Origin of the sequence: Sphingomonas fucosidasi (assembly GCF_036663855.1) — a bacterium.
Lineage (GTDB): Bacteria > Pseudomonadota > Alphaproteobacteria > Sphingomonadales > Sphingomonadaceae > Sphingomonas > Sphingomonas faeni_B.
Genome location: NZ_JAXOJR010000002.1, coordinates 229,537 through 454,750 on the forward strand (window position 1 = coordinate 229,537; position 225,214 = coordinate 454,750).

General features: G+C 65.8%; 217 protein-coding genes, 2 tRNA genes and 3 riboswitches (1 of these 222 cut by a window edge). Of the genes, 100 read left to right on the forward strand and 119 right to left on the reverse strand.

Annotation, left to right across the window (positions count from 1 at the left end):
* Positions 1-56 precede the first annotated feature (56 nt).
* The gene (locus U1737_RS04540; RefSeq protein WP_248522016.1) at positions 57-623 is read left to right on the forward strand and encodes a retropepsin-like aspartic protease family protein; all 567 of its coding nucleotides are present in this window, start codon (positions 57-59) and stop codon (positions 621-623) included.
* A 319-nt stretch (positions 624-942) separates the two neighbouring features.
* On the opposite strand, the gene gatB is transcribed toward U1737_RS04540, so the two are convergent.
* From gatB to gatC, 3 genes are read right to left on the reverse strand one after another with little or no spacing between them, the layout of a single operon-like run.
* The gene (gene gatB, locus U1737_RS04545) at positions 943-2,424 is read right to left on the reverse strand and encodes an Asp-tRNA(Asn)/Glu-tRNA(Gln) amidotransferase subunit GatB (RefSeq protein WP_332795775.1); all 1,482 of its coding nucleotides are present in this window, start codon (positions 2,422-2,424) and stop codon (positions 943-945) included.
* Between the two features lies 1 nt (position 2,425).
* Positions 2,426-3,910 (reverse strand): Asp-tRNA(Asn)/Glu-tRNA(Gln) amidotransferase subunit GatA, encoded by a 1,485-nt coding sequence (gene gatA / locus U1737_RS04550; RefSeq protein WP_332795776.1) that lies wholly within the window; start codon positions 3,908-3,910, stop codon positions 2,426-2,428.
* On the reverse strand, positions 3,910-4,212 hold the full coding sequence (gene gatC / locus U1737_RS04555) for an Asp-tRNA(Asn)/Glu-tRNA(Gln) amidotransferase subunit GatC (RefSeq protein ID WP_128453046.1): 303 nt from the start codon (positions 4,210-4,212) through the stop codon (positions 3,910-3,912). Before gatC ends, gatA begins: the two co-directional genes overlap by 1 nt.
* 249 nt (positions 4,213-4,461) lie before the next feature.
* On the opposite strand from gatC, the gene U1737_RS04560 reads away from it, so the two are divergent.
* From U1737_RS04560 to U1737_RS04575, 4 genes are all read left to right on the forward strand, one after another.
* The gene (locus U1737_RS04560; RefSeq protein WP_332795777.1) at positions 4,462-5,571 is read left to right on the forward strand and encodes a DUF3089 domain-containing protein; all 1,110 of its coding nucleotides are present in this window, start codon (positions 4,462-4,464) and stop codon (positions 5,569-5,571) included.
* Positions 5,568-6,035, forward strand: a complete 468-nt coding sequence (gene ruvX, locus U1737_RS04565; protein WP_332795778.1) for a Holliday junction resolvase RuvX — start codon at positions 5,568-5,570, stop codon at positions 6,033-6,035. The genes U1737_RS04560 and ruvX overlap by 4 nt, the downstream gene beginning before the upstream one ends.
* A 194-nt stretch (positions 6,036-6,229) precedes the next feature.
* Entirely contained in the window at positions 6,230-7,216 is a 987-nt protein-coding gene (locus tag U1737_RS04570) for an aspartate carbamoyltransferase catalytic subunit (protein WP_332795779.1), read from the forward strand.
* Entirely contained in the window at positions 7,213-8,433 is a 1,221-nt protein-coding gene (locus tag U1737_RS04575) for a dihydroorotase (RefSeq protein WP_332795780.1), read from the forward strand. Before U1737_RS04570 ends, U1737_RS04575 begins: the two co-directional genes overlap by 4 nt.
* Positions 8,434-8,586: 153 nt before the next feature.
* On the opposite strand, the gene U1737_RS04580 is transcribed toward U1737_RS04575, so the two are convergent.
* Genes U1737_RS04580 through U1737_RS04590 form a run of 3 tightly spaced genes read right to left on the reverse strand, consistent with a single transcriptional unit; the run spans position 8,587 to position 11,078 of the window.
* Entirely contained in the window at positions 8,587-9,903 is a 1,317-nt protein-coding gene (locus U1737_RS04580) for an SPOR domain-containing protein (protein ID WP_332795781.1), read from the reverse strand.
* A gap of 16 nt (positions 9,904-9,919) precedes the next feature.
* Positions 9,920-10,369, reverse strand: a complete 450-nt coding sequence (locus tag U1737_RS04585) for a hypothetical protein (RefSeq protein ID WP_248522029.1) — start codon at positions 10,367-10,369, stop codon at positions 9,920-9,922.
* A 4-nt stretch (positions 10,370-10,373) separates the two neighbouring features.
* Positions 10,374-11,078 (reverse strand): AAA family ATPase, encoded by a 705-nt coding sequence (locus U1737_RS04590; protein ID WP_248522031.1) that lies wholly within the window; start codon positions 11,076-11,078, stop codon positions 10,374-10,376.
* Positions 11,079-11,253: 175 nt separating this feature from the next.
* On the opposite strand from U1737_RS04590, the gene U1737_RS04595 reads away from it, so the two are divergent.
* From U1737_RS04595 to U1737_RS04605, 3 genes are all read left to right on the forward strand, one after another.
* On the forward strand, positions 11,254-12,309 hold the full coding sequence (locus U1737_RS04595; RefSeq protein WP_248522032.1) for an SPOR domain-containing protein: 1,056 nt from the start codon (positions 11,254-11,256) through the stop codon (positions 12,307-12,309).
* 45 nt (positions 12,310-12,354) lie between these two features.
* Positions 12,355-12,564 (forward strand): hypothetical protein, encoded by a 210-nt coding sequence (locus U1737_RS04600; protein WP_332795782.1) that lies wholly within the window; start codon positions 12,355-12,357, stop codon positions 12,562-12,564.
* Positions 12,565-12,664: 100 nt separating this feature from the next.
* Positions 12,665-13,147: a hypothetical protein gene (locus tag U1737_RS04605; RefSeq protein WP_332795783.1), complete on the forward strand. Its 483-nt coding sequence runs from the start codon at positions 12,665-12,667 to the stop codon at positions 13,145-13,147.
* 150 nt (positions 13,148-13,297) lie between these two features.
* Here U1737_RS04605 and serB read toward each other — a convergent pair whose 3' ends face one another.
* Entirely contained in the window at positions 13,298-14,179 is an 882-nt protein-coding gene (gene serB / locus U1737_RS04610; protein ID WP_248522037.1) for a phosphoserine phosphatase SerB, read from the reverse strand.
* Here serB and miaA point away from each other — a divergent pair.
* From miaA to leuA, 6 genes are all read left to right on the forward strand, one after another.
* Positions 14,172-15,101, forward strand: a complete 930-nt coding sequence (gene miaA, locus U1737_RS04615; protein ID WP_248522039.1) for a tRNA (adenosine(37)-N6)-dimethylallyltransferase MiaA — start codon at positions 14,172-14,174, stop codon at positions 15,099-15,101. The two genes, serB and miaA, sit on opposite strands and share 8 nt — an antisense overlap.
* 82 nt (positions 15,102-15,183) lie before the next feature.
* Positions 15,184-16,932 (forward strand): acetolactate synthase 3 large subunit, encoded by a 1,749-nt coding sequence (locus U1737_RS04620; protein WP_248522041.1) that lies wholly within the window; start codon positions 15,184-15,186, stop codon positions 16,930-16,932.
* Positions 16,932-17,447: an acetolactate synthase small subunit gene (gene ilvN / locus U1737_RS04625; protein ID WP_056057922.1), complete on the forward strand. Its 516-nt coding sequence runs from the start codon at positions 16,932-16,934 to the stop codon at positions 17,445-17,447. Before U1737_RS04620 ends, ilvN begins: the two co-directional genes overlap by 1 nt.
* Positions 17,448-17,659: 212 nt before the next feature.
* Complete coding sequence (ilvC, locus tag U1737_RS04630; RefSeq protein WP_248522043.1) at positions 17,660-18,679, forward strand: ketol-acid reductoisomerase; 1,020 nt, start codon at positions 17,660-17,662, stop codon at positions 18,677-18,679.
* Positions 18,680-19,157: 478 nt separating this feature from the next.
* Positions 19,158-19,763 (forward strand): YceI family protein, encoded by a 606-nt coding sequence (locus tag U1737_RS04635; protein ID WP_332795784.1) that lies wholly within the window; start codon positions 19,158-19,160, stop codon positions 19,761-19,763.
* Between the two features lie 194 nt (positions 19,764-19,957).
* On the forward strand, positions 19,958-21,616 hold the full coding sequence (gene leuA / locus U1737_RS04640) for a 2-isopropylmalate synthase (protein ID WP_332795785.1): 1,659 nt from the start codon (positions 19,958-19,960) through the stop codon (positions 21,614-21,616).
* Positions 21,617-21,660: 44 nt separating this feature from the next.
* Here the strand turns inward: leuA and U1737_RS04645 are convergent, their stop codons facing one another.
* The 4 genes from U1737_RS04645 to folE form a co-directional block, all read right to left on the reverse strand.
* Positions 21,661-22,338: a type 1 glutamine amidotransferase domain-containing protein gene (locus tag U1737_RS04645; RefSeq protein ID WP_332795786.1), complete on the reverse strand. Its 678-nt coding sequence runs from the start codon at positions 22,336-22,338 to the stop codon at positions 21,661-21,663.
* A 228-nt stretch (positions 22,339-22,566) separates the two neighbouring features.
* The gene (locus tag U1737_RS04650) at positions 22,567-22,923 is read right to left on the reverse strand and encodes a dihydroneopterin aldolase (RefSeq protein ID WP_248522050.1); all 357 of its coding nucleotides are present in this window, start codon (positions 22,921-22,923) and stop codon (positions 22,567-22,569) included.
* Positions 22,916-23,674 carry an SDR family NAD(P)-dependent oxidoreductase gene (locus U1737_RS04655; RefSeq protein ID WP_332795787.1) on the reverse strand — a complete coding sequence of 253 codons (759 nt, stop codon included), beginning with the start codon at positions 23,672-23,674 and terminating at the stop codon, positions 22,916-22,918. Before U1737_RS04655 ends, U1737_RS04650 begins: the two co-directional genes overlap by 8 nt.
* Entirely contained in the window at positions 23,674-24,312 is a 639-nt protein-coding gene (folE, locus tag U1737_RS04660; RefSeq protein WP_332795788.1) for a GTP cyclohydrolase I FolE, read from the reverse strand. The genes U1737_RS04655 and folE overlap by 1 nt, the downstream gene beginning before the upstream one ends.
* 203 nt (positions 24,313-24,515) lie before the next feature.
* Here folE and U1737_RS04665 point away from each other — a divergent pair, with 203 nt between their 5' ends.
* Positions 24,516-27,593: a TonB-dependent receptor gene (locus U1737_RS04665; protein ID WP_332795789.1), complete on the forward strand. Its 3,078-nt coding sequence runs from the start codon at positions 24,516-24,518 to the stop codon at positions 27,591-27,593.
* A 245-nt stretch (positions 27,594-27,838) separates the two neighbouring features.
* Here the strand turns inward: U1737_RS04665 and fghA are convergent, their stop codons facing one another.
* From fghA to U1737_RS04680, 3 genes are read right to left on the reverse strand one after another with little or no spacing between them, the layout of a single operon-like run.
* Positions 27,839-28,672 (reverse strand): S-formylglutathione hydrolase, encoded by an 834-nt coding sequence (gene fghA / locus U1737_RS04670; RefSeq protein WP_332795790.1) that lies wholly within the window; start codon positions 28,670-28,672, stop codon positions 27,839-27,841.
* Entirely contained in the window at positions 28,672-29,055 is a 384-nt protein-coding gene (locus tag U1737_RS04675) for a VOC family protein (protein ID WP_248522060.1), read from the reverse strand. Before U1737_RS04675 ends, fghA begins: the two co-directional genes overlap by 1 nt.
* 11 nt (positions 29,056-29,066) lie before the next feature.
* On the reverse strand, positions 29,067-30,173 hold the full coding sequence (locus U1737_RS04680; RefSeq protein WP_248522063.1) for an S-(hydroxymethyl)glutathione dehydrogenase/class III alcohol dehydrogenase: 1,107 nt from the start codon (positions 30,171-30,173) through the stop codon (positions 29,067-29,069).
* 119 nt (positions 30,174-30,292) lie between these two features.
* Between U1737_RS04680 and U1737_RS04685 the strand changes: the two genes are divergently transcribed.
* From U1737_RS04685 to U1737_RS04705, 5 genes are all read left to right on the forward strand, one after another.
* Positions 30,293-30,496, forward strand: coding sequence for a hypervirulence associated TUDOR domain-containing protein (locus U1737_RS04685; RefSeq protein WP_332795791.1), 204 nt, complete (start codon positions 30,293-30,295; stop codon positions 30,494-30,496).
* A gap of 47 nt (positions 30,497-30,543) precedes the next feature.
* Entirely contained in the window at positions 30,544-30,804 is a 261-nt protein-coding gene (locus tag U1737_RS04690; protein WP_056411383.1) for an SWIB/MDM2 domain-containing protein, read from the forward strand.
* 206 nt (positions 30,805-31,010) lie between these two features.
* A tRNA-Arg gene (locus tag U1737_RS04695) sits at positions 31,011-31,087 on the forward strand.
* Between the two features lie 298 nt (positions 31,088-31,385).
* A complete protein-coding gene (locus U1737_RS04700; RefSeq protein WP_332795792.1) occupies positions 31,386-32,270 on the forward strand; it encodes a hypothetical protein in 885 nt (294 codons plus the stop codon).
* Positions 32,271-32,498: 228 nt separating this feature from the next.
* Entirely contained in the window at positions 32,499-32,870 is a 372-nt protein-coding gene (locus tag U1737_RS04705) for a hypothetical protein (protein WP_332795793.1), read from the forward strand.
* On the opposite strand, the gene U1737_RS04710 is transcribed toward U1737_RS04705, so the two are convergent.
* A complete protein-coding gene (locus tag U1737_RS04710; RefSeq protein WP_332795794.1) occupies positions 32,867-34,087 on the reverse strand; it encodes a tyrosine-type recombinase/integrase in 1,221 nt (406 codons plus the stop codon). The two genes, U1737_RS04705 and U1737_RS04710, sit on opposite strands and share 4 nt — an antisense overlap.
* Before the next feature lie 91 nt (positions 34,088-34,178).
* Between U1737_RS04710 and U1737_RS04715 the strand changes: the two genes are divergently transcribed.
* The gene (locus U1737_RS04715) at positions 34,179-34,898 is read left to right on the forward strand and encodes a hypothetical protein (RefSeq protein WP_332795795.1); all 720 of its coding nucleotides are present in this window, start codon (positions 34,179-34,181) and stop codon (positions 34,896-34,898) included.
* Between the two features lie 385 nt (positions 34,899-35,283).
* Positions 35,284-35,577 (forward strand): helix-turn-helix domain-containing protein, encoded by a 294-nt coding sequence (locus U1737_RS04720; protein WP_332795796.1) that lies wholly within the window; start codon positions 35,284-35,286, stop codon positions 35,575-35,577.
* 153 nt (positions 35,578-35,730) lie between these two features.
* Here the strand turns inward: U1737_RS04720 and U1737_RS04725 are convergent, their stop codons facing one another.
* From U1737_RS04725 to U1737_RS04850, 26 genes are all read right to left on the reverse strand, one after another.
* Positions 35,731-36,561, reverse strand: coding sequence for a DNA adenine methylase (locus tag U1737_RS04725; protein ID WP_332795797.1), 831 nt, complete (start codon positions 36,559-36,561; stop codon positions 35,731-35,733).
* Between the two features lie 359 nt (positions 36,562-36,920).
* Positions 36,921-37,940 carry a hypothetical protein gene (locus tag U1737_RS04730; RefSeq protein ID WP_332795798.1) on the reverse strand — a complete coding sequence of 340 codons (1,020 nt, stop codon included), beginning with the start codon at positions 37,938-37,940 and terminating at the stop codon, positions 36,921-36,923.
* 370 nt (positions 37,941-38,310) lie between these two features.
* On the reverse strand, positions 38,311-40,056 hold the full coding sequence (locus tag U1737_RS04735; RefSeq protein ID WP_332795799.1) for a hypothetical protein: 1,746 nt from the start codon (positions 40,054-40,056) through the stop codon (positions 38,311-38,313).
* Between the two features lie 15 nt (positions 40,057-40,071).
* Complete coding sequence (locus tag U1737_RS04740; protein WP_332795800.1) at positions 40,072-40,320, reverse strand: hypothetical protein; 249 nt, start codon at positions 40,318-40,320, stop codon at positions 40,072-40,074.
* A complete protein-coding gene (locus tag U1737_RS04745; RefSeq protein WP_332795801.1) occupies positions 40,298-40,696 on the reverse strand; it encodes a hypothetical protein in 399 nt (132 codons plus the stop codon). The genes U1737_RS04740 and U1737_RS04745 overlap by 23 nt, the downstream gene beginning before the upstream one ends.
* Positions 40,693-41,559 carry a glycoside hydrolase family 108 protein gene (locus tag U1737_RS04750; RefSeq protein WP_332795802.1) on the reverse strand — a complete coding sequence of 289 codons (867 nt, stop codon included), beginning with the start codon at positions 41,557-41,559 and terminating at the stop codon, positions 40,693-40,695. Before U1737_RS04750 ends, U1737_RS04745 begins: the two co-directional genes overlap by 4 nt.
* A 38-nt stretch (positions 41,560-41,597) precedes the next feature.
* Positions 41,598-41,780 (reverse strand): hypothetical protein, encoded by a 183-nt coding sequence (locus U1737_RS04755; RefSeq protein WP_332795803.1) that lies wholly within the window; start codon positions 41,778-41,780, stop codon positions 41,598-41,600.
* Entirely contained in the window at positions 41,777-42,031 is a 255-nt protein-coding gene (locus U1737_RS04760) for a hypothetical protein (RefSeq protein ID WP_332795804.1), read from the reverse strand. The genes U1737_RS04755 and U1737_RS04760 overlap by 4 nt, the downstream gene beginning before the upstream one ends.
* A gap of 11 nt (positions 42,032-42,042) precedes the next feature.
* Positions 42,043-44,553 (reverse strand): glycoside hydrolase family 5 protein, encoded by a 2,511-nt coding sequence (locus tag U1737_RS04765; RefSeq protein WP_332795805.1) that lies wholly within the window; start codon positions 44,551-44,553, stop codon positions 42,043-42,045.
* Entirely contained in the window at positions 44,550-45,098 is a 549-nt protein-coding gene (locus U1737_RS04770) for a hypothetical protein (RefSeq protein ID WP_332795806.1), read from the reverse strand. The genes U1737_RS04765 and U1737_RS04770 overlap by 4 nt, the downstream gene beginning before the upstream one ends.
* 2 nt (positions 45,099-45,100) lie before the next feature.
* A complete protein-coding gene (locus tag U1737_RS04775) occupies positions 45,101-47,461 on the reverse strand; it encodes a gp53-like domain-containing protein (RefSeq protein WP_332795807.1) in 2,361 nt (786 codons plus the stop codon).
* Positions 47,461-48,288, reverse strand: a complete 828-nt coding sequence (locus U1737_RS04780; RefSeq protein ID WP_332795808.1) for a hypothetical protein — start codon at positions 48,286-48,288, stop codon at positions 47,461-47,463. Before U1737_RS04780 ends, U1737_RS04775 begins: the two co-directional genes overlap by 1 nt.
* Before the next feature lie 3 nt (positions 48,289-48,291).
* Complete coding sequence (locus U1737_RS04785) at positions 48,292-48,654, reverse strand: hypothetical protein (protein ID WP_332795809.1); 363 nt, start codon at positions 48,652-48,654, stop codon at positions 48,292-48,294.
* Entirely contained in the window at positions 48,654-52,286 is a 3,633-nt protein-coding gene (locus U1737_RS04790) for a hypothetical protein (RefSeq protein WP_332795810.1), read from the reverse strand. The genes U1737_RS04785 and U1737_RS04790 overlap by 1 nt, the downstream gene beginning before the upstream one ends.
* A 1-nt stretch (position 52,287) precedes the next feature.
* Entirely contained in the window at positions 52,288-52,977 is a 690-nt protein-coding gene (locus U1737_RS04795) for a DUF6441 family protein (RefSeq protein ID WP_332795811.1), read from the reverse strand.
* Positions 52,978-53,070: 93 nt separating this feature from the next.
* Positions 53,071-53,829, reverse strand: coding sequence for a hypothetical protein (locus U1737_RS04800; protein WP_332795812.1), 759 nt, complete (start codon positions 53,827-53,829; stop codon positions 53,071-53,073).
* Between the two features lie 10 nt (positions 53,830-53,839).
* On the reverse strand, positions 53,840-55,072 hold the full coding sequence (locus U1737_RS04805) for a hypothetical protein (RefSeq protein ID WP_332795813.1): 1,233 nt from the start codon (positions 55,070-55,072) through the stop codon (positions 53,840-53,842).
* A 12-nt stretch (positions 55,073-55,084) separates the two neighbouring features.
* Positions 55,085-55,507, reverse strand: coding sequence for a hypothetical protein (locus tag U1737_RS04810; protein WP_332795814.1), 423 nt, complete (start codon positions 55,505-55,507; stop codon positions 55,085-55,087).
* Positions 55,504-55,830, reverse strand: coding sequence for a head-tail joining protein (locus U1737_RS04815; RefSeq protein ID WP_332795815.1), 327 nt, complete (start codon positions 55,828-55,830; stop codon positions 55,504-55,506). Before U1737_RS04815 ends, U1737_RS04810 begins: the two co-directional genes overlap by 4 nt.
* Positions 55,830-56,147 (reverse strand): hypothetical protein, encoded by a 318-nt coding sequence (locus tag U1737_RS04820; RefSeq protein ID WP_332795816.1) that lies wholly within the window; start codon positions 56,145-56,147, stop codon positions 55,830-55,832. The genes U1737_RS04815 and U1737_RS04820 overlap by 1 nt, the downstream gene beginning before the upstream one ends.
* Before the next feature lie 53 nt (positions 56,148-56,200).
* A complete protein-coding gene (locus tag U1737_RS04825; RefSeq protein ID WP_332795817.1) occupies positions 56,201-56,527 on the reverse strand; it encodes a DUF2190 family protein in 327 nt (108 codons plus the stop codon).
* Positions 56,528-56,611: 84 nt separating this feature from the next.
* Positions 56,612-58,618 carry a ClpP-like prohead protease/major capsid protein fusion protein gene (locus tag U1737_RS04830; RefSeq protein WP_332795818.1) on the reverse strand — a complete coding sequence of 669 codons (2,007 nt, stop codon included), beginning with the start codon at positions 58,616-58,618 and terminating at the stop codon, positions 56,612-56,614.
* A 71-nt stretch (positions 58,619-58,689) separates the two neighbouring features.
* Positions 58,690-60,213 carry a phage portal protein gene (locus tag U1737_RS04835; RefSeq protein WP_332795819.1) on the reverse strand — a complete coding sequence of 508 codons (1,524 nt, stop codon included), beginning with the start codon at positions 60,211-60,213 and terminating at the stop codon, positions 58,690-58,692.
* Entirely contained in the window at positions 60,213-60,419 is a 207-nt protein-coding gene (locus U1737_RS04840) for a phage head-tail joining protein (protein ID WP_332795820.1), read from the reverse strand. The genes U1737_RS04835 and U1737_RS04840 overlap by 1 nt, the downstream gene beginning before the upstream one ends.
* A gap of 157 nt (positions 60,420-60,576) precedes the next feature.
* Entirely contained in the window at positions 60,577-62,664 is a 2,088-nt protein-coding gene (locus tag U1737_RS04845; RefSeq protein ID WP_332795821.1) for a phage terminase large subunit family protein, read from the reverse strand.
* Between the two features lie 107 nt (positions 62,665-62,771).
* Positions 62,772-63,218: a hypothetical protein gene (locus tag U1737_RS04850; protein WP_332795822.1), complete on the reverse strand. Its 447-nt coding sequence runs from the start codon at positions 63,216-63,218 to the stop codon at positions 62,772-62,774.
* Between the two features lie 108 nt (positions 63,219-63,326).
* Here U1737_RS04850 and U1737_RS04855 point away from each other — a divergent pair, with 108 nt between their 5' ends.
* The 7 genes from U1737_RS04855 to U1737_RS04885 all read left to right on the forward strand — a co-directional run bounded on the left by U1737_RS04855 (position 63,327) and on the right by U1737_RS04885 (position 67,856).
* Entirely contained in the window at positions 63,327-63,602 is a 276-nt protein-coding gene (locus U1737_RS04855) for a hypothetical protein (RefSeq protein ID WP_332795823.1), read from the forward strand.
* A 115-nt stretch (positions 63,603-63,717) separates the two neighbouring features.
* The gene (locus U1737_RS04860; protein WP_332795824.1) at positions 63,718-64,149 is read left to right on the forward strand and encodes a hypothetical protein; all 432 of its coding nucleotides are present in this window, start codon (positions 63,718-63,720) and stop codon (positions 64,147-64,149) included.
* Positions 64,146-64,526 carry a hypothetical protein gene (locus U1737_RS04865; RefSeq protein ID WP_332795825.1) on the forward strand — a complete coding sequence of 127 codons (381 nt, stop codon included), beginning with the start codon at positions 64,146-64,148 and terminating at the stop codon, positions 64,524-64,526. The genes U1737_RS04860 and U1737_RS04865 overlap by 4 nt, the downstream gene beginning before the upstream one ends.
* Positions 64,523-66,007 (forward strand): ParB/RepB/Spo0J family partition protein, encoded by a 1,485-nt coding sequence (locus U1737_RS04870; protein ID WP_332795826.1) that lies wholly within the window; start codon positions 64,523-64,525, stop codon positions 66,005-66,007. The genes U1737_RS04865 and U1737_RS04870 overlap by 4 nt, the downstream gene beginning before the upstream one ends.
* On the forward strand, positions 66,007-66,405 hold the full coding sequence (locus U1737_RS04875) for a hypothetical protein (RefSeq protein ID WP_332795827.1): 399 nt from the start codon (positions 66,007-66,009) through the stop codon (positions 66,403-66,405). The genes U1737_RS04870 and U1737_RS04875 overlap by 1 nt, the downstream gene beginning before the upstream one ends.
* Positions 66,398-66,598 carry a hypothetical protein gene (locus U1737_RS04880; protein ID WP_332795828.1) on the forward strand — a complete coding sequence of 67 codons (201 nt, stop codon included), beginning with the start codon at positions 66,398-66,400 and terminating at the stop codon, positions 66,596-66,598. Before U1737_RS04875 ends, U1737_RS04880 begins: the two co-directional genes overlap by 8 nt.
* A gap of 181 nt (positions 66,599-66,779) precedes the next feature.
* Positions 66,780-67,856, forward strand: a complete 1,077-nt coding sequence (locus U1737_RS04885) for a tyrosine-type recombinase/integrase (protein ID WP_332795829.1) — start codon at positions 66,780-66,782, stop codon at positions 67,854-67,856.
* Positions 67,857-68,018: 162 nt separating this feature from the next.
* Here U1737_RS04885 and U1737_RS04890 read toward each other — a convergent pair whose 3' ends face one another.
* The 4 genes from U1737_RS04890 to U1737_RS04905 all read right to left on the reverse strand — a co-directional run bounded on the left by U1737_RS04890 (position 68,019) and on the right by U1737_RS04905 (position 70,384).
* Positions 68,019-68,453, reverse strand: a complete 435-nt coding sequence (locus U1737_RS04890; RefSeq protein WP_332795830.1) for a DUF1178 family protein — start codon at positions 68,451-68,453, stop codon at positions 68,019-68,021.
* Positions 68,454-68,489: 36 nt separating this feature from the next.
* A complete protein-coding gene (locus U1737_RS04895; protein ID WP_332795831.1) occupies positions 68,490-69,317 on the reverse strand; it encodes a carbon-nitrogen hydrolase family protein in 828 nt (275 codons plus the stop codon).
* On the reverse strand, positions 69,317-69,571 hold the full coding sequence (gene grxC, locus U1737_RS04900; protein ID WP_332795832.1) for a glutaredoxin 3: 255 nt from the start codon (positions 69,569-69,571) through the stop codon (positions 69,317-69,319). The genes U1737_RS04895 and grxC overlap by 1 nt, the downstream gene beginning before the upstream one ends.
* A gap of 87 nt (positions 69,572-69,658) precedes the next feature.
* A complete protein-coding gene (locus tag U1737_RS04905; RefSeq protein ID WP_332795833.1) occupies positions 69,659-70,384 on the reverse strand; it encodes a ComF family protein in 726 nt (241 codons plus the stop codon).
* A gap of 88 nt (positions 70,385-70,472) precedes the next feature.
* Here U1737_RS04905 and U1737_RS04910 point away from each other — a divergent pair, with 88 nt between their 5' ends.
* Positions 70,473-71,312 carry a class I SAM-dependent methyltransferase gene (locus tag U1737_RS04910; RefSeq protein WP_332795834.1) on the forward strand — a complete coding sequence of 280 codons (840 nt, stop codon included), beginning with the start codon at positions 70,473-70,475 and terminating at the stop codon, positions 71,310-71,312.
* A gap of 3 nt (positions 71,313-71,315) precedes the next feature.
* Here U1737_RS04910 and U1737_RS04915 read toward each other — a convergent pair whose 3' ends face one another.
* The 4 genes from U1737_RS04915 to U1737_RS04930 form a co-directional block, all read right to left on the reverse strand.
* Positions 71,316-71,708 (reverse strand): response regulator, encoded by a 393-nt coding sequence (locus U1737_RS04915; protein WP_332796040.1) that lies wholly within the window; start codon positions 71,706-71,708, stop codon positions 71,316-71,318.
* A 64-nt stretch (positions 71,709-71,772) separates the two neighbouring features.
* Entirely contained in the window at positions 71,773-74,241 is a 2,469-nt protein-coding gene (locus tag U1737_RS04920) for an ATP-binding protein (RefSeq protein ID WP_332795835.1), read from the reverse strand.
* Between the two features lie 26 nt (positions 74,242-74,267).
* On the reverse strand, positions 74,268-75,629 hold the full coding sequence (locus tag U1737_RS04925) for a GGDEF domain-containing phosphodiesterase (protein WP_248522083.1): 1,362 nt from the start codon (positions 75,627-75,629) through the stop codon (positions 74,268-74,270).
* Between the two features lie 635 nt (positions 75,630-76,264).
* Positions 76,265-77,458, reverse strand: coding sequence for an acetyl-CoA C-acyltransferase (locus U1737_RS04930; RefSeq protein ID WP_332795836.1), 1,194 nt, complete (start codon positions 77,456-77,458; stop codon positions 76,265-76,267).
* 88 nt (positions 77,459-77,546) lie between these two features.
* Here U1737_RS04930 and U1737_RS04935 point away from each other — a divergent pair, with 88 nt between their 5' ends.
* The 6 genes from U1737_RS04935 to U1737_RS04960 all read left to right on the forward strand — a co-directional run bounded on the left by U1737_RS04935 (position 77,547) and on the right by U1737_RS04960 (position 87,080).
* Positions 77,547-77,798, forward strand: coding sequence for a hypothetical protein (locus U1737_RS04935; protein WP_332795837.1), 252 nt, complete (start codon positions 77,547-77,549; stop codon positions 77,796-77,798).
* Complete coding sequence (locus tag U1737_RS04940) at positions 77,791-78,546, forward strand: prepilin peptidase (protein ID WP_332795838.1); 756 nt, start codon at positions 77,791-77,793, stop codon at positions 78,544-78,546. Before U1737_RS04935 ends, U1737_RS04940 begins: the two co-directional genes overlap by 8 nt.
* Positions 78,543-78,977, forward strand: a complete 435-nt coding sequence (locus U1737_RS04945) for a hypothetical protein (RefSeq protein ID WP_332795839.1) — start codon at positions 78,543-78,545, stop codon at positions 78,975-78,977. Before U1737_RS04940 ends, U1737_RS04945 begins: the two co-directional genes overlap by 4 nt.
* A gap of 94 nt (positions 78,978-79,071) precedes the next feature.
* A complete protein-coding gene (locus U1737_RS04950) occupies positions 79,072-81,270 on the forward strand; it encodes an autotransporter assembly complex protein TamA (RefSeq protein WP_332795840.1) in 2,199 nt (732 codons plus the stop codon).
* Positions 81,270-85,538, forward strand: coding sequence for a translocation/assembly module TamB domain-containing protein (locus U1737_RS04955; protein WP_332795841.1), 4,269 nt, complete (start codon positions 81,270-81,272; stop codon positions 85,536-85,538). Before U1737_RS04950 ends, U1737_RS04955 begins: the two co-directional genes overlap by 1 nt.
* A 69-nt stretch (positions 85,539-85,607) precedes the next feature.
* On the forward strand, positions 85,608-87,080 hold the full coding sequence (locus tag U1737_RS04960; RefSeq protein ID WP_332795842.1) for a flavin-containing monooxygenase: 1,473 nt from the start codon (positions 85,608-85,610) through the stop codon (positions 87,078-87,080).
* Positions 87,081-87,095: 15 nt separating this feature from the next.
* Here U1737_RS04960 and U1737_RS04965 read toward each other — a convergent pair whose 3' ends face one another.
* Positions 87,096-87,593, reverse strand: a complete 498-nt coding sequence (locus U1737_RS04965) for an SH3 domain-containing protein (RefSeq protein ID WP_443027082.1) — start codon at positions 87,591-87,593, stop codon at positions 87,096-87,098.
* 104 nt (positions 87,594-87,697) lie between these two features.
* Between U1737_RS04965 and U1737_RS04970 the strand changes: the two genes are divergently transcribed.
* Positions 87,698-88,696: a 2-hydroxyacid dehydrogenase gene (locus tag U1737_RS04970; protein ID WP_332795844.1), complete on the forward strand. Its 999-nt coding sequence runs from the start codon at positions 87,698-87,700 to the stop codon at positions 88,694-88,696.
* Between the two features lie 88 nt (positions 88,697-88,784).
* Positions 88,785-88,976, forward strand: coding sequence for a YMGG-like glycine zipper-containing protein (locus U1737_RS04975; RefSeq protein ID WP_248522104.1), 192 nt, complete (start codon positions 88,785-88,787; stop codon positions 88,974-88,976).
* A gap of 216 nt (positions 88,977-89,192) precedes the next feature.
* Here U1737_RS04975 and U1737_RS04980 read toward each other — a convergent pair whose 3' ends face one another.
* From U1737_RS04980 to U1737_RS05015, 8 genes are all read right to left on the reverse strand, one after another.
* Entirely contained in the window at positions 89,193-89,483 is a 291-nt protein-coding gene (locus U1737_RS04980) for a hypothetical protein (protein WP_332795845.1), read from the reverse strand.
* A 157-nt stretch (positions 89,484-89,640) separates the two neighbouring features.
* Positions 89,641-90,267, reverse strand: a complete 627-nt coding sequence (locus U1737_RS04985) for a LysE family translocator (protein WP_248522108.1) — start codon at positions 90,265-90,267, stop codon at positions 89,641-89,643.
* Positions 90,268-90,579: 312 nt separating this feature from the next.
* Positions 90,580-91,983, reverse strand: a complete 1,404-nt coding sequence (locus tag U1737_RS04990) for an NAD(P)H-dependent flavin oxidoreductase (protein WP_332795846.1) — start codon at positions 91,981-91,983, stop codon at positions 90,580-90,582.
* 69 nt (positions 91,984-92,052) lie between these two features.
* Complete coding sequence (locus U1737_RS04995; RefSeq protein WP_332795847.1) at positions 92,053-93,189, reverse strand: glycosyltransferase family 4 protein; 1,137 nt, start codon at positions 93,187-93,189, stop codon at positions 92,053-92,055.
* 95 nt (positions 93,190-93,284) lie between these two features.
* Positions 93,285-94,130, reverse strand: a complete 846-nt coding sequence (locus U1737_RS05000) for a MipA/OmpV family protein (protein ID WP_332795848.1) — start codon at positions 94,128-94,130, stop codon at positions 93,285-93,287.
* Between the two features lie 98 nt (positions 94,131-94,228).
* Positions 94,229-95,338, reverse strand: a complete 1,110-nt coding sequence (locus U1737_RS05005) for a glycoside hydrolase family 130 protein (protein ID WP_332795849.1) — start codon at positions 95,336-95,338, stop codon at positions 94,229-94,231.
* A 155-nt stretch (positions 95,339-95,493) separates the two neighbouring features.
* On the reverse strand, positions 95,494-96,252 hold the full coding sequence (locus U1737_RS05010) for an SDR family oxidoreductase (protein ID WP_332795850.1): 759 nt from the start codon (positions 96,250-96,252) through the stop codon (positions 95,494-95,496).
* Between the two features lie 57 nt (positions 96,253-96,309).
* Positions 96,310-97,203 (reverse strand): alpha/beta fold hydrolase, encoded by an 894-nt coding sequence (locus tag U1737_RS05015; protein ID WP_332795851.1) that lies wholly within the window; start codon positions 97,201-97,203, stop codon positions 96,310-96,312.
* Between the two features lie 37 nt (positions 97,204-97,240).
* Between U1737_RS05015 and U1737_RS05020 the strand changes: the two genes are divergently transcribed.
* The 7 genes from U1737_RS05020 to U1737_RS05050 all read left to right on the forward strand — a co-directional run bounded on the left by U1737_RS05020 (position 97,241) and on the right by U1737_RS05050 (position 104,654).
* Positions 97,241-98,602 (forward strand): protein adenylyltransferase SelO, encoded by a 1,362-nt coding sequence (locus U1737_RS05020; protein WP_332795852.1) that lies wholly within the window; start codon positions 97,241-97,243, stop codon positions 98,600-98,602.
* A gap of 36 nt (positions 98,603-98,638) precedes the next feature.
* Positions 98,639-100,051: a succinylglutamate-semialdehyde dehydrogenase gene (gene astD, locus U1737_RS05025; RefSeq protein ID WP_332795853.1), complete on the forward strand. Its 1,413-nt coding sequence runs from the start codon at positions 98,639-98,641 to the stop codon at positions 100,049-100,051.
* A gap of 250 nt (positions 100,052-100,301) precedes the next feature.
* A complete protein-coding gene (cobA, locus tag U1737_RS05030; protein ID WP_332795854.1) occupies positions 100,302-101,093 on the forward strand; it encodes a uroporphyrinogen-III C-methyltransferase in 792 nt (263 codons plus the stop codon).
* Positions 101,090-101,386, forward strand: a complete 297-nt coding sequence (locus tag U1737_RS05035) for a DUF2849 domain-containing protein (RefSeq protein ID WP_248522134.1) — start codon at positions 101,090-101,092, stop codon at positions 101,384-101,386. Before cobA ends, U1737_RS05035 begins: the two co-directional genes overlap by 4 nt.
* 285 nt (positions 101,387-101,671) lie before the next feature.
* A complete protein-coding gene (locus U1737_RS05040; RefSeq protein ID WP_332795855.1) occupies positions 101,672-103,303 on the forward strand; it encodes a nitrite/sulfite reductase in 1,632 nt (543 codons plus the stop codon).
* A gap of 177 nt (positions 103,304-103,480) precedes the next feature.
* A complete protein-coding gene (locus tag U1737_RS05045) occupies positions 103,481-103,909 on the forward strand; it encodes a DUF934 domain-containing protein (RefSeq protein ID WP_056063055.1) in 429 nt (142 codons plus the stop codon).
* On the forward strand, positions 103,902-104,654 hold the full coding sequence (locus U1737_RS05050; RefSeq protein ID WP_332795856.1) for a phosphoadenylyl-sulfate reductase: 753 nt from the start codon (positions 103,902-103,904) through the stop codon (positions 104,652-104,654). Before U1737_RS05045 ends, U1737_RS05050 begins: the two co-directional genes overlap by 8 nt.
* 166 nt (positions 104,655-104,820) lie before the next feature.
* On the opposite strand, the gene U1737_RS05055 is transcribed toward U1737_RS05050, so the two are convergent.
* Positions 104,821-106,311, reverse strand: coding sequence for a replicative DNA helicase (locus tag U1737_RS05055; protein WP_248522137.1), 1,491 nt, complete (start codon positions 106,309-106,311; stop codon positions 104,821-104,823).
* Positions 106,312-106,409: 98 nt separating this feature from the next.
* Between U1737_RS05055 and U1737_RS05060 the strand changes: the two genes are divergently transcribed.
* The 3 genes from U1737_RS05060 to U1737_RS05070 are packed head-to-tail and all read left to right on the forward strand — an operon-like array spanning position 106,410 to position 108,023.
* Positions 106,410-106,892, forward strand: a complete 483-nt coding sequence (locus U1737_RS05060; RefSeq protein WP_132735525.1) for a UPF0262 family protein — start codon at positions 106,410-106,412, stop codon at positions 106,890-106,892.
* A 7-nt stretch (positions 106,893-106,899) separates the two neighbouring features.
* Complete coding sequence (locus tag U1737_RS05065; protein WP_248522138.1) at positions 106,900-107,577, forward strand: glycoside hydrolase family 25 protein; 678 nt, start codon at positions 106,900-106,902, stop codon at positions 107,575-107,577.
* Complete coding sequence (locus tag U1737_RS05070; protein ID WP_332795857.1) at positions 107,574-108,023, forward strand: cytidine deaminase; 450 nt, start codon at positions 107,574-107,576, stop codon at positions 108,021-108,023. Before U1737_RS05065 ends, U1737_RS05070 begins: the two co-directional genes overlap by 4 nt.
* A gap of 7 nt (positions 108,024-108,030) precedes the next feature.
* Here U1737_RS05070 and U1737_RS05075 read toward each other — a convergent pair whose 3' ends face one another.
* Positions 108,031-109,584: a porin gene (locus U1737_RS05075; protein WP_332795858.1), complete on the reverse strand. Its 1,554-nt coding sequence runs from the start codon at positions 109,582-109,584 to the stop codon at positions 108,031-108,033.
* A 121-nt stretch (positions 109,585-109,705) separates the two neighbouring features.
* On the opposite strand from U1737_RS05075, the gene dcd reads away from it, so the two are divergent.
* Positions 109,706-110,260 (forward strand): dCTP deaminase, encoded by a 555-nt coding sequence (dcd, locus tag U1737_RS05080; protein ID WP_055878967.1) that lies wholly within the window; start codon positions 109,706-109,708, stop codon positions 110,258-110,260.
* Between the two features lie 318 nt (positions 110,261-110,578).
* On the opposite strand, the gene U1737_RS05085 is transcribed toward dcd, so the two are convergent.
* From U1737_RS05085 to U1737_RS05105, 5 genes are all read right to left on the reverse strand, one after another.
* The gene (locus U1737_RS05085) at positions 110,579-110,938 is read right to left on the reverse strand and encodes a tetratricopeptide repeat protein (RefSeq protein ID WP_248522144.1); all 360 of its coding nucleotides are present in this window, start codon (positions 110,936-110,938) and stop codon (positions 110,579-110,581) included.
* A 198-nt stretch (positions 110,939-111,136) separates the two neighbouring features.
* Positions 111,137-111,565 (reverse strand): ExbD/TolR family protein, encoded by a 429-nt coding sequence (locus tag U1737_RS05090; protein ID WP_248522145.1) that lies wholly within the window; start codon positions 111,563-111,565, stop codon positions 111,137-111,139.
* A 33-nt stretch (positions 111,566-111,598) separates the two neighbouring features.
* On the reverse strand, positions 111,599-112,078 hold the full coding sequence (locus tag U1737_RS05095; RefSeq protein WP_248522147.1) for an ExbD/TolR family protein: 480 nt from the start codon (positions 112,076-112,078) through the stop codon (positions 111,599-111,601).
* A gap of 92 nt (positions 112,079-112,170) precedes the next feature.
* A complete protein-coding gene (locus tag U1737_RS05100) occupies positions 112,171-112,965 on the reverse strand; it encodes a MotA/TolQ/ExbB proton channel family protein (RefSeq protein WP_248522149.1) in 795 nt (264 codons plus the stop codon).
* Positions 112,966-113,019: 54 nt separating this feature from the next.
* On the reverse strand, positions 113,020-113,700 hold the full coding sequence (locus tag U1737_RS05105; protein WP_248522152.1) for an energy transducer TonB: 681 nt from the start codon (positions 113,698-113,700) through the stop codon (positions 113,020-113,022).
* A 278-nt stretch (positions 113,701-113,978) separates the two neighbouring features.
* On the opposite strand from U1737_RS05105, the gene U1737_RS05110 reads away from it, so the two are divergent.
* Positions 113,979-114,818: a hypothetical protein gene (locus tag U1737_RS05110; RefSeq protein ID WP_332795859.1), complete on the forward strand. Its 840-nt coding sequence runs from the start codon at positions 113,979-113,981 to the stop codon at positions 114,816-114,818.
* A gap of 18 nt (positions 114,819-114,836) precedes the next feature.
* Here the strand turns inward: U1737_RS05110 and U1737_RS05115 are convergent, their stop codons facing one another.
* Both U1737_RS05115 and U1737_RS05120 read right to left on the reverse strand, forming a co-directional pair.
* Positions 114,837-115,121 carry a Rossmann fold domain-containing protein gene (locus tag U1737_RS05115; protein WP_332795860.1) on the reverse strand — a complete coding sequence of 95 codons (285 nt, stop codon included), beginning with the start codon at positions 115,119-115,121 and terminating at the stop codon, positions 114,837-114,839.
* A gap of 13 nt (positions 115,122-115,134) precedes the next feature.
* On the reverse strand, positions 115,135-115,506 hold the full coding sequence (locus U1737_RS05120; protein ID WP_332795861.1) for a dihydroneopterin aldolase: 372 nt from the start codon (positions 115,504-115,506) through the stop codon (positions 115,135-115,137).
* Between the two features lie 358 nt (positions 115,507-115,864).
* Here U1737_RS05120 and U1737_RS05125 point away from each other — a divergent pair, with 358 nt between their 5' ends.
* The 4 genes from U1737_RS05125 to U1737_RS05140 are packed head-to-tail and all read left to right on the forward strand — an operon-like array spanning position 115,865 to position 118,782.
* Complete coding sequence (locus U1737_RS05125; RefSeq protein ID WP_254688565.1) at positions 115,865-116,392, forward strand: GNAT family N-acetyltransferase; 528 nt, start codon at positions 115,865-115,867, stop codon at positions 116,390-116,392.
* A 43-nt stretch (positions 116,393-116,435) separates the two neighbouring features.
* Positions 116,436-117,017 (forward strand): DUF1285 domain-containing protein, encoded by a 582-nt coding sequence (locus U1737_RS05130; protein ID WP_332795862.1) that lies wholly within the window; start codon positions 116,436-116,438, stop codon positions 117,015-117,017.
* Positions 117,014-117,610: a CoA pyrophosphatase gene (locus U1737_RS05135; RefSeq protein ID WP_187502386.1), complete on the forward strand. Its 597-nt coding sequence runs from the start codon at positions 117,014-117,016 to the stop codon at positions 117,608-117,610. The genes U1737_RS05130 and U1737_RS05135 overlap by 4 nt, the downstream gene beginning before the upstream one ends.
* A complete protein-coding gene (locus U1737_RS05140) occupies positions 117,601-118,782 on the forward strand; it encodes a CCA tRNA nucleotidyltransferase (RefSeq protein WP_332795863.1) in 1,182 nt (393 codons plus the stop codon). The genes U1737_RS05135 and U1737_RS05140 overlap by 10 nt, the downstream gene beginning before the upstream one ends.
* A gap of 424 nt (positions 118,783-119,206) precedes the next feature.
* On the opposite strand, the gene U1737_RS05145 is transcribed toward U1737_RS05140, so the two are convergent.
* Together U1737_RS05145 and parC are read right to left on the reverse strand one after the other, a co-directional pair.
* Positions 119,207-120,892 carry a putative bifunctional diguanylate cyclase/phosphodiesterase gene (locus U1737_RS05145; RefSeq protein ID WP_332795864.1) on the reverse strand — a complete coding sequence of 562 codons (1,686 nt, stop codon included), beginning with the start codon at positions 120,890-120,892 and terminating at the stop codon, positions 119,207-119,209.
* Between the two features lie 109 nt (positions 120,893-121,001).
* Positions 121,002-123,254, reverse strand: a complete 2,253-nt coding sequence (parC, locus tag U1737_RS05150) for a DNA topoisomerase IV subunit A (protein ID WP_248522412.1) — start codon at positions 123,252-123,254, stop codon at positions 121,002-121,004.
* 66 nt (positions 123,255-123,320) lie between these two features.
* Here parC and U1737_RS05155 point away from each other — a divergent pair, with 66 nt between their 5' ends.
* Together U1737_RS05155 and kynU are read left to right on the forward strand one after the other, a co-directional pair.
* Positions 123,321-124,283: an alpha/beta hydrolase family protein gene (locus U1737_RS05155; protein ID WP_332795865.1), complete on the forward strand. Its 963-nt coding sequence runs from the start codon at positions 123,321-123,323 to the stop codon at positions 124,281-124,283.
* A 5-nt stretch (positions 124,284-124,288) separates the two neighbouring features.
* Positions 124,289-125,503 (forward strand): kynureninase, encoded by a 1,215-nt coding sequence (kynU, locus tag U1737_RS05160; protein WP_332795866.1) that lies wholly within the window; start codon positions 124,289-124,291, stop codon positions 125,501-125,503.
* Positions 125,504-125,944: 441 nt separating this feature from the next.
* Here kynU and U1737_RS05165 read toward each other — a convergent pair whose 3' ends face one another.
* The 4 genes from U1737_RS05165 to U1737_RS05180 form a co-directional block, all read right to left on the reverse strand.
* The gene (locus U1737_RS05165; protein WP_332795867.1) at positions 125,945-128,116 is read right to left on the reverse strand and encodes a TonB-dependent receptor; all 2,172 of its coding nucleotides are present in this window, start codon (positions 128,114-128,116) and stop codon (positions 125,945-125,947) included.
* Positions 128,117-128,284: 168 nt separating this feature from the next.
* Positions 128,285-128,524: riboswitch (cobalamin riboswitch) on the reverse strand.
* Positions 128,525-128,830: 306 nt separating this feature from the next.
* Entirely contained in the window at positions 128,831-130,012 is a 1,182-nt protein-coding gene (locus U1737_RS05170; RefSeq protein WP_332795868.1) for a PepSY-associated TM helix domain-containing protein, read from the reverse strand.
* 2 nt (positions 130,013-130,014) lie between these two features.
* Positions 130,015-132,231 carry a TonB-dependent receptor gene (locus tag U1737_RS05175; RefSeq protein WP_332795869.1) on the reverse strand — a complete coding sequence of 739 codons (2,217 nt, stop codon included), beginning with the start codon at positions 132,229-132,231 and terminating at the stop codon, positions 130,015-130,017.
* 86 nt (positions 132,232-132,317) lie between these two features.
* The gene (locus tag U1737_RS05180) at positions 132,318-132,818 is read right to left on the reverse strand and encodes a DUF2946 family protein (protein WP_332795870.1); all 501 of its coding nucleotides are present in this window, start codon (positions 132,816-132,818) and stop codon (positions 132,318-132,320) included.
* Between the two features lie 210 nt (positions 132,819-133,028).
* Here U1737_RS05180 and U1737_RS05185 point away from each other — a divergent pair, with 210 nt between their 5' ends.
* The 4 genes from U1737_RS05185 to U1737_RS05200 are packed head-to-tail and all read left to right on the forward strand — an operon-like array spanning position 133,029 to position 137,976.
* Positions 133,029-135,221: an NAD(+) synthase gene (locus tag U1737_RS05185; RefSeq protein ID WP_332795871.1), complete on the forward strand. Its 2,193-nt coding sequence runs from the start codon at positions 133,029-133,031 to the stop codon at positions 135,219-135,221.
* 54 nt (positions 135,222-135,275) lie between these two features.
* Positions 135,276-136,136 (forward strand): CDP-alcohol phosphatidyltransferase family protein, encoded by an 861-nt coding sequence (locus U1737_RS05190; RefSeq protein WP_332795872.1) that lies wholly within the window; start codon positions 135,276-135,278, stop codon positions 136,134-136,136.
* A gap of 15 nt (positions 136,137-136,151) precedes the next feature.
* Positions 136,152-137,243 (forward strand): inositol-3-phosphate synthase, encoded by a 1,092-nt coding sequence (locus U1737_RS05195; protein ID WP_132735585.1) that lies wholly within the window; start codon positions 136,152-136,154, stop codon positions 137,241-137,243.
* Position 137,244: 1 nt separating this feature from the next.
* Entirely contained in the window at positions 137,245-137,976 is a 732-nt protein-coding gene (locus U1737_RS05200; RefSeq protein WP_332795873.1) for a phosphocholine cytidylyltransferase family protein, read from the forward strand.
* A 322-nt stretch (positions 137,977-138,298) separates the two neighbouring features.
* On the opposite strand, the gene U1737_RS05205 is transcribed toward U1737_RS05200, so the two are convergent.
* Positions 138,299-138,940: a peptidylprolyl isomerase gene (locus tag U1737_RS05205; RefSeq protein ID WP_332795874.1), complete on the reverse strand. Its 642-nt coding sequence runs from the start codon at positions 138,938-138,940 to the stop codon at positions 138,299-138,301.
* A 108-nt stretch (positions 138,941-139,048) separates the two neighbouring features.
* Here U1737_RS05205 and U1737_RS05210 point away from each other — a divergent pair, with 108 nt between their 5' ends.
* Genes U1737_RS05210 through U1737_RS05235 form a run of 6 tightly spaced genes read left to right on the forward strand, consistent with a single transcriptional unit; the run spans position 139,049 to position 144,203 of the window.
* Entirely contained in the window at positions 139,049-139,972 is a 924-nt protein-coding gene (locus U1737_RS05210; RefSeq protein ID WP_332795875.1) for an ATP-grasp domain-containing protein, read from the forward strand.
* Entirely contained in the window at positions 139,972-141,003 is a 1,032-nt protein-coding gene (locus tag U1737_RS05215) for an LLM class flavin-dependent oxidoreductase (RefSeq protein WP_248522186.1), read from the forward strand. Before U1737_RS05210 ends, U1737_RS05215 begins: the two co-directional genes overlap by 1 nt.
* On the forward strand, positions 141,000-141,734 hold the full coding sequence (locus tag U1737_RS05220) for a methionine ABC transporter ATP-binding protein (protein WP_248522188.1): 735 nt from the start codon (positions 141,000-141,002) through the stop codon (positions 141,732-141,734). Before U1737_RS05215 ends, U1737_RS05220 begins: the two co-directional genes overlap by 4 nt.
* Positions 141,731-142,393 (forward strand): methionine ABC transporter permease, encoded by a 663-nt coding sequence (locus U1737_RS05225; RefSeq protein WP_248522190.1) that lies wholly within the window; start codon positions 141,731-141,733, stop codon positions 142,391-142,393. The genes U1737_RS05220 and U1737_RS05225 overlap by 4 nt, the downstream gene beginning before the upstream one ends.
* Positions 142,394-142,401: 8 nt before the next feature.
* Positions 142,402-143,196, forward strand: coding sequence for a MetQ/NlpA family ABC transporter substrate-binding protein (locus U1737_RS05230; protein ID WP_332795876.1), 795 nt, complete (start codon positions 142,402-142,404; stop codon positions 143,194-143,196).
* A 38-nt stretch (positions 143,197-143,234) separates the two neighbouring features.
* Entirely contained in the window at positions 143,235-144,203 is a 969-nt protein-coding gene (locus tag U1737_RS05235) for a magnesium and cobalt transport protein CorA (protein WP_332795877.1), read from the forward strand.
* A 283-nt stretch (positions 144,204-144,486) separates the two neighbouring features.
* Here U1737_RS05235 and U1737_RS05240 read toward each other — a convergent pair whose 3' ends face one another.
* Together U1737_RS05240 and U1737_RS05245 are read right to left on the reverse strand one after the other, a co-directional pair.
* Positions 144,487-145,476 (reverse strand): NADP-dependent oxidoreductase, encoded by a 990-nt coding sequence (locus U1737_RS05240; protein ID WP_248522196.1) that lies wholly within the window; start codon positions 145,474-145,476, stop codon positions 144,487-144,489.
* Between the two features lie 140 nt (positions 145,477-145,616).
* Positions 145,617-146,870 carry a DUF2171 domain-containing protein gene (locus U1737_RS05245; protein ID WP_332795878.1) on the reverse strand — a complete coding sequence of 418 codons (1,254 nt, stop codon included), beginning with the start codon at positions 146,868-146,870 and terminating at the stop codon, positions 145,617-145,619.
* A gap of 303 nt (positions 146,871-147,173) precedes the next feature.
* Between U1737_RS05245 and U1737_RS05250 the strand changes: the two genes are divergently transcribed.
* Both U1737_RS05250 and U1737_RS05255 read left to right on the forward strand, forming a co-directional pair.
* Positions 147,174-147,249, forward strand: a tRNA-Ala gene (locus U1737_RS05250).
* A gap of 364 nt (positions 147,250-147,613) precedes the next feature.
* Complete coding sequence (locus tag U1737_RS05255) at positions 147,614-149,005, forward strand: carboxylesterase/lipase family protein (protein ID WP_332795879.1); 1,392 nt, start codon at positions 147,614-147,616, stop codon at positions 149,003-149,005.
* 145 nt (positions 149,006-149,150) lie between these two features.
* Here the strand turns inward: U1737_RS05255 and U1737_RS05260 are convergent, their stop codons facing one another.
* A complete protein-coding gene (locus tag U1737_RS05260) occupies positions 149,151-149,348 on the reverse strand; it encodes a hypothetical protein (RefSeq protein WP_248522203.1) in 198 nt (65 codons plus the stop codon).
* A 175-nt stretch (positions 149,349-149,523) separates the two neighbouring features.
* On the opposite strand from U1737_RS05260, the gene U1737_RS05265 reads away from it, so the two are divergent.
* Positions 149,524-150,594: a PA0069 family radical SAM protein gene (locus U1737_RS05265; protein ID WP_248522206.1), complete on the forward strand. Its 1,071-nt coding sequence runs from the start codon at positions 149,524-149,526 to the stop codon at positions 150,592-150,594.
* Between the two features lie 218 nt (positions 150,595-150,812).
* On the opposite strand, the gene U1737_RS05270 is transcribed toward U1737_RS05265, so the two are convergent.
* Positions 150,813-152,348 (reverse strand): aminoacyl--tRNA ligase-related protein, encoded by a 1,536-nt coding sequence (locus U1737_RS05270; RefSeq protein ID WP_248522208.1) that lies wholly within the window; start codon positions 152,346-152,348, stop codon positions 150,813-150,815.
* Between the two features lie 244 nt (positions 152,349-152,592).
* Here U1737_RS05270 and U1737_RS05275 point away from each other — a divergent pair, with 244 nt between their 5' ends.
* On the forward strand, positions 152,593-153,489 hold the full coding sequence (locus tag U1737_RS05275; protein WP_248522210.1) for a DMT family transporter: 897 nt from the start codon (positions 152,593-152,595) through the stop codon (positions 153,487-153,489).
* Positions 153,490-153,642: 153 nt separating this feature from the next.
* On the opposite strand, the gene U1737_RS05280 is transcribed toward U1737_RS05275, so the two are convergent.
* The 6 genes from U1737_RS05280 to U1737_RS05305 form a co-directional block, all read right to left on the reverse strand.
* Positions 153,643-154,155 carry a CcdC protein domain-containing protein gene (locus tag U1737_RS05280; RefSeq protein ID WP_332795880.1) on the reverse strand — a complete coding sequence of 171 codons (513 nt, stop codon included), beginning with the start codon at positions 154,153-154,155 and terminating at the stop codon, positions 153,643-153,645.
* A gap of 151 nt (positions 154,156-154,306) precedes the next feature.
* Positions 154,307-155,944, reverse strand: a complete 1,638-nt coding sequence (gene gcvPB, locus U1737_RS05285; protein WP_332795881.1) for an aminomethyl-transferring glycine dehydrogenase subunit GcvPB — start codon at positions 155,942-155,944, stop codon at positions 154,307-154,309.
* Complete coding sequence (gene gcvPA, locus U1737_RS05290; protein ID WP_332795882.1) at positions 155,941-157,299, reverse strand: aminomethyl-transferring glycine dehydrogenase subunit GcvPA; 1,359 nt, start codon at positions 157,297-157,299, stop codon at positions 155,941-155,943. Before gcvPA ends, gcvPB begins: the two co-directional genes overlap by 4 nt.
* A gap of 134 nt (positions 157,300-157,433) precedes the next feature.
* Complete coding sequence (gcvH, locus tag U1737_RS05295; protein WP_107962690.1) at positions 157,434-157,805, reverse strand: glycine cleavage system protein GcvH; 372 nt, start codon at positions 157,803-157,805, stop codon at positions 157,434-157,436.
* A 1-nt stretch (position 157,806) separates the two neighbouring features.
* Positions 157,807-159,054 (reverse strand): glycine cleavage system aminomethyltransferase GcvT, encoded by a 1,248-nt coding sequence (gene gcvT / locus U1737_RS05300; RefSeq protein ID WP_332795883.1) that lies wholly within the window; start codon positions 159,052-159,054, stop codon positions 157,807-157,809.
* Between the two features lie 47 nt (positions 159,055-159,101).
* Positions 159,102-159,209, reverse strand: a riboswitch (glycine riboswitch).
* A 1-nt stretch (position 159,210) separates the two neighbouring features.
* A riboswitch (glycine riboswitch) is annotated at positions 159,211-159,328 on the reverse strand.
* A 302-nt stretch (positions 159,329-159,630) separates the two neighbouring features.
* Entirely contained in the window at positions 159,631-160,269 is a 639-nt protein-coding gene (locus tag U1737_RS05305) for a hypothetical protein (protein ID WP_332795884.1), read from the reverse strand.
* 122 nt (positions 160,270-160,391) lie between these two features.
* On the opposite strand from U1737_RS05305, the gene ispH reads away from it, so the two are divergent.
* Genes ispH through rnhA form a run of 3 tightly spaced genes read left to right on the forward strand, consistent with a single transcriptional unit; the run spans position 160,392 to position 162,764 of the window.
* Complete coding sequence (gene ispH, locus U1737_RS05310) at positions 160,392-161,348, forward strand: 4-hydroxy-3-methylbut-2-enyl diphosphate reductase (RefSeq protein ID WP_332795885.1); 957 nt, start codon at positions 160,392-160,394, stop codon at positions 161,346-161,348.
* 1 nt (position 161,349) lies between these two features.
* Complete coding sequence (gene thrB, locus U1737_RS05315) at positions 161,350-162,300, forward strand: homoserine kinase (protein ID WP_332795886.1); 951 nt, start codon at positions 161,350-161,352, stop codon at positions 162,298-162,300.
* Entirely contained in the window at positions 162,297-162,764 is a 468-nt protein-coding gene (rnhA, locus tag U1737_RS05320; RefSeq protein WP_332795887.1) for a ribonuclease HI, read from the forward strand. Before thrB ends, rnhA begins: the two co-directional genes overlap by 4 nt.
* Before the next feature lie 178 nt (positions 162,765-162,942).
* Here rnhA and U1737_RS05325 read toward each other — a convergent pair whose 3' ends face one another.
* From U1737_RS05325 to U1737_RS05345, 5 genes are all read right to left on the reverse strand, one after another.
* A complete protein-coding gene (locus U1737_RS05325; RefSeq protein ID WP_332795888.1) occupies positions 162,943-163,287 on the reverse strand; it encodes a hypothetical protein in 345 nt (114 codons plus the stop codon).
* 28 nt (positions 163,288-163,315) lie between these two features.
* Positions 163,316-163,948 (reverse strand): hypothetical protein, encoded by a 633-nt coding sequence (locus U1737_RS05330; RefSeq protein WP_332795889.1) that lies wholly within the window; start codon positions 163,946-163,948, stop codon positions 163,316-163,318.
* A 346-nt stretch (positions 163,949-164,294) separates the two neighbouring features.
* Positions 164,295-164,468 (reverse strand): YegP family protein, encoded by a 174-nt coding sequence (locus U1737_RS05335; RefSeq protein WP_332795890.1) that lies wholly within the window; start codon positions 164,466-164,468, stop codon positions 164,295-164,297.
* Between the two features lie 38 nt (positions 164,469-164,506).
* Positions 164,507-165,553, reverse strand: a complete 1,047-nt coding sequence (locus tag U1737_RS05340; RefSeq protein WP_443027091.1) for an NAD(P)/FAD-dependent oxidoreductase — start codon at positions 165,551-165,553, stop codon at positions 164,507-164,509.
* Between the two features lie 35 nt (positions 165,554-165,588).
* A complete protein-coding gene (locus tag U1737_RS05345) occupies positions 165,589-166,563 on the reverse strand; it encodes an alpha/beta fold hydrolase (protein ID WP_332795892.1) in 975 nt (324 codons plus the stop codon).
* Positions 166,564-166,582: 19 nt separating this feature from the next.
* On the opposite strand from U1737_RS05345, the gene U1737_RS05350 reads away from it, so the two are divergent.
* From U1737_RS05350 to U1737_RS05385, 8 genes are read left to right on the forward strand one after another with little or no spacing between them, the layout of a single operon-like run.
* Positions 166,583-167,059, forward strand: coding sequence for an A24 family peptidase (locus tag U1737_RS05350; protein ID WP_332795893.1), 477 nt, complete (start codon positions 166,583-166,585; stop codon positions 167,057-167,059).
* Positions 167,060-167,105: 46 nt separating this feature from the next.
* Entirely contained in the window at positions 167,106-168,149 is a 1,044-nt protein-coding gene (cpaB, locus tag U1737_RS05355) for a Flp pilus assembly protein CpaB (protein WP_248522235.1), read from the forward strand.
* Between the two features lies 1 nt (position 168,150).
* Positions 168,151-169,731: a type II and III secretion system protein family protein gene (locus U1737_RS05360; RefSeq protein ID WP_332795894.1), complete on the forward strand. Its 1,581-nt coding sequence runs from the start codon at positions 168,151-168,153 to the stop codon at positions 169,729-169,731.
* Between the two features lie 34 nt (positions 169,732-169,765).
* Positions 169,766-170,395 (forward strand): CpaD family pilus assembly protein, encoded by a 630-nt coding sequence (locus U1737_RS05365; RefSeq protein ID WP_332795895.1) that lies wholly within the window; start codon positions 169,766-169,768, stop codon positions 170,393-170,395.
* The gene (locus tag U1737_RS05370) at positions 170,395-171,678 is read left to right on the forward strand and encodes a pilus assembly protein CpaE (RefSeq protein ID WP_248522240.1); all 1,284 of its coding nucleotides are present in this window, start codon (positions 170,395-170,397) and stop codon (positions 171,676-171,678) included. The genes U1737_RS05365 and U1737_RS05370 overlap by 1 nt, the downstream gene beginning before the upstream one ends.
* A gap of 49 nt (positions 171,679-171,727) precedes the next feature.
* Positions 171,728-172,699: a type II secretion system F family protein gene (locus U1737_RS05375; protein WP_248522242.1), complete on the forward strand. Its 972-nt coding sequence runs from the start codon at positions 171,728-171,730 to the stop codon at positions 172,697-172,699.
* Positions 172,700-172,705: 6 nt separating this feature from the next.
* The gene (locus U1737_RS05380; protein WP_443027083.1) at positions 172,706-173,701 is read left to right on the forward strand and encodes a type II secretion system F family protein; all 996 of its coding nucleotides are present in this window, start codon (positions 172,706-172,708) and stop codon (positions 173,699-173,701) included.
* Between the two features lie 54 nt (positions 173,702-173,755).
* Entirely contained in the window at positions 173,756-174,163 is a 408-nt protein-coding gene (locus U1737_RS05385; protein ID WP_248522244.1) for a hypothetical protein, read from the forward strand.
* A gap of 221 nt (positions 174,164-174,384) precedes the next feature.
* On the opposite strand, the gene ppdK is transcribed toward U1737_RS05385, so the two are convergent.
* The 3 genes from ppdK to U1737_RS05400 form a co-directional block, all read right to left on the reverse strand.
* Positions 174,385-177,048, reverse strand: a complete 2,664-nt coding sequence (ppdK, locus tag U1737_RS05390) for a pyruvate, phosphate dikinase (RefSeq protein WP_332795896.1) — start codon at positions 177,046-177,048, stop codon at positions 174,385-174,387.
* A 63-nt stretch (positions 177,049-177,111) separates the two neighbouring features.
* Entirely contained in the window at positions 177,112-179,628 is a 2,517-nt protein-coding gene (gene glyS / locus U1737_RS05395; protein WP_332795897.1) for a glycine--tRNA ligase subunit beta, read from the reverse strand.
* Positions 179,629-179,755: 127 nt separating this feature from the next.
* Complete coding sequence (locus U1737_RS05400; RefSeq protein WP_132895809.1) at positions 179,756-180,595, reverse strand: glycine--tRNA ligase subunit alpha; 840 nt, start codon at positions 180,593-180,595, stop codon at positions 179,756-179,758.
* 214 nt (positions 180,596-180,809) lie between these two features.
* Between U1737_RS05400 and U1737_RS05405 the strand changes: the two genes are divergently transcribed.
* From U1737_RS05405 to U1737_RS05420, 4 genes are all read left to right on the forward strand, one after another.
* Positions 180,810-181,676, forward strand: a complete 867-nt coding sequence (locus tag U1737_RS05405) for a TraB/GumN family protein (RefSeq protein ID WP_443027092.1) — start codon at positions 180,810-180,812, stop codon at positions 181,674-181,676.
* A gap of 289 nt (positions 181,677-181,965) precedes the next feature.
* A complete protein-coding gene (locus U1737_RS05410; RefSeq protein WP_332795899.1) occupies positions 181,966-182,664 on the forward strand; it encodes a 50S ribosomal protein L25/general stress protein Ctc in 699 nt (232 codons plus the stop codon).
* 192 nt (positions 182,665-182,856) lie between these two features.
* Complete coding sequence (pth, locus tag U1737_RS05415) at positions 182,857-183,426, forward strand: aminoacyl-tRNA hydrolase (RefSeq protein ID WP_187505226.1); 570 nt, start codon at positions 182,857-182,859, stop codon at positions 183,424-183,426.
* The gene (locus U1737_RS05420; protein WP_332795900.1) at positions 183,423-184,028 is read left to right on the forward strand and encodes a TIGR02466 family protein; all 606 of its coding nucleotides are present in this window, start codon (positions 183,423-183,425) and stop codon (positions 184,026-184,028) included. The genes pth and U1737_RS05420 overlap by 4 nt, the downstream gene beginning before the upstream one ends.
* 290 nt (positions 184,029-184,318) lie before the next feature.
* Here U1737_RS05420 and U1737_RS05425 read toward each other — a convergent pair whose 3' ends face one another.
* The gene (locus U1737_RS05425) at positions 184,319-185,383 is read right to left on the reverse strand and encodes an NAD(P)-dependent alcohol dehydrogenase (RefSeq protein ID WP_332795901.1); all 1,065 of its coding nucleotides are present in this window, start codon (positions 185,381-185,383) and stop codon (positions 184,319-184,321) included.
* A 344-nt stretch (positions 185,384-185,727) separates the two neighbouring features.
* Here U1737_RS05425 and ychF point away from each other — a divergent pair, with 344 nt between their 5' ends.
* Entirely contained in the window at positions 185,728-186,825 is a 1,098-nt protein-coding gene (gene ychF / locus U1737_RS05430) for a redox-regulated ATPase YchF (RefSeq protein WP_248522261.1), read from the forward strand.
* A gap of 18 nt (positions 186,826-186,843) precedes the next feature.
* Here the strand turns inward: ychF and U1737_RS05435 are convergent, their stop codons facing one another.
* On the reverse strand, positions 186,844-187,245 hold the full coding sequence (locus tag U1737_RS05435) for an excalibur calcium-binding domain-containing protein (protein ID WP_332795902.1): 402 nt from the start codon (positions 187,243-187,245) through the stop codon (positions 186,844-186,846).
* 166 nt (positions 187,246-187,411) lie between these two features.
* Here U1737_RS05435 and U1737_RS05440 point away from each other — a divergent pair, with 166 nt between their 5' ends.
* From U1737_RS05440 to U1737_RS05460, 5 genes are all read left to right on the forward strand, one after another.
* Positions 187,412-187,924 (forward strand): hypothetical protein, encoded by a 513-nt coding sequence (locus tag U1737_RS05440; protein ID WP_332795903.1) that lies wholly within the window; start codon positions 187,412-187,414, stop codon positions 187,922-187,924.
* A gap of 499 nt (positions 187,925-188,423) precedes the next feature.
* On the forward strand, positions 188,424-188,765 hold the full coding sequence (locus U1737_RS05445; protein ID WP_332795904.1) for a hypothetical protein: 342 nt from the start codon (positions 188,424-188,426) through the stop codon (positions 188,763-188,765).
* A 51-nt stretch (positions 188,766-188,816) separates the two neighbouring features.
* Entirely contained in the window at positions 188,817-190,475 is a 1,659-nt protein-coding gene (locus U1737_RS05450) for a hypothetical protein (RefSeq protein WP_332795905.1), read from the forward strand.
* Positions 190,476-190,702: 227 nt separating this feature from the next.
* Positions 190,703-192,007, forward strand: coding sequence for an alkaline phosphatase family protein (locus U1737_RS05455; RefSeq protein WP_443027084.1), 1,305 nt, complete (start codon positions 190,703-190,705; stop codon positions 192,005-192,007).
* 11 nt (positions 192,008-192,018) lie between these two features.
* On the forward strand, positions 192,019-192,480 hold the full coding sequence (locus U1737_RS05460; RefSeq protein WP_332795906.1) for a MaoC family dehydratase: 462 nt from the start codon (positions 192,019-192,021) through the stop codon (positions 192,478-192,480).
* A gap of 280 nt (positions 192,481-192,760) precedes the next feature.
* On the opposite strand, the gene U1737_RS05465 is transcribed toward U1737_RS05460, so the two are convergent.
* The 5 genes from U1737_RS05465 to petA form a co-directional block, all read right to left on the reverse strand.
* Positions 192,761-193,396: a hypothetical protein gene (locus U1737_RS05465; RefSeq protein WP_332795907.1), complete on the reverse strand. Its 636-nt coding sequence runs from the start codon at positions 193,394-193,396 to the stop codon at positions 192,761-192,763.
* A 474-nt stretch (positions 193,397-193,870) separates the two neighbouring features.
* A complete protein-coding gene (locus U1737_RS05470; RefSeq protein WP_332795908.1) occupies positions 193,871-194,419 on the reverse strand; it encodes an adenine phosphoribosyltransferase in 549 nt (182 codons plus the stop codon).
* A gap of 147 nt (positions 194,420-194,566) precedes the next feature.
* Complete coding sequence (locus tag U1737_RS05475; protein ID WP_332795909.1) at positions 194,567-195,409, reverse strand: cytochrome c1; 843 nt, start codon at positions 195,407-195,409, stop codon at positions 194,567-194,569.
* A 21-nt stretch (positions 195,410-195,430) separates the two neighbouring features.
* On the reverse strand, positions 195,431-196,750 hold the full coding sequence (locus U1737_RS05480) for a cytochrome b (RefSeq protein WP_332795910.1): 1,320 nt from the start codon (positions 196,748-196,750) through the stop codon (positions 195,431-195,433).
* Between the two features lie 10 nt (positions 196,751-196,760).
* The gene (petA, locus tag U1737_RS05485) at positions 196,761-197,327 is read right to left on the reverse strand and encodes a ubiquinol-cytochrome c reductase iron-sulfur subunit (protein ID WP_248522424.1); all 567 of its coding nucleotides are present in this window, start codon (positions 197,325-197,327) and stop codon (positions 196,761-196,763) included.
* A gap of 203 nt (positions 197,328-197,530) precedes the next feature.
* Between petA and U1737_RS05490 the strand changes: the two genes are divergently transcribed.
* The 3 genes from U1737_RS05490 to U1737_RS05500 all read left to right on the forward strand — a co-directional run bounded on the left by U1737_RS05490 (position 197,531) and on the right by U1737_RS05500 (position 199,588).
* Positions 197,531-197,980 carry a tRNA (cytidine(34)-2'-O)-methyltransferase gene (locus U1737_RS05490; RefSeq protein ID WP_332795911.1) on the forward strand — a complete coding sequence of 150 codons (450 nt, stop codon included), beginning with the start codon at positions 197,531-197,533 and terminating at the stop codon, positions 197,978-197,980.
* A gap of 170 nt (positions 197,981-198,150) precedes the next feature.
* Positions 198,151-198,993, forward strand: a complete 843-nt coding sequence (hemF, locus tag U1737_RS05495; RefSeq protein ID WP_332795912.1) for an oxygen-dependent coproporphyrinogen oxidase — start codon at positions 198,151-198,153, stop codon at positions 198,991-198,993.
* Position 198,994: 1 nt separating this feature from the next.
* The gene (locus U1737_RS05500; protein WP_332795913.1) at positions 198,995-199,588 is read left to right on the forward strand and encodes a GNAT family N-acetyltransferase; all 594 of its coding nucleotides are present in this window, start codon (positions 198,995-198,997) and stop codon (positions 199,586-199,588) included.
* A gap of 123 nt (positions 199,589-199,711) precedes the next feature.
* Here the strand turns inward: U1737_RS05500 and U1737_RS05505 are convergent, their stop codons facing one another.
* Both U1737_RS05505 and U1737_RS05510 read right to left on the reverse strand, forming a co-directional pair.
* Positions 199,712-200,452, reverse strand: coding sequence for a hypothetical protein (locus tag U1737_RS05505; protein ID WP_332795914.1), 741 nt, complete (start codon positions 200,450-200,452; stop codon positions 199,712-199,714).
* Positions 200,449-201,270: a hypothetical protein gene (locus U1737_RS05510; protein ID WP_332795915.1), complete on the reverse strand. Its 822-nt coding sequence runs from the start codon at positions 201,268-201,270 to the stop codon at positions 200,449-200,451. The genes U1737_RS05505 and U1737_RS05510 overlap by 4 nt, the downstream gene beginning before the upstream one ends.
* Before the next feature lie 99 nt (positions 201,271-201,369).
* Between U1737_RS05510 and lipB the strand changes: the two genes are divergently transcribed.
* The 3 genes from lipB (at position 201,370) to U1737_RS05525 (ending at position 203,398) form a co-directional block, all read left to right on the forward strand.
* On the forward strand, positions 201,370-202,050 hold the full coding sequence (gene lipB, locus U1737_RS05515) for a lipoyl(octanoyl) transferase LipB (RefSeq protein WP_443027085.1): 681 nt from the start codon (positions 201,370-201,372) through the stop codon (positions 202,048-202,050).
* 88 nt (positions 202,051-202,138) lie between these two features.
* Entirely contained in the window at positions 202,139-202,405 is a 267-nt protein-coding gene (locus tag U1737_RS05520; RefSeq protein ID WP_128455324.1) for a hypothetical protein, read from the forward strand.
* 282 nt (positions 202,406-202,687) lie between these two features.
* Positions 202,688-203,398, forward strand: coding sequence for a hypothetical protein (locus tag U1737_RS05525; protein ID WP_332795916.1), 711 nt, complete (start codon positions 202,688-202,690; stop codon positions 203,396-203,398).
* Positions 203,399-203,634: 236 nt separating this feature from the next.
* Here the strand turns inward: U1737_RS05525 and queE are convergent, their stop codons facing one another.
* The 7 genes from queE to parE form a co-directional block, all read right to left on the reverse strand.
* A complete protein-coding gene (queE, locus tag U1737_RS05530; RefSeq protein WP_332795917.1) occupies positions 203,635-204,267 on the reverse strand; it encodes a 7-carboxy-7-deazaguanine synthase in 633 nt (210 codons plus the stop codon).
* A gap of 4 nt (positions 204,268-204,271) precedes the next feature.
* Positions 204,272-204,976, reverse strand: a complete 705-nt coding sequence (gene queC / locus U1737_RS05535) for a 7-cyano-7-deazaguanine synthase QueC (RefSeq protein ID WP_248522293.1) — start codon at positions 204,974-204,976, stop codon at positions 204,272-204,274.
* A gap of 317 nt (positions 204,977-205,293) precedes the next feature.
* Entirely contained in the window at positions 205,294-206,181 is an 888-nt protein-coding gene (gene hslO / locus U1737_RS05540) for an Hsp33 family molecular chaperone HslO (protein ID WP_248522295.1), read from the reverse strand.
* 357 nt (positions 206,182-206,538) lie between these two features.
* Positions 206,539-207,462, reverse strand: coding sequence for an ornithine carbamoyltransferase (argF, locus tag U1737_RS05545; protein ID WP_248522297.1), 924 nt, complete (start codon positions 207,460-207,462; stop codon positions 206,539-206,541).
* 169 nt (positions 207,463-207,631) lie between these two features.
* Positions 207,632-208,822: an aspartate aminotransferase family protein gene (locus tag U1737_RS05550; RefSeq protein WP_332795918.1), complete on the reverse strand. Its 1,191-nt coding sequence runs from the start codon at positions 208,820-208,822 to the stop codon at positions 207,632-207,634.
* 79 nt (positions 208,823-208,901) lie between these two features.
* The gene (locus U1737_RS05555; protein WP_332795919.1) at positions 208,902-210,059 is read right to left on the reverse strand and encodes a hypothetical protein; all 1,158 of its coding nucleotides are present in this window, start codon (positions 210,057-210,059) and stop codon (positions 208,902-208,904) included.
* 103 nt (positions 210,060-210,162) lie between these two features.
* Positions 210,163-212,172 carry a DNA topoisomerase IV subunit B gene (parE, locus tag U1737_RS05560; protein WP_248522303.1) on the reverse strand — a complete coding sequence of 670 codons (2,010 nt, stop codon included), beginning with the start codon at positions 212,170-212,172 and terminating at the stop codon, positions 210,163-210,165.
* Between the two features lie 158 nt (positions 212,173-212,330).
* On the opposite strand from parE, the gene U1737_RS05565 reads away from it, so the two are divergent.
* Positions 212,331-213,176, forward strand: coding sequence for an outer membrane protein (locus tag U1737_RS05565; protein WP_248522305.1), 846 nt, complete (start codon positions 212,331-212,333; stop codon positions 213,174-213,176).
* Between the two features lie 319 nt (positions 213,177-213,495).
* Here U1737_RS05565 and U1737_RS05570 read toward each other — a convergent pair whose 3' ends face one another.
* Complete coding sequence (locus U1737_RS05570; protein ID WP_332795920.1) at positions 213,496-214,227, reverse strand: GcrA family cell cycle regulator; 732 nt, start codon at positions 214,225-214,227, stop codon at positions 213,496-213,498.
* 65 nt (positions 214,228-214,292) lie between these two features.
* Between U1737_RS05570 and U1737_RS05575 the strand changes: the two genes are divergently transcribed.
* Both U1737_RS05575 and U1737_RS05580 read left to right on the forward strand, forming a co-directional pair.
* A complete protein-coding gene (locus U1737_RS05575; protein ID WP_248522309.1) occupies positions 214,293-215,147 on the forward strand; it encodes an ABC transporter permease in 855 nt (284 codons plus the stop codon).
* Complete coding sequence (locus tag U1737_RS05580) at positions 215,147-216,418, forward strand: serine hydrolase (RefSeq protein WP_332795921.1); 1,272 nt, start codon at positions 215,147-215,149, stop codon at positions 216,416-216,418. The genes U1737_RS05575 and U1737_RS05580 overlap by 1 nt, the downstream gene beginning before the upstream one ends.
* Before the next feature lie 153 nt (positions 216,419-216,571).
* On the opposite strand, the gene U1737_RS05585 is transcribed toward U1737_RS05580, so the two are convergent.
* The 10 genes from U1737_RS05585 to uvrC form a co-directional block, all read right to left on the reverse strand.
* Positions 216,572-217,144, reverse strand: coding sequence for a GNAT family N-acetyltransferase (locus U1737_RS05585; RefSeq protein ID WP_332795922.1), 573 nt, complete (start codon positions 217,142-217,144; stop codon positions 216,572-216,574).
* A complete protein-coding gene (locus tag U1737_RS05590; RefSeq protein ID WP_332795923.1) occupies positions 217,141-217,923 on the reverse strand; it encodes a LysR family transcriptional regulator in 783 nt (260 codons plus the stop codon). Before U1737_RS05590 ends, U1737_RS05585 begins: the two co-directional genes overlap by 4 nt.
* Before the next feature lie 142 nt (positions 217,924-218,065).
* Entirely contained in the window at positions 218,066-218,464 is a 399-nt protein-coding gene (gene apaG, locus U1737_RS05595; protein WP_332795924.1) for a Co2+/Mg2+ efflux facilitator ApaG/CorD, read from the reverse strand.
* Positions 218,461-219,666, reverse strand: coding sequence for a trans-sulfuration enzyme family protein (locus tag U1737_RS05600; protein ID WP_332795925.1), 1,206 nt, complete (start codon positions 219,664-219,666; stop codon positions 218,461-218,463). Before U1737_RS05600 ends, apaG begins: the two co-directional genes overlap by 4 nt.
* Before the next feature lie 207 nt (positions 219,667-219,873).
* The gene (locus U1737_RS05605) at positions 219,874-220,971 is read right to left on the reverse strand and encodes a glycosyltransferase family 2 protein (RefSeq protein ID WP_332796044.1); all 1,098 of its coding nucleotides are present in this window, start codon (positions 220,969-220,971) and stop codon (positions 219,874-219,876) included.
* Positions 220,972-220,978: 7 nt separating this feature from the next.
* Positions 220,979-222,025: a 3-isopropylmalate dehydrogenase gene (leuB, locus tag U1737_RS05610; protein WP_248522319.1), complete on the reverse strand. Its 1,047-nt coding sequence runs from the start codon at positions 222,023-222,025 to the stop codon at positions 220,979-220,981.
* 41 nt (positions 222,026-222,066) lie between these two features.
* Positions 222,067-222,798, reverse strand: a complete 732-nt coding sequence (recO, locus tag U1737_RS05615; RefSeq protein WP_332795926.1) for a DNA repair protein RecO — start codon at positions 222,796-222,798, stop codon at positions 222,067-222,069.
* A gap of 77 nt (positions 222,799-222,875) precedes the next feature.
* Positions 222,876-223,790 carry a GNAT family N-acetyltransferase gene (locus U1737_RS05620; protein ID WP_332795927.1) on the reverse strand — a complete coding sequence of 305 codons (915 nt, stop codon included), beginning with the start codon at positions 223,788-223,790 and terminating at the stop codon, positions 222,876-222,878.
* Positions 223,790-224,767, reverse strand: coding sequence for a polysaccharide deacetylase family protein (locus tag U1737_RS05625; RefSeq protein WP_332795928.1), 978 nt, complete (start codon positions 224,765-224,767; stop codon positions 223,790-223,792). The genes U1737_RS05620 and U1737_RS05625 overlap by 1 nt, the downstream gene beginning before the upstream one ends.
* A gap of 84 nt (positions 224,768-224,851) precedes the next feature.
* Positions 224,852-225,214: the final stretch of an excinuclease ABC subunit UvrC gene (gene uvrC, locus U1737_RS05630; RefSeq protein WP_332795929.1), read on the reverse strand. The gene runs 1,563 nt beyond the window's last position; the window shows 363 of its 1,926 coding nt (coding positions 1,564-1,926); the start codon falls outside the window, past its right edge; its stop codon occupies positions 224,852-224,854.

Here is a 225,214-nt window from a genome sequence, read left to right on the forward strand (position 1 = left end):
CCATACCTCCCTTCGCCGAGCATCAGAGCCTTTATGTCGCGCTCGGGCTGGCCGTATTGCTGCTGATCGTAGCGCAGCGCATCCCCATCATTCGAACGCTCGTCAATCTGGCAATGACGCTCGTGCTCGTCGGACTTTTGTTCGTTGCGGTCGATCAGCGTCGCCAGTTCGATCCGTATGTCGGCAAGATCGCGCGGTTCCTGAAGATCGAGGACCAGCAGGTGGTCGGCGGTGAGGTCCGCATCCGCATGTCGCCGGACGGACATTTCTGGGCGCGCGCGACGATCGACGGGGTGAGTCGACGCCTGCTGATCGACAGCGGCGCGACGATCACCGCGATTTCGGAGACAACCGCGGATGCTGCGGGAATCGACGCGCGGGTCGGCGTGGTGCCGATCGTGTTGCAGACCGCCAATGGCTCGATCGCGGCCAAGACCGGAAAGATCGCCGCGCTGAAGCTGGGCGCGATCGTCGCGCGCGACTTGCAGGTGGTGGTGTCGCCGGCGTTTGGGGATACCAACGTGCTGGGGATGAACTTCCTGTCGCGGCTGGCGTCGTGGCGCGTGGAGGAGAACACGCTTATTTTGGTGCCGCATCATCCGCAGAAGGTGGATGGCACATAAGCCCCCTCCCCTTCTCCGCTACCATTTTCACTCCAACTCCGCCCCAACTACCGCCACCCCGGCGAAGGCCGGGGCCCAGTTGGAAAGGTCGCAGTAACGGTGCGTCGCCCTCAATCAGCGAAGTCCCCCAACTGGGCCCCGGCCTTCGCCGGGGTGGGGCGTGGTGGAAGCGGGCGAACTAAACTTCCGCTATTTCCCTCGCGAACGCGGGGGCCCAGGAATCAAGCAGCGCTGCGCTCCGTTATCCTGGACTCCCGCTTTCGCGGGAGAACGGAAAGGGGCGGGAGGGAGGTAGCGCGCGGGAGAAACGTTCGAGAGCTTACGAAGCCACCGACTCCCCGAGCGCCCCCTTCAGCACCTCGTTCACCACGGCAGGATTAGCCTTCCCCCCCATAGCCTTCATCGTCTGGCCCACGAAGAACCCGAACAGCTTGTCCTTGCCACCGCGATAATCGGCGACCTTGTCCGCATTCGCCGCCATAACCTCGGCGATCACGGCCTCGATCGCGCCGGTATCGCTGGTCTGCTTCAACCCGCGATCCTCGACCACCTTCGCCGCGCCGTCGCCAGTTTCGAGCATCACCTCGAACACCTGCTTGGCCAAGCTCCCCGACAGCGTGCCGTCCGCGATCAGACCCAGCAATTCCGCCGCCTGCGCCGGCGACACCGGCGAGTTCTCGATGTCCCTGCCCGTCCGGTTCAGCGCGCCGAACAACTCCGACGTCGTCCAGTTCGCCGCCGCCGCCGGCTTCACGCCTGCACCCAACAACGCGTCGAACCACCGTGCTGCCTCGACCTCGGCGGTCAGCACCGTCGCCTGATACGGCGCGATTCCCAACGCTTCGTATCGCGCGCGCTTCGCGTCCGGCAACTCCGGCAGCGAAGCCCGGCACTCGGCCAGAAACGCATCGTCGAGCACCAGCGGCAAAAGATCGGGATCAGGGAAGTAGCGGTAATCATGCGCGTCTTCCTTCGACCGCATCGAGCGCGTCTCGTTGCGGTCGGGATCGTAGAGCCGCGTTTCCTGCTGGATCTTGCCGCCGGCCTCCAGCACCTCGACCTGGCGCTTGGCCTCCTGCTCGACCACCGCCATCACGAAGCGCACCGAGTTGACGTTCTTCGTCTCGGTCCGCGTGCCCAGTTCGTCGCCGGGCTTGCGCACGCTGACGTTGACGTCGGCGCGCATCGAGCCTTCTTCCATATTGCCGTCGCACGACCCGACATAGCGCAGGATCGATCGCAGCTTGCGTAGGTAAGCCCCTGTTTCCGCTGGCGAAGCGAGATCCGGCTTCGACACGATCTCCATCAGCGCGACGCCCGACCGATTGAGATCGACGTACGACTGAGTCGGATGCTGGTCGTGCATCAGCTTGCCCGCATCCTGCTCGACATGGATGCGCTCGACGCCGATCCGCTTGCCCGCAGCATCGGGGTTCTTCTCGTCGAGGCTGATGTCGATCGCGCCCTCACCCACGATCGGATGATAGAGCTGGCTGATCTGATAGCCCTGCGGAAGATCGGCGTAGAAATAGTTCTTCCGGTCGAACCGCGACCATTTGTTGATCTGCGCCTCGATCGCCATGCCGGTGCGGACCGCCTGGCGGATGCATTCGCGGTTCGGTACCGGCAGCATGCCCGGCATCGCCGCGTCGACGAGGCTCACCTGCGTGTTGGGCTCGGCGCCGAACGCGGTCGCCGCGCCCGAGAAGAGCTTGGCGTTCGACGTCACCTGCGCGTGCACTTCGAGGCCGACCACGACCTCCCACTCGCCGGTGTCGCCCTGGATACGATAATCGCTCATGTTACCACCAAGCCTCTGGTCGCGCGGTAAATCCTGCCCGCTGTTCGATCGCGAGCCCTGCGTTCAGCACGCCTTGTTCGTCGAGCGGCTTGCCGATGATCTGCAAGCCCAGCGGCAGGCCCTGCTTGTCGAGACCGCCCGGCACCGACATCGCCGGCAGACCCGCCAGCGACGACGGCACGGTGAAGACGTCGTTCAGGTACATTGCGATCGGATCGGCCGACTTCTCGCCCAGCGCGAACGCCGCCGAGGGTGCGGTCGGCGTCAGCAGCACGTCGCACATCTCCCAAGCCCGCTCGAAATCGCGCGCGATCAGCGTCCGGACCTTCTGCGCCTGCGTATAATAGGCGTCGTAGAAGCCCGCCGACAGCACATAGGTGCCGATCATGATGCGGCGCTTCACCTCGGGGCCGAAGCCGTCGGCGCGGGTGGCGGCGTACATGTCCTGCAAGCCGGCGCCGGTCGGCAGGTCGCGGATCCCGTAGCGGACGCCGTCATATCGCGCGAGGTTCGACGACGCCTCGGCGGGCGCGATGATGTAGTACGCCGGCAGCGCGTATTTGGTGTGTGGGAGCGAGACCTCGACGATCGTCGCGCCGGCATCCTTCAGCCAGTCGATACCCTGCTGCCAGAGCGCCTCGATCTCCTCGGGCATCCCGTCGACGCGATATTCCTTGGGAATACCGACGCGCAGGCCGCTCAGATTGCCGGACAAACCCGCTTCCCATTTCGGCACGTCGAGCTGCAGCGAGGTGCCGTCCTTCGCGTCGAACCCGGCCATCGCCTCGAGCAGGATCGCGCAGTCCCGAACGTCGCGCGCCATCGGCCCGGCCTGGTCGAGCGACGAGGCGAACGCGATCGTCCCCCAGCGCGAGCAGCGGCCATAGGTGGGCTTGATGCCGCTGATCCCGGTGAAGGCGGCGGGCTGACGGATCGAGCCGCCGGTGTCGGTGCCCGTCGCGCCGGGGCAGAGCCGTGCGGCGACCGCCGACGACGAACCACCCGACGATCCGCCGGGTGCCAGCGAGGCGTTGCCGCCGTCGTTGCGCTTCCACGGCGAGATCACGTTGCCGAACGCCGACGTTTCGTTCGACGAGCCCATCGCGAACTGGTCCATGTTCAGCTTGCCGAGCATCCCCGCGCCCGCGTTCCACAGGTTCTGCGATACGGTCGACTCGTAGGTCGGCGTAAAGCCTTCGAGGATGTGGCTCGCCGCGGTCGTCGTGACGCCCTTGGTGCAGAACAGGTCCTTCATGCCGATCGGCACGCCGGCCAGCGGCTTGAGCGTCTCGCCGGCTTCGCGCGCGGTGTCGGCAGCAGTGGCGGCGGCGATCGCGTGCTCAGGCGTCTCGACGAGAAACGCGTTCAATGCCTTGGCCTTGCTCACCTTTACGATGAACGCGTCGGCGACTTCACGCGCCTTGAAGCTGCCATCGCGGACGCCGTCGCGGATCCCTGCGATCCCGAGATCAGTAAGGTCGGTCATTATTCGATCACCTTCGGCACGGCGAAGAACCCGTGTTCGGCCACGGGCGCGTTGGCGAGGACCTGCTCGCGGATGCCGCCGCCGGTCAGCGGGTCGGCGTTGACGACGTCGTCGCGCAGCCGCAGCGTGTTGGGGATGACGGCGGTCATCGGCTCGACGCCGGTCGTGTCGACCTCGCCCAGCATCTCGATCCAGCCAAGGATGTTTCCGAGTTCCGGCGCCATGCGGGCGGCGTCCTCGTCGGTGATCGCGATGCGCGCAAGGCTCGCGATCCGCTTCACGGTTGCAGTATCTACGGACATGCCGTGCGGCTAGCACCCGGCGCGGCGGGGGCGCAATATGTTTCCCGCCCGAGATGCAATCCTCCCCCGCCAGGGGGAGGTGGCGCGAAGCGACGGAGGGGGAGGTAAGGGTAACCCCTGTTCCGTGTCCTCCCCCTCCGTCTGGCAAGGGCCAGCCCCCCCCTGCCGGGGGAGGATCGTGAAGGCGCCCGTTGCAACCTTCCCCCGCTTCCGGCACGGGAGCGACACCGCCTGCACGGAAGGTCCCGCTTGGCCCGCAAATTTCTCTATTTCGTTGCCGCGATGATCGTCCTCGCGATCGCCGCATTGCTCGCCTATCGCCTCTACGGGACGGAGTTGATCCGGATCGCGATGGTCCCGCGCGAGACGTTCCAGGCGCAACGCGAGGCCCCGCGCAACATCTACGCGCGCAAGATCATGTGGCTCGCGCGGCCCGATACGCCCGGCAATCCGGCGCTCTGGACGCCCCCCGGTTACGCCCCCGGCAAGCCGAACACCGGCGCGGCGATCTTCTTCATCCACCCGACCTCGTACATCAACCGCGACCACTGGAACGCGCCGATCGACGACCCCGAGACCAACGCACGCGCCGAACTGTTCCTGCGCGGCCAGGCGAGCGCGTTCAACGAGGCCGGCGACATCTGGGCACCGCGCTATCGCCAGGCGACGTTCGGCGCGTTCCTGACCAGCGAGGCCGACAGCGAACGCGCGCTGGCGCTGGCATATGGCGACGTGTCCGCCGCCTTCGACCGTTTTCTCACCGAAGCCGGCCCGACCCGTCCGATCATCCTCGCCGGCCATAGCCAGGGCGCGCTCCACCTTACCCGCCTGCTCCGCGACCGCATCGCCACCGACCCCAAGCTGAAGGCGCGGATCGTCGCGGCGTATGTCGTCGGCTGGCCCGTCTCGCGCGCGACCGACTTGCCGCGCATGGGCCTCGCCGAATGCCGCGCCGCCGACCAGACCGGATGCATCCTGTCCTGGGAGAGTTTCGCCGAGCCCGCCGACCCCGCGCTGATCGTCGACGCCTATGACCAGACCACTGGCTTCGACGGCCGCCCGCGGAAAGCCACGCCGATGGTGTGCACCAACCCGCTAACCGGCACCGCCGACGCGACCGCGCCCGCGACCGCGAACCTCGGCACGCTCGTCCCCTCCGCCGATCTGAAGACCGCAACGATCGCGATCGGCAGCGTGCCCGCGCGCTGCGCCGATCGCGGATTCCTGCTGATCGGCGAAGGTCCCAACCTCGGACCCTACGTGCTGCCCGGCAACAACTATCACGTCTACGACTACAGCCTGTTCTGGGCGAACATCCGCGCCGACGCCAACCGTCGCCTGAAGGCTTTCGCGCGATGATCACGCTCTTCGCGGCGCAGTTCCGCGACGCGCTCCCCAATGGCGGCCGGCTGATCGGCCTCGACGTCGGCACCAAGACGATCGGCACCGCGCTCTGCGATGCAGGCTGGTCGTTCGCGAGCCCTGCAATCCTGATCCGCCGCACCAAGTTCCAGAAGGACAAGGCCGCACTCGCCGAGCTCATCAAGGCGCAGGCGGTCGTCGGCATCGTCATCGGCCTGCCGATCAACCTCGACGGCAGCGAAAGCCCGCGCTCGCAATCGACGCGCGCGTTCGCGCAGAACCTCAAGGATATGGGGCTGCCGATTTTGCTCCAGGACGAACGCTGGTCGACCGTGGCCGTCACCCGCACGCTGATCGAACAGGACGCGAGCCGCGCCAAACGTGCCGAACTCGTCGACAAGATGGCCGCCGCCTACATCCTCCAGGGCGCGATCGACGCGCTGGTTACGGCCCAGATCTGAGGCGCCCCCAACGATCCTCCCCCGCAAGGGGGAGGTGGCTGGCGCTTGCCAGACGGAGGGGGAGGAAAGGGCAAACGTCTGTTCCGTGTCCTCCCCCTCCGTCACCTGCGGTGCCACCTCCCCCTTGCGGGGGAGGATCGCGAGCCTTTGAAAGCCTTGCCCCCTGCCCCGGCGGCCACTATCCCGCGGCTTTAATGCGAACCTCAGATCACCGCCCCGCCGCCCTCATCGAAGGCGGCGCCGTCTTCCCGCACCGGCATCTCACCGGCATCGATGGGCTCCAGCCCCATGAGATCGCGTTCCTGCTCGACGAGGCGGAGACGTGGGTCGGCGCGAACCGTACGCATGCGACGCCCGACAAGCGGCTCGCCGGCCTCACCCAGATCAACGCGTTCTTCGAGAACTCGACGCGGACGCTGCTGTCGTTCGAGATCGCGGGGAAGCGGCTGGGCGCGGACGTCGTCAACATGCACGCGGCGCAGTCGAGCGTGAAGAAGGGCGAGACGCTGATCGACACCGCGATGACGCTCAACGCGATGCGCGCCGACGTGATCGTGATCCGGCACATGTCGTCGGGCGCGGTGCGACTGATCGCGGACAAGGTCGACTGCCCCGTCCTGAACGCTGGCGATGGACGGCACGAGCACCCCACGCAAGCCCTGCTCGACGCGCTGACGATCCGCCGCCGCAAAGGCTCGATCGCAGGCCAACGCGTCGTGATCTGCGGCGACCTCCTCCACAGCCGGGTCGCGCGCTCGAACATCCTCGCACTCATCGCGCTCGCCGCCGAGGTGCGCGTGTGTGCACCATCGACGCTGATGCCGCCGATGATCGAGCGGATGGGCGTCACCGCGTTTACCGATTTCGACAAGGCGCTGGAGGGCGCCGACGTGGTGATGATGCTCCGGCTCCAGAACGAGCGGATGGACGGCGCCTATGTGCCCTCCACGCGCGAATATCGGCTTCGCTACGGGCTGACGCTCGACCGGCTGGCGAAGGCTGCGCCCGACGCGCTGGTGATGCACCCCGGCCCGATGAACCGCGGCGTCGAGATCGACTCGGCGGTCGCGGATCATGTGCGCTCGGCGATCACCGAACAGGTCGAGATGGGGGTCGCCGTCCGCATGGCCTGCCTCGACGTGCTGACACGAAGAGCGCGCGGCGTGGAGGGTTGGGCATGATCCTCGCACTCACCAACGCCACGCTCGCCTGCCCCGTCGGCGGCGTGACGAACGGCAATGTGCTGGTTCGCGACGGCGTGATCGTCGCGACCGGCATCGTCGATATTCCCGCCGATGCCGAGATCGTCGACTGCGCCGGCAAGACCGTCGCGCCGGGGATCGTCGATCTCGGCGTCGCGAAGGTCGACCGTGCCGCGTTCCGCGCCGGCGGGATTGTTCGGATCGGCCTCATGCCCGACCAGTCGCCGGTGCTCGACGATCCCGGCATCGTCCAGCGCGCCGCCTTGATCGGCAAGCCAGATCTCTGGATCCACCCGATCGCTGCCGCCACACGTGGGCTCGAAGGCCATGACCTCGCGGAGATGGCGATCTGCGTGTCGGCGGGCGCGAAGGCGGTCGGGACGGGAAAACACTGGATCGCCGACAGCGGCGTGATGCGGCGCGTGCTCGCCTATGCGCGCGACCTGCACGTGACGGTCGTCGCGCACGCCGAAGATGGCGGGCTCACCGCCGGTGCCGTCGCGACCGAGGGCGAGACGGCGACGCGGCTCGGCCTGCCCGCCGCGCCTGCGGTGGCCGAAGCACTGGCGATCGCGCGCGACCTGATGCTCGCCGAGGATACCGGCGCGCGTCTCCATATCCGCCAGGTGACGACCGCGGCGGGCTTCGACCTGATCCGTGCGGCCAAGCGTCGCGGCGTCGCGGTCACCTGCGGGATCACGCCTGCCCACCTGCATCTTTCGGAGATCGCGGTCAGCGATTTCCGGTCGTTCGCGCTGCTGTCCCCGCCTTTGCGTGCAGAGGGTGATCGACGGGCGGCGCTGGACGCGATCGCCGACGGGACGATCGACGTGCTGTGTTCGGGACACGAGCCGCGCGGGCCGGAGGAAAAGCGGCTGCCGTTCACCGATTCGAGCAGCGGGATGGCCGGTGCGGAGACGTTGCTGCCACTCGCGCTGATGCTGGTGCGCGACGAGTTGCTGACGCTCGAACGCCTGTTCGCGCTGCTGGCGCGGAATCCGGCGCGCGTGCTGGGACTCGATACGGGGACGCTGGAGGCGGGCAAGCCGGCCGACCTGATGCTGTTCGATCAACAGGCGCCGTGGCAGATCGTCGGGGAAGAGTTCCTGGCCGAGGCGGGGAATACGCCGTTCGATGGCTTGCCGGTGCAGGGGCGCGTGTTGCGGTTGTGGAAGGGTGGCCGCGAGGTTCGGTGAGGCCGCGGGCGACACCCCACCAACACCACCCCGGCGCAGGCCGGGGCCCAATTGGGGAACGTCGCCAACTGAGCGCTGTCCACCGTTACGCCGACCTTTCCAATTGGGCCCCGGCCTTCGCCGGGGTGGTCGTTGCTCTATCGACGCGCCCCCTTACCGCGACGCCATCTGCATCCCGGGCTTGCGCAACCACTGCGCCATCGCGTCGCCCGCACCCTGGCGCACGAAGCAGGCGCCGCCCTTGGCGCGGTACTGGCGACACATCGTGTCCGCCGCCGACCGGCTGAATCCGCCGACCGAGAGGCGATAAAAGTCCTCGCCGTTCGCCTTGAACGTCATGCCGTTCGGCGAATGCCCGGCCAGCATCGCAAACCGGCGCGAGGCGCGCTCCCAGGCGTCCCTGGCCACGCCCGCACTCTCGAACGCGCCGAGCTGGACATACCAGCGGCCCGTTGCCGATACCTTCGCCTCAAACGCCGCGGTCGCCGTGCCGCGTCCGGTCGACGCGATGTTGGAAGCAACCTTGATCGGACCATTTTCCGGGCGGAGCATCATCGTCGGCAGCGCCTGGACGACCTCCTGCCGCGGTCCGAACAACACCTTCGAGAACCCAGCAGCCGGCGCCGAGGCGACCTCGACCGGTACGGCGTCGGTCTGCGGCGCGACCGGCTCCACCGCCGCCAAGGCTTGCTCGGGAACACCCGTCGCCACTGGCGCAGGCGTGGTCAGCGCCAGCGCGACCGGTTGGCCTACGTCCGCCACGGCCCGCACGCCGAGCAGACTCGCCACCTGGTCCGACGCGGTCGCCGGCTGTGCGAACAGTGCCCATTGCGCGAGCCGTGCGTCGACATCGGCCGGCGCCATGTCCGCCGCGGCGACCACGCGCGCCTCCTGCCAGCGGCCCGCCAGCGCGAAACTCAGCGCCAGATTCTGCCGGACCTTCGCATTCGTGTCGGGCGACCGCGCGACCTCGGTCAGCAGCGCGATCCCGCCCGCCGTATCCCCCGCCAGCGACAGGGCCAGCCCGCGATCGGGCGCCGGGATGATCGCCGCATGCGCCGCCAGCGTCTGCCGGGCCGCTTGCCAATCGCCTGTCGCGACCTGCGCCAGCGCAAGGTTCAGCGCCGCCTTGCCGTTGGTCGGCGAAAGCTGGATCGTATCGGCGAACGCGCGCGAGGCCGAGGTGAAACGGCCGCCCTGCAGATAGCTCTGGCCGAGCAGCATGCGGTATTCCGCTGACTGCGGCATCAGCGCGACCGCACCCTCCGCATAGCCGATCGCCACCGGTCCCTCGTGCCGGGCGAGCGCGGTCTGCGCCTTGCCGGCGTTGGTCGCCGCGCCCTTGGCCGCCAACGCGCCGCTGCGGTCGCTTGCCGACGCTACGCCGCCGCCGGTGGCCGCACAGCCGACCATCGTACCACCGAGCAGGAGGGCGGAGATGCCGCCGAGGAGAAGTGCGCGCGTGTTCATCGGGAGAATCCCTGTTTCAACGTTTTGACGTAGTCGGCGGCAGCTGCGCGACGAGCGCATCCACCTCCGGTACCGTGTGCAGAAAGGCGTCGAGCGCCTGCGTGACGAGCTGTTGCGACGAACGGCCGGTGACGGCACTCGCCAGCCGCAACCGGAGATGCCGGTCGGTATCGAGACGGAGCGTGAAGGCGGCTTTTGCACCCCCGGTTTTGGACAATGTCTCGCGCCCGATCCGCGCCACGGTCGCCTTCGATACGGGCGCGACCGGCCGTTCGATCTCGACCTTCAGCGCTTCCCGCTCGACCAGCACCTGGGGCTGCGGACCGCCCATGTCGTTCCAGCCGAGATCGTCGAGCGCGTCTGCTGGCGGGGCGTCGAGATCCTGCTGGCGCATCGCCGGGCGGGCCGTGCCTTTGCGGGCCAGCAGCGAGGACGTGAGCGAGGGGAGTGGTCCGGGCCGTGCCATGGCGTCAGCCGATGACCCGGCGGCCGAAGCCGCCAGCGGCGGGACGCTGCCCGACCGCGGTCGGCACGCTGAACACGGTACGGCGGAAATTCTTCTCGAGCCGGTCGCAGACATAGGTCCACAGCGCTTCGATCTCGGCGGCCGATTTGCTTCTGGGGTCGAGTTCCATGACCGTTCGGCCGTCGATCATCGAGACGGCGAAGTCGGTACGCTGGTGGACGATGACCGGGGCGACCGTGCCGTGCTGCGACAGCGCCAGCGTCGCGTCGGCGGTGATCCGCGCTTTCGGCGTTGCCGCGTTGACGACGAAGATCAGCGGCTTGCCGGCGCGCGCGCACATGTCGACGGTGGCGCCTACCGCACGCAGATCGTGCGGGCTGGGCCTCGTCGGGACGACGATCAGCTCGGCGACCTGGATCACGCTCTGGATCGCCATGGTTATCGCGGGCGGGGTATCGATCATCGCCAGCTTGAAGCCCTGCTGGCGGAGGATCTCGAGATCGGCGGCGAGGCGCGACACCGTGGTTTGCGCGAAGGCCGGCTCCTCGGCGGCGCGTTCGTTCCACCAGTCGGACAGCGAGCCCTGCGGGTCGATGTCGATCAACACTACCGGACCATGGCCGGCACGCTCCGCCTGGACGGCGAGATGACCCGTCAAGGTCGTCTTCCCCGATCCTCCCTTCTGCGATGCGAACGCTAAGACGCGCATAATCGGCTGATCCCCAGTAATCGCAGCCGGCATGGCATGCGCGGGTCAAGAAGCGGTTAACGGCGCTTCATAATGAGTTTGAATCGAGCGAAATCGGTTGGAAAGCACGCGCGTGCCCTTTGCCTTGCGCCACGAACGGCGGCATGGTGGCGACGAGACGATATGGGGTAGAGCGATGACGGTTGGGCGTAAGCTTCTGGTGGGTGCGATCGCGCTGAGCGGCCTGCTCGCCGCCATCCCCGCTTATGCCGATGTGAAGGCCGGCGTCGACGCCTGGGCCAAGGGCGATTACGCGCGCGCCGTCGGCGAGTGGCGACCACTCGCGATCGCCGGCGATGCCGATGCGCAGTTCAACCTCGCCCAGGCGTACAAGCTGGGCCGCGGCGTGCCGCTCGATCCCGGCCTTGCCGAAAGCTGGTTCCGCAAGGCGGCGCTCCAGGGGCACCTTCAGGCCGGCGACAATTACGGACTCGCGCTGTTCCAGGCCGGGAAGAAGACCGACGCGCTGCCCTGGCTCGAAAAATCGGTCGCGCGCGGCGAACCGCGGACCCAGCTGGTGCTGGGGACGATGCTGTTCAACGGCGACGGCATCGCGCGTGATTTCCCCCGCGCCTATGCACTGATGACGCGCGCGTCTGCGTCCGGGCTCCAATCTGCCTCGCAGACGCTGGCGCAGATGGACCAGTATATCTCGCCCGCCGACCGCGAGAAGGGCACCGCGCTGGCGCAGCAATATGCATTGCAGGCGACGCCCGCAGTGCCGTCGCGCTCGACCGTCGGACAGGCCGGTGAGCGCGTGGCCGGGCGGCCGGCCCCCCAGACCGGCGGGCGGGTCGACGTGCCGGCGTCGCGTGTGGCCGAGATGCCGCGGCCCACGCGCCTGCCGCCGAGTTCGCTCCCGGCGCGCGTCGACGCGCCGACCCGTGAACCGGCGCCGAGGCCGACGATGCCTAAACCAGCGCCGGCAAAGGCTGTTGCAGCAAAGGCTGCTCCCAAGCCCGTGCCCGTGAAGGCGACCGGGAACTGGCGTGTGCAACTGGGTGCATTCCGCGATCAGGGCAATGCCGAGACGCAGTGGAGCAAGGTTCGCGGCAGGCTGCGCGGTGCGCAGCCCTTTTATACCAAGGCGGGCAGCGTGACGCGGCTCCAGGCCGGCGGCTTCGCGTCGAAGGCCGAGGCGACGCGCGCCTGCTCGGCGGCCGGCGTGCCCTGCGTGATCGTCGCCCCCTGACCAGACAGACTCAAACGCGACGATACGCATGAAGAGGATGTGCGAATGTTTTTCCTGACCCTGATGCTGGTGTCCGCATCGCCGAACTGCACCGAGATCAAGCAGCAATGTCGGGCGTGCCCGACCGGTGGCAGCGTCAAGGGATGCTCGACGGTCGGCATCGCCTGCCAGCCGACGCGCCGAATCTGCGAACCCGCCCCGCCTGCGAAAACGGCAACGCGCCCGGACCGCGGCAGCGACAAGAAGACCCGCTGAAACGGCGCGTCCGGCCTTGTCGCGCCAGCACGATGGCGCGGCAGGGATCGAAACACCCGGACCGGTCGTTTCGTTTCGACATCGACCGGGAGCTAGATGAATGATTTCGAAGACCTTGGCGCTGGCACTTGCCGGCGCAACGCTGTTGGCCGCGTGTTCCGACAATCAGCCTGCGACGACCAATACCGATATGATGACCGAAAACGGCGTATCGTTGCGCAATCTTGCCGAAACCGACGTGGCCGTGCCCAAACCCGCGCAACTGACCGTCAAGGGGCGGCTGATCCCGACCCCGTCCGACCCGACCTCGCGCCATTTCCTGTTGCGCGAACGGAAAGCCGTCGGCGGCACTATCATCGCGATCCTGCGCCAGGAGCATGCGGGCAAGGTCGCCTATGCGCGGACCGAGACCGATTGCGCCAACCGCCTGTTCCATGTGCTGGGCGTCGGCCCGAACCGCGCGCTGGTAGAGACCAACATCGCGCATGACGGCCCGCTGCGGCCGATCAAGGGTTTGCCGCTGCGCGAGGAACTGGCGACATATGTCTGCGAAGCGAGCGGCACGCCGATGGCGAAGGGCTAACACACCCCTTTTTAATCCTCCCCCGCCAGGGGGAGGTGGCTGGCACTTGCCAGACGGAGGGGGAGGCAAGGGAAACCAGCGATCTGTATCCTCCCCCTCCGTCGCCTACGGCGCCACCTCCCCCTGGCGGGGGAGGATCGTAAGGGGCAGCTAGTCGCGAATCCAATGACGCCGCGCGATACCCTGCGCATAGAGCAGCGCCGTCAGATCCCCATGATCGATCCGCGCTTCCGCGGCGGCCGCGACGATCGGTTTGGCGTGATACGCGACACCCAGCCCCGCCGCTTCGATCATCGCCAGATCGTTCGCACCGTCGCCGACCGCGAGTGAGTCCTCGACCGTAATTCGCCGCTCGGCAATGGCTGCGCGCAACGTCGTCAGCTTGGTGTGCGAGCCCACGATCGGCTTGGTTACCGTCCCCGTCAGCACGCCGCGCTCGATCTCCAGCACATTGGCGATCGCGCGGTCGAAGCCGATCGCTTTCGCCACCGGCTCGGCAAACCGCGTGAACCCGCCCGACACCAGCACCGCCAGCGCCCCCCGCGCGCGCATCGTCCGGACCAGCGCCTTGGCACCCGGCATGATCGTCACCCGCTCGGCGAGGCAGCGTTCAATGTCGCTTTCCGCCAGCCCCTTGAGTAGCGCCACGCGGGCGTCGAGCGCCGCTTCGAAATCTAGTTCGCCGCGCATCGCACGTTCGGTGATCTCTGCGATCTGCGGCTTGATCCCGGCGTAGTCGGCGAGTTCGTCGATGCATTCGACGGTGATCATCGTCGAGTCCATGTCGGCGACGATCAACGTCTTTGTGCGCGACAGGCTCGACTGCACGACCACGTCAGCCCCAGAAAAAGCGCTCTCAAGTGCGCCGCGAGCTGCATCCGGCGCCATCCCGAAGATCAGGTCCGCCGCGTCACCTTCATCGATCCAGCCGCTCGCGCCCGGTGCGCAGCCGGCGTCGCGCAGGCGGTCCATCGCGGTCGAAATATCGCCTGCGGTCAGCGTGCCCGAGGCTATAAGCGTTGCCGTGAACATAGAAACTCTCCCGAAGGTCGCGCTCATCGCAGGGCCGACCGCGAGCGGCAAGTCCGCGCTCGCGCTCGCCATCGCCGCCACGCACGACGGCGTCGTCATCAACGCCGATTCCGCGCAGGTCTATGCCGACCTCCGCATCCTCACCGCGCGGCCTTCGCCCGAAGAGGAGGCCAGCGCCCCGCACCGGCTGTTCGGTCATGTCGACGCCGCCGACGCGACCTATTCCGCCGCACGTTGGGCCGCCGAGGCGACGCAGGCGATCCGCGACACGCTGGCCGAGGGCAAGCTGCCGATCCTGGTCGGCGGCACCGGACTCTACATCCGCACCTTGCTCGACGGTATCGCGCCTGTCCCCGCAATCGACCCGGCCCTTCGCGAGCAAGTCCGTGCCCTCCCTGTCGCCGAAGCGCACGCAGCGCTCGCGCAACTCGACCCGCAAGCCGCGGCCAAGCTCAACGCCGCCGACACCACCCGCGTCGCCCGCGCGCTCGAAGTCGTCCGCGGCACCGGCCGCACGCTCGCCGACTGGCAGACCGAGAAGGTCGGCGGGATCGGCGATACGATCGACGTCCGCGCACTGATCCTGATTCCCGACCGCGACTGGCTCAACGCGCGGATCGACCAGCGTTTCGCCGAGATGGCCGACACCAGCTGCGACGAGATCACCGCGCTCCTCGCCCGAACCGACATCCCTTGGGACGCCCCGATCCGCCGCGCGATCGGCGTTCCCGAGATCGCCGCGCTCGTCCGCGGCGAGACATCAAAACCCGGCGCCATCGCCGCCGGATCGCTCGCCACGCGGCGCTATGCCAAGCGCCAATATACCTGGCTTCGACACCAGCCGCCGCCCAATTGGACCCGCACCGAAGCCCTCGATCTCACAACGCGCCTGCAGCAATTTGAAACTATATTGCTGAAATGATGTTTGACACGCATCTTTTATATCGGTAGCCGGCCCCTCCACTAGACGCTAAAGGCAGCGTTCTCGCAAAGGATGATGTGAAATGACCGAGAAGAGTGGAGCCGATATCCTGATCGAGGCGCTGTGCGATCTCGGCGTGGAGGTCGTCTTCGGCTATCCGGGTGGTGCCGTGCTGCCGATCTACGACGCGTTGTTTCGCTCGGGTCGGATCAAGCACATTCTGGTGCGCCACGAGCAGGCCGCGACGCATGCCGCGGAAGGGTATGCGCGCTCGACCGGCAAGCCCGGCGTGGTGCTCGTCACCTCGGGCCCCGGCGCGACCAATGCCGTGACCGGGATCACCGACGCGCTGATGGATTCGATCCCGATGGTCGTGATCACCGGCCAGGTGCCGACCGCGCTGATCGGCACCGACGCGTTCCAGGAGGCCGATACGGTCGGCATCACGCGCCATTGCTCGAAGCACAACTACCTCGTGAAGGACCCCGCCAAGCTCGGCGACGTGATCCACGAGGCGTTCCACATCGCCACTTCGGGTCGTCCGGGGCCGGTGGTCGTCGACATTCCCAAGGATGTGCAGGTCGCGACCGCCCGGTACAAGAAGCCGGGGCCGATCCAGCACAAGACCTATCGCCCGCAGGTGAAGGCCGACCAGTCGCAGATCGAGCAGCTGGTGGACATGCTCGCCGCGGCCGAACGTCCGATCCTGTACACCGGCGGTGGCATCATCAACTCGGGTCCGGCCGCGAGCCAGTTGCTGTGCGAACTCGTCCGCATCACCGGCGCGCCGGTGACGTCGACGTTGATGGGCCTTGGCGCCTATCCCGCATCTGGGCCGCAGTGGCTCGGCATGCTCGGGATGCACGGCACCTACGAGGCGAACATGGCGATGAACCAGGCCGACCTCGTCGTCGCGCTCGGCTCGCGCTTCGACGACCGCGTGACCGGGCGGCTCGACGCGTTCAGCCCGAACTCGCGGAAAGTGCATATCGACATCGATCGCTCGTCGGTGAACAAGACCGTGCGCGTCGATCTCGGGATCATCGCGGACGTCGGCCATGCGCTCGAGGACATGGTGCGGATCTGGAAGAGCCGCCAGCATCCCAAGCCCGACACGACCGACTGGCAGCGGCGGATCGCCGGCTGGCGCGCGGTGAAGTGTCTCGATTTTCCCGAGAACGATCCGAACGAGATCATGCCGCAGCGCGCGATCCGGGCGCTGTTCGACGCGACGCAGGCACGCTCGCCGATCATCACGACCGAGGTCGGCCAGCACCAGATGTGGGCGGCGCAGCATTTCGGGTTCGAGAAGCCGAACAAGTGGCTGACCAGCGGCGGTCTCGGCACGATGGGCTACGGTCTGCCCGCCGCGATCGGCGCGCAGCTCGGCAACCCGAATGCGCTGGTGATCGACATCGCCGGCGAGGCGTCGATCCAGATGAACATCCAAGAGCTGGCGACCGCAACGCAATACCGGTTGCCGGTGAAGATCTTCATCCTCAACAACCAGTATATGGGCATGGTCCGCCAGTGGCAGGAGCTCACCTATGAGAGCCGCTACGCCGAGAGCTATTCGGATTCGCTGCCCGATTTCGTCAAGCTCGGCGAGGCCTATGGCTGGAAGGGTATCCTGATCGAGACGCGCGACCAGCTCGACAGCGGGATCGCCGAGATGCTTGCGTATGACGGTCCGGTGATCGTCGATTGCCGCGTGTCGCAGCTGACGAATTGCTTCCCGATGATCCCGTCGGGGGCTGCGCATACCGACATGATCCTGCAGGCGAACGAAGTGTCCGGCACGATGGACGACGAAGCGAAGGCGCTGGTCTGATGCACATTTCCCAGGAAAAGGCCGAGCGGCATACGCTCGCCGTCATCGTCGACAACGAACCGGGCATCCTCGCCCGGATCGCCGGCCTGTTCACCGCGCGCGGCTATAATATCGAAAGCCTGACGGTGAGCGAGATCACCGCGGACAAGTCGGTCAGCCGGATCACGATCGTCACCAGCGCGTCGCCGGCGACGATGGAGCAGATCCTCGCGCAGCTCGACCGGCTCGTCCCCGTCCACAAGGTCACCGACCTGACCGCACAGGGCGCGCACGTCGAACGCGAGCTCGCGCTGGTGAAGGTCCGCGGCACCGGCGACCACCGGATCGAGGCGCTGCGTCTCGCCGACGTCTACCGCGCGCGCGTGGTCGACGCGACGACGTCGAGCTTCGTGTTCGAGGTCACCGGCGGCATCGACAAGATCGACAAGTTCGTCGAACTCATGGGTGAAGTCGGTCTGATCGAAGTCGCCCGAACCGGCATCGTCGCGATCGCCCGCGGCAAAGAGCCGGCCTGAGTTTCGCTACCCGAATTCATCAACACTCATTTCGATCTCACCCCGCCCCCCTACCGTCACCCCAGCGAAAGCTGGGGTCTCCCCCGGCTCCTGTCCCGCAAGAGCCGCATGAGATACCAGCTTTCGCTGGCATGACGGGATTTGCCGCTGGCGTGGCGGATCTGCGGGCATCGACGCTTCAAGACCCAATTCTTCCTGAAAGGACCATTCCAATGCGTGTCTATTACGATCGCGACGCCGACCTGAACCTCATCACCGACAAGAAGATCGCGATCGTCGGCTACGGCTCGCAGGGCCACGCGCACGCGCAGAACCTCCGCGATTCGGGCGTCAAGGACGTCGCGATCGCGCTCCGCGAAGGCTCGGCCACCGCCAAGAAGGCGATCGAGGCGGGCTTTGCGGTCAAGTCGAACAAGGACGCCGCCGCCTGGGCCGACATCGTCATGATCCTCGCGCCCGACGAGCATCAGGCGGCGATCTACGCGAGCGACCTGCACGACAACCTCAAGCAGGGCGCGACGATTGCTTTTGCACACGGCCTCAACGTGCATTTCGGCCTGATCGAGCCGCGCGCCGATCTCGACGTCATCATGATCGCGCCCAAGGGCCCCGGCCACACCGTGCGCAGCGAATATGTCCGCGGCGGCGGCGTCCCCTGCCTGATCGCGATCGACCAGGACAAGTCGGGCAACGCGCACGACATCGCGCTCGCCTATGCCAGCGGCGTCGGCGGCGGTCGCTCGGGCATCATCGAGACCAACTTCCGCGAGGAATGCGAGACCGACCTGTTCGGCGAGCAGGCAGTGCTGTGCGGCGGCATCACCCACCTGATCCAGGCCGGGTTCGAGACGCTGGTCGAGGCCGGCTACGCGCCTGAAATGGCGTATTTTGAGTGCCTCCACGAGACCAAGCTGATCGTCGATCTGCTCTATGAGGGCGGCATCGCCAACATGCGCTATTCGATCTCTAACACCGCCGAATATGGCGACATCACGACGGGTCCGCGGATCATCACGTCGGAGACCAAGGCCGAGATGAAGCGCGTGCTTGCGGATATCCAGTCGGGCCGCTTCGTCAAGAACTTCATCCTCGACAACCGCGCGGGTCAGCCCGAGTTGAAGGCCGCGCGCAAGCAGGCGCTGGCGCATCCGATCGAGAAGATCGGGTCGGAACTGCGCGGCATGATGCCTTGGATCGGGAAGAATGCGCTCGTTGATAAGGCGAAAAACTGACGCGAGCGCGCGATAGCGCGTGAGCGCAGCCGGCACGACGGAGCCTGCCCATAGGGCACGGCTTCGCCGGGTCCGACGGGCTGGCGTGGGGAACGCGTTTCGGTTGCCCCCACACCCCCACTCCACCCCGGCGGAGGCCGGGGCCCAATTGGGGGACGTCGCCAACTGAGGACGGCGCCCCGTTACTAAAGCCTTTCCAATTGGGCCCCGGCCTTCGCCGGGGTGGTATTGTGAGGTGGGGGCCGGTTTCCCCTTCCTTGTTCCCCCGCGAAGGCGGGGGGCCAGGGTCTCAGGCGGTGATCGGGGTTTAGCTGGGCCCCCGCGTCCGCGGGGGGAACGAGAGCTCGCCGTGCACTCTACCGCGAGCGCGAGTGCGCGCGACCCCACCGACCCAATTCCGAAACACAGCGTTGGCATAACGCCGTTTGACGCGCACCCTCCCCTCGGCCAGCATCGCGCGATCAACAGGAGACCCCGCATGCGCCTAGTCCTAGCCACCATCCTCGCCCTTACCGCAGCCCCCATCATGGCGCAGACCGCCGCGATCCCCGGCGCCCCCGTCAAGGCGCGTGTCACCGCCGGCACCTACGCGGTCGATCCCAACCACACCCAGGTTACGTGGCAGGTCAACCACATGGGCTTCTCGATGCTCGAAGGGCAGCTCGGCGCGTCGGGCGGCAGCATCACGATCGATCCCGCCAAGCCGAACGCGACCAAGGTCGAAGTGAATTTCGCGATCGACCAGCTCTCGGTCACCGCCGCGCCGTTCGCCGGCCATCTGAAATCGAAGGATTTCTTCGACGCCGCGACCTACCCGACCGCCAAGTTCGTCTCGACCAAGGTCGTCGCGACCGGCGACAAGGCGACGATCACCGGCGACCTCACGCTCAAGGGCGTCACCAAGCCCGTCGTGCTGCAGGCGACGTTCGTCGGCGCGGGCGCGAACCCGATGAACAAGAAGCTCAACTTCGGCTTCCGCGCGACGACCTCGATCAAGCGCAGCGACTTCAACATCGGCGCCTATGCTCCGGTCGTGTCGGACAAGGTCGACCTGACGATCAACGCGGCGTTCTCTGCGCAATAATATACCAAAATTCCTATCGCGCTGGACACGGGACGTGTCCGCGCGATAGGACGCCATCAATGACGTATGGCCGCCTCCTGCTGCTTCGACTTACGCGCCCTTAGGCGCGCCGATCGTTTGCGCGGTGGCCATGCCCCGCGCCTCGCGCCTAAGGGCTGACCCGAACGCTCCCGAATACACGAGAGATACGAGCCATGCTGCGCGACCCATCGACCAAATACCGACCTTTCCCGCAAGTCGACCTGCCCGACCGCCAATGGCCATCGAAGACAATCATCAAGCCGCCGCGCTGGCTGTCGACCGATCTGCGCGACGGCAACCAAGCGCTGATCGACCCGATGGATGCGGAGAAGAAGACGCGCTTCTTCGACCTGCTCTGCAAGGTCGGGCTGAAGGAGATCGAAGTCGGTTTCCCGAGCGCGGGCGCGACCGAGTTCGACTTCATCTCCGGCCTCGTGAAGACCGGCCGCATCCCCGACGACGTATCGATCCAGGTGCTGACCCAGTCGCGCCGCGACCTGATCGAGACGAGCTTCGCCAGCCTGATCGGCGCGAAGACCGCGATCGTGCATCTCTACAATGCGGTTTCACCCGCCTGGCGCAAGATCGTGTTCGGGATGGACCGTGCGCAGGTGAAGCAGATCGCGATCGACGGCGCCAAGGTGCTGCGCGACGAAGCCGCCAAGCAGCCTGACGTCCGCTGGCAGTTCGAATACAGCCCCGAGACCTTCTCGACCGCCGAACTCGATTTCTCCTTGGAGGTCTGCGAGGCGGTGATGGACGTCCTCATGCCGACGCCCGAGAACCCGATCATCTTCAACCTGCCCGCCACCGTCGAGTGCGCGACGCCGAACATCTATGCCGACCAGATCGAATGGTTCGGGCGGCATATCCGCAACCGCGACGCGGTGGCGATCTCGCTGCACACGCATAACGACCGCGGGACAGGCGTCGCGGCGGCCGAGCTCGGCATTATGGCGGGCGCGGACCGGGTCGAGGGCTGCCTGCTCGGCAATGGCGAGCGGACCGGCAATTGCGATCTCGTGACCGTCGCGCTCAACATGTACACGCAGGGCGTCGATCCGAAGCTCGACCTGTCGGACATCGACGGCGTCGTGAACACGGTCAATTATTGCACCAACATCCCCGTCCACCCGCGCACGCCCTATGCCGGCGACCTTGTCTTCACCGCATTTTCGGGGTCGCATCAGGACGCGATCAAGAAGGGCTTCGCGGCGCAGGAGGCGAAGAACGACACGCTGTGGGAGGTCCCCTATCTCCCGATCGATCCCGCCGATCTCGGCCGCAGCTACGAGGCGGTGATCCGCGTCAATTCGCAGTCGGGCAAGGGCGGCGTCGCGTGGGTGATCGAGCAGGACAAGGGGCTGAAGCTGCCCAAGCGCTTGCAGGCGGATTTTAGCCGTCACGTCCAGGCCTATGCCGACGAGACCAGCCGCGAGTTGAACGCCGCGGACATCTGGAGCCTGTTCGAGCGGACATACATGCCGCAGGCCGACGACCGCGTGGAGTTGCGCGATTACGAGGAAAGCGGTGCCTCGGGGCAGCGCGTCTTCATCGGTCGGGTAGCAATCGATGGCGAGGAACGGTCGATCTCCGGGCGCGGCAACGGCCTGATCTCGGGCGTCATCGCGGCGATCGCGGAGTCGACCGGGCCGGCGCTCGATGTGGTCGACTATAACGAGCACGCGATCGGTCACGGAGCCGATGCGCAGGCGGCGGCGTATGTCGAATGCCGGACCGCCGAGGGCAAGACGGTGTTCGGCGTCGGCATGGACACCGACATTGCCACCGCCTCGGTCCGCGCGGTGCTGAGCGCCGCCAACCGCGCCTGACCTCGCAAAGGACGGCCACCGGCTGAACCGGTGGCCGTTTCCTCTTACGCCAGCTTCGCCAGCAACGCCTTCGCCGCCTTTTCCGACGACGCCGGGTTCTGGCCGGTGATCAGCAAGCCGTCCTCGACGACGTGTACGCCCCAGTCGGCGGTCTTCGAATAGTTGCCGCCCTGCTGCCCGAGCATGTCCTCGACGAGGAACGGCACGATGTCACTGAGCCCGACCGCGGCCTCCTCGCTGTTGGTGAAGCCGGTGACCGTCTTGCCCTTGACGAGCGGCGTGCCATCGGCGGCTTTCACGTCGCGCAGCACGCCGGGTGCGTGGCAGACCAAGGCGACGGGCTTGCCCGCACCGATCGCGTTCTCGATCAACGCGATCGAGGCCGGATCGTTGGCGAGATCCCAGAGCGGCCCGTGCCCGCCTGGATAGAACACCGCGTCATAATCGGCGATCCGCATCTCGGACAGTTTGCGCGTATCGGCGAGTGCGGCGGTCGCCTCGGCGTCCGCCTCGAAGCGGCGCGTCGCGTCGGTCTGCGCGTCGGGCTTGGCGCTGCTCGGATCGAGCGGTGGCTGGCCACCCGCGGGCGACGCGAGCATGATGTCCACGCCGGCGTCCTTGAACACGTAATAGGGCGCGGCGAGTTCCTCGAGCCAGAAGCCGGTCTTGCGGCCGGTATCGCCGAGATCGGCATGCGAGGTGAGGACGACGAGAATTTTCAACTTTGGTCTCCGGATCGGGGATTATGGGGAGAGAACGATCCGGCTCTAGTATCGGTACCTTACGCCTGTGAAACGAATTGCGCCCGATCGTGGGACTATCGCCCCGAGCGGGACCGGCACTCATACGGCGGCATGCCCCGCCATGTTCTACTGCGAAGGCGGGAGCCCAGCCTGGATCCCCGCCTTCGCGGGGAAACAAATCTTCCCAAACGCTGGATCGATCTCCCGCTAGATCGGGCGCTCCCGCACGATCCGGCAACCGATCGCGGCGTCCGGGTAGACGTCGGTCTTCATCGTCTCGATCTCGACCCGCCTCACCCGCTCATCGCTCAGGCACAGCGCAGCGATCGCCTCGCACAGCGTCTCCTGCAACTTGAACGGGCGCTCCGCCACCATCGCCAGGATTCCCGCACGGACGAAGTCGTAATCGAGCACCTCCTCGATCGCATCCTCACCGAGCGGCGCTGGGTACACGACCGTCATCTCGACCGAGACGACTACCCGCTGTGGCGCCACCTCGTGCGGATGGATCCCGAGCCGCATCATGACCTCGAGCCCGTCGAGGATCGTCGTGAATTCAGCCATTGCGTCCCTCAAACATCACGTCGCCATCGCGCGCCAAAAACCGCTGCCCGCAATCGACGAACACATTCTGCCCCGTCACGCCCTTCGCGGTCAGCAGCCACGCGACCGCGTCCGCAACCGCCTCCGCGCCGACCGGTCGCCGGAGCAAATTGTCGCTCGCCACCGCCGCGAACTCCGCTTCGGTCTGATCACCGCTCGGCAAGGTCAGCCCCGGCGACACCCCGTTTACCGCGATCCGCGGCCCGAGCGCCTGCGCTAACATCGTCGTTGCCCCCTCCAGCGCGATCTTGCCGCAGCTGTACGAGAAGAAGTCGGGGTTGAGGTTGGCCACCTTCTGGTCGAGCACGTTGATCACCGCACCGTCCGCGACATCGTCCTGCGACGCGAGCGCCGAGGCCAACAGCACCGGGGCGCCGCAATTGATCGCACCAAGCTCGGCGAACAGCACCGGATCGACGCTGGGCGGCCGGTCGAACTCGAAGCGCGACGCACAGTTCACCAGCCCGTCGATCGACCCGCCGATCGCAGTCCGCGCCGCCGCGAACAGGTCGCCGATCGCGCCGAGATCGCTCAGGTCGCCTGACACCGCCGCGGCATGCCCGCCGCCTGCAACGATCTCCGCCACCAACGCTCCCGCCTCGTCTAGAGAGTGGCCCTGGTGCACGACCACCGCATGGCCGTCTTCTGCCAGCCGCTGCACGATCGCCGCCCCCAGCCGCTTCGCGCCGCCCGTGACCAGCACCGTCCGCATCAGGCGCGCTGTCCCATCAAGGCCAGCACTTCCTTGCGGCTGCGTTCGTCATCGCGGAACACGCCCATCATCCGGCTCGTCACCATCGTCACGCCCGGCGTGCGCACGCCGCGCGCTGTCATGCAGGCATGGCTCGCCTCGATCACCACCGCGACGCCCTGCGGCTTGAGGTTTTCCCAGATGCAGTCGGCCACCTCGGCGGTCAGTCGCTCCTGCACCTGCAAGCGCCGCGCGAACCCGTGGAGCACGCGCGCGAGCTTCGAAATGCCGACGACGTGGTTGCGCGGCAGATACGCGATGTGCGCCTTGCCGATGATCGGCGCCATGTGATGTTCGCAATGCGACTGGAACGGGATGTCCTTGAGCAACACGATCTCGTCATAGCCGCCAACTTCCTCGAACACGCGATCGAGATGTTTCGCCGGATCGTCGCCATAGCCCGCGCAATATTCCTTCCACGCACGTGCAACACGCCGCGGCGTATCGAGCAGCCCCTCGCGGGTCGGATCGTCGCCTGCCCAGCGGATCAGCGTACGGATCGCCGACGCTACGTCTTCGGGCACATTCAGCTTGCCATCGGGACCTACCCCATCCTCTGCAACCGACTGCCCCGCGGGACCATCCAGTTCATCCCGCATCGCAACACCCTTTGTCAGCATACCCAAACATCAGAACATGGGTCCTCTTTTGCAACTGTTTCATTTCGGCCACCTGCCATAAATCCCCGTTTTCCGGGCACGAAAAAGCGTTGACGATTGATTTTTTTAATCGTTACCTCGCCATACCTGAAAAACTAAATCGTGAATCGGCAAAGACCGGCACGATCGGGGAGAGGACTGCCATGGCTAAGTTCGAATTGCTCGCCGCTTCGGCGATGATACTCCTGTCGATTGCGCCGGCAATGGCGCAGACAGCCACCACAACATCGGCTGAAAACACCGCACCTACCAATGGGCCCGACCAGGAGGCCCCATCGACGCAAACCCCGCCGATGCCAACCCCGCCGACGCAGACCGCCCCGGTCGACACGCCGTCCAGCGCCTCTGCGACGCAGGATATCGTGATTACCGCGCAACGCCAATCGCAGCGTCTGCAAGATGTTCCGATTGCTGTGAGCGCTTTTACCGCTGACACGATTTCGAAGCAGCAGATCGTCAACCCGGCAGCGCTCCAACAGACGCTGCCGAACGTTACCTTCACCAAGACCAACTTCACCACGTCGAGCTTCACGATCCGCGGCATCGGCGATCTGTGCGTCGGCGCCACCTGCGACCAGGCGACCGCGATCCACGTCAACGACATGCCGTTGGTCACGACCCGGCTGTTCGAAAGCGAGTTCTTCGATCTCGAACGGATCGAGGTATTGCGCGGACCGCAGGGCACGTTGTTCGGCCGCAACGCGACCTCGGGCGTGGTCAACTTCATCACCGCCAAACCCGATTTGTCCGGCATCCACGCCGCCGCCGAGGCCGAATACGGCAATTACGACTCGAAGCGCGTTCGGGCGATGGTCAACCTGCCCTTTACCGATACGCTCGGCATCCGCGTCGCAGGGACCTATCTCAACCGCGACGGGTATACCAAGAATACCTATGACGGCTCGAAGATCGACGGGCGCGATCTGTATTCGGTCCGCGGCACGCTGTCGTGGGAGCCGACCAGCGCCACGCGGGTCGACCTGATCGGCTATTATTTCCGCGAGAAGGACAACCGCAGCCGTATCCAGAAGCAGCTCTGCCACCGCGATCCGACCGGCATCCTCGGCTGCCTGCCCGACCGGCTCGCCAACGAGACGCCGAACGGCAATGCGACGCTGGCGGCGACGGTCGCCTCCACGCAGTATTTCGGGATTGCGGGCACGCAGCTCGGCCACCCCGAGATCGCCGCAATCGGCCTGCAGAATCTCTACGCCGCCGACACTTATGCCGGCGTGGTCAATCCGCGCGACGTCCGCACCGTCCGGATCGATTCCAACCCGACCTATTTCGCCGAGGAAGAGCAATATACCGCCAAGATCTTCCATGATTTCGGCCCGGTCTCGTTCAACTTCACCGGCGGATTCGCGCGCAACACCGTCGACAGCACGACCGACTTCAACCTTGCGGTCGAGAACCCCCTCGCCACAAATGTCGGCCTCAACACGCTAAACGCGATCGGCCGCCCCGGCGTCGTGATCCCGCTACCAGGTGGCGCGCTGGTCAACACAGGCTATCTCAACGGCGTACGCTCGGTGCTGATCCCCAACGGACCTGCGGGCGGCGTCTGCCAGTCGGGCGCCGACACCAACGGCGTCGGCGTGTTCGGCGGCAACGGCATCGGCTGTTACGCGCAGAGCCTCGACGTCGATCGCTCGCGCCAGGTGAACCGGCAATATTCCGCGGAAGCGCATATCGACAGCTCGTTCGACGGCATGTTCAACTTCCTGCTCGGCGGCATCTATGTCGACTCGCGCAGCCAGAACACCGACTATTTCGTCAACGCGTTCGGGCTCGATTACGCCTCGGGCGTGCTCGGCGCGGCAAGCTCGGCGGCGATCCCAGGCGTAAACGGCAACGCGTTCCTCGCCACACCATTTTATCGCAACGACAGCGACGATTTCCGTCTGAAATCCTACGGGATCTTCGGCGAGACGTATTTCGAGTTCAACCAGAAGCTGAAACTGACGCTCGGTCTGCGCTACAATAACGACAAGAAGGAAGTGAAGGCGCGTAACATCACGCTGAACGTGCTCACCCCGATCGGCGCCTCCAACATCACGCAGGGACTGAACTACGCGACAACGGACTTCGACTCGACGCGCGCGGGCGTGCAGGAATATGCGCTCGATCGGGTCAGCTTCTCGCGGCTGACCGGCCGCGCGGTGATCGATTACCGGATCACGCCCGACAACCTGCTCTACGCGTCCTATTCGCGCGGCTATAAGTCGGGCGGGATCAACCCGCCGCTGCCGGCGACCTTCTCGGTGCCGACGACCTTCGCTCCGGAGAAGATCGACTCGTTCGAGATCGGGTCGAAGAACACCTTCGGCAACGGGGCGTTGCGGCTGAACGTCACCGGCTTCTACTACAAGTACAAGCAGTTGCAGCTTAGCCGGATCGTCGCGCGGACCGCGGTCAACGACAATGTCGATGCCAATGTCTACGGCGTCGAGGCGGAGGCGATCCTCAGTCCGATCCCCGCATTCGTGGTGAACATGAACGCGAGCTACCTTCGCAGCGAAGTCTCGGCGGACAAGTTCCTGGTCAATCCGCGCGATCCTTCGGGCGGTCGCTCGGACGCGGTGATCATCAAGGACCTGCAGAGCGCCGCCAATTGCGCGGTCATACCGAACACCGCGGGAAGCATCCTTGCGGTCAACACCTATGTCGCGGCGGTGAACTCCGGGCTCGGCCTGCGCGCACCGACGGCGATTCCCTCGACCAACACGACCGGCGCGTACAGCCTGTGCTCGGTACTGGCGTCGACCGCCGCCAATCCGTCCGCGCCGCTCCGCGCGCTGTTCGGCGTGCCGACCGGGGCACTGCCGTTCAGCGTCGTCGACGGCGTCGCCGTCAACATCCGCGGCGGCAAGTTGCCACAGGCGCCGACCTATAAATTCTCGGCCGGCGCGCAGTACACGATCGATTTCGGCAGCGGCATGTCGTTGGTGCCGCGGGTGGATCTGAACTATACCGGTGGCTTCTCGGCTTCGATCTTCAACCAGTTGGTCGATCGGGTGCAGGGCTATGAAGTGATCAACGCGCAGGTGCAGCTGAACGGCGCCAAAGACCGCTGGTTCCTGCGCGGCTTCGTACAGAACCTGACCAACAACGATTCGATCACCGGTCAGGCGGTCGGCGACCAGTCGTCGGGGCTGTTCACGAACATCTTCACGATCGACCCGCGTCGGTACGGGATCGCAGCGGGGTTCAAGTTCTGAGGGGGCGTGCAGACTATCACGCGATGCTGCCTTAGACGGGACCGCGTGCGGAGATAGCGTGGTTCGCGACACGGTGAGATCCCAGCTTTCGCTGGGATGACGGGCGGGGGTTTGGTGTGCTGGACAGTCACTCTCCCCCGTCAGCTCGTCAGCCCGTCAGCCCGTCACCCCATCATTCCGTCACCCCAGCGAAAGCTGGGGTCTCCCGCTTGGGAAGAGCCGTTCGCCACGCGGCAGATAGCAGCCTACCCCAGCCGCTCCGCATGCCACGCGACATGATCGGCCATGAAGGTCGAGATGAAATTGTAGCTGTGGTCGTACCCCGGCTGCATCCGCAGCGTCAGGTCGATCCCCGCCGCCTCGCACGCCGCCGCCAGCAACTCCGGCTTCAACTGCTCGATCAGGAAGCCATCCGCATCGCCCTGATCGACCAGAATCTCCGCCACCCACGCGCCATCCTCGATCAGCGCACACGCATCGTACGCCCGCCACGCCGTCCGGTCAGATCCGAGATACCCGCCAAGCGCCTTCTCGCCCCACGCACAGCGTAGCGGCGACACGATCGGTGCGAACGCCGACACGCTCCTGAACCGATCGGGTTTACGCAACCAGATCGTCAGCGCGCCATGGCCCCCCATCGAGTGTCCGAAGATCCCCTGCCGCGTCATGTCCGCCATCGGAAACTGCGCTGCGATCAGCGCGGGCAGCTCGTCCTCGACATAGGACCGCATCCGGAAGTTCTTCGCCCAGGGCTCCTCGGTCGCATCGACGTAGAACCCCGCGCCCTTGCCGAAGTCGTACGCGTCGTCATCCGGCACGTCATCGCCCCGCGGCGACGTATCCGGCGCAACCAGGATCACGCCGAGCTCAGCACACGCGCGCCGATACTCGCCCTTGTCCATCACGTTGGCGTGCGTGCACGTCAGCCCGGCCAGGAACCACAGCACCGGCAACCGCGCGCCTTCGTCATGCGGCGGCACATAGACCGCGAAGGTCATGTCGGTGCCGGTCGCGGTCGAGGCGTGGCGGTACACGCCCTGAATGCCGCCATACGCCTTGCTGGTGGAAACGGTCTCCATCACGCGACCCGGTGCAGCGCGCAGATCTTGTTCCCCGACGGATCGCGCAGATACGCAAGGTACAGCTTCCGCCCCCCGGTCGCTTCCCGGACGCCCGGGGGATCCTCGCAAGCCGTCCCGCCGTGCGCCAGCCCCGCAGCATGCCAAGCATCGGCAGCCTGCGTCGAGGCGGCCGCGAACCCCATCGTGCTGCCGTTGCCGTGGCTCGCCGGCTGCCCGTCGATCGGCTTGGTCAGCAGGAAGCGCCCGCCGTCGTGCGCATAGACCACCCGCCCCCAGTCATCGACGACGCCCTCGGGTACGCCGAGCGCGCCCAGCGCCGCGTCGTAGAACGCCTTGGACGCCGCGATATCGTCGGCGCCGAGCATGATGTGCGTGAACATAAGCGCGCCCCTCAGTAGATCACGACGGAGCGGATGCTCTCGCCCGCGTGCATCAGGTCGAAGCCCTTGTTGATCTCGTCGAGCGTCAGGCGATGCGTGATCATCGGGTCGATCTCGATCATCCCGTTCATGTACCAGTCGACGATCTTCGGCGTATCGGTCCGCCCGCGCGCGCCGCCGAACGCGGTGCCGCGCCAGTTGCGCCCGGTGACGAGCTGGAACGGTCGCGTCGAGATCTCCTTGCCCGCCTCGGCCACGCCGATCACGATCGAGGTGCCCCAGCCGCGATGGCACGCCTCGAGCGCCTGCCGCATCACGGTCGTGTTGCCGGTCGCGTCGAACGTATAGTCCGCGCCGCCGTCGGTCAGCGCGACGATGTGCTGGACGATATCGCCGACATCCTTCGGGTTGGCGAAGTGCGTCATGCCAAAGCGCCGTCCCCATTCCTCACGGTCCGGATTGATATCGACGCCGACGATCATCCCCGCGCCCGCAAGCCGCGCGCCCTGGATGACGTTGAGCCCGATCCCGCCAAGCCCGAACACGACGACCGTATCGCCCGGCTGGACCTTCGCCGTGTGCACCACCGCGCCAACGCCGGTCGTCACGCCGCAGCCGACGTAGCACGAGGTATCGAACGGCGCGTCGGTACGGATCTTGGCTACCGCGATCTCCGGCAACACCGTGAAGTTCGAGAAGGTCGAACAGCCCATGTAATGGAAGATCGGCTCGCCCTTGTAGCTGAACCGCGTCGTCCCGTCGGGCATCAGCCCTTTCCCTTGCGTCGCGCGGATCGCGGTGCAGAGGTTGGTCTTGCCGCTGAGGCACGACTTACACTGGCGGCACTCGGGGGTGTAGAGCGGGATGACGTGATCGCCGACCGCGACGCTGGTCACGCCCGCACCGATCTCGCGGACGATGCCGGCGCCCTCATGGCCCAGCACGCTCGGAAACAACCCTTCCGAATCAAGCCCGTCGAGCGTGTATGCGTCGGTATGACAGATGCCCGTCGCCATGATTTCGACGAGGACTTCGCCGAATTTCGGTCCTTCGAGGTCGAGTTCGACGATCTCGAGCGGTTTTTTTGCCTCGAAGGCAACGGCGGCGCGGGTCTTCATCGGTCGGTCTCCTTGATTGCCGCCCTGATGCCCCCCGCGCCTCGCCTCCGCAACCCGCCGGCGATGCAACCATTGCCGCGTTCCCGCGCTTGATCCTTTCAAATCAAGGAGATGGCGCGATGAAGGATCCGAAGAGGGGCGACGAGGTCACCTGGAAATCGCACGGCGGCGAGGCGCACGGCACGGTCGAGAAGAAGCAGACGACCGACACCAAGATCAAGGGCCACACCGTGAAGGCCTCCAAGGAGGAGCCGCAGTTCATCGTAAAGAGTGACAAGGGCGGCAAGGCAGCGCACAAGGCGGACGCGCTCACCAAGGCGTGACCACGCGCGCAGTGCCTAACGCACGCGCGCAACAGGAAGGAATGCTTATGGCTACAGCTCCCAAGACCGGCGGCATCCACGCCCCCGTCCAGCCCTCTCCCGAGCTCGGCGAGATCGTCGGCAACGACAAGCTGCCGCGCAGCGAAGTGATCAGCAAGGTGTGGGTCTACATCAAGGCCAACAACCTCCAGAACCCCGAGAACAAGCGCGAGATTCTGGCTGACGAGAAGCTGAAGAAGGTCTTCGGGCGTGACAAGTGCACGATGTTCGAGATGAACAAGTACATCTCGCAGCACGTCAAGGCCTAACCGCCCGCACTGCACGGCAAGCGGCGACGGGGCATCGTGAACGGTACCCGTCGCCCTTGATCGTCTCGGATCGGCCGTTCGATGGTACGTGTTTTTCTCTCTCATCGGTCCGGCGTCATGCTGACCGAGCGGACGCAAACGCCGTTCTTGCAAAGTCTCTCCCGAGCTTGATCGTCCTACCCGACCGGCGTAATGCGCCAGCGGATGCCCCCGTAGCTCAGCCGGATAGAGCGACGGTTTCCTAAACCGTAGGCCGCGTGTTCAAATCTCGCCGGGGGCACCAGCTTTTCCGCGGGAAACCGCCGAAAACTGGCACTGCATAAAGCGCGAAACGCGCGGAAACCCACGGTTCGCTCCGACACAGCAAGCGGCACAATCTGTTCCGCGCCCGTTCCGCCGACGAACCACGTTTCGTCGACGTCGAATTGCGCGTGCGCCGCCCCCCGACACCTAGCCTGAAGAGGCTCCAGCGCCTGCTCTGACGGGCGCTTTCCCACCCCAAAACACGTCCGCGCGGCTGAACACACCGATTCAGCTGGCGCTTTCGTGCGCCCATCGACTTCCCATCGGGAGCCGACACGATGTCGCTTACCTTCTCTTCCACACCTACGCTTCGGGGCTTCGGCCAGATCGCAGGCACCATCGCCAAGGCTGCTGACGGATCGGTCCGCGGTCGCGGGCCCGACGCGCAGGTTCGCCGCGGCTGCGTCGACGAGGCCGCGCCAGATGCGCAGCCGTGGGACCGCAACCGGTTCGGGTCGACCGCCGAACGGATCTCGACCGTCGAATCGTTGGTGGCGGTCGCGAAGGAGCTGCAGGCGGAACATGCTGCGGAATTCCCGCGGGGCCGGAAGCTGCAGCTTGAGCACGATCACGCGGTGCTGTCGGCCGAGCTGAAGGAACTGATGGGCCGCCCCGTCGCGGATCGTCCAGTCGGCCGCCCCGCCACCATCCGGATCGCGCTGGACGCTATCGAGGTCGATCTCAAGAAGCACTCGCTCGGGGTCACCCGCACCGACGTCGCGGTGTACGAGGCGGTTTTCAACTTCCTGTGCTTCGCGGGTTCGGGACGCTGGTTTCCGTCCTGGGGTAAGATCGCGCAGGCCGCTCGATGCTGCGAGAAGAGCGTCGGCCGAGCGTTACGCCGCCTCGGGCATCACGGCCTGCTCGCATGGATCAGCCGCAGCACTACCAAGTCTCGGCGGAGCGATCCCGCGCTGAAGCAGCGGGTGCAAACCAGCCACGCATATTTCCTCGATCTGAAGAAGCGGATGGCCGAGCGTGTCTATCAGCGCTTCTTGCAGCTGCGCGAGCGCCGTGCGCGCAGGTTCGGCCGGTCGACTGTCGCTGAGCCTGTCCAGGCACCACCGTCGCCCCCGAGCAAGGAAGTCGTCGCACAACGCAGTGCGATCGCCAGCCTTGGCGCTTCTCTCTTTAGCTCAGACGGACATCTTGGCCGAGTATGAAGCATATAGGTTTATAGATCAGAAGGAACGTCTCCGCTGAACGCGGAGCCGGCGCTAGTTTGATTTCCCCCAAGGCCGAAACGGCATGCCTCAAGGACCCGACCGCCAAGACCCGGCTGTCGGAACGAGGCGGCTTGCGCCGCCCCGAGCTGTCGATGGGGGAAGTGTGCGAAAGTCGTTGTTCTATTCTTGCGTCGCGCATGCGGCGCTGCCCAAGGCGAGAACTGTATGACGCCGCTTGATCGAATTACCGACGGTCGGTTCGACCGCACCCGCCGGTGGGCGGCGCGACTGGCGATCTGTCGCTTCGTCAGCGGCCGCGGCGATGCAATACACCCGGCCTGGCGGATCGGATCAAACGCGCCGCTCGGATCAATCGCAGCCGATGACTGGGACGCGTTCGAACATGAGCCGTGTCAATTCTGCGGCGCGCCAGGTACGGATATCCTCGGTGGCGGCGGGTGCGGCGTTGGCATGGAATACTGCCGATCGTGCGGCAACGACTGGATCGTCGGCGATTACGACTGGCGAAACCTCGCGGACTGTCTTCGGTACCGCGAGGACCTAGCCGCCGGCCTGGTCCAGGCCGATTCAATTTAGCCAGCTGGCGTCGTCGCCGGCGACAACAGATCTGCCCACTCTTGGAACAGATCGCGGAGGCGCTGAAGCTGCGCGCTGCGATCGTAAGCGATCCTCACCTTGTCCTTCGGCGTATGCGCCAAGGCCTTCTCGATAACGTCGCGATCTGCCCCTTCCGATTTCTCGTTCATCAGCGTCGAGAACGTGGCGCGCCATCCGTGCGGAACGTGCCGCCCTTCGAACCCGGCGCGATCGTACAGCGCGCCGATCGACTTCTCGCCGATCATCCGGTCGGCGCCGCAGTCGAAGATCAGACCGTGCAAATTTGCACTGTCCGGATGCAGATTTCCACGAAGCGCGCGCAGCAGTGCGACGGCCTGGCGCGACAACGGCACAAGGTGATCATTCTTCGGATCGAGTTTCTTCGCCAGCTTCAGCTTCATCCGAGCCGCCGGCACACGCCAGATCGGCGCGACCCCGTCGAGATCCTCGATCTCCTCCCAGCGCGCGCCGCGGACCGCGGCGAAGCGGACCGCAGTCAACGCCAGAAATCGCGACGCGCGTTTCACGATTGGCACGACGTCGACCAGCTCGGCCGCGACGAGCAGCGCCCGCGCATCCTTGATCTCGAGTAACGCGGGATGATGCTGTGCCGGCGCCGGCGGGGTGAGCGCGCGGCTGACGATCGCGGCAGGATCCTGGTCGACCAGGTCCTCCGCCATGGCGTAGGCAAATACGGCCGAGATCCGCTGGCGGACGCGGCCAGCGGTGACGTAGCTGCCGCGCTCCTCAATGAGGCGCAGCGCGTTCAGGATTACCGGCACGGTGACCGCGCCGATCGGCATCGCGCCGATCGCCGGGAACACGTCGCGCTCGAGGCTCGCCAAGACGTCGCCGGCATGCACCTCCGTCCAGCGCCGGCGCATGTGCGCGTGCCACTGGCGCGCGACGTCAGCGAAAGCACGAGCCTTGCCGGTTTGCGCAATTTCGCAAGTTCGTGGATCCTCGCCGCGGCTGAGCTGCTCGCGCACCTGGTGACACCGGGCCCGAGCAGCATCAAGCGACACTTCGGGAACGGCGCCGATCGTCAGAAGCAGTTCCTTGCCGCCAAACCGGAACTTGATCCGGAAGGACTTCCGGCCGGTTGGCGCCACATATAGATGCAAGCCGCCCTGGTCGAACAGCTTGTAGGCGGCCGCGCGCGGCCGCGCGGCTTTCACCGCGGTGTTGGTCAACATAATTTGCTCCGGAGAGATTGGACTGCTTGGGTTCCCCGGCACGAGTTAAGGCTGGTAGACTCCAGCCGACTCGAATGCTCAGGAGTTATAGATGCCACTTCCGTTTCAAGTTCGACTTCCCCCTTCACATGCTTTGGCGCGGAAAACAGCAGACGACCTCTTTAATGGGGCAGATGTTTTAGAGGTGCCGATCGGTGGCAAAGGCCGCGCCGGCAATTGCTATGGCAACGTCGAAGAACACCGCTTGGCTCACGGTGGCGAGGCTCAACACGGATGGCTGCTGACGCTGTGGCCGGGACGCTTTGTTGAGGCGATGTTCCACGTCGTGCATCGACGGGCGGACAATACGTTGATCGACGTTACAGCCCCTGCCTGGCCAACCGTCGTGGGAACAAGCATCGCCTTCATTGAGGCGGCCGCTCCTGCCGACGCGGACAAAATGCAGCCTCAGGTTCCATCTGAGTTTCTTATCCTTGATCAGGACAAAACAACGGCCGGATTCGTTACGGCGACTAGGCGGGTAATCGAGATCCGTGCGGCGCAGCGAGCCGTAGTGCTGAGCGATCCAGATGCTCAGTTCGATCGTGACGAAAAGGGGATGTGGAAAACATTGATGTCGCAATCAACGCACGCGAAAGTTGCGGAATTCGAGCACAAATGGGAAACCGCGGTGCGTAAGCGGACACAGGCAGAACAGAAAATGTTGGCGGCTGAGCTCAAACACAGCGCGACCGGCTTTGGCGTATGCACTTGCGGGTCGACTCTGCCATTCACGGGTTGTCATGCTCTTCTGGGGCGAGCGTTAAAGTAACGGCGATAAATTGGGGGTGGGATTACCAGAAGCCCACCGCGATAAGCGGTAACCGGCTATTCATCAGGCTGGCCCAAACTCATCGTCTTGGCGTCTGGCCCGGCCGCCTTGAAAATAGCCGGGTTACACGATCGATGCGGCGGAAAATCCCTCCGCCGCAATGACGGTTTTCTGCCGCTTACAGTGGCCGATGTACCCCACTTCTCGGTAGACGATACCCCACCCGAGGACCGACCGGCGTTATTCTGCCGTCGTTATAATTGTACAAAAGGGTTGACGCGATCCCGTCGCCTGGATCCAATACCGGCTTTCCTACGTACCTTTGCACTTCAACTTCGAAACGAAGGTTGGAATGCCAAACAAATCGTGGAAACGGTCTGGCACCATGGCCCACGCTAAGCGTGAAGCCATCGTATCAGCGCTGAAGGCAACTAATTACAATCTCTCTTCCGCTGCCGTACGATTGGAAGTCGGTCGATCTACGCTCTATCGATTACTGGAAAAGTATGAGATCGAGCTCGAGGTCGATCCGACAGCGCAAAATGAATTTTTGGAAGAGGTTGTAGCCTTTTCGATCGCGACTACGTCGGGAAAGAGTGGCTCCGACCCCGCGAACCGTAGACCGACCCGCCTCGAGATTCGCGGTGGCAAGCTAGTTTTGATCGGTATCAGAGACTGATCGCCCGCAACGGATGGAGGGAATTTGAGCCGCTGAGAAGACCTCCGCCGCAGGCACGGTTTTCCGCGGCCTCGAAGGTAGCTCGTACCCCTGATATCATGCTGCGATACCCCAGCGGCACCACCGGAATAGCTACTCGAAAGCACGAACTCGCTAGGTGTTTTCCGAGTTAAAGCACGAAGCCGGCCACGTCGCTTGGTTGCGAATGATCAGCTCGGTCACCTTGGCTCCGGCGCCCGTCGCCTTCGTGCTGATCGTCCAGGTCGTCTCGACCTCCTGGATATCGAAGGCGGCGAATACCTCGCGGATGAACGGCGTGTCATTAATCGACATAATGAAGCTACCGGCGATCGTCGCCAGCTGCGCAGCCATCGCAACATAATCGTCGCGGCCGAAGCCGGTGCCGTAGCCAGTGGTCTCGTCATAGGGTGGATCGAGGTAGAACAGCGCGTCGGCATGGTCGTACCGGCGAATGACATCCGCATAGCCGAGCTGCTCGACCTGGACAGGCTCGAGGCGCCGGCTGAGCAGCTTCAGCTCAGCGCGCAGCTTGCCGAGGTTGAACCGCGACGGCGACTTGCGATCGACGCCGAAATGCCGGCCGACGACCTTGCCCCCGAACGCCAGGCGCTGAAGGTAGAGGAAGCGGACGGCGCGCTCGATGTCGGTCAGCGTGTTTGGGTCGACCGCCTTCTGCCGGTCGAATTCGGCCCGGCTGGCGATCAGCCAGCGCAACTCCTGGACGAACGGCTCGTAATGTCGTCGAACCACGCGGAACAGGTTGGCGACGTCGCCCGACAGGTCGTTGATGATCTCGACGTTCGGCCGGCGCGATCGGCGAAGGAAGACGCCACCCATCCCGACGAAGGGCTCGATATAGGCTTTGTGCGGGGTGGCATCGATCAGGGTGCACAGGCGCGTTGCGAGGTTGCGCTTGCCGCCCATGTACGGTGCGGGCGGCCGAGCGGCGATAACGGTATGCATGGTGGGTAGGTGACCTTCATGACGAGGCACGGGCTACGCGCGCCATGATGGCCGCCGATCGACGCGATCGGCGGGGCCCCGGCCGGTTGGCCGAGGGATGCGACGATCGTCGCGATACTGGTGTGGAGGTCGCTGCGCGGCCAACCGTCCGGACGGACCGGGTGGTTAGCCGCGCAGGCCAAGGGATCTACGCCCCGCGTATTTCCCCGGAGGGTTTTGTATTTGGCGGGCCACCCGGCGAACCGGTGACCCTTGGCATTCCGCGCGCGCGGGCCTGTCGTTGCGGCTAAGCTAGGACAGGCTCGCCAGCTATGACACGGCATTGATCGCGGCGGAAGGCGCAACGGCGGGCCGAGGCCTTAGCGCACGCCCATTTCGAACGAGTGCGTCAACGACTGCCCCGGCGCCAGCGTGATGGGCGCGAACACCAGCTGCACAACGTAGTCGCCCTTCCGCGTCGCGCCGATCGCCAGCGTCGCGCCGACCTCGGCCGCCTTGTTATACGAAGCAGTGGCGATCGTTGCCTTGCCGGCGACGTCGCGGAGGTAGAACGTCCCACCCTTACCCTGCAACGTAGACTCGACGCCTCCCACTATCGCGGTGTTGGTCGTGTCGTAGAGATCCGACTGGTCGGGATCCACTGCACGGAGATAACCGAGGGTAACAGGAGCGAAGCTGCGGTTGGTCAGCTTCATGTCGAAGTGCACTGCCGGACCGTCGAGGCGAACGAGCTGCTCAACCTCAACGCCCGCGGCCAGGCCGAGCCAGCGCGAAGGATTGGAAAACTTGCCTGGGATCTGCGAGAAGCCGGTCAGCTGGCCGTTCGCGTAGCGGCGACCGTTGATCGACAGCATGAACAAGTCAATCGCGCGGCCCTGCAGGATCACGTCGTCATGCTTGCCGTCGAACAGGCCGAGACGCTTCAGTCCGGTACGTACATCGGTGCGGAAGGCGGGCGGCGCTGCGTTCAGCGTGCCGATCCCCCCGAACGGATTGAAGCCGACGCCGAGCTTGTCGTCCTGCAGGAAGACTTCGCCCGCAGGCGAGAGTGCGGTGAGCGTCGACGCATCTGGTACGACAACGGGGGGCACAGGCGGAGTGACCGGCGGTACCGGAGGGGTTTCCGGCACGACGATCGGGGCGGGACAAGTAGCCGCCCTGGCTACATAGCTCGACGCCGGCGTGACGCTGGTTACCGGGCACAGCTTGATCACCGCACCCTTCTTGAACGGCGCGCGCGCGCTCGAGAGGGTAATGTTTTGATCACCGCTGTTCGCCTTCAGCGGCGTTGCGGTGGTCAGCATGGGCGTAGCGGTCTGCGCGAACGACGCGCACGGCAACAGGCTCGCCGTGAGGGCGAGTAACATAGTCCTGATCATGGTGTTTTCCTTCTGGAGTAGGCGCCGTCAGCCGGGCGCCCGCGGCTACGTGGCAGCTAGGCCACTATGGTTTAGACACGGCTGCGGCTTAGCTTCTTCACGTTCTCCGCGTTCAGCTTGGTAACGCCGTCGCCGTCGCTGTCGTTGAAGGGCTCTGCGGTGAGGATTGGGGTGAGCGTCATAATACTATCCTAATTGGACGTTTCTTCGATTGACGGCTTATTGAGAGTGCAGTTTCATTGTCGCATGACACAAACCGCCATTGTCGCCGCCGTAACCACAATTGCCGTCCTGATTATTGGGAAGCTGACGGGGTTTGCGATCAATCTATTGCGAGGCGTGAATGAGGATGAAGCGCCGCTCTGAATGATTATGGCGTGTACGCCGCGACAGTACCGCCAAGCCCGCCACTGGTCGGAATGACGGCCATATTGGCATAGTTGAGCGTCGAGCCCGTATAGGCCTCGAACGGGAACTGCGGCGTGCCGGCGAACTTGCAATTGTCGAGCCACGTTATCGACGTGAGGCCATCGGTCGGGTGCCCAATAGCGTAAGCTGCCGATCGTTCGGTTCCATCCTGACCGCGACGCGGAACGACGTTGCAGCCAACGTTCCAAGACCTTGCACGATTAACGTCGTGGATTGTGCGATCAGCGTTGCTTCGATAGTCGCCGTTCACTCGGACAGCGCGACAAGCCTCATGAATTGTCGAACCGTTATTGGCCAAGCTGCCATCCCAGCCCGCCGACCTTGATTTGCAACCAATCTCATATGCGACCGGGCAATCCGCCTGCACGGTAGATACCGAAGGGCCGTGATAGTTGAAGCCGTCGAGATTGCCGTAGCTGCCGATGCCGTTCTGGTGGACGATCTCACCCGGCCCGCCTGTGTGCGCGAAACAGCCCGCGCCCAAACCATTGGCGTGCGATCCGGCGTACAGGAACTGGCAGTTGTTCGTGTAAGTGTTGACGGCAATAGCTTGCGTCGTTGTGACGGAAAACGCCTTGTTGCCGCCCCAAAACTGAAGGTTATCCATCCATATCGTAATGCTTGCCGGGGGAGCCGCGTTAACGCCTGCGGAAATGGCATTATCCCGAATAAGGACGACGTTTGCGTCTGGAACACGGTTGTCGGGAAGGCGTACCCAGATGCGCGTGGAACCGGTCTGATACCAGCACGCGCCGCACTCCGGGGTCCAAAGAGCGTTGATCTCGGGGAACGGAGCCGCAGCGTCAGCCACGGTTAGCACCTGATCCAACCCGACAAACGCGCCGGTATCGTCGGTCTTGGTCTTGTCGATTACCCAGCGCCCGCCGTTCGAAGTCAGCGTGCGGAAATAGATGTTAGGGTCGGCGGTCGCCGTGAACGTCTGCTGCGTGAACGCGTGCGAGATAACGCATACGCCAGACGGACAGTAGATCGCACAACTTTGCGTCGGCGACTGGTTGGTCCAGCTTGCAACATAGGTTCCAGCGGGCGCGGCGGTACGCGCATAACTCGTCAGCACATTGTACGTGCCCGCTGCGATTTCGATTGCGTATGGGGCACCAGTCGCATTGCCCAGGACGATTGCAAGCGCGATCGACGGGATGGCCGCGGCTGGCGAAAGCCCGTTTGCCTCTTTGTCGCCTGTCGTGCTGACATAGAAAGTCGTTGCAGTCGCCGGACGCTTGCTGGCGTGATTGTAATCGGTGACGAACGTTGAGCTGGTCCCGCTGCCCACGCGGCCAACGGTGAATGGGGTGGACGAGAGATTCATGCCGGCTGGAGCCACGAGGGATACGCTCGGCGTTGGCGTAGGGCTAGGTGCCGGAGTGACGCCGCTAGCGATGGGCGTGCCGATCGCGGCAAGCACGCCCGCCAACGCGCCAACCATGACCACGCTGTAGGGCAGGACGACGCGCCGGGTGCCCCCGCCGAAGCCGTGCTGAAGCACCACCTCGGTCAACATGGTCGGATCAAGCGCACCGCCGGCTGACAAAACGCCGGCCTCAGCCGGATTGGCTGCGGCGGCTACACCGGCGCGCACCGCTGCAGATGCCACGGTATCCTCGACAGTGATGCGCGCGGGGCGGCGATCCGGGAACCGAGGGTCCCATAGGAGAATGGTCTTCATGGTCGTCGATCCTCGTCAGTTCGCAGATCGGCAGGCGGCGGGCACCGTGCCGCTCGATATGATTGCGGTCGTGCAGTGACGCTCGAGCGCGACTGCGGCCGCCCGTGTGTTCCCACGCCACACGGCCGCGATCGTTTCGGCCAGGCGTTCGTACAGTTCGGTCAGAACGTTTTTGTCGATCGTCACCAGCTCGCCGGTCGGCTTTGCGCTGAGCGGCTTCAGCCGTTCGCTCCTGGTCAGTTCAGGGGGCAGCGTTGGCAACATCGGCCGCTCGGTTCGCGCGATCGATGCCGGCGTTGATGCCGTCGCGCAGGCGGTCGACAGGAGCGGCAGGCAGAGCAGCGCCATCAGCTGCAGGGGGAACAGCGGCAAGCGCATCGCGGAGATCCTTGATCGTGGTTTGGACATAGGCGTCGGTCAGCGCGTCGAGCCGGACGGCGCGAGCTGCGATCGACTGCGTGACGGTTGCAGCGGTGCGTTCGTCGGTGCGTGCCTCGACGATGCGTTCGGCATGAGCTTTCTCGACTTTCACCGTGACCTTTGCGGCACCAGCGGTCTCGCCACCGCGGCGGATCATCGCGACGCCGGCGACGATCGCCAAAACGACGACGATCGCGACGATGATGCGGATCCGCGTCACGGCACCACCACCTTGCACCTGGCGCGATCGACGTTGCCGATCCGGTGCGCGACCCAGCCTTTGTAGAACACCTTCAGCTTGGGGTTCACGCGGACCAGGCGCGCATATTCCATGCCCTGCCAGCGATCGAGGTTGACCAGCGTCGAGACGCACAGGCTAGTCGCGCCAAGCTTGCCCTGGCACGCGCGGTACGCCGCGATCGTCCCGGGCCCGACGCGGCCGTCCGTTACCAGCTTGGTGCCGCACAAGTAGTTGGTCGACTGCTGGAACCACCTCGACGGCCGCGCTGGACCCATGTTCACCGTCGTATCGAACAGCTCGGCCGTCACCGCAGCGTCGATCGGCACGAGGGCGGCATAGCCGGGGCCGACCAGGTACCGTTGATAGTAGATGCTTTCCGCGACTTCGCGCGGCAGCGTTCGCATGGGCCCGGTGTAACCGTTCTGGACGGCGACCACCTTGGTGATGCCCATGTGCGTCTCACCGCCGGGATCGGCCGCATGGTTCACGTAGCCACCTTCGATGGTGATGACGCTCGCGATCATCGCCAGCGCGATCGCGGCGATGCCGCCAGCCGCCTTTGGGGCCACTTTGCCGGAGATCGACTTCCACAGGCTCTTGCGCTCGCCGGCTGACGTCTGCGGAATCATCCGGGCGACGATCGTTGCGACGAAGAGCAGCGTCGGAATGACGCGGGCGAGAGTATCCGGGAAGATGCCGCGAACGTCGTCGGGCAACGCGTTCCAGATCTGCAGAAGCGTATCGGGCGCAGCGGCCGCGAACGCAGTGAGGATGGCGCCGATCGCGGACATGCGAACGGACCAGAGGCGCCACGCATGGCGCCAGCTGGGGATCAGCTTCATCGATAGTCTCCAGGTAGACGGCGTCCGGCCGTCGGCGGTCAGTCGATCGCGGCGATCAGCTCGTCGAGGGCGCGATCGGCGGGTGCGAAGGGGATCGCGCTGTTCAGGATCGGACCGAGATCGAGGCCGCGCGGGGGCCGTCGAACTACGAGGAAGTCACGCGCGGGCTCGGCGAACATCATGGCAGTGCCGAAAAGCATGACGACGATACCTTCGATCATGGCGTAACGTCCTTGGTACGAGGATCCAGCATCTCGAGCTTCACCTCGATCCGCGCCAGGCGCAGATCGATCGCGCGCAGTTGCTCGTCACGCCGATCGACCAAGGTCTCCATGGCAGCGATGCGCCGGTTGTGGTCGGTGACTTGGCCGACATAGCCGCCGCCAGTACCGACAGCGCCAACGACAACGACGAGGAGCGACAGCGCCGGCATCCAGGAGAGCCAGCGTGGCGGGGGTGCAGGCGTTGCCATGGCAGTTCCTATCAGGTGGTCGGCGCGAGAAAGGGCGCGAGCATGGCAAGGCTTGGCGTGCCGTCGCCGAGGCGGAACATGTAGTCGGTCTTCCAGAAGCGGCCGGCTGCCCACGTCGTCCAACCCAACACGGCGGAGCGGCGGTTGGACATCGCCTGATACGCCGCGATGATTTCGCCACACCCTTCGGGCGCGCCGAGCTCGCCGACGAATATTTTGGCACCGACGCTGTCAGCCCAGTCCATGACCGCGTCCAGGCGGCTGCGCGAGCCGGGTGTGCAGACCGCGGTCGTGCCGCTGGCATCGTTGTCGAAATAGCAGTGCGGCTCGTATGCGAAGTTGTCGGCCGGATCGTGAAAGCCGGCGAATGCTGCCGCTTGGCCGAGCGCAACCCAGTCCTTGGCCGACGAGTAGCGCGCGCCGGCGACGAGGATCTTGTTGGTGGCGCCGGTCCGCGCGCGCACCGCGTTGACCACCGCCTGCATGGTGGAAGCAACGCGGATCGGCGTCTGCCGATCACCGCTCGGCTCGTTCATGATCCCGAACCACACGGCTCGCCCGGCGTAGCGCTCAGCAATGCGGACCCAGAAGTCCGCCAATGCCTCCGTGGTGACGCGCGCACTGTCGTACCCGACCTTCTCTGTCGTGCCGTCCGGGAAGCGGTAGGTCATGTAGTTGTGCAGATCGAGCAGCACGATCCCACCAAGGCTCTCCTCATAGCCGATCGCCTCGTCGAGACGGCGCATGTCCTGGCGCCCCGACCAGCTTCCCGTGCTGCCGTCACCGTAGAGCGGCCCGAACAGCTCTGGCTGCAGCCGTTCCCATTTGACCGGGACGCGGATGATCCGAACGCCCTGCGACCAGAAGAAGTCCATCTCCTGGTGACGCTTGCCGGGATCCGCCAGTTCGGGCTGCGACGGATAAACATAGGCCGACCCGTAGGCGCGGTGGTTGCCGGCGCTGTCGTAGACGTCGCCGAACTCGCCCCCGGCGATGTTCACGCCGACGACATAGCCAGGGTCGGCCGGCAGCGCTGGCGGCGTCAGGAAAGCACACGCATCGGCGATGACGATCGGCGACGCGCCCTGGCGGGCAGACAGACGCAGCGCGTGGCGACCGCTGCCCGACAGCGGGACCGAGAAGGTCACCGTCCCGCCCGCCTGGGCGATCAGCCGTCCGCCGGAAAGTACGGCCGCCGATTCGTTGGTGCATGCCGCCGCCATCGCCGCGTCGAAGCCCGCGGGCGCTCCCGTTGAGCCCAGCGCCACACTGTCGCCGACCGCGTTGATTGGAGCCTGCACCGCATAAACGATCGTGTCCGAGACGACCTTGGCGCTGATCTCCCAGAACCGGGGCGGCACGTCCTTGATTTGGAGCGTCAGGTTCAGACTGGTCGTCTGCGTCACGACATATGGACGCCAATAGACGGTATCGTTCGGCGTATGCCCGCTGGTCGTGGTCTCGTCGGTGTAGATGTAGCGACCGCCATCGACGAGATAGGTGACCCAGTCGCCGCGCCGGTAGCCGGTGCCGGTTGCCCAGTCGCCGCGCGAACGGATCGCGTCGAACTCGGCCGCATCACCTTCGGCCGTCAAGATCGAGATGAAGTGCAGGTCGCGGGTGGTTTCCTCGATCGCGTTGGTCTCGATCGAGAACTGCAATTCGATCGGCCGCGCATCGTCATAGGCGTCGGTGAAGGTGATCTCGCCGCCGTCGTAATAGCCGACGGGGTTCTTGGGATCGTAGCGTGGCAGGAACACGGTGCACCCCGCCGCCTCGCCCGCGCGGCGCAGCTCGTTGCGGAACGCAGGCCGGATCGCTTTGCGGCCATCCTCCGCCGGGTACATCTTTAGCTTGGTGCCTGGAATGATGTTGGCTGTCTCGATGCGGACAGTGAAGCTGTCGCCTTCGAACAACGTGGTCGGCGACGGATTGCCCGCTGAGTCGAGCAGCCGGAGACGAAGCGCAGGCGTACCCGTCGGCGTCCGTGACGTGTCCAGCACCCGCACCAGGTTGCCGCCTACGATCTGGCCAGTGCCATTCCGATCACGCTCAGGCGTGCCAGCCGCGCCCTGGTTGGTCAGCAGGAACTGCATCTCGCGGTAGCCGGGCGTGCCGTCCGCGTTCGTCGCGTTGGTGCGCCGATTACGCCGCGACCGGTTGACGAACCGGAAAGTCTCGCCCTTGTAGCCCGCACCGATGATGATCAGCCCAGAGAGCGTGCCGGACGCTGCCGGTATGGTTGAGCTGGATAGCCTCTGGTAGGTGCAACCGTAGCGCTCCAGCTCTTCGTCAAACACGTCGTGCCAGCTACGCTCCCAGTTGCCCGCGCCGGCGAGCGATCCGCCGCCGGTCATCCAGTGCATGATCTGCGAGCCAACGACGTAGTTGTTCAGGAACAGCAGCAGCGCGACGAGGTCGCCCTCGCTGGTCAGGATCGGCGTCTCGCGCCGGTAGATCCAGCGGGGCAGGTAGACCTTATGCGGCTGGAAGCTGCCGAGGAGCGCCGGGTACAGGGTCACTGGACGATGTCTCCGGCCAGCACCATGGTCGAGCGGAACGCGGACGAACGCGCGACGCACGTCACCGCCGCCTGCGCATACTGATCGGCAAGCCGGAACACGCTGCCGCGCGAGCGCAGGAAGCCCGCCTCGCCGCTGCTGTTGTTGCCTATCGTCACGGTGACGCGCGGGCCGCCGGTACCTTCCTGGATCAGCACGACGCCCCAGCCGGGCTCGACAGAACCGGGCACCTGTACCGAGATGTTGGACCCCGCAGCAGTCCCCGCGACGAGCAGCACCTTGCCATTGTGTTCGGGCCCCAGCACGATCGTCGTGCCGCTGGTCAGCGCGATCCGTTCGAAGTTGAGCCGCGCCGCATCAATCGCGAGCCGCTGGGGTGCCGTAACTAGTGCTGCCGAATCGGCGCCGATCGGCAATGGGTAACGTCCATCACCGTTGGGGCCACCGTCGGCAGTGCCGTTGACGTAGGCGGCCCATGCCGCGTCGCGGGCATCGAGGCGGGCGGTGAACTCGAGCATCTGCGCTGCCACATCATCGAAGTTCATGATTAGTATCCTTCCGCCCACCAGTCGAAGCCGTCGATCGCCTGCGCATCGGAGCGCGCAGCCTGGGTGGCAAAGACGCCGCTCGTCACTGTCGGGTCGCCGACGTTCTGCATCCACAGATCGCGAAGGTTGCTGAAACTTGCGAGATACGCTGTTGCGCCTCGAGCGGTGCAAACCGTCTGAAACGGGCGAGGCCATATGACCGAGAACTGGCCTTCAGAACCGATGTTGCCGCGTACCCGTCCCCACTGCCTAATCTTGCCCGAGGGCATGATCTCCCAACCGTTTGCCGGGTTGAGCGAGCTGTAACTGGAGCCGAACAGCGGCACGAGCGCTTCGTAGAGGACGGTCTTGACCCGAACCGTGTCCATTTCTGGGATACCGTCGAGCCCGTAGCCGAATACCTGAATAGGCTGGCCGCCGTTCGGACGGGCTAGTTTAAAGATATCAGCGAAGATGGTGTAGCTGCTGATCTCGCCGGTGATGGTGTTCAGCGTGCCGGTAATATTGCCATCAAGATCGAGTATGTTGACCGAGCGCAACGTTGTGCCGGTAGGATCGTACAAGATCTCGACCATGTTCGTGACGTCAGCGGTGACGCCCGCCAGATTGACCACGATCGAGCGCAGCGATCGCGCCTCGAGCGTGTCAGCTCCGACCATCACGGTGTCGGCGTTGATGATCCCGCCGGTGCCCGCCGCGTTCTTCGCGAAGATCAACGACAGGTCCGCCGCTACGCTTTGCACCGCATTGGACAGCTGCTGACGAAGGTCGAGCACGAAGGTACCGAACGGCTGCCCTTCCAATGTCGCGATAGCGTCGAGCGCCGCCTGTAGGTTCACGACCTTGGCCAGCGTGCCGAGGATGTTCAGGCCATTGAGATCTTGAAGCCGAGTGACCTCCGCAGCCAGTTTGCCGTCAACGTACTGAGTGTCTTTCGCGACGTGGTCGCTCGTTTTGTCGGCGCCAGGCTGCGCTGGCTTCAGATCCTCGAGCGGGGTTCCGTCGGCGTAGGTGGTCGACCCGGCGATCGGCGCGCTGAGGTTCGACCAGTAGCCGTCCCCTGTGGTGCCTGCAGGCGGCGCATGCCCTGCCCCCGCAGTCACGTTGATGTAGAGCCACCGCGAGCCATCAGCGAGCGAGACGATGTTGCCCTCGCGGTATGTCGTACCCTCGACGTAGGTCCCAAGATCGACGAGCGTGGCCGTGAAGGCGATCTCTGACAGGGCGTGAACGGTCCAGGCGCGCGCCGCGCCGATCGCCAGCTTCTGGAACGGTGAGGCAATGCCGATCTGCTTTACGGACGCGACGGGCGGCAGCGCCGACCCATCGGCCGCCAATGTCATGCCCGGCGCGCCGATGCCGACCGGCACGACGAACAGCTGCCCGGTCCAGGACATACCGGCGACAGCGTTCACGCTGGCGGCGATCTGCTGAATCAGCTGGCGCGCCGTGGTCTGCTGCTCGACATTGACCGACAGGTTATAGGGTCGGGCCGCATCGAGGGCGTTCAGCGACGCATCGTTGATCCGGCCAGCGCCCTTCGAAAGCAGCGCCAGGCGACGAATGATCTGGCCAGGTCGGCGGGCCCAGCCGTTTGGACCGCCTTCGTCGCCACCGACCAGGAAGCTGATCTGACCTGTTGGGGGCGCACCGAGGCGCGCCATGCCTACGGCCTTTGCCGTCGCCCAGCGCCCGGCCGGCACGTTAGCCGCGACCAAGGCGGCGTAACTGGCGAAGTCGCCGACAGTATTGCCGAAGCGCGCCAGGCGCTCGAGCCCGGCCTCGAAACCATGCAGCGGGCCGTAGGCGGATAGCTGAAAGACGTTGTTGATGTTGTCGATCAGCGTGCCGGCCACGTATCGCGGCGCGCCAAGCGCCAGCGGCTTAGGCTGGCCTTTGAGCGCTTCGGTTCCTTCCGGACCGCTGGTGCCGGCATAGGTCGTCAGCAACGCGGTATCGAGCCAGCGATCGTCGACGGCGAAGTTGATCGTGGCGATACCATCGGCCAGCTCGGGCTGCTCGGACACCCGGCCGTCGAACCGCAGGGTCCAAGAACCCCACGGCGCACTGACATCGCCGGTCCATAGCTGAAGGCGAGCGTCGGCCAGCGCGTACCGACCAAGGTTCGGCCATGGCTCGGCCGCGATCGTCAGCGACGACGAAGGCGCCGTGATCTCTGCGTTGAATGCACCGTCGAACAGATCGTACCGAAGGGTCGGCAGCTTGATCAGCGCTGGCCACCACGGCTCGCCGCCGTCGACGTGACATACAGCTGGATCGTCATGGCTCGCGGTCCGCAGCGTTACCGGCTGTCCGAGTACTGGATCGAACCCATCGATCTGAACGACGACGCCGAGCATCAAAAGATGCTGACCATGTTGGCCTTGGCCTCGAAGACCGTCGCCTTGCGCCAGGCGTGGCTAAGCTCGCCGACAAGCGGGCCGAAATAGCTGCGGCTCTGGCGATGGTCGCTGGCGCCGGGATCGGTCAGCAGCGCGACCATCTCGGTGTTGCCTATGCGCTCGAGCAGCGGCTGCGTGATCGCCTCGACCTCATCCTTGTAGATGTTCGAAAAGGTCAGGCCGACCGTGCGCAGCTTCTTGCCGCGCGATCGCTGCAGGACACCGCGGCGCGTGAAGTCCAGGCTGCCGAGGTCACGGATGCCGAAGGCCGCGCCGTATCCGAAGTTTCGGGCGAGCTGGATGCGCTTCCCGGCGACGATGCGCGAGATCTGGACGCTACCGCCAGCTGTCATGCCGGCGATACGCAGCAGCAGATAGCGCGCCGCGGCCGGCGCCGGTGCGCCCCAGTTCGCGATCGCGACGCCGGCGCCGTTGGTCAGCCGCTCGCCGGAAAGCAACGCCTGCACCGGCGCCATCCAGAAGTTGCCTGCCCCCGCACCGGTGGTGACGCTCTGCCCGGAGAAGTTCGCACCTTGCGCGGCCGTCGCCAGGCGGACCTCTAACGTCGCCGCGTCGATCGCCGTGCCATCGACACCGAACAGCATCAGCGTATCGAGCGGCCGATCGGCGCCGAGGTCGACGATGACGGTGGCGATGTCGCCCGCGGCCGAGCGCCACACGACGCCGGCATAGTCGTTCGCCATGTACTCACCGGCGCCGATCGCGATCGACGACACGGTGATGCTGGGCATCGCCAGAGGCGGCAAGATCCATGCATTGGCCATTGGTCACCCGAACAGTTCGAAGGAGCTGGTTTCGGCATCGAGGTCGAGTTCGACACGCGCCACCAGGAAGGCGCCATCTGCACGCTGCTCGTTATCGACGAGCTGCACGGTCGGGATCCCGGTCGCCGGGTCAGGCCAGACGAGATCCTGCACGGCGACAGCGAACCGCCGACGCTCGACGCCAATGAGCACGCCACGTGCGTTAATGATCGCGTCCGCGTCGGCTGCGCTGTCGCAATACCCGGTCGCCGGCGTGACGGAGCCGTCACGCGCGGCAGGGTAGCGCGCGGCGATCGCCGGATCCGACCAGGTCGAGATTGCGACCTCGCGCGATGCTGCGGCGATATCGGCGGGGAGTGCGGGCATCAGGCGAACGCCCGCTGCGTGCCGATGAAGTCGCTGGCGTTGATATACCCGCCGTTCGTCTCCGCAGCTGCGACGAGGCGCGCGAGCAGCGCATTGGTATCCTGCGCCATCTCGTTGGCGGTTTTCACCGCGGCAGCTGTGGCAGCCGCACTTTCAGCGGTCGCCTTAACGAACGGGCTATCGACCGATCCGCCGATCGGCGTGGCGTTGTCGATCGTGCTGATCGCCTTGTTCGTCGCCGCCTGGACGGCATCGAGCTGGTCGAAATATGCCTGGGTCGAACCGTAGAGCTGGCGTTCGATATCGAGAAACGCCTGCGCGGCCGACTGATACTTGCCCTGGTCAATCGACTGCCCGGCCGAGATCTGTGCGAGGAACGGCTGCAGCGCGGCCTTCGCCGCCTGTTCCTGGTCGCGAAGCGAGTATGGCGAACTCGAGCCGATCTTGAGGCTGGCAACGAACTCTTTCAACGTAGCGCTGGCGCTCGCCGTGCTGTTCTTCACCTGAGCGAGCTGCAGGCCGTAGAGCTGCTGCGCCTGCGCCATCTGCTCGGCACTGGCGCCGCCCTCCTTCAAGGCGTCGACCGTCTTCTGGAACTTGGCGTTCAGCTCGTCGATCGCCGCCCCGACGGGGTCGAGCATAGCCTTCAGATCCTTGGGCACCGCCTCGATCATCAGGGCCTTCGACAGCGCCTTTTCGAGATCGCCACCGGCCGCGAGGATCCGCTTCGACGCAGCGGAGATCCCACCAATGACGCCATCGGACAGAGCGTCGGCGATCGCCGCGCGCACCGCTTCTTCCTCGGTCGCGAACGCGAGGACGCCGGTGAGCTTGCCCTGCCCGGTCGTATCGACACGGTACGCGCCATCCTTATGCCCGGGCCGATAGCCGATCGAAACCGAGCCGGCGCCTGTCACGGTGCCGCCAAGCGATTCTGCGATCCGGTTCAGCGATCCGACGACGCTGTTCGCGGACGCCGACGCGGCCGCCTTCTCCGCCGTGCCGTTGCCCTTTGCGGTTCCGCCCGCCAGGCCGTCGCTGCCGAACGTCAACGTCGACGATGCCTGCGTGGTCTTCTTGAACAGGCCGCCGATGACGCTGCCGACGATGCCGCCGGCGATCGCGCCCAGTGGCCCGGCCGCGCTGCCTAGCGTCTTGCCGAGCGTGCCACCGACGGCCGTGGCAACCGTCTTGCCGAGCGCATCGCCAGCGACCTTGCCGAGTGCACCGCCGACGGCGCTCCCGAGCTGGTTCTGCTTGCCGCCGGTGATGGAGGCAAATGCGGATCCGCCGAGCTGACCGTACGATGCGCCGGTCAACGCGCTACCGATGCCCTTCTCGAGGCGATCAAGCGACTCGGTGTTGATCTTCAACGGCGAGTTGCGCAGGCCGTCGATCAGCGACTTCGCAGCATCGCCCGCCGGCTTCTCGATCCCGCCCGGCGATAGCAGAGCGCGCGCTGGTCCGTTGATGCGGATCCCGAGGAGATCGGCCGCGCCGGCCAGGCCGTCGCGCACCTGGTCGGTGAACACGATGCCGGCAGCCTCGGCGTCATCCCGCATCTGCTCACCGGCTGCGGCGATCCCGGCCTGCCAGGCATCGATCGCGCCGTCGACTTCCTCGGGCCCCATGATGATGCGGAAGTTATTGGCTGCATTCGCGGTCTGCGCAGCCGAGTAATCGCTCTTGGCGTTGCGGACATAAGCGACCTGCTGGTCGGGCGTGATCTTGCCGGCCTTTGCCAGCTTGTCGATCTCTTCCAGCTCTTCGCGGTATTTGCGCGCCGCGTCAGCCGCGGGATCGAACTTGCCGAGGATCTGGTCGAGCGCCGTTTCGAGCTGCTTCTGCTCGGCTGCCGCCTCGCGTTCTGCCTTCGCCGTGTCTTTCAACGAAGCCCGGTAGTTGTCGACGGCGAGCTTCCCCTTCTCCCATGCGACATGGAAGTGGTCGGAATGTCCTTTGTCGCCGGGGCCGAACAGCTGCTCGACGCCGCCAGCGTTGCGCCGGATTGCGACGCCGGCCTTCTCGAATATCTCGCGAATGTCGGCCTTCGTCATCGACGCCATGCCGCCCTTCGGCACGAAGTCGATCGCGGCGCTGCGGTAGTGATCCGAGTTCGAGACGTGCTTCCCGCCGGTCGTGCTGGTGATACGCGCGCCGATCGTGTCGCGCAGCAGCTTCGATATCACCGCCGGCGTGGCCAGCTCCGGATCGCGGGTCGGCTTGCGGTTCGCGTCAGACTTTCGCTTCCGCTCCGCCTCCAAGTCTCTGTCGCGGGCCATCGTTTCGGCTTTCAGCGATGCCCTGAACTGCTCCGCCGTGATCTTGCCTGCAGCGCGCTCCTTGCGGAGTCGGCCGAGTGCCTCGGTATAACGATCGGTCGCTGCCTTGCCGGCATCCAGGCTGTCCGCCACCTCACGCTCGGCGAGCGGGATCTCGGCCATGCGGATCGAGCTTTGCGCGGTCGCGATCGACGCGTTGAGCGCCTTGAGCGCTTCCTTCGCCTTGGCGACGCGCTTCTCCGCCTGGACGGCCGCCAGGTTAAGCCCCATCCCTTCGGAGCCATCCGACCCGAGCACGGGATTGTTGATCTGGCGTTTGATCTCGGCAAGTCGCTGCTGAGCCGCCTGCAGCTCCTTTACCGCGGCGGGGCGTGACTTCGTCTGATCGTCGAGCGATTTGCGCGCCTCGCCAAGCTTGCCCTGCTCGATCTGCTGTTGCGTCTGCAGACCCTTGGTTAGCTCCTCGTTCAGCTTGCGCTGAGCGTCGATCTGGCCCTCGATCGACTTCGCGAAGATGTCGTGCGCTTTGGCAGTGACCTTGGTCTGCTCGGCGTCCTTCTTCATCTTGTCGACGGCGTCGTCGAGCGCGTCATTTCCTTCGAGGATCTTGGCGACCAGAGGTGCGAACAACGTCAGGCCGATCGTCGCGGCGATGCCCCATGGCGTCGTCAGGAAGGCGGCGACGCCGGCGAGCTTCCCGCCCATGCCCTGGAGGGCGAACGATGCCTGTCCGATCTGCTGCGCGAACGCGGTCGCCACGCTCTGTCCGGACACGACCTGAACCGAAAAGTCCTGGAGCTGCTGCCCCAGCATGATCGACGACTGACGCTGCTGGCCTGCCGACACGATGTTGTCGTTTGCGGCACGGGTATGATTCAACGTCGCGCTAGCGGTCTTGTTGAGCTGAACCTGCACCGCCTCGAGCGCGAGGATACGCTGCCGGATTGCGCCGGCGTCGGCCTCCTCGGCGCGCGCGGCGACCATAGCCGCATCCGCCTCGAGGCGCATGGACTCGGTTACGGTCCGCGAGCTGGACGAGGCCGCAAGCATCGCCGCGCTCAATTCGCGCGCGACGGCCGCCTTCTGATCGGATGCAGCTGCGGCCGCTCGCAGCGACGTGATCTCACCGGACAGATCCAGCGAGCCCGACGTCGTGCGCGGCAGCTTCAGCGACTGCTCGGCAAGCTTCTGCACTTCGGCAAAGCTTTGCCCGAAGCTGTCGCGGATGTCCTTGGCAGCTGCCTTGGACATGGTGCTCATTTGCGTGAAACGCGCGCCCGCCTCGCTGCTGAACTGTTCCGCGCGCAGCTGCAGGCGAGCGACGATGTCGAATTGCGATGACCCTGCCATGCTATCCCCTCCCTGCTGCTGTGCCGCGGATGGCGGCGAAGAATTCGCGAGCGATCTCGCCCTCGCTGGCGGTGATCATCGGCCCGATCGAGAAAGCGTTGCGGAACTGCACGACCGGCAGCAGCACGAAGATCGGGATGGTCGCCGAACCGCGGCCGGCAGCGATCCGGCGACCGGTATTGGGTTTGGCGATCTGCTTGCGTCCGGACAGAACCGCATCTTTGGCGACGAGCAACGCGGCACGACCAGGTCGTGCGACGAACGTCAGCTCCTGGTTGTGAATGGCTTCCCATTCGACCGGCGTCGGTCGAGCGTCACGACCCCGGCCGGTACCGGGCTTGCTACCGGCTGCCGGCAGCGGAATGGCAAGATACTGGCCTTCGCGTCCCCGGATCGTCCCGGGGGTGGTCCAGAACGCGATGGCCGCACGGGTGCGCGCGCCACCCTTGATCCAGATCGTGCCGGACGGATTGCGCGCCGGCCCACTTTTCGGGAAGGTCGACGACTGCCAGGCACGCCATAGGCGCCCGGGTACGGCCGACTGCGTTGCCGCCTCAAGTCTCTGCTCGAGGCGGCGGGTGGTCGACGCAACTGCGGAGGTGCCGGCTGCCAGATGACGACGAACAAGCCGATCGCCATCGCGGGCGAGCGCATTGGCATCGAGCGTCAGGTCTGCACCGTCATTCGCCACTGGGCTTCTCCAGACCGTCGATGATCGCAAACGCATCCATCAGGGCCGCTGGCTGCTCACCCGGACTTCCCGGGCAAGGCAGCACCTGCGGCATCAGGGGAGAGGCGAAGCGTCGGCAGTGGAACCAGAGGTCGACGACGGCCCAGATCCACGCGGGGAGCGCGAGACGCGGGTTTTCCGCCCAACGCGTGCCCGCGATTTCCCAGCCACCTTCGACCGTCCGGCCGAACCGGAAGGCTTCGGGTTGTCGTCTGACGGCGACGGCCGCGGCGAGTTTCCCTCCAGCCCTCGCGGCTGCTGCAACTCATACGCCCGGTTGCCCGCGACGCTGATCAGGAACGGCTCGATCTGCGACATGGTCGCGTCACTGACCTGCCCGTCACGGCCGAGCTCAAAGGTGACGCCCTCGATCTCCATGCCGACGCAGTAGCGCTTGAGCGCGACGATCGGCGCGATCGCGCGCCGGCGCTCGAGCTGCGCGACCAGGTCGCGGTAGTCCGGCCAGCATTCCGCCAGGATCTTGCGGACGCCGGCGAGCAACGCGCGATCGTCAGCGCTGAGCGCGTCGGCCTCACCTTCGCCCTCAGCCTCGATCAAACCGAGCAGTCGATCGAGATCCGGATCGTCGGCGAGGAGCGCGATCACGCCGCCCCGGATGGCCTGGCGGAGTTCGAAACCCCAGACCTGCCCGGAACGGTGCGGACCGGATAGCTCGGCTTCCATCTGGCCGCGCTCGATCACGTCGCCGGCGCGGAGGTGAAGGACAGGCGCGCCGGGCTTGGGGTTGCCCGCGTCGTCGCACATCCAGGGCGGCGTATAGGGGGCGGTAGCCCCCTTGCTGGTCAGGATCATGTAGCTGCCCTCAGTAGAAGACGAGGTAGCCGTCGGTGTCGCGGACGTAGCCGTCCTTACCGATCGAGCGGACCTGCAGGGTGACGTCGTCCGAGCGTAGCTTGCCGCGCATGCCGTTCTCGAGCGTGACCGGCTGCGCGACCGGCATCACCAACGCCCAGCGGTTGCCCGTCTGGCTGCCATGACGCAGGACCGCTGGCATCTGGACGCCGTTACCGATGTCTGTGATCGTGTCGCGATTGGCGACGAGCGTCGCCAGCGGGTCGATCTTCAACATCTTCTTGCGGTCGACGATCTGCCCCGAGCCGAAACCATACGGCGTGTTCGGATCGTCGATGTTCTCGATCTGGCTGCCGGGATCGACCGACCAGGTCGAGATCGTCGTCGCCTTGCGGTTGAGACTGGCTGCTGGCGAGACCCCTGCGCCCTGCACGAGCATCGGTGCCGAATGGCCGGCGATGACGAGGTTCGCCGGGATCGGTGCGTCCACCCGGCCGGCGTAGATGCCGGTCATGTTGAAGGTGCCGTAACCCGGGCGCGCGCTCTTGCCGTCGGGCGTGAACGTGCCGCGGCAGCCGACGAACTTCATCAGTCGACCGTCTTCGAAAATGTAGCACGTGCCCGAGGGCTGGTCGGTCAGACGGGAAGCGGTGTCGCTTGGCGACGTCTGCGCATAACTCCAGTTCGCCGGCATCGAGACCAGCGTCGTTGCATCGAGCGCCGGCGCGAACGTCTCTGCGAGCGTCGCTACGCGGCCGGCGGTATATTCAACCACTGCAGGCTGCGCGCCGGCACCGGCACCACCGGTCAGCAACAGGATCATGCCAAGCACGGCGCGCGACACGGCCGGGAAACCTGCTGGCAGGGTCAGGCTGGTGGCCGTGCCGGCAGTGGCGGCCGCGGCCGCGATCGCCGCGGTGAACTGACCGCGCCAGCCGCACGCCTGCAGAGGCTGATGAAGCGGGGGCTTCACGGTTGCCGAGTAGACCACACCCGGGCCCGCGCCCTTGATGCGCGACTTGAAGCTGATCGGCGTGACCTGGCCGATGATGAGCGGCGCGCCGGCGACGAGCGAACCGGTCGCCTCGTTCGCGTCTTCCATCGTCCAGGGCGTGCCATAGGTGACGCTGTCGGCCTCAACGGGCAGCGCGTCGGCCGTGGCATCGGGATTGGCGTCGACGCCTTCGACGCCCTCGAGCTTGAACAGCACGGCGACGTTCGCCGGGCGAATGGTCTGGTCCATGTGGGGCCTCCTTCAGGCGGGTAGAGCGGGGTCGGCCCGCGAAGTGGAAAACTGGATTTCGAAGTCCTGGGCGAAGCCGAGGCGGCGCACGCTCGCGAGCGTGGCGGTGAAAAGGCGGAGGTCGCCGTCTTCGACCAGCTCGACGGTGCCATCGAGCGTCTCGTCGGCCATGATTGCGGCGACTACCGATGCCAGCAGAGCATTGCGCGCGGCCGTCGGTGCCTTGCCGCCGGCGCCGTCGACGAAGCCGTCGATCGTCACCGTCATGGAACGGCGCGTGAGGCTGACCTCATGCTCGAGCACGGAATGCCCGGCATCGGTGATGCCGAGCGCGGGAAACTCGCTGGGGTCGCCGGCGGGCTCGACCTCGACCTCGACAGCCAGATCGACGATCGCCGCCTCGATGGCGGCGAGAATGGTATCGCGCACCGTCATGCTGCGGCTCCCGCGTCGGCGACGATCAACCACCAAGCGCCAATATCGTCGCGGCGAGTGACGTCGGAGATCTCCCACCGCCGGCCGTGATGGGTGAAGCTGTCGCGCGTCTTCGACGGCCGCTTCGGCAGATCGCTCTGCTGGACCTCATAGGTCAGCTTGCGCAGTGTGCTGCCGGCGCCGGGGAAGCCGGCTGCGGCATCGTCAGTCCAGATCGTGCGGATCGGCTCGAGCACGACGCCGTCTTGCGTGTAGAGGATCCGTTCAGGGTCGGCGAACGCCTTGAAGAACACGGGCGCTGCCGCCCTGAACGGATCGGCCATCAGACGCGGGGCGCGCGAATGGCAGTCAGGATGTCGGCCTTGGTCGTCGCCGTACCGAGATCGATGTTCTCGTCGGTGGCGTATTTCTTGAGCTCCTTGACGGTGAACGCGCCGAAGCCATCGCTGTCGTCTTCACCATCGGCATCTTCCGCGCCTTCTACTTCCGAGATCTTGCCGCGCAGGCCTTTCTCGATGTCGACGGCGCGCTCTTCGGTGATCTCGTGCTTGTCCGTGCCGATCGACACGGTTGCGCCGGCGTCGACGAAGGCGTTGCCGTTCAGATAGGCCGCGCTGAGCAGCAGAATGACTTTCTTCATGCAGGTAGTCCTCGATAACCAGCCCGGCCCAGCCGTGGCGGCATAGGGGTGGATTAGAACGAAGCGTTCAGGCGGACGTGGACGGTCGTGGTGGCCGCCAGCGCTGCGAGGGTGGCGACACCGATCAGCGTGTTGCCGGCTGCCGTGGCGGTCACGACCTTGTTCGTGTTGTCCCAGTAGACGCGCGCACCTTCGGCGATCGCGTTTGCGTCCTTGGGGAACTCGAACTTGCCGGTGAGGCAGAACGGGCCGCGCTGGCCCTGGGCGATGTTGACCTTGGCGACGCCGAAGATGGCGCCGATCAGGGCACCACCACCGGACGCGACGGCAACTGGCGCGGTGAGCATCTGGTCATTCGAATGACCGAGGAAGTTCTTCATGTGAGGTCTCCGGAAACGGGCCCAGGCGACCTCACGGCCGCCCGATGCGCGCTTCGATGATGATGGTCGGGTTAGCGGGCGCGCTTACGCGCCCGGGTTCTTGTCCATGCCGCGCCAGTCGATGGCCTTGGCGCCGAACACGAGACGGCCCTTGATCTCGACACCGTCGGTGACGAAGCCCTGGCGCTGCTCGGTCTGCAGACCTTCATGCCCGGCCAGGTGCGCTGCCTCGATCGTGTCGATCGACTGCGCGTTCGGGTCGGCCGACAGGAACCAGCTGTTGTCGACGATTCGGCCTTCGATGATCGGCGTCAGCGTCCGGTTATATTCCGGGTTGATGTCGCCGTTCTTCGTCGCAACGTAATTCGACGACGTGAACTGGTTCGCCTTCTGCTCCTTCAGCGGCCCTGCGATCAGGAAGCTCGGCGCGTTGTTGAGGAAGCGGCCGTTCGCGGTCTTCTGCGTACGCATGCGCGTGCGGCCGGCCTGAAGCGAGTCGATGGTCATGTCGGCAGCGGCACCGAGGTTGCCGTGATCGGCATGGAACAGCGTCTTGCCGTCGTTCATGATCGGGTTGCTGAGCATGATCGCCCAAACGACGTCGCTTTCGACCTGGGCGGCTTCCTGGCCCATCGCCATCGGGATACGATCGAACGCGTTCAGATCGTCGTTGATGATCGTCTCCCAGGTGATGGAGATAATCTGGCCCCACTTGCCGACGACGTACTGCTCGGACGAGTCACCGACGGTCGCGTACTGGTACTCGGCACCTTCGGCGACGGCCTGCATCTTCGAGATGTCGGACAGTGCGACGCGGCTGACGGGCCGGAAGTCGGGCACGGTGGCCGGGCGGACGAACGGCTTGAACGTCTGCGGTGCCAGTTCATAGGCTTTGCGCAGGGTGCGGCCGACCGTGTTGCCCATCAGCGCCGGAAAATCGGCGGTGGTGTGCTGGCCAGCGTTCTGCGGTTGCTGATAGCGGAAGACCGCCTGCGCGACCTGGACGTCGCCCATGTTGCGCGTGCTGACCCCGGTGGACTCGAGGAAGTCGCGCGCGAGCACGACCAGGCGGCGACCGGCGAACGCATCGGCGCCCTCGATCAGCTGGTTGCGCGGGTTGGCGCGGTGCGCGATCGCCGAACTCATGGCATCGGCGCGTGCCTGGAACTGCGCGAGCGGGATGGTCGCCGGCGAATAGTTCGTGATCGTGGGCGCCGCGGTCGCGATGTGATCGATAATGCGCTGACGCGCGGTATCGATGGTGACGCCTTCGTCGACGAGCGTGTCACCGAACGATGGCTCGAGGCGGGCGCGGCTCACTTCGTTGCGGATGGTCGAGGCGCGGGCGCGCTCGGCAGCGATGCCGGCATTGACCTGGTCGGCGATGTTAACCGGTGCGGGCGGCGCAGGCGGCGTCGGGTTCAGCACGGGAGCGGGCAGAGTAGCGGGCGTCGGGTTCGGCGCCGGCGCGATCGGATCGGGCATGGGGTTCTCCGGAGGGATGGCGGCTGGCGCCGGTGGGCTCACCTGGTTGGTGATGAGCGGGTGCGCGGGGACCTTGCGGAACCCGAACTTCGAGGGATCGAGCATGTTCGTCGCGGTGGATGCGCCGGCGATGCTGTCGATGAACTTGAGGTCGAGCGCTTCGGCCGCGGTCAGCCAGGTCTCGGCATCGAGGAGCGGGTTAAGCTCGTCGGCCGACATGCCGGTGCGCTGGGCGTAGATGTTGACCAGCTGCGCCTGCAGCATGTCGAGGCGATCGGCGGTCGATCGCAGCTCGGTCGCGACGCCGTACGTTCCGTCGGACGGCTTGTGGATCATCATCACCGCATTCTCGGCCATGATGATCTCGTCGCCGGCCATCGCGATGATGCTGGCGATCGAGCCGGCGACGCCGTCGATGTGGACGGTGACGCGGCGCGGCGACTGCTTCAGCGCATTGAAGATCGCAAAGCCGTCGAATACGAGACCGCCCAGGCTGTTGATCCGGACGCTGATGTCGTCGGGGGCGTGGCTGATGCGCTCGACAAGCCACGACGCTTCGAGGCCGTCGCAGCTATCGCCGACGACGCCATAAATCAGAATTTCCATATGTGCTCCTCAGCGACGCTTGCGGGCGAGTGGGCGCTGCAGCGCGCCGGCAACGCGGTACTCTTGAACCCTCATCGCGTTTTCTTCTTGGCGGCCGGCACGATCGGTCCCGCGTCACTTCCGGTTGCACCCGTCTGAGTCGCATTGCCGACCTGTGTGACGTGGCGCGGATCGCAGTCGAAGATGAGGCCCGCGTCGTCGACCTTCTTGGCCCAGCGCGCCCAAGCCGCGATCACGGTGTCGGGGTTCTCGCCTCGCTCGCGAATGGCCGTCTCCGGATCCATGAGGCCGGAGCGCACCATGTCGCGGATCGCCGGGCCCTCGGTCGCCAGATCGAGCATCTCGCGGCGCGGCGGGGTCCAGACGAACTTGCAACCGGTGACGTCTTTGCCCGTCAGCGCTGCGGCGCGAAGGAACCAGAGACTGGCCGGCTCGCAGAACTGCGGAATGAGCATGTTCCACGTCCAGCTGTCGAGCTGGCGGTTGTACGCGATGCGACCGATGCGGCCGCTGGAGAAGTTGACCGCCTCGAGATCGCCGAAGATGTCGTACGGCAGGTTCATGCCCGTCGCGAAGGTACGGATCGAGATCTTGGCAAAGTCGACATAGCCGTCGACGCCCGGCGGGTCTGCGAACTTCACGTCGGCGCCAAACGGCAACGTCTCGATCATGCCCGGTTCGATGAAGTCGGCGTAATCGACGTCGGGATCGACGTCGCCGTCTTCGCCTTCCATGCCCGTCCGGAATATCGCGTAACTGGCGGCGATCTTCTGCCGCAGCAGCTGCGCATCCTGATAATCCGCGAACTCGCGCATCGCGAGGATGACGGGCGCGAACCAGCTTGCGCCGTGCATCTGGCCTGGTCGATCCTGCCGGAAGATGTGCAGCACATCCGAGGCTGGTACCGGCGTCGGCTGCAGCGACCGGGCATTCATTGCGCCGGGATGCTCCGGATACAGCCAGTAGCTCTGCCGGTTGCCGAGCATGTCGAGCTGGATGCCCGAAATGTACGCGCCGCCGGTGAATACGCCGTTGCGGTTGGCGTCGAGGTGATCCGGCTCGAGCAGCTGGATCTGGAACGGGACGACATACCCGTCGCGGGCGAACCGCGGGCGGTACCGGGCCAGCGTTGCCCCGCTTTCGACGACGGTCCGTGCAGCCAGCAGCTGCAGGCCGTAGAGGTTGCTCCGGCCGTCGGCATCGCAGGCGGTGGTCTCGAAGTGCGCTTTCGCTAGGGCAGTCAGTTCCGCGTCGGGCTGACCGTCACGCTGAACCTCGAAGGTGATGCCGGTGCCGACCAGGTCGCTCGAGATCGCCGAGACGGCGCGCTCGGCGTACGGGTTGTTGCGCACCATGTCGCGCGCGGTCTGCGCGAGAATATGCGCGGCGCCGGCGAGTTCCGAGTTTGCGTCCCTGCCGGTGCGGCGCCACCCCTGCGATCGGCGCGAGTGCGTAGCGCCGTCATACTGCGCGCGGATGCCCCGCAGTGATGCGCGCTGCGTCTCGACCTGTTCGAAGCGGAGGCGTGCCTGGGCACGCGCGGTGGCATAGCTCGGCGCAACGGACGCCAATGCGCGGGAGAAGAAACTCGACATCAGCAGCCGTTCCGATAGCCGGGATAGCTCCGGCGGTTGCGACGGCCGGGCACGACGGCGAGCGCGCCGAGAATGCGCTTCTCCGCCTTCAGCAGATCATCGAGAGACTGGTACGTCACCTCGCGGCCGTCGGCGTAGCGGACGCGCAGGACGCCACTGCCGATCGCCGCCTGGATCGCTTCAAGGTCGGTTTGCGCGAAGGCCATCAGCGCCGCCTTTCCAAATGCACAAGGCCGCAGACTGGGCAGAAGCCGGCTGGCCGTTGTGGCAAGGGTTGCTGAGGGCGGACTGCGAGGTCCGCGATGGCACCCGCTATGACCAAGCCCATTGGCTGCGAGAAAACGGGCGAAGTAAGCTTCCGCATCAGCGCCGCCCTTTCAAATGACTGCCACGGGGTTTGCCGGTCAGCGGGTTGATCTTCGGTGGCTTCGGCTTCGTCGGTGGCTTTACCGGTGGGGCCGGTCGTGCCGATCGCGGTGTCGAGGTACCTGAAGGCGTCGGTGCCGGAGCACGTTCAGGTACCGTGGCACCGATCGCCCGGGCCCATTTGACAGACGACCAGCGATCTAGGCCCAGCGCATAGGCAGCGGCGCGGGCGTACACCCGGCAGTCGATCGCTTCGTTGCGTGGCCGGGTCTTTTCCCAGACCTGGCGGGAGAAGCCCGTCCTCTTGTTCTTCACGGTGACAAGCTGCTCGGCGACGAGCTGCTGTAACCATTCCTCGTCGACGCCCATCGGCAGGAAAATGTAACCGTTGGGAAACGGCTGACCGTCCAGCGGCTGATCGAGACGGAGCCAGCCGTATGTTTCCGACTTAAAGACCGAGACGGCGATCGTATAAAGTTGGACGCCACGCTGAACCTTTCGGCCGCGAACGGTGACGTCGACCCAGGTTGGGCCGATTACCGGCTGCGAAGCGTCGAACTTGCCGACGCCCTTGATCGCCATGACTTCGCGCGGATGCTTGCGGGCCCAGTTATAGACCTGAGTGGTCGAGTGACCGTCGCCGGTGTCGATCGCCAGCTTCGTCATGCGGAGCCGGCGACCGCTTGGCGTTTCCCATTCTTCGCGAAGGAAAGCCGTCAGTTCGTCCCAGACCTCTTCCGCGGCCGGGTCGCCCATGAATACCCGGTGGTCGATCAGGACGCTGCGCATCCCCTCGCCCCAGCCCCAGATGCTGGCTTCGATGCGGTTGCGCTGTACGTCGGTCCCGACGGTGATGCGGGCAACCCATTCGGGAGCTTCGCCTAGCCGGAGATCTTGCGATCGCCGTTCGTAAAGACGCTGCCAGTCGGGCGCTTCGCCCTTCTCGACCCATGTCAGGCCGAGCGCGGTGTTCGTCCAAACCTTGTATGTCTCGGGCGTCTTCTTCGCTAGCAGGAAGGCCGCAACCGTCGCCGACAGCTTCACCCAGGATGAATAGGCCTCCCAGATATGGAAGCCGGCGATTCCATTGAACGGCTCGGTCGCCCGCCATTCGCCCTTGAGCACCGCTGCCCAGCGATCGGCGTCGTCCCATCGGCAGCCGTTGTGCTCGCAGACGTAGTACGCGGTGTCGGCGCGGTGCGCTCCCGACGGCGTCTTGTCCCAGCGAACCTGCTCCCACTTGAGCACCTGAAACTCGTCGCACTGCCCGCACGGCACGAAGAAGAAGCGCTTGTCGGACTCCTCGAACTTGGCCTCGATGCGGCTCGAGCCGGCGATCGTCGGCGTGGATCCTGCCAGCTTGCGCCGGTTCCAGAAATTATTCGTCCGCTTGTACGCCAGCGTCAGCGGGTCGCCCTCGACGCCGGCGCTGGCCGGATAGCGGTCGACCTCGTCCGCGAGGATGACGCGCATCGGGCGCGACGCGAGCGAGGCCGGGCTGTTCGCGCCGACGATCACCAGCTGGCCACCGGCGAAGCGCTTCTGCAGCAGCTTGTTGCCGCTGTCGCGCGACTTGGCGTCGGAGATCTTCGCCCGCAGCGACGGCGTATCGCGCACCATCGGCGCCAGGCGATCGGTCGACCAGCCTTCCGCCATCTCAAGGGTCGGCTGCATCACCATGATCGGGCACGGGTCGTGCACGATGAAGTAAGCCGCGATGTTGTTGATGATCTCGGTCCACCCGACCTGAGCAGACTTCATCACCACGACTTCCTCGATCAGCGGGTCGCTGACCGCGTCCATGATGCCGCGCTGGAACTCAGCCCGGCTCGTGTCCCACTGGCCGGGCTCGGCGCTTGCTTCGGGGCTTAGCTGGCGGCCGATCTTCGGATCGTCCGCCCACTGACTCACCGTCAGCCGCGGCGGTGGTGCGAACACCGGCCACCACGTCTTCGCCGTCTCCGCGATCTCCTGACTCGCCACCATGTGCGGCGTCGTCAGCGCTGTCGCCACCATGTGCGACACCGTCAGCGCTGACGTGCTCGCTCCCGACGACAGTGCTCGCGAGCTCGGCAAGCGCTTCATGCACAAGCTCCGTCAGCTTCTCCTGAATGGCGACCGGCGACTTCATCGCGGAGATCGCCGGCGCGCACTTGCTCGGTAGTGCGAGGACCCTCACACCGGGCCAGTACCTACGGAAGCGGCGTGAAGCGGCCGGACTGTCGATCGACGACGTCGCCGAGCGGATCACCACCGAACCGCGATGGGCACCTCACCTTCGCCGCGGATGGCTCGAGCTGATCGAGACAGACCAAATGCCAGCAGCGTTCAGGACCATCGTGGTGCTCCACCAGGTTGTTCAGTTCAACTTGGAGGTTCTCGTCGCGCTTTCTGTCGAGGAAAGTGAATCGCCGCGTCTGTGCACTGTCTGCGCTTGTAGCGAGACAGACCCTTGCGTGGGTCTCGCCGGACCATGTTCCTGGGTCGCCCCTGATCTTTGCAGCGCGTGCTTCACGCATGAACCCGCCGACCGCCTCGCAATCATCAGGGCCAATGTCCTGCGCGACAAGGGCCACGTCGATGCCGGGTAGCCCCATCGCCTTCGTCACCGCCGCGATCGTGACGGCAAGCTTGGGCATCGGCGCCGCAGTAGCGGGCCATCCCGCAGCCGGCGTCGTCTTCGTCGGCCTCGCTGTCGCGATCGTGTGCACCGCCCTGCGTCACCATCTGCGGAAGGACACTCAACGATGAGCACCAACGGCACTGTGCGTCACACCGAGCCCGCGCGCGGCGTGTGGATCGGCTTCGACCCTGCCGATCACGTTCCTGGTCCCCTGTTGCTGGATCACGCCCGGGCCGAGGAAGAGCGTCGGAAGTTGGAAGTCGAGGAAGAAGCCCTCGCGGCCGAGGCAGCTCGCACGGGCATCGTGATCGCGATCAGCCTTCCTGCTGGCGTCGTCGCAACCTGGCTGTTCGATTTCATCACCGGTGGTCCCGGCCTCGCGTCGATGGTGGGACTGTAACCGTGCTGATCACCGCTACCTTGTCGGTCGCTTTCTCGATCGCCATCGCCGCTATCGGCGTGGCTCTGGCAGTGATGCTTTCGCTTCGCGATTTCCGCGGCCGGCCGAAGCAACCATGACCGTCGATCGCACGAAGTCGCTGACCGAGATCTACCACGGCTGGATCTCATCGACGGTCGATGAGAAGGGCTTCGAGATCCCGCATGGCCTGATTATCGATCAAGCCGGGGGTATGACCGTCGTCGCGCTCGCCGTTCCACCGGAGCAGGCCTACCAGGTCATGATCGAACAGTGGGGACGCGGCGCGTCCGAGGCGATCTTCGCGCTCGATCGATTTGGGAAGCCGGACCAGGGCACGACGCTTGGCGACGTGATGGCAGGTTTCCATTTCACGCGGGATGCAGCTCCGCGTCCGTTTATCGTCGAGTATCAGCATTCTCCACGGATCGTAAAACCGATCGAGTGGAACAACCTTTTCTGGAACGGCGCGCTTTACCGTGAGCTGAACGCGAACCTCCGCAAGCTCCTTGGGGTATCGCAGCTGTGAAACTGCCGCTCGTGCACAACCGGATCAGCACCACCGAGCGCGATTATCGTGCCGGCTGCTGCGTCTGTTGGGGCGGGACCGTGCGCTGGAAGACCGCAAATGCGCAGGCTTTAGCGGTGCAGCATCACGATCGCACGGGTCACGAGACCTGGTGCGATATCGACGCGCGAACCAAGTACGGCCGATCGGCCCCGGACGATCGCCAGACCGACATCGAGGACGCGATAGCGTCCGCCAGTTCAGGGGACGCGCCGGGTTGCGCCCCCCTCCCCGGTAACGACGCACCGACGGTTCCAGCCGCCGGTGTGAGCGCACCTCAAGGCCGCTCGTCGAAACATGCGCTCACGGCCGCAAAGCCGGAGATCCTCGCATCATGACGAAAGCATTGACCGCTGAAAAGCCTGCTGCGCCCCGCGCGCGCCGCGAGATCCTGAAGCTTGGCAAGAAGCCGGCCGCACCGGTGATCGCAACGGAGCCCGCAATGCTTCTCGTTCCGTCGGCACCGAAGCTGTTTCCCCTCGGCCAGCTGATGCGCGCAGCCGAGAACGTGCGCCATACGCGCATCGAGGAGGGATGCGAGCAGCTTGCCGACGACATCCAGGCGCACGGCCTGCTGCAGTCGTTGATCGGCTACGAAGACGGCGGGCACGTTGAGATCGTCGGCGGTGGCCGGCGACTGAAGTCCCTGCGGATCGTCAAGCAGCGTGGCCTGATCGATGACAGCTTCATGGTGCCGGTGCTTATCCGCGGCATCGACGAGGCGGTCGAGCTGTCACTCGCGGAAAACCTTCAGCAGCGTACCATGTCGCCCGTCGACGAGTTTCTCGCGTTCGCCAAGTTGATGGAGTCCGGCACGAGTTCGCCGGCAGATCTGGCGAAGCGGTTCGGGTTTTCCGAGCGCGTGGTGAATCAGCGGCTGCGCCTGGCTAAGCTTGCTCCGGAGATTCTCAAGGCGCTCGGCGAGCGCGAGATCACGCTCGACGCTGCCATGGCATACGCCACCAGCCAGGATCTCGATTTGCAGGTCGAGGTCTTCGAAGTCCAAGCGAAGCGCGGCCGCACCGCCCACGATCCGGCCAGCATCAAGCATTCGCTCCGGATTAAGGGCCTGGACACCGCCGATCCGCTGTTCCGTTTCGTCGGTGCGGACATCTACGCCCGCGACGGCGGTACGTACGAAGACGACCTGTTCAACGAGCCCGGTAAGGATCTCGTGCTTGCGAACCCGTTCGTTCTCGAGACCGCCGCAAACACGATAGTCGATTTCCAGACCGCACGCCTGATTGAGGAGCTGAAGCAGGACGAGTCCTGGGCCGCGACGATCGTCGGCTACGTGAAGGTCCCGACGCTTCGCCTGCACTCGTTTGGCACCACCGAAAATTTGCGCCCTCCGGCCGGGTTTGCCCTGATCCAGCGCGCCGATCACGTGAAGCTTTGGCGCACGATCCGTAACAACGGGTTCAACGTGCACGTCGTCGTCGGCATCAACGCCGATGGCCAGCTGATCGCGGATCCTCGATACGCGTTCGTGCCGGTCGCGCAGAAGACTGCCATCGATCGGCCGGCGCTGGCGGACGTTGCCGTCGATCGAGAGCGTGATGCAGCAGCACACCGCGAGCGCGAGATCATCCGCTGGGCACGCCGCCTCGCTGTCGGTCCGTTCGCCGGCACACCGTTCGAAGGACGCGTCTTCTGGCCGGAGGCGAATAGTGATCGCCAGTTCCCGGCGACGATCGCCGGCGTCGAGGGCTTCATGCTCAGCGCGCAGATCTTCGTCCCTGGGGATCAGGTGGCTGCGCATCGAAAGGCTGCTGTGACGCACGTCGATCGCATGATCGCGCAGCGGGGGAGCTCGTGATGGCATACGCCGAGCGCACCACCGTGCCGTACGACAAGACGATCCGCGACATCATCGCGCTCGTGAAGAAGGCCGGCGCGGTCCAGGTCGGGCAGATGGAGGAAGGCGAGCGCCTTACCATCGTCTTCGGCTTAGACGATCGGCAGATCCGTTTCTGCGTTGCCTGGGAGAACACGCCGTCCGCCCAACGTCAGCGAGCCCGGGCGCTCTTACTTGTCGTGAAAGCCAAGCTGGAGAGCGTCGCCAGCGGCGTCGAGACCTTCGAACAGGCCTTCCTCGCCAACATCGTTTTGTCCGACGGAAAGACGGTACACGAGCGGGTCAGCGATGATTTGCGGTTGGAATACCGACAAGGCCAGCCGGCCGTCTACCTGATCGGAGGGTCGTCCAATGACTGACGCCCGCGCGGCCGACATGGGGATCACCGGCAATGCCGTCCTGCTCCTCGGCTACATCGGCGGGGCCCTAGCGCGCGATGACAGTTACGCGATCGAGAGCATCGATGTCGCAGCCGGTACTCAGGTGATCCGACACTGCCGCACCGGCAACCTCTACTCGGTCACCGTCCCCCAGATCGACGGTGTCGAGTGATGTCGACCGCCGCCCCCGAACGCGTAGGCATCGCCGGCGCTGTATTGATCACCGGCATATCCCGCCGCACCCTGCAGGACCTCGCGCCATCGATTCCCGGCGCGAGCAAGCCGGCAGGGCGCTGGCTCTTCGCCGTCGCCGAACTCCGCGCTTGGGTCACTCGAACAACGAAGAGGCCTTCATGCCGAAAAACATATACCTCCGCGCGGGCATCTACTGGGCGCGCTTCAAGGTCGGGGGCGTCGAATACCGCGAAAGCCTACGAACGCGTTCTGAGCGGGTCGCGATGAAAAGGCTGACGCTCTTGCGAGAGCAGGTCGAAGACGAAGCCGTCTTCGGCGCAGCAGGCCCGGTGAGCTGGGCCGACGCGGTCGTCAGCTGGAGCCTGCGGATCTCCACGGCCGTCGGCCCGCAAACGTACACCCGCTATCTGTGCAGCCTTCGCCAGGTGCGCGGACACTTCGACCAGTTGTCGGTGCAGCAGATCTCGGCCGAGATCCTGAAGGAGCTCATCAAGGACCGCCGCCGCGCCGGGGTAAAGAATGCGACGATACGCCGCGATCTCACGGCGATATCAAGTGTGCTCGATAACGCGGCCGACGAGGGCTGGATCGCTGATAACCCGGCAGTTGGCCTAAACCGCCGGCGGATCGTTCCCGAACGGGTTGCCCGCGTGATCCTGCCGCAAGAGGCCTCGATCGCGATGGTATTTCCCCGTCTAGTCCCGCGCGTGCGGGACCTATGCGAGTTCACACGCGAGACGGGTTTACGGCTAGACGAGGTCACAAGCCTGCGTCACGTGGCGATCGACCGCGTCGAGCGCACGATCACCGTAGAAAAGGGCAAGGGCGAGAAGCTGCGCGTCATACCGCTGACAAGCACGGCCGAGGCGGTCATCGACCGGCAGCCTCGCTACATCGGCAAGCCCTGGGTCTTCTGGAAGGACAAGGGGGAGCGCATCACGGACGTCTCATCGCGTCTGGGTGATCTGACGCGCCGGGTGGCACAGAAAGCGGCACGCGAAGAGGTAGAGTTTCACCGCTTCAGTCATCACGACTTTCGTCACCTGTTCGCTGTCGAATATCTCCGTTCCGGGCGCGGCTCGATCTACGATCTGCAGGGCGAGTTGGGGCACAGCACGATCACTGTCACAGAGCGCTATCTCGCGTTCCTGACACCCGAGCAGGTCAAGGGCGCAAAGTCGCTCGTGGCACAGCGCGGGGCACAAGCCCCACGGTTCGAGGCCGCTACCGCCTGATGAAACCGCGCGTTTCCGCCTTTTATGCATCATCCCGAGCGATGACGCACAACGCCTTCCTAAACCGTAGGCCGCGTGTTCAAATCTCGCCGGGGGCACCATCTCGCACGCCTGTCCACGACCGGCGCGGCGCCTAACTCTACCGGTTCAGGTTCCCCGGCGTCAGTTCAGCTTCTTCGGCGGCGCGACCGGCAATACCAGGGGTGCGACGGGTATTCCGTCCTCGATCAACGCCTTGGCCTCGGCGAGGCTGGCTTGACCATGGATCGTCGCATGATCTTCCTCGCCGAAGTGCATGGCACGCGCGCGATCGGCAAATGCCGTACCGACCCATTCGGACGATTTCAACGCGTCCGCCTGTCTGGTCGCGAGCGCTTTCATAATCGACTTGACGGCGGCGGCGGGCGTCGGAGGATCGGGCTTGCGGTTGCCTTTACTCGGGATCGCCGGCGCCATCAGCGCTTTCGTAACGTTGGCATCGTTGCAGATCGGACATGCGACCCGGCCGGCTGTCCGTTGATCCTCATAGGCGCCACTCGACGCGAACCAAGCTTCGAAGACATGGCCGCCGCTGCATTTGAGATCGAACACGATCACCGCGTGGTCACCACCCCGTCATCCGGTACAGCCCCGTCATGCGACAACCGTGACCGGCGGGATCGCGCGGCGATGCTTCAGCACCGGGATGCGCGATCGGACCGCGTCGATGCGGGCGGGGTCGATCTCCGCGAAGCCAAGCCCCGCCGCCTCGCCCAAGTCGAGGATCACCTCGCCCCAGGGATCGACGACCAGCGAATGACCGTAAGTGGACCGGCCATCGGCATGCACCCCGGTCTGTGCCGCCGCGACGACATAGGCGCCAGCCTCGATCGCACGGGCGCGCAACAGCACGTGCCAGTGCGCGCTGCCGGTCGGTTGCGTAAACGCGGCAGGGACGGATAAGATCGTGGCGCCCGCGTCGCTGAGCGCCCGGTACAAGTCGGCGAAGCGCAGATCGTAGCAGATCGACGGGCCGAGCATGCCCGCGGGCGTGTCCACCACCACCGCCGTCTCGCCACCGACATAGGCGGCGGACTCGCGCCAGCTCTCGCCAGTCGGCAGGTCGACGTCGAACAGGTGTAGCTTGTCGTACCGTGCCAGGATCGCACCGCCAGCGTCGATCACGAAGCCGCGATTGGCGTATTTGCCATCGGGCCGGCGCACCGCAAGCGATCCGAGATGAACCCAGATGCGCGCGTCGGCCGCCGCCGTGCGCACCGCAGCAAGAACCGGATCCTCGTCTTCGGTGACGATCGACTTGGCCCCGCGGGCCCGATCGCGATCGATGAGCCCCGACATCTCGGGCGTGAACAACATCGCGGCGCCCTCGCGCCCCGCCGTCCGGATCGCATCGACCAGCGTCGCGGCGTTGACCGCGAGATCGATCCCGCTGGTCATCTGGAGGACGCCGATCCGCGGCATCAGGCGAGCAGCGGGTCTAGGCCACCCTTCGCGTCGAGCGCCGCCAGATCGTCCGACCCGCCGATATGCTTACCGTCGATGAAGACCTGTGGCATGGTAATGCGGCCACCCGACCGCTCGACCATCTCGGCCTTTTTCGGGCCGCCCATGGTGACGTCGAACGTCTCCGGCTCGACGCCCTTGGACGCCAGGAGCTTCATCGCCCGCGAGCAATAGGGGCAGAACTGCTTGATGTAGATTTCAACTTTAGCCATTGCGACGAGGTGTGGTCTTGCTCCCGCATTGTCAATCGGTTGGCGGCGATCCGTGACCTGCCGTCGGTTGCATTGGCTCATCCGGCATCACGCGTCCTCAGTGCTGGAAAGCACGCGCGCCCAGCACAGGATCGTGACGGATCTGGCGCCCGCGCGCAGCAGAACCCGCGTGCACGCGTCGGCGGTCGCGCCGCTCGTATAGATGTCGTCGACCAGTACGACCGCCCGTCCCCGCACGCGATCGGGCGCTTCGATCGCAAATGCGCCCGCGACCGCCTTGGCGCGTTGCCGGCCACCGAGGCCGCGCAGGATCATGGTGCGGCGCGACCGCGTTAACACGTCGCGATCGTGCGGAACCGCGCCTAGGCGCACGAGTGCGTCCGCGATCAACCCCGCCTGATTGAAGCCCCGCGACCATAGCCGCCAGCGGTGCAGCGGGACCGCCACCAGCAGTTCGGTTTCGGCCGGCAGCAAGCGACGCATCCGCAACGCCATCGTTTCGGCAAAGGCGATCCGCCCGCCATATTTCAGGCGTAGCGCCAGTGCGCGCGCAACCGGGCCATACGCGACCGCGGCACGCACCCCCGCATGGCGTGGCGGATCGCGCAGGCAGTCTGCACAGCACGCGCCGTCGCCCCGGTCGAACGCGAACGGGACGTTGCAGGCGGCGCACCAGGGCGGCCCGAGAAAGCGCAAACTGCTCCAGCATGGTGCGCAGAACCGGTGATCCTCCGCGACCGGCAGGCCGCAACCCGCGCAGCGCGGTGGCAACGCGAAATCGACGACATGGCGAAGCGCGGCCGGCAGTTTCAAACAGAGCCCCTCGTCACCGCGACGCGTTTTTAGCGTCTGGTGGGTCGCGCCACTTGTCGCGGATGCCGGTGCACGGCACAAGCGCACCGTGTCAGACCAAGCCCCCGAGATTTTCGACCGCGTCGCGCGCCGCTACCGCCGGGATCGCGCCGCACCGGTTTTTGCCGAGCATGACTTCCTGCGCGCGACGATGCTCGACGGCATCGCCGAGCGGCTCGATGCGGTAACGCGGTCGTTCAGCGACGTTCTCGATCTGGGATGTTTCGATGCGGCCTTTCCCGCGCCGCCCGGTGCACGGGTCGCGCGGTGCGATCCGGGCTATGCGTTCGCCGCCGCCGCCGCCGGTGTGCAGGCGGACGAGGACCGCCTGCCGTTCGCGGATGCGTCGTTCGATCTGGTCGTCAGCGCCGGCGTGCTCGACCAAGTCGACGATCTGCCCGGCGCGCTGTCGCTGATCCGCCGGGTGTTGCGTCCGGACGGACTGTTCCTCGGTGCGTTCGTCGGCGCCGGGAGCCTGCCGGCCCTGCGGTCGGCGCTGCGGACCGCCGAAGTCGATCGTCCGGCGGCGCGGCTGCATCCGCAGGTCGACGTGCGCTCGGCCGGCGACCTGCTGATGCGCGCGGGCTTTGCCCTGCCGGTCGCGGATGTCGAGACGCTCGATGTCGGCTACCGCGATCTCGGGCGATTGCTGGGCGATCTGCGCGGGATGGCGGCGAGCAACATGCTCAAGCAGCGCCAGCCCATGTCGCGCGAAATCTTCGGGCGGACGCTGGCCGCCTTCGCATCGGCGGCCGACGATCGCGGCCGGACGCATGAAAAATTCCAGATCGTCTTCCTGACCGGCTGGTCGCCAGATCCTTCGCAGCCCAAGCCGGCGCGACGCGGCAGCGCGACCGCATCGATGACCGACGCGCTGAAAAGCAAATAATGACTAGCTGATCATTCCTTCGCCCTCGGCATCGCGCGCGAGGATGCGTCCCATGGCGTCGAACAGCGAATCCATCGCCACGGGTTTGAAGATCACGTCGTCCGCGCCTGCGACCATGCAGCGCTGACGCAGATCGGGCGCGATATCGGCCGTCACCACGATGATCGGCACGCGTCCCTTGGCATCGTTGCGCGCGCGAATGTGTCTGATCGCGGTCACCCCGTCCATGCCGGGCATCCGGAGATCGACCAGGATGATCGCGAAATCCTGTTCTTCGATGATTTCCAGGCCCCGTTCGGCACTTTCCGCCTCGACCATCGTCACACCGGCGACATCCAGCATGTCCTTGACGACGCGCCGATTCATCCGGTCGTCTTCGATGAAGAGGACGTTCACCATCGCCTCGTCGAGAGCAGGACTGGCGAGGGAAATGCGGCGGACATAATCGTGCATCTACGCTCTATGCAGCGTCCGACACAAGGACAGGATGTACGGCTTTTCGGGGCGTCGGTTCGCCGTAGATCGCGCGGATCAACGCGGCTCCGCTGACCGGCTTCGCAATAACCCTGGTGACGCCCGTCGCGAGCAATTCGTCCTCTTCCTGCCGTGCCGAAACCGGCCATAACAGGCTCGTTTCTGCAGGGGGCGCCCCCGCGATGGCCAGCCGTGCCGCGTCGGCGAGGCGTCGGAGATCGGCCAGCGGATCACCGCCCAGCCGGACCGTGGCGTCGTCGATCAAAACGTGCGCGACCATGCCATCACCTAGACGCGTAACGGCCTCGTCGATCGATCCGGCAAAGGCGATCATCCCGGTATGCGGCGCGAGCAGGGCCTTGAACATGCTGCGCGTGATCGGATTGCGATCGACGACCAGCGTCACCACGCCGTCATTCTCGACCGGAGCCGCGGCCTGCGCGGCGCGGGCCGCGCGAACGAAGGGCAGCGTCAGGGTGAAGGTCGTGCCCTGCCCCTCGACGCTGGCGACCGATACATCGCCGCCCATCGCCCGAGCGAGGTTGCGGCAGATCGCCAACCCCAGACCGGTCCCGCCGAATTGACGGGTCGTCCCGGCATCGGCTTGCGCGAAGGACTCGAAAATCTGTTCCAGCTTGTCGGCGGGGATGCCGATCCCGGAATCGGTCACCGCGATCTCCAACCGACCGTTGCCCCCGACATCGACCGCAAGCACGACTCGGCCCCGCTTGGTGAACTTCAGCGCGTTGGACAGCAGGTTGAAGACGATCTGCCGAATACGCGCGGCGTCGCCGACGATCATTGCGGGGCAACCCTTGAGATCGACCTCGAACGACAAACCCTTGCTGCGAGCCTGCTCGTCCCACATCCGCGTCGCATCCATCACCGTCGCGCAGAGATCGAACGGCACGGCCTCGATCGTCAGGTTGCCGGTTTCCATCTTCGCGACATCGAGAATATCGTCGACCAAGGCGCGCATGGTCAGCCCGGCACCATGGACGACATCCAGCCGATCGCGCAGCAGCGGCGACAATCCGCCATCGGCGAGCATCACCTGGGTCATGCCGAGGATGCCGTTCAGCGGCGTGCGAATCTCATGGCTGGTCGTCGCGAGGAATTCGGTCTTGGCGGCCAATGCCTTGCCGAGCGCGCTGTTGGTGATCGCCAGGTCCGCGTTCACGGCCCGTACCTTGTTGCGGCTGCGTCGGATCGTGAACAGACCGATCGCCAGCAACGCGATGACGATCGCGACGGCCACCGCCACCCCGAGAAAGACATAGCGCTGGGTCTGTACCCGCGCTCGCTCGAACGCGATGCCCCGACGCAGTTCGTCAGCCCGTAGCTGGCTGATCTTCAGTTCCTGGTTCGCGAAGTCGAACCGCGCGGCCATCAGCGCCGACTTGGTACTGGTCGCAACCTTCGTCGCGTCGTCGTCGATCCGCTTCAGCGCTTGCAGGTGGACGAGCGCCGACTTGGGATCATTCGCCGCAACAAACACGTCGTAGGCCGTCTCGTGAAGATCCTTGGGCGATATACTCGTTCCCTTGGGCCCCAGGTCCGCCAACGCCTTGGTGATGAGGGTCACGGCCCGCGGAATTTGTCGGCGTTGCAACGCCAGCTGCGCCGAGATCGCAATGATGCCCGCCCTCAACCCGGACGTTTCACGGTCCGCCGTCAGCAAAAGGCCTTCCCGAATTGACTGCTCCGCCCCCGTCAGATTTCCCGACGACAATTGCAGCAAGGCAAGGTTTGCATAGATCTGCGCCACCAGAGGAGCACTTTTAAGCCCCTTGGCCAAGGACAAAGCTATTTTGAATTCGGCAAGAGCCTGCGTATACTGCTTGAGCTCACCGAACGCCGTCGCACGATTATTGTATACGGACACGGAAAGGCTTGGGTCCGTCCGATATATTTCGATGGCCTGATCATAGTATTTGAGCGCGGTATTCTGATCCATCGCCTCGGTATACAACCACGCGATGAAGATCAGCGCCATGGCCTGTCCTCGATTATCGCCCATTTTACGATAGCGCGCAAAAGCCGTCTGATAGTCGGTCAACGCCGCTCCGGCGCGTCCCTGGGCACTTTCGGCCCCACCACGCGATAGCAAGATGTCCGCGTACAGCTTGGATTGCGGGGCCTGCGCGGCGGCCTTGGCCAACGCCCCGCCGATCAGTAATCGCGCTTTCTCGGGGTTGCCGATGCGGAGATAGGCTTCTCCTTGCAGCCACTGGGCGGTGGCCGTCGAAATATCGCGGGTGCCGGGATCGCGAATCGATGCAGCGATAGCCTCTGCGGACGCCGCCTTCGACCGGGCCTCCTCCGAATCGATCAACATCGCGGCTTTCGCATCGGCTATAGTCCGATCGAACCGCCCTTCCGCGGACGATTTCGCGGTCTGTGCAACGCTGGGCTGGTTAACGCCAAGGCCGAGAAGCAGGACATTGGCGGCCATTCCGATCCAGAAGGCCACCCGCCGACTCAACCGCGCTTCCACACGGTCGCAAGCCGGTTGAACGGCGCACGCACGTCCGCAGCGATAGCGAGGTGCTTTTCGTCTGTGAGAAAGGGGATCAGCGCGTCGAGATTGATCGGGCGGCTGATCAGGAACCCCTGGATCATGTCGCACCCCATGACCGACAGCAACGCCATGGCCGCCGGCGTCTCGACGCCTTCGGCAACCACTTCCATTTCGAGTGCATGGGCAAGGTCGATCGTCGAGCGCACGATCAACGGGTCGCGGTTCGAACTGGTGAGTTGCGTGACGAACAGCTTGTCGATCTTCAGTTCGCGCGCCGGCAACTGCTTGAGATAGGCCAGCGACGACAAGCCAGCGCCATAATCGTCGATCGCGATCACGATGCCGATGTCGGCAAAGATCTTGAGGTTTGCGATCGCGCTTTCGGGATCGCGGATGACCGAGGTCTCGGTGATCTCGAACCCTAGCCGTGCGCCGCTGGCTTCGATCAGCGCGCAGACCGTTCGGACGAACCGGGCATCGGCCAGCAGAACGCCCGCAATATTGATGAATATCCGCAGGTCGTGGCCATTGGCAGCAAGTGTCTTCTGGTCGCGAATGGAACGGCGAATGGTCCATAGGGTGAGCGCGACGATATCACGTGATTCCTCCGCGATCGGAATGAAATCGCTCGGCAATACCAAGCCTCTGATGGGATGGTTCCAGCGCACGAGCGCCTCGACGCTGGTGATCTCCTGCCGCCTGAGATGCACCTTCGGCTGATACTGAAGAAAAAGCTGATCGGTATTGATCGCGATCGTCAGGTCGCTCGCCAATTGCGCCCGATCGACGGACTCGGCGCCCGCGCTCACGTCGCGTGCCACGGCGACCCGCTCGCTGCGCGCATCTGCCAAGGCGCGCTCGGCTTCCTCGATCAGCTGAACCTCATCGCGCGCGCCGATCGTTGGCCCGGCCGACGCGCCGAACTGAACGTGCACCCTATGCGATTCGCCATCGAGATCGAACGGCAGGTCCAGCGCGGTCTCGAGTGCAGTGATCGCCATGTCCAGCGCCAGCCGCGCCTCGCTCTCGAATGCGATTTCGACCATGTCGCGGCCCGCAATGACAATCCGCGCGTCGGGCAACACCGCACTGATGCGGGCCGCTACGTCGACGATCAGCGTGTCGACACGGGGCCGCCCGAGGTGCCGGCGGAGCACACCGAAATTCTCGATCTCCGCCAGGATCAGGAATTGCCAACCGATCGGTCGTTGAAAATGCCCGGGAACCCCGCCGCCGCCAACCTGTGAAATGGGGCTGAGCGAGCCAAGCGGGACGTCCGCTTGAACGCGGTTAGCGAAGTGCGACTGCGGAAACTCCCTCATACCTCCCGGATATCCGACACGCATAAACATTGTCTTAAGTAGAGCCGGCCGAGTGCTTCAGAAATCATGGTTAACAATTTACAAAAATCATTGTTTAACGTTTCGTTATCCATTAAGCCGAATTTGCATCCGGTTGGGTGTCAATAAGGGAGCATAAAACATGCTGAATCTCATCATTTCGCTGATCTACAGCGGCATTCGCCCCTGGTGAATGCCACGTCGGCTCGGTTAACGCTGTTCGTCCGTATGCGGCGAACACGTGGACCGAGCCGACACTTCATGTCGGATGAATAGCGCGGCACACCGAATCGCACGTTGCTTGCGGACCGGAGCCAAGACCCTGATTGGGCAGTAACACTGCTGTAACATTAGCGCGGAGCGTTCGATCATCCGGCTCGCAGCCGATGTCGGACTCGCGATACCGCCCTCGGCATACCGCGTACGAAACGGTATCCGCGTCCAGAAAATGCAGATGTGGGCGCGCGTCAGGCGCAACTCCGCCGTGCTCGGACCGCGCACCGAGCGAAGCGGTGGCGTTTGCAAAAGCGGTGTGATTTGACGGGATGCCGGAGACCGGCTCGGTCGTCAGCCTCTACGGGGAGAGAGCGAGCCCCCTCCCCCTGGTCATTTGCGACTTAGTTCATCAGCTCCACCGCCATCGCGGTCGCTTCGCCGCCGCCGATGCAAAGCGAGGCAAGCCCGCGCTTCTGGCCGGTGGTTTCCAGCGCCGACAGCAATGTCGCGAGGATGCGCGCGCCGCTTGCGCCGATCGGATGGCCGAGCGCGCACGCGCCGCCGTGGATGTTCACCTTGTCATGCGGCAGGCCAAGGTCGCGCATCGCGATCATCGCGACGACGGCGAAGGCTTCGTTGACCTCGAACAGGTCGATGTCAGATGCCGACCAGCCGGCCTTCGCCATCGCCTTGCGCATCGCGAACACCGGCGCGGTCGTGAACAGCGATGGCGCGTGCCCATGCGCGGCGTGCGCCACGACCCGCGCGATCGGCGTGTGCCCAAGCCGTTCCGCGACGCTCATACGCGTCATCACCAGCGCGGCCGCGCCGTCGGAGATCGACGAGGCGTTGGCGGCGGTGATCGTGCCGTCCTTCGAGAAGGCGGGCTTCAGCGTCGGAATCTTGGCGACGTCGCCCTTGGCGGGCTGCTCGTCGAGCGACACTGTCGTCGGGCCCTTGCGACCGGCGATCTCGACAGCCACGATCTCGCGGTCGAACGCGCCGGACTTCTGCGCGGCCTGCGCCCTGTGCAGCGACTCGATGGCGTAGTCGTCCATCTGCTTGCGCGTGAACTGGTAGTCGTGCGCGGTGTCCTCGGCGAAATTGCCCATCAGCTTGCCGGGTTCATACGCATCCTCAAGCCCGTCGAGATACATGTGATCGTACATCCGATCATGCCCGATCCGCGCGCCGCCGCGGTGGCTTTTCGAGAGGTATGGCGCATTGGTCATGCTCTCCATGCCGCCCGCGACGAGCAGGTCGACCGACCCGGCCGCCAGCGCATCCGCGGCGAGGATCGCCGCCTGCATGCCCGATCCGCACATCTTGTTGACGGTCGTCGCCTCGACATGATCGCCGAGCCCCGCGTTGATCGCGGCCTGTCGCGCAGGCGCCTGGCCGAGCCCGGCCGGCAGCACGCAGCCCATGTAGATCCGCTCGATCTCGGCGGCCGATACGCCCGACCGCTCTACCGCACCGCGCACCGCGTCGGCGCCAAGCTGCGTCGCTGTCGCGCCCGACAGCGCCCCCTGGAACGAACCCATCGGCGTGCGCGCGTAGGACAGGATGACGATGGGATCTCGATCGACGGCCACTTCAGCTCTCCATGTATTTTTCTGCCCCGTATCTGGGGTTGATGTGCGGCAATACAAAGCACGGGCGGACGCGCCTAGACCCGTCGGCATGGAAACCCTCATCACGACGCTCAAATGGGGTGCCGCCGCATCCGGGGTCATCGCCGCGTTGATGGTATCGCTGGATTTCGGGCGGCGCGTGACGGGGTGGGGATTCGTGCTGTTCGTCGGCTCGTCGATCGCGTGGCTGAGCGGTGCGGCCTTGACCGGGGACTGGGCGCTGGGCACGCAGAACATCGTGTTGTTCGGGATCAACCTCCTCGGCGTGTATCGCTATCTGGTCCGCAAGACGGGTGTGTGAGACGGCAATCTGGGCGGGTTCGCTGGGCGTGCTCGGGGTGATCGTCGGCAGCTTCGTCGCCGCGCTGGTGACGCGCTGGCCCGACGGGCGATCGGTGATGCAGGGGCGGTCGGCGTGCGACGCCTGCGGGAGAACGCTGCGCGCGACCGACCTCGTGCCGCTGCTCAGCGCTCTTGTCCTGCGAGGGCTCTGTCGCTCGTGCGGGGCGCCGATCAGCCCCGTTCATTGGCGGATCGAGCTGGCTGGGCTGGCGATCGGTGTCGCGGCGGGGTTGGTCGTGCCGGGGCCCGTCGGGATCGCGGGCGCGGTGTTCGGCTGGTTGCTGCTCGCGCTCGCCAGCCTCGATCTCGTCGCGTTCTGGCTGCCCGATCGACTGACCCTTCTACTCGCCGCCACCGGGTTGGCGAGCGCCGCGCTCGATATCGACCCACCGCTTCCCGAGCGACTGATCGGCGGCATCGCCGGGTTCGCCACGCTGTGGCTGGTCGCGTTCGGCTATCGACGTTTGCGTGGACGCGACGGGATGGGCGGCGGCGATCCCAAGCTGTTCGGCGCGATCGGGTTGTGGCTCGGATGGCAGATGTTGCCCGCCGTCCTGTTGATCGCGAGCATGATCGGGCTCGGCGTCGTCCTCTCCGCGCATCTCAAGGGACGCAGCATGGCCGCCGACACTGCGCTTCCATTCGGCGCGTTGCTGGCGATCGCGGGTTATCCGGCGTGGCTGTTCATGATAGGCCTGACTCCATGATATCGCTCGCTCTTATGCTCGCGTTGCAAGCCGCGACGCCTGCGCCAGCTGCAAATCCAGGTCCGGGCCCGCTCGGCGCGATCGGCAAGCAGAAGCTTCCCGCCAAGGGGTGCGCCGCGTATCTGTGGAGCATGGACGCCGGCCGCCAACTCGTCGCGATGGCCACCGCCGACCCTGCGCAGATCCGCCTCGCGATCGACGGCAAGACGACCGACTATGCGATGGCGACCCAGTCACCCGCGATCGGCTTCGGCTTCGGCGGCGTCACGCAGTATCGCGGCGGCGACGTGACCGCGACGCTCGACATGGCGGTCGCCGTCCGCGCCGACATTTCCGCGGGCGCGACAGTCACGTCCGCGACGCTACGGATCGACCGCCCCGGACGTGATACCGTCGTCATGCCGGTCGGTGGCCTAATCGGCTGTGTCTGATCTGAATTCTGGTGAAACCAAGCCGTCCTCCGTGCGTTACGGTGACGAAGATGGGGGTGAATCGTACACGATTGCCGTCCGTAAAGGGGATCGTGTGACAGCTTCGAACAGCCGGCATCATTGGCTCGCTCTTGCGTTGGTAGCGTCGACAACGGGGTTTGCGGGTATCGGTTCCGCGCAGCTTGCCAAGCCGGGCACCGCCCCGGCCAAGGGTCCCGACGCGCCCAAGCCGAGCGATCAGCCGCAGTCCACCGACCCGCGCTCCGACGCGCCGATCGTTCCCGATGCCGAATTCGACAGCGCGCTGCCGCCGCTCAGCGGTGACCTGAATGCGCCGTTGGAAGCGATGGCGCCGCTGCCTGCTCCGTCAACCCAGGCACCTGCAACGCCCGCAACCGCGACGTCCCCCGCGACCACGATTGCGGGCGACGTCCTGCCGCCGACCGGTCCCAGCGATCCGCAACTCGCTCAACCGCTGACACCGCTGTCGAGCTTCGACACGACCCCGCTCCAGACTGCCGCGGATATCAAGGACAAGGACGCGCCTGAAATCCGCTACGAGACCGCGACCAAGGGTCTCGACAAGGCCGGCGACGGGCTCGAAGGCGAATACAAGGCGCTGTCCGCGCTCGCCGAAGGCAAGGGCAAGGCGGCGAACGCAACGCAGGTTGCGGCGCGCGCCCGCGAGGACGAGGCGCTCGCGGTGCGGTTGCTGAAGTCGCTCGGCTATTACGACGCCACCGCGATCTCGACGATCGAGACGATCCCCGATGCCGACACGACCAAGCCCGCGCGGCTGAAGGCGACTGTCAGCGCGCAGCCCGGCCGGCTCTATTCGCTGTCGTCGATTACCGTGAAGGCGGATCCGACGACGCCCCCGGATCTGGTCCGCACGCAATTGCCGCTCAAGGTCGGCGACCCGATCGAAGCGGCGCGCATCCAGGGCGCCGAGGCGAACGTCAGCCTGACGCTGCCGCAGCAGGGCTATCCGTTCGTCAAGGTCGGCGAGCGCGACATCCTGCTCGACGACCAGACCCCGACCGGTGCGTACACCTTACCCGTCGACACGGGTCCACGCTCATCGTTCGGACAGTTGCGGACCGAAGGCGATCCGGTCTTCAATCTCGAGCATCTGAGCCTGTTCCCGCGGTTCAAGGCGGGCGAACTCTACGACAACCGCATGACCGACGACCTGCGCGATGCGCTGGTGGCGACGTCGCAGTTCTCGACCGTGTCGGTGGAGCCGGTCCGCACCGGCACGATCAATCCCGACGGGACCGAACAGGTCGACCTGCTGGTCCGTCAGAGCGAGGGCAAGCCGCGCTCGCTCGGCGGCAATGTCGGTTTCTCGACCGGACAGGGCTTCCGCGCCGAAGGCACGTGGCAGCACCGCAACCTGTTCCCGTACGAGGGCGCGCTGATCGGATCGGTCATAGCGGGTACGCAGGAACAGGGCGTGTCGGGCACGTTCCGCCGCGCCAACGCCGGTAAGCGCGACAGGACGTTCAGCCTGACCGCCGGCGCGAACCATTCGAATTACGACGCCTATGACGCGTTCACGACCAGCGTCGGCGTCCGCTGGAGCTACGATTCCACACCGATCTGGCAGAAGCCGCTGACCTATTATTACGGCGGCGAACTCGTCGGCACGAACGAAAGCGTCTACGACTTCGCGCAAGGCAGGGACGTCCGCCGCACCTACGGCATCGTCGCGCTGCCGGGCCAGGTCCGGTTCGATCGCTCGGACAATCTGCTCAACCCGACCAAGGGCTATCGCCTGACGCTCAACCTCAGCCCCGAAACATCGGTGCAGGGGTCGGTGAAGCCGTACATCCGGACGATGATCGAGGGGACGTTCTATTACCCCGTCTCCAGCAGCATCGTGATTGCCGGACGTGCCAAGGCCGGCTCGATCCAGGGCGTCGACCGCGACGACCTGGCGCCATCGCGGCGCTATTATGGCGGCGGCGGCGGATCGGTGCGCGGCTATGGCTATCAGCGGCTCGGACCGTTCGATCCCAACGGCAACCCGATCGGCGGGCGCTCGCTCAACGAATTCGCGCTCGAAGCGCGTTACCGGTTCGGCGATTTCGGCATCGTGCCGTTCATCGACGCGGGCAACAGCTATGAGAGCAGCACGCCGAACCTGTCGTCCTTGCGCTACGGCGCGGGCATCGGCGGGCGCTTCTATACCAGCTTCGGCCCGATGCGTATCGACGTCGCGACGCCGCTGAACCCACGCGAGGGCGACGGCAAGATCGCCCTCTACATCTCGATCGGGCAGGCATTCTGATGGCCGAAAACGGCACTCCCGCTGGTGAACGGGGCCCTGCTGAGCGGGACCAGTTCGAGCAGTCCGAAACGGTGATCGTCGAGCGTCGCCCGTTGTGGCAGCGCATCCTGAAATGGCTCGCGATCCTGGTCGTCGGGCTGATCGCGCTCGTGCTGATCGTGCTGTTCGGGATCAACACCGATCCGGGCCGCCGCCTCGTCGCAGACCAGATCGGCGGCTACACCACCGCATCCGGGCTCAACATCAAGGTCGGCCGGATCGACGGGTCGATCTACGGCGCGATGACGCTCAGCGACGTCCGCGTGTCCGATCCCAAGGGCGTCTTCCTGACCAGCCCGAAGCTCGCCGTCGACTGGCGCCCGTTCGCGTTTGCCAACAACCATGTCGACGTGCGCTCGCTGACGACACCGCTGGTCACGTTGCAGCGCCGCCCGGTGCTCAACGCGACGCCGACCGATCCGAACGCGCCACTGCTCCCCGATCTCGACATCGACGTGAACCGGTTGGCGATCGATCGCTTCCTGATCGCCAAGCCGGTGACCGGCCAGACGCATATCGTGAAGATCGACGGCGCGGTGCACATCGCCGACAAGCGCGCGCAGCTGACGACCAACGCGACCGCACTGACCGGCCGCGGTATCGCCGGCGGCGACCGCCTCGTGCTGAAGCTCGATGCGGTGCCCGAGCAGAACAAGCTCGACGTCAACGTGAAGCTGACCGCACCGGTCGGCGGAGTCGTCTCGACGATGGGCGCGTTCAAGGCGCCATTGACCGCGACCGTGGATGGCCGCGGTAGCTGGGCTTCGTGGCAGGGTCGCGCTGTCGCGACGCTCGGAGGCGGGCAGCTGGCGAACCTCGGGCTGACCGCGAAGAACGGCCACATCGAAGTGCGCGGTTCGACGCGTCCCGGCCTGTATCTCGAAGGCCCAGTCGAGCGCCTGACCGCGCCACAGCTCGACGTCGCGATCGACACGACGCTCAACGACCGCAAGGCCGACACGCGGATGACGCTGAAGTCCGACGCGCTCGCGGTCGACGCCGGCGGCCTGATCGATCTCGCCAACAGCCGGTTCGGCAATTTCGCGGTAAACGCGAAGCTGCTGACGCCCGGCGCGATCCTGCCGAACCTGCGCGGTCGCGACGTCACGGCACGCGTCGTTCTCGATGGTGCGTTCGCGACGCCGACGGTCGACTACAAGGTTCGCGCGGCGACGATCGCGTTCGGCGACATGGGGGTGGAAAACCTCTACGCCGAGGGCCTCGCGCGCGTGAACTCCGACCGCATCCTGGTGCCCGTGAAGGCACGTGCGCGTCGCGTGACGGGGCTGAATGCGGCAGTTGGCGGTCTCGCGACCAACGTCGCGATCGACGGCGACTTCGCGATTTCCGGTGTCAACGTCCTCTCCGACAATCTCAAGATCCGCTCGGACAAGATCGACGCGACCGCGGTGGTCGTCGCGAACATGTCCACCGGCCGCTACACCGGTGCGCTGAAGGGCCGGGTCAACAACTACCGCGTCGACGGCATCGGCATCGTCAACCTGACGACCGACGCGAAGCTGGTGCCCGGCCCGAATGGTGGCTTCGGCATCACCGGCCGTGTCGTCGCGCAGACCGCGCAGATCTTTAACGAAGGCGCGCGCAGCTTCCTCGGCGGTAACGCGATCGTCCGCTCGGACATCGGCTACAGCCCGGAAGGCATCGTCACCTTCCGCAATCTCCGGATGAACGCGCCACAATTCCGCGTCACGCGCGGCGAAGGTCGCCTCGATCCCGCCACCGGCGCGGTGCTGGTCGATGCAGACGCGTATTCCACCGTCTACGGCCCGTTGTCCGCCCGTGTGACGGGTAGCGCGACGGCGCCGGTCGTGGTCCTTCGGGCGCCACGTCCGGGCGTCGGCGTCGGACTCGTCAACCTCAACGCGCGGATCGTCGGCCGCGGCGGCGCCTATGCCGTCACCGCGAGCGGCGGCACCAACTACGGCCCGTTCACCGCCGACGTGCTCGTCACGCCGGGCACGCAGCTCGCGGTCGACGTGCGCCGCGTGGTGTTCGCCGGGATCACCGGTCGCGGCCGGATCGTCCAGACTGCGGCCGGGCCGTTCGCGGGTGCGCTCCAGTTCGCCGGGCAGGGCCTGACGGGCAATGTCCGCCTCGCCAACCAGGGCGGCTACCAGCGCGCCGACGTCGCCGCGCGCGCCAACGGTGCCAAGATCCCCGGCATGGTCGACTTCACCATCGGCCGCGCGATCGTCAGCGCGACCGCGGTGCTGACGCCGACTCCGCAGATCGTCGCCGACGCGCAGATCGCCGACATGCGCTACGGAGCGATCGTCCTCTCGGCGGCCCGTGCTAAGGTCAATTACGTCGGCGGCAATGGTACCGCACAGGCGCTGCTGACCGGCTCGAACGGTGTCCCGTTCCGGCTCGCCGTCAACGCCAAGCTCAGCCCCAACAACTACCTGGTCGCCGCACAGGGTCAGGCCAATGGCATCGACTTTCGTACCGTCAACCCGGCGCGCATCCAGGCGGTGAAGGGCGAATATCGCCTGTCGCCGACCCGGATCGACTTCGGTGGTGCGGGCGGTGGTTCGGCACGTCTCGCCGGCAGCTATGGCCGCGGCACGAACGCGCAGGTCCGGCTCGATCGCCTCGACCTCTCGACGTTGTCCGCGCTTATCCCGAACCTCGGCATCGGCGGTAAGGCGACCGGCAGCCTCGACTTCTCGCAGGCAAACTCGGCCGCACTGCCGACCGCCGACGCCCGCGTGACGGTCACCAACTTCACGCGCTCGGGCCTTGCCACCGTCTCCGACCCCGTCGACATCGTGTTCGCCGGGACGCTCGGCGGCGACGGCGCAACCGGTCGTGCACTTGTCCGTCGCGGCACGTCGGTGATCGGCCGGATGGTCGCGAACCTGCGGCCGTTGCCAGCGGGCAACGGCTCGTGGAGCACGCGCCTGATGGCTGCGCCGCTGTCGGGCGGGATCCGCTACAATGGCCCGTCCGCGGTGCTGTTCAGCTTTGCCGCGATCCCCAACCAGCAACTCTCGGGGCCGATCGCGGTCGCGGCGGACTTCTCGGGGCGTCTGCAGGCGCCGCAGCTCAACGGCGTCGTCCGTGCCGACAACCTCACCTACGACAACGAGACCTACGGCACGCGCCTGTCGCAGATGCGGATCGCCGGGCGGTTCTCGAACACCGACCTGCAACTGACGCAGCTCAACGCGAAGGCCGGCGACGGCACCGTGCAGGCGCAGGGCAAGATCGGCTTTGCAGCGGACAGCGGCTTCCCGATCGACATCCGTGCGACCCTGAACAATGCGCAACTCGCGAAGAGCGACGCGATCAGCGCCACCACGACGGGGACGGTCCGCCTCACGCACGATCGCAACGGCGGGCTGATCCAGGGCGATCTCCAGATCCCCGAGGCGCGCTATCAGATCATCCGCCAGGGTCAGGCCGAAGTTCCCGAACTGACCGGGGTACGGCGCAAGAGCGATGTGCGTACGCCACTGTCGACCGATCGGTCGGAGGTGGCGAATGCCGGCTCGTTCAAACTCGACCTCCGGGTACGCGCGCCGAACCAGCTGTTCGTGTCGGGCATGGGCCTCGAATCCGAGTGGGAGATGGACATGCGGATCGGGGGCACCTCCGCCGCGCCGATCGTTACCGGCGGTCTGGATATCGTCCGCGGGACCTATTCGTTCTCGGGCAAGCGGTTCGAGGTCACCAAGGGCCAGATCCGCTTCCGTGGCGGCGCGCTGACCGATCCGGATATCAACATCCAGGCGTCCACCACAACCAGCGACATCACCGTCATCATCAACGTGACGGGTACCGGCCAGCGTCCGCAGATCGCGTTCACCTCGACGCCGACGCTGCCGCAGGATGAAGTGCTCAGCCGCCTGTTGTTCGGATCCAGCCCGGCCAATCTGTCGGCGACCGAGGCGATCCAGCTGGCGTCGGCGCTGAACTCGCTGCGCGGGTCGGGCGGCGGCGGTCTCAATCCGCTCGGCAAGCTGCGCTCGGCGACCGGATTCGACCGGTTGCGCGTGCTCGGCGCCGACGAAGCGACCGGCCGCGGCACCAGCCTCGCGGCGGGCAAGTACATCACGAAGAACGTTTATGTGGAGATCGTGACCGACGCGAAGGGCTTCACATCGACCCAGCTCGAGATCGCGCTGACGAGGGCGCTCAGCCTGTTGTCGGCGGCGGGATCGAGCGGCGGGCAGAGCGCAAGCGTCAAATACACGAAGGACTATTGAGTAAAGATCTCAACAGGATAGGTTCCGTTATGAAACCTACGGCGTAACGCCGGGGCACGAGGATGCAGCATGACCGAACATGTCGACGTGATCGTGGTGGGCGCCGGCATTTCCGGGATCGGCACCGGCTACCACCTCCAGACGCGCTGCCCCGACCGGACCTACATGATCCTCGAGGGGCGGCAGTCGATGGGCGGGACGTGGGACCTGTTCCGCTACCCCGGCATCCGCTCCGATTCGGACATGCACACGCTCGGGTTCGTCTTCCACCCCTGGACGGCGGCCAAGTCGATCGCCGACGGCCCCTCTATCCGCGCCTATGTCGAGGAGACGGCGCAGGCTTATGGAATCGACCGCAAGATCCGCTACGGCCATCACGTCAAGTCCGCTGCGTGGTCGACCGATGACGCCCGCTGGACCGTCGAAGCCACCGGCCCCGACGGCCCGGTGACGCTGACCTGCAACTTCCTCTCGATGTGCGCGGGCTATTACAATTACGCCAAGGCCTATTCGCCCGAGTTCGAGGGCGCGGAGAGCTTTGCAGGGCAGATCGTCCACCCGCAATTCTGGCCCGAGGACCTCGACTATAGCGGCAAGCGAGTCGTCGTGATCGGCAGCGGCGCGACCGCCGTGACGCTCGTGCCGACGATGGCGCAGACCGCCGCGCACGTGACGATGCTCCAGCGCTCACCGACGTACATCGTCGCCCGCCCCGGCGAGGACGGCGTCGCCAACTGGCTACGCGGCAAGCTTCCGGCCAAGGCCGCCTACGGCATCACGCGGTGGAAGAACGTGCTAATGGGCATGGTCTTCTACCGTCTGGCGCGGAAGAACCCGGCCAAGGTGAAGGAGCGGATGATCGGCATGGTCCGCGATCAACTCGGCCCCGACTATGACGTCGCGACGCACTTCACCCCGCGCTATAATCCATGGGACCAGCGCGTCTGCCTGGTGCCCGACGGCGACCTGTTCACCGCGATCAACGCCGGCACCGCCTCGATCGTCACCGACACGATCGCGCGGATCACCCCCGACGGCATCCACCTCGATTCGGGAAAGGACCTGCCCGCCGACGTGATCGTCACCGCCACCGGCCTCGAACTGCAACTGATGAGCGGCGTCGCGTTCAGCCTCGACGGCCAGCCGATCGAGCTTGCCGGGCGGCTCCAGTACAAGGGGATGATGTTCGACGGCGTGCCGAACCTGTCCTCGACTTTCGGCTACACCAACGCGTCCTGGACGCTGAAGGCAGACCTGACCGCGGTGTACGTCTGCCGCCTGCTCAACACGATGAAGAAGCGCGGTCTGCGCCAGGCGACCCCGCACAACGACGACCCGACGATGAAGAACGAAGCGTTTCTCGACTTCAGCTCAGGCTATGTCCAGCGTGCCGCCGCGGCGCTGCCGACGCAGGGAGAGCGCAAACCCTGGAAGCTCAACCAGAACTACGCGCTGGACCTGATGGCCCTGAAGTTCGGCTCGGTCGACGACGCGATGCAGTTCTCGAACCCCGCCAAGGCGAGATCCAGGGTGCCCGCATAATCGAGCGAAGCGGCGTCAGGGGAGCGTTTCGCCCGCTTCGACGCCCCACAGGCCGCTGATCGCGACGAACCCCGCCTGCCCTCTCACGTCCATCCGGCACCAGCCATTGGCGCACTGGCTCAAACGCCCCACGACACCCGGTGCCGCGCGCCAAACCAGCCGGCTCGACGCGCTGGGCTTCTCGCGCAACTCGGCGGGGGTGGGTCCGCGTACGATCGCCGTCCGCGTACCGCTCAGCAGGTTGGCCTGCATCCAGCCCTCCGTCCCGTCGGGGTCGGCGATCTTGCGCCATTGCTTGAAAATCGCGACGACCTTGATCGGCAGATCCTGACGCTGGTACAGCCAGCTCGCCGGATACGTCCGCGCAGGCCCGGTTCGCATGCGCGCGCGCGTTGCCGAGATCGACGCGTAATAGGGCACGCTCCGCTTCGCATCCGCAGCGATCGCAGGGTCCGGCACCAGCGCCACGATAACGAAAGCGGAAAGCGCGGCGGCGAAAATGCGCATGGTCATGTCCTAACTGGCGAAACGACGTCCTATCGCGACGAACCGCTTTGCTCAACCGAAGTTGACGGCTCCACGTTGACGCGCGCGAGCGCCTTCGCCAAGCCATCCGCATGATCGACACACGCCGCTGTCCGAACCCGAAGGTCGTCGTCACCCGCGAACTGGCGGACACGCTGATGGACCGGATGGAGGCGCTGTTCGATACGCATAACAATCGCGCCGATGCCAAGCTGACGCGCGACCAGCTCGTCGCCGCGATGGCGGACTGCGACGTGCTGGTCCCGACCGTGACCGACGACATCGACGCTGCCCTGATTGCCGGCGCTGGCGACCGCCTGAAGCTGATCGCGAACTATGGCGCGGGCGTGAACCATATCGACCTGAAGGCGGCGCGTGCCCGCGGCATCATCGTCACCAACACACCGGGGGTCCTCACCGAGGACACCGCCGACATGACGATGGCGCTGATCCTGTCGGTCCCTCGCCGCCTGGCCGAGGGCGAGAAGCTGGTGCGGTCGGGCCAGTGGAACGGCTGGAGCCCGGGTGGGATGCTCGGCCACCGGATCGGCGGCAAGGCGCTCGGGATCGTCGGGATGGGACGGATCGGCCAGGCGGTCGCGCTGAGGGCGCGCGCGTTCGGGTTGACGATCCATTATCACAGTCGCACCCGCCTACCCGCAGTCCGCGAGGCGCAACTGGCGGCAACGTGGCACGAGTCGCTCGACGAGATGCTCGGCGCGGTCGACATCGTGACGATCCACACGCCGCTCAATCCCGACAGCCGGGACCTGCTCGATGCGCGGCGGATCGCGCTGATGCAGCCGCACGTCTACCTGATCAATGCGGCACGCGGCGGGATCGTCGACGAGGCGGCCTTGGTCGAGGCGCTGGAGAACGGGCGGCTCGCCGGCGCTGGGCTCGATGTCTGGGCGCACGAGCCGGCGATCGATCCCCGCCTGCTCGCGCTGCCCAACGTCGTGATGCTGCCGCACATGGGCTCGGCGACGCTCGAAGGCCGGATGGCGTCGGGCGAACGCGTGATCCAGAATATCCGGATGTGGGCCGACGGCCACCGCCCCCCGGATCAGGTGCTCGACGGCTGGCTGTAACGCCCGAAAACAATCTGGATCAATTGCTAGGAACCGATCCCGCGGTGCGGCATTTGTTGGATACCCCCGGAGAGACAGGAGTATCCCCATGAAGAAGTTCGCCGTTTCCGCCCTGCTGATCGCATCCGCCGTGTCGATGAGCGCCTGCTCGACGCTCAAGGGCGCAGGCATCGGTGCCGCCGGTGGCGCAGGCGTCGCGGCAGCCACTGGTGGTAGCGTCGAAAAGGGTGCTGCCGTCGGTGGTGCGGGTGGCGCAGTGGTCGGCACCGTCGCCGACTGATCCAGCACTTGGTGGGACATGCGGGACTATCGCCCCTGTCCCACCAAACTACGGCATCCGACAGTTTCACGAGCCGCTAATCCTCCCCCGCCCAGGGGGAGGTGGCACCGAAGGTGACGGAGGGGGAGGACGCGGAACGGAGATTTCCCGCTCCTCCCCTTCCGTCTGGCAAGAGCCAGCCACCTCCCCCTGCGGGGGACGACAAATCCAACGCTCCTAGACCGCGCGCATCCAGTGCGTCCGCGTCACCGTCCCGGTCATCACCTTCGACCCGAACGCCTTGATGATCTTGGCCGCATCGGCACTGTTCATCAGCACGACCCGCGTTCCACCCGACGGAAGCGTCTCGATCGCACTGATGGTCGCACCGTGCTTCTTGCACATCGCAACAACCTGAGGCTGCTCGACGCTAACGTTCACCGCGCGCGAGATCGGTACGACGGTCTCGGCAACCTGCTTTTCGACGGCCTGCTTATCGGGGGCCGGCTTGTCTGCGCCGGTCGTCACAAAGCCAACGCCTCGATTGCGATGTAAGGATAGATGGTCATGCGGCATTCCCGGCTCGGAGCGGGAGCGCAAAGCATCTCTCAGTCGCAACCTGCCCGTACGAAGCGCCGCGATGGGTCGAGTATGCGCGCAATGCCCGGAAACGGCAATGGCCGCGCTACGTCCGCACCTTCAGCAGGGCCAGTCCGAAGCCGATGAAGATCCCCCCCGTCACCCGGTCGAACGCCCGCCGCAGCGCTGGCCGTGTCAGGTATCTGGCGAGGGTCCGCCCACCCGCCGCATAGATGCCGTACCAGATGCTCTCGACCACCGCGAAGGTCGCGACGAGGATCGCGAACTGCGGTGCCTGCGGCGATGCGCGATCGACGAATTGCGGGAGAAAGGCCGCGGCGAATAACAGCAGCTTGGGGTTGCTGATACCGATGACGAACCCGCCGCGGAACAGCCGGCGGGCGGAAACCGTCACCGGCAACGCGTCCGCGCCGACGTCGATCGGAGACCCTGCACCGCGCCATGCCTTGATGCCGAGAAATATGAGGTACGCGACACCCGCATAGCGCAACGCATCGAACACGCGGGGCCATGCCGCCAGCAACGCCGAAACACCCGCCGCCGACGCCGCCAGCACGAGCACCAGCGCGGTCAGGCACCCCGCCATCGCCGCGATGCTGCGGCGCATACCGAACGTCACGCTGCGCGTCATGACGTGCAGCATGTTCGGCCCTGGCGTCCCGCACAGCAGGACTATCGCAACCACGAACAGCCACCATGCGTGCAGCGTCATATTTGCCCCTTGCCCTTTCGATAGACCGTCTCGGAACGACTAGCGTAACGCTGGTCGTTCCGGCACCCCGCCGAGAGACGGTATCCGGGCATAGCGCGTCATCCCGAACCAGATCGAACGCTCCAGACCAAACCCGTTACCCCAGCGAAAGCTGGGGTCTCGTCATGAGACTCCGTTCGCCTGTCACGAGGGAGACCCCAGCTTTCGCTGGGGTGACGGAATTTTTAATGGATTGGCGACTCATCACAGGCACGATGCAGCCCGACACCTCAAGCAAGTGCACGGGAGATGGCCCCGCGAAGCCGCTGCGCCTCAATCGCCCGTCAAAATCCGATCGACCAACTGCCCGACACTCGGCACGAACCCGTTGGAATAGAACGGGTCCTTCTTGAAATTATACGCCGCATGGCCCGCGAACATCAAATTCTGGTCGATGTCGCCGCCGTGCGCGATGTCCTGCAGCGTCTTCTGGATGCAGAAGCTGCGCGGGTCGGCCAGCCGCCCGGTCGAGTTCGTCTCGGTATCCGCCCAGCTGGAGAACGAGCATTGCGACAGGCAGCCCATGCAGTCCGCCTGGTCCTTGCGGATCATGCCCTTCTCGGTCGGGCTGACGAACACCAGCGTGTTGTCCGGCGTCTTGAGCGCATCGGTATAGCCCTCGCCGAACCACTGGCGCGCGCGTAGCAGGTCGTTGCGCGTGACCCAGAAGTTCTTGCCCTTCACGCCGACGTCGAGCTGGAAGACGTGATCGCCGGCCTCCTGCGTCGAGAACGCGACCTGACGCTCGGACCGCGCCTCGAGCGAGCGCAGGAACGGATTACGCACCGCCGACGAATAGAACCCGGTCGGCGAGAACTTGTGCAGCAGCACGTCGCCGGGCTCGATCTCGGTCAGCGCGTCTTTCCACCCCTGCGGGATCGGGCTCTCGCGCGTCAGCAGCGGCCGGGTGCCGAACTGGAACGCGATCGTGCCGAGTTCCGGATTGTCGATCCAGTCGTTCCAATCGCGTAGATACCAGACGCCGCCCGCCATCACGATCGGCACGTCGTCGCTGATGCCGCCCTCACGCATCACGTCGCGCAGTTCCTTGACGCGCGGATACGGGTCCTGCGGCTTCAGCGGGTCCTCAGCGTTCGACAGGCCATTATGGCCACCTGCAAGCCACGGATCCTCGTACACGACCGCGGCAAGCCACTCGGCCGCCTTCGAATAAGCACGCTTCCACAACGCACGAAACGCGCGCCCCGAACTGACGATCGGCAGATAGCTGACGCCGTAGGACGCGGTGATCTCGCTGAGCTTGTACGGCATCCCCGCACCGCAGGTGACGCCGGCGACCTTGCCGCGCGTGCGTTCGAGGACACCGTGCAGGATCCGCTGCGCGCCGCCCATTTCCCACAGCACGTTGATGTTGATCGCGCCCTTGCCGTCGGCGATCTCGTACGCGCGCTCGACCTGCTGGACAGCGCCTTCGATCGCGTACTGGACGAGTTCCTCGTGCCGGTCGCGCCGCGTGAGCGCCGCATAGACCTGCGGGATGATCTTGCCATCGGGATCGTAGCTGTCGGCGTTGACCGCCGAGACGGTGCCGATGCCCCCGGCCGCAGCCCAGGCGCCGGCCGAGGCGTGGTTGGTCGCCGCGACGCCCTTGCCGCCTTCCACCAGAGGCCAGACTTCCCGACCGTTATAGACGATAGGCTTCAGGCCCTTGAACACGACGTCACCTCTCCCGGAAAATACGGCCTACTAGAGCGCACGGACGCATCGTGCGAGCAAAATTGCGACCTAAGACAGCGCACCGGGCCGCTGCAACGCGGCTTCGTACAGATCGCGGTAGCGGGCGATCATCACGCCCTCGTCAAACTCGGCACGCGCCTTGGCCTGGTTCGCCGCTCCGACCGAGGCGCGCAGCGCAGGATCGGACACCAACGCCTGCAATGCATCGCGCAACCGGACTTCGTTGGCGATGTCGGTCACGAACGGCAAATTCTCGGGCGCCACCATCCGCTTCAGGTCGCCGACCGGATAGCTCGCGATCGGCAGCCCCGCCGCCATCGCCTCGACCACCGAGATCGGAAACTGCTCGCTCCGCGACGACAGCGCGAGCATGTCGAAATGGCCGATATACCGGTACGGCCGATCGAGAAATCCGGGCAGCACCAGCTTGTCTGCCATCCCCATCGCCGCGGCGGCCTGCAGGATATTGGCGCGCTCCGGCCCCTCGCCGACGATTACCAGCCGCACCCGGCCCGACACGCCGCCGACCGCCCGCACCAGCGCGGTCAGGTCCTTCACCTCGCGCAGGCCCGCCAACGCGCCGATCACGACTTCCTTGGCGTTGCGCGTAAATCCGGGGATCGCCTTGGGTTCGGGCTTCTGCGCGTAATAGGCGGTACCGATGCCGTTGACGATCCGGTGGACGCGCTCGCGCGGCTGTTTCCAGGTGTTCAGCGCGATCCCCTCGAGCACCTCGGACGGCACCGCCAGCGCATGCGCTGCGCCCAGCGCGAGCCGCCGATAGATGTTGCGCTCGATCTTGAGCCCGCCGGCCTCGTCGGCGTTGAACCCGTCCTCGTGATGGACGAGCGGCGGGGCGCCCTTCGCGAACGCACGGCGCGCCATCGCCCCGTCGATCGCACCCCAATTATACGTCAGCACCAGGTCGAACCGCCGCATATACTGCGCGATCGCCTCATAGCGCTTGACCGAGGGCTTGCCGGTCAGCGGCGGCGGAGTCTGCGCGATCTCGTAGCGGATACCCTTCGCGATCGAATCCCGCGCGCTGGTCTGCTCGGGCATCCCCGATACGATGGTATGCTTCGCGCGATCCCCGAACGCGTTCATCAACCGAACCGCCCGCGCCTCCTTGCCGCCGAGGTCGAACGAGGAGTGGAGATGGAGGATGTTCACGGGTGCGGCCATGCTGAGGCGATGCCGATTTATCGGGGCAGTATCAAGAGCGAGACCTTCGCCGGCGGGCATCGGCCGTGAAGCTTATGGGCAGCTCGGACCGTCGATCAAAGCCCGAAGCGAAACCCGTAGCCGAGACCCAGCGTGAACTGCGTCCGCTGCCCGCGTTCGCGGATCAGCGGCGAGTCGCCTGCCGGCGCGCCCAGGCGATCGAGCCCGGTGAACAGCGTGACGGCACTGCGACGGTCGAGCGGCCGGATCATCACCCCGCCCAGACCATAGGACACGATGCCTCCATCGGCGTCGTAACGGGCCAGCCCTGTCCTCGACGATTGCCCTGCGTCGATCCCGAAATAGGTCTGCGTATAGTCGCTGCTCGCCGCCGCGATACGCGGGCCGACGCTCGCCATCATGCGGCCGAGCCGAGCCTGGTAGTTGACCGATGCTTCGGCGACGACGCCCTCGTGACCACCGAAGCCGCGCCGGACCTCGCCGCGGATACGCCATTCGCGACGCGGTCCGAACTGGCGTTCGACGAAGCCCCCGACTTCGGCCGCTGCCTTGACGTTACCCATGCCGACCAGCGCGTCGCTGCCGCCGGAGATCAGGAACGGGGAGCCGCCATTGTCCTCGTTGCGTCCGAACGCGACCTTCACCAAGGGCCCGGCGCGCCAGCCGTCGCGGTTGATCGCGTTCCAGCCGACACCCTCGACCACCGATGCGAACAGGACGTCCGAATATGCCAGCCGCAGGTTGGGGAAGAGCGACACCGACATGTCGCGGGAACCCTGCCAGGCTGGCGTGACTGCGGCCGCAGCGCCGATGGTGAGGCTCCACCCCGCTGGCGCGGATGGCTGCATCCGCGCCAGCGGGGGCGCGTCGTCAGGCGCCGTCTGCGCATAGGCGGGCGCCGCCGCCAGGATCGCAACTGCCATCGTCACATACCGCATCATGCCACCCCTCGCAGACGCGCTTCCTATCCGGCACGAGAAGGTTTTGGCAATCTATGGCTCTCGCGCACGCGTTGACCCTCTGTGGTTCCCGCTGTGGCCTAGGCCGCGAAGACGTCCTTGCCGATATGCGTGATCCGGCATGCCAGATCCGCCTCGCCGCTCGCCACGACGTAGAAGTCGCCCGCATCCGCGATGCCGGTCGTGAAGACGACGTTGTCGAGGTACATCCGGTCCTTCAACGGCTCGGTCAGTTCGGGGTTCGGTTCGAGCAGCGCGGTATGCTGCGTCGCGACCGTGATCGACGGATCGTCCTTGTCGAGGATCGACCAATAGGTGCGGTAGATGCCGACGATTCCCGACGGCTCGACGCCATGCCACAACGTCAGCCAGCCGCGATCGGTCAGGATCGGCGGTGCACCGCCGCCCATCCGCGCGGTCGCGACGGTGGCGGCATGCGGGCGGATGCCGGGCTTGTCGTGCGGTTTCCAGTGGAGCGCGTCGGGCGAGCGCGACAGGTTGATCGAGGGTCCGCTGCGCCATTCGCTGCCGGGCGGGTACGCGAAATACAGGTCGCCGAGCGGCCGCGTCTGCGCCCAATACTGCCCGTCGATCAGCCCCTCGAAGATCAGCATGTCCTTGTTCTGGTGATCCAACACGATCCCTTCGAGCTGCCAGTCGAGCGCGTCGGCGGACGAATACAGCGTCGTCGAATGCCGCTCCGGGCTGACCGAACAGGTGGTCATCAGATAGCGATCGCCGACCTTCGAGATCCGCGCATCCTCGACGCCGTAGCATTGGTACGACGCGCGCGGCGCGATCGCCTTGTCGTAATGCACCGCCACCACCGAACGGCCCTCGGCATCGAGCTCGACCGGCAACAGCCACGACAGCGATGTCAGCGCCATCACCTTCCACCCGCCGCCAGGGATCAGGAATTTCCGCGGATCCTTCGTATCCACCATCGTCAGTGGCCAGGCGTCGAGAACGTAGCCGCCGTCCTCCCAGCGGATCGCGTGGACGTTGCCGTCCCTGATCGGCTTTTTCAGCGCCTCCGCCACCCGCACCATCAACAGCAGATTGCCGTTCGCCAACCGCGTCATCCCCGGATTGAACGCGCCGAGCACATAGGTCTCGGCGTCCACCTTGCCTGCCAGCGGCGAGCGCGACAGGTCGATGTCGGCGGGGGTGAAGACGAGCTGGTCGAACATGCTATTCTCCTTCGATTTACGTCCGGCGACATCGCCCTACCTACTCCGTCATCCCGACGAAAGTCAGGACCCAGAGCCATGAAGGACGGCGCCCCGTTACTCTGGATCCTGACTTTCGTCAGGATGACGGGCCGGCGTGTCGTGATCAGGAGCGCTTACTCCCCCTCAAGCGCCCGCGGGACGATCACGATCTGCTGGATCACGGTGCGCGTCGGCTGCGTCAACACGAACTCCACCCCGACCGCGATGTCTTCCGCGCGCAGCATCTGCTCCGCCTCGATCATCTGGCGCTGCTTGTCGTCGGGCACGTCGGGATATTGCATGTTCGAGCCGACCTTGCCCGGTTCGACCAGCGACACCTTGACCCCCTTCGGCCCCACTTCGCGCCGCAACGCCTCCGAAAACCCGGCGATGCCCGACTTGATCCCGGCATATACCGTCGAGCTAGGCCCGAGGATATGCGCGCTCAACGACCCGATGATGACGATGTCGCTGATCGGCGTCATCCGGTGCGCAGCATGGTGCGCGCTGAGCAGGTACGCGGTGAAGTCGACCGCGATCGCATAGCGCAGCTCGTCCTCGCTCATCTGCATCAGGCCGCCCGCCGCGACCGCCGCGTTGATGACGGTGATGTCGAAGCCGCCGAGATATGCTTCGCCTGCATCGAAGAACGCGCGGACCTTGTCGGGATCGGCGAGCTCGGTGATCATCCCGTCGCCCTCGCCGACCTGGCGAATGCGGGCGAGCGCGTCCGCCAGATAACGTGCGTCGCGCCCGCAGATGAAGACCTTCGCCCCCTCTGCCGCCAGCAGCACCGCGATCGCCCGCCCGATCCCGGTGGTCCCCCCGGTAATGATCGCGCGGCGGCCCTTCAGCGGGCGAACGGTCGTGTGGGCGTCGGAGAGTTCGGTCATCAAGTATCCCGGCTTGTCAGCAGATTATCGGCCAGCGGTACGCGGCCCCGCCCTCCCCTAAGCGCGGATCGCCGCCCCCTCAAGCGCACGCGCGAGCAACCGGTCGATCGGCGCCTGCACGATCGTCTCGGTCAGCGTCGGCGCGTGCCCGACCCCCGGCACCGTCACCAGTTCGACCTGGTCGAGCGACGCCGCCATCCGCTCCGCCGTCGCCGCCGACAACAGGTCGGACCGGCCGCCGCGGACGATCAGCGTCGGCACGTCGCGGAGCGATCCCAGCGCCTGCCACATGTCCGGCCCCGCCTCGTTGCCGGGCACGCGGAACGGCTCCGCGATCTTCACGTCGTAATCGAGCACGATCCGCCCCGAACTGTTGAGCCGGTACAGCCGCTTGGCCATCGCCAGCCAGTCCTCGATCGCGAAGTCGGGATAGACGTCGTCGTTATTTTCCGCGACGCACCGCGCGGCGTGCATCCAGGTCGGGAACACGCTGGCCTTGCCGACATAGCCGCGGATCCGCGACAGCCCCTGCGCATCGATCTCCGGCCCGACATCGTTCAGCAACGCGCCGAGCATCCGTCCCCGCGACGGCCCCGCCATCAACCCCGCCATCAACATCGTGACGATGCCCCCGAGCGACGTGCCGAATGCGATGTACCGATCGATCGCCTGCTCGGTCAGCAGCGCCTCGACGTCTTCGACATAGGTCGTCGGGACATAGGATGTCGGATCCTTGGCGTAGGCGCTCTCGCCCCGCCCGCGAAAGTCGATCGCGATCACCCGCCAGCGCCCCGCCAGCCGCGCCGCCAGCGCATCGAAATCGCGCGCGTTGCGGGTCAGTCCGGGCATGCAGAGGATCGGCGGCTGCCCTTCCGCCCCGCCCGGATAGTCGCGCGCATGCAATTTGAGGCCGTCGCCGGACGACCAATAGAGGTTTTCGTAAGCGGCCATGGTTGCGTCCTTCGGGTAGCGGCCACCATATCGCCGCATGCCTATCGACCCGCAAGCCTATCGCCCCGAAGCTGCACTCTTGACGCTCGGGGACGCGTTCTTCGATCCGGTCGCGCCGGCCGACTTCCCCGAGACGCAGCTTCGTTTCCGCAACGACCGCGCCGCCGCGCAGGTCGGGCTCGATACGCTTGCCGACGAGGAATGGCTCCGGCATTTCGGTCGGTTCGAGCCTTTGCCGAACACGCTCCCCCAGTCCTTCGCGCTGCGCTATCACGGCCACCAGTTCCGCACCTACAATCCCGATCTCGGCGACGGCCGCGGCTTCACCTTCGCGCAGATGCGCGACGACCGGAACCGCCTGATGGACCTCGGCACCAAGGGCTCGGGCCAGACGCCGTGGAGCCGCGCCGGCGATGGTCGCCTGACGCTCAAGGGCGGCATCCGCGAGATCCTCGCGACCGAGATGCTGGAGGCGCTCAACGTCCCCACCTCACGCACGCTGTCGCTGATCGAGACCGGCGAGCAATTGCAGCGCGGTGACGAACCCAGCCCGACCCGCTCCGCCGTCCTCGTCCGCCTCAATCACAGCCATGTCCGCATCGGCAGCTTCCAGCGCCTCGCCTACGACCGCGACGAAGCCGGCCTTCGCAAGCTCGTCGGCTACACGCTGCGCAACCTGTACGACGAGGACAGCGACGACCCGGCCCGCCTGCTCGACCTCGTCGTCGCCCGCACCGCGCGCCTCGCGGCGCGCTACATGGCGGCCGGGTTCGTCCACGGCGTGCTCAATTCGGACAACATCAACGTCACCGGCGAGAGCTTCGACTACGGCCCCTGGCGCTTTGCCCCGACCTGGGACCCTACCCTCACCGCCGCCTATTTCGACCACCAGGGGCTCTACGCGTTCGGCCGCCAGCCCGAGGCGATCCACTGGGACGTGATGCAGCTCGCGGTCGCACTCCGTCAGATCGCCGAGAGCGAGCCGCTTGTCGCCGCGCTCGACCAGTTCGGCCCGCGCTATCAACCCGAAGTCACGCAGGCGATTCTCTGGCGCCTCGGCGTCCGCCCATGCGATCCCGACAGCGACCGCGACCTCGTCCAGGCCACCGAACGCGCACTCCGCACCTCGGGCGTCGGCATCGACCGCTTCTTCTTCGACGCGTTCGGCGGAAACCTGCCCGAAACCTACGCTGAACCCTGGACCGAAGTCCGCGCCGCCCTCGCGTCCTACGGACCCCGAAAAGACCGCTCGCACGCCTATTGGTCGGGCGAACCTTGCAGCATGCTGATCGACGAAGTGGAGGCAATCTGGGCGCCGATCGCCGAACACGACGACTGGGCGCTGTTGAACGACAAGGTCGCCGCGATCCGCAACATGGGAGACGCGCTTGCCGAATAATTGGAATCATTCCTGATTTGAGGCAAGAGCAGCGCCATGTCCGACGAGATCATCTCCCACGAACCCGCCACCGGCGCGGTCCTCTGGCGCCATCCGGTCGGCGACGTCGATGCGGAAGTCGCCTGCGCCCGCGCCGGCTGGTCGAGCTGGGCATCGAAACCACTCGCCTTCCGGATCGAGACGATGCGACGCTTCGCCAACATCGTCCGCCAGCGCAATGACGCGTTCACCGACCTGATCGCACGCGAGACCGGCAAGCCGATCTGGGAAGCGCGCGGCGAGGTCGAGACGGTCATCGCCAAGGTCGACATCTCGGTCAGCGCCTATGCCGATCGCACCGCGCAGCGCCGCCTCGAAGCAACGATGGGCTCGCGCATCGCGGTCCGCCACAAGCCGCACGGTGTGCTTGCGGTGCTCGGGCCCTACAACTTCCCCGCACACCTTCCCAACGGGCACATCGTCCCCGCCTTGATCGCCGGCAACGCGGTCGTCTTCAAGCCGTCGGAAAAGACTCCCGCGGTCGGCGCGTTCCTGGTCGAATGCTTTCGCGCCGCGGGTGTGCCGGCCGAGTGCATTCGGCTCGTCATCGGCGGCCCGAACGAAGGCAAGGCCCTTGCCGCGCATCCCGATATCGACGGCCTGTTGTTCACCGGCTCCGCCAGCACCGGCCTGGCCCTCAACCGCGCGTTCGCCGACAAGCCCGAAAAGATCCTCGCGCTCGAGATGGGCGGCAACAACCCGATCGTCGTCTGGGACACGCCCGACCTGCACACCGCCGCCGTACTGATCATCCAGTCCGCCTTCACCACCGCCGGCCAGCGCTGTACCGCCGCGCGCCGCCTGATCGTCGACACCAGGCTCTACGATCCGCTGATCGCCACGCTCGACAAGATGGTCGGCCGGATCATCGTCGGCGAACCGCACGCGAACCCCGCGCCGTTCATGGGACCGGTAATCGACAACGAAGCCGCGGAACACCTGACCGAGAGCTTCCTCGAACTGCTTACCCTCGGCGGTCGTCCGATCCGCCATCTCGAGCGCCCGGTCGCGGACCTGCCGTTCCTCAAGCCCGCGTTGATCGACGTCACCGATATTGCCAATCGCCCCGATGTCGAGCTGTTCGGCCCGCTGCTGCAGATCGTCCGCGTCGACGATTTCGACGCCGCGATCGCCGAGGCGAATGCCACCCGCTACGGCCTGTCCGCCTCGCTGATCAGCCAGACGCCCGCGCTGTACGACCGCTTCTGGGCGAACATCCGGGCGGGCATCGTCAACTGGAACAAGCCGACCAACGGCGCCTCGTCGGGGGCGCCGTTCGGCGGCATCGGCTGGTCGGGCAACCACCGGCCGAGCGCCTATTACGCCGCGGATTACTGTGCCTACCCGGTCGTCAGCAGCGAATCCGAAAGCGCGCGTGCGAGCATCGGCATCGGTCTAAGCGACGGCTGAGCGCCTCCAATCTGATCCTCCCCCGCCAGGGGGAGGTGGCTGGCACTTGCCAGACGGAGGGGGAGGTAAGCGACGACCTATGCTCCGTGTCCTCCCCCTCCGTCGCTGCGCGCCACCTCCCCCTGGCAGGGAAGGATCGCTCGGTTTGGACGGCTGCGCGCCGCAGCCTGCCCCCCGCAAAAGCAATCCTACCCCCCGCCAAAGCATCATTCGGTTGCGGCGCAGCGCGTTGCCGCCCATCTTTCATCCCATGGCAAGCCTCCTAGACCCTACCGCCCGCGGGCGCGTCATCCTCGTCGGGGCTGGCCCGGGCGATCCCGGTCTCCTCACCGTCCGCGCGGTGGAGGCGCTGAAGACCGCCGACATCGTCGTGCATGACGGACTGATCGACCCGCGCGTGCTCGACATCGCGCCGCCGTCGGCGCAGCGCATCTCGGTCGCCAAGCAGCGTGCCCGCCACACGCTGCCGCAGGAAGCGATCAACGCGCTGATCATCGCGCATGTGAAGACCGGCGCGATCGTGATCCGCCTGAAGGGTGGCGACCCGTTCGTATTCGGTCGCGGCGGCGAGGAAGTCGAGGCAGTCCGCGCCGCCGGGCTCCCTGTAGAAGTAATCCCCGGCGTCTCCGCTGCGCTGGGGTGCGCCGCCGAAGCAATGCTGCCGCTCACCCACCGCGATCACTCCAGCGCGGTCAGCTTCGTCGCGGGCCAGTGCAAGGGGCTCAGCGAGCAGAACTGGGCCGGGCTCGCCGGACAGGGCCGTACGCTGGTGATCTACATGGGCATCGCCTCCGCAACCGACATTGCCGACAAGTTGATGGCGGACGGCGTCGCGCCCGACATGCCGGTGGCGGTGCTGGAACGTGGCACGTTGGAGGGCAGCCGCGCGATCCGCACCTTGCTCGCCGATCTCGGATCGATGGTGACACGCGAGGCGGTAGAGAGCCCCGCGATCATCGTCGTCGGCGAAGTCGTCGAACTGTCGGACGCCGAAGACAAACTGGCCCGCTGGGCCCGCGTAGCAGAGGACGCCGCCGCATGAAGCTGTTGACCGGAAACGACCTTCCCACCGGCGACGTCGTCTGGTGGACCGGCAACGGCTGGTCGCGCCACGTCGAGGACGCGGTCGACGTCGGCGTGTCGGGTGAATCCATCCTTCAGGCCGAAGAAGGCGCCCGCCGCGTCAACGTCCCCTACCTGATCGAGGCGACCCAGACCGACGAAGGCCCCCGCCCCGCCCACATCAAGGACCGCATCCGCGCGCTCGGCCCGACTATGCGGCCCGACCTGACCCTCAAACCCGCCGATCCGAACGCGGGGAGCTGGGTGATATGATTCACGCAAAGCCTGTCCTGAGCGAAGTCGAAGGGGCGCTAAGGCGCGAAGAGGTTCAAAACCAGAAGGTGTTTCACGCGGAGACGCGGAGACGCGGAGGTGTTGCGCTTGCCGCGCAGCGGCCTTCACGCTCGCTGGCCGTGAAAGATTTATTGCCCGCTAACGCGGGACCTCCCCCTTCTTCTTTCTCCTCCGCGTCTCCGCGTCTCCGCGTGAACAAAATTCTTCTGAATCATTTCGCGCCATCGCGCCTTCGCGTGAACCAAAACTTCTCCGGAACCCCGCATGTATAAATACGACGAATATGATCAAGCGATCGTCGACCAGCGCGTCGATGAATTCCGCGACCAGGTCCGCCGCCGCCTCTCGGGCGAGCTGACCGAGGACCAGTTCAAGCCGCTGCGGCTGATGAACGGCCTGTACCTCCAGCTGCACGCATACATGCTGCGCGTCGCGGTGCCGTACGGGACGCTCGACGGGCGCCAGATGCGGAAGCTCGGCCACATCGCGCGCAAATACGATCGTGGTTACGGCCACTTTACCACGCGCCAGAACATCCAGTTCAACTGGATCCAGCTCGACCAGACCCCGGACATCCTCCAGGAGCTGGCGACGGTCGAGATGCACGCCATCCAGACCAGCGGCAACTGCATCCGCAACATCAGCTCCGACCAGTTCGCCGGCGCCGCCGCGGACGAGGTCGCCGACCCGCGCCCCTGGGCCGAGCTGATCCGCCAATGGTCGACGTTCCACCCGGAATTCACCTACCTCCCGCGCAAATTCAAGATCTGCGTGATCGCAGCGGACGAGGATCGTGCGGCGATGCGGCTGCACGATATCGGTATCGGTCTTCACGTCCGCGACGGCGAACTCGGCGCGAAGATCTTCGTCGGCGGCGGCATGGGCCGCACGCCGATGATCAGCCACGAGATCCGCGATTTCGTCCCCGCCGACGATCTGATGAGCTATCTCGAGGCGTGCCTGCGCGTCTATAATCGCTACGGCCGCCGCGACAACATCTACAAGGCGCGGATCAAGATCCTGCTGCACGAGATCGGCCCTGACGAATATCGTCGCCAGGTCGAGGAGGAATTCGCCGCGGTGAAGGGCCTCGGCCTTGATCCGCCGCGCGCGGAGCTCGAGCGGATCACGAGCCATTTCGGTGCGCCCGCGTTCGACGAGGCCGCGTCCACCGAGATCGACCGCAGCGATCCCGACTTCGCGGTCTGGCTCGACCAGAATGTGAAGGCGCACAAGCAGCCCGGCTATGCGATCGTCAACATCAGCCTGAAGCCCGTCGGCGGCATCCCCGGCGACGCGTCGGCGGACCAGATCGACGTGATGGCCGATCTCGGCACGCGCTACAGCTTCGACGAACTGCGCGTGACGCATGCGCAGAACATCGTCCTGCCGCACGTCCGCATGGCCGATCTGCACGCGGTGTGGTCGACGCTGAACGAGGCGGGGCTGGCCGAGGCCAATCTCGACCTGATCAGCGACATCATCGCCTGCCCCGGCTTGGATTATTGCAGCCTCGCCAACGCGCGATCGATCCCGCTCGCGCAGAAGATCGCAACCCGCTTCGGCAGCCTCGATCGCCAGCGCGACCTAGGCGAGTTGAAGCTCAAAATCAGCGGCTGCATCAACGCCTGCGGGCACCACCATGCGGGCCACATCGGCATCCTCGGCGTCGACAAGAAGGGCACTGAGAATTACCAGCTCTCGCTCGGCGGCTCGGGCGCGGAGGATGTGAGCCTCGCGAAGATCACCGGGCCCGGTTTCTCCGAGGACGGCGTGGTCGACGCGATCGAGCGCGTCACCGACCGGTATCTGCAGGTCCGCGACCCCGGCGAGCGTTTCCTCGACACCTACCGCCGCGTCGGCTTCGAGACGTTCAAGGAGGCGATCTATGGATAACCCGATCGTCACCGCACATCAAACCGTCACCCCAGCCCCCCCATCCGTCACCCCAGCGAAAGCTGGGGTATCCCGGTGGAGCACGCCCGGCCCGAACCACGAGATCCCAGCTTTCGCTGGGATGACGAGGATGCTGGCTGGCATGACGGGCGCATTGCGTGGATCGGGAGAGAAAGCATGAGCGACACCCTACTCCGCTTCCGCGACGACGAGCCGCATGACGAGCCCGCGGTGACGCTCGATTCGTTCATCGGTCAGAGCAACGCGGCGGCGGTTCGCCTCGAGGCGGGCGACGATGCGCGCGCGCTGTTGCCGCAGATCGACCAGCTCGCGCTGATCGAGGTTAGCTTTCCCGGCTACCGCGACGGCCGTGGCTATTCCTCCGCGCGAATCCTGCGCGAGGCGGGCTATACCGGCGAACTGCGTGCGCAGGGCGACGTGCTGGTTGACCAGATCCCGCTGATGCGGCGCTGTGGGTTCGACAGCTTCGCACCCCAGGCGCCGATCGACATCGACGTGCTGCGTGCGAGCCTGGAGCGGTATGACACGCCGTACCAGAAGGCGGCGGACGGAGCGGTTCCGGTATGGAAGCTGCGCCATGGGTGAGCCCGCGCGCAAGCTCGACATGATCGACGTCACACCGGCATTCACGCGTGAGGATGCGCTCGCGATGCAGATGCGCTTCGAAGGCGTGTCGGCGCAGGACATGCTGCGCGAGTTGCTGGTCGGCGAGTTGCGCGGGCGGATCGCTTCGGTGTCGTCGTTTGGCGCAGAGTCGGCCGTGTTGCTGCATATGGTGGCGCAGGTCGATGTCGACGTGCCGGTGATCTTCACCAACACGCAGAAGATGTTCGGCGAGACGCTGGCGTATCGCGACGAGCTTTCGGAAAAGCTGGGGCTGACTGACCTGCGCGTGTTCCGTCCCGATCCGCGGTTGCTCGCCATCAAGGACAATACGGGGTTGCGGTGGTCGTACGATCCGGATGGGTGTTGCGATCTGCGCAAGGTCGAGCCGTTGCGGCGGGCGTTGGCGCCGTTCGATGCTTGGATTTCGGGGCGTAAAGGCTTCCAGTCGGGGACTCGCAAAGCGTTGCCGCGGTTCGAGGAGGATGAGGGCCGGTTGAAGATCAACCCGCTGGCGGATTGGGACAAGGCCAAGCTCGACGCCTATTTCGCCGAGCATGAATTGCCGCGGCATCCGCTGGAGGCGCAAGGCTATCTGTCGATCGGCTGCGCGCCGTGCACGACCAAAGTCGCCCCCGGCGAAGACCCGCGCGCAGGCCGCTGGCGCAGTTTCGACAAGGTCGAATGCGGCATCCACGCGCCGACCGATTACGATCCGATGATCTGATCCAATTCCCTCGCCCCTCCGGGGAGAGGGAGGGAGGAGCCACTTGGCGACGGAAGGGAGAGGGGCGTTGGGATGAACCGTCCCGAGCCTCACTCCCCTCTCCCTTCCCACGGCAAGAGCCGCGGGCCCCTTCCCTCTCCCCGGAGGGGAGAGGGACACGATGGCCTCAATACTCGGCGAGATCCGAGAACTTCGTGATCGTCGGATCGAACTTCATCCGCACCTTGCCGGTCGCGCCGTGGCGCTGTTTCGCGATGATCAGCTCGGCCAGGCCGTACACCCGCTCCATCTCCGCCGCCCACGACGCATGGTCCTCGAAGATCTTCGAGCTGTCGCCTTCCGCCGGCCGCTTGGGCTCCTTCGACGCGACGTAATAATCCTCGCGGTACACGAACCAGACCATGTCCGCGTCCTGCTCGATCGACCCCGACTCACGAAGATCCGACAGCATCGGCGTCTTGTCCTCGCGTGATTCCACGGCACGCGACAGCTGCGACAGCGCCAGCACCGGCACGTTGAGATCCTTCGCCAACGTCTTCAGCCCGCGCGAAATCTCGGAGATTTCCTGGACGCGGTTGCCGTCCTTGCTCTTGCCGGAGCCCGACAGCAGCTGGAGGTAGTCGACGACGACGAGCCCGATCTCGTTGTTGTGCCGACGCTGCAACCGGCGCACGCGCGTGTGCAGCGCGCCGATCGAGAGGCCGCCGGTGTCGTCGATGAACAGGGGCAAATTCTCCAGCTCGGCGGCGGCGGCGGCGAGCTGCGCGAACTCGGTGCGGCTGATCTTACCCATGCGGAGCGATTCCGACGAGATCTGCGACTGCTCGGCGAGAATACGCGTCGCCAGCTGATCCGCGGACATTTCCAGCGAGAAGAACGCGACCTTCGCACCGACCGAGTCTTTCGGTGCGATGCCGTCGGCCATGTCGCGCATCCAGCGCCGCGCTGCGTTGAACGCGATGTTGGTAGCGAGCGAGGTCTTGCCCATGCCCGGACGGCCGGCGAGGATCATGAGATCGCTGTGATGCATGCCGCCGATCTTCGCGTTGATCGAATCGATGCCGGTGGTGACGCCCGACAGATTGCCACCCGAGTTCAGCGCGCGCTCGGCCATCTTGACCGCTGCGGTCGTCGCCTGCGCAAACGACTTCACCGTGTTCTCGGAGCCGCCATCCGCCGCGACCTTGAACAGCTCTTCCTCGGCGAGTTCGATCTGAGCGCGCGGATTGACCTCCTCGGAGGTGTCCATCGCACGATCGACCAGCGTGCGACCCACCGACACCAGCGCGCGGAGCATCGCGAGGTCATAGATCTGCTGCGCGAACTGGCGCGCGCCGATCAGCCCCGCGCCGCTGCCCGTCAGCCCCGCCAGATACGCCGGCCCACCGAGCTCGCGCATCCCCTCGTCGGCATCGAACATCGGCCGCAGCGTTACCGGCGTCACCAACATGTCGTTGCCGCGCAGCGTCTTGATTGCGGCGAAGATGCGGCCGTGGACGGGTTCGAAGAAATGCCCCGGCTCCAGCTTGTCGACGAGATCGTCGGCGAGCCGGTTGTCGATCATCATCGCGCCGAGCATCGCCGCCTCGGCCTCGACGTTGCGGGGAAGCTGCTGCGGCTCGGCCACGGCGGTAACGGGGAATGCGAGAGTTGCCATCCCCCGCACCTACGCGATGGACGGGTCCTCGTCCAAGCTATCGCGCCGGAATGCTGGGGATAAGTGACAGGTCGAACCTGCCCCGCTATCGAACCGGGATGGCCGACCCGCGGATCATCGATGTGCAACTCGACGAAACCAGTCTCGGCTGGCGTTCGCCCGATGTCGAGCAGGAGCGCCGGATCGCGATCTTCGACCTGATCGAGGGCAATCACTTCGCCCCGCAACGCGCCTACCCGGACGGCTATGCCGGCCCGTACAAGATCAAGCTCCAGTCGGAGGAAGGGCGCCTCGGCATCCATATCCACCGCGAGGACGACACGCATCTCGAGACGCTGGTGCTCGCGCTGGGCCGCTTTCGCCGGCCGATCCGCGATTACTTCGCGATCTGCGACAGCTATTACCAGGCGATCCGGCAATCTTCGCCCGCGCAGATCGAGACGGTCGACATGGCGCGGCGCGGCGTCCACAACGAAGCGGCCGAGCTGCTCAAGGAGCGGCTCGACGGCAAGATCGAGGTCGATTTCGACACCGCGCGTCGGCTGTTCACGCTGATCTGCGTTCTCCACATCCGCAACTAGAAGACACATGGCTTACGGACTTTTGAAATTCGCTGGCGCGCTGGCGGCGGCCGGATTCGTCGGTATCTGCGGCTGGACCGCGGCGACCGGCTGGCATCCCGACGTGAAGCAGTATCCGTTGCAAGGCATCGACCTTGCCGAAAACCCCGGCCCGGTCGAATGGGGCACGGTGCGCGCGAGCGGCGCCGACTTCGCCTATATCGTCGCGACGTCGGGCACCGACCGGCGCGATCCGAGCTTCGAAGCGAACTGGGCGGCGCTGCCCGATGCGGGGCTCCGGCGCGGGGCGGTCCATGTCTATTCGCTGTGCCAGCGCGCCGACGAGCAGGCCAACGCGTTCAACACCTTCGTACCCCGCGTCGCCGATTCGTTGCCGACCGCGCTGGATATCGCCTTTCACGACGACTGCACCGCGCGACCGGATCGCGCGACTCTGATTGCCGACGTGTCGCAGTTCGTGACGATGGTCGAGACGCACACCGCGCAACCGGTGATGCTGCGGATCAGCAAGGACGTGGATTCGAAATACGCCCTCTCCGGTGCGGTGCCGCGACCGTTATGGGCGGTGTCGAACGTGATCAAACCCGACTATACCGCGCGGCCGTGGCGGATGTGGCGGGTCAGCGATTTTAGGCGCATCGACGGGATCGAAGGACCCGTGAACTGGGACGTGGTAGCATCATGACTGAACACGCCATCACACTCGTAGCGGCAGCGCGCGACGCAGCCCGCAACGCGCATGCCCCCTATTCGCGATTCGCGGTGGGCGCCGCGGTGCTGCTCGACGACGGCAGCGTCATCACCGGCGCAAATTTCGAGAATGCGAGCTACGGCCTGTCGCTGTGTGCGGAAACAGTCGCGATCGCCACCGCGAGCGCGTCGGGGCGCCTGCGCGATATCGTCGCGATCGGCGTGATCGGCGGCGCGATGGACGCCGAGGGACGTGCGACCGGTACATCGCCGGTCAGCCCGTGCGGCCGCTGTCGGCAGGTCATCAACGAAGCCGCGCAAATGGGCGGCCGCGACCTGCTTGTCCACTGTGGCGCGGCGGAGGGCGATGCGATCCGAACCTATGCGGTATCGGAACTGCTGCCCGACGCGTTCGGCCCGGCCGATCTGGGTATCCGCTGATCCCGCATCAGTAATTCCACTGCAACTGGGTCCGGATCAAATTGCCCTCCGCCCTGCCCTCGCGCCGTTCGTCCGCCTCGCGCCGCTCCATCCGCGCATAGGCGATCGTCAGCTCGAGCGGCGGAGTCGGCTGGAACTCGATCCCGAGCTCGAACTCGTCGGTCTCCAGCCGTGGCGCATTGGGCAGCGCCTTCCACCCACCACGGTAATATTGCCAGCGCGCATAGGGCATGAACGGGCCGAGCGGTGACGTCCGCACGCGGCCCATCGTCTGGAAATACCCGCCATTCAGGGGCTTGGTTGCGATCGACTGCGTTACAGGATCATATTCGGGGCCGCGTCCCCAATTCCATTCTGCCTGGAAACCGATCGGCTGCGGGTACAGGATCGCGTGAACGCCGAACCGTTCGTCGGCAAAGGACGTGGTGCTGACGCCACCGCTGCGAAGTTCCGGCTGGATCCGGTTGCGGATTGCCGCCGCGCCTGTCTCGATCACCTGCCCGGCGAAAGCGCCGCCGAGCCCGTCCAGCGCGAACGGCCACGTCGCCATCGCCACGGTCATCACGCCGTCGTTCGTCTCGGCGCGGCTGATCCCCTGGCCGTTATAGACGCCGAGCCCGAACGCACCGTAATTGCCGAACAGCTTCTGACCGTCCTCCTCGAGGCGATCCCATATCCGCTGCACCTGCGGCGGCGTATAATAGGCCACCACACCGAGATCGCGTTCGCCCGGCACGGCGCTGTTGATGCCGTCGCTGCGATCGAGCGTCAGCCGGTTCGACGAGGATTGCATGTTCTCCCAGCCGAACGGCACCTTCGACTGGCCAAAGCGCAGGCGGAACCGTCGGTCGGTATCGAGAAACGCGTCGACATAGGCATCACGAAGCTGCGCAAAGGACTCGCGCCGCTCGCCGACCGACTGATTATTGACGTTGACCGCAAAATCCGGCTGGAAATAGAATGATACGCGGTCGTTCAGGTCGCCCTGCAGAACCAGCCGGACACGACGGAGCGAGAAGTTGTTATTGTCGCCGATGGCGCCGTCGTGAACCGAGCGTAACCGCGATCGGCCATCCGGCGCGGTGCGATCGCCAGACAGGATCTCGTTGAAGCGCATCTGCGTATAGCCGCGCAGGGCTATGCGGTCGTACCACGCTCGCTCGGGCTTCGGTTGCGCTTCGGCCAGTTGGGTCGTCGGAACCGGCTGCGGTGCCGGGGGGATGCTGGGCGGCGTCGGGGCAGCGACCTGCGTTTGCGCCGGGGCGATCGGCGCAGGCGGCGATGGGCTGGCACTCGATGCGCTGGCACGCGATGCGACCGGTGCGTTCGCGGCCTTGAGTTCGGCGATCGTCGCCTTGAGTTCATCGATCTGCCGTTGCAGATCCTGCACGGTCTGTGCCGACGCCGCCGCGGGCAGACCGAGCGATCCGGCCAGTGCAACCAGCAGATAGGGGCGGAGTCGTGAGCCTGCCCGCCGGCCCGCGATCCGCCCGCCGCCGGCGCCGCTGGCACGGAACACAGCAGGCCGCATATCGTGCAATGTCCGTGTGATAGGCTTCATGACGCCCCCATGACGGCTCGCTCGGGTCACGGCAACGCGAAATTCCTCCGCCTTGCCGTGCCGCTACCTATTGCCCGGACACGCCATCCGCGCGAAAGCCCCTGCCGAAGAGGGAGTTGCTATGTCCGTGATGTCCGACCGCTGGATCCGCGAGCGCGCGCTGGGCGATGCGATGATCGAACCGTTCCACGAAGCGCAGCGCCGCGATGGCTGCATCTCGTACGGGCTATCGTCCTATGGCTACGACGCCCGCGTTGCCGACGAGTTCAAGATCTTCACCAATGTCGACAGCGCGATCGTCGATCCGAAGGACTTTGCCGCCAACAGCTTCGTCGATCGCAAGACCGACGTCTGCATTATCCCGCCCAACAGCTTCGCCCTCGCCCGCACCGTCGAGTATTTCCGGGTCCCGCGCGACGTGCTGGTCATCTGCCTCGGCAAGTCGACCTATGCGCGCTGCGGAATCATCGTCAACGTGACCCCGCTGGAGCCGGAATGGGAGGGGCATGTGACGCTGGAATTCTCGAACACCACACCGCTCCCGGCCAAGATCTATGCGAACGAAGGCGCCTGTCAGTTCCTGTTCCTCAAGGGGAACGAACCGTGCGAAGTGAGCTACGCGGACCGCGCGGGCAAATATATGGGGCAGCGCGGGGTCACGTTGCCGCGGCTGTAAGGTCGGGACCGACCGGAAGAGGCGATGCCATCCGGCTCCGGACGCGGTGGCTAGATCGTCCTGACATTGAGTTGGCCGGCCTTCCCGCGGTTTGGCGCGCACAATAAAGACGCCTTATGCGTATTATCCCGATGCGTGACCGGGCCTGACGCTTAGATCGCGGCGATCCGGCGGCCGTCGCGAATGACATGCGACCAGCCCGCTGCCAACAAACCATGTCGGTCCCGAGAGTCCGCAAGGCCGCTGACTTCTCGCACCTCGCGGACCCGGGCCCTGGACTGACGGGAGAGCGGCTGGCCGCTATCCCGTCGGATCTGGTTAGCGAGTCGCGATCTGCTGGGTCTGGCGGGCGAGCGCACGGCTCGCGAGATCGTGTGACGACACCACTGCGCCCGACGGCAGGTCCATCGCGACCGCCGGCCGTTCCAGAACCGCGGAATACAAGGCGCGAGCGTCCGAGTCGCGACCGGTGCGATGATAGACCGAAGCCAAGTTGAGCATCAGTTCTGGACGCTGTGGAAAGATCTTCCGTTCGGCGACGATGCGCTGTTCCGCCGTGGACAGATCGCCTGCCGCGATCGCCTTATAGCCGGTGCGATCCAAGGTTGCGGACGGTGCAGCAAACGCAGGCGTTGCCACGCCCAGGGTTGCGAGAACGAACAGGACGGTCTTGCGCATCGCTCATCTCCACTGACCTTCGCCGATCGGAAGGTTTCATTTTTGTGACAACGGTGTGTCACTTCGATGACTGTCATACAAGTACATTGATCAAGTTCGCTTCGACGCGCCGACGCGTTTTCCGACAGCCCCGCGCAACAAAAAAAGGGCGGCCCCGGAGGACCGCCCTTTGGACGTTCGATACTGTATGCAGTCGACTTAGAAGTCGTTGCGATACTGCTCGTTGCCGATGAAACCAAGCTTGGTGACCGCGGACCGCTTGATCACGGCCAACGTGCGATCGACCACTTCGTAGCGAGCCTGCGGATCAGGCTGGAAGTGGAGTTCCGGCTCGGGCGTCATGCCTGCCGACTGATCCAGATACTGGCGCAGCGTGACTTCGTCGACCGGCGAACCATTCCACGCGATGACACCTGCAGGATCGATCGAGATCTTGTTCTTCTCAGGATCGACCGGGTTCTGCGGCTGGTTCGGGCTGTTGACCGGAAGGTCGACCTTTACCGCGTGCGTCTGGATCGGGATCGTGATGATGAACATGATGAGGAGAACGAGCAGGACGTCGATCAACGGCGTCATGTTCATTTCCATCATCGGCGAGCCATCTTCTTTGCCGCCGCTCATTGCCATTCTATACTACTCCTAAATTCGTCCGAGCGATCATCAACGTTCGGTGCTGACGCCGGGTGGCGGCTCGGAGATGAACCCGACACGGGCGAACCCGGCGCGCTGCATCGTATAGATCGTGCCGCCGATGCACTTGTACGGCGTGTTCACGTCGCCCCGGATATGCGCCTCGGGCAATTCAAGACCAGCGGCATTTACGCCACCCTGACGATCGATCTCGGCCTTCAGCTTGACCACGGCGCGATCCAAAAGCTCGGTCGAGGTGACGGGCGACAGACCCCAATACACAGCACAGCTGCCATCGGCGTTGGTCGTTACCGACAGCGAGACATTCTCGGGCTTCGTCTGCGTGGGATCGAAGCGAACCTCAGGCAGCTTCAGCTGCACCGCCTGGACCGCAACGGTCGTCGTCACCAGGAAGATGATCAGGAGCACGAGCATGACGTCGACCAGCGGCGTCGTATTGATGTCCGATATCGAACTCTCGGTGGAATCGCCACCAACACTCATCGCCATGTGCGAACTATCCTATCCATTTAATCGCCGCCGGAACGGCCGGCGGCAATGAAGCGGGGCCGCTGCGAACAGCAGCCCCACCTTTTCGCGTCTTAGTTGGCGCGCGGCACGCCACCGGTCTGGCCGGCGGTCGTGGTCGTCGTAACCGGCTTGGCCGAAACTGGCTTGGCGGCCGTTGCGATCGACGGACGCACGGCGCCGTTCGAAGCGAGGAAGCCCAGCACGTCGTTCGAGAAGGCCGACAGGTCCTCTGCGATCGACTTGTTGCGACGCTGCAGCCAGTTGTACGACAGCACGGCGGGAACCGCGACGACCAGACCCAGTGCGGTCATAATCAGTGCTTCGCCGACCGGCCCTGCGACCTTGTCGATCGATGCCTGGCCCGATGCGCCGATCTTCACGAGCGCGCGGTAGATGCCGATAACCGTACCGAACAGACCGATGAACGGCGAAACCGAACCGACCGTCGCGAGGAAGGCGAGACCGCCACCCAGCTTCGAGTTGATCGCGGCTTCCGAACGCGCCAGCGAACCGTGCAGCCAGTCATGTGCCTCGACCGGATCGGTCAGCTTCGAATGCTGCTCCTGAGCGGCCAGGCCGTCGTCGACGATCTGCTTGTAGGCCGAGTTCTTCTCGAGCTTGGCCGACCCTTCGCGCAGGGAGTTCGACGACCAGAAGGCCTCACGAACGCGCTTGCCCTGACCGATGATCTTCTGCTGCTCGAACAGCTTCGAGAACAGGATGTAGAACGACACGACCGACATCAGCACGAGGATGCCGAACACGGTCTGCGAGATCAGGCCGCCTTCGCGGAGTGCGGCTTGCAGGCCGTACGGGTTGGCGTCGGCAGCGGCGGTCCCGGCCGCGGCAAGGATGGTGGTGATCATGATCGGTTTAGTCCTCTGACTGAATTTTATCTGGTGCGGTTAGGGTAGGTGGGATCAATCCTCTGGAAGGACCCACCGAACGTTCAGCTGGTAAGACGACGCCATCGGGTTGCCGTTCTCGTCCTTGGCCGGGGTGAAACGCACCCTCGCCTTGGAAATACGGCACGTCGCGTCATCGAGCGTCGTGTTGCCGCTGCCCGTCGTCACCGTACAGCCGGTCACCCGACCGTCCGTACCGATCGTGAGCTTCGCCGAAACGCGACCCTGTGCACCCTCGCGCTGTGCCGACGGCGGATAATTGTCCGCGCCGAAATACTGGCCGGGGTTGCCCTTCAGACCAGCGGCCTGTGACACCCTCGGCGCTGGTGCCGGTGCTGGCGGTGCCGGCGGCGCGGGAGGCGCTGGCGGAGCCGTCGGCTGGCTGAGCGGGATGATGTTCGACGTCTGCAAGGCAGGCGCCGGCTGCGGTGTGACGATCACTGGCGGCGGCGTGACGACCGTGGTCGGCGGCGGCGGCAGGTTCGGCTGCTCGGGTGGCGGCGGCGGGGGCTCGTCGGGCGGAGGCGGCGGCGGGGGCGGCTCCACGTCGAACGTATTAAGCTTTTCTTGGGCCTTTTTCACGTACTGGTACGCGAGGCCGGTGACGAAAGCATAGCCCAAGGCCGCATGAATCAGCGCGACGATAACGATCGCGACGATTTTGCCTCCGGACATCTTCTGGTCAACATAGGCCATTCAGCAACGACACTCCCTTAATCTGCCTGCTCCGTACGCTCATGCCCGCACTGGGTACGCGACACATGCGTCTGCCGTTGGCCGGAATAACCACGGGGCAGTCGCTAAGTCCTATCGCCACGTCATGCGACACGCAAACGCTTTGTCGGACGCAACAAACGTACAACCGCGGCATGGCAGAATTATTTCTGTATCGTTCAGCTCGGGTGGCGTAGCCTGAAGGCATGAATCTTTCCTTTCCCGTTACGGCTTCGGCCCTGTCCATCGCGCTGGTCGCTATGCCCGTGAGCGCCGTTCAAGCGCCCGCAAATCCGCCGGTTTCCCTCGGCATTGCAGCGGATTCGCGTGGTGCGGCGCAGCAGGGGGTCGGCGGGATCGGCTATGCCGACATCGCCGATCTGGTGCTGTCCGCGCCGGTGATCGCCGATGCGACGGTGCGGTCGACCACGAAGATCAAGCCCGCCGAAGCCCCGAACCTCGCACCCGGTTTTGTCCGACTATATGTCGAGGTCGATGTTACGGCGCTGATCCGGGGAGCGGACGGACTGCCGCCGCGAATCGGCTATCTGCTCGACGTCGCCCCCGATTCGGCGGGTCGCGTGCCGAAATTCAAGAAGGCGCGGGTGCTGATCTTCGCGCGGCCGGTGCCGGGCGCCGTCAATCAAGTCCAGCTCATAGCGCCCGACGCGCAGCTCGGCTGGACGCCGATGGCCGACGCGCGCGCGCGGAAGATCGCCAAGGATGCTCTGGCTGGCGATGCACCGCCGGTGATCACCGGGATCGGCAACGCATTCCACGTCGCGGGCGCGCTGCCCGGCGAAGGCGAGACGCAGATTTTCCTGACCACCGCGGACCAGCGGCCGGTGTCGCTGTCGGTTCTGCGGCGACCGGGCGAGCAGCCACGCTGGGCCGTCGCGCTGAGCGAGATCGTCGACGAGTCGGCCGCGCCGCCTGCGCCCGACACGTTGCTCTGGTACCGGATGGCCTGCGCACTGCCGCCTACGCTGCCCGAGCGGAGTACCGGGTCGCTGGAAGCCGCCGACGCGACTATCGCGCGCGAGGATTATGCCTATGTGCTGGCCGCGCTCGGGCCGTGCGGGCGGACGCGAAAGACCTGACGCATGCCCGTACGCGCCTTACGGGGAAGGCGCGCGCTGGTGAATTTCGATCAGTTGCCCCGTGGTCGATCGCGCGCTTTCTAGAAACGCGACCGCCGCATCGACGTCGACCGGATCGGCCCCATCCGCCGACACGACCGCATTCACCCGAGTCGCAGGCGCCGATTCCACCGCGAGCGGGCCTATCGCGGCCCGCGCCTGCGCCGTCGCCACGCCGTCCAGCATCGCTGGGATCACCGCCACCAGCGAATCGCCAACCGCGCCTCGCACCAACGCGGCGATATCCGCGCCCGGTTCGAGCATCAGTCGCACGGCGTCAGCGGCGGTGGCGGATGAGGGTCACGCCGATCGCTTCGTCCGCCTCGGCGATCGCCAGCTTCACGATCTTCACTTTCACGCGCAGCACCCTCGCATCCTGCAGGAACAGCGTCTCGCAGATATGATCCGCCACGCCCTCGATCAGCGTGAAATGCACGCCCGGCGGCAGCGCGGTGGTCGCCGCGTTCTTCAGGTCGAGGTAATTCTTCGACGCCGACAACGGCGTATCGGGGTCGAACCGCTTGGGGCACACCATGTCGACGGTCAGCGAGATCCGCAGCGGCTGCGGCAGGTGCGTCTCCTCCGAATAGATGCCGGTCAGGACCTGCACTTCGAGATCGTGGACTTCGAGTTGAAGACTGTCTTCCATCGTCGCGCCTCTAGCAGACGCGCGGCGAGATGAAAGTCGGGTCTTCGAAGTGATACGCGCTGGCCAGCAACTCACGCGATCCTCCCCCGCCAGGGGGAGGTGTCGCCGAAGGTGACGGAGGGGGCGGACACGGAACAGGCGTGATCGCTTACCTGCCCCTCCGTCTGGCAAGTGCCAGCCACCTCCCCCTGGCGGGGGAGGATCATGACGGGCCAGCCTCGATCACTCGGAGTAGCGCCTCGACAACACCCCCCCCACCCCCGCCGGTTATCCTTGCGTTCAGCCGCACCGAAGTTAAAGCGCGCTGCCCCCACCGCCCGCGCGCCGTCGCTCGGCACGTCCGGGGGCAGGAGATGCCGTGATAACTCTCGTCCCCCTCGACAGCATCGATCCGGCCATGGTCGAGTCGCTGCTCGATCGCGCGTTCGGGCCGGACCGGTTTCGCCGCACCGCCTACACGATCCGCGGCGCGGGCGAGGCGATCGCCGCCCTCAGCTTCGCGGCGATCGAGGACGGCGCCCTGGTCGGCTCGATCCAATGCTGGCCGATCGCGCTGATCCAGGACGGGGTCGAAACGCCGCTCGTCATGCTCGGCCCGGTCGCGGTCGAGCCGACCCATCAGGGCGACGGGATCGGCCGCCGCTTGATGACGCACGCGCTCGATGCCGCAGCCGCGCACGGCCTCGACGGTGCGCTAATGCTGATCGGCGATCCCGATTATTACGGCCGCTTCTTCGGCTTCACCGCCGATCGCACCGCGCACTGGAGCGCACCGGGTCCAGTCGAGCGCCACCGCCTGCTCGCACGCGGCGACGCGGTCCCGAACACACCCGGCATGCTTGGTGCGCGCGTACCGGTTACGATACCGGTCACCGCATCCGCATAAGCCGCCGCTTTACCTGGCCCCCCTGCCCGCCTAGTCCGCCGCCATGCCCATGGATCCCATCCCCGATATCGCCTCCTTAAGTCTCGCCGAGATCGCCAAGCTCGTCGAGGAAGCCAAGCTCCCGCCGGTCGAGAAATGGAACCCGACGCATTGCGGTGACAGCGAGATGCGGATCGCGCGCGACGGCACTTGGTATCACCAGGGTTCGCCGATCGGACGCCCGGCGATGGTCCGGCTGTTCTCGACGATCCTGCGTCGCGAGGCCGATGGCAGCCACGTCCTCGTCACCCCCGTCGAAAAGCTCGATATCGAGGTCGAGGACGCGCCGTTCGTCGCGGTCGAGATGAAGGCCGAGGGCAGCGGTCGCGACTCGAAACTCGCGTTCCGGCTCAACACCGGCGATCTCGTCACCGCGGGTCCCGAGCATCCATTGCGCTTCGTCGAGGATACCGACGGCCCGCGTCCGTATCTCGTCGTGCGCGGCGGGATGGAGGCGCTGGTCGCGCGCTCGGTCTATTACGACCTCGCCGAGCGGGCGATCGCCGATGATGCGGAGACACCGGGCATCTGGAGCGACGGGGCGTTCTTCCCGCTGGAGCCCGCCGCGCTGGAACCCAACGCATGAGTTTGACGGAACGGCTGACCGCGGCGCTGGCGAAGGGCGCCGGCTCGCACATGATCCTGCTCACCGGCGACCAGCATGACGGCGACCTCACCGCCGCCGACACGCTGCTCCCCGCGGCGGTGCTGATCGCGGTCACCGACCGCGCCGATCCCGGCGTGATCCTGACCCAGCGTACCGACACGATGAGCCGCCACCCCGGCCAGATCGCGTTCCCCGGCGGTCGGATCGATCCCGGCGAGGACGTCGTCACCGCCGCGCTTCGTGAAGCCGAGGAGGAGATCGCCCTCCCGCGCGACGAGGTCCGGGTAATCGGCGAGGCGGACAGCTACCGCACCGTCACTGGTTTCCAGGTGACGCCAGTGATCGGCATCATCCCGCCCGACCTGGTGTTCACCCCGAGCGAAGCCGAAGTCGCCAGCGTCTTCGAAGTGCCACTCGCGTTTCTCCTCGACGAAGCGAACCATGTCGAGGCGACGCTCGAATGGCAGGGTCACGATCGGCATTATTACGAGATCATGTGGAACGAACGCCGCATCTGGGGCGCGACCGCAGCGATGATCGTCAACCTCGCCCGCCGCCTGAGGTGGTCTTGATACTCCCGGCCGCGCCGTGGCGCGATCGTGACGGTCTCGAAGCACTGACCAAGGTTCTCGGGACAACCGAGGGCGAGTCCCGCTTCGTCGGCGGCGCGGTCCGCGACACGCTGCTCGGGATCGACGTCGCCGATGTCGATATCGCCACGCGCCTGCCCCCGCAGGAGGTGATCGAGCGTCTCCAGGACGCGCGGATCAAGGCGGTCCCGACCGGCCTCGCGCACGGCACGATCACCGCGGTCACCGCCGCCGGTCCGGTCGAGGTGACGACGCTGCGTCGCGACGTCTCGACCGACGGCCGCCACGCGATCATCGCCTATACCGACGACTGGCGCGAGGATGCGGCGCGGCGCGACTTCACGATGAACGCGCTCTACGCAGACCCTGCGACGGGCGAGATCTTCGATTATTTCGGCGGCCTCGACGACCTCTCGGCACGGCGCGTGCGCTTCATCGGCGACCCGTTGCAGCGGATTGCCGAGGATCATCTGCGCATCCTCCGCTTCTTCCGGTTCCATGCCCGGTTCGGCACCTCGATCGACGAAGCGGGCCTGAATGCCTGTACCACCCGCGCGAACGATCTGATGGCGCTCTCCCGCGAACGTGTCGCCAGCGAGGTGCTGAAGCTGCTGGTCGCCGCCAACGCAGTGCCGGTGGTCGGCTTGATGGTCGAGCGCGGCATTTTCCGCGCGGTCCTGCCCGAGATCGACGCGGCGGGTGTGGAGCGTCTCGCTCTCCTCGCCGAGCGCGAGAGGGCGGCGGGTATCGCCCCCGACCCGATCCGCCGCCTCGCCATGACGATCGCCCCCGCTGCGGCCGAAGCCGTCGGCGCGCGCCTGAAGCTGTCGAACACCGACCGCAAACGCCTGATCGCCGCCACGGCCGGGCCCGGCACCGAAGGCCCGCAGGCGCTTGCCTACCGCGTCGGCATGACGGTCGCGATCGACCGGTTGCTGATCGCCGGCGAAGACGTTGCCCCGATCAAGGACTGGACGCCACCCGCCTTCCCGTTCTCCGGCGGCGCCTTGGTAGAACGCGGTCTGCGCAAGGGTCCGGACGTCGCGGCGATGCTGCGACAGGTCGAAACGCAGTGGATCGCGGAAGGCTTTCCGGCCGCGGAACGCGTCGGAGTGATCGCAGACGAGATGGTGGCTGAAGCGCTGAATCGCTGAGCTTCGAAGTGCCGAACTGCCAGAGGTTGAGATTACTAAACTACCACTACCGAACTGCTGGCGCGGTTAAAATCGGCGAGCCATGCTTCCCCGAGCAGTGCTTCCCCGAGCGGTGATTCCCAATGTCGACGCCACCCGCCCCCAGTCCGTCACCCCAGCGGAAGCTGGGGTATCCCCGTTGGTGAACGCCGAGCCCCACCCGATGAGATCCCAGCTTTCGCTGGGATGACGCTAGTTGTTGCGACGACGGCAGCTGTTGCGGCGACGGCGGCAGCTGTTGCGGCGACGGCGGCCGGTAGCTGTTAGGGCGACGGTGGGCGATGCGGCGACGGTGGCTGACGGGACGACGCTGACTGCTGGGACGACGGTAGCTGCTGCCGCGACAGCGGTTACCCCGATGAAGTCGGCTGTTGCATTACAGCGCTCAACCCTGAGCGAACGGCGACACGTCCCCGCCCGCGCCGATCATCGCATACGCCGCCCCCGCCTCCAGCGGCTTGGCATAGAAATACCCCTGCCCGAAGGTGCATCCGAGCGCCGCCAGCGTCTGCGCCAGTTCGTTGGTCTCGATCCCCTCGGCGGTCGTCTTCATCCCCAACGCCTGCGCCAGGCTCAAAATCGCACGGACGATCGACACCTTGTCGCGATCCGCCAACATCCCCGTCACAAAGCTACGGTCGATCTTCAGCACGTCGATCGGCAGCCTTTGGAGATAGGCCAGGTTCGAATAGCCGGTCCCGAAATCGTCCATCGCCAGCGTCGTGCCGAGTGCCTTGAGCGCATGCATCGTCCCTGCGATCCGGTCCGGGTCGGATACGATCGCGCTTTCGGTCAGCTCCAGCGTGAACCGGTCGCCGGTGAGCCCGGTCGAGCCGAGCGCAGCGCTCAGGACCGGCGCGATGTCGTCCCGCTGCAATTGGATGGCCGACAGATTTACCGCGACCTTGACGCCGCAGTGCGCGCCATGACGCGCGTCCCACCCGGCCAACGTCTGCGCCGCCTCTTCGATCGCCCAACGTCCCAGCGGGACGATCAATCCCGATTCTTCGGCGACCGGGATGAAATTGGTCGGACAGTGCACCTGACCCTGCAGATCGGTCCAGCGTGCCAACGCTTCGAACGAGACGATCCGGCCGGTCGCAAGGTCGCAGATCGGCTGATATGCAAGCCGTAGTTCGCGGTTTTCGATGGCCCGTCGCAGCGCGGTTTCCATGCTGAACTGCGCGCGCGCGATCGCGAAATCCTGCGGCAGGTAACTCTCGGCACGGCCGCTGACTTTCGCGCGCTTCACGGCGAACTGCGCGTGACGGATCAGCTCGGCGACATCGCTCGCTTCGTCCGCGCCGTACGCGATCCCGACCGAGCATTCGACGCTGATCTCGTAGTCGGTCAGCCGAAACGGCGTGGTCAGCGTACGTTGGATCCGCTGTGCCAGCGCATACGCCTCCTCCCGATCGCTATCGATTCCCATCAGGATACCGAACTGGTCGCCACCGATCCGCGCCAGCGTATCGCGCGCGCGCAGTGCGCCCTTGATCCGCCGCGCCACCGTGATCAGCAGCTCGTCCCCCGCCAGCGAACCCAGGCACGAGTTCAGCCTACCGAACCGATCGATATCGATCGCGAGGACGGCGTTGGCGTTGCGATCCTCCCCCTCGATCAGGTCTTCGAACCCTTCGCGGTTGGGCAGACCGGTCAGGCTGTCGGTGGTCATCTCGCGACGCAGGCTGCGCTCGGTCTGGATCTGCGACGTCTGGTCGACGAAACTGATCGTGCAGCGATCACGAAGCGCGACGAACGAGCGGGCGATCGTCACACGGTAATAACGACAATCGATCGTATCCCCGAGCACCCATTCGAAGTCCGATCGGATCAACTGGGATTCGAGAAAGGCAATGATCCGCGGGCCGAGATCGGCGATCATCGGCGATCGTTCCGCTACGACACCCAGTCCGGCCAGCCGGTACGCACGGTTCATCGCGAACAGATCGAACTGGCCACCGGTCAGCACCAGATGCGCCGCGGGAATCGGGATGAGTTCCAACGCACGTGCGACCAGATCGGTCGCAACAATGTTCTGCGCTATCGCTTCCGGGGCCATCGATGCCATGGGCACCGTCTAGCCGAGCTTCGTTAAGACGTCCTGAAGGAACCGAAAAGGCCGGTTATTTGTCAGTTCTAGCCAATTTTTCGGTTTTACAGCAGCATAGTCGGATCGGCTAGGCAAACCGATTGTCGCGAGGGAAGCCCGTCGGCGGCATTCTTCCCGCGGCACCCCGCGCCGCGCGCCAAGGTCCCAGGTCCGATTCGGTTCGCGTGCGTCCCGTACCGCCGCCCATCGCCCAGCTCAGCCCGTCGGCGAAGACGAACGTGATCGCGTCCGCCAGTCCGCCATCGCGGTAGCGCTGGAGTTGCAGCCCCTGCCCGCGCGTCATCTCGACCAGTTCGGCGAGCGGGAACACCAGCATCTTGCGATTATCGCCGATCGCCGCGACGTAATCGTCGTTCGGGCCGATCGGCCGGACGATCTTCAACTGCGCGCCCGGTCGCGGCGTCATCACCGTCTTGCCCTTGCGAGTCTCCGCAATCACGTCCGCGCTGCTCACCGAGAAGCCACGCCCATCGGTCGCGACGATCAGCAGTTTCGGATGCCTGCTCGCGGGTAGCAACGCGACGATCCCGACGCTGCCGTCGAGGTCGATCATCGCCCGCACCGGCTCGCCAAAGCCACGCCCGCCCGGCAGCTTGTCCGCCGCCAGCGTGTAGAACCGCCCGTTCTCCGCCGCGAGCAACAGCTTGTCCGTCGTCTGCGCGTGGAACGCGAACGCCGGGCCGTCGCCTTCCTTGAACTTCAGCGCCTCGGGGCTCGCCAGGTCGTTATGGCCGCGCATCGCCCGGATCCAGCCGCGCTGCGACAGGATCACGGTGATCGGCTCGCGCTCGATCATCGCCTCAAGCGGGATGTCGCGCGTCGGCGCAGCTTCCTCGATCGTCGTCCGCCGCCTGCCGAGCACCGTCTCCAGGCCGTAGCGATCGCGGATCTTCGCCATGTCGCGCTTCATCCGCGCGCGCTGCTTCTTCGGATCGGCCAGCAACGCAGCGAGCGACGCCTGCTCCTTGTCGAGCTTGTCGCGCTCGGTCTTGATCTCGAACTCTTCCAGCCGCCGCAAGCTGCGCAGCCGCATGTTGAGGATCGCCTCGGCCTGACGATCGGTCAGCGCGAACTCATCGATCATGACCTTCTTGGGCTCGTCCTCGGTCCGGATGATCTCGATCACGCGGTCGAGATTGAGGTACGCGATCAGATACCCATCGAGCAGTTCGACCCGGTCGGCGATCTTCGCCATCCGGTGCTCGGTCCGCCGGCGCAACACGACGAACTGGTGATCGACCCACGCCGCCAGCGCCTCGCGCAAGCTCATCACGCGCGGCGTGCGATCCTTGTCGAGCACGTTGAGATTGAGGCTGATCCGCGTCTCGAGGTCGGTCAGCCGGAACAGCCCGTCCATCAGGATCTGCGGATCGACCGTGCGGCTGCGCGGCTCGAGCACGATGCGGATCTCGGTATCCGATTCGTCGCGCACGTCGGCGAGGATCGGCAGGCGCTTGGCGTTGATCAGATCGGCGATCTGCTCGATCAGCTTGCCCTTCTGCACTCCGTACGGGATCTCCGTGACGATCAACTGCCAGCCGCCGCCCTTCTCGCGCTCGGTCTCCCAGCGCGCCCGGACACGGAACCCCCCGCGTCCGGTCGCATAGGATTCGCGGATGACCGCAGGTGGATCGACGACCAAGCCTCCGGTCGGGAAGTCAGGCCCCTTCACATGTTCCAGGATCGCCGCGTCGTCCGCGTCCGGCGTATCGATCAGGACGATCGCCGCCTCCAGCAGTTCGGCGGCATTGTGCGGCGGGATGCTGGTCGCCATGCCGACCGCGATCCCGCTCGCGCCGTTCGCCAGCAGGTTCGGGAACAGCCCCGGGAACAACTCGGGCTCGTGATCCTCACCGTTATAGGTCGGGCGATACGCTACCGCGTCCTCGTCGAGACCGTCCATCAGGTCGATCGCGACCTGCGTCAGCCGCGCCTCGGTATAGCGGTAGGCGGCCGCGTTATCGCCGTCGATATTGCCGAAATTACCCTGCCCGTCGACTAGCGGATACCGCATCGCGAACGACTGCGCCAAGCGGACCATTGCGTCGTACACCGACTGATCGCCATGCGGATGGTATTTGCCGATCACGTCGCCGACCACGCGCGCGCATTTCTTGTAGCCCTGCGCCGGGTCCAGCTTCAGCAGGCGCATCGCCCAGAGAAGGCGCCGATGCACCGGCTTCATCCCGTCACGCACATCGGGCAGCGACCGCGCGGTGATCGTCGACAGCGCGTAGACGAGATACCGCTCGGACAACGCGCTATCGAAGGGGGCGTCGACGATGGAGTCGAAGGGATCTTTGAAGTCGCTGCTGGCCATTGCCGACAGCGGTAGCAGGTGGAAACGCAACGATCAAAGCATGAACGTACCGCGCGCCTGGTCCGCATGCGGAAGGCCAGATGCCCGCATGACGCGGCGGACCGAGCCCGCTACACCAACCCCATGATCCGCTTTGCAATTCTCGCGCTCGCCGCCGTTGCCGTTCCGGCGACCGCGCAAAATCCCGCTTCGGCCACCCCGAAGCTGCTGACGTGGCCCGACCTGACCAAGCGCCCGAAGCCGACTCCTGACGCGACCGTCGACTATGGTGCCGACGCCATGCAGAAAATCGACGTCTGGATTCCGCAGGGCAAGGGTCCGTTCCCGGTCGTGCTGATGGTGCATGGCGGTTGCTGGACGACCAGCATCGCCGACCGCAGCCTGATGAACTGGATCGCCGACGATCTGCGCAAGGACGGCGTCGCGGTCTGGAACATCGATTATCGCGGCGTCGATCTGGCCGGCGGCGGCTATCCCGGGACGTTCGCGGATGCGGGGAGCGCCGCCGACCGCCTCGCGGTGGACGCCCGCAGGTTCAACCTCGATACCCGGCACCTCGTCGCCGTCGGCCATTCCGCAGGCGGCCATCTCGCGCTCTGGCTCGCCGCTCGCCGGAAGCTGCCCGCGACGAGCGCGCTTCACACCAAGCATCCGCTCCGTATCCGCCACGTCATCAGCCTCGGCGGGCTCCCCGATCTCGACGCCACCGCCGCCGACGCGACCAACGGGTGCGGCACGGAGGTCGTCGCCAAACTCGTCGGCGCCGCCACGCCGCAGCATCCCGACATCTATGCCGACACCTCGGTCCCGCGCCTCCTCCCGCTCGGCGCGAAGCAGGATCTCGTCAACGGTCGCGAGGACCGCATCATTCCGTTCCACATGGCGACCGACTATGTTGCAAAGGCCGAGGCGGCGGGCGACCGCGCCATGCTCCATATCGTGCCCGCCACCGGTCATGTCGAACTCATCGCCCCGGACACCGCTGCCTGGGCGGAAACCAAGCGCCTCATCACGACAGCCCTGAAGTGAGCCCGATGACCCTAGACCAAGCCCGCGCGCTCGACGCCACCGACCCGCTCGCCGCCTATCGCGACAAATTCGCGCTCCCCGAAGGCGTGATCTACCTCGACGGAAACTCGCTCGGCGCGCTCCCCAGAGCGACGCCCGCAGCACTCGCCGACGTCGCCACCCGCCAATGGGGCGATCGCCTGATCCGCAGCTGGAACGAAGGCTGGATCGAAGCCCCCCAGCGGATCGGCGCCAAGATCGCGCCGCTGATCGGTGCCGCCGCCGACGAAGTGATCATCGGTGACACCACCTCGACGCATCTTTTCAAGGCACTCGTCGCCGCGCTTCGCAGCAACCCCGACCGCCACACGGTGCTCAGCGAATCGGGCAATTTCCCGACTGACTTGCACATAGCGGAGGGCGCCGTCGCCTGCGTCCCCGGTGCACGCCTGAAAGTGGTCGCCCGCGCAGACCTGGCCGCCGCACTCGACGCAGACACCGCGGTCCTCCTGCTCACCCATGTCCACTACAAGACCAGCGACCGCTTCGACATGCCCGCCTGGACCGCCCGCGCGCACGCCGCCGGCGCGCTCATGCTCTGGGACCTCAGCCACAGCGTCGGCGCGGTCCCGATCGACCTCGGCGGCGCCGACGCCGACCTCGCCGTCGGCTGCACGTACAAATACCTCAACGGCGGCCCCGGCGCGCCCGCCTTCCTCTACGTCGCCAAGCGATGGCAGGATGCGCTCGCCAGCCCCCTGTCCGGCTGGATGGGCCACGCCGCGCCGTTCGCGTTCGAGGATGCCTATCGCCCCGCCCCCGGCATGAAGCGCTGGCTCGCCGGCACCCCGGCGATGCTCTCGACCGCCGCGCTCGAAACCGCGCTCGACCTCTGGGTCGACCTCGACCAGCACGCCGTCGCCACCAAAAGCGCAGCACTCTTCGACATCCTCGCCGCCGCCGGCGACGCACTGGGCCTCGACTGTGTCAGCCCGCGCGACCCGGCGCGGCGCGGCAGCCACATCAGCTTCCGCCACCCCCAGGCCTATGCGATCACCCAGGCGCTGATAGCCCGCGGGGTCATCGGCGACTTCCGCGATCCCGACATCCTCCGCTTGGGCCTGACGCCGCTGTACCTCAGTCACATCGACGTCTGGCGCGCCGGCGAGATCCTCCGCGAGACCCTAGAGACCCAGGCATGGCAAAATCCGCGATTCGCACAGCGCCTTGCGGTGACGTGACGGCACGAAGGGACATGTCCGCTAACGCCCACTTGAGGACATCCGCATTGTCAAATACGCTATCAGAAGCTTAACGAGGGAGCGTCGACCAATGAGCCGCAGATTGCTGGGATTAGGCAACGCCGCGTTGACTGTGTTCGGAATTTTTACCGCACTTAACTGGGGTAGCAGCATCGCCTATGTCGCCGGGACGTGGTTCGGCTCTCATTAACGTTTCAACTGCCAGCGTCCGCTTTCCTCTCCCAACCCGGACGTTCCCAAAATCCGGTCGTTTGGGAAACCTGGCTGCGATGAAACCGTTACCGTGCGAGCCTTTTCCACCCGAGCCAGATCCCGTTTATCGACGTGGTGATTCCTGCGATCGAGAACTGCGCGATCCAGCGATGAACGCGGTAGAGCCAGCGCCGGGCGATCTTGCCGAGCGCCGGCGGTCCGAGGGTGTTAGAAGCTGACACGAAGCGAGACGTCGACCGAGCGGGGACGGCCAAGCACCCATTGCTGGTTGGTATACGTACTGAGCGCGTAGTCCCGGTCGAACAGGTTGTAGCCGTGGACAGCGACCGCGACGCGCGGCGTCACCGCATAGGAGAGCGTGGCATCGACCGTGGTATAGCTGGGGATGCGGAAGCTGTTGGCGTTGTCCGAATAACGACGCCCGACGTAGCGCAGCCCGGCGTGCGCCTGAAGCGCGCGCGTCGCGTTCCAGCGCAGCCAGAGATTGGCGAGCGTCTCGGGCACGTCCGGCGGGGTATTGCCGTTGAAGCTCGTGCCGCCTGAGACGAAGTCGTCGAAGGTCGCGTCGAGGATGCTGCCGTTCGCATCGATCCCAACGCCGTAAGGCAGATCGAGCGACACCGCGGCCTCGACACCCTTGGCCGATCGCTGTCCCACCTGCTCGACCGGGCTCGTCGGGGTCAGCTGCGCCAGCAGGCGCTTCTTGACGATGCGGTAGGCGGCCAGCGTCGCGGTACCGTGCCCGTCGAGGAACACCGCCTTGGCACCGACTTCGACCTGGTCGCCCACCGCGTTGCTGAACTGCACCTGCCCCGTCGAATAGGTGGTCAGCGTCCCGAGCGGGTCCACGCCGGTGGCATATTGCGCATAGAGCGAAACCGTCGGAACCGGCTGATAGACGCTCCCGATCCGCCAGGTCATATTGTGCAGCCGCTTGTCGAGCGCTAAGGTTTCCGTGCTGGCGCCGCCCGGATAGTCGATCGACCAACGGCGTATCCTGTCGCGTTCGTAGCGCACGCCGCCGACGATCGAGACGTGCGTGCCGAGCTTCAGCCGGTCCTCGGCAAAGACCGCATATTCGTCGATGCGCGTGCGATAGCGCGGTGCGATCCCCTGCGTGTCGACGATCAGACCGGGATCGAACGCGAAAGGATCGACCTCCGAAACCTGCGGGTCCGAACCGAAGTTGTGGGAGTAGGTGAGTTTGATGAGGTTGACGTCGAAGCCCATAACAAGGTCGTTGCTGACGCCATCGGCGATGCCTGTCCAGAGCGTCACGCTGCCCTGATCGCCCCATTGCGTCTGGTCGTGGACGATCCCGGTCATGTCGGTGCGCAGGACGCGGCCGGGCGTCCCGGCGTTGGTGCTGCCGTTGGGGCAGACCCCGCCCGCGGCGATCCAGCAATAGCTTTCGAGATTGAGCCAGTAGCGTTTGGACGTGAGGCGATAGGCCTGGTTGCTGACGGTCAGTGCATCGCTCGGCGTCCAGTCGACCTGCAGGCTGGTGCGGTTGTCGCGGTAGCGGATAAAGCCGTCGCGCGTGTTGTAGTTGCGTTCCCGGATGCGGTCGTCGAGCCGAGCGTCGATCAGCGGCGTGCCGAAATAGCGCATCGGCTTCTGGTCGCCATAATCGTCCCGCGCGGTGACGACGAGCGTGTCGGTCGGTGCCCAGCGAAGCGTGCCCGACACCGCATGGCTGCGCGACTGGCCACGATCGACATAGCCGTCCGATCGGCGATAGCTGCCATCGATGCGGTACGAGAGGCGCTCGGTGATCGCCCCCCCTGCGCCGGCTGCCACATGGAAGCTGTCCTGCGAGCCATAGCCGATCTCGCCTTCAATCTGGGTCCGCTGCGTATCGGGTTTGCGCATCAGGACATTCACCGCGCCGCCCAGCGCGCCCTGGCCGTAGAGCACGGAGGCCGGGCCGCTCAGGATGTCGATACGCTCGACCATCCACGGATCGGTGGGAAAGGTGATCGTGCCGGCAGCCGGGAACAGCCTTATGCCGTCGATGAGCTGGAGCACGGATCCCTGACCGCTGAAGCCCCGCGCGGCGAGCGCGGTGCCGCCGTTGCCGGGGTTGCCGGCGTTGCTGATGCCCGGTGCGCGGCTCGTCGCGTCGATCACCGACAGGTCGCCGCGCGCGCGGATCGTGGCGCCGTCGATGACCGAGATCGTCGCGGGAGTCTCGAGCGGCGTGAGACCCAGGCGGCTGCCGGTCGCGTTCGGCGTGGTGAGCGTGTCCTGTGCATGCTGGCCGACAACCAGAATGTCCTCGTTGTCGGAAGTAGGCGCGGACTGAGCGTTGAGCGGTGCTGCGAACACAGGCGACAACAAAGCCCCTGCAAACGCGAAGCGAGACGATAGGAACGGCATTACGGTAATCCCCGGGGCGTCGAGCGAACCCGGCAGGGACCTTCCGCGAACGGCCGACATCCGCGCCAGCCGGACGCCATCGCGACCGGCACGCATGCCCGTGCGGCCCCCACCGCACACGTCGTCGCTCGACGGAGTACCGTGCCTCGGCCACCCCCTGGGCCAGGCAAGAGCGACCAGACGCCGGCAGGTCTCCTGGCTCACGGGTCATCACACGATGCACGGCCTTCCCAGGCCCTCGTGACGTAACGTCTGGCCCAGTGGCTGCCCCTTCTATGAAGGAAGAAGCGATATGCATCGCGCTCGCCGCTTACAGTTGCAGGGACAGCCTCGGATTCAGGCGGCGAACCACCCTCACCGCGTTCCCTATTAAGCCCCTCTCGGGACACCGACGCGATCATGCCGGCCTGCTTCAAAAGCAGATCAGCGGCGCCGATGTATCCCGATCAATGCCTCTGGGCAATCGCCATGCCCCAAAGCCACGACCTGACAATTTCGCCGCGGCTTTAAGAGACGGCGAGATTGTAGCCACCAGACAAGCTCGTCGAACCAATGCTCGCTCGTCGTACCTTTCGCATGCAGGCAGAACCCGTGGCCACCGCGCTCGTACCGGTGCAGTTCGGCCGCAGCTCCTGCCTGTCGCCGTGCAGTGCAGATCAGCACGGCCAGATGGCGTTTCGTCAGACGATGCCGGCCGGCGTGCACACGGAGCGGCTATCGCTGGCGGCGCGGCGTGTCGCTTGGACATTCCGCCTTGGTATCTGGCCGGTATTTGCCGGCAGAGCGAACAGCCCTGCCGCGGCGCAACCAGTGAAGAAGGCCGGTCGCGAATAGCAGCGTCGGCACGAAGCCCAACAGGACCGCGAGGATCCGCGTCGCCATTCCGCCGACTGTCCCGTCGTGCAGCGTGCGTATCCAGCTCACCAGGAAGGTCCCGGTGCCGGCGCGCCGAACATCGTGCACCGCCAGCACCCGGCCCGAAGGCTGATCGACGAAGACGTAACTGCCGGGGAAGCGTGGGTGAGGATCGCCGTCCACCTGAAGTCGCACCCTGATCGGCGCATCCCGCGCGCTGGGCACATCCACGAAGACGATCCGGCCGTCAGGCAATGCCCGGTGCGCTATCCCGAACGCGCGAACGATCGTGATCCGGCCCGCTCCATCATCGACCGACTTCGGCGCGGGTATCGCCGCAGGTCGGAACAGGGCTTGCGTAACGGCAGGCAGAGCCAGCAACACGCCGGTCGCGACGAGCACGAACAGCAGCACCATGTTCCACAGGCCGGACAGCTTGTGGAGGTCCCGCAGGCGACGGATCGGTGCGGCGTCGCGCTTGAAGGCGAGCGCCTTGCGCCAGCGTCCGCGCGGCCACCAGGCCACCACGCCACTGATCAACAGCAGCAGCATCGGCACCCCGGACCAGCCCACCACCTGACCGCCGATATCCCCGGCAAGAAGGGCCATATGAAGTTGGTAGAGCCAGCTCATGAGATAGCCGCCCCACGGTTCGGCACGAACGATGCGCGTGCCATCGGCCGAGAACCATACCATCATCCGGTCGCCGTGGTGGCCGGGCGCCGGATAATAGCGCGCCGGGATCGCACCGCCTTCGCCCGTTGCTTCAAGCGTCCACTTGCCGCCTGTGTCGTGCCAGCGTGCCCGCCCGGTCGCCAGCGCGCGATCCCAGACGCGTGCGTTCAAATCGGGCGCAGGATCGTCGCGACCGGCCTGGATCGCAGGATGAAGCGCCGTGTCGATGCCGGTGTAGAAGACGAGTGCCGAGCCTGTGAGGCCCAGCACCACGAACAACAGCCCGACACTCAACCCCAGCCAGAGATGGACGCGCCGCACGAGAATGCGCGCGCGCGATGCCGCTGATCGCCGATGCCCGGTCATCGTCAGAACCGCGTCGCCAGCGCGACCTCGAACGATCGCGGCGCGCCGATATAGACGTTGGTGGTCGGATAGCCGGAATATTCGCCGTAGAAAGCATCGGTCAGGTTGCGGCCCCGCAGCGTCACGGTTGCCTGTGGTGCGACCGGGAACGATAGGCTTGCATCGAGCACGGTATGCCCTGCGACCCCGATGGTGTTGGCGGTGTCGGTGTAGAAGGCGCTCGCGTGGCGGAGGAAGCCGCCCAGCGTCACCGTGTCGGCGATCGTATAGAGCGCCGAGCCGTTGACCGTGGTCGAGGGGATGTTGATCGGACGGTTGCCGCGCCGGTCGACGCGCACGCCGCTCACCAGCTCCGAGAGTTGGTCATATTGCGCGTCGGTATAGGAGACGCCACCCGACAGGCGCAGCGCCTTCACCGGCGCGACGACCGCCGACAGTTCGACACCCTGCGACGACTGGCGGCCGCCCTGTACGGCCAAGGCCGGGTTGTTCGGGTCGCGGGTCAGGATGTCCTTCTGCGCGATGCGGTAGGCGGCGCCGGTCACGCTTGCCCGTCCGCCCCAGCCGCTTGCCTTGAACCCGGCCTCGTAGGCGCGGCCCTTGGTCAGCCGGAACCGGCTGTTCGCGATCGAGGCAAGCAGGATCGACGACACCGGCGATACCGCGGTCGTATACTGCGCATAGAGGGTCAGACCGCCGCCTGCGTCCCAGGTCGTCCCCACCCGCCACGATACGGGGTTGAAGGTCGGACTGTTGCGATCGACCGCGCCGCCCACATTCTGGATCGTCGCCCGGTCCAGCTCCATGTGATCCCAGCGCACCCCGCCGACCAGCAGCCATTTGGGCGTCAGGTTCAGCGCGTCTTCGGCGAACACGGAGGTCTGCTTCAGTTTGGAATCGAAGGTGACGTTGCCGGCGGTGAAGATCGCCGTCCCCGTGGGCAGGGGTAGGGTCGCCGGGTTGCGCACGTCCACCGCCGGCAGGGCCGAGACGGGCGCCGTCTGACGCAAGCTGACGAAATCGGTGTCGTTATGCTCGACGCCAAGGCTGAAGCGGTTGCGCCGGCCCGCGATGACGCTGTCGTTGCCGGCGACCCCGCGCGCATTCCAGAACTGGTGATCGTGGCGGAAATCCTGATTGGTCTGGCGGAAGCTGCCGTTCGGAAACGCCGGTGTGGGCGCAACGTAGGCCTGGCTGTCCGCCAGCAGGAACGCGCGTTTCGCGGTATAGCCGGTCAGATCGAGCGCGAACGTCCAACCGCTGCCGATCGACCAGTCCAGCCGCGAGCGCACGGTCGTCTCGTCGGCGCCGGAATAGGCCCCCTGCGGATTGTAGTTGCGGCGTCGCAGCGCGCGATCGGCGACCAGGCCGTTCGCGCTCGTCACCGCGTCGGTCGGGCGCAGCGCATATTGGCCGGGGATCAGCGGCAGTCCCTGATAGGTCGCGTCGTAGCGATCCTCGAAATGATCGACCGCGACCAGCAGCGACAGGCGGTCGCTCGGCTTCCATAGCGCGCTCGCGGTCAGTCCGGCCGAGAAGGTGTCGTTGTCGTCGACGTCGTAGAGGCTGTCCGAGCGCTGGTAGCTGGCGTCGGCGCGCACCGCGATCGTCGACGACACCGGCAGGTTGACCCCGCCGGCCGCGAACACCGTGTCGAAACTGCCGACCGACAGCAGCGTGTCGAGGTGGCGTTCGCCCAGGACCGGCTTGCGCGTCACCTTGTTGATGACGCCGGCCAACGCCCCCTCGCCGTAGAGGACGGACGCCGGTCCCTTCAGGACTTCGATTCGGTCATAGTGCCAGTTGTTGCTGTCACGCTGGACGACGGTCGAAGCGGACACCCGCACCCCGTCCTGGAGGATCGACACGGTATTGCCGGCGAAGCCCCGCATGCTGACGACCGCCGGGTTGCCGGGAACGTTGCCGGCGACGGCGCCCACCACGTCGTTGAACGTCTCGCGCGCGGTGCGCAGCCCGCGGACCTGGAGATCGTCCTGCGTCAGCACCTCGATGCTCGCCGGCGTCTCGCGGATCGTCAGGCCGAGACGACTGCCGGCTTGTACCTGATCGTTCAGCTTGAGCGGGTCGCGCTGGCCGGTGACGATGATCGTCGCGTCGATGCGTTCGTCAGAATTGGTGTCGCGCGTCTGTGCGCCAGCCGGAACGGCCAGCAGCAGGCACGGCACCGCGGCGCCAGCCAGCAAATATGTTCGGATCATGAGATTACCTTCGACCGGCCCTGCGCGCGATGCGTGCAGGGTCGCACTTCATGGACGCGCTGCCTGATGCAGCGCGAAATGACAGGTCAGAGGTAGGTCGGGGGCGCCCGCAAGGGTGGTCGCAGGAACGCCGGTTGAGAGTGCCCCGGCGGAACGGCTATCGTCAGGCCGATGGCCATGACGAACGCGATCAGCGCGGCAAGCTGGATCGGGTCTATCGGGCCCAGGACGGCGGCTGACAGTCCGGTGAAGGCGCAGGGCATCTCCGCCTTGCCGTGGTCGTTCGACTTGCCGTGGCCGGCCGTGTCGTCGTGCATCCCCGGCATGTCCATCGTCCCCGGCATGTCTATCGTCCCCGGCATGTCTATCGTCCCCGGCATGTCCATCGCCATCGCCGCGGAGGTGGTACCCGAGCAGATGGTGATGGCAAATCGGCCGTGATCCGTCGCGATCATGTAGCCGGTCGGTACCAGCAGCTTCATCAGCAGCGTCGCAGCGCAAAGCAGCACAGCGAGATGGCGTTGCGCGAAAAGATGCCGGACGGTGTGCACAGGGAGCCGACTACCCCCGCTGGCGGGGAGTGTCACTCGGACATTCCGTCTCGCCTGTTTCCCGTTTCAACATCCTCTTCGAGACAGGCCGCAGCGTCGTGCCGTGCCGGCTATCGCGATCCGCCGTCGCGGCAATGGCCGAAACGCCGCCAGTCCGCTAACCTCTCCCATACCGCAGCATGGGCGGCGTCTTCGGCAATGTGCAAGCTGGTGGCGTGACGGGCGGTTGGGGTTTATCGGTACGGCATGACGCATCCCTTCTACGCCATCCACACGCACGGCTTGGTCCGGGTCGCCGCCGCTACGCCGCGAGCGTCGGTGGGCGATACCGGCGCGAATGCCGAGGCCACGATCGCGTTGGCGCGCGAGGCGGACGCGAAGGGCGTCGACCTCGTCGTGTTCCCCGAACTGAACCTCACCTCCTATGCGATCGACGACCTGCATCTCCAGACCGCGCAGCAGCGCGCGACGCTGGCGGCGATCGCGACCGTGGTCGAGGCGAGCGCGACCTTGCGGCCGATGTTGCTGGTCGGCGCGGCGCTGGTGCGCAACGGGCGGCTGTATAACTGCGCGCTGGCGATCGCGCGCGGGCGCGTGCTGGGCGTGGTGCCGAAGACGTTCCTGCCCAACTACCGCGAATTCTACGAGAAGCGCTGGTTCGCGAGCGGCGCCGGCCTGACCGGGCTGACGATCGACCTCGACGGCGAAGAGGTACCGTTCGGCACCGACCTGATCTTCGCCGCGCGCGACCTGCCCGGCTTCGTGGTCCATGCCGAGATCTGCGAGGATTACTGGGCCCCTACCCCGCCCTCGACCGCGGGCGCGCTCGCGGGTGCGCTGATCTGCTGCAACCTGTCGGCGTCGAACATCGTCATCGGCAAGGCACGCGAGCGGGCGATGCTGGCGGCGTCGCAGTCGGCGCGCGCGGTCTGTGCCTATGTCTATTCCGCCGCCGGGCCGGGCGAGAGCACGACCGAAGTCGCCTGGGACGGCCAGGGCCTGATCCACGAACTCGGCGAGCAGATCGCGGAATCGGAACGGTTCTCGACTGAGCCGGAACTGGTGATCGCCGACATCGATTGCGAACGGATCACGCAGGAACGCCTGCGCAACGGCACGTTCAACGATGCGGCGATATTCGCCGGCAACCCCGAAACGCGCTTCCGACGGATCGGATTCGATCATGCGGTGGTGCTTGAAGCTGAGATCAATCTCGAAGCCAACGATCCTCCCCCGCAAGGGGGAGGTGGCAGGCGCAGCCTGACGGAGGGGGAGGAAAGCGCAACCTCTGTTCCGTGTCCTCCCCCTCCGTCGCCTACGGCGCCACCTCCCCCTGGCGGGGGAGGATGGAACGACCTGCAACGTGCCATCCGCCGTTTCCCATTCGTCCCGAACGACCCCGCGCGCCGTGACGACGACTGTTACGAGGCGTTCAACATCCAGGTGGAGGCGCTATCGAAGCGGCTGGTCTCCGCACACGCCGAGACGATCGTCATCGGCGTCTCCGGCGGGCTCGACTCGACACATGCGCTAATCGTCGCGGCCAAGGCGATGGACCGGCTCGGCCGCCCTCGCAGCGCGATCCTCGGCTTCACCATGCCGGGCTTCGCGACCGGTGACGGCACCAAGGCAAACGCCTGGGCGCTCATGCGCGCACTCGGCATCACCGCCGAAGAGATCGACATCAAGCCCGCCGCCCGCCGCATGCTGGAGGATATTGGCCACCCGTTCAGCGAAGGCGAACCGGTCTACGACATCACCTTCGAGAATGTGCAGGCAGGGCTGCGCACCGATTACCTGTTCCGCCTCGCCAACCAGCGGCGCGGGATCGTGCTCGGCACCGGCGACCTTAGCGAGATGGCGCTCGGCTGGTGCACCTACGGCGTCGGCGACCAGATGAGCCATTACGCGGTCAACAGCGGCGTGCCCAAGACGCTGATCCAGTTCCTGATCCGCTGGTGTATCCGCACCGACCAGTATGACGCGGCGACCGATGCGATCCTGTCGACGATCCTCGCGCAGGAAATTTCGCCCGAGCTCGTGCCGGCAGGCGCGGATGGCGCGTTGCAGAGCACCGAGTCGATGATCGGGCCGTATGCGCTCAACGACTTCTTCGCGCATTACGTGATCCGCCACGGCCTTGCCCCCTCGAAGATCGCGTTTCTCGCCTGGCATGCATGGCGCGATGCGAGCGTCGGCGCGTGGCCGGAGGACCTGCCCGAGGATGCGCGCGTCGCCTACGACCTGCCGACGATCCGGAAATGGCTGGAAAAATTCCTGTTCCGATTCTTCACGACCAGCCAGTTCAAGCGGTCGGCGATGCCCAACGGCCCGAAGGTCTCCGCGGGCGGTGCGTTGTCGCCGCGCGGCGACTGGCGGGCGCCGTCGGATGGGATCGCGACGGCCTGGATCGAAGAATTGCGGTCAAGCGTTCCATAGGGTTAGCTGCGCTACCTTGCATAAACCGCCCGCGCGGCGCATTATGAAAATCCTATGACAGTGGCTCCACCGGATGGATCGCGCGATCGCCGGATCGAGATCCCATCTAACCTTTGGCTGATACACCCGGCAGGCCGTGCGCTTTTGCCGTTCGCCTTGGCGCGTGGAATTTCCGCGAATGCGGTGTCGGTCATGGGGCTCTGTCTCGGCGGAGGTGCTGCGCTCGCCTATACCCAATGGGGCAATTGGGCGCTGGCGCTGGTCGGCTTGGTGCTGTCGATGGGATGGCTGATCGCGGACGGACTCGACGGCATGGTCGCGCGCGCGACCAAGACCGCGAGCCCGCTCGGCCGGATGCTCGACGGTCTGTGCGATCACGGCGTCTTCGCGCTGATCTACGTCTCGCTCGCGCTGACGATCGATACGCCCGAAGCCTGGATCCTCGCTTTCGCCGCTGGCGCCGCGCACGCGGTGCAGTCGAACATGTACGAGGGCGAGCGCTCGCGCTTCCATCGCCGGATCAAGGGCGTCGCGCTCGAAGCGCCCCCCGTCCCCACCGGCAACGCGCTCGTCCGCTTCTACGACGGGGTCGCGAGCAGCATCGATCGGATCGCCATGCCGTTCGAGCGGACGCTCGGCCAGGCCAGCGATCCGGTCGCGCTCGGTGCGCTGTACGGGGCTCGCGCCGTCTCCCCGTTGCGCTTGATGGCCTTGCTTACCGCGAATGTCCGGGTATGGGCGATCTTCGTCGCCTGCTTCGTGGGCAATCCACGCATCTTCTGGTGGTTCGAGATCGTCCCTCTGACGCTCGTGGCCATCGTCGGGCTCGTCTGGCACCGTCGTGTCGAGCGGGCTTTCGTTCGTAATACTTCTGCAACGCGACCAAAGACCGCGTCGCGCATGCATCTTTCGTAAGGAACAGGGTCAGTAATGAATAGCATTCGGATCGCCGTGGTCGGCATCGGCAACTGCGCGAGCTCGCTCGTGCAAGGCCTCGAGCATTACCGTGAGGGCGCCAACGACCAGGTCGGCCTGATGCATTTCGACATGGGTGGCTACAAGCCGAGCGACATCAAGGTCGTCGCGGCCTGGGACGTCGATCGCCGCAAGGTGGGCAAGGACGTCGCCGAGGCGATCTTCGCCAAGCCGAACTGCACCGCGGTGTTCGCACCGAACGTGAGCAACACCGGCACGATTGTGAAGATGGGCAAGAAGCTGGACGGCGTCGCCGACCACATGGCCGACTTCAAGGACGACCGCACGTTCCTCGTCTCCGACGCCGCCGAGCCGACCCGTGAAGAGGTCATCGCCGAGCTGAAGGCATCGGGCGCCGACGTGCTGATGAACTATTTGCCGGTCGGTTCGCAGGAAGCGACCGAATTCTACGCCGAATGCGCGATCGAAGCGGGCGTGGCGTTCGTCAACAACATCCCCGTCTTCATCGCCTCGAACCCCGTTTGGGCGAAGAAGTTCGAGGACGCCGGCGTCGCGATCATCGGCGACGACATCAAGGCACAGCTCGGCGCGACGATCGTTCACCGCGTGCTGACCGACCTGTTCGCCAAGCGCGGCGTGAAGCTGGATCGCACCTACCAGCTCAACACCGGCGGCAACACCGACTTCCTCAACATGTCGAACCATCGCCGTCTCGAGTCGAAGAAGATCTCGAAGACCGAAGCGGTCCAGTCGGTCGCGGCCGAGCGGATGGACGACGACAATGTCCATATCGGTCCGTCGGACTATGTCCCCTGGCAGAACGACAACAAGGTCTGCTTCCTGCGCATGGAAGGCCAGCTGTTCGGCGGCGTGCCGATGAACATCGAGCTGCGTCTCTCGGTCGAGGACAGCCCCAACTCGGCGGGTGTCGCGATCGACATGATCCGTTGCGCCAAGATCGCCAAGGATCGCGGCATCGCCGGCGTGATTGACCCTGCCTCGGCCTATTTCTGCAAGCACCCGCGCACGCAGATGACCGACGATCTCGCACAGATCGAAGTCGAGCGGTTCATCAAGGCCGCCTGACATGATCGACACGCCCCGGATTGAAACGGCGATCATCCTCGCCGCCGGGGAAGGCAGCCGCCTTCGCACCTCCGCCCCGTACAAGCCGCTCTGCGCGGTCGCGGGGCGGCCGTTGATCGCCCACGCGCTTGAGGGGCTGGCGGAAGCCGGTTTCGCGCGGGCGATCGTGACGGTCAGCTATGGGCGCGAGGCGATCGAAGCGTACCTCGCGAGCCGGCGCTGGCCGCTGGCGGTCGAGACGGTGCTCGCCGACCACCGCGAACCCAACGGCGTCTCGGTATTGGCGGCGCGCGATGCCTTGGCCGGGGACGAAGCAGTCCTCGCAATGTGCGACCACCTCGTCAGCCCAGACCTTTACGCGCGCATGGCGAAAGCCGGCGCTGGCGGTGGTCTCCGCCTCGGCATCGACCGGCGCCTCGGCCATGACTGGGTCGACCCCGAGGACGTCACCTGCGTCGCGACCGAAGGCGACCGCATCGTCGCGATCGGCAAGGGCCTCGAACCGCACGACTGCTACGACACCGGCGTCTTCGCGATCGGCCCCGCGCTGTCGGATGCGCTGGCAACGCTGGCCAGCCCGTCTTTGACCGAAGGCGTCCGCCTGCTGGCTGCGCAAGGCCTCGCCCGGATCGTCGATTGCAGCGACATCGACTGGATCGACGTCGACGACGCGCCTGCTCTGGCGAAGGCCGAGGCATGGATGGCGACGAAGGCGGACGCCGTCGCCGCCTGACCCAGCCGAGTTCGCGTCCGAGAACTCCCTGTTACCAACGACACTTCTGTTCCTTGTTCCCTCGCGAACGCGGGGGCCCAGGAGCCACAGGCACCGCCCTATATTTAGCTGGGCCCCCGCGTCCGCGGGGGAACGGCTAGGCGGCGCTCTGTGTCTCGGTCCAACCGACCCCTCCCCAACACCACCCCGGCGAAGGCCGGGGCCCAATTGGGGGGACGGCTATAACGAAGCGCAGTCCGCCGTTACTGCAACCTTTCCAACTGGGCCCCGGCCTTCGCCGGGGTGGCGGAGTTGATGAGATGAGGTGACGTAAGGCCCCGCCCTACTTCGCCCGACGAACCGTCAGAATCTTAACCGGCGCGGCAATCATCTGCCCCTTCATCACCCCGACCCCAGCGGTCGCCGAAATCGGCGCAGCAAGGATGCGTTTCACCACGTCCATCCCCTCGACGACATGCCCGAACGCCGCATACCCCGCGGTATCCCCACTCCCCGTCGGGTTCGCATCCAACGACAACACCGGCCCGACGGTAATGAAGAAGTCCGCCGTCGCCGTCCCCGGCGCCAACCGCGCGAGCGAGATCGTCCCGTCGACATGCGACAACCCGGTCTTGCTGGTCGGCTCGTGCGCGACGGGCTTCAGGATGCGCTTCGGATCATTCTGCGGCCCGCCCTGGATCAGCCCGGTCCCCTGCCCCAGGTTCATCGCGCGATAGAACGTCACCCCATCGAGCCGCTTCTGATCGACATAGCGCAGGAAATTCGCGGTCGTTAGCGGCGCGCGATCCTTCTCCAGCGCCAGCGTGATCGGCCCCTCGCTGGTCGTCATCACGATAGAGACGGTCGCCGCCGGCACCGCCTCGGCCGGAACAGGCGTAGCCGGTGCAGCCGGAGCGACGGTTTGCGCCGAGCCGGAAACGGCACAGAGAAGGACGAGCGAAGCGCCAAGCGTTTTCAAGATCATGACCAAGGCTACCGCGGCAAACGCGCCCTGTCAGCCGAGAACGTCAGCCGGGAACGATGCGAAATTGCGCGGCCCAAACTATTGCTTGGGTTTGCACGCCCGCGCGCAATGCGTATCCGGGAAGTGATGACCGATCTCGCCATTCTCTACGAGCACCCGCTCTGGTTCGAACCGCTGTTCGCCGCGCTTGACCGCCGCGGTGTCGCGTTCACCCGCGTCAAACCCGACGGCTTCTGGAACCCCGCCGACCAGAGCGCACCCGCCCCCGTCGTCTTCAACCGGATCGCGATGTCGAGCTTCCTGCGCAACGACGAGCATCCGATCTTCGATACGATGGCGATGCTCGATCACTGGCGCCGCACGGGCGCACGCGTGATCAACGGCACCGACGTGCTCGCGATCGACGCATCGAAGGCGCGGCAGTTGTCGCTGATCGCCTCGCTCGGCCTCGCGATCCCCGAAACGCGCGTCGTCCACCGCGCCGCCGACGTCGTCCCCGCCGCGCAGACGCTACGCTTCCCGCTGGTCGTGAAGGCGAACATAGGCGGATCGGGGGCCGGCATAATCCGCTTCGACAGCCTCGAAGAATTGCGCACCGCCGTAGCCGACGCCGGCCTCCCGAGCAGCGTCGACGGCGTCCTGCTAGTCCAGGAATACGTCCCCGTCCGCGACGGCGCGATCACCCGGATCGAGACGCTCGACCGCAAGTTCCTCTACGCGATCGAGGTCGCCGGCGGCGGCGCGTTCGATCTCTGCCCGGCGGATGCATGCGTCGTCCCCGGTTCCGGCATCAAGATGGCCGCGGTCGAGCCGTCGCAGACCTTGAAGGACGCCGCCGAAGCGATCGCCCGCGCGGTCGATCTCGACGTCGGCGGAGTCGAGGTGATGATCGACGACCGCGATGGCGTCGCGCGCTTCTACGACATCAACGCGCTGTCGAACTTCGTCGCCAAGCCCCTCGACGTGCTCGGCTGGGATCCCCACGACCGCCTCGTCGATTACCTGGTCGAACAGATCGAGAAGGCCCGCTGATGCGCTATGGTTACTGGACTCCCGTCTTCGGCGGCTGGCTTCGCAACGTCCCCGACGAGGGGATGGAGGCGAGTTGGGCGTACACCAAGGCGCTCACGCAGAACGCCGAGCGCTGGGGCTACGACCTGACGCTGATCGCCGAGCTGAACCTCAACGATATCAAGGGCATCGAACAGCCTGCGCTGGATGCATGGTCGACCGCGGCGGCGCTCGCGGCAGTGACCGACAGCATCGAGCTGATGGTCGCGGTCCGCCCGAACTTCCACCACCCCGCGCTGTTCGCCAAGGCGGCGGCGAATATCGACCGGATCTCGGGCGGACGCCTCGCGCTCAACGTCGTGTCGTCCTGGTGGGCGGACGAGGCGAAGCAATACGGCCTCCAGTTCGACCAGCACGACGATCGCTACGCCCGCACCGCCGAGTGGCTGACCGTCGTCGACGGGCTCTGGACCGAAGAACGGTTCGACTTCGCGGGCCAGTTCTACACCACCGAACAGGCGATCTGCTCGCCCAAGCCCGCCAAGCGCCCGACCGTCTACGCCGGTGGCGAGAGCGAGAAGGCCAAGGCGATGATCGCCGCGCAGTGCGACGCCTACGTCATGCACGGCGACCCCGCCGACGCGATCGCGCCGAAGATCGCCGACATGGCCGCGCGACGTGAAGCAGCCAATGAGAAGAGGGGCGGCGGCGCACCGATGCAATACGGCATGGCTGCCTACGCGATCGTCCGCGACAGCGAGGCGGAGGCGAAACGCGAACTCGAGCGCATCACCAGCGTCACCGAACTCCCCGCCGGATACGCCAATTTCGACCAGTGGTTGTCGGGCACGCAGCTCGAACGCGAGTTGAAGATCCAGGAATACTCCGTCTCCAACCGCGGCCTGCGCCCCAATCTGGTCGGCACGCCCGAGCAGTTGAAGGAGCGTGTCGCGGAGTACGAAGCCGCCGGTCTCGACCTGCTGCTGCTCCAGATGAGCCCGCAGGCCGAGGAAATGGAGCGGTTCGCCGCGCAGGTCATGGGCACCGCATGATCCGCCTAACTGACGTCGTTAAAACCTACCCGGCAACCGACGCGGCTGCCCTCGACGGCGTGTCGATGGAAATCCCGGCGCGTGGCGTATTTGGCGTCATCGGCCAGTCCGGCGCGGGCAAGTCGACGCTGATCCGCCTGATCAACGCGCTAGAACGTCCGACGTCGGGTCGAGTCGAGGTCGACGGCGTCGACGTGGCGGCATTGTCGGCGGCAGACCTGCGCGCGCTACGCCGCCGGATCGGCATGATCTTCCAGAATTTCGGCCTGCTGTCGTCGCGCACGGTCGCGGCAAACGTCGCGTTCCCGCTGGCGCTCGCGGGCGTATCCAAAGCCGAGCGCGAGACGAAAGTCGCTGCGCTACTCGACCGCGTAGGTCTCGCCGATCACACCACCAAATATCCAGCCCAGCTATCCGGCGGCCAGAAACAGCGCGTCGGCATCGCTCGCGCGCTCGCCACCGACCCCGACATCTTGCTCTGCGACGAAGCCACTAGCGCACTCGATCCCGAAACCACCCGCTCGGTCCTGACCCTCCTCCGCGAACTCAACCGAGACCTCGGTCTGACGATCGTCCTGATCACGCACGAAATGGACGTCGTCCGCTACGTCTGCGACCGCGTCGCCGTCCTCGAACGCGGCCGTATCGTCGAAACCGGAGACGTTACCGACATCTTCGCCAACGCCACGCACCCGGCGACGCGGCGCATGCTGGCGGCGCTGGCGGCATGAGCTTCTTCGCCAACATCGACTGGTCGGACATCGGCCAGGCGTGCCTCGACACGCTGATCATGCTCGGCGGGTCGCTCGTGCTCACGATCGCGTTCGGGCTTCCGCTTGGCGTCCTGCTCTACCTCACCGGCCAGGGCCGCCTGTCGCAGAACCGCGTCGCCAACGTCGTGCTCGGCGTCATCGTCAACATCCTCCGCTCCGTCCCGTTCATCATCCTGCTGATCGTGATGATCCCGCTCACCGTGATGCTCGTCGGCACCTCGCTAGGCGTCGCCGGCGCGATCCCCCCGCTCGTCGTCGGCGCGGCACCCTTCTATGCGCGGCTCGTCGAGGGATCGCTCAAGGAAGTCGACCGCACCACGATCGAGGCGGTGCAGGCGATGGGCGCCACCACCCGCCAGATCGTCACCGGCGCGCTGATCCCCGAGGCGCTCCCCGGGCTGATCGCCGGCGCCACCGTCACCGCGGTTGCGCTCGTCTCGTTCACCGCGATGGCGGGCGTGGTCGGCGCGGGCGGGCTCGGCGATCTCGCGATCCGGTTCGGCTATCAGCGCTTCCAGACCGACGTCATGGCCGTCACCGTTGTGCTGCTGGTCGTGCTCGTCCAGATCATCCAATATGCCGGCGACGCGCTCGCCCGCCACTTCACCCGCCGCTAGGAATCGCCATGAACCGTCGCACCCTGCTCGCCTCGTTCTCGCTCCTGGCGCTCGCCGCCTGCGGAGGCGCCAAGACCAACGACGGCAAGACGCTGACGATCGCCGCAACCGCGGTGCCGCATGCCGAGATCCTGGAATCGATCAAGCCGACGCTGGCGAAGGAGGGCGTCGACCTCCAGATCCGCGTCTTCAACGATTACGTCCAGCCCAACCTCCAGGTCGAACAGAAGCAGATCGACGTCAGCTATTTCGAAACCAAGCCGTATCTCGACCAGTTCAACGCCTCGCGCGGTACGCATCTGGTGACGTACGCCGGCGTCCATGTCGAGCCGCTCGGCGCCTATTCGCGCAAGTGGAAGTCGATCGCGCAGATCCCGAACGGCGCCACCGTCGCGATCCCCAACGAGCCGAGCAACGGCGGCCGCGCGCTGCTGTTGCTCCAGAAGGCCGGGCTGATCACGCTCCGGAACCCGACCAACCCGCTGTCGAGCCTCAACGACATCGCCACCAATTCGAGGAACCTCAACTTCAAGGAACTGGAGGGCGCAACCCTGCCCCGCACGCTCGGCGAGGTCGATCTCGCGCTGATCAACACCAATTATGCGCTCGACGCGAAGCTCAACCCGGTCCGCGACGCGCTCGCGATCGAGGACAAGAACAGCCCTTACGTCAATTTCGTCGTTGGCCTGCCCGGCGGCGAGAAGGACCCGCGGGTCGTGAAACTGATCGCGGCGCTGCGCAGCCCGGCGACCAAGACCTTCATCGAGCAGCATTATCGAGGTGCGGTGCTGCCCGCCTTCTGATACCGGCGCGGCCTCGTTCGCGTAATCCTTGAGGCTCCATGACGGTCGTCGCCGCGTATCTCTATCGTCATGGCAAGCGCGTCCGCGCGGTCTCGATCGACGAAAAGGTCGATTGTCCGGCGGATCGCTCCGAGTTCGTCTGGATCGGGATATGCGACCCGACCGACGACGAGATGCGGACGCTCAAGGAGCAGTATAACCTCCACCCGCTGGCAGTGGAGGACGCGATCAAGGCGGACCAACTGCCCAAGGTCGACGTGTATGGCGACCAGCTCTTCGTGGTCGCGCGCACGGCGCAGCTCGAGGCGGACAAGATCGCGTATGGCGAGACCGCGATCTTCGTCGGCCACAGCCACATCATCAGCGTCCGCCACGGCTCGGCGCGGTCTCATAAAGCGCTACGCGAACAGCTTGAAGCCGCGCCGACCTTGCTGATCAACGGCGTCGACTACGTCCTCCACGCAATCCTCGACTACGTCGTCGACGGCTATCTGCCGATCATGGAGAGCATCGAGGACGAGGTGCTGGCAATGGAACAACGCACCATCGACGCGTTCCTAGGCCGCGACGAGATCGTCCGAATCTTCGGCTTGCGTCGAGAAATGATCCGGTTCCAGCGGATCCTGGGACCGATGGGCGAGGTCGCGGGCAAGATCGTCCGGCTCGACCTGCCCTGCATCGATACCGAGGCCAAACCGTATTTCAGCGACGTGCTCGACCATGTCCGCCGCGTGCAGACGATGGTCGAGGGCCTGCGCGAAGTGCTGACGTCGGTGTTCGAATTCAGCAACCTGCTCGAACAGCAACGCACCGGCGCGATCACCCGCCAGCTCGCCGCCTGGGCCGCGATCCTCGCCGTCCCCACCGCGATCGCCGGGATCTACGGCATGAACTTCGAGAACATGCCCGAGTTGAAGACGGAATATGGGTATTTCATCGTGCTGGGTGTGATCGGCGTTGTGTGTTCGGCGCTGTATGTGAAGTTCAAGCAGGCGAAGTGGCTATAGCGCGACGACCACTGACTCCGTCATGCCGGGCTCGTTCCGGCATCCACTGTTCCGCATAGTCGCCAGCCGTCGCTTCGCGGCACGGTGGACCCCGGAACAAGCCCGGGGTGACGAGGGTGAAACCAGCCCCTTACTTCGTCCTCCCCCGCCAGGGGGAGGTGGCTGGCACTCGCCAGACGGAGGGGGAGGTAAGGGACAACCGCTGTTGCGTGTCCGCCCCCTCCGTCGCCTTCGGCGCCGCCTCCCCCTTGCGGGGGAGGATCGAACGCCGAGCGACTGTCGTTCAAACCTTGACGAGCATCTTCCCCATATTCCCACCCGAGAACAGCCCCAAGAACGCATCCGGCATCGTCTCGAGCCCTTCGTGCACCGTCTCCTGCCGCTTCAGCGTCCCCGCGGCCAGCATCCCGCCCATGTCCTTGTAGAATTCGTCGGCGCGATTCATGAAATCGCTGACGATGAACCCGCGGATCTGGATGCGGTTACCGATCAGCCGCGCGAGATACTTCAACTGCGTCGCCGCGCCGCTGTTATACACGTCGATCATCCCGCACACTGCGAACCGCGCATGCATGTTCGCATGTGCCAGCGCCGCGTCGAGATGCTCGCCGCCGACATTGTCGAAATACACGTCGATGCCCTTCGGTGCAGCCTGACCCAGCGCCTTCACCACCGGTACGTCGCCCTTGTAGTCGATCACCGCATCGGCCCCGAGCGACTTCACCCACGCGCATTTCTCCGCGCCGCCAGCCGAGCCGATCACCGTCATGCCCTTGGCCTTGGCGACCTGCACCACGGTCGATCCGACCGCGCCCGCCGCCGCCGACACGAACACCGTGTCGCCCGCCTTCGCCTCGGCAACCTGGAGCAGACCAAAATACCCCGTCATCCCCGGCATGCCGAGCTGGCCGAGAAACGCCTGCGCCGGCACGTCGAGCGCGGGCAGCTTCTGCACCTGCGCCGCCGGCACCACCGCCTCGTCGCGCCAGCCCGCCATGTGCAACACCATGTCGCCGACCTTGATGCCGTCGCCGTTGCTCTCGACCACTTCGCCGACCGCGCCGCCCTGCATCGCCTCGCCTAGCGCGAACGGCGGGACATAGCTCTTCACGTCGTTCATCCGCCCGCGCATGTACGGATCGACCGACAGCCAGCGGTTGGCAATCCGGACCTCGCCAGCGCCGAGCACAGACTGGTCGAGATCGATCATGGCGAAGTCGGTATGCTTCGGCATGCCTTGCGGACGTGCCTTCAGGCTCCATGCACGGGCCATAAACTTGCTCCTGTCTAGAATATTCGTGTTATCGGTATGGCGGAACATACCCGCAGCGCAACCCGCAAAAAAGCCCGGACGTTTCCGCCCGGGCTCGTTGCTGGCCGGCATCAGCGACGCCGGCCAATGCTTTTAGACGCTTAGTACGTGGTCGGACCCGACTTGCCGAGCGAGTCCGACGTCGTGCCGGTCGTCGAACCTGGGGCCGTCGAACCAGTGGTCGATGCCGCGCCCGTCGTGCTACCAGTTTGGGTGGTCGAGCCATAGCCAGTCGTACCGGCGCCCTTCTTGTCGCCGCCGGTGCGGTCGCCATAGTCGAACATCGCCGAGTTGCGCTCTTCCTCTTTCCACGCCGCCTTGGCTTCGTCGGCCGACTTCGACAGCGTCACCTTGCCGTCGACGGTCTTGATCCAGCGCGACGGGATCGAGTGATGCACGCCGCCCGCATCGCGGTCGTTCTTGGTCAGCAGGATCCGGTCGCCCTTCACCTTATCGACCGTACCGACATGGCTACCGTCGGAACCGACGACCTCCATATGCTCGGCGACCTGCGACAGCGAGCTACGCTGGCCCTGACGCTCGGTGCGCCACGACGAAAACTCGTTCTCGAACTTCGAACGGTTTTCGTTGCGATACTCGTCATAGTCGCGGTCGAGCGCCGCGATCTGCGTGCTGCGCCAGCTATGATAATGATCGTCGTGCGGGTTCGACGAGCGGTTGCCGAACGAGCGGTTGTCCGAGTTGCCATAGGAGTGCTCGTCGTAGCGCGCATCGGCCTCGCGGCGGCGCTCCGCCTCGTCATCTCCGAACCACGAGCGTACTTCGTCACCGGCGCGGGCGATAAAGCCGCGATCGTCATAGTCGTAACCCTGCGGCTGGCGGCCATAGCCACGATCGTCGCCGCGCGGCGCATTACGGTTGTCGTCGTCGGCATGACGGTTGCGCCCTACATCCTCGAACCGGCGACCGTCCGACGCGTAGCTACCGTGATACTCGGTACCGCTCGAACCCTGACCACGCTGGCCATAGTCCTGTCGGTCATAACGCTGCTGCTTCGAGCCCGGTCGACAATAGTCCTGCTGACCGTAAGACTGGCCCGAACCCTGTCCATAGCGCGACTGATTATAGCGATCCCCGCCCGACGGCTGCTGGCGATCGTTATGGCCACCATAATAGTCGCGACCGTATTGAGCATGGCTACCCTGATCGTCGCGCCCTCGATTGTCGCCCCCGTGATTGTCGCGATCGAATTCACCGACCGCTGCGTAATCGCGCGCGCTAGACCGACCGTAATCGCCCCCGTCGGAACGGAAATCGCGGCCAAAATCCTGCGAGTTCGGCCGACCGTAATAATCACCCGATTGACGATCCCGGGTAGTGCGCTCGTAGACCATAGGAGCCTCCTAATTGCTGTCCTGCGGCTGCCGGCCTCGTCGATCGATTTAGTCGATCGCGGAGCCGTACATTCCGATGACTACAAACGCCAAACTGGTGGATTGTTCCTGTATTTGCCGTACCTTGACGGCGAGACGACGCAACGCTGCGACGACGGTCGGACCGAGATGGAGCCTGAGATCCACCAAGGAAAAAACTCCCGCCCGGCAATCCAAAAAACCGGCCGGCCAAGCCAGTTCCGCCAGTTGCATCGCCCAAACCGACCCGCTAAATGCGCAATCATGGCCTATGGCCAGCCGCGCGGGGCCGTAGCTCAGATGGGAGAGCGCTGCAATCGCACTGCAGAGGTCAAGGGTTCGATTCCCTTCGGCTCCACCAGCGCAACACGATGACAACTAAACATTTTCCTTCCAACTGCCCGGAACGTCGGGGCGGTAATAGCTACCGGGGACGCTTTATCGATGTCCCCCACGAGCCGCTCGATCACCCCCAAGCCGCGCCGCAGATAGTCGGGGCGGAACGGCGCGTAGAGGTCCGAGATCGATCCGAACTTGCGGTGGCCGAGATGGATTTCCACCTCACCCCATGCCTCTTGCGGCAGGCTCGATGGTGTCAGGTCGGCAACCGAGTGGCGGATCAACTTCATCCCGCCGTCTCGCACTACCGCAACTGACGGGCTGGCATCGACATGCGCGCGCGCTTACGCTGACATCTCGCTTCGACCAGCTTCAAGGACCCTGTCATGCGCTTGACCATCATCATTACGGCCGGGCTGCTGGCCAGTCCGGCGCTAGCGCAAGCCGGACCCGTGGAAACCGCCGTAAAGATCGAAGCCGGCAAATTGCGGGGCACAGAATCCGACGGGGTCATTGCCTTCAAGGGGATCCCGTTCGCGGCGCCGCCGGTCGGTCCGCTGCGCTGGCGGGCACCGCAACCTGTCGCAGCCTGGACCGGCGAGCGAGATGCGAGCCGCTATGCCAACGACTGCATGCAGCAGCCTTTCCCGAGCGATGCCGCGCCGCTTGGCACGCCGCCGGCCGAGGATTGCCTCTATGCCAATGTGTGGAAACCCGCCGATGCCAAGGCGAAATTGCCGGTGATGGTCTGGATCTACGGCGGCGGCTTCGTGAATGGCGGATCGTCGCCACCCACCTATTCCGGTAGCAACCTCGCCAAGGCGGGGATCATGGTGGTGAGCTTCAATTACCGCCTCGGACGGTTCGGAACCTTCGCGCATCCGCAATTGACGACGCAGAACCCCGATCACGGGCTGCTCGGCAACTATGGCTATATGGACCAGCTGGCCGCGCTTAAATGGGTGCAGAAGAATATCGCGGCATTCGGGGGCGATCCGGCCAATGTGACGATCATCGGCGAAAGCGCGGGCGGTATGTCCGTTCATACGTTGCTCACATCGCCGATGGCGCGCGGCACGTTCCAGAAGGCCGTGGTGCAATCGGGCGGACCCGGAACCGGCCCCGCCGGCACGGTCGCGACGGCCGAGACGATCGGGGTGGCATTCGCGCAAGCAAAGGGGATCGCGCCGGGCGATCCGGACGCTTTGACCAAGCTGCGTCGGCTTTCGGCGGAACAGGTTACCGACGGCCTGAGCCTGGCGGCGATGTTCACGCCGGGATCGGGGCCAAGAACCTATAGCGGGCCGGTGATCGACGGCAAAATCGCGGTCGACCCAGTCGCAGCCTATACCGCAGGGCAATTCGCGAAGGTGCCGGTTATGATCGGCGCGACCAGTGACGATATCGGCGGTCCGCAAGGGTATATGATCGCGGGTGCACGCAACACCGCGGCGTTGCTCGCCACGAAGGGCGTGCCGACCTATTATTATCGGTTCTCGTACGTGGCGACGTCGGTTCGGTCGGATAAGACCGCAGGCGCGTCGCACGCGACGGATATCCCGTTCTTATTCGACACCGCAGCGATCAAATACGGCCCGCAAACGAGCGCGACCGACCGGGCGGCGGCGCGAACAGCGAGCAGCTATCTGGTCAATTTCGTCAAGCACGCCAATCCGAACGGTCCGGGTCTGCCGGAATGGCCGGCGACGCTTGCGGACGAACCGAAGATGCTCGACCTCGATACGCGCGGCGGCGCGACGTTGGTCGATGACCGCTGACGCCGGAACGATCCTCCCCTCTGCAAAGGGGAGGATCGGGATTGGCGTGGCGTCCTAGAACCGGACGGTCGCGCCCACTGCGAGGTTGCGGCCGAGCGAGTCGTACCGCGCGGGGATGGTGTCGCTGCGCGCATGACGCCCGGCGCTATGCCAGCGCGGAGCCGCCACGCGCGGCGTGGATCAATTCGACGAGTTGCCGATTGATCGACGCACCGTGCAAATGAAGATGGACGGCGTCATACCCTTCGCGGCGCAGTCGTTGCCGAAGCGCATTGACCGACTCGCATTCGCCCGAGCGAGCGAGTTCGAATGCACGTTCCACCGTGGTGATCTGTCCCGTCATCACATCGCCCTACGCGGTATCGCGACAAGCCGCGAGCACTGATTTTCACGGTGTGACACTTTACAAAAGTCTAGCAAACTCAGGCAGATGCAGATCAACCCGACTAATCTAGCATTTCTTGTGCTCGAAGATTTTCGTTCTTTATATGTTCCGTTTTTCGCTATACGCTGCTGCTATGAAACATGCCCGACCAATCCGCGGGGCGACGCGCAACGACGAGAGCAAGCGGTTTAACCTGCCGCAGACCGAGGCGGACGGCGACTGGCTCGACATGCGCGAGGGCATCGACGGAATCGCGCCGAAGCTGCGGACGACGGTGACGGTCGAAACCCCGCGGACGATCATCAGCCGCAACGCATCGCCCGACGTGCCGTTCGACCGCTCGATCAATCCGTACCGGGGGTGCGAGCATGGCTGCATCTATTGTTTCGCGCGGCCAGGCCATGCGTTTCACGACCTGTCGCCGGGGCTGGATTTCGAGAGCAAGCTGTTCGCGAAGCCTTCCGCCGCAGCGCTGCTGCGCGCGGAATTGTCGAAGCCGGGCTATGCGGTCGCGCCAATGGCATTGGGGACTAACACCGATCCGTACCAGCCGATCGAGACCGACTGGCGGATCACGCGCGGGATCATCGAGGTGCTCAGCGAGACGGATCATCCGCTGACGATCACCACCAAGTCGGACCGGGTGGTGCGCGATCTCGACCTGCTCGCACCGATGGCGGCGAAGGGACTGGCGGCGGTGGCGATGTCGATCACGTCGCTCGATCCCAGGATCGCATCGACCGTCGAGCCGCGTGCGCCGCATCCCGAACGGCGGCTTGCAGCGGTGCGCAAGCTCGCTGATGCGGGCGTGCCCGTCTACGTGTCGATCGCGCCGGTGATCCCGGCGATCACCGACCATGAGATCGAACATCTGATCGCGCGCGCGGCCGAGGCCGGGGCGAGCCGCGCGTTTTTCATTCCGGTGCGATTGCCGCATGAAGTCGCACCGCTGTTTCGCGCATGGCTCGACGACCATTTTCCTGAGCGCGCGGGCAAGGTGATGGCGACGATCGCGTCGCTGCGTGGCGGACGTGACAACGATCCGAACTTCTTCACGCGGATGAAGGGGCAAGGGCCGTGGGCGGATCTGCTGGGAACGCGGTTCCGGATCGCGTGCGCGAAACATGGGCTAAATCAGGAGCGGATCGCGCTGCGAAACGACCTGTTCCGTGCGCCGCGCGGGCCTCAGGGCGAGTTGTTTTGAGGGTCGGTAAGTCTCAGTCCGTCGGCGGACAAAAGCGGATCGACCTATTCTCCCTCTCCCTGGAACGGCGGGGTTGGGGGTAAGTCGGCTTCCCCACATCCGAACCGGCGTGGCCGAGCAAGTCACCCCTTCCCTTTCAAGAAGGGGTAAAAGCGGCAATGGCCTGAACTATTGCCAGCTTCCGTCATCCTGGATCTAGTCCAGGATGACGAAGGTAATCAGTACGCCCGCCCGATCAGTACGCGTTCGACCGCGGGTTCGCCGGTGAAGATGCACGCGCCGTCGTCGCAGCCGGTCTGGCCCATCGGTGCGTTGCGGATCGTGAGCTTGAACGCCTTCAACCGCTCCACGACCTTGTCGAGCGCGGGGCCGGTCGGCTTGGACCAGCGCACGTCGACCCAGCCGGGGTTCTTCACGCCGTCCGCGAAATGCGCCTCGACCGCGGCGAAGTCGTTCGCGGGGACGATGTTGCCCTTCACGCGGTTCATCGATTCGACGTGGAGCGTCGCCTGCACGTCGTGCAGCATGCCCGAGACTTCGCTCACGAACGTGTCGCGCGCGACCGCATTGCTGTCCAGCTTGCCGTCCTCGCGGTAGAGGCGATCGCGGCGGATCACCGTGACGTTGCCGCCGGCCACGTCGCGGCCGCCGACCTCGATCACGATCGGTGCACCCTTCTTGACCCAGCCCCAGCGCTTGGTCGCGGCCTTGGCGGGCTTGAGGTCGAGCAGCGCGCGGACCGGTTCGCCCAGCGCGGACTGCTTGGCCAGTTCGGCCTGGAGCGACTTGCAATAGTCGACGATCGCCGCGTCCTCGGGCACGTCGCGCAGCATGGGGACGATCACGACCTGCCACGGCGCGATCATCGGCGGCACGCGCAGCCCGTCGTCGTCGCCGTGGACCATGATGACCGCGCCGATCATCCGCGTCGACACGCCCCAGCTGGTGGTGTTGCACAGCTCGAACTCTCCGCCCGCATTCTGGAAGCGGATGTTCTGCGCCGAGGCGAAATTGGTGCCGAGGAAATGCGAGGTGCCGGCTTGCAGCGCCTTGCCGTCCTGCATCATCGCCTCGATCGAATAGGTCGCGACCGCGCCGGGGAAGCGCTCGTTTTCGGGCTTCTCGCCGGCGATCACGTGGACGCCCAAGCACTCTTCCGCGAAGTCGCGATAGACTTCGAGCATCTTGAGCGTCTCGTCGCGCGCTTCCTGCGGCGTGGCGTGCGCGGTATGGCCTTCCTGCCAGAGGAACTCGCTAGTGCGCAAGAACATGCGGGTGCGCATTTCCCAGCGGACGACGTTGGCCCACTGGTTGATCAGCACGGGCAGGTCACGCCACGACTGGACCCAGCGCGCGAACGCTGCGCCGATGACCATTTCGGAGGTCGGGCGGACAACCAGCGGCTCCTCGAGCTTGGCGTCGGGATCGGGGATCAGGCGGCCATAGCCGTCGGCCTTGAGGCGGTGGTGCGTGACCACGGCCATTTCCTTGGCGAACCCGTCGACGTGCTCGGCCTCCTTCTCGAAGTACGAGAGCGGGATGAAGAGCGGGAAATAGCAGTTTTCGTGGCCGGTCGCCTTGATCCGGTCGTCGAGCAGGCGCTGGATCCGCTCCCAGATGCCATAGCCCCAGGGGCGGATGACCATGCAGCCGCGGACGCCGGATTCCTCGGCGAGATCGGCCTCGGAGATGACGGCCTGGTACCAGGCGGAAAAATCCGCCTCGCGGGTGACGGGGAGTGCGCGCTTTATCATGGGGTGCGGATAGCGGGTGCGCGGGGGTTCGTCACGTGTGAGTTGCGGCGTCCACTCCGTCGCCGCCCATCATACTGACGCCCTCCGTCATCCTGACGAAAGTCAGGACCCAGAGCCACGGGCGGTGTGGATGGTATCCTGGGTCCTGACTTTCGTCAGGATGACGGGTGTTGGTGTCGGGATGACTAGCGTTCGACCAACGTTTGGGGTGGGATGCCCGCCCTCCCCTCGCTAGGGACTAGGCATGCCCACCGACCGCATCCTTCCCGCCATCGGCATGCGGTTGCTGTCGGTCGTGATCTTCGCGCTGATGAATACCGCGATCAAGCTGGCCGAGCGGTACGGCGCGAGCGTGTCGGAGATCCTGTTCTTTCGGCAGTTCGGGGCGTGTTTGCTGGTGTCGGGGGTGATCGCCGCCGGTCCGAGCCTGCCTTCGGTGGCGACGAAGCGGTTGCCGGCGCATGTCGTGCGCGCGATCGTCGGGCTGTCGGCGATGGCGTTTACGTTCAACGGGATCGTCGCATTGCCGCTCGCCGAGGCGACGACGATCGGGTTCACGGTGCCGATCTTCGCGACGATTCTCGGCGCGCTGGTGCTGCGCGAGCCGACCGGGTGGCATCGCTGGGGTGCCGTCGCGGCCGGGTTCGCGGGCGTGCTGATCGTGGCGCAACCGGGGAGCGGCGATCACTTTCCGTTATGGGGTGCGGGATGTGCGCTGGCGGGGGCGTTCGGGACCGCGAGCGTGTCGATCCTGTTGCGGCAGATCGGCAAGACCGAAAGCGCGCTGACGACGGTGTTCTGGTTCTCGGCGCTGTCGTTGATCCCGTTGTCGCTGTTCTATGCGCAGGCGGCGCAGGCGCATGATCTCGTCGCCTGGGTGTGCCTGGCGAGCGTCGGCATATTCGGCGGGCTGGCGCAGATCGCGATGACGACGTCGTTGCGGCTCGGGCCGGTGTCGGTGGTGGTGCCGATGGATTATTCGAGTTTGCTCTGGGCGACGTTGCTGGGGTGGCTGGTGTTCGACACGTTGCCGGCGGAGGCGACCTGGGTCGGAGCGCCGGTGATCGTGTCGAGCGGGTTGTATATTGTCTGGCGCGAGCATGTCCGGCGGCGGGAAGAGACGGATCGCGCGATCGCTTAATGCCACCCCTTAATCCTCCCCCGCCAGGGGGAGGTGTCGCCGAAGGTGACGGAGGGGGAGGATACGCAACAGAGGTCGCCCTTTCCTCCCCCTCCGTCTGGCAAGTGCCAGCCACCTCCCCCTGGCGGGGGAGGATCGTAGGGTAGCGGCGGGCTAGCGGACTCGTGCCGTCTCCAGCATCCGCTTCGCGCGCAGGTACATTTCGATGCGCTGCGTTGTGAACAGGCCAAGAGCCAGCGCAACCAGCATGTCGGTGATCGCAAACGTATCGAGGTGCAGCGCGTGGCCGTCGCCGATGACGGCGCGCGCTCCGGTGCGGACGGCGATGATCGCGACGAAGAACAGGACCGCGGCGGGCGATGAGGTCGTGTTGAGCGCGTGGGTGTCGGGGTCGATCGTGATCCGCATCATCTTGCCGCGCTGCCAGCCGAGCGCGGCGCCCATCACGAGGGCGAGCGCGCAGAACAGCCAGGCGAGGCCGTGTGGCGGGTACATCGTGAACATGTAGAGCGCGGCTGCGGCGTAGACCGCGGGGAATATCCAGAGGCGTTCGAGTTTCAGCGGCTTCACCACGCTCATGCGACGCCAGCGGATCGCGAAGACGATACCGATGATGACCGCCGTGACCGCGTAGCTGATCCAGCCTTGTGCGTCTTGCGCCTGCATTGTTCCGAGCCCCCACCCTGTTGGGGCGGAGGCTAGATCGGTTGCGGTGCCCTGGGCAATCCGTTTTCCTGCGGACGCAGGAATCCAGGGTTACGGGCGGCGGCGCTCGTAACCCTGGGCTCCTGCGTTCGCAGGAGAACGGAGCCGCGATTTACTCCGCCGCTTGCGCCAGCGGGGCCGGGTCCTTCCAGACCAGCACCGGTTTCCGCGCCGCGAGCGTCTCGTCGAGGCGTGCGCGGGGGGCGAAATGCGGCGCGGTCTTTAGGCTTGGGTCGCCGGCTTTCGCGCGTTCGGCGACCGAGCGGAGTGCGGCGATGAACTGGTCGAGGGCCGCCTTCGATTCGGTCTCGGTCGGCTCGACCAGCATCGCGCCGTGGACGACGAGCGGGAAATACATCGTCATCGGGTGGAAGCCCTCGTCGATCAGGCCCTTCGCGATGTCGATCGTCGAGAAGCCGGCAGCGAGGCCGGAATCCGAGAACAGCGCCTCGTGCATGCACGGACCCGAGGGGCCGAACGGTGCGTCGAGCGTGTCATCCAGTGAGCGCAGGATGTAGTTCGCGTTGAGCACCGCGTCCTCGGACACCTGGCGCAGGCCGTCCGCGCCGTGGCTGAGGATGTAGGTCAGCGCGCGCGTGAACATGCCCATCTGGCCGTGGAACGCGACCATGCGGCCGAAGCTGCCGGCGTGGTGCTCGTCGGCGTTTTCTTCCTCGATCAAGACGAATTGGTCGCCCTGCTTCTCGACGAACGGCAACGGCGCGTACGGGGTTAGCGCTGCCGAGAACACCACCGGACCCGAGCCTGGGCCGCCGCCGCCGTGCGGGGTCGAGAAAGTCTTGTGCAGGTTGATGTGCATCGCGTCGATGCCGAGATCGCCCGGCCGAACGCGACCGACGATCGCGTTGAAGTTCGCGCCGTCGCAATAGACGAAGCCGCCGGCAGCGTGCACCGCGTCGGAAATCTCGCGCATGTCGCGCTCGAACAGGCCGCACGTGTTGGGGTTGGTGATCATCACGCCCGCGACGTCGGGGCCGAGCCGGGCCTTCAGCGCGGCGGTGTCGACGCGGCCTTCGGCGGTGGCGGGGATGTCCTCGACGCTATAGCCGGCGAAGGCTGCGGTGGCGGGGTTGGTGCCGTGCGCGCTCTCGGGGACGAGGATGATCTTCCGCGCGCCTTCGCCCTTGGCTTCGAGTGCGGCGCGGATCGCGAGGATGCCGCAAAGCTCGCCGTGCGCGCCGGCCTTGGGGCTCATCGCGACCGAGGTCATGCCGGTGAGCGTGACGAGCCAGTGCGCGAGCTGGTGGATGACTTCGAGCGCGCCCTGGACGGTGTCGACCGGCTGGAGCGGGTGGACGTCGGAGAACCCGGGGAGCCGCGCCATCTTCTCGTTGAGGCGCGGGTTGTGCTTCATCGTGCAACTGCCGAGCGGGAAGAAGCCGAGGTCGATGCCGTAATTCTGGCGCGAGAGGCGGGTGTAGTGGCGGACTGTTTCGGGCTCGGAGAGACCGGGGAGGCCGATCGGTGCGGTGCGGAGCAACCCGCCCAGCTTGTTTTCCTGCGAAAGCAGGAATCCAGGGTTACGAGCGGCGTCCTTGGTACCCTGGGCTCCTGCGTTCGCAGGAGAACCGAAGGTGTCGAAATCTACGCCAGTCGTGTGCGAGTCGCCGATCTCGAAGATCAGCGCTTCTTCCAGCATCAGGGCCTTGTTGCCGGTTACCGATGCTGGGACGTTCCCCGTGTTCGCCTCGGGCGAGGTCGGGCGCCAGCCGCTCTGGTTGATGCTCATGCCAGTATCTCCTGCAAAGCGGACGCAAGCGTTTCGACGTCCTCCGCGGTAGTCGTTTCCGTCACGGCGACGACGAGGCCGTTCGCGAGATCGTCCTGGCCGGGGTACAAACGCCCGAGCGATACGCCGGCGAGGATGCCGCGATCGGCCAGCGTGCGGACGACGGGGCGGGCTTCGACGGGCAGCTTCAGCGTGAACTCGTTGAAGAAGCTGTCGTTGACGAGTTCGACGCCGGGGATCTGCGACAGGCGTTCCGCTGCCGAGACCGCGCCTGCGTGGTTGATCTCCGCCAGCTGGCGCAGGCCCGCTTCGCCGAGCAGCGTCATGTGGATCGAGAAGGCCAGCGCGCAGAGGCCGGAGTTGGTGCAGATGTTTGACGTCGCCTTCTCGCGGCGGATGTGCTGCTCGCGGGTCGACAGCGTGAGGACGAAACCGCGGCGGCCATCGGCGTCGACGGTCTCGCCGCAGAGACGCCCGGGCATCTGGCGGACGTATTTATCCTTGCAACCGAACAGGCCGACATAGGGCCCGCCGAACTGGAGACCGACGCCGAGCGACTGGCCTTCGCCGACGACGATGTCCGCGTCCATCTCGCCGGGCGACGCGATCGCACCGAGCGCGACCGGCTCGGTGACGACCGCGATCAGCAGCGCCTTCTTCGCGTGGCATGCGTCTGCAAGCGGGCGCAGGTCGGCGATGCGGCCGAGGATGTCGGGGTACTGGACAACGACGCACGACGTATCGTCGTCGATCTTCGCGATCAGCTGGTCGAGGTCCATGTCGGCGACCAGTTCGGGCGCGGTCGTGTCGAGCACGTCGCCGGTGAACTTGGCCATCGTCTTCGATACCGAGACGTAATGCGGGTGGAGGCCCGAGGACAGGATCGCCTTGCCACGCTTGGTGATGCGACGTGCCATCACGATCGCTTCCCAGCATGCGGTCGAGCCGTCGTACATCGAGGCGTTGGCGACGTCGGTGCCGAGCATCCGCGCGACCTGCGTCTGGAACTCGAACAACATCTGCAGCGTGCCCTGCGCGATTTCCGGCTGGTACGGCGTGTAGGCGGTCAGGAACTCGCCGCGCTGGATCAGGTGGTCGACCGACGCGGGAACGTGATGCTTGTACGCGCCGCAACCGAGGAAGAACGGCGCTTCGCCCGCGGTGAGGTTCTTCTTGGCGAGCGCCGACATGTGGCGTTCGACCGCCATTTCGGAGGCGTGCATCGGCAGGTCACGGACGGGCCCGTCGAGGCGGGCGGCTTCGGGGACGTCGACGAAGAGGTCGTCGATGGTCGAGGCGCCGATGACGGCGAGCATCGCCTCGCGGTCGGGCTGGGTCAGGGGAAGGTAGCGCATGGCGGTCTTTCCAAAAAGACCGTCACCCCAGCGAAAGCTGGGGTCTCATACCGCGGGGGAGACGCTGGTGTCGGCCCCGCGGTGGGAGGTCCCAGCTTTCGCTGGGATGACGGATTACGTCAGAGTGAGTGAGATCAGAGTTTCTCGACGAAGGCTGCGTAGGCGGCTTCGTCCATCAGGCTGTCGAGTTCGCTCGGGTCGCTGAGCGTCAGCTTGAAGAACCAGCCGGCCGCTTCGGCGTCCGAGTTCACCAGGCTGGAATCGTCGGTCAAAGCCGCGTTGCCCTCGGTGACAGTGCCCGAGACCGGGGAGTACACGTCGGACGCGGCCTTGACCGACTCGACGACCGCGGCTTCGTCGCCCTTACTCAGCGTCTTGCCGGCTTCGGGGACGTCGACGAACACGACGTCGCCGAGCTGGCTCTGCGCGTATTCGGAGATGCCGACGGTGCCGACGTCACCATCGACATCGACCCATTCGTGATCCTGCGTGAAGTAACGGCTCATATCACTTGGCTCCTGCGCGGACGTAGCGGTGGGGAATGAAGGGCATCGCGGTGACGGTAGCGGTGTGGACCTTGCCGCGTTGCGCGATCTCGATGCGGGTGCCGGGGGCGGCGAGCGCGAGCGGCACATAGGCCATCGCGATCGGCTTCCCGAGCGTCGGCGCGAAGCCACCGCTGGTGAGGCGGCCGATCGTCGCGCCGGTGTGGTCGATCACTTCGGCACCTTCGCGGGCGGGCTGGCGACCCTCGACGATCAGGCCGACGCGCTTGTTGGCGGGACCGTGCTCGCGCTGGGTGAGGATACGCTCGGCACCGGGGAAGTCGGCGGCTTCGCGGCGACGCTTCGACAGCGCGAAGCCGAGGTCGGCCATCACCGGCGTAATCTCGGGATCGAGGTCGTGGCCGTAGAGCGGCAGGCCGGCTTCGAGACGCAGCGAGTCGCGTGCGCCGAGGCCGATCGGCTTGATCTCGGGGAGCACGAGCAATGCGTCGGCGAAGGCTACGGCGTGCTCGGCGGGAAGCGAGATCTCGACGCCGTCCTCGCCGGTGTAGCCAGAGCGGCTGATCCACAGCGGCACATCGTTCCAGTGGAACGCGCCGGCGGTCATGAACACGAGGCCGTCGACGCCGGGGACGATCCGCGCGACCGCCTCGACCGCCTTGGGTCCTTGCACCGCGAGCAATGCCTGGTCTTCGAGGATGTTGATCGTGACGTCGTCGGGCAGGTGCTCGATCAGGTAGCTGATGTCGTCGTACTTGGTGGCGCCGTTGACGACGACGTAGAAGCTCCCGCTTGCGGTCGGCGACGGATGGAGCGGGTCGTACGCCTCGGGCTCGACGTCCTGCGCCGAGAACGGCGACGGCTGGTCGTCGGGCAGGCGCGTGGCCATCAGGTCGTCGAGGATGCCGCCGTCCTGCGCGAGCAGCAGCGAGTAGCGCATCTTGCCCTCGCCCAAGCCGGCGATGTCGCCTGGCAGGACGGTTTCGAGGGCGTGCGCGACGCCTTCGCCGGAGAAGACGAGCTGGCCCATGTGGCTGACATCGAAGAGCCCCGCCGAGTCGCGCGTCCAGGCGTGCTCGGCCATGATGCCGTCATACTGGATCGGCATCTCGTAGCCGGCGAACTCGACCATCCGCGCGCCCTGCGCCCGGTGCCACGCGTCGAGCGGCAGTAGCAGGATCTCGGGCTCGACGTAATCGTCGGCCTGATCGATGATGCTGGCGTAATCACGCAAAGTGGGATCGCTCATGCTGGTCTCCGTCGAAGGGGCGCGCGGCACCCGGTGGTGCTGCGATCCGAACCCCCTCTGTCACGGGACCTGAGAGCTTTCGCGCGAACAAAGTCCAGCGCTTACCCCTTCGGTGGCCCTCGGCGCGAACGCCAGGACGCTTTCCAGAGTGTCGATCAGCCCCGCGCGGTCTCTGGTGCCTGAGAGATTCCGGGGTGGTTGCTCCTTCGGCGGTTCCGTGCCCAGTCAAGGGCCAGCCCTGAAAGGACCAGAAACGCTCTCCCGCGCGGTGCCATGCCGGTTGCCCGACATCGACGCCGCGAGTTGTGACGCGGCGCACAATCTTAGTCAATCGAGGGTTTCGGGGCGGGGGAAGATTTAGACGGGGCAGATACTCTCTCCGTCACCCCGGGCTTGTTCCGGGGTCCACCGTTCCGCGCCCTGAGTTTTCTCGATTTTGCGGAACCGTGGATACCGGAACGAGCCCGGCATGACGGACGGGCAGGGGCCGGTGTCTTGAGCACCACTCCCCCCTCCCTTCCCACCGCAAGAGCGGCGGGCCCCTTCCCTCTCCCCGCCGGGTAGAGGGACAATGGCTTAGCGGGTGGCGTTGTACTTGAGCTGGTCGTCGGTGAGCTGGAAGCCGACCAGTGCCTCGAAGCTGGCGCGGAGGACGGCCTGGCGGACTTCCGGGGTGCTCAGCGGATCGACGGCGGCGTCTTGGTCGCCGGCCTTGCGCTTGCGGGTCAGCTTCTCACGGACGTCGTCGGGTAGCGTTGCCGCCGAGCGCGCAACCGTTGCGGAAGCGGTCGCCGAGGTCGAGGCGAGTGCCTGGCCGGCGTCGAAATGCAGCGCGACGCGGCCGATACGCTTGGCGACGACGGCAGTGCCGCCGCGGACCATCGTGACGAAGTAAGGCAGGGTCACGTCGCGGGCACCCTCGGTCCGGGTGCGGCGGGCGCGGATATCGAAGGTGATGCTGGTGACGACCTGGTCGGTCGCATCGGCGCAGGTCGAGCGGACATTGGTCATCAGCGCGGCGACGTCGATCGCCGACTGGTCGCGGCTGGTGGCGGGATTGAACAGCGTGATGTCGCCGGTCGCAGCGGGGATCGCCACGGGCGGGCAAACCGAACGGACCGCGGAAATGCCGCCGGTCGCATCGACTTCGCCCTTGCCGGCGCACCCGGCCAGGAGGATCGCACACGCCGAAACGGCTAGGATAGGGGCTTTCACGGCGACGCTTACCTTCTCGAACGAGCGAAAGGGCCACCGCGTGTCGCAAGCGGCCCCTGTCGCGGCGCACCATAGGAACCGGCTATCGTCCAGGCAAGCAATCGCGTAGAGGCTGGCGCATCATGAGCCCAACCGACAAGCCGCCGCTCGAACTGTTGATCGCAGCACCCCGAGGCTTTTGCGCCGGCGTGGACCGCGCCATCCGGATCGTCGAACTGGCGATCGAGAAGCATGGCGCGCCGGTCTATGTCCGTCACGAGATCGTCCACAACAAGTTCGTCGTCGACACGCTGAAGGCGCAGGGCGCGATCTTCGTTGAGGAACTCGACGAGGTGCCCGACGGTGCGCCGGTCGTATTCTCCGCGCATGGCGTGCCGAAGTCGGTACCACTCGACGCACAGAATCGCGGGCTGGAATATCTCGACGCGACCTGCCCTCTGGTATCGAAGGTGCACCGCCAGGCCGAACGGCTGGTCGCGCAGGGCCGCCATATCGTGTTCATCGGCCATGCCGGGCATCCCGAGGTGATCGGCACGTTCGGACAGGTGCCCGAAGGCGCGATGTCGCTGATCGAGACGGTCGAGGACGCCGAGGTGTTCGCGCCTGCCGATCCGTCGAACCTCGCCTTCCTGACGCAGACCACGCTGTCGGTCGACGATACCGCCGCGGTCGTGGCGACGCTGCAGCGCCGCTTCCCGGAGATGCTGCCGCCGCGCGGCGAGGATATCTGCTACGCCACCTCGAACCGCCAGACGGCGGTGAAGGCGATCGCGCATAGCTGCGACGCGATGCTGGTGATCGGTGCGCCGAACTCGTCCAACTCGGTCCGTCTGGTCGAAGTCGCCCAGCGGGAGGGGACGCCGGCGATGCTGATCCAGCGCGCGAGCGAACTCGACTGGGACTTCCTCTCGGGTATCGGCACGCTGGGGATCACCGCGGGCGCGTCCGCGCCGGAGCTGCTGGTACGCGAACTGGTCGATCGGCTGTCCGAGCGCTTCAGCGTCACCGAGCGCGAGGTCGAGACGAACCGCGAGACGATCGCGTTCAAGCTGCCCCGCGGGCTGGAGGCGGCCGCCTAGCATGGCGGTCTACACGCAGGTTTCGGCCGAGGCGCTGGGCGCGTTCCTCGCCAAGTTCGATCACGGCGAACTGGTTTCGGCCAAGGGCATCGCCGAGGGGGTCGAGAACAGCAATTACCTGGTCGACACGACGACCGGGCGGTTCATCCTGACGCTGTACGAAAAGCGCGTATCGGCGGACGACCTGCCGTTCTTCATGGCGATGCTCGACCATCTCGCGGTCGACGGCAACCCGGTGCCGCGCGCGCTGCCCGATCGCAGCGGCGCGCTGATTCACGAGCTTTGCGGGCGGCCGGCGTGCCTGATTGAGTTCCTGACCGGGGTGTCGGTGTCGCATCCGAGCGAGGCGCAGGCGTATGCGGCAGGTGCCGCGATGGGCGCGATGCACGTCAGCCTCGCCGGGTTCGATGGCGTGCGGCCGAATACGCTGGGGCCAGACGGTTGGCGCGCCTTGCTGGCGAAATGTGGCCGCGATCTCGATGCGATCGAGCCGGGGCTGTTCGATACGGTGAGTGCCGCGGCAGACGCGGTCGTCGCCGCGTGGCCCAGCGACCTGCCGCGCAGCGTGATCCACGCGGACCTGTTTCCCGACAATGTGCTGATGCTCGGCGACCGGGTGACGGGGCTGATCGACTTCTATTTCGCGTGCACCGATATCCGCGCCTACGACCTGGCGATCCTGCACAGCGCCTGGGCGTTCGATGCGCAGGGCGAGGGTTATGACGCCGGGGTCGGCAAGGCGCTGGTCGCCGGGTATGTCGATCGGCGTCCGCTGTCCTCGGCCGAGCGCGCGGCGCTACCGGTGCTGGCGCAGGGGGCGTGCCTTCGCTTCCTGGCGACGCGGGCGTGGGATTGGCTCAACACGCCGGCGGATGCGCTGGTGACGCGCAAGGACCCGCTGGCGTACTGGCGGCGGTTCGAGGCGTATCGCAAGGACGATCTATTCGCATGACTGACGACGTAGCTGCCCCGACCATGACGAAGGTGGAAATCTTCACCGACGGCGCGTGCAAGGGCAATCCGGGGCCTGGCGGCTGGGGTGCGGTGATCCGCATGGGCACGCACGAGAAGGAATTGTCGGGTGGCGAGACGCCGACGACCAACAACCGGATGGAGATGACCGCGGCGATCGAGGCGCTCAACGTGCTGACCCGGCCGTGCGCGGTGACGCTGTACACTGACAGCAAATACGTGATGGACGGCCTGACCAAGTGGGTGAAGGGCTGGCAGCGCAACGGCTGGAAGACCGCCGACAAGAAGCCGGTGAAGAACGCCGAACTGTGGCACGCGCTGCTGGCGGCGGTCGCGCGGCACAAGATCGAGTGGCAATGGGTCAAGGGTCACGCGGGCCACCCGGAGAACGAGCGCGCGGACAAGCTGGCCAGCGATGCCGCGGTCGCCGCCGGGCGGCGCTGAAGCCGGTTCCAGCCGATCGACACGCACCGGTTTCGGCTTCGCTTCGATCCTCCCCCGCCAGGGGGAGGTGGCAGGCTCTCGCCTGACGGAGGGGGAGGATAGGTAAACGCCGGTTCCGTGTCCTCCCCCTCCGTCGCCTTCGGCGCCACCTCCCCCTAGCGGGGGAGGATTATGGAGATCACGCCCCTACCACGTCGCCGAACTGCGTGTCGGAGCGCACCGTTTCCCGCCAGGACGGGTCGCGGTTCATCGTCAGGTTGATGATGACGATGCCCGCATGGGGTGGCCGTGCAGGGCGCGGCAGGCGGATCACGCGCCGGCCCGAGCGGTAGGCGGCGAGCGTGGTCTGCTTGGCACGGCGGGCCGCGTCGGTGGCGTGCCAGCCGACCACCGCCAGCGCGACCTGCGCCGCGTCGCCGACCGCGATCGCGGTTTGCTGGCCGCGGTTCCGCATCCGGGCCCAGGACTGCTGCAACCATGACGGCCGATCGAACGCCGATACGTCCGTCGAACGCCATGCCACCCGCAATCCTTCCGGAACGCCGGTCCAGCTATCGGCCGCCGACCCGACCACCGATGGCGCGGAGCGGATCAGGTCGTGCCGGCAGCGCTGGCAGCGGCTGAACAGGAACCCCTGATTTTCCAGGACGAGCGGCGCGGCGACGTGCCCCGAGGCGTGACAGAGCAGGTTCATGATGATCCTCCTTGATGGTGGGCGATGCCAGAGTGAGCGAATCGAGATGCAGCGCGGCCAGCACGATCAGGTCGCCCGGCCCCTGTTCGAGCACCTGATCCAGGTTCCAGACTTCGAAATGACGGCCCATGCCGACCAGCAGCGCGCGCTGGCGCACACCCCGCCGCGACCGCATCCACGACGCGATGCGCAGCCGCCCCTTGCCGTCCATCTGTGCGGGGGCGACGAAGCCGAGGCGTCGCCGCAGCAGCGTGTCGCGTGTCCCGCTGTCCCACGACGGCTCGCCGCCAAGCTCGGACAGCGCACAATGCTGGTCGGCAACGCTGCGGCGATCGTAGACCAGCATGCAGGGATCGTCGGCGTGAAGACCGATGAACAGATCCTCGCGCGCTTGTCGTGCCTGTATCGTAATGCAGAAATGTTCGGGAAGGGTCAGTTCGCCACGCGCGCTGATTGTCGAAACCGCACTTCCCACGAAGAGTTCGTCCATGATCGTTACACCCTCAACAACTACGAGGTGCCGACATCACAGGTTTTTCCGAATGCTCTATCCGGAAGCCGTGAACTTGCTCTGCCGACCCGCAGTTGATGGCGTGTTAACCAAGTAGATAAATTAACATTTCTCTAGTTTCCGAGACTAAGTCATTATCGTTGGATTTTTACGAGAACAGATCCGGAATTTCTCCAGCATGAAATGTGATTCATGCAGCACATTGGTATGCGAATTGTGCGGAATCCGGGCGCGTGCCAGCTTCAAATTCGACGCGATAGGAGCCCGATACGGTCGCCCGGCGCCCTGTTTCGCTCAGGACGGCCGCACGACTCGGGCGATTTCGTCAGGTTTCGTCGATTGGCGCGGCGGGGCCGTTCTTGATGATCGACTCGATCGCGTTCCGGGCGCCGGCCTTGCTCGAATAGCCTTCGGTCCAGAACATCGTTTCGCTGTTGTACTTGAACTTGGCGACATACTCGCCGGCCTTGTTCTGCTCGATCACGAACTTGTGCGCCATATCGACTATCCCTCGGTGAAAGGAGGTCGCAGGCTAACTCAAAACCGATCGGGCGAATAGCGTGCCGGGTCGATCGCCGCGACCGCCGGATCGGGAGGCGTGCCGAGCACGAGGCTGGCGGCGAGCAATGCCGCGGCAGGCGCGGTCTGGATGCCGAAGCCGCCCTGGCCTGCACACCAGAAGAAGCCGGACACGTCGCGGTCGAAGCCGTAGATCGGCAGGCGATCGCGCGCGAAGGTGCGCAGGCCTGCCCAGCTTCGCTCGACCGCGGCGACGCGCCAGTCGACGACGTGCTCGAACCGGTCGACCGCGATAGCAACGTCGATCTCCTCGGGCGCGGCGTCGCACGGGTCGGTCGGCGTTTCGTCGTGCGGGCTGAGCCAGAGGCGACCGCCGGGCTCGGGCTTGAAATAGAAGCGCCCGGCGATGTCGGCGATATGCGGCAGGCCCTCGGGGGCGCCCGGGTCGGTACGAAGTTGCACCATCGTCCGGCGATAGGCGGTCAGGCCAAGCGGATGGACGCCCGCGCGCACCGCGACGTCGTCGGCCCAGGCGCCCGCGGCGTTGACGAGCGTGCGGGTCTGGAAAATGCCGGCCTTCGTATCGATGGTCCAGACACCGGCGGTGCGGGTCGCGCCGACGAACGCGGCATTGGTGACGAAGTTCGCGCCGGCGCGGCGCGCGGTGGCGATGCTCTCGGCGTGGAGCGCGGCGACGTCGATATAGGCGCAGCTCGCTTCCTGGATGCCGAGCGTCCATTCGGCGCGGAGACCGGGTACGAACGCGGCCGGATCGACTCGGTCGAGGACGACGTCGCTGTCGGCGAACTCGGCGAGGAACGCTTCCATCGCCGCCTCGTCCTCGGCGCGACCGATGTGGAGCGAACCGAGCGGCGCGAGGTGCCCGCCGGCTTCGAGGAACGGACCCGAGGCGGTGGTGAGCGGCTGGATATCGGGGCCGCCATAGGTTTCCGACCAGAACGCGGCCGAGCGGCCGGTAGCATGATAGCCGGGCGAGGCCTCCGCTTCGAGTACGAGCACGGTGGCGCGCAATCCGATCGCGGCGGCGAGGCTGGCACCCGCCATGCCCGCGCCGACGATCGCGATGTCGTAGACCGGCGTCACCGACGTGCGGGCACGACGGCCGCGAGGAACGAATCGATCGCCGCCAGCGCACGGTCGCGCACGCCGTCCGCCTCGCGCAGGATCTCGTGCGCTGATTCGGGCCCGAACCGGAGGATCTGCGCATCGGGCAGGCGCGCGCCGAGCCGCAAAGCCGCGCGCGGGTCGACCAGCTTGTCGGCGTCGGCGATCAGCATCAACACCGGCGTTGCGATCGTCTCGATCCTGGGATCCGATAGGAGTGCGGCGGCACCCGCGAATCCGTGCGCGAGCCAAGTCCAGCTCGGCGGTCCGAGCACCAGTTCGGGATGCCGGTCCTGCCACCAGCGTTCGTCGGCATAGCGATCGCCGTCATGCGTCAGCAGCGATCGGCGCGACGCTAGCGCGCCGGGTCGCTCGTTGCCGCGCCACGCCGCGCGCATCGGGTCACCGCGCGCCGCGATCCACCGCGCGATGCGGGCGGCGACGGTGGCACCGATCGGCGATTTCAGACCGATCATCGGCGCGACGAGAATCGCCGCCTCGGGATCGATCGACCGCGCCGCGAGCGCACGGACGACCATCATCCCGCCCATCGAGTGCCCCAGAACGATTCGCGGGCCCGCGCCCTCCGCACTCCAGTCCGCCCAGAACGCCGCGAGGTCCGCGTCGTAGATGCCATAGTCGCCGACATGGCCGACATGCGGGTCCGGCGACAACCGCCCCGAGCCCCCCTGCCCGCGCCAGTCGAACGCGGTGACCGACCAGCCCTGGGCATGGAAGTGCGCGAACGTCTCCAGATACTTCTCGAAGATATCGCCGCGGCCGGTCTGGAACAGCAGCCGTCCGCGCGGGTTCGCTGCCGGCCAGTCGAAGCGGCGCAGTTTCCAACCATCAGGTGCGACCCAATGACCGACCTGCGCCTCGGCAGGGATCGCGCGGCGCACGGGGTCGAATGCAGGACCGGTCGGGACGGTTACTTTTTCGAAAGCCATCTCCGTTAGGGCTTAGCCGATGGGGTGGAACATTGCTCTTCCAATTTTGATTCTCGTGCTCGGCGGCCTGTTGGTCTCCGCGGGCATCCAGGACGCGCGCACGCGCGAGATCGCCAACTGGAAGACCGCCACGGTCGCGCTGCTCGCGCCGGTCTGGTGGTATGCCAATGGGTTGAGCATCTGGCCCGACATGGCGTTGCAGATCGGCGTGGCGCTCGCGGTGTTCGCGGTCTTCCTCGTCGCATTCCATTTCGGGATGATGGGCGGCGGCGACGTCAAGCTGATCGTCGCGCTCGCGCTGTGGCTGCCGTTCCCCGCCTTCCTATCGATGCTGATGGTGATGTCGATCGCCGGCGGGGTGGTGACGGTCGTCATGATGATCGAGCGCGGCATCAAGAATAACTCGGGTCAGATCGAAGTGCCATACGGCGTTGCGATAGCAATGGCCGGGCTACTCGCGCTGCGCGAACCACTCCTTAATCAGTTTCAGTCATGATTAACGCCGAAGCAAAATACCGGCGCCTGAAAGGCACGAACTAGTCATGGACAGTCGTAAGATCATATTGCTGGTTGGCGCGCTGATCGTCGCCGCCATCACGGCATTCTTTGCCAGAACGCTGATCGCCGGCAGCTCTGCGCCGCAAGCCGGTGCCGTCGTGATGGCCGCGCCGGTCGTCGACGGGCCCGAAGTGCTGGTCGCGACCCGCTCGCTGCCGGTCGGCACGATCCTCGATGCGACCGCGCTGAAGTTTCAGCCCTGGCCCAAGGAGCTGGTCGACAACGCCTATTACCTGCGGGACAAGACCAACCTCCAGTCGCTGCAGGGCACGGTGGTGCGCAGCATCATCACCGCCGGGCAGCCGGTGACGCAGGGGTCGTTGGTGAAGCCGGGCGATCGCGGTTTCCTCGCCGCCGCGCTGGGGCCAGGCATGCGGGCGGTCACCGTCCCCGTCTCGGCCCAGGCCGCGGTCGCGGGGTTCGTGTTTCCCGGCGATCGAATCGATCTCGTGCTGACGCAGGCGGTGCCGGGCGGCGGCGACGGCGAACCGCTCAAGGTGTCCGAGACGATCATGCGCAACGTCCGCGTGCTCGCGACCGACCAGCGCACCGACAATCTGGTCGGCGAAGATGGCAAGACCAAGGTCCAGGCGTTCTCGAACGTGACGATCGAGGCGACGCCGAAGATGGCGGAGCAGGTCGCGGTCGCGCAGACCCTCGGCACGTTGTCGCTGTCGCTGCGCTCGATCGCCGACAATTCCGCCGAACTCGAGGAGGCGATCGCCTCCGGGGCCGTGAAGGTGCCCGACGGCACCGATCCGAAGGCCGAGAAGGCGATGATGATGCGGCTTGCGAGCCAACCCCAGGGGGGGACTTCGAGCTATCAGACGGGTGCCGACGTCTCGCGCTATCAGCGGAGCTCGGTCCCAGGGAAACCGCGCGAAAGCGGCGGCGGCCAGGGGGGGATGTCTACAATGCCGATGGCACCAGTCGCCAGCGGAGCTGCCGGGGTCGCCGTACAGGGGCCGATCGTACGGGTGGCGCGCGGCAACGCAATCACGATCGTTCCGGTCGGGGGGAAGAACTGAGATGCGTATTCCGATGACGTCGCCGGGTTGGCCTCTGGCCATCGCCCTGGCCGCGGCCAGCGCCGCGCCGTTCGCTCCCGCTCTCGCGCAACGCCAAGCCGCCGTGGCCGTGACGACCGGCTCGCCCGTCGTACAGGTCAACACCGGCCGCGGTCGGCTGGTGACGCTGGCCCGGCCGATGACCGACCTGTTCGTGGCGGACGATACGATCGCCGACGTCCAGGTTCGCTCGCCGACGCAATTATATCTATTCGGCAAGAAGACCGGCGAGACGACGATTTCTGCGACCACCAAGGGTGGCGCGGTGGTCTATGCGGCGACCGTCCGGGTCGGCAACAACCTCGATTCGGTCCAGCAGATGCTCGGGCTGGCGATGCCCGAGGCACAGGTCGTCGCGACGCCGATGAACGGCCTTATCCTGCTCACCGGCACGGTTCTGGCGCCCGAGGACGCCGCCGAGGCCGAGCGGCTGGTGCAGGCCTTCGTCGGCGACTCGACGAAGGTTTTGTCTCGCCTGAAGACCGCGACACCGCTGCAAGTGAACCTGCAAGTGCGGATCGCCGAAGTCACCCGCAGCTTCATCAAGAACATCGGGGTGAACGTGCAAAGCCGAGACGGTACGGGGGGCTTCAAATTCGGCGTTGCCCAGGGCCGCGGCGCCAGCACGCAATTTGTTCCGGGCGGCACGCTGTCGACGGGCTTCACCGCGCCCGTTCAAAGCGGGGTCACGCAAACGACGTTGGGCTCTACGTTCGGTCTTGCCGGCAAGCTGCTCGGGCTCGACCTGATCGGCGCGATCGATCTGGGTGAGACCATCGGCCAGGTGACGACGCTCGCCAACCCGAATCTGACGGCCTTGTCGGGCGAGACGGGTACATTTCTGGCGGGCGGCGAGGTCCCGATCCCGCTGGCGCAGGCGCTCGGCACGATCTCGATCGAGTATAAGCAATACGGCGTCAGCCTAGCGTACACGCCGACGGTCTTGTCGGATGGCCGGATCTCGCTGCGGGTTCGCCCTGAGGTTTCGCAACTCGATTATTCGAATGCCGTGACGCTGAACAGCACGCGCGTGCCAGGCATAACAACCCGCCGGACCGAGACCACCGTCGAACTGGGTTCGGGCCAGAGCATGATGATCAGCGGCCTGCTGTCGAACAGCCACAATAACTCTTACGACAAGACGCCGGGGCTTTCGAACCTGCCGATCATCGGCGCGCTGTTCCGGTCCAACGCGTTCCAGCGCAACGAGACCGAACTGGTCATCGTCATCACCCCGTATCTGGTGAAGCCGGTCAACAATGCGAGCGACATCGCGTTGCCGACCGACGGTGCACGGACGCCGGGCGATCTCGACCGGGTCTTGCTGGGTACGCTCAGCGCGAGCGGCGGCGGCAAGCGGCCGGTGCCGACGGTCGCGCCGCCGACCTACGCCCAGCCATCGGTCGGCGCGGCCGCCCCGGTCCTGCCGATGCCACGCGGGGACGTTCGTCGCACCGAGGACGACGCCGTGCCCCGTCCCGATACCAAGACCGGCACGAAATCGAAAAAGGGCGTCGTGCCCGCTCCCGGCTTCTCGAATTGAGCCGCGCATTCGCGCAACGCACCAAGGATATCCGATGATCAACAAATCGATCCTAGCGTCTCTCGTCCCCGCACTGCTGCTCGGCGGCTGCATGGGCACGGAGAATCGCGGCCTCGAATCGGTCCATCAACCGGTCGTCAGCCGTACCGACTATGCCCTCGACCTGGGCGTCGCAGGCGGCGCGCTCGCCTCCGGCGAAACAGAACGTCTGGCGGGTTGGGTCGAGACGATGCGGCTCGGTTATGGTGACCGGGTGACGATCGACGATCCGGCCGCGGAAGGATTTCGCGCTCGTGATGACGTATCCGCGGTCATTTCCCGCTACGGCCTGTTGCTGAGCGCCGATGCGCCCGTCACGCCGGCCCCCGCGACACCCGGATCGATCCGCGTGGTGGTCAGCCGGATGCGCGCGGCCGTGCCCGGTTGCCCCGACTGGTCGCGCGATTCGACGAACGACTTCGAAGCGAACACCTCGTCCAACTATGGCTGCGCGACCAATCGCAACCTCGCGGCAATGATCGCCAATCCCGCCGATCTCGTGCGCGGGACACCGGGTACCGAGACCACCGACGCGGCGCTGTCGTACAAGGCGATCGATACCTATCGCAAGAAGCCGCCCACCGGCGCCGCCGGCCTCACCGCAGTCAGCACGGGAGGCAAGTGATGAACGCACCCTGGAAGCCGGGCGGCATCGCGCACCGCGAGCCCTTCACCGCTTATGTCTGCGACGAGATCACCGCCGAGGCCTTGCGCCCGATCGCCAGCGAACTCGGCTGGGCGGTCGAGAAGATCCACAAGGGTGGCCTGCGCAACGCGATCCAGTCGCTGTCGGTGTCGGCCTCGCCGCAGATCCTGTTCGTCGATCTCGCCGAATCCGGCGACCCGCTCAACGACATCAACGCGCTTGCGGAAGTATGCGAACCGGGAACGGTCGTAATTGCCGCGGGACAGGTCAACGATGTCCGCCTCTATCGTGATCTCGTGTCGAGCGGGATCCAGGACTATCTGCTGAAACCGTTGCATGCCGACATGCTGCGCGAGGCATTCGGGCATGCTCAGGCGCTGCTGAACACACCGAAGCACGTGGAGATTTCGACCGATCGACCACATTGCTCGGTGGCGGTGATCGGCACGCGTGGTGGCGTGGGCGCTTCGACGATCGCGACGTCCCTGGCCTGGTTGCTCGCGGACAAGGAGAAGCGTGCTACCGCGCTGCTCGATCTCGACGTCCATTTTGGCACCGGGGCACTCAGTCTCGATCTCGAGCCGGGACGGGGCCTTACCGATGCGATCGACAATCCAAGCCGGATCGACGGCCTGTTCATCGAGCGTGCGATGGTCAAGGCATCGGAGAATCTGTCGGTCCTGTCGGCGGAGGCGCCGATCAACGCGCCGCTCGTGACGGACGGATCGGCCTTCTATCAATTGCAGGAGGAAATGCGCGCGGCGTTCGAATGCACCGTCGTCGACCTGCCACGCGCGATGCTGATCCAGCATCCGCAACTCGTCAGCGACATTCAACTGGGTGTGATCGTTACCGAACTGACGCTCGCATCGGCGCGCGACACGATCCGTATCCTGTCCTGGATGAAGACGAACGCACCGCAGACGCGGTTGTTCGTACTGGCCAACCGGATGCACGCCGGCGGTCAGCTCGAAATCAGCCGCAAGGATTTCGAAGGCTCGATAGAGCGAAAGATCGATTACCTGGTGTCGTTCGACCAGAAGCTCGCATCGCAGGCGGCGAAGCTCGGCAAGCCGTTCGTCGAAGTCGGCAAGACGTCGAAGACCATCGCACCGATCACCGCACTCGCTACCGCGATCGCCTCGGCCGTGCCGGAGGGCGCGACCGACGGCGCGAAGCCAAAGGGCAAGTCGCTGATCGGCAAGTTCGGCGACCTGAAGGGGTTGATCCCCAAGCGTACGGGCAAGGCGAAAACGCCATGAGCGACAGCCGGACCATATCGACGACGACGGGCGGAAGGCGATAGGCGCGATGGAGATGATGCCATTCCTGTTGGTCATCCTCGGCGCCGCGATCGTGCTCGGGATGGTCGTATTCGCTTTTGCAGGCCCGTCAGCCGGACGCGCGCAGTCGCGGCGGATCGCCTCGCTGCGCGAGCGTCATGGCGACGCCCTGGTGGTTGCCGAAGCGCAGCTGCGGCGAATTTCGACCAACCGCGATACCAAAATGGATCTCGCCTTTACCCGGATCTTGCCCAACCCCGAACAACTCGCCAAGCGCCTGGCGATGACCGGCAAGACGTGGACGGTCGGCCAATATGGTCTGGCGACCGCGGGGATCGCGCTGGTGATTGCAGCTTTGATGCTGTTGAAAGGCCTGCCCATCCTGCTCGCGCTGTTGTTCGGTGTCTTCGTCGGCGTGGGCCTACCCCATTTCGTCGTCAGCAAGACGATCCAACGGCGTATCGGCAAGTTCACCGCCAAGTTCCCCGACGCGATAGACCTGCTAGTGCGCGGGCTCCGCTCCGGCCTGCCGATCAGCGAAACGATCGGCGTCGTCGGTCAAGAAGTGGAGGGTCCGGTCGGCGAGGAATTCCGTTCGGTCAGCGACAAGATGAAGATCGGCCGAACGATGGACGCCGCGCTTCAGGATACCGCGGACCGGCTCGGCACGCCCGAATTCCAGTTTTTCGTGATCACCATCGCGATCCAGCGCGAGACGGGCGGCAATCTGGCGGAGACGCTGGCCAACCTGTCGCACGTGCTGCGCATGCGCGGCCAGATGAAGCTCAAGATCAAGGCGATGTCGTCGGAATCCAAGGCATCGGCGTATATCATCGGCGCATTGCCGTTCATCGTCTTCGGGCTGATCTGGTTCATCAACGGGACCTACATGCAGAATTTCTTCATCGACGAGCGGCTGATGGCGATCGGCATGGGCGGCATGGTGTGGATGGCGATCGGCGCCTTCATCATGTCCAAGATGATCAGCTTCGAGATCTAGGGGCACATGATGGGCACCACCGGCGGACCTACCCTACTTGGTTTCGACGTACTCACGGTCGCGACGATCCTGTCGGGCATTGCCGCGTTCGCGGTGATGGTCGCGATCTATGCCGCGACCACGGCCAGCGATCCGATGACAAAGCGCGTCAAGGCGCTCAACGACCGCCGCGAACAGCTGAAGGCAGGCATCACCGCCTCGACCAAGCGCCGCGCCAAGCTCGTCCAGCGCAACGACACCGCCGACAAGATGCGCGGCATGCTGTCGTCGATGAAGATGTTGCAGGACAGCCAGGTCAAGGCGGTCCAGCTCAAGCTGATGCAGGCCGGGATCCGGTCGAAGGAATGGGCGCCGGCGGTGATCTTCGGCCGGCTGGTACTGCCGATCGTGCTGGGCAGCGCCATGTTGTACTGGGTGTACGGCACCGACGGCTTCGCGACCTGGTCGCCGCTGAAGAAATACGGCCTCGTCGCGCTGACCTTCATCCTGAGCTACAAGGCGCCGGATCTGTATCTCGACAACAAGATCAAGAAGCGCTCCGACGCGATCCGTAAGGGGCTTCCCGATGCGCTCGATCTGCTGGTGATCTGCGCGGAGGCAGGTCTGACCGTCGATGCCGCGTTCCACCGGGTCGCGCGCGAACTGGGGCGGGCATATCCCGAGCTTGGCGAGGAGTTCACGCTGACCGCGATCGAACTCGGCTTCCTGACGGACCGGCGGTCGGCGTTCGAAAATCTGGCACAGCGCGTGAAGCTGGATGCGGTGAAGGGCGTCGTCACGACGATGATCCAGACCGAGAAATACGGCACGCCGCTGGCGTCCGCGCTGCGCGTGCTGTCGGGCGAATTCCGCAACGAGCGGATGATGCGGGCGGAGGAGAAGGCGGCGCGCTTGCCGGCGATCATGACGATCCCGCTGATCCTGTTCATCCTCCCCGTGCTGTTCGTCGTCATCCTCGGGCCGGCGGCGTGTTCGATCTCCGACGCGCTGATCAAGACCTGAAGCAACCGGCGGCGCGGCCGATCGTTGGGCTCCCGTAACAGGAGGGTTTTTACGATGCCGTTGTTTTCCACACCTACGCAGTTTGCGGCGCTTGCGCTGGTTTTCGTTGCCGGCTGGCTGTTCGGATTGGCGAGCCATCCGGGCGGCAAGAAGTGGAAGGCGCGCTATCTGGCGGAGCGGGACGCGCATGCTTCGGTGAAGAAGGATGGCGATGTTCGCGCGTCAGCGGCCGAGAAGCGGGCGGTCGAGGCCGAGCGCGAGAATGCCCGGTTGGTGAAGGAGGTCGAGACGGCGCGGGTTGCGGCGCCGGTGGTCGAGCGGGCGCCGGTTGTCGGGCGTGATCCGATTGTCGATACGTCGCGGTCCGGGGCGCTGTCTGCGGCGCGGCCGGCTTATGCTCGGCCGGCGTATAATGCCGATGGGACGAAGCGTGGTTGGTTTGACTTCGACCAGCGTCGGTGAGGTTTTGGGGGTGGGTTAGCCCCCGCATCCTTGTTCTCCCGCGAAGGCGGGAGCCCAGTCTGGGTCCCCGCCTTCGCGGGGACACATTCTTTTCTTATTCCACCCCGGCGGAGGCCGGGGCCCAATTGGGAGCGTTGAGTAACTGGGGGTAGTCCTTCGTTACTCTGGACGTTCCAATTGGGCCCCGGCCTTCGCCGGGGTGGTGCTATTCTAGTTCCGTATTACTTCTTTGAGAGCGCAGCCTGTGCCGCTGCTAGGCGGGCGATCGGCACGCGGTACGGGCTGGCCGAGACGTAATCCAACCCGACCTTTTCGCAGAACGCGATGCTTGCCGGGTCGCCGCCATGTTCGCCGCAGATCCCAAGCTTGATCCCCGTCCGCGTCTTGCGCCCACGCTCCGCGGCAATCTCGATCAGCTCGCCCACACCCTCGACGTCGATGCTGACGAACGGGTCCTTCGCATAGATGCCCTGCTCGACATACGCGCCGAGGAAGCGCGAGGCGTCGTCTCGGCTGACGCCCAGCGTCGTCTGCGTCAGGTCGTTGGTGCCGAACGAGAAGAACTCGCCGACTTCCGCGATCTCACCGGCGCGGAGTGCTGCGCGCGGAAGCTCGATCATGGTGCCGACGAGATACTCGATCGTGCGGCCCTTTTCGGCGAATACGGCCTGCGCAGCCTTGTCGACGACCGCCTTCATCAGTTCCAGCTCGCGGCGGGTGGCGACGAGCGGAATCATGACTTCGGGGATCGGGGCCGCGCCGGACTTCTCCGCGACGTCGACCGCCGCCTCGAAGATCGCACGCGCCTGCATCTCGTAGATCTCGGGATAGGTTACGCCGAGACGACAGCCGCGGTGGCCGAGCATCGGGTTGAACTCGTGCAGTTCCGCCGCGCGGCGCTTGAGCGTGTCGACGTCGACGCCCGCCGCGGTCGCGACTTCGGCGAATTCGGATTCCTCGTGGGGGAGGAATTCATGGAGCGGCGGATCGAGCAGGCGGATCGTTACCGGGAGACCCGCCATCACTTCGAGGATCTCGGTGAAATCCTTGCGCTGTTCGGGAAGCAGCTTTTCGAGTGCGACGCGGCGACCCTTCTCGTCCGACGCGAGGATCATCTGGCGGACGTTGGTGATGCGGCTGCTCTCGAAGAACATGTGCTCGGTGCGGCACAGGCCGACACCCTCGGCGCCGAATTCGCGGGCGACGCGGCAATCTTCCGGCGTCTCGGCGTTGGCGCGGACCTTCAGGCGGCGGACCTCGTCGGCCCAGACCATCAGCGTCGCGAAATCGCCCGACAGTTCGGGCTGCACGGTCGCGACCGCGCCGATCATCACTTCGCCGGTGGTGCCGTCGATCGTGAGCAGGTCGCCCTCCTTCACCTCACGGCCGCCGCAGCGCATGATCTTCGCCTTGGCGTCGATGGAGAGCGTGCCGGCGCCGGAAACGCAGGGGCGTCCCATGCCGCGTGCGACGACGGCAGCGTGCGAGGTCATGCCGCCGCGCGCGGTCAGGATGCCCTTGGCCGCGTGCATGCCGTGGATGTCGTCGGGGGAGGTTTCGGTCCGGATGAGGATGACCGCGACGCCGTCGGCGGCCTTCTTCTCCGCGGCGTCGGCGTCGAACACGACCGCGCCCGAGGCTGCACCCGGCGATGCGGGAAGGCCCTTGGTCAGGACGTCACGGTGCGCCTTGGGATCGAGCGTGGGGTGGAGCAGCTGGTCGAGCGCCATCGGCTCGACGCGCAGGATCGCTTCCTCGCGGGTGATGAGACCTTCGTTCGCCATGTCGACGGCGATCTTGAGCGCGGCCTTGGCGGTGCGCTTGCCGGCGCGCGTCTGGAGCATCCAGAGCTTGGTCTTCTCGACCGTGAACTCGATGTCCTGCATGTCGCGATAGTGGTTTTCGAGCGTGTCGAACACGTCGGCGAGCTGGTGATAGACCTCGGGCATCGCCTCTTCCATCGAAGAGGCCTTGGCGCCGGCGTCTTCGCGCGCGGTCTTGGTCAGGTATTGCGGCGTGCGGATGCCGGCGACGACGTCCTCGCCCTGCGCATTGATCAGGAACTCGCCGTAATAGGCGCGGTCGCCCTTCGACGGGTCGCGCGTGAACGCGACGCCGGTCGCCGAGGTGTCGCCCATGTTGCCGAACACCATCGCCTGGATGTTGACCGCGGTGCCCCAGCCACCGGGGATGTCGTTGAGGCGGCGATACACCTTCGCACGCTCGGACTGCCACGAGCCGAACACCGCGCCGACCGCACCCCAGAGCTGGTCGTGGACATCCTGCGGGAACGGCTTGCCCCAGAGCTTCTCGACGAGGCCCTTATACTCCGCGACGAGCTTGCGTAGGTCGTCGGCCGAGAGTTCGGTGTCGAGCGTGAAGCCCTGGTCTTCCTTGGCGATCTCCAGCGCTTCCTCGAACGCGCCGTGATCGAGTTCGAGGACGACGTCGGCGTACATCTGGATGAAGCGGCGATAGCTGTCCCAGGCGAAGCGCGCGTCCTCGGACTTGGCGGCCAGGCCCTCGACGGTCTGGTCGTTGAGGCCGAGGTTGAGGACGGTGTCCATCATACCCGGCATCGAGGCGCGGGCGCCGCTCCGGACAGAGACGAGCAGCGGGTCGGCGGGGTCGCCGAACTTCTTGCCGGTGACGCCTTCGATATGGGCGAGGCCGGTGGCGACTTCGTCGCGCAGGCTCTGCGGGAACTGGCCGCCCTCGTCGTAATAGACCGCGCAGAAATCGGTCGAGATCGTGAAGCCCGGCGGGACCGGGAGGCCGATCGACGCCATCTCGGCGAGGTTCGCGCCCTTGCCGCCGAGCAGGTTCTTGTCGCCCTTGCCGCCATCCGAAACACCGCCGCCGAAGCGGTACACATATTGGGTCATCACAGGTCCTCTAGGTGTTGTTGCGCGCAGGGCGGCAGTGAAAGGCTTTGAAAACGGGGCGGATCAGCCCTCGATCTTCGAGAAGTCCGCGACATTGTGCACTGCGGCGCGAACACGCTCAAGTAGCGCGAGACGGGCGGAGCGCTTGGCGGGATCGGGATCGTTGACGATAACGCTATCAAAGAACGCGTCGATCGGCGCGCGGAGGCTTGCAAGAGCCGCCATCGCGGCGGCGAAATCCTCGCGTTCGAGCGCGGCGGTGGCGCGGGGTTCGGCGGAGTCTAGCGCGGTCATCAGCGCGGTCTCTGCGGGTTCGGGGGTGTAGGACGGCGTTTGTTGCGCGGGCCCTCCGACCACAACGTCATCCCCCGCCCCATCCGTCAACCCAGTAGCCGCGTCCGTCACCCCAGCGAACGCTGGGGTCTCCTGCGGCTCCTGTCCCTCGCTCCCCGCGGATACCCCAGCATTCGCTGGGGTGACGGGCTTTGGTTGGGCGCCGCCTTCCTTCTTCAAGATATTGGCGGCGCGCTTGTAGCCGGCGAGCAGGTTCGCGCCGTCCTCGGTGGTCACGAACGCCTGGAGCGCGTGGACGCGCGCGAGCAAGCGGACGAGATCGTCCTCGCCGCCGAGCGCGAACACCGCGTCGATCAGATCGTGCCGGACGCCGGCTTCGCGCTGCTGGACTTTGAGGCGGTCGGCGAAGAAGTCGAGCAGACGGTCTGCCAACTTCGGCCAATGATCTTGCATTTTGAACGCGACGACAACCTGTTCCATGCCGTTGTCTGCGAGCGTTAATTCCGCGGGGCCTACGTCAGTAGACATCGCATCTTCGAGGCGCGCCATCCAATTGTCAGCGGTTTTTTCGCCTCGCATCGCGCCCAGTATAAAGGCTTCTAGTTTTGAGCCTTTCGTTACCGCGCTATCCATAATTTGATTGAAGCGGTTCTGACCAGCCTGATGCAGAGCCTTTCGCAAACTACCGCGAACATTGTTCGTGGTAATAAGCGCGATTACACCAAGCGCTTGGCGTCGAAGGGCAAACGGATCTTTCGACCCAGTCGGGATGTCGCCCGTCTGAAAAAAGCTGTAAATTGTATCCAGCTTGTCCGCCAAGCTTACCGCAACAGTTACCGGGTCGGTGGGGACATCATCGCCCTGCCCGACCGGCTTGTAGTGGTCGCGGATGGCGGTGGCGACGGCCGGGTGCTCGCCCTGCGCGGCGGCGTAGTAGCCGCCCATCAGGCCTTGCAGCTCGGGGAACTCGCCGACCATGCCGGTGACGAGGTCTGCCTTTGCGAGGCGGGCTGCGCGGTCTGCTTGGGCGGCGAGTTCCGCCCGAGCCTCAGCCGTCACCCCAGCGAAAGCTGGGGTCTCATGGGGCAAGTGCCCCTCGCTCCCCGCGGATACCCCAGCTTTCGCTGGGGTGACGGAATTTGTGACGGTGGTCGAAGCAGAAGGAAGGACGATGCCTTCTTCTACCAACCACCGCGCGAGCTTCGCGACGCGGTCGACCTTGTCGGCTACCGTGCCGAGCTTTTCGTGGAAGACGATCTTTTCGAGCTTCGGACGAAGGTCGTCGAGCTTGGTGTTGAGGTCGGTGTCGTAGAAGAACTTAGCGTCCGACAACCGCGCGGCGAGGACCTTGCGGTTGCCCTCGACGATGCTCGCGCCGCCGTCTTTCGCGTCAATGTTAGCGGTACAGACGAACGCGTCGGCGAGCTTTCCGTCGGCCCCACGGCAGACGAAATATTTCTGGTTCACGCGCGCCGTCAGCTGGATCACCTCGGGGGGCACGTCGAGAAACGCGGGGTCGAACTGGCCGAGCAGGGGAATCGGCCATTCCGTCAGCCCGGCATTCTCGGCGACGAGACCCTCGTCCTCGATCAGTTCAAGCCCGGCCTGCGCAGCGGCTTCGCGGGCGTGGTCGCGGATCAGCGTGGCGCGTTCGTCGTGGTCGACGATGACGTGGCAGGCGCGGAGTTTCTCGACATAGTCGTGCGCGCCGCCGATCGTGATCTGGTACGGGTGGTGGAAGCGGTGGCCGAGCGTGGCAGCGCCGCTGGCAATCCCGGCGATCTCGAACGGCACGATCTCTTCGCCGAGCAGCGCGACGATGCCTTGCAGCGGGCGGACCCAGCGGAGCGATTCGGTGCTGGCGGAGGCGTCGCCCCAGCGCATCGACTTCGGCCACGGGAACGCGCGGACGATCGCGGGGATGGCGTCTGCGAGCACGGCGGCGGTGGCGCGGCCGGGCTTTTCGGTGACCGCGAAGAGCGTGCCGTTGCGGTCTACGAGTTGCTCGCGGATTAGGCCGGTCTTGCGGAGGAAGCCTTCGAGCGCTTGTGGTGGCGCGGAGGTCTTGGGGCCCTTGGTTTCCTCGGAGACGGCGGCGGTCTCGAGCGGCAGGTCGCGCGCGATCAGCGTCAGGCGGCGCGGGGTCGCGTAGGTGACGATCGCGCTGGTGGCGATGCCGGCCTTGGCGAGCTCGGCGGTGAACAGCCTGGCGAGGTCTTCACGCGCCTTGGACTGCATCCGGGCGGGAATTTCTTCGGAGCGGAGCTCCAGGAGGAAGTCGGTCATGCGGGCTCACCGGTCGGAGCAAAAACACTCTGCGTTCTCTGCGTCTCTGCGCGAAAATCTGTTCGCGCGGAGGCGCAGAGGACGCGGAGAAAAGGAGAGATACAGCCTGCGGCGCTGCGGGGGCGCATCATGCTGCCCATCCGTGTTTGTCCATCCAGGCGGCGCAGGCGCCCTTCGCGAGATCTCGGACGCGGCCCATATAGGCTTGGCGTTCGGCTACCGAGATTACGCCGCGGGCTTGGAGGAGGTTGAAGATGTGGCTGGCTTTGATCGCCTGCTCGTAGGCTGGGATCGGGAGCTTGGCGGAGAGGCTGTTCTCGCATTCCGCTACGTGCTTGCGGAACTGGTCGAAGAGCGAGTCCGTGTCGGCGATCTCGAAGTTCCACTTCGACATCTCCTGCTCGTTCTCCAGGAACACGTCGCCGTAGGTCACGCCGGCGTCGTTGAACGCCAGGTCGTAGACCGAGTCCTTGTCCTGGATGTACATCGCCAGCCGTTCGAGCCCGTAGGTGAGTTCGCCCGCGACGGGCTTCATGTCGAAGCCGCCCATCTGCTGGAAATAGGTGAACTGAGTCACCTCCATGCCGTCGCACCAGACCTCCCAGCCGAGACCCCAGGCGCCGAGCGTCGGGCTCTCCCAGTCGTCCTCGACGAAGCGGATGTCGTGGCGCAGCATGTCGATGCCGATCGCCGCGAGGCTGCCGAGGTAGAGTTCCTGGAGGTTGGCGGGGCTCGGCTTCAGGATGACCTGATACTGGTAGTAATGCTGGAGCCGGTTGGGGTTCTCGCCGTAGCGGCCGTCGGTCGGGCGGCGGCAGGGCTGGACGAACGCGGCGTTCCACGGCTTGGGGCCGAGCGCGCGGAGCGTCGTGGCGGTGTGGAAGGTGCCCGCACCCATTTCCATGTCGTAGGGCTGCAGGATCAGGCATCCGTGTTCGCTCCAGTAATCGTGGAGCGTGAGGATCATGCGCTGGAAGCTGAGAGGCTTTTTCACGGGCTGGGTCACGGGCTGGGTCACGGGCTGGGTCACGGGCTGGGCTTTGGCGGATGGGGGTGCGGGAGGCAAGTGGTGCGTTTGCGCCGGGCGCCCTACATGGGGGCGAACTCACGGTAAGGATGCCCTCCCCTTGAAGCTGTTCTCGAAGATCGCCTCGTTCCGATCCGCGCTGTCCGCCATCGCGATGGCGTTCGCTTTGCCCGCCTGTGCGCAGGTTGCGCCGAAGCATGTGCAAGCCGCGAACGATGCCGATCCGGCGCTTTGGGTGGTGAAGGACAAGGACACGACGATCTACCTGTTCGGGACGATCCATGTGTTGAAGCCCGGCATGACGTGGTTCGACGAGGCGGTGAAGACGGCGTTCGATCGCTCGCAACAGGTGGTGCTGGAACTGGTGATGCCGGATCCCGCCAAGATGCAGTCGCTGGTGATGGCGACGGGCGTGTCGAAAGACGGCCCGACGCTGACAGAGCAACTGCCCGCGGACAAGCGCGCGGCGTATGCGAAGGCGGTGACGGACCTGGGGTTGCCGGCGAATGCGTTCGATCGGTTCAAGCCATGGCTCGCGGCGACCAACCTGTCGATCGCGCCGCTGTCGAAGCTTGGATACGACTCGGCGAACGGGCCCGAGCATGTGATCACCGAGGCGGCGAAGGCTGCGGGGAAGCCCGTGATCGGGCTGGAGACGGCGGAGCAGCAGCTCGGCTATTTCGGCGGGTTGTCGCAAACCGCGCAGTTGCAGTTTCTCGGGAGCACGATCGACGAGTTGCCGAAGCTGGAAAGCACGATGGCGACGATGGTCGACGAGTGGGCGAAAGGCGATCCCGAGGCTTTGGCCAAGGAGATGAACGACAGTTTGAAGGACTCGCCCGAGGTGGCGAAGGTGTTGCTGGTGGACCGCAATGCGCGCTGGGCGGAGTGGGTGAAGACTCGACTCGGGACTCCGGGGACTGTGTTCGTTGCGGTTGGGGCTGGGCACCTCGCAGGGAAGGACAGCGTTCAGGCGCAATTGGCTAAGCTTGGGGTGAAGGCCGAGCGGGTACAGTATTGAGTCGCTGCCGGGTTTAATCTGCCGGGTTTAAACGCGACGCCCCGCCCATCCATTCCGTCACCCCAGCGAAAGCTGGGGTCTCGTGCGTCGAGGGCGCGCTCGGTTACGCGGAGACCCCAGCTTTCGCTGGGGTGACGGGGTTTAGTCAGGGGGAACTTGCTTAGGGCGCATCCCCAAGGCGCAGAATTGCTTTTGCCCCCCACTTCCGCTATGCGCCCGCGCTTCCGGTCCATGGTCATCCCTGGAGGCGTGGGCGGGAAGGACAACAAACGAGTTTCGGAGAATATAGATGAGCGACCAGTTGACGCTCGCAGCCGAGACGCGTGACCGGGTTGGCAAGGGAGCCTCCCGGGCGCTGCGTCGTGATGGCCGCGTGCCTGCCGTGATCTACGGCCTGAACAAGGAGCCGATGTCGGTTCACCTCGAGGAAAAGGCGCTGATGAAGGCGCTGATGACCGGCCACTTCATGAATTCCGTCGTGATGGTCAACGGCATCCGCACGCTGCCGAAGGACGTCTCGTTCCACCCGGTTTCGGATCGTCCGATCCATGTCGATTTCCTGCGCATCGGTGCGCACTCGACCGTGACGGTCGCCGTGCCGGTCGTGTTCACGGACGAAGACGACGCGCCGGGCATCAAGAAGGGCAAGGGCGTCCTCAACATCACGCGTCATGAGATCGAACTGGTCGTCGACGCATCGGACATCCCGAGCGAGATCTCGATTTCGCTCGCCGGCAAGGAAATCGGCGATTCGATCCACATCAGCGACGTGAAGCTGCCCAAGGGCGCGACGCCCGCGATCGACGACCGCGACTTCGCGATCGCCACGATCGTGCCGCCGACCGTGCCGACCGTCGAGGACGAGATCCTCGAGGCCGAAGTCGCCGAAGCCCAGGCTGCCGAGGCTGCTGCCGAGGAAGAGACCCCGGTCGAGCCGAACGACGACGACAACCACGACGACAAGATCACGCCGCAAAAGAAGGACTGAGGGTTCAGCCCTTCGTCTTAGGATGATCTGGCGGGCGGGAAAGCAGGGCTTTCCCGCCCGTTTTCGTACTACCGTCATGCCGGGCTTGTTCCGGCATCCACCGTTCCGCACATTCGACAGGATTGAGCGTGCGGAACGCTGGGCCCCGGCCTCCGCCGGGGTGACGGAAATGTTTTGTGACTGGGAATTGAAATGCAGATCTGGGCGGGACTCGGCAATCCGGGGGCGCAATATGCGATGCACCGGCACAATGTCGGGTTCATGGTCGCCGACGCGATCGCCGAGGTGCACGGCTTCGGCGCGGTGAAGAAACAGTTCCAGGGCTGGACGCAGGAGGGGCGGATCGGTTCGACCAGGATCCTGCTGCTGAAGCCGGCGACCTTCATGAACGAGAGCGGCCGGTCGATCGGCGAGGCGCTGCGGTTCTACAAGCTTGGCGTCGAGGCGCTGACGGTGTTCCACGACGAACTCGACATCGCGCCGTTCCGCGTGAAGGTGAAGACCGGCGGCGGGACGGCTGGGCATAACGGGCTGCGCTCGACCGACCAGCATCTGGGGCCGGAGTTTCGCCGCGTGCGGCTGGGGATCGGGCATCCGGGGCACAAGGATCGCGTGACCGGCTATGTGCTCGGCAATTATGCGAAGGCCGAGATCGAGCCGTTGTCCGACATGCTCGGCGCGGTCGCGGCGGAGGCCAAGTGGCTGGCGGAAGGCGACGACGTCCGCTTCATGAACGATGTCGCGTTGAGGATGCAGCCATGACCACCCGTTCCTTGTTTGCCACGCGGTTCTACGAGGCCGATCTCGGCGACGACGATCTGGTCGAGGAACTGGAGGACGCCGCGCTCGAACTGTCGAAGGCCGATCGCGCCGGTGTCGCGTGGTCTAAGGCGCATGGGTATCGCGGGTATACGTCCTATGCGTCGCTGAACGACCTGCCGTTGCGCGATCCGCGGTTCGGGGATCTGGTGCGCCTACTGAACAAGCATGTGGCGCAGTTCGCGAAGGACTGTGCGTTCGATCTTGGCGGGCGGAAGTTGAAGCTCGACAGTCTTTGGGTGAACGTCCTGAAGCCGGGCGGCGCGCATTCGGGGCATATCCATCCGCATAGTGTCGTCTCGGGGACGATGTACGTGACGATTCCGGAGGGGGCCGGGGCGCTGAAGCTGGAGGATCCGCGGTTGCCGATGATGATGGCGGCGCCGACGCGGCTGGAGGATGCGGCGGAGGATCTGCGGACGTTCGTGTATGCCGAGCCCAAGCCTGGGAGTGTGTTCTTGTGGGAGAGCTGGTTGCGGCATGAGGTCGTGCCGAATGCCGCCAAGGGCGAGCGGATCAGTATTAGTTTTAACTATCGGTGGTGATTGGGGCGGCTGAGACAGCTCGGCATGCGAAGTACCACCCCGGCGCAGGCCGGGGCCCAATTGGGGAACGTCGCTAACGAAGGACCGCCCTTCCTCACAACCGCCTTCCCAATTGGGCCCCGGCCTTCGCCGGGGTGGTGGTATTGCACCTTCTTACCCCCTCCCCTTCAGGGGAGGGTTGGGGTGGGGCTTGGCCGCGGATGCACGCGCTTGGGGCACTGCCCCACCCTGACCCTCCCCTGACGGGGAGGGAGCAGGAGGGACGACGCGCGTGATGCCCCCCTGCCCGATTACGCCGTCTTCATCGTCGCCATGTCGATGACGAAGCGGTACTTTACGTCGCTCTTCACCATGCGCTGAAACGAAGGTTCGATCTCGTCCATGCGGATCATCTCGATGTCCGATACCAGGCCATGCTCGTTACAGAAATCGAGCATCTCCTGCGTCTCGGCGATGCCGCCGATCAGCGAGCCGGCGATCGCGCGGCGCTTGAAGATCAGGTTGCCGACCGAGGGCGACGGATGCGCGTGCTCGGGGACGCCGACCAGAGTCATCGTGCCATCGCGCTTGAGCAGAGCCGTGAACGTGTCGAGGTTGTGGCTCGCCGCGACGGTGTTGAGGATGAAGTCGAAGCTGTTGGCGTGCTCGGCCATCGCGGCTTCGTCCTTCGAGACGATCAGGTCCTTCGCGCCGAGACGCTTGGCGTCGTCGCGCTTGTTCGGCGAGGTCGAGAAGACATAGACCTCGGCACCCATCGCGTTGGCGATCTTGACGCCCATGTGGCCGAGACCGCCCAAGCCGACGATGCCGACCTTCTGGCCGGGGCCGACCTTCCAGTGCTTCAGCGGCGAGTACGTCGTGATGCCCGCGCAGAGCAGCGGCGCGACCGCGGCGAGGTCGGCTTCGGGATGCGAGACCTTCAGCACGAAGCCTTGGTCGACGACGATCTTGTCCGAATAGCCGCCGAAGGTGTGGCCGCCGAGCACGGGATCGGGGCCGTTATAGGTGCCGACGAAGCCGGTGGTCTCGCAATATTGCTCCTCGCCGTCCTTGCACGACGGGCACTCGCCGCAGCTGTCGACCATGCAGCCGACACCGACGACGTCGCCGACCTTGAACTTGGTGACGTCGCTGCCGACCGCGGTGACGTGGCCGACGATCTCGTGGCCGGGGACGCAGGGGTAGAGCGTGCCTTCCCATTCGCCCTTGGCGGTGTGGAGGTCGGAATGGCAGACGCCGCAGAACGCGATGTCGATCGCGACGTCGGTCTTGCCGGGTTCGCGACGCTCGAACGAGAAGGGGGCGAGCGGGGTTTCGGGGGATTGCGCGGCGTAGCCGTGGGCGGTCGTGGTCATGAAGTTCCTGGGGCTTTTCGGAGAGACGGCTATCATAACCCTCGAACTACTACTTCTCTACCGAGCGGTATGATAATTTTGCTGCACTGCGGCAATCGAGTGGGTCGATCAGGCCCAGTTCTTGCTGATCCTCCCCCGCCAGGGGGAGGTGGCAGGCGCTTGCCTGACGGAGGGGGAGGCAGGCGCAACGTTGGTTGCGTGTTCCTCCCCCTCCGTCGCTTCGCGCCACCTCCCCCTTGCGGGGGAGGATCAGAGGAAAGGCGTCCTCCGCTGGCCTTCCGGACCGCCCTGCCCTAAAGCGCCCGCACATTCTTATACCCCCAATTTCAAACTAAAGGCATATCATGGGTTTTCGCTGCGGCATCGTGGGGCTGCCGAACGTCGGCAAGTCCACTCTCTTCAACGCGCTGACCGAGACGGCCGCGGCGCAGGCGGCGAACTATCCGTTCTGCACGATCGAGCCGAACGTCGGTAACGTCGGCGTGCCCGACAAGCGGCTCGATGCGCTGGCGAAGATCGCCGGATCGCAGAAGATCATCGAGACGCAGTTGGGTTTCGTCGACATCGCCGGGCTGGTGCGCGGCGCGTCGAAGGGCGAAGGGCTCGGCAACCAGTTCCTCGGCAACATCCGCGAGGTCGACGCGATCGTCCACGTGCTGCGCTGCTTCGAGAATGGCGACGTGACGCATGTCGATAACAAGGTCGATCCGATCGCCGACGCCGAGACGGTCGACACCGAGCTGATGCTGAGCGACCTCGAAAGCCTCGAAAAGCGCGTCCCGAACCTCGCCAAGAAGGGCATGCAGGGCGACAAGGAAGCCAAGATCGGCGCCGCCGTGCTCGGCCAGGCGCTCGAACTGCTCCGCGAAGGCAAGCCCGCGCGGCTGACCGTGCCGAAGGACGAGGACGAGGCGCGCGTGTTCGCGCAGGCGCAGCTGCTGACGGCCAAGCCGGTGCTGTACGTGTGCAACGTCGACGAGGGCGATGCCGCGAACGGCAATGCGCTGTCGGCGCGGGTGTTCGAGAAGGCGAAGGCCGAGGGCGCGGAAGCGGTGGTGGTGTCGGCGGCGATCGAAGCGGAAATCGCGACGATGCCGGCGGAGGATCGCGGCGAGTTTCTCGGCGAGCTGGGGCTGGAGGAGACCGGCCTCGCGCGCGTCATCACCGCGGGGTACAAGCTGCTGCATCTGCTGACGTTCTTCACGGTCGGGCCGAAGGAAGCGCGTGCCTGGACCGTCCACGAGGGCGCGACCGCACCGCAGGCGGCGGGCGAGATCCACGGCGATTTCGAAAAGGGCTTCATCCGCGCCGAGACGATCGCGTTCGACGACTTCATCGCGCTGGGTGGGGAATCGAAGGCGCGCGAGTCCGGCAAGCTGCGCGCGGAAGGCAAGGCATACGTCGTGCAGGACGGCGACGTGATGCACTTCCTGCATAGCTGAGGGTTTGGCGGCGGCGGGTCAGCGATAGTTTTCGCAGGCTATCCCGTCGCCGTCGCCGTCCATCCCGGCACGATAGCCCGGCTGGCCGCGGTGGAGCGGCGCGGCCCCTGCCGCCCGCACTTCGCGACATCCGCTGTAGAAGATCGCGCTTTCCGATCCGGCGCTGGCTGACTGGCGCGCCGGGGTCGATGATCGATATGCCGGTCGAACGACGTTGTAGGGCTCGGCGTCAACGACTGGCTGGGCAGGCGCGACGACATGACGCCGCAGCGCTGGCGGCGCGGTAGCCGCCGTATCGGGTGCCGCCTTGGTATCGATGATAGCCGGGGGTACAGTCGGCTGCGGCTCGGTGACTTTCCAGACACCGGCAAACATCAATGTCGAGGCGATCGCCGTGACCACGATAAAGGAGCGCCCCATGACGCACCATATGGGCGTAGTGGTTGACGAAGGCTTATCGGTGGGTTGCTGGCTTAGCAGCCGGGAAGAGAAAGTCCCCGCTCCGACACCTAAGGCATAACCTATGCGCTAATCCGGATCATCGCTACGCCCGTACCGGCGAGCAGCGAAATTTGAGGAGGGTGAGATGCGTCATACTTTGTCGGCGGCGATTGGAGTTGCCATCTTGAGTTCTACCTCAAGCTCCGCAAGCCCGGTGCAAGGTGTGGTTTCAGGCATCTATGAACTGGACACGGCGCGGAGTGACAACGCTTTTAAGGTGATCGACAGCGCTACCGCCAACATTCCCGACGACAAGCGCCCTCGCATTCGGATGAGGCTCCGCAAGTCCATTGCGGTAAATAGAATCAGAATTTCTACCGCAGGACGTCGAGTCGGGATCGCGTATGATGCCAAAACACCGATCGTAGTTTGGTTAGGCGAAGAGCCGATCAAGTGGAAACTCATCCCAGAACTTGTTTTCGATGTATCGGTGAAATCGGATGGCGGAACCATCGCTCTAACATTCCGTGGCGAATACGGCGAGCGGACGTCAAAGTATCATAGTGTCGGCCAGGACTTGGTGGAGAATACCACCATCATCAATCCGCTGCTATCTACGCCGATCGTCTATAATCAGTTGTATAAAAAAGTTACCTGACAGGATCTACGAGAAACCTTCTGGTGAGAGGCGGTTGAGCGGTCTTCGTCCCGTAGATGCGGATGCCGGTCAAGATGATCTGTCTAGCACCTGCTTTCCGGCGCGCGACGACCATGAACGAACGGCAGCAACCGGGCGTTAGCCCTCGGTCTTGGTATGATCAGGCAATGCCAGCGGGCGTCTTGGGGCCTTGCGACCTGCGGCGGCGACTATGACCGCGCTGGACAGGAGGATGCCGGATACGAGCGCGCCGACCGATAGCAGGCCGGCGGTCGTTACCGAGGCGTCGAAGGTCGTGCGCTTGCCGATCCGGATCGAGACTTTGGCGGCGGGGGTGCTTCGGGTTCGGTGCGTTCGGGGTGCGTTGGGGTCTTCATGGGCGGAGGCTGAACCTTTCTCGGCTTTCGGGCAAGGCTGCGGGCTGGCGCTACGCGGGCTTTGGCGAGGTCGGGGGAGACTGCGAGGTTGTGGCGGATCGTGCGAGGGGTTAAACCGGGTCATGCTCGCGCGCCTGATCCTGGCTTTGCTCCTTGCTGCGTTTGCGTTTCCTGCGGTGGCGCCGGCGGCGTGTCATGATGCGCCTGCTTCGCGGGGGTCTGCCGTCGTGATGGATATGGCGGCGATGGGCGGGACGCAGGAGGCTATGCCAGACCACGAGGCGCCCGACCGGAAGGCCACGCCGCTGCATGGGTGTATCGGGTGCGTGCCGCCTTCGAACTGGAATGGCGCCCGCGTTCTCGGCGTTGCATTGCGGGAGCCGGTCATGGTGACCGAGCGGGTGGCGGTGCTGGATCTTGGAGCTGGCGTCGCACCGGCTTTGCGGCCTCCGCGAGAGGCTTGATCGTCGGGTGCTGGTGCGCCCCGATTTTCAGGCTTTTCCAAGGATATACCAATGACTCGATATAGGTTTCTCGCGGCTGGTGCCGTGAGGGCGATGCTGCTTGCGGGTGGTGTCGTGGGGACGGTGCTGCCGGTTGCTGCGGTGGCGCAACATTCCATGGCAATGCCGGGCATGACGATGCCGGATGCGGCTCCCAAGAAGACGGTGAAGAAGGCGAAGTCCCGGCCGGTGGCTAAGGCCCCGGCGGCTCGTGCGTCGCAGTCTGGCGGTGCTGTCGATCACTCGACGATGGACCATTCGGCGATGGGGCACCCTGCTCCGGTCACGCCTTCGACTTCGGTCGCACCGTCTGCGACGCCGGACGCCATGCCGGGGACGGATCATGCGCAGATGGATCATTCTGCGATGCCCGGGATGGCGATGGATCATGGTGCCATGGATCACAGTACGATGGACCAAGGGGCGATGGGCCACGCGATGATCGTGGACCCCGCCTATCGCGCGGCGTCCGATGCGGCGGTGGCGAAGATGCCGACGGGGTCGGCGATGGCCGGGATGGCGATGGGGACGTCGGCCGGCTTCTACAGCCAGGGCAGCGGGACGTCGCGGCTGCCAGCGGCCGAGGGGCCGATGCGTGGGTATATGACGCAGGCGGGCGAGTGGATGCTGATGGCGCATGGCTATGCGTGGGGCGTCGCGACGGACCAGGGGGGGCCGCGCGGGAAGAGCGAGGCGTTCGTGCAGTCGATGGCGATGCTGATGGCGGACCGCGATCTGGGCGACCGCTGGCATATCCAGCTGCGGGCGATGAACAGCCTGGAGCCGTTGATGGGCGCGCGGGGCTACACCAATCTGTTCGCGACGGGTGAGCTGGCGAACGACCGACCGCTGGTCGATCGGCAGCATCCGCACGACCTGTTCATGGAGCTGGCCGCCAAGATCGATTACCGGCTGGGGAACGGCAACACGCTGTTCCTGTACGGTGGGCCGGTCGGCGAGCCGGCGCTGGGGCCTAGCGCGTTCATGCACCGGGGGTCGGCGCGGTATCAGCCGATGTCGCCGATCACGCATCACTGGTTCGATTCGACGCACATCACCTACGGCGTGGTGACGGCGGGCTATGCGACACCGAAGTTCCAGCTGGAGGCGTCGGCGTTCAAGGGACGCGAGCCGGACGAGCATCGCTGGGGGATCGAGACGCCGCGACTCGATTCGTGGAGCGTGCGCGGGACGTGGACGCCGTCGCCGTTCTGGGCGGTGCAGGTGAGCCATGGGCGGCTGAAGGAGCCCGAGGCGCAGCATCCGGGCGAGGACGAGAACCGCACCACCGCGAGCGTGCAATATGCGCGGGGCGGGCTGGCGACGACGTTTGCGTACAGCCTCAAGGACCGGGTGCCGGGGGAAAAGCTGAGCGCGTTCCTGGCGGAGGTGAATTACGAGCTGACGCCGCGGCATGCGGTGTTCGGCAGGCTCGAGAACGTGGCGAACGACGAGCTTTTTCCGGACCACGACGATCCGCTGCATGATCGGAAGTTCCGGGTGACGAAGGCTGAGGTCGGGTATGCGTACCGGGTGCCGATCGTCGGGCCGCTTGGGTTGGCGCTCGGGGGGACTGTCGCGGCGTATGCCAAGCCGGCGGCGCTGGAGGCGGCTTATGGGAAGACGCCGGTGAGTTGGACTTTGTTCAGCAAGTTGGCGGTGGGGTTGTAGGGCGGTAGCCAAATAATCTTCCCTCCCCGGCGGAGGCCGGGGTCCAGTTGGGTAGGTCGGAGTGACGACGCGCAACGCGTATCAGCGATGTCCCCCAACTGGGCCCCGGCCTTCGCCGGGGTCGTGCTCGCCGTTGGGCGATTAGATAGTGCCGCGAACGGGTTCCCCTCCCCCGTTGTGCCGAGTAGGGATCGCGCGACGTCGGCACCTGCTCGGGACGAACGGCTATGATGAAGACGACTGTGCTCGCATTGCTGGGGCTGGCGCTCGCCGGGTGTGCGTATCCGTACACGCCCCCTGCTCTTGCGCCGATTACCGCACCTGCTCCGACCACGAAAGCAGCGGCTGCGATGCCGGGCGAGAGGCGCGCGCCGGTGACGATCCTCGTGTCGATCGACGGGTTCCGGCCGGATTATCTCGACCGCGGCGTCAGTCCGAACCTCAACCGGCTGCGCGCGGGCGGGGTGTTTGCGAGCATGCGGCCGTCGTTTCCGAGTGTCACCTTTCCCAATCACTGGACGCTGGTGACGGGGCTGCGGCCCGATCGCAGCGGGATCGTCGGCAACAAGATGGAGGATCCGGCGCGGCCGGGCGAGACGTTCACGATGGCGACCGACGATCCGTTCTGGTGGAGCGAGAGCTCGCCTATCTGGGTCGATGCGGAGAAGGCGGGGATCCGGACTGCGACGATGTTCTGGCCAGGAGCGAACGTCGCGGTCGGGGGTAAGGTCCAGCCCGACAGCCATGGTGCGATCGATGGCGGTACGCGGCCGGAGGACTGGCAGCAGTTCAACCAGCAGGTGTTGGGCACGCAGCGCGTCAACGCGGTGCTCGACTGGATGCGGCGGCCGGCTGCGATCCGGCCCAAACTGGTGACGCTGTATTTTGATACGGTCGACAGCGCGGGTCATGCGGGCGGGCCGGACAGCGCGGGCGTTACCCAGGCGGTGGCGGATGTCGACGCCAGCATCGGCGCGCTGGTCGACGGGCTCGCCGCGCTGGGGCAGCCGGCGAACCTGGTGATCGTCGCGGATCACGGCATGGCGGCGACGAGCAGCACGCGCGTCGTCGCGCTCGATACGATCGCGGACAAGGCGGATTATCGCACCGTCGAGATGGGGCCGTACGCGACCCTGTTCGCGGTGCCGGGGCATGAGGCGGCTTTAGAGGCGCGGTTGCTCAAGCCGCACGATCACCTGCAATGCTGGCGCAAAAGCGAGATTCCCGTCCGGTTCCATTATGGGCGCAATCCGCGCGTGCCGAGCTATCTTTGCCTTGCCGATGTCGGCTGGCGGGTCGATCTGAGCGCGCCGACCAAAGCTTCGGTCGGCGGGATGCACGGCTATGACAACATGGCGCCTGAGATGCGCGCGCTCTTCATCGCCAACGGACCGGCGTTCGTTCGCGGCAAGACGATCCCGAGCTTCGACAACGTCGCGATCGAGCCCTTGCTGCGCGATCTGATCGGGTTGCCGGCCGAGGCGGGGCTGGACGGCACCGCGGCGCCCTTCCAGAAGGTGATGCAACGATAAGAGGAGAGGCTATGCAGTATTTCGAGGATATCGAGGTCGGTCGGACCGCGTCGTTCGGCTCCTATGCCGTCACCCGCGAGGAAGTGACCGCGTTCGCCGCGAAATATGATCCGCAGCCCTTCCATCTGTCCGACGAGGCGGCGGCGCAGACGCATTTCGGGCGGTTGTCGGCGAGCGGCTGGCATACGTGCGCGATGACGATGGCGATGCTGGTCGCGCATCTGAAGGAGAACGAGCAAGCGGGGCTCGGGTCGCCGGGGATCGACGAACTGAAGTGGATCAAGCCGGTGTATCCGGGGGATACCCTACGCTGCGAGAGCGAGGTGCTGGAGAAGCGCGTGTCGGCGAGTCGGCCCGAGATGGGAATCTTCAAGAGCCGGATGCGCGTGTTCAATCAGGACGACGTGATAGTGATGACGTTCGTTTCTAATGGGCTTGTCGCGACGCGCCCGACGGAAGTGCCGGCTGGCTGACTGGTAGGCGTCAGCCCGAACACTGTCTGGCTCTCATGCAGTAGTGATTCACGCGAAGGCGCAAAGGCGCAAAGCTAGACAGAAGGTTTGTTCACGCGGAGGCGCGGAGGCGCGGAGAAGATTTGGGATGACCGAGCCGCTTGGTGAGCTTTGGTGCCTTTTGAGAGGAGGTCGCCCTCCCCTCGCTATTCTACAACTCTCCGCGCCTCCGTGTCGCCGCGTGAAACCGAACTCCTTCTCTTCGCGCCCTCGCGCCTTCGCGTGAACCAATCTGCGCTAGTTACTTGGGCGTGCGAACGCCGCCGGGATTGCCGCCCCGAAATCCGCGGTTGCCACCACCGAAGCCACGCCCCTGGCCACCGCGATTCTGGCGGTATTCGCGCCGATCCTGACGGGCCTCGCCGCGATACTGCTGGCGCGCTTCGCGACGTTCGCCGCGGAACTGGTCCGGTGTGATCTGGCCGTTGCGGAGTTGGCCGCGATCCTGGCGGCGGTCCTGGCGGAAGTCGCGGTTGGCTCCGCGACGATCCTGGCGATATTCGCGCGCCGCGGGATTGTTGCCGCGGGCGAAATTGCCCCAGTTGCCGTTGCCGCGGTAGTTGCCCCGACGACCCTGCCAATAGCGCTGTTGCGCGCCGTTCCAGCGATACGGGCGACGGTTGCGATCGTAGACGTAGACGCCCGAACCGGGGTAATAATAATTGCCGTTCCAGCCGTAATAGGAATTCAGACCGCCATCGCCCGCGAACCCGTCATAGCCTGCACCGTAATAGCCGCCGCCATACCCGCCACCGTAATAGGGGTCGCTCGCATAGCCGAGGCCGGCGCCGCCATAGCCGTAACCGTCTGTGCAGCCTGCTACGCCCAATCCGAGGCCCAGAGCCAGGCCGATAATGCCGAAGCGTTTCATAAACATGGAAAATCTCCCGTACGCGGAGGGCGGACACAACGCGCCGCCATTCGTCGCACAACGGAGACACTATGTCGCAAGTTCCATGAACGAGGTCTGACGGGATTTCGTACCGGGGGCGGGAATGGGGTCTGACAGGGTTTTGGGTTCGGCAGGAGCTTGGAGGGACCGGCACGCTCTTCCTTACCGTTCCCTCGCGGACGCGGGGGTCCAGGGTAACGGAGCGCCGCGGTACTTAGCTGGGCCCCCGCGTCCGCAGGGGAACAGTTTGGGGGAACAGTTTGGGGGAACGGTTTGGGAGGGATGCTTCCTCCCCGGCGGAGGCCGGGGCCCAATTGGAATGGGTGAGGTAGCGGCGCGACGTCCTTCGTTAGGGACGTTCCCCAATTGGACCCCGGCCTTCGCCGGGGGGGGATCTGTATGGGGCGCCGTGCACACGATATGCGAGCGGCGGGCGCGCAGCAGTCTCGTGGCGGGCGATCAGTGGCCGGGGAAGTGGATCAGGGCCGTCGCTTCGATGCCGTCCGAGCGTAGCGCGTCTGCGCCGCCGAGATCGGGGAGATCGACCAGGAACTGCGCCTGCGTGACGGTCGCGCCGGCCTTGTTGAGCAGGCGGACGGCGGCGCGGGCGGTGCCGCCGGTGGCGATCAGGTCGTCGACCAGCAGGACGCGGGCGCCGGGCGCGAAGGCGTCGGCGTGGATCGCGATACGGTCCGTGCCATATTCGAGCGCATAGTCTTCGGCGATCGTCGCGCCGGGGAGCTTGCCGTCCTTGCGGATCAGCAACACGCCAGCCTTGAGCGGCGCGGCGAGCGCGGCGGCGAACAGGAAGCCGCGCGCCTCGATGCCGGCGACGAGATCGACCGGGCCCGAGACCGCCGCGACCATCCGCTCGATCGCTGTCGCCCAGCCGGTCGGGTCGAGCAGCAAGGTCGTGATGTCGCGGAACTGAATGCCGGGCTTGGGGAAGTCCGGGATGGTGCGGATCAGCGCCGTGAGGTCGGCGTTGCGCTCTTCGGTATCGGACATGGATCGTTCCCTTCGTTCCGCGCGACGGCGGCGGATGGGCCGGACGCAACGTTGCGCCCCGGCCGAAACGAAAGCGGCGGATCAGGCTGTTCGCCTGTCCGCCGCTCCCTCTATCCGTGCGCCCTTACCGCGGGAGCCCAGCCGTCATCAATGCTTAACGTCGCGCCAGACGTTCTGGTACGCGCCCCAGGCGAGGCCGCAGAAGATCAAGATGAAGATGATCGACGCGAACCCGGCGGCATGGCGTGCCTCGAGGTTGGGCTCTGCGGTCCAGGTCAGGAACGCGGAGACGTCGGTCGACATCTGCTCCATCGTCGGCTTGGTGCCGTCCGCATACGTTACTTGGCCATCCGACGTCAGCGGTGGTGGCATCGCGATGTTGAGGTTCGCGAAATACGGATTGTAGTGGAGACCCTCAGGCGTCTTGATGTCCGGGAACTCCTTCAGCAGCGCGGCCGGCTGCTTCGTGTAGCCGGTCAGCAGCGAGTGGACGTACGCGGTACCCTCCTCGCGCGCCTTGGTGATCAGCGAGAGATCGGGCGGCAGCGCGTTGTTGTTCGCGGCGCGAGCGGCGACCTCGTTCGCGAACGGCGACGGGAAGCGATCCGACGGGATGTTCTTCCGCGTGGCCGGCTCGCCGGTTTCCGGATTGATCGAGGGCTGCTCGATCACCCACTGGCTGGCGATCGCCTTAACCTCGGGCTCCGAATAGCCGATCTTCTGCAGGTCGCGGAACGACACGAGCCGCAGCGAGTGGCAGGCGGCGCAGACTTCCTTGTAGACCTGGAACCCGCGCTGCAGCTGGCGACGGTCGAACTTGCCGAACACGCCGTTGGAGGCGAGCTCGAGTTCCTTCGGATGCTTGTGTGCGACGCTCTCGGCGGTCGGCGCGACGGGATCGGTGATGACCCCCATGACGCTGCCGAAGAGCGCGATGCCGAGCACCAGCACGAAGGCCGCGCCGACCAGGGATGCGATGAGACGAACCATGTGTGTGTCCTCGAGTTCGTATCAGTGCGCGGCGTGCGGTGCAGGCGACGTCGTCGACGTCGCAAGCGCGGTCTTGGCCGGGCTGGTGCCACCGTGGTTGGCCAGGACGGCCTCGGTGATCGAGTTTGGCAGCGGCCGCGGACGCTCGGAGCGCGAGATGATCGGCAGGATGATCAGGAAATGCGCGAAGTAATAGGCCGCGCAGATCTGGCTGAGGATCACGTAGAACGCGTTCGCCGGGGCGCCGCCGCAATAGCCGAGCACCAGGATGTCGGCGACCAGCACCCAGAACGCGATCCGCGCCTTGGGACGGTAGTTCATCGAGCGGACCGGCGAGCTGTCCAGCCAGGGCAGGAAGAACAGCAGCAGGATCGAGCCGAACATCGCCAGCACGCCCCAGAGCTTGGCCGGCAGGATGAAGTCCGCGGTGAAGGCGCGCAGGATCGCGTAGAACGGCCAGAAATACCATTCGGGGACGATGTGCGCGGGCGTCGATAGCGGGTTCGCCGGGATGTAATTGTCCGGGTGGCCGAGATAGTTCGGGAAGAAGAACAGCAGGCTGGCGAAGATCAGCAGGAAGATGCCGAGCCCGAAGCCGTCCTTTGCCGTGTAGTATGGGTGGAACGGGACGGTGTCCTGCTCGCCCTTCACGTCGACGCCGGTCGGGTTGTTCGAACCCGGGATGTGCAGCGCCCAGATATGCAGGATGATGACGCCCGCGATCACGAACGGCAGCAGATAATGCAGCGAGAAGAAGCGGTTGAGCGCGGCGTTGTCGGGCGCGAATCCGCCCAGCAGCCAAATGCGGATGGTATCGCCGACCAGCGGGATCGCCGAGAAGAACCCGGTGATGACCTGCGCGCCCCAGAAGCTCATCTGGCCCCAAGGGAGGACATAGCCCATGAACGCGGTCGCCATCATCAGCAGGAAGATCGTGACGCCGAGCAGCCACACCATCTCGCGCGGCGCCTTGTACGAGCCGTAATACAGCCCGCGGAAGATGTGCGTGTAGACGACGATGAAGAACATCGAGGCGCCGTTCGCGTGGGCGTAGCGCAGGAACCAGCCCGCGTTGACGTCGCGCATGATGCTCTCGACCGAGTCGAACGCGACCGCACCGTTGGCGGCATAGTGCATCGCCAGCACGATGCCGGTGATGATCTGGATCGCGAGCGCGGCGCCGGCGAGCACGCCGAAGTTCCAGAAGTAATTGAGGTTGCGCGGGACGGGATAGCCGCCGCCGAGTGAATTATAGACGAGCCGGGGAACGGGAAGCCGCTCATCCAGCCACCGCGTCAGCGGCAGCTTCGGTTCGTATTGCTTGGCCCAGGGAAAGCTCATGGTGTTTTCCTCAGCCTACCGTGACGACGGTGTCGGAGTTGAAGGCATAGTCCGGCACCAGGAGGTTGGTCGGTGCGGGGCCTTTGCGGATGCGCGCGGCGGTGTCGTAGGCCGAACCGTGGCACGGGCAGAAATAGCCGCCGAACGGGCCCTTGTTCTCGCCCTCGCCGGCGCCGAGCGGGACGCAACCGAGATGCGTGCAGACGCCCAGCGTGATCAGCCAGTTCTTCTTGCCCGCCTTGGTGCGCTCCTCGAGCGTCTGCGGATCGCGCAGCGTCGCGATATCGACCGCGTCGGCTTCCGAGATTTCCTTGGGCGTCAGGTTGCGGACGAACAGCGGCTGCTTGCGGAACGAGGTCTTGATCGCCTGGCCGGGGAGGATCTTCGACAAGTCGATCTCGGTGGTCGACTGCGCGAGCACGTCGGCGCTCGGGTTCATCTGGTTGATCAGGGGCAGGACGATCGCGACCGCGCCGACGCCGGCGAAGGAAACGGCTGCGATATTGATGAAATCACGGCGGCGAGGGTCATGGGCCTCTTCGTGAAACGGCTCTGGCGATTCGCCGGGAGGAACCATGTCGTCGACTGTCGCCATTCATCTCGCCCTTGCACGTTATTTTTTTCGTGGCCGACTGGGCTTTCGGTTTCGCGAAACCATATGCCCATTCCGCCCGACCGTCCCCACGGAGGCTGCGATCTGATAGACGGCGGGACGACGGTTTGCCAACTGCATTTTGCTTTGGGTTACCCCCGAAGCCCCGCTGCGCTAGGGGATCGGGCATGCGTATTGCCCTCTACCAACCCGATATCGCCGGAAATGTCGGCGCGATCCTGCGTACCGCCGCGTGCATGGGAATCGGCGTCGACCTGATCGAACCGATGGGATTCACCTGGAGCGACAAGGCCGTGGCGCGCGCCGGCATGGACTACGTCGGCGTGGTCGACGTGGTGCGGCATGTCGATTGGGACGCGTTCCTGGGACAGGTGACGGGGCGGATCGTGCTGCTGACGACGAAGGGCGCGGTGCGGCTGGATGTGGCCGAGTTTCGCGGGGACGACGTGCTGCTGATGGGGAGCGAGGGGGCTGGCGTGCCGGACGAGGTGCATGCACGCGCCGATGTGCGGGTGCTGATCCCGATGCGGCCGGGGTTGCGATCGATGAATATCTCGGTGGCGACGGGGATCGTGGCGGCGGAGGCCTTGCGGCAGACGGGCGGCTGGCCGAGCTAATCCTCCCCGGCACGGGGAGGGGGACCAGCGAAGCTGGTGGAGGGGGTTCACCGCGAACGCACCGCTTCGTCATAACAACCGGCACGCTCGTGGAAGCCCCCTCCACCCTTCGGCCAAGTAGCCGAACGGTCCCCCTCCCCGTTCCGGGGAGGATTTGGTAGAGACGTCCCATGATCGAACTCGACCCCCAGCAAGCCGCCGCCCGAACCTGGTTCGAATCCCTGCGCGATCGCATCTGCGCCGAGTTCGAGGCGATCGAGCGGGAGGCGGGGTCCGACGCGGCGTTCGAATACACCCCGTGGAACCGGGTCGATCCGTCGGGCGAACCCGGCGGCGGTGGCGTGATGGGCGTGATGAAGGGCCGCGTGTTCGAGAAGGTCGGCGTCAACGTCTCGACCGTCGGCGGGACGTTCGAGGGCGATTTCGCCAAGTCGATCCACGGCGCGGGCGACGACCCGCGCTTCTTTGCCACCGGGATCAGCCTAGTCGCGCACATGACCAACCCGCACGTGCCGGCGGTGCACATGAACTGCCGCTTCCTCAACACCACCAAGCGCTGGTTCGGCGGCGGCGGCGATCTCAACCCGCCGCTGCCGATCGAAGAGGATACGGCCGACTTCCACGCGACGATGAAGGCGGCGTGCGACGCGCATGATCCGGCGCATTATCCCCGCTTCAAGGAATGGGCCGAGACCTATTTCTATATCCCGCACCGGAAGGTCAGCCGCGGCGTGGGCGGGATTTTCTTCGATCATCTCGATGGCGATTTCGAGACCAATTTCGCGTTCACGCGCGATGTCGGCGAAGCGTTTCTGGAGGCCTATCCGCGGATCGTGCGGCGACGGATGGATACGCCGTTCACCGCCGCCGACGAGGCGCAGATGCTCGAATGGCGCGGGCGCTATGCCGAGTTCAACCTCGTCTATGACCGCGGCACGCTGTTCGGGCTCAAGACCGGCGGCAACATCGATGCGATCCTGATGAGCCTGCCGCCACGCGCGACCTGGTCTTGAGATGGCGCTGATCCCGGTTGCCGACGACGTCCTCGCGACGATCGTCACGACGCTGGAGATGCGCAAGCGGCCGCCGCTGCGGCCGAGCCCGGGGTCGCGGTTGCGGCTGGTGCGGTGGGAGCGGCCGGCGCTGGAGAAATATCGCGCGCTGTTCCGGCGGGTGGGCAGCCCGTGGCTCTGGTACTCGCGACTAGCGATGGCGGACGATGCGCTGGCGACGATCGTCCATGATACGGGGATCGCGGTGTATGCGGTGATCGATCCGGCGGGGATCGAGGTCGGCATGCTCGAACTCGATTTCCGCGCGGGCCGCGCGTGCGAGATTTCGTATTTCGGGTTGATCCCGGAACTGGCGGGGCAAGGGCGTGGGCGGTGGCTGATGGCCGAGGCTTGCGCCCGGGCCTGGGCGAAGGGGGTGGAGCGGGTCTGGCTGCATACCTGCACGCTCGATCATCCGAGTGCGCTGGGGTTTTATCGGGCGCAGGGGTTCGTGGCGGTGAAGCGGACGATCGAGACGTTTCCCGATCCTCGGGCTTCTGGATTGCTGCCGCCGGAGACCGCGCCGCAGATTCCGTATCTGGGGAAGCGGGGGTAGTTCGCCCACTCCGTCACCCCGGACTTGTTCCGGGGTCCACCGTTCCGCAAACCAAGCTTTGTCGAGTGTGCGCATCGGTGGATGCCGGAACAAGCCCAGCATGACGGGGGTGGTGGGGCAGGCCTACCGCGCCAGGCGGCGGTAAGCGGAGACGGCGATCAGGGCCATCGCGATACCCGCTGCCATCGCCGCCACCGCGGCGCCGGCGTCGACGATTGCCAGCGCGACCGGGTTGGGTTCGCCCGCCTCGCGCAACGCACGATCCAGCATCATGAACGGCGCGCCGGCGATCCACCCGCTGATATAGCTGAACGCCGCCAGCCCCATCAGCGGCAGTCCGGAACCGCGGCTGAGCATGAAGCTACGGCGGATCGCGCCGAGCGCCCCTAGCGGCGCTTCGGCGAACAGCGCAGGCCCGGTCAGCATCGTCCGGCCGAGGATGTAGAGGCCGGGAATCGCATACAGCAGCAACCCCGCCCCCGCCGGCAGCGACACGATCACCATCGCCAGCAGGAAGCGCGGGAAGATCCGCAGGCAGCGCGTCAACGCCTGCCGCAGGTCGAGCTGGTCGCGATCGAGATACAGCGCATAGAATAGCGACGTGCCGAAGAAGCTCGTCACATAGGCGAGCAGGTACCAGCCGCCATGCGCGCCCGCCCAGGTCTGCACCGCGTCGGCCCAGGCCATCGCCTGCGCCTCGTTGTCGCCCGCCCCTGCCACAGGCATCGGCGGATCGGGCACGACCAAGGCGAGCGCGAACGCGGGCAGGAACAGGAACGGTGCGGCGATCCGCAGCAGCAGGTCGCGGTCGCGCTTGAACAGGCTCCAGGCGTCGGTGAGGACGGTCGCGAAATCGAGCTTCATGGGGTGACGGATTTCTCTCTGACGGCGACATAGATCTGCGCGGTGAAGACGGCGGCGAGCGCGGTGAAGGCGGTGGTGACGATCGTCGCGGCGATCCCCGACAGGAAGGTCGCGGTGGCGATCCCTTCGGCGCCGAGTGCGAGGCGGAAGAGGATCCCGGTGACCGCCTGCGCGGCCCAGGTGGAGACGAGCGTCACGATCGCGAACAGGATCATCACGCCGATGATCCGCCACGTCAGCCCCTTGGTCAGCCGGACCGAGCGCCGGATCGCGCCGATGCCGAGACGTTCGTTGAGGACGACCGGGTTGAGCAGCACCAGCCGCGCGCCGATCCAGACGACGGCGATCATGTAGGCGAGGCCGTACAGCCCGACGAATCCGGCCGCACCCGCGCTGGGCGGGGTCATCTGTGCGCTCGACCCGTTCGCGGCGGCGGTGAAGTCGAAGCCCGACTGGATCAGCACGACGATCGGCGGCACCACGAACAGCAGTGCGACGATCATCAGGATCACCGTGATGCCAAGCGCCGGCCAGACGCGCGCGCTGGCCTGACGTCGGGCCGCGGGTGCGTCGGTGGCCGGGTCGGTCGCGATCGCGACGATCGCGAGCTGCGCCCAGATCATCGCCATCAAGGCCACGATCGTCAGCACGCCGCCGACCAGCGCGAACATCGCCGTCCCCGGCGCCGAGAAGGCGACGAAGCCGTCCCGGACGACGCTGGGCAACAAGATGCCGAGCACCGCGATCGGCGCGATCATGCCGGTGCGCCCGTTGAGCACCTCGACCGTGCGATCCCAGACCGTTCCCATCTTCACCATGTGCCGTGCTCCCCCGGTTCCTGCTCTGCGCGAGTTAGCCCAAGCCCCCGCACTTGACCACAGGTTGCAAGTCGACGCGCGGGTGCGCAATTGGGGATCGTGACCACCCTGCCCCCCTCCGCCGCCGCCGCCGGCATCGAATGGCGCACCAGTGCCGGCCTGACCCCCTATGCCGACGCGCTGGCGGAGATGGAGGCACGCGCGGTCGCGGTCGGCGCAGGCGAGGCGCGCGAGCTGTTGTGGATGCTCGAGCACCCGCCGGTCTATACCGCCGGCACCAGCGCGGAGGCAGGCGACCTGATCGACGCGCGCTTTCCCGTGATCCCGACCGGCCGTGGGGGCAAATACACCTATCACGGGCCGGGGCAGCGGATCGGCTATGTCGTGCTGGACCTCACCAAGCGCGGGCGCGACGTGCGCTGTTACGTCCACGCGCTCGAATCCTGGGTGATCGCGGCGCTCGGCGAACTCGGCGTCGAGGCATTCGCGGTCGATGGGCGGGTCGGCATCTGGACGCTCGATCGGGGACGCGAAGCCAAGATCGGGGCGATCGGCGTGCGCGTGAAACGCTGGGTGACGCTTCACGGCTTCTCGGTGAACGTCGCCCCGGACCTGTCGCACTTCGGTGGTATCGTCCCGTGCGGCCTGCCCGAATACGGCGTTACCAGCCTGCAATCGCTCGGCATTCCGGCCGACCTTGCAACTTTCGACGCCGCCCTTGCGTTGACGGTCGATGCTTTCCTTGAAACAGTTTCTTGTCCTCAGCAAAACGAGGCTTGAGGACAAAGCGTTATCGGATTAATGTCCACTACGATTTGGGTATTAAGGGCGAGCAGCCAGCCAAATCCTCTATCTAGGGAGCTTCCACATGCGTGCACTCATTTCCAAGGTCCTGACCGGTTCGCTGATCGCCAGCGCAGCACTCGCCGTTTCGGCTTGCGGTCCTAAGACCGAGACGACCACCGACAACACGATGGTCACCGACATGAACGCCACCGAAGGCATGGACACCATGACCGACAACATGACTGCCGTTGACGGCACGATGAACGGTGGCATGATGGCCAACGACACCATGATGGCGAACGACACGATGATGTCGAACGACACCATGATGACCAACAACGCAATGTAATCTCCGCGGAGATTGCCCGTTTCGGCAGGCAGCCTCCGACCGGAATTACGTGTTGTGAAAGGCCGCCCGGGCAACCGGGCGGCCTTTTTCGTTACGGCGCGTCCACGCGTTGGTGGACGGACTTGCGTCACCTGCCGCGATCGTTTCGGAGGCGGCGAATCGAGTTGTGCGATACGCCGCGGACGATGTTCTGCCGATCACCGGAAAAGGTTAAATTCGCTTGGGAGTTTTGCGGAAACGCTCTAGATTCGCGGACTTGAAGTGTGCCCTGGGGAGGTTGGAATGAAGGTGTTGCGTACCGCGCTCGCGCTATGCGTGGCGTCGAGCGGGCTCGCTGCGGCGCAGTCGGCGTCGGCGCAGTTCTTTTTGCAGTCGCGCGATTTTTCGGCCGCAGCGGTCACCGGGGATGAGGCCGATCTGGGCCAGCCCCTGCCGGGTGCGACCTCCGCGGAAACGCGCGCTGCGCTCGTCTGGCACATGCGCGCCGCGCTCAACGTCGCCGCGCTGCAATGCCAGTTCGAGCCGACGCTGCTGACCGTGCCCAACTATAATTCGATCCTCGCCGATCATGGCGAAGAGTTGAAAGGCGCGTTCGATACGCTGACCAAGTATTTCCTGCGCGTGAACAAGGCCGCCGGTGCCCGCGCCGGGCAGGCCGCGCTCGACCAGTTCGGGACGCGCACCTATTCCAGCTTCGCGACGGTCGCCGCGCAATACGGCTTCTGCCAGACCGCCGCCTCGATCAGTCGCGACGCGGTGTTCGCACCGCGTGGGCATTTCTTCGAGGTCGCGTTGGCCCGCTCGCGTGAACTGCGCAACAGCCTGATTCCGTGGGGCGAACAGCGCTTCCCGCGCTACATCGGCAACGAGCGGTCGGCGCCCATGATGGTCCGTCTCGACACGATTTGCTGGAACAAGAAGGGCGAATGGGTCGTGAAGAAGTGCGGCGCGCAGAACTGGCCGCCGGTCGGTGTCGGGATTGCCGGGCGGTAACGTCGCTACGGATCCAAACTGCTTCTTGCCGTAGCGGCTGAGGCCAACTGGCAGCGGGCGGCTATCGGTAAGAACGAACACCAGCCCCTTCCTCCAATCCGTCACCCCAGCGAAAGCTGGGGTATCTCACGAGGCGGACGACAAGCGCCACCCGGGGAGATCCCAGCTTTCGCTGGGATGACGGATTGGGGGATCTGGGGGAGCGGACATCCTCAAGGGACGCTCGCCCCAACCGCTCAGCGCAAGCCCAGCAGCTTGTGCGTCTGCAACGACAACCGCCATTGCGGCCGCGCCATCACCATCTCCACGCACGCCTCGCGGTTGGCGTCCGCCTGCGGATCGTCGAGCGGCTGGAGCAGCAGGTTCGCGAAGTCCCAGGTCTCGATATCGGCGATATCGGTCCCCGGCTGCGGCCAGACCAGCTTCAGTTCGTCACCGGTGCGCTGGACGACGATGCTGCCCGCCTTCGGACTGATGCACACCCAGTCGATACCCGGATGCGATGCGATCGTCCCGTTGCTCTCCATCGCGATCCGAAAACCCTCGGCATGCAGCGCGTCGACGATCGCATCGTCGATCTGGAGCATAGGCTCGCCGCCGGTCAGGACGACGAAGCGGTCGTGCGCGCCCTCCCCCCAGAAGCCCGCGACTGCCACCGCCAAGCCTCGCGCATCGGCGAACTTGCCGCCGCCGAGTCCGTCGGTGCCGACGAACTCGGTATCGCAGAACTTGCACACAGCAGTCGCGCGGTCCTGTTCGCGACCCGACCAGAGGTTGCAGCCGGCGAACCGCACGAACACTGCACGGCGGCCGGCGTTCACGCCCTCGCCCTGCAGCGTCAGGAACATCTCCTTGACCGCGTAGCTCATCGCGTCAGACCGGCTTTACGGCGTAGCGGGTCGGATCGGCGATGCCCGCCTCGTCGAAACCGCGCGCGCGCAGGCGGCAGCTGTCGCACTCGCCGCAATGGAGCGAGCCCGGTGCCGGATCGTAACACGACCAGCTCAGCCCGAGATCGAGCCCGAGGCGCGTACCTTCGCGGACGATATCCGCCTTGGTCATGTTTTGAAGCGGCGCCTGGATACGGAACGGATCGCCCTCGACGCCGGCCTTGGTGGCGAGTTCGGCGAGACCTTCGAAGGCGGCGATGAACTCGGGGCGGCAATCGGGATAGCCCGAATAATCGAGCGCGTTGACGCCGATATAGATGTCGCGCGCGCCGGCTGCCTCGGCCCAGCCCAGCGCGAGGCTGAGGAAGATCGTATTGCGAGCGGGCACGTAGGTGACGGGGATGCCGCCGCCGTCTTCGGTGCCCACGCCGTCCTTGGGGACGTCGATATCGGCGGTCAGCGCGGAGCCGCCGAACGCGGACAGGTCCATCGGCAGGACGATATGGCGTTCGGCGCCGAGCGCGTCGGCGATCCGGCGCGCAGCGGCGAGTTCGACGCGGTGGCGCTGGTTATAGTCGAACGACAGCGCGAGCAGGCGCTGGCCGGCTTCGCGCGCCATCGCGGCGGATACCATCGAGTCGAGCCCGCCCGAAACGAGCGCGACCGCAAAGGGAGCAGGAGATGTCATGATGCGGAGTGCGCTAGGCCAGCGGCGCGCAAAAAGAAAGGGCCGCCCGGTGGAGCGGCCCTGAGGTTGGCGCAGATCGCGCCACAAGGGAGAAAAAACGTGCCGAATAAAAGCACGTGATCAGGGGTAGCGAAGAGGGGTGAAAAGGACGTTAACGGTCGTCTTTTCCCTCTCCCCTACGGGGAGAGGGAGGGAGCAGCCGCTTGGCTGCGGAAGGGTGAGGGGTAGTTGGGAATGGTGTCCCGAGCCTCACGCCCCTCACCCTCCCACGCGCAAGTACGCGCGGGCCCCTCCCTCTCCCCGGAGGGGCGAGGGTTTTAACCTTCCACCGGTACCGGGAATTTCTTCGCGCAGAACGCGCAGTCGACGACGATGAAGCCGGTCTCGTCCGCCATCGACTGACGCTCCTCGATCGGGAATTTCGAGATCACGCCCTTGATATAGTCCGGATCGCAGCGGCACCCGCGGACGATCGGGATATCCGCGAGGATGCGGACGTCCTCCTCCTCGTTGAACAGCCGCCATACCAAGGTCTCCAGCGGCAAGGTCGCGTCGGTCAGTTCGTCCGCACCCATCGTGTTGCCGAGCGTCGCCACATGCTCCCACTCGGGATGGTCGAGCTTGGTGTGCAGCCGTTCGCGGCCATCCTCGCCCTCGGGAAGATGCTGGAGGAACAGTCCCCCGGCGACACAGCGGCCGTCCGGGCCCTTCGCCATGCCGGTGCGGATCATCGTCGGGATCTGCTCGGACTGGGTGAAATAGCTCTGCGCGGCCTCAGACAGCGTGTCGCCGTCGAGGGGCACGATGCCCTGATAGCGCTCGTTGCTGCTCGCCATGTCGAACGTGATCGCGAGGTAACCGGCGCCGAACAGCGCGAACAGCGACGGCTCGGCGGGGGCTTCGGCGAGCTTGTCGGCATCGTACTCGATATAGCCGCGCACCTCGCCGCCCCGGTAATCGCAGACGAGCAACTGGACGACGCCGTTGTCGGTGCGCGTCTGCATCGTCAGCTGGCCGCTGGCGTCCTTCAGCGTCGAGCCGATCAGCGCGGCGAGCGTGAGCGCCTCGGCGAGCAGCTTCTCGATCGCGGAGGGATAGGCGTGCGCGGCGAGCACTTCGTCGAGCGCGGTGCCAAGCCGGACGATCCGGCCGCGGGCGCTGCGCGCGGGGATCGCGAAGGCCAGCGCGCGGTCGAGATCGGTCATGTTGGGGTCGTTCATCGGAGGGAAGATGGGGAGCGAAGGCGGCGGGTCAACCCGATTTACCATCCGTCACCCCGCCCCGCGTCCGTCACCCCAGCGGAAGCTGGGGTATCCCCGTTGGCGGACGTCGCGGGTTGCACCGGGAGATCCCAGCTTTCGCTGGTATGACGGACGGGGCGAGATTGTGGTCCCTTCACAGGCAGGCGGCGGCTTTTGCCCGTCATCCCCCATGTCCGTCACCCCGGCGGAAGCTGGGGTATCCCTGTTGGCGGACGTCGTGGCTCGTACCGGGGAGATCCCAGCTTTCGCTGGGATGACGGAGGGGCCGGCTGACGTAAACGGCGTGTTACCTCTGCCCTTTCAGCCGATCTGGCCAAAGCACCAGCGCAGCACCGACTTCTGCGCGTGGAGACGGTTCTCCGCTTCCTGCCAGATCAGCGACTGCGGGCCGTCGATCACCTCGGGCGTGACTTCTTCACCGCGATGCGCAGGCAGGCAGTGGAGGAACTTCGCATCGGGCTTGGCCAGCGCCATCAGCGCGGCGTCGACCTGATACGGAGTCAGAGCCGCCAGCTTGGTCTCGGCATGCGCCTGCCCCATCGAAATCCAGGTGTCGGTGACGACGATGTCCGCGCCCTCGACCGCCTCGCGCGGCGTCGACACGATACGCGCCCGGCCCTTGCCCCGCGCCACATCGGCTTCGGTCGGCATATACCCCTGCGGGCAGGCTGCGACGACGTCGAAGTGCATCAACCCGGCCGCCTCGACGATCGACGCCAGCACGTTGTTGCCGTCCCCCAGCCACGCGACCTTAAGGCCGGGCAGCGTCTTGCCGCTCTCGATGATCGTCAACAGGTCAGCCATGATCTGGCACGGATGCGAGGCGTCGGTCAGGCCGTTGATGACCGGCACCGAGGCGTAATGCGCCATCTCCTCGATCTTGGCGTGATCGTCGGTGCGGATCATGATCGCGTCGACATAGCCCGACAGGATGCGCGCGGTGTCGGCGACCGACTCGCCGCGCCCGAGCTGCATCGAGCCTGCGTCGGACACGATCGAGGTGCCGCCGAGCTGGCGGATCGCCATGTCGAACGAGAAGCGCGTGCGGGTCGAGTTCTTCTCGAACACCATCGCGAGGGTGTGGCCGGCAAGCGGCGCATCAGCGTCGGCGCGGCCCTTTGGGAAGCCGGCGCGGGCCGCCTTGCGGTCGAGTGCGTCGGCGAGCATCGCGGCGATGCCGTCGGCTCCGGCATCGGTGAGATTCAGGAAATGGCGGTTGCTCATGGTAACGGACCCCGTAAGAAGTTCCGTTCGTCCTGAGTAGGGGCTGAGCGAAGCCGAAGACCCATATCGAAGGACAGTGCCCCAAGCGGGCCAGTCCTTCGATACGCCACTTCGACTTCGCTCAGTGGCTACTCAGGACGAACGGCATTTAGTGACCGCGCAAAGGCGCTCAATCGTCGGCAGCCGGCACATACACCCGCGCGGCGGTCGACAGCTTGTCGATGCACTCGGCGATGTGGCTCTCGTCGATCACCAGCGGCGGCAGGATGCGAATGACGTTTTCGCCCGCCGATACCAGCAGCAGATTGTGATGATCGCGCGCGAACGCGACGAACGCGCGGCTGTCGCTCTTGAGCTTCAGCCCGAGCATCAGCCCGGTGCCTCGGACGCTGTCGAACAGGTGATCATGGTTCGGGATCATCTGTTCGAGCCCCTGCCGCAACCGGTCCCCCATCGCGGTGACGTTATCGAGGAAGCCGTCCTCGAGGATCACGTCCAGGATCGCCTCGCCTGCTGCCATCCCGAGCGGATTGCCGCCATAGGTGGAGCCGTGCGTGCCCGCGACCATGCCCTTGGCCGCTTCCTCGGTCGCCAGGCATGCGCCGAGCGGGAAACCGCCGCCGATACCCTTGGCGACGGACATGATGTCGGGCGTGATGCCGTACAGCTCGTGCGCGAAGAACTTGCCGGTCCGGCCATAGCCGCACTGGACCTCGTCGAGCACCAGCAACAAACCATGCTCGTCGCACGCCTTGCGAAGGCCGGTCAGGAATTCGTGGCTCGCCTGGCGGATACCGCCCTCGCCCTGGATCGGCTCGACCAGGAACCCGGCGGTGTTGTCATCGATCAGCGCGAGCGCGCCTTCGAGATCGTTGAAGTTGGCATAGGCGAACCCCGGCAGCAACGGCTCGAAGCCGTCGCGCATCTTGGCCTGATTGGTGGCCGAGATCGTCCCCAGCGTGCGCCCGTGGAACGCGGTGTCGAACGTGATCAGCGTGTGCCGCTGCGGATTGCCGTTGGCGAAATGATAGCGCCGCGCGGTCTTGATCGCGCACTCGACCGCTTCCGCGCCGGAGTTGGTGAAGAACACGGTGTCCGCGAACGTTTTGTCGACGAGCCGCTGCGCGAGATGCTCGCCCTGGGGCGATCCGTACAGGTTCGACACGTGCATCAGCGTCGCAGCCTGCTCGGCGATCGCCTTGGTCAGATGCGGATGCGCGTGGCCAAGCGCGTTGACCGCGATGCCGCTCGCGAAATCCAGATATTGCTGGCCATCCTCGCCATAGAGGTACGCGCCCTCGCCTCGGACCGGACGCACGCCACACCGCGGGTAGACGGGCATGAGCGGGGTGATGGTCACGACGGCAACTCCTTCAAACAGCAAGGGCGACCCGTACCGGCCGCCCGAGCCGTCTAATACGAGCGTGGCAGCCGACGCGTCAACCGGAGGGTTTGTCGACCGTAAGATCGGTCGCCTCTATCCGAGGCACATTCGAACGCACACGAATGTTAGACGCCTTTGCGGAAACCACGTCATAGATCAGGGAATAGCGTTCGATCCGTCGCAGTCCCGGCCTGTCAGCAGCCATGGCTAGCGGCCTGTACAGTCGCTTCGCCAGCGCCGCCTCGACCGCTTCTATCCAACGACCGCGAACGTTGTCGGATTGTCGCACGACATCGACATCCTGTACCGTACCGTCGGGCCGGACCATGAATGCCACGTCGATCCATTGCGGTTCGGGATCGCCGGTCATGAGCACGACGCCCGATCCACTTTTCGAACGCTCGGGCAACGTGACGGCCGGTGCATAGACTAGCACCGCCTTGTCGGTACGCTGCGCCAAAGGGGTCTTTGCGAGTTCGGTCTTTTCGACGTCATGCGCCTTGTTTCCCGCCTGCAGGTGGCGTTCGAGCGTTACCACCGCCTCGCGAAAAGGCGCGAGGTCGGCATCCGTCGTATCCTGTATCCTGCGGATCGCCTTGCGCGCTTGATAGTCATACGCCGGCTCCACGCTCGCCAGCGCCCCATAGAGGACGGCTGTGCGTAACAGGGCAAGCCCTTCCACCTCCTTCAGGCCTGCATCCGCGGCCTGCTTCGCGACCTTGCCATAGACTTCCACGGCCGCGTAAATACGTCGTTCCTTGGCAAAATTATCACCGACGATAAGACGCTGCATCAGGACACGCGGATCGCTCTTGCCAAGCCCGCTTTTCAGAACGTCCAGCGAGTCGATCGCGTTGATCCGCGACGAATTCGTTTGGCCATTCAAACTGGCCAGTCGGCCATTCGCGCGGATCAGGTCGGCGACGTCAACGGGCAGGTCCTTTGCATATTTCTGGTTGCGGCTGCGCGCTTTCAGCAACGTCCGTCGGGATGCCACATAGTCGCCGGCCAGAAACTGGTTCTCGGCATGCGCAAGCGATGCGTCGATCTCTTCCTTGGGTGGGCAATTGCGCGCGATACATTCGGCCAAGGCGCGTTCGGTACTGGTTAGGCGCTGTCCTACGACGACGATGGTCTTGTCATTACCGAGTGCCTCGGCAGGCGTGGCTGCCGCGGCGGCGGCTTGAAGCATAACGGCGACGAGCAAGATCATCCGGCTAAGCCCTACCCGAGCAACATCCTGCGCCACTGTATCCAACCGTGCACGCTTGTCCATCGACCGTGTTTACAACGACGTCCGAGCTGAATTTACCGGCTCATGCGTCGATCGCTTCCTCGTCCATGCGGCCGGCGTTTTCCTGGATGAAGGCGAAGCGGTGCGCGGGATTGTTGCCCATCAGGCGGTCGACCAGGTCCTTCACCTGCGCGCGCTCCTCGTACTCCTGCGGCAGCGTGATGCGGAGCATGCCGCGGGTGGCGGGGTCCATCGTGGTTTCGCGGAGCTGGCTCGGGTTCATCTCGCCGAGGCCCTTGAAGCGGCCGACATCGACTTTCTTGCCCTTGAACACGGTGCGTTCGAGTTCGGCGCGGTGGGCGTCGTCGCGGGCGTAGACGCTCTTGGTGCCGACTGTCAGGCGGTAGAGCGGCGGTTGGGCGAGGTAGAGATGCCCGCGGCGGACGAGTTCGGGCATCTCCTGGAAGAAGAACGTCATCAGCAGCGTGGCGATATGCGCGCCGTCGACGTCGGCGTCGGTCATGATGACGATGCGTTCGTAGCGGAGCGTGTCGGGCGTGCAGTCCTTCCGCGTGCCGCAGCCTAGCGCGAGCGTCAGGTCGGCGATTTCCTGGTTGGCGAAGATCTTGGCGCTGGTCGCCGATGCGACGTTGAGGATCTTGCCGCGGATCGGGAGGATCGCCTGCGTTTTCCGATCACGCGCCTGCTTGGCCGAGCCGCCGGCCGAGTCGCCCTCGACGATGAACAACTCGGTACCTTCGGGCGAGTTGGCGGAGCAGTCGGTGAGCTTGCCAGGCAGGCGCAGTTTGCGCGCGGAGGTGGCGGTCTTGCGCTTGACGTCGCGTTCCTGCTTGCGGCGCAGGCGCTCGTCCATCCGCTCCAGCACGTAGTTCAGCAGCGCCTTGCCGCGCTCCATGTTGTGGCTGAGGAAATGGTCGAAATGATCGCGGACTGCCTTTTCGACGAGGCCGGCGGCTTCGGGGCTGGTGAGGCGATCCTTGGTCTGGCTCTGGAATTGCGGTTCGCGGATGAAGACCGACAGCATCAACTCGCTGCCGACCATGACGTCGTCCGCACTGATATCCTTGGTCTTCTTGTTGCCGACGAGATCACCGAAGGCACGAAGGCCGCGGACGAGCGCCTGGCGGAGGCCCTGTTCGTGCGTGCCGCCATCGGGGGTCGGGATGGTGTTGCAATACCAGCTGTACGAACCGTCGCTCCATAGCGGCCACGCGACCGCCCATTCGACGCGGCCCTGCGTCTCGCCGTTCGCGCTCGGGAAATCCTGCGAGCCGGAGAAGAAATCTGAGGTCGCGCATTCGCGGCCAGCGATCTGGTCGCGGAGGTGATCGGCGAGGCCGCCGGGGAACTGGAAGACGGCTTGAGCAGGCGTGTCGTCAGCGATCAGATCGGGGGCGCAGTGCCAGCGGATCTCGACGCCCGCGAAGAGATACGCCTTCGAGCGGACGAGCTTGTAGAGGCGCTGCGGCTTGAAGTTCAGTTCGGTGCCGAAGATCTCGGTGTCGGGCGTGAACGCGACGCTTGTCCCGCGGCGGTTGGGCGTCGGGCCGAGATGCTCGATCGGGCCGAGGGTCAGCCCCTTGGCGAAGCGCTGGCGATACAGCTGCCGATCGCGTGCGACCTCGACGACGGTGTCCGACGACAGCGCGTTGACCACACTGATGCCGACGCCGTGCAGGCCGCCCGACGTCGCATAGGCTTTCCCCGCGAACTTGCCGCCTGAGTGGAGCGTCGAGAGGATCACCTCCAGCGCCGACTTGTCAGGGAACTTCGGATGCGGATCGACCGGGATGCCGCGGCCGTTGTCGACGATCGTCAGGCGGTTGTTCGCCTCCAGCGTGACTTCGATCCGCGTCGCATGCCCCGCGACCGCCTCGTCCATGGCGTTGTCGAGCACTTCGGCGGCGAGGTGATGCAGCGCGCGTTCGTCGGTGCCGCCGACATACATGCCGGGGCGGCGGCGGACGGGTTCGAGGCCTTCGAGCACCTCGATCGAAGAGGCATCATAGGTATTGGCGGCGGTCTTGCCGGCGCCGGGCGTCGAGGGGGACGCGAACAGATCTTCAGCCATGGCGCGAGCGTAGCCGGACGCGTTGGACAAAGCCACAGGCTCTGTTTGTTCTCCCTGTTGCCAGAAAGTCACATCCGCGCAGATTGTTGTGCTCGCTGCATAATTTTCCGCGATCGGCCGTTTATGAAAAACCTGTCATGGAATTTCCGGGAGTGAATATGACTAAGACGATGATGGCGGCGCTTGCAGGCGTTGCCGCTTTGGGTTTCGCGGCGCCTGCCGCCGCACAGGACATGACCGACGATGCGCCGTTCAACGGCCTCTATGTCGGCGGCTCGTTCGGCTATGACGTGCAGCCTAACGACAATGGCGAGTCGATCGCATTCGATCGCAATCTGGATGGCGTCTTCGCCGACACCATCTCGACTGCGACCGTCGCCAACGCGTTCTCGCCGGGCTTCTGCAACGGTCGCGCGACCAGCAACACCGCGCCCGCCGCTGGGGGCCGTGGCTGCCGTAGCGACAAGGACGGCATCGGCTATTCGGCACGGGTCGGCGCGGATTACCAGCGCGGCAACATCGTCGTCGGCGTGGTCGGCGAGTTCGGCAAGAACGAGATCAGCGACAGCGTCTCGGCGTTCAGCACCACGCCCGCCTTCTACACGATGACGCGCGACCTGAAGTGGGAAGCATCGGCACGCGGTCGCCTGGGTTATGCGGCGAACACGACGCTGTTCTACGGCACGTTCGGCGTCGGCTATGCCAACATCGACAACAGCTTCACGACCGGCAACACGGCCAACACCTTCACCAGCAACGGTGGCAGCAAGGAATGGGGCATCGTCGGTGGCGGCGGCATCGAGCAGAAGCTGGGTCGCAACTTCTCGGTCGGTCTCGAATATCAGTACCACCAGTATCAGGACAACGACTACCGCGTCCGCGCAGCCGGCGGCCCCGCTGGCGGTCCGTTCACGCGTGGCAACGCGTCGGGCACCGACTTCCGTCGCGACTCGCAGGACTTCCGCTGGCACAGCCTGCGCGCCACGGCTGCGTTTAGGTTCTGAGGCGCAGGGCGGCCTGCACCAAGCTGGTGCAGGACTCGCCCAAGCCCGGCCGGCGCAGCTCGCCGTGGCCGACGACATGGGCTTTGCCCATGGCTAGCGTGATATGAAAAAGGCCGCTTCCTCGGACGAGGGAGCGGCCTTTTTCGTGTTCGCGACTTGTGAGCCAGCGATGGTCCACCCGCTTCGTCATCCTGACGAAAGTCAGGACCCAGAGCCACATACGTTGCCGCTCGGTATCCTGGGTCCTGACTTTCGTCACGATGACGAGAACGCGTTGAGGCGACGCTACTGGGTTACGGACCCCAGCTCTAGAACAGGCTCAACGAGGCCGCGGACCACCAAAGGGAAGCGGCGGAGTCGGGCGGCGATCGCGGCGGGGCAGCTGCGCCTGGTAGGCATGGCCGCAGTGATCGACGCAATACGGGAAGCCCGGGTTCACCGCCTTGCCGCAGAAATGGAAGTCGGGCTCGCCGGGATGACCCAATGGCCATTTGCAGATGCGGTCGTTCAGCTCGAGCAAGCTCGTCTTGTTCGCCATTTCGGGCGACGGCTTGGCGGGCACGAGACGACGCGGCGGCGCGGGCGTGCTCGGCGGCTGCTGTTCGCCGGGCGCCTGGCGCAGGAAGCCGCCGGGACCGACCGAGCGCAGGATCGGCTGCGGCGCACGGACAGGCGCGGCAACCGGAGCGACCTCATCCTCGTCCTCGTCGTCCTCGGGCTCGTCGACGACCGGCTCGGCCACGACCGGTGCGGCGGGCTTGGGCGCAGCGGCGACGGGCGGCGCGACGGGGGCGGGCTTGGGTGCTTCGACTTCGACCGGCTCGGGAGCCGCAGTCGCGATCGAGGCCGATGCCTCCGCCGCAGCAGCAGCCTTCGCCTCGGGATCGTTCGGCTTCACCGGCGACGGACGCGCCTGCAGCTCGAGGCGGTGCGCCTTGCCGATCACGGCGTTGCGGCTGACGCCACCCAGGGCTTCGGCGATCTGGCTGGCGGTCTGGCCGGCCTCCCACATCGTCTTGAGCGTCTGGATGCGCTCGTCGGTCCAGGACATGTTCGTTCCTCAGTCTTGCTCAGCCGGGTTGCGGGCGGCAGCGGCAGCGATTACCCGCAACCCCTATGAGCAGCCAGCCCCCAATCGGTGAAATCCATTCGGCGGTACACTCCGCCCCCGGCGTTCCCGTCATAAAGAGCGTGAACTGGGAGGGATTGCGAACCCTCTATATCAAGGAGGTGCGCCGGTTCTTCAAGGTGCAGCTTCAGACGGTGTGGGCGCCGGCGATCACGACGCTCCTGTTTCTGATCGTCTTCACCATCGCGACCGGCGCGAAAAGCCCGGTTCCTGTCGATGGCCAGATCGTCGCCTTCGCCGATTTCATCGCGCCGGGGCTGATCATTGCGCAGGGGATGATGGGGCCGGCGTTCGCCAATGCGAGCTTCTCGCTGCTGGTCGGCAAGATGCAGGGAACGATCGTCGATTACTTGCAGCCACCGTTGTCCACCGGTGAGTTGCTGGCGGCGCTGGTCGGTGGCGCGGTGACACGTGCGGTGATCGTCGGGATCGTCGTGTGGGCGGCGATGGCGTTGTATCCGGGCGTGCACGTGACGCCGCATGCGCCGCTCGCGATCATCTGGTTCGGGCTGCTCGGCGCGGTGTTCCTCGCGCTGCTCGGCGTGCTGACGTCGATCTGGGCAGACAAGTTCGATCATGCCGCCGCGGTCACCAACTTCGTGATCGCGCCTTTGTCGCTTCTGTCGGGGACCTTCTACTCGGTCGACAAGCTTGCGCCGGCGTTCCGCGCGTTCAGCCATGCCAACCCGTTCTTCTACGTTATCTCGGGCTTTCGCTACGGGTTCCTCGGAATTGCCGACTCGCCGGTGATGGTCGGCGGGATCGTGATCCTGGTGATCGACGTGGTGCTGGCGACGCTCTGCTACCGGTTGCTCAAGAGCGGTTGGAAGCTGAAGAACTGATGCACAGGCTCGCGCTCTGGCTGCTGGCGTTGGCGGTAGCGTTGCTGCCGGTCGGTGCGGTGGCGCAGGGGGCTGTGGCGGATCCGGCGCTGCGGACGAAGGCCGATGCGCTGGTCGCGATCCTCGACGGGCGCGGCGCGTATGATACGTATTTCGCGGCGAGCTTCCGCGAGAAGGTACCTAAGGCGCAGTTCTCCACGATCGTCGCGAAGCTGAAGGCGACGCTGGGCGCACCCCAGAAGATCGAGTCGCTGACAGCGACGTGGGCGTGGAGCGCCGATCTGGTCGTCGGTTACGAGCGGGGGACGGCAAGCGTCCGCTTGGCGCTCGATCCGGCAGCGCCGCATGCCGCCACCGGATTGCTGATCACCGGCACAGGTGCGCGGGACGATAGCCTCGCGAAAGTCGAGGCGGAATTTCGCGCGCTGCCGGGGGCCAGCGGGTTGGGGTTGTATGCGCTTGGTGCGGGCAAGCCTGAGCCGATCCTCGAATACCGTGCGGATATCGCCGCACCGCTAGGGTCTGCGTTCAAGCTATGGGTGCTGGCGGAGCTTGCGCGGCAGGTGGCTGCGGACGAGCGTCACTGGACGGATGTCGTGAAGGTGGGTGCGCCATCGTTGCCGTCGGGCGTGTTGCAGACCTGGCCGGCGGAGTCGCCGGTAACGGTGCAGACACTGGCGACGCTGATGATCTCGATCAGCGACAACACCGCGACGGATACGCTGCTGACGACGCTCGGGCGGACGAAGGTCGATGCGATGGCGGAGGCGGCGGGCGGCAGCGTGCCGGTGATGACCACGCGCGAGATGTTCGCGCTGAAGGGTGATTCGGCGCTGACGAAGGCTTGGGCGGCGGGATCGGTGGAGGAACGGCGGGCGCTGTTGGTCGACAATGCGGTGAAGATCGCCACGGCCAAGCTGGATCCGACCGTGTTTGCGGGCAAGCCGGTGGCGATCGACAGCGTCGAGTGGTTTGCGAGCCCGGCGGCGATGGCGGGCCTGATGGATCGGTTGCGCGGCGCGGATGCAACGACTCGGGCGGTGCTGGCGGTGAATGCGGGGGTCGATCCGGCGATCGCCAAGCGGTTTGGGTATGTCGGCTTCAAGGGTGGCGGCGAGCCTGGAGTCCTGACGCTGAACTATCTGGTGCAGGCGAAGGACGGGCGCTGGTATGCGGCGACCGGGAACTGGCACCGAGCGGACGATGCAGTGAACGAGGTCCGGTTCGCGGGATTGATGGGGCGGGCGCTGGCGTTGCTCGCGGCGCGGTAAAGTAGCGGTCGTCTGACCCTGCACCACCCCGGCGGAGGCCGGGGCCCAGTTGGGAAACGTCGCTGACTGAGAGCAGCGCGCCGTTACGACCACCTTTCCACCTGGGCCCCGGCCTTCGCCGGGGTGGTGGATCTGTGGGAATGGCAGCGGTAACTAAGCCCGCCCGGCGGCCTGCCAGCTATCCGCGCACAGCCCGTAGATCAGGCTGTCGCGCAACCCCAGATGCGTTTCCCACTCGTCGCGCAACAACCGCTCGCGGCGGAAACCCAGGCGCTCCAGCAACAGGATCGACGCAGTATTCTCGGTATCCGCATCCGCGAACACGCGCTTGCGCCCTTCCGCGAACAACCGGTCGATCACCGCCGACACGGCCTCGCGAGCGATCCCCCGCCCCCAGGCCTCACGCGCCAGGATGAAGCCGATCTCGGTCACGCCGACCCCGTCAGCCTCGCTCCCCGAGACCCAGCCGATCGCACGGTCATCGCCGGCGCGGGTGATCGCCCAGGTGCGCTGGTTGCCGGGCGCGGCCTCCTCGGCGAGGTAGGTGCGGACGTCGTCGACGCTGCCGAGCGGACCGTCCGCGGAATAGGCCATCAGCTCCGCATCGGCGAGCATAGGGTGCAACGCGGTTGCATCGTCCTCGACCAGCGGCCGCAATCGCAGCCGCCGCGTCTTGAGCACCGGCGATACACCGGCGCGCCGTGGTCTCCGTCCGGGTTGCCTCACGCGGTCAGCGCATCCACGAGCGCGCGGACTTTCTTCTGGCGCCACTGCGGGAGCGGGGCGACGAGCCAATACCCCCCCTTCGACGGCTGCGACTCGCCGATCAGCCGAACGCGGGCCTGCGCCAGATCGCGCCGCGCCAGCAGTTCGGGGACGGTCGCGCGACCAAGCCCTGCCGCCGCCGCGTCGATCGCAAGGCCGGCATCGGTTACGCGGACCAGCGCAACACCGTCCTCACCGGACCAAGCAATTGCGGCTTCGCTATCGGTCCCGGGCTTGGCGATCGTCACCATGCCTTCGGATTCGAGCGCCTCGCCCTCATGCTCGCCCGGGCCATCGCCCCAACGGATCGCAAGATCGAGATTGGCTTCGGTAAAGTCGACATTCTCGTCCGCGGTGATCAGCACGAACCGCAGCTCGGTATCCGCCTCGGCGATCTGTGCGAGCCGCGGCATCAGCCACTTCTCGGTCAGGTCGCGCGGCGCGGCGATCGTCAGCGATTTGGACGACTGCCCCGCCTGCATTGCGCGGACGGCCTCCTCGAACTGGAGGAACCCGCCACGCAGCGCGCCCAGGCCGGCCTCTGCTTCAGGCGTCAGTTCGAGCCCGCGCGTGGTACGCCGGAACAGGACGACGCCCAGCGTGTCCTCCAGCGCACGGATCTGCTGCCCGACCGCCGCCGGCGTCACCGCGAGTTCGTCCGCGGCCCGCGTGAACGACAGATGCCGCGCCGCCGCGTCGAGGACGCGCAGGCCGTTGAGCGGAAGATGCGTGCGCTTCATTGGACGTGCCCCTGAGCGGCCAGGAACCGGCCAACATTCGTCACCCCAGCGAAAGCTGGGGTATCCCCGTTGGCGATCGTCGCGCCCGCCCCATGGATATCCCAGCTTTCGCTGGGATGACGGTGAATGTGGTGTTCGCGCATCAATGCAGCACCGCGGGGGCGAACAGCGAGAAGCGGGGGATCTCGACGTCGAAGATCGCGCCGTCCTCGCGGACCATGCGGTAATTGCCCAGCATCTCGCCCGACGGGGTGGCGAGCGGGCAGCCCGAGACATAGTCGAAGCTCGCGCCCGGTTCGATCACCGGCTGTTCGCCGACCACGCCCTCGCCTTCGACCGAGTGGCGCGCACCGCGGCCATCGGTGATCACCCAGTGGCGGGTCAGCAGCTGGACCGTCTCCGTGCCCTCGTTCTCGAGGCGAATATGATACGCCCAGAACCAACGGCCGCGCTCGGGCTCGGACTGTTCGGGCAAATAGCTGACCGACACGCGCACCGTCACCCCATCGGTCGTCGCCGCGTTGGGGAACAGCGCCTTCACAATCCTGCCTGCCTCAAGGCCTGATCAAGGTCGTCGATCACGTCCTGCGCATCCTCCAGCCCGACGTTGATCCGCAACAACCCCTCGGTCACGCCCATCTCGATCTGCTTGTCGGGCGAGACGCTGGCGTGCGTGGTCGAGGCCGGGTGCGTCATCAGCGAGCGCGAGTCGCCGATGTTGTTCGAGATGTCGACCAGTTCGAGACCATCGAGCAACGCATGCGCCTGCTCGCGCCCCTCGACCTCGAACGCGAAGATCGGGCCGCAGGCGTCCATCTGGCGCATCGCCAGTTCATGCTGCGGATGGCTCGGCAGGAAGGGATGCAGCACGCGGGGCACACGGCCTTCGAGGAATTGCCCGACCTTCATCGCGTTCTCGGACTGGCGGTGGATGCGCAGGTCGAGCGTCTCGAGGCCTTTGAGGACCACCCATGCATTGAACGGTGACAAGTTCGGGCCGGTGTTGCGCGTGAACGGGAGCAGCGTGTTGGTGATGAAATCCTCGGTGCCACAGACGGCGCCGGCGAGCACGCGGCCCTGCCCGTCCATCATCTTGGTCGCGCTGTAGGCCGTCACGTCCGCACCGAACTCCATAGGCCGCTGCAAGGCCGGCGTCGCGAACGCGTTGTCGACCACGGTCGTGATGCCGCGTTCACGCGCGATGTCGCAAATCGCCTTCAAATCGGCGATGTCCATCGTCGGGTTGGCGGGCGTCTCGAAAAAGAACACCTTCGTTTCAGGGCGAACCGCGTCGAGGAACGCCTGCGGATCGCGCGCATCGACTATCGTCGTGGCGATCCCGAATTTCGGGAGCAGCGTATCGGTCAACCAGCGGCACGACCCGAACGCCGCACGCCCGCCGACGAGGTGATCGCCGGTCTGGAGCTGGCACAACAGCGCCGCGGTCATCGCCGCCATGCCGGTCGCCATCGTCCGGCACGCCTCGGCGCCTTCCAGCAGAGCGATCCGCTCCTCGAGCATCTGCACGGTCGGGTTCTGCAGGCGGGAATAGGTCATCCCCTCCTGCTCGCCGGCAAAGCGCGCCGCGGCGTCGCCCGCTTTGTCGTAGCAATAGCCCGAGGTGAGGAACAACGCCTCCGACGTCTCGCCATATTCGCTGCGGGCGGTGCCGCCGCGGATGGCGCGCGTCGCGGGACGCCAATTCTGGGTGATCGAACGATCCTGGCCGGTCTTGCGCTTCATGCGCGCCGCTTTGCCGGGGGGGAGCGGGGATGACAAGCCTTGCAGGTGTCGGGGGCGGTCCGCGTGTCTCAATCCTCCCCCGCCAGGGGGAGGTGGCTAGCTCTTGCCAGACGGAGGGGGAGGTAAAGGAAAACCTCTGTGCCGTACCCTCCCCCTCCGTCACCTTCGGTGACACCTCCCCCTTGCGGGGGAGGATCGCGGGTTCGGTCAGTACCGCCCCCAGGTGAATTTCGACGACAGCGCGTAGTTCCACACCGCGCCGACCAGCACGCCGCTCAGCGCCGAGGCGGCCCACGCCCCGTCGCGCATCTCGTACAGGAACGCGGCGATGCCGACGTTGGCGACCGCGCCGACCGAGCAGATTACCGCGAACGACACCCAACCGTCGACCAGTTGCCGCCAGCCCTTGAGCCGCCGGTCCCGATAGGTCAGCGCGTTGTTGAGGAAGAAGTTGAACGTGAGCGCGGCGAGCGTCGCGACGATCTCCCCAACGACGAAATTCGCACCGAACCCGACGAACAAAGCGGTCAGCACCGCCATGTGGATGCCGACGCCGAGCACGCCGATCGCGGAGAACATCGCGAACCGCACCGGCACGACACGCCCGAACATCCGGTCGTAGATCGCGATCAGATATTCCATCGCGACGACGTGATCGAGCTTGCTCTCGCCCTCGGTGCGGCAGCGGAAGGTGTAGGGGACCTCGACGAAGCGCAGCGGCGTCGGCGAGGCGGTCAGCAAGTCGAGCAGGATCTTGAAGCCGATCGCCGACAGCGATGGCGCGAGGCGGCGGACGATGTCGGTGCGGATCATGAAGAAGCCGCTCATCGGATCGTTGAGATCGCATTTCAGCACGCGGCGCGACAGCTTGGTTGCGAGCGCCGACTTGGCGACGCGGTCGCTGTCCCACTCCCCGGTGCAGCCGCCGCTGACGAAGCGCGAGCCGATCGCCACGTCGGCCTCTTCGTCCTTGAGCAGATCGAGCATCTTCGGCAGCAACGTCTCGTCGTGCTGGAGATCGCCGTCGATCACCGCGACGATCGGGGCGGCGGTGGCGCACATGCCCTCGATGCACGCCGACGACAGCCCACGCCGACCGATCCGCTGGATCACACGCACGCGCTTGTCGAGCCGGGCGATCGCGCGCGCGGCATCGGCGGTGCCGTCGGGACTGTCGTCGTCGACGAAGATCGCCTCCCAGTTGCGCCCGGCCAGCGCCTGGTCGAGCTTGGCGATCAACGTCGGGACGTTGGCCTTCTCGTTGAAAGTCGGGATGACGATCGCAAGTTCGAGAAGGTCGGCGATCACAAGCTCAGCCGAGTTCGGCGAGAATGGCATCACCCATGCCGCGGGTCGACAGCGTACCGCCGAGATCGGGCGTCCGCGCGCCGCCCAGGATCGCGGCCGCGACCGCCGCCTCGATCCGGTCGGCGGCGTCGGGCAGATCTAGCGAGTGGCGCAGCATCATCGCCGCGGACAGGATCGCGGCGCACGGATTGGCCTTGCCCTGACCGGCGATGTCGGGCGCGCTGCCGTGGATCGGCTCGTACATGCCCTTGTTCGAGCCGTTGAGCGCGGCGGACGGCAGCATGCCGATCGAGCCCGCGCACATCGACGCCTCGTCGGAGAGGATGTCGCCGAACAGATTGCCGGTGACGATCACGTCGAACTGGCCAGGGTTGCGCACCAGCTGCATTGCCGCGTTGTCGACGTACATGTGGCTGAGTTCGACGTCGGGATAGTCGGCCGACACCTCGATCACGACGTCGCGCCAGAGCTGCGAGGTTTCGAGCACGTTGGCCTTGTCGACCGACAGCAACTTGCCCTTGCGGGTGCGTGCGGTCTCGAAGCCGACGCGGGCGATACGCGCGATCTCGGTCTCGTCGTACCGCATCTCGTCATGGCCCTCGCGCAGGCCATCGGCGGTGGTGCGGATGCCCTTCGCGCCGAAATACACGTCGCCGGTCAGCTCGCGGACGATGACCATATCGATCGACCGGGCAATCTCGGGACGGAGTGCGGAGGCATCCTCGAGGCCCGCGAACAGCTTGGCAGGACGCAAATTGGCGAACAGGCCGAGGTCCTTGCGCAGGCCGAGAATGGCTTGCTCGGGGCGGAACTGGCGTTCGAGCGCATCGCAGTCCGGATCGCCGACCGCGCCGAACAGGATGGCGTCGGCGCGGCGGGCGAGGTCGAGCGTCTCGGGCGGCAGCGGATGACCGGCGGCCTTGTACGCGGCGCCGCCGACGAGGCCCTCTTCGTAGCTGAGGTCGAGGCCGAGCGTATCGAGCACCCGCCGCGCTTCCGCGGTGACTTCGGGTCCGATGCCGTCGCCGGCCAGTATCGCGATCAAGGGCATGTGCGTTCCTCCTGCGCGGCCCCTTGCCGGGCGGTGCGCGCTCACGCAACCGCCCTTTTGAGCCGATCGACCAGCCGGTCGCGCGCCGCCAACGGGTCGGCGCGACGGTCGACGAGGATGTCGCGGGCAAGAAAATGTCCGGTCAGTCGCAGCCCGTCGAAGATGTCGGACCACGCAGCCTCCCCGCCGGTGAGGAGGAAGGGCGGCAATCGCAGCAGCTTGGCCTCGTAACCGAACGCTGCTCCGCGCGAGACCGCCGCGCCGCTCCGGGGACTGACGAAGCCGAGATCGTCCTCCGCCCCGCTCGCCACACAGCGGTCGAGGTCGAGGCCGAAGCCGAGTTCGGCGAGCACCAATAATTCGTACCGGACCAGCGCCGCCGCCCATCCGCGCGCCGATGGCGCCGCCTCGATCGCGCCGAGTACCCCTTCCAGCGCATCGTGGATGTGCGGATAAGGCTGCGCTTCGGGCAGCGCGGCGGCGGTCAGCGCGGTGGCCCATTCGAGTGCGCCCGCCGCCAGCGGCTCACCGTGCATCTGCGCGCGGCTATGGATCAGCTCGGCGGTCAGCGAAGCGAGTTGCTCGCCGGTCCGCGCGCGCCATTCGCCCTGGATGACGTTCGCCTGGAGCAGCACCGGCCGCATCGCGCGCGACCGTCCGCCGCGGACATAACCGGGCTGGACACCGTCGTTGCGGGTCAGCGCCCGCACGATCGCGCCGTGCTCACCATGCTGGCGGACGGCGACGACGATGGCGGCTGCGCGGAGGTGCATGCAGGTCCTATACCCCGCTCCGCATGGGAGAGGGTAAAAAGGTCTCCACCCCTCTCTCCCTCAGGATGGGGAGACGATCAGCGGCGGATCTTCTTTGCGAGCGTGGCCAAGGCCGGATGCGTTGCGGCGCGTTTGGCCGTCGCGATCGCACGGTCGAACCCGCGCAACGCCATCACCATCACGCGGTTCGCCAGCGTTGGCCGCAACAGCAGCACATCGACGCACGCCGTCCCCCCGGTCGAGAATTGCCGCTTGTGCTGCCCTTCCCCCTCGGTGAAGTCGAACCGTGCGAACCGCTTCTCCGCGAACAGCGCGCGCATCGCCTCGACCTGCAAAACCGCGCCCGGCGACAGGTCGTTATGCGTCGGATCATGCCCGACATAGGTGTAACACAGCGAGTCGCCGTCGGCGGTGCAGCACAGATAGGCGACCGGCACGCCTGCAATGAACGCCAGCCAGGCACGCACCCTGTCCTGCGCCGCGAGCGATACGAGATGGCGCACCGAAGCCGTATCGTCGGGCAGTCCCGATCCGAGCAGCTTCTCCTGATACGTTGTCACCGACACCGCGCGGGCGAGCGGGTGGAAGTCGCCGAACGCCGCTGCATCGTGATAGCGCCGGATATCGAGCACGCCGCCATTCGCTGCGGCGAGCTTCTTCGCCTTGCGCTTGATCCCCGACCTTGCGCTGCCGGACAATCCCGCGAGCCACGCCGCCTCCCCCGCCGCAAGATCGATATGATATCGCACATAGCGCTGCCGAACGAACGCGAGCAGGCCGTGGCGATCGAGACCGCCAAGCATCGGTTCGGGCAACGACGTCACCAGATAGCCATCGGCGTCGTCGGGCAGCGGCGGCAGGATCGGTGCTGTCGGCGCGAGCACGGCGTCGAGCGAAAACGACACGCGCATCAGGTACCGGGGGATGGTCGCGAGGGTCCGGGCGCCGATCTGGAACTTCAGCGGCAGGCGTCGAACCGCATCGTCCGCCATTACAGCCCGCGCGATCGCGGCCGTTCCTCGACCCAGTTCGACCAGAGCTGTTCGGCCTGCCGCCAGCGGGTCCGCAACTGATCGGGCGCGAGCGGCGTATCCGCGCGGTCGAGCGCGAGCGGCGGGCGATCCGCGAAATGATGCGTCGGCAACACTTCGCGCATCTCCGACAACATTCCGCACAACGCCGTGAAGCGCCGCACATGGACCGCGTTGGGCCGCGTGCCGCTCCGGTTCGCCAGTTCGAAGCCGTGGCTGACGATCGTCACCACCGCATGCCCCGACACCGCGGCATGCTCCAGCGCGTCATAGGTCTCGCCAGCCGACAGCGCGCAGAGCTGGAAGGTGCGAATCTTGTCGCGCCGATCCTCGATCACGGTAACGGGCACTTCGATCACGCCCTTGTCCTGCGCACGGCGGACAGGCGAGATCTGCTGCGCCGGCAGCGAGATACGGCTCGTTCCCGGGGCTTCCGAGCCGTTATGGCTGCTGTCGTAACTGAACCCGAGTGCCGCAAGCGCGGTCAACGTGTCGTCGTTGGCCGCATAGCTGCCCGCACGGAAGGCGATCGGGTGCGGTGCTCCTGCCTCGACCAGCAGTTCGGTGGCGCGCATGAGCAGATCGGTCTGCTCGGCGAGGCTATAGTCGAACAACGCGAACCGGTCGTGCGCTGCGCCGCGGTCGCCGGCTTTCGCGGTCGTCCAGTTGGGGTGAAGGTGAAGCTGGACCTCCTGCCCCGCGTCTAGGATCGTCTCGATCATGCGACGAATGGGGGCCAGGCCGAAGGTGATGCCGGGCATCGGATCGACAAAGAAACACGCTTTCAGATCGTGCCGCGCGAGTTCGCCCAGTTGATAGGCAAGCCCAACGCCGGCCGGCTCAAGCGACCGCGCGTAAATCGCGTCGCAGTCGAGCCCGGCGACGTGATGCCGCCACGCGAACTCCGTATCAATAGTCAGGAAGACGGGCGTGGTCACTGCGCCCTCTCTATTCGAGGATAATGAAGATCAGGTTTCGTTTCCTTACGATCGCTGGCCGCGAGCGTCGCCGACGGCCACCGATCAGCGCGAATGGTAGAAATCATACACCTGTTGCGCGACGCCCGCCGACACACCGGGCGCCTGTTGCAGATCCTGCAGGCTCGCATTGCGCACCGCGCGGCCGGTGCCGAAGTGCATCAGCAGCGCCTTTTTTCGCGCCGGACCGATGCCGGGGACCTCGTCGAGCGGGCTCGCGCCGATCGCCTTGCTGCGCTTGTCGCGGTGGACGCCGATCGCGAAGCGGTGGACCTCGTCGCGGAGGCGCTGGAGATAGAACAGGACCGGAGCATTTACCGGCAACTGGAACTCGCGGCCGTCGAGCATGTGGAACACCTCCCGGCCATCGCGGCCGTGCTCGGGGCCCTTGGCAATCCCGACCAGGCA

What these genes read in the sequence shown, in the direction of transcription:
- U1737_RS04620 (WP_248522041.1), top strand. Translation starts at nt 15,184, where the DNA reads ATGACCGAGAAGAGTGGAGCCGATATCCTGATCGAGGCGCTGTGCGAT.
- U1737_RS05050 (WP_332795856.1), top strand. Translation starts at nt 103,902, where the DNA reads ATGGGTGAGCCCGCGCGCAAGCTCGACATGATCGACGTCACACCGGCA.
- U1737_RS05450 (WP_332795905.1), top strand. Translation starts at nt 188,817, where the DNA reads ATGACTCGATATAGGTTTCTCGCGGCTGGTGCCGTGAGGGCGATGCTG.
- U1737_RS04895 (WP_332795831.1), bottom strand. Translation starts at nt 69,317, where the DNA reads ATGCCGCGGATCGGCGTCCTCCAGATGACCAGCGGGATCGATCTCGCG.
- U1737_RS05055 (WP_248522137.1), bottom strand. Translation starts at nt 106,311, where the DNA reads ATGGCAACTCTCGCATTCCCCGTTACCGCCGTGGCCGAGCCGCAGCAG.
- U1737_RS05260 (WP_248522203.1), bottom strand. Translation starts at nt 149,348, where the DNA reads ATGACGGGACAGATCACCACGGTGGAACGTGCATTCGAACTCGCTCGC.
- U1737_RS05420 (WP_332795900.1), top strand. Translation starts at nt 183,423, where the DNA reads ATGACCACCCGTTCCTTGTTTGCCACGCGGTTCTACGAGGCCGATCTC.
- U1737_RS04860 (WP_332795824.1), top strand. Translation starts at nt 63,718, where the DNA reads ATGACCGTCGATCGCACGAAGTCGCTGACCGAGATCTACCACGGCTGG.
- U1737_RS05500 (WP_332795913.1), top strand. Translation starts at nt 198,995, where the DNA reads ATGGCGCTGATCCCGGTTGCCGACGACGTCCTCGCGACGATCGTCACG.
- petA (WP_248522424.1), bottom strand. Translation starts at nt 197,327, where the DNA reads ATGGTTCCTCCCGGCGAATCGCCAGAGCCGTTTCACGAAGAGGCCCAT.
- gatC (WP_128453046.1), bottom strand. Translation starts at nt 4,212, where the DNA reads ATGTCCGTAGATACTGCAACCGTGAAGCGGATCGCGAGCCTTGCGCGC.
- U1737_RS05425 (WP_332795901.1), bottom strand. Translation starts at nt 185,383, where the DNA reads ATGACCACGACCGCCCACGGCTACGCCGCGCAATCCCCCGAAACCCCG.
- U1737_RS05145 (WP_332795864.1), bottom strand. Translation starts at nt 120,892, where the DNA reads ATGGCATCGATGGCCCCGGAAGCGATAGCGCAGAACATTGTTGCGACC.
- U1737_RS05265 (WP_248522206.1), top strand. Translation starts at nt 149,524, where the DNA reads ATGAAACATGCCCGACCAATCCGCGGGGCGACGCGCAACGACGAGAGC.
- gcvPB (WP_332795881.1), bottom strand. Translation starts at nt 155,944, where the DNA reads ATGAGCATCAACCAGAGCGGCTGGCGCCCGACCTCGCCCGAGGCGAAC.
- U1737_RS05110 (WP_332795859.1), top strand. Translation starts at nt 113,979, where the DNA reads ATGCCCGTGAGCGCCGTTCAAGCGCCCGCAAATCCGCCGGTTTCCCTC.
- U1737_RS04825 (WP_332795817.1), bottom strand. Translation starts at nt 56,527, where the DNA reads ATGAAGAACTTCCTCGGTCATTCGAATGACCAGATGCTCACCGCGCCA.
- U1737_RS04790 (WP_332795810.1), bottom strand. Translation starts at nt 52,286, where the DNA reads ATGGCAGGGTCATCGCAATTCGACATCGTCGCTCGCCTGCAGCTGCGC.
- U1737_RS04710 (WP_332795794.1), bottom strand. Translation starts at nt 34,087, where the DNA reads ATGTTGACCAACACCGCGGTGAAAGCCGCGCGGCCGCGCGCGGCCGCC.
- U1737_RS05445 (WP_332795904.1), top strand. Translation starts at nt 188,424, where the DNA reads ATGCTCGCGCGCCTGATCCTGGCTTTGCTCCTTGCTGCGTTTGCGTTT.
- U1737_RS05190 (WP_332795872.1), top strand. Translation starts at nt 135,276, where the DNA reads ATGACAGTGGCTCCACCGGATGGATCGCGCGATCGCCGGATCGAGATC.
- U1737_RS04755 (WP_332795803.1), bottom strand. Translation starts at nt 41,780, where the DNA reads ATGATCGAAGGTATCGTCGTCATGCTTTTCGGCACTGCCATGATGTTC.
- U1737_RS05005 (WP_332795849.1), bottom strand. Translation starts at nt 95,338, where the DNA reads ATGTTCGACCAGCTCGTCTTCACCCCCGCCGACATCGACCTGTCGCGC.
- U1737_RS05345 (WP_332795892.1), bottom strand. Translation starts at nt 166,563, where the DNA reads ATGGCTTTCGAAAAAGTAACCGTCCCGACCGGTCCTGCATTCGACCCC.
- U1737_RS04840 (WP_332795820.1), bottom strand. Translation starts at nt 60,419, where the DNA reads ATGGCCTTCGCGCAAACCGACCTTGAAGCGATCCAGGCGGCGATCGGC.
- ruvX (WP_332795778.1), top strand. Translation starts at nt 5,568, where the DNA reads ATGATCACGCTCTTCGCGGCGCAGTTCCGCGACGCGCTCCCCAATGGC.
- U1737_RS05490 (WP_332795911.1), top strand. Translation starts at nt 197,531, where the DNA reads ATGCGTATTGCCCTCTACCAACCCGATATCGCCGGAAATGTCGGCGCG.
- U1737_RS05095 (WP_248522147.1), bottom strand. Translation starts at nt 112,078, where the DNA reads ATGGCGATGAGTGTTGGTGGCGATTCCACCGAGAGTTCGATATCGGAC.
- U1737_RS05040 (WP_332795855.1), top strand. Translation starts at nt 101,672, where the DNA reads ATGTATAAATACGACGAATATGATCAAGCGATCGTCGACCAGCGCGTC.
- U1737_RS04725 (WP_332795797.1), bottom strand. Translation starts at nt 36,561, where the DNA reads ATGCATACCGTTATCGCCGCTCGGCCGCCCGCACCGTACATGGGCGGC.
- argF (WP_248522297.1), bottom strand. Translation starts at nt 207,462, where the DNA reads ATGAGCAACCGCCATTTCCTGAATCTCACCGATGCCGGAGCCGACGGC.
- kynU (WP_332795866.1), top strand. Translation starts at nt 124,289, where the DNA reads ATGACCCTAGACCAAGCCCGCGCGCTCGACGCCACCGACCCGCTCGCC.
- U1737_RS05225 (WP_248522190.1), top strand. Translation starts at nt 141,731, where the DNA reads ATGAGCTTCTTCGCCAACATCGACTGGTCGGACATCGGCCAGGCGTGC.
- U1737_RS05405 (WP_443027092.1), top strand. Translation starts at nt 180,810, where the DNA reads ATGGCGTTCGCTTTGCCCGCCTGTGCGCAGGTTGCGCCGAAGCATGTG.
- U1737_RS04995 (WP_332795847.1), bottom strand. Translation starts at nt 93,189, where the DNA reads ATGGCCGCACCCGTGAACATCCTCCATCTCCACTCCTCGTTCGACCTC.
- gatB (WP_332795775.1), bottom strand. Translation starts at nt 2,424, where the DNA reads ATGAGCGATTATCGTATCCAGGGCGACACCGGCGAGTGGGAGGTCGTG.
- U1737_RS04965 (WP_443027082.1), bottom strand. Translation starts at nt 87,593, where the DNA reads ATGACCATGCGCATTTTCGCCGCCGCGCTTTCCGCTTTCGTTATCGTG.
- U1737_RS05105 (WP_248522152.1), bottom strand. Translation starts at nt 113,700, where the DNA reads ATGGCCTATGTTGACCAGAAGATGTCCGGAGGCAAAATCGTCGCGATC.
- U1737_RS04780 (WP_332795808.1), bottom strand. Translation starts at nt 48,288, where the DNA reads ATGGCCAATGCATGGATCTTGCCGCCTCTGGCGATGCCCAGCATCACC.
- U1737_RS05565 (WP_248522305.1), top strand. Translation starts at nt 212,331, where the DNA reads ATGACTAAGACGATGATGGCGGCGCTTGCAGGCGTTGCCGCTTTGGGT.
- pth (WP_187505226.1), top strand. Translation starts at nt 182,857, where the DNA reads ATGCAGATCTGGGCGGGACTCGGCAATCCGGGGGCGCAATATGCGATG.
- U1737_RS05070 (WP_332795857.1), top strand. Translation starts at nt 107,574, where the DNA reads ATGACTGAACACGCCATCACACTCGTAGCGGCAGCGCGCGACGCAGCC.
- U1737_RS05570 (WP_332795920.1), bottom strand. Translation starts at nt 214,227, where the DNA reads ATGTCCTGGACCGACGAGCGCATCCAGACGCTCAAGACGATGTGGGAG.
- U1737_RS04975 (WP_248522104.1), top strand. Translation starts at nt 88,785, where the DNA reads ATGAAGAAGTTCGCCGTTTCCGCCCTGCTGATCGCATCCGCCGTGTCG.
- thrB (WP_332795886.1), top strand. Translation starts at nt 161,350, where the DNA reads ATGGCGGTCTACACGCAGGTTTCGGCCGAGGCGCTGGGCGCGTTCCTC.
- U1737_RS04715 (WP_332795795.1), top strand. Translation starts at nt 34,179, where the DNA reads ATGCCACTTCCGTTTCAAGTTCGACTTCCCCCTTCACATGCTTTGGCG.
- U1737_RS05465 (WP_332795907.1), bottom strand. Translation starts at nt 193,396, where the DNA reads ATGTTTATGAAACGCTTCGGCATTATCGGCCTGGCTCTGGGCCTCGGA.
- U1737_RS05045 (WP_056063055.1), top strand. Translation starts at nt 103,481, where the DNA reads ATGAGCGACACCCTACTCCGCTTCCGCGACGACGAGCCGCATGACGAG.
- U1737_RS04735 (WP_332795799.1), bottom strand. Translation starts at nt 40,056, where the DNA reads ATGAAGACCATTCTCCTATGGGACCCTCGGTTCCCGGATCGCCGCCCC.
- parC (WP_248522412.1), bottom strand. Translation starts at nt 123,254, where the DNA reads ATGGCCAGCAGCGACTTCAAAGATCCCTTCGACTCCATCGTCGACGCC.
- U1737_RS05220 (WP_248522188.1), top strand. Translation starts at nt 141,000, where the DNA reads ATGATCCGCCTAACTGACGTCGTTAAAACCTACCCGGCAACCGACGCG.
- U1737_RS05480 (WP_332795910.1), bottom strand. Translation starts at nt 196,750, where the DNA reads ATGAGCTTTCCCTGGGCCAAGCAATACGAACCGAAGCTGCCGCTGACG.
- U1737_RS05370 (WP_248522240.1), top strand. Translation starts at nt 170,395, where the DNA reads ATGAACGCACCCTGGAAGCCGGGCGGCATCGCGCACCGCGAGCCCTTC.
- recO (WP_332795926.1), bottom strand. Translation starts at nt 222,798, where the DNA reads ATGCACCTCCGCGCAGCCGCCATCGTCGTCGCCGTCCGCCAGCATGGT.
- U1737_RS05185 (WP_332795871.1), top strand. Translation starts at nt 133,029, where the DNA reads ATGACGCATCCCTTCTACGCCATCCACACGCACGGCTTGGTCCGGGTC.
- U1737_RS04665 (WP_332795789.1), top strand. Translation starts at nt 24,516, where the DNA reads ATGGCTAAGTTCGAATTGCTCGCCGCTTCGGCGATGATACTCCTGTCG.
- grxC (WP_332795832.1), bottom strand. Translation starts at nt 69,571, where the DNA reads ATGGCTAAAGTTGAAATCTACATCAAGCAGTTCTGCCCCTATTGCTCG.
- U1737_RS04690 (WP_056411383.1), top strand. Translation starts at nt 30,544, where the DNA reads ATGGCTACAGCTCCCAAGACCGGCGGCATCCACGCCCCCGTCCAGCCC.
- hemF (WP_332795912.1), top strand. Translation starts at nt 198,151, where the DNA reads ATGATCGAACTCGACCCCCAGCAAGCCGCCGCCCGAACCTGGTTCGAA.
- U1737_RS05360 (WP_332795894.1), top strand. Translation starts at nt 168,151, where the DNA reads ATGCGTATTCCGATGACGTCGCCGGGTTGGCCTCTGGCCATCGCCCTG.
- cpaB (WP_248522235.1), top strand. Translation starts at nt 167,106, where the DNA reads ATGGACAGTCGTAAGATCATATTGCTGGTTGGCGCGCTGATCGTCGCC.
- U1737_RS04960 (WP_332795842.1), top strand. Translation starts at nt 85,608, where the DNA reads ATGACCGAACATGTCGACGTGATCGTGGTGGGCGCCGGCATTTCCGGG.
- U1737_RS05525 (WP_332795916.1), top strand. Translation starts at nt 202,688, where the DNA reads ATGAAGGTGTTGCGTACCGCGCTCGCGCTATGCGTGGCGTCGAGCGGG.
- U1737_RS05330 (WP_332795889.1), bottom strand. Translation starts at nt 163,948, where the DNA reads ATGGACGAACTCTTCGTGGGAAGTGCGGTTTCGACAATCAGCGCGCGT.
- ychF (WP_248522261.1), top strand. Translation starts at nt 185,728, where the DNA reads ATGGGTTTTCGCTGCGGCATCGTGGGGCTGCCGAACGTCGGCAAGTCC.
- U1737_RS04730 (WP_332795798.1), bottom strand. Translation starts at nt 37,940, where the DNA reads ATGATCAGGACTATGTTACTCGCCCTCACGGCGAGCCTGTTGCCGTGC.
- U1737_RS05255 (WP_332795879.1), top strand. Translation starts at nt 147,614, where the DNA reads ATGCGCTTGACCATCATCATTACGGCCGGGCTGCTGGCCAGTCCGGCG.
- U1737_RS05340 (WP_443027091.1), bottom strand. Translation starts at nt 165,553, where the DNA reads ATGGCGGGTGCCAGCCTCGCCGCCGCGATCGGATTGCGCGCCACCGTG.
- rnhA (WP_332795887.1), top strand. Translation starts at nt 162,297, where the DNA reads ATGACTGACGACGTAGCTGCCCCGACCATGACGAAGGTGGAAATCTTC.
- U1737_RS05435 (WP_332795902.1), bottom strand. Translation starts at nt 187,245, where the DNA reads ATGGGGCGCTCCTTTATCGTGGTCACGGCGATCGCCTCGACATTGATG.
- U1737_RS04785 (WP_332795809.1), bottom strand. Translation starts at nt 48,654, where the DNA reads ATGCCCGCACTCCCCGCCGATATCGCCGCAGCATCGCGCGAGGTCGCA.
- U1737_RS04585 (WP_248522029.1), bottom strand. Translation starts at nt 10,369, where the DNA reads ATGGCACGGCCCGGACCACTCCCCTCGCTCACGTCCTCGCTGCTGGCC.
- U1737_RS05085 (WP_248522144.1), bottom strand. Translation starts at nt 110,938, where the DNA reads ATGCGCAAGACCGTCCTGTTCGTTCTCGCAACCCTGGGCGTGGCAACG.
- U1737_RS05015 (WP_332795851.1), bottom strand. Translation starts at nt 97,203, where the DNA reads ATGGCCGCTTACGAAAACCTCTATTGGTCGTCCGGCGACGGCCTCAAA.
- U1737_RS05120 (WP_332795861.1), bottom strand. Translation starts at nt 115,506, where the DNA reads ATGGAAGACAGTCTTCAACTCGAAGTCCACGATCTCGAAGTGCAGGTC.
- U1737_RS05510 (WP_332795915.1), bottom strand. Translation starts at nt 201,270, where the DNA reads ATGGTGAAGATGGGAACGGTCTGGGATCGCACGGTCGAGGTGCTCAAC.
- glyS (WP_332795897.1), bottom strand. Translation starts at nt 179,628, where the DNA reads ATGACCGACTTCCTCCTGGAGCTCCGCTCCGAAGAAATTCCCGCCCGG.
- U1737_RS05380 (WP_443027083.1), top strand. Translation starts at nt 172,706, where the DNA reads ATGATGGGCACCACCGGCGGACCTACCCTACTTGGTTTCGACGTACTC.
- U1737_RS04655 (WP_332795787.1), bottom strand. Translation starts at nt 23,674, where the DNA reads ATGCGGACGGTGCTGGTCACGGGCGGCGCGAAGCGGCTGGGGGCGGCG.
- U1737_RS04800 (WP_332795812.1), bottom strand. Translation starts at nt 53,829, where the DNA reads ATGATCCTGACCAGCAAGGGGGCTACCGCCCCCTATACGCCGCCCTGG.
- U1737_RS04885 (WP_332795829.1), top strand. Translation starts at nt 66,780, where the DNA reads ATGCCGAAAAACATATACCTCCGCGCGGGCATCTACTGGGCGCGCTTC.
- U1737_RS04590 (WP_248522031.1), bottom strand. Translation starts at nt 11,078, where the DNA reads ATGCGCGTCTTAGCGTTCGCATCGCAGAAGGGAGGATCGGGGAAGACG.
- U1737_RS05170 (WP_332795868.1), bottom strand. Translation starts at nt 130,012, where the DNA reads ATGACCGGGCATCGGCGATCAGCGGCATCGCGCGCGCGCATTCTCGTG.
- U1737_RS05240 (WP_248522196.1), bottom strand. Translation starts at nt 145,476, where the DNA reads ATGGCCCGTGCATGGAGCCTGAAGGCACGTCCGCAAGGCATGCCGAAG.
- U1737_RS05270 (WP_248522208.1), bottom strand. Translation starts at nt 152,348, where the DNA reads ATGATAAAGCGCGCACTCCCCGTCACCCGCGAGGCGGATTTTTCCGCC.
- U1737_RS04850 (WP_332795822.1), bottom strand. Translation starts at nt 63,218, where the DNA reads ATGCCCAAGCTTGCCGTCACGATCGCGGCGGTGACGAAGGCGATGGGG.
- U1737_RS05215 (WP_248522186.1), top strand. Translation starts at nt 139,972, where the DNA reads ATGCGCTATGGTTACTGGACTCCCGTCTTCGGCGGCTGGCTTCGCAAC.
- U1737_RS05350 (WP_332795893.1), top strand. Translation starts at nt 166,583, where the DNA reads ATGGGGTGGAACATTGCTCTTCCAATTTTGATTCTCGTGCTCGGCGGC.
- U1737_RS04945 (WP_332795839.1), top strand. Translation starts at nt 78,543, where the DNA reads ATGATATCGCTCGCTCTTATGCTCGCGTTGCAAGCCGCGACGCCTGCG.
- U1737_RS04775 (WP_332795807.1), bottom strand. Translation starts at nt 47,461, where the DNA reads ATGCTCGGCGTCGTCGTTCAGATCGATGGGTTCGATCCAGTACTCGGA.
- U1737_RS05060 (WP_132735525.1), top strand. Translation starts at nt 106,410, where the DNA reads ATGGCCGACCCGCGGATCATCGATGTGCAACTCGACGAAACCAGTCTC.
- U1737_RS05620 (WP_332795927.1), bottom strand. Translation starts at nt 223,790, where the DNA reads ATGGCGGACGATGCGGTTCGACGCCTGCCGCTGAAGTTCCAGATCGGC.
- U1737_RS05590 (WP_332795923.1), bottom strand. Translation starts at nt 217,923, where the DNA reads ATGAAGCGCACGCATCTTCCGCTCAACGGCCTGCGCGTCCTCGACGCG.
- U1737_RS04595 (WP_248522032.1), top strand. Translation starts at nt 11,254, where the DNA reads ATGACGGTTGGGCGTAAGCTTCTGGTGGGTGCGATCGCGCTGAGCGGC.
- U1737_RS05505 (WP_332795914.1), bottom strand. Translation starts at nt 200,452, where the DNA reads ATGAAGCTCGATTTCGCGACCGTCCTCACCGACGCCTGGAGCCTGTTC.
- U1737_RS05280 (WP_332795880.1), bottom strand. Translation starts at nt 154,155, where the DNA reads ATGCAGGCGCAAGACGCACAAGGCTGGATCAGCTACGCGGTCACGGCG.
- U1737_RS05555 (WP_332795919.1), bottom strand. Translation starts at nt 210,059, where the DNA reads ATGATCTTGCTCGTCGCCGTTATGCTTCAAGCCGCCGCCGCGGCAGCC.
- U1737_RS05440 (WP_332795903.1), top strand. Translation starts at nt 187,412, where the DNA reads ATGCGTCATACTTTGTCGGCGGCGATTGGAGTTGCCATCTTGAGTTCT.
- U1737_RS04830 (WP_332795818.1), bottom strand. Translation starts at nt 58,618, where the DNA reads ATGGAAATTCTGATTTATGGCGTCGTCGGCGATAGCTGCGACGGCCTC.
- parE (WP_248522303.1), bottom strand. Translation starts at nt 212,172, where the DNA reads ATGGCTGAAGATCTGTTCGCGTCCCCCTCGACGCCCGGCGCCGGCAAG.
- U1737_RS05600 (WP_332795925.1), bottom strand. Translation starts at nt 219,666, where the DNA reads ATGAAGCGCAAGACCGGCCAGGATCGTTCGATCACCCAGAATTGGCGT.
- U1737_RS05470 (WP_332795908.1), bottom strand. Translation starts at nt 194,419, where the DNA reads ATGTCCGATACCGAAGAGCGCAACGCCGACCTCACGGCGCTGATCCGC.
- hslO (WP_248522295.1), bottom strand. Translation starts at nt 206,181, where the DNA reads ATGACCGATCTCGACCGCGCGCTGGCCTTCGCGATCCCCGCGCGCAGC.
- U1737_RS04875 (WP_332795827.1), top strand. Translation starts at nt 66,007, where the DNA reads ATGGCATACGCCGAGCGCACCACCGTGCCGTACGACAAGACGATCCGC.
- U1737_RS04955 (WP_332795841.1), top strand. Translation starts at nt 81,270, where the DNA reads ATGGCCGAAAACGGCACTCCCGCTGGTGAACGGGGCCCTGCTGAGCGG.
- U1737_RS05165 (WP_332795867.1), bottom strand. Translation starts at nt 128,116, where the DNA reads ATGCCGTTCCTATCGTCTCGCTTCGCGTTTGCAGGGGCTTTGTTGTCG.
- U1737_RS05375 (WP_248522242.1), top strand. Translation starts at nt 171,728, where the DNA reads ATGGAGATGATGCCATTCCTGTTGGTCATCCTCGGCGCCGCGATCGTG.
- U1737_RS05205 (WP_332795874.1), bottom strand. Translation starts at nt 138,940, where the DNA reads ATGATCTTGAAAACGCTTGGCGCTTCGCTCGTCCTTCTCTGTGCCGTT.
- U1737_RS04580 (WP_332795781.1), bottom strand. Translation starts at nt 9,903, where the DNA reads ATGAACACGCGCGCACTTCTCCTCGGCGGCATCTCCGCCCTCCTGCTC.
- U1737_RS05195 (WP_132735585.1), top strand. Translation starts at nt 136,152, where the DNA reads ATGAATAGCATTCGGATCGCCGTGGTCGGCATCGGCAACTGCGCGAGC.
- U1737_RS04985 (WP_248522108.1), bottom strand. Translation starts at nt 90,267, where the DNA reads ATGACGCTGCACGCATGGTGGCTGTTCGTGGTTGCGATAGTCCTGCTG.
- U1737_RS04635 (WP_332795784.1), top strand. Translation starts at nt 19,158, where the DNA reads ATGCGCCTAGTCCTAGCCACCATCCTCGCCCTTACCGCAGCCCCCATC.
- U1737_RS05245 (WP_332795878.1), bottom strand. Translation starts at nt 146,870, where the DNA reads ATGGTCTACGAGCGCACTACCCGGGATCGTCAATCGGGTGATTATTAC.
- ilvC (WP_248522043.1), top strand. Translation starts at nt 17,660, where the DNA reads ATGCGTGTCTATTACGATCGCGACGCCGACCTGAACCTCATCACCGAC.
- U1737_RS05115 (WP_332795860.1), bottom strand. Translation starts at nt 115,121, where the DNA reads ATGCTCGAACCGGGCGCGGATATCGCCGCGTTGGTGCGAGGCGCGGTT.
- U1737_RS04720 (WP_332795796.1), top strand. Translation starts at nt 35,284, where the DNA reads ATGGCCCACGCTAAGCGTGAAGCCATCGTATCAGCGCTGAAGGCAACT.
- U1737_RS05365 (WP_332795895.1), top strand. Translation starts at nt 169,766, where the DNA reads ATGATCAACAAATCGATCCTAGCGTCTCTCGTCCCCGCACTGCTGCTC.
- ppdK (WP_332795896.1), bottom strand. Translation starts at nt 177,048, where the DNA reads ATGACCCAATATGTGTACCGCTTCGGCGGCGGTGTTTCGGATGGCGGC.
- U1737_RS04750 (WP_332795802.1), bottom strand. Translation starts at nt 41,559, where the DNA reads ATGAAGCTGATCCCCAGCTGGCGCCATGCGTGGCGCCTCTGGTCCGTT.
- leuB (WP_248522319.1), bottom strand. Translation starts at nt 222,025, where the DNA reads ATGCCCTTGATCGCGATACTGGCCGGCGACGGCATCGGACCCGAAGTC.
- leuA (WP_332795785.1), top strand. Translation starts at nt 19,958, where the DNA reads ATGCTGCGCGACCCATCGACCAAATACCGACCTTTCCCGCAAGTCGAC.
- U1737_RS04815 (WP_332795815.1), bottom strand. Translation starts at nt 55,830, where the DNA reads ATGGCCGATCCGTTCAGGGCGGCAGCGCCCGTGTTCTTCAAGGCGTTC.
- U1737_RS04600 (WP_332795782.1), top strand. Translation starts at nt 12,355, where the DNA reads ATGTTTTTCCTGACCCTGATGCTGGTGTCCGCATCGCCGAACTGCACC.
- U1737_RS04970 (WP_332795844.1), top strand. Translation starts at nt 87,698, where the DNA reads ATGATCGACACACGCCGCTGTCCGAACCCGAAGGTCGTCGTCACCCGC.
- U1737_RS04870 (WP_332795826.1), top strand. Translation starts at nt 64,523, where the DNA reads ATGACGAAAGCATTGACCGCTGAAAAGCCTGCTGCGCCCCGCGCGCGC.
- U1737_RS04650 (WP_248522050.1), bottom strand. Translation starts at nt 22,923, where the DNA reads ATGGCTGAATTCACGACGATCCTCGACGGGCTCGAGGTCATGATGCGG.
- U1737_RS05130 (WP_332795862.1), top strand. Translation starts at nt 116,436, where the DNA reads ATGCCCATGGATCCCATCCCCGATATCGCCTCCTTAAGTCTCGCCGAG.
- U1737_RS04810 (WP_332795814.1), bottom strand. Translation starts at nt 55,507, where the DNA reads ATGACGGTGCGCGATACCATTCTCGCCGCCATCGAGGCGGCGATCGTC.
- U1737_RS05090 (WP_248522145.1), bottom strand. Translation starts at nt 111,565, where the DNA reads ATGGCAATGAGCGGCGGCAAAGAAGATGGCTCGCCGATGATGGAAATG.
- U1737_RS05275 (WP_248522210.1), top strand. Translation starts at nt 152,593, where the DNA reads ATGCCCACCGACCGCATCCTTCCCGCCATCGGCATGCGGTTGCTGTCG.
- U1737_RS05410 (WP_332795899.1), top strand. Translation starts at nt 181,966, where the DNA reads ATGAGCGACCAGTTGACGCTCGCAGCCGAGACGCGTGACCGGGTTGGC.
- gcvPA (WP_332795882.1), bottom strand. Translation starts at nt 157,299, where the DNA reads ATGCGCTACCTTCCCCTGACCCAGCCCGACCGCGAGGCGATGCTCGCC.
- dcd (WP_055878967.1), top strand. Translation starts at nt 109,706, where the DNA reads ATGTCCGTGATGTCCGACCGCTGGATCCGCGAGCGCGCGCTGGGCGAT.
- fghA (WP_332795790.1), bottom strand. Translation starts at nt 28,672, where the DNA reads ATGGAGACCGTTTCCACCAGCAAGGCGTATGGCGGCATTCAGGGCGTG.
- U1737_RS04575 (WP_332795780.1), top strand. Translation starts at nt 7,213, where the DNA reads ATGATCCTCGCACTCACCAACGCCACGCTCGCCTGCCCCGTCGGCGGC.
- U1737_RS05135 (WP_187502386.1), top strand. Translation starts at nt 117,014, where the DNA reads ATGAGTTTGACGGAACGGCTGACCGCGGCGCTGGCGAAGGGCGCCGGC.
- U1737_RS05035 (WP_248522134.1), top strand. Translation starts at nt 101,090, where the DNA reads ATGAAGCTGTTGACCGGAAACGACCTTCCCACCGGCGACGTCGTCTGG.
- U1737_RS04820 (WP_332795816.1), bottom strand. Translation starts at nt 56,147, where the DNA reads ATGAAGAAAGTCATTCTGCTGCTCAGCGCGGCCTATCTGAACGGCAAC.
- folE (WP_332795788.1), bottom strand. Translation starts at nt 24,312, where the DNA reads ATGCGGGATGAACTGGATGGTCCCGCGGGGCAGTCGGTTGCAGAGGAT.
- U1737_RS04845 (WP_332795821.1), bottom strand. Translation starts at nt 62,664, where the DNA reads ATGAAGCGCTTGCCGAGCTCGCGAGCACTGTCGTCGGGAGCGAGCACG.
- U1737_RS04880 (WP_332795828.1), top strand. Translation starts at nt 66,398, where the DNA reads ATGACTGACGCCCGCGCGGCCGACATGGGGATCACCGGCAATGCCGTC.
- U1737_RS04805 (WP_332795813.1), bottom strand. Translation starts at nt 55,072, where the DNA reads ATGGACCAGACCATTCGCCCGGCGAACGTCGCCGTGCTGTTCAAGCTC.
- U1737_RS05065 (WP_248522138.1), top strand. Translation starts at nt 106,900, where the DNA reads ATGGCTTACGGACTTTTGAAATTCGCTGGCGCGCTGGCGGCGGCCGGA.
- U1737_RS04760 (WP_332795804.1), bottom strand. Translation starts at nt 42,031, where the DNA reads ATGGCAACGCCTGCACCCCCGCCACGCTGGCTCTCCTGGATGCCGGCG.
- U1737_RS05200 (WP_332795873.1), top strand. Translation starts at nt 137,245, where the DNA reads ATGATCGACACGCCCCGGATTGAAACGGCGATCATCCTCGCCGCCGGG.
- cobA (WP_332795854.1), top strand. Translation starts at nt 100,302, where the DNA reads ATGGCAAGCCTCCTAGACCCTACCGCCCGCGGGCGCGTCATCCTCGTC.
- U1737_RS05210 (WP_332795875.1), top strand. Translation starts at nt 139,049, where the DNA reads ATGCGTATCCGGGAAGTGATGACCGATCTCGCCATTCTCTACGAGCAC.
- U1737_RS04700 (WP_332795792.1), top strand. Translation starts at nt 31,386, where the DNA reads ATGTCGCTTACCTTCTCTTCCACACCTACGCTTCGGGGCTTCGGCCAG.
- U1737_RS04740 (WP_332795800.1), bottom strand. Translation starts at nt 40,320, where the DNA reads ATGTTGCCAACGCTGCCCCCTGAACTGACCAGGAGCGAACGGCTGAAG.
- U1737_RS04855 (WP_332795823.1), top strand. Translation starts at nt 63,327, where the DNA reads ATGAGCACCAACGGCACTGTGCGTCACACCGAGCCCGCGCGCGGCGTG.
- U1737_RS05400 (WP_132895809.1), bottom strand. Translation starts at nt 180,595, where the DNA reads ATGATCCTCACGCTCCACGATTACTGGAGCGAACACGGATGCCTGATC.
- U1737_RS05000 (WP_332795848.1), bottom strand. Translation starts at nt 94,130, where the DNA reads ATGATGCGGTATGTGACGATGGCAGTTGCGATCCTGGCGGCGGCGCCC.
- U1737_RS05155 (WP_332795865.1), top strand. Translation starts at nt 123,321, where the DNA reads ATGCGGAAGGCCAGATGCCCGCATGACGCGGCGGACCGAGCCCGCTAC.
- U1737_RS05010 (WP_332795850.1), bottom strand. Translation starts at nt 96,252, where the DNA reads ATGACCGAACTCTCCGACGCCCACACGACCGTTCGCCCGCTGAAGGGC.
- U1737_RS05455 (WP_443027084.1), top strand. Translation starts at nt 190,703, where the DNA reads ATGATGAAGACGACTGTGCTCGCATTGCTGGGGCTGGCGCTCGCCGGG.
- U1737_RS05385 (WP_248522244.1), top strand. Translation starts at nt 173,756, where the DNA reads ATGCCGTTGTTTTCCACACCTACGCAGTTTGCGGCGCTTGCGCTGGTT.
- queC (WP_248522293.1), bottom strand. Translation starts at nt 204,976, where the DNA reads ATGACATCTCCTGCTCCCTTTGCGGTCGCGCTCGTTTCGGGCGGGCTC.
- U1737_RS05580 (WP_332795921.1), top strand. Translation starts at nt 215,147, where the DNA reads ATGCACAGGCTCGCGCTCTGGCTGCTGGCGTTGGCGGTAGCGTTGCTG.
- U1737_RS05100 (WP_248522149.1), bottom strand. Translation starts at nt 112,965, where the DNA reads ATGATCACCACCATCCTTGCCGCGGCCGGGACCGCCGCTGCCGACGCC.
- U1737_RS04685 (WP_332795791.1), top strand. Translation starts at nt 30,293, where the DNA reads ATGAAGGATCCGAAGAGGGGCGACGAGGTCACCTGGAAATCGCACGGC.
- U1737_RS04570 (WP_332795779.1), top strand. Translation starts at nt 6,230, where the DNA reads ATGCGAACCTCAGATCACCGCCCCGCCGCCCTCATCGAAGGCGGCGCC.
- gatA (WP_332795776.1), bottom strand. Translation starts at nt 3,910, where the DNA reads ATGACCGACCTTACTGATCTCGGGATCGCAGGGATCCGCGACGGCGTC.
- U1737_RS04705 (WP_332795793.1), top strand. Translation starts at nt 32,499, where the DNA reads ATGACGCCGCTTGATCGAATTACCGACGGTCGGTTCGACCGCACCCGC.
- U1737_RS04835 (WP_332795819.1), bottom strand. Translation starts at nt 60,213, where the DNA reads ATGTCGAGTTTCTTCTCCCGCGCATTGGCGTCCGTTGCGCCGAGCTAT.
- U1737_RS05175 (WP_332795869.1), bottom strand. Translation starts at nt 132,231, where the DNA reads ATGATCCGAACATATTTGCTGGCTGGCGCCGCGGTGCCGTGCCTGCTG.
- U1737_RS04935 (WP_332795837.1), top strand. Translation starts at nt 77,547, where the DNA reads ATGGAAACCCTCATCACGACGCTCAAATGGGGTGCCGCCGCATCCGGG.
- U1737_RS04680 (WP_248522063.1), bottom strand. Translation starts at nt 30,173, where the DNA reads ATGAAGACCCGCGCCGCCGTTGCCTTCGAGGCAAAAAAACCGCTCGAG.
- ilvN (WP_056057922.1), top strand. Translation starts at nt 16,932, where the DNA reads ATGCACATTTCCCAGGAAAAGGCCGAGCGGCATACGCTCGCCGTCATC.
- U1737_RS04925 (WP_248522083.1), bottom strand. Translation starts at nt 75,629, where the DNA reads ATGAGGGAGTTTCCGCAGTCGCACTTCGCTAACCGCGTTCAAGCGGAC.
- ispH (WP_332795885.1), top strand. Translation starts at nt 160,392, where the DNA reads ATGAGCCCAACCGACAAGCCGCCGCTCGAACTGTTGATCGCAGCACCC.
- gcvT (WP_332795883.1), bottom strand. Translation starts at nt 159,054, where the DNA reads ATGAGCGATCCCACTTTGCGTGATTACGCCAGCATCATCGATCAGGCC.
- U1737_RS04920 (WP_332795835.1), bottom strand. Translation starts at nt 74,241, where the DNA reads ATGGCCGCCAATGTCCTGCTTCTCGGCCTTGGCGTTAACCAGCCCAGC.
- U1737_RS05460 (WP_332795906.1), top strand. Translation starts at nt 192,019, where the DNA reads ATGCAGTATTTCGAGGATATCGAGGTCGGTCGGACCGCGTCGTTCGGC.
- U1737_RS04675 (WP_248522060.1), bottom strand. Translation starts at nt 29,055, where the DNA reads ATGTTCACGCACATCATGCTCGGCGCCGACGATATCGCGGCGTCCAAG.
- U1737_RS04770 (WP_332795806.1), bottom strand. Translation starts at nt 45,098, where the DNA reads ATGAACTTCGATGATGTGGCAGCGCAGATGCTCGAGTTCACCGCCCGC.
- U1737_RS05475 (WP_332795909.1), bottom strand. Translation starts at nt 195,409, where the DNA reads ATGGTTCGTCTCATCGCATCCCTGGTCGGCGCGGCCTTCGTGCTGGTG.
- U1737_RS05520 (WP_128455324.1), top strand. Translation starts at nt 202,139, where the DNA reads ATGCGTGCACTCATTTCCAAGGTCCTGACCGGTTCGCTGATCGCCAGC.
- U1737_RS05575 (WP_248522309.1), top strand. Translation starts at nt 214,293, where the DNA reads ATGAGCAGCCAGCCCCCAATCGGTGAAATCCATTCGGCGGTACACTCC.
- U1737_RS05235 (WP_332795877.1), top strand. Translation starts at nt 143,235, where the DNA reads ATGACGGTCGTCGCCGCGTATCTCTATCGTCATGGCAAGCGCGTCCGC.
- queE (WP_332795917.1), bottom strand. Translation starts at nt 204,267, where the DNA reads ATGAGCTACGCGGTCAAGGAGATGTTCCTGACGCTGCAGGGCGAGGGC.
- U1737_RS05230 (WP_332795876.1), top strand. Translation starts at nt 142,402, where the DNA reads ATGAACCGTCGCACCCTGCTCGCCTCGTTCTCGCTCCTGGCGCTCGCC.
- gcvH (WP_107962690.1), bottom strand. Translation starts at nt 157,805, where the DNA reads ATGAGCCGTTACTTCACGCAGGATCACGAATGGGTCGATGTCGATGGT.
- astD (WP_332795853.1), top strand. Translation starts at nt 98,639, where the DNA reads ATGTCCGACGAGATCATCTCCCACGAACCCGCCACCGGCGCGGTCCTC.
- U1737_RS04605 (WP_332795783.1), top strand. Translation starts at nt 12,665, where the DNA reads ATGATTTCGAAGACCTTGGCGCTGGCACTTGCCGGCGCAACGCTGTTG.
- U1737_RS05020 (WP_332795852.1), top strand. Translation starts at nt 97,241, where the DNA reads ATGCCTATCGACCCGCAAGCCTATCGCCCCGAAGCTGCACTCTTGACG.
- serB (WP_248522037.1), bottom strand. Translation starts at nt 14,179, where the DNA reads ATGTTCACGGCAACGCTTATAGCCTCGGGCACGCTGACCGCAGGCGAT.
- U1737_RS05335 (WP_332795890.1), bottom strand. Translation starts at nt 164,468, where the DNA reads ATGGCGCACAAGTTCGTGATCGAGCAGAACAAGGCCGGCGAGTATGTC.
- U1737_RS05075 (WP_332795858.1), bottom strand. Translation starts at nt 109,584, where the DNA reads ATGAAGCCTATCACACGGACATTGCACGATATGCGGCCTGCTGTGTTC.